Annotated in this window: 201 protein-coding genes, 3 tRNA genes, 1 other RNA gene, 2 pseudogenes and 1 riboswitch (1 of these 208 cut by a window edge); of the genes and pseudogenes, 97 read left to right on the plus strand and 110 right to left on the minus strand. The window is 35.9% G+C overall.

Annotation, left to right across the window (positions count from 1 at the left end; genetic code table 11):
• Window positions 1–149: 149 nt before the first annotated feature.
• The 3 genes from LUA86_RS07255 to LUA86_RS07265 all read left to right on the plus strand — a co-directional run bounded on the left by LUA86_RS07255 (window position 150) and on the right by LUA86_RS07265 (window position 3,430).
• Window positions 150–1,346, plus strand: a complete 1,197-nt coding sequence (locus tag LUA86_RS07255) for a sulfite oxidase (protein ID WP_008245487.1) — start codon at window positions 150–152, stop codon at window positions 1,344–1,346.
• A gap of 92 nt (window positions 1,347–1,438) precedes the next feature.
• The gene (locus tag LUA86_RS07260; protein WP_082489588.1) at window positions 1,439–2,035 is read left to right on the plus strand and encodes a DUF305 domain-containing protein; all 597 of its coding nucleotides are present in this window, start codon (window positions 1,439–1,441) and stop codon (window positions 2,033–2,035) included.
• Between the two features lie 3 nt (window positions 2,036–2,038).
• Window positions 2,039–3,430: a beta-propeller fold lactonase family protein gene (locus LUA86_RS07265; protein WP_056095402.1), complete on the plus strand. Its 1,392-nt coding sequence runs from the start codon at window positions 2,039–2,041 to the stop codon at window positions 3,428–3,430.
• Between the two features lie 6 nt (window positions 3,431–3,436).
• On the opposite strand, the gene LUA86_RS07270 is transcribed toward LUA86_RS07265, so the two are convergent.
• From LUA86_RS07270 to LUA86_RS07290, 5 genes are all read right to left on the minus strand, one after another.
• Window positions 3,437–4,423 carry a YeiH family protein gene (locus LUA86_RS07270; RefSeq protein WP_008245480.1) on the minus strand — a complete coding sequence of 329 codons (987 nt, stop codon included), beginning with the start codon at window positions 4,421–4,423 and terminating at the stop codon, window positions 3,437–3,439.
• A gap of 117 nt (window positions 4,424–4,540) precedes the next feature.
• Entirely contained in the window at window positions 4,541–5,290 is a 750-nt protein-coding gene (locus tag LUA86_RS07275) for a substrate-binding domain-containing protein (protein ID WP_231459953.1), read from the minus strand.
• An 11-nt stretch (window positions 5,291–5,301) separates the two neighbouring features.
• A complete protein-coding gene (locus LUA86_RS07280) occupies window positions 5,302–6,222 on the minus strand; it encodes a substrate-binding domain-containing protein (protein WP_056870676.1) in 921 nt (306 codons plus the stop codon).
• Between the two features lie 19 nt (window positions 6,223–6,241).
• Window positions 6,242–6,697, minus strand: coding sequence for a DsrE family protein (locus LUA86_RS07285; protein WP_231459954.1), 456 nt, complete (start codon window positions 6,695–6,697; stop codon window positions 6,242–6,244).
• Between the two features lie 19 nt (window positions 6,698–6,716).
• Window positions 6,717–7,802 (minus strand): c-type cytochrome, encoded by a 1,086-nt coding sequence (locus LUA86_RS07290; protein WP_082491480.1) that lies wholly within the window; start codon window positions 7,800–7,802, stop codon window positions 6,717–6,719.
• 144 nt (window positions 7,803–7,946) lie between these two features.
• Here LUA86_RS07290 and LUA86_RS07295 point away from each other — a divergent pair, with 144 nt between their 5' ends.
• The 3 genes from LUA86_RS07295 to LUA86_RS07305 are packed head-to-tail and all read left to right on the plus strand — an operon-like array spanning window position 7,947 to window position 9,775.
• Window positions 7,947–8,846, plus strand: a complete 900-nt coding sequence (locus LUA86_RS07295; protein ID WP_056095397.1) for a LysR family transcriptional regulator — start codon at window positions 7,947–7,949, stop codon at window positions 8,844–8,846.
• Window positions 8,839–9,345, plus strand: coding sequence for a hypothetical protein (locus LUA86_RS07300; protein ID WP_056095394.1), 507 nt, complete (start codon window positions 8,839–8,841; stop codon window positions 9,343–9,345). The genes LUA86_RS07295 and LUA86_RS07300 overlap by 8 nt, the downstream gene beginning before the upstream one ends.
• Before the next feature lie 40 nt (window positions 9,346–9,385).
• Window positions 9,386–9,775 (plus strand): YidH family protein, encoded by a 390-nt coding sequence (locus tag LUA86_RS07305; protein WP_008245456.1) that lies wholly within the window; start codon window positions 9,386–9,388, stop codon window positions 9,773–9,775.
• Window positions 9,776–9,935: 160 nt separating this feature from the next.
• Here LUA86_RS07305 and LUA86_RS07310 read toward each other — a convergent pair whose 3' ends face one another.
• Genes LUA86_RS07310 through LUA86_RS07325 form a run of 4 tightly spaced genes read right to left on the minus strand, consistent with a single transcriptional unit; the run spans window position 9,936 to window position 13,558 of the window.
• Window positions 9,936–11,228, minus strand: coding sequence for a voltage-gated chloride channel family protein (locus LUA86_RS07310; RefSeq protein WP_008245455.1), 1,293 nt, complete (start codon window positions 11,226–11,228; stop codon window positions 9,936–9,938).
• A gap of 18 nt (window positions 11,229–11,246) precedes the next feature.
• Window positions 11,247–12,527 carry a phosphopyruvate hydratase gene (gene eno / locus LUA86_RS07315; protein ID WP_008245454.1) on the minus strand — a complete coding sequence of 427 codons (1,281 nt, stop codon included), beginning with the start codon at window positions 12,525–12,527 and terminating at the stop codon, window positions 11,247–11,249.
• Window positions 12,528–12,585: 58 nt separating this feature from the next.
• Complete coding sequence (locus LUA86_RS07320; RefSeq protein WP_008245453.1) at window positions 12,586–12,999, minus strand: EamA family transporter; 414 nt, start codon at window positions 12,997–12,999, stop codon at window positions 12,586–12,588.
• A 4-nt stretch (window positions 13,000–13,003) separates the two neighbouring features.
• The gene (locus LUA86_RS07325) at window positions 13,004–13,558 is read right to left on the minus strand and encodes a hypothetical protein (protein WP_124910972.1); all 555 of its coding nucleotides are present in this window, start codon (window positions 13,556–13,558) and stop codon (window positions 13,004–13,006) included.
• 42 nt (window positions 13,559–13,600) lie between these two features.
• Window positions 13,601–13,669: riboswitch (Fluoride riboswitch) on the minus strand.
• Between the two features lie 329 nt (window positions 13,670–13,998).
• Between LUA86_RS07325 and LUA86_RS07330 the strand changes: the two genes are divergently transcribed.
• Window positions 13,999–14,235 (plus strand): four-helix bundle copper-binding protein, encoded by a 237-nt coding sequence (locus LUA86_RS07330; protein ID WP_231459955.1) that lies wholly within the window; start codon window positions 13,999–14,001, stop codon window positions 14,233–14,235.
• Window positions 14,236–14,255: 20 nt separating this feature from the next.
• Here the strand turns inward: LUA86_RS07330 and LUA86_RS07335 are convergent, their stop codons facing one another.
• The 8 genes from LUA86_RS07335 to LUA86_RS07370 form a co-directional block, all read right to left on the minus strand.
• Window positions 14,256–14,459, minus strand: coding sequence for a hypothetical protein (locus LUA86_RS07335; RefSeq protein WP_109923882.1), 204 nt, complete (start codon window positions 14,457–14,459; stop codon window positions 14,256–14,258).
• A gap of 649 nt (window positions 14,460–15,108) precedes the next feature.
• Window positions 15,109–15,846 (minus strand): metallophosphoesterase, encoded by a 738-nt coding sequence (locus LUA86_RS07340; RefSeq protein WP_231459956.1) that lies wholly within the window; start codon window positions 15,844–15,846, stop codon window positions 15,109–15,111.
• Window positions 15,847–15,849: 3 nt separating this feature from the next.
• On the minus strand, window positions 15,850–16,620 hold the full coding sequence (locus tag LUA86_RS07345; protein ID WP_231459957.1) for a metallophosphoesterase: 771 nt from the start codon (window positions 16,618–16,620) through the stop codon (window positions 15,850–15,852).
• A 19-nt stretch (window positions 16,621–16,639) separates the two neighbouring features.
• Complete coding sequence (arsB, locus tag LUA86_RS07350; protein WP_231459958.1) at window positions 16,640–17,719, minus strand: ACR3 family arsenite efflux transporter; 1,080 nt, start codon at window positions 17,717–17,719, stop codon at window positions 16,640–16,642.
• A 2-nt stretch (window positions 17,720–17,721) separates the two neighbouring features.
• Complete coding sequence (locus LUA86_RS07355; RefSeq protein WP_231459959.1) at window positions 17,722–18,141, minus strand: arsenate reductase ArsC; 420 nt, start codon at window positions 18,139–18,141, stop codon at window positions 17,722–17,724.
• A 15-nt stretch (window positions 18,142–18,156) separates the two neighbouring features.
• Window positions 18,157–18,642, minus strand: a complete 486-nt coding sequence (locus LUA86_RS07360) for a GNAT family N-acetyltransferase (protein ID WP_231459960.1) — start codon at window positions 18,640–18,642, stop codon at window positions 18,157–18,159.
• A 1-nt stretch (window position 18,643) separates the two neighbouring features.
• Window positions 18,644–19,111: a DUF6428 family protein gene (locus tag LUA86_RS07365; RefSeq protein ID WP_231459961.1), complete on the minus strand. Its 468-nt coding sequence runs from the start codon at window positions 19,109–19,111 to the stop codon at window positions 18,644–18,646.
• A gap of 56 nt (window positions 19,112–19,167) precedes the next feature.
• Window positions 19,168–19,497 (minus strand): helix-turn-helix transcriptional regulator, encoded by a 330-nt coding sequence (locus tag LUA86_RS07370; RefSeq protein WP_231459962.1) that lies wholly within the window; start codon window positions 19,495–19,497, stop codon window positions 19,168–19,170.
• Between the two features lie 436 nt (window positions 19,498–19,933).
• Between LUA86_RS07370 and LUA86_RS07375 the strand changes: the two genes are divergently transcribed.
• A complete protein-coding gene (locus tag LUA86_RS07375) occupies window positions 19,934–20,515 on the plus strand; it encodes a Crp/Fnr family transcriptional regulator (protein ID WP_231459963.1) in 582 nt (193 codons plus the stop codon).
• Between the two features lie 38 nt (window positions 20,516–20,553).
• On the opposite strand, the gene LUA86_RS07380 is transcribed toward LUA86_RS07375, so the two are convergent.
• The 4 genes from LUA86_RS07380 to LUA86_RS07395 all read right to left on the minus strand — a co-directional run bounded on the left by LUA86_RS07380 (window position 20,554) and on the right by LUA86_RS07395 (window position 26,482).
• On the minus strand, window positions 20,554–21,981 hold the full coding sequence (locus LUA86_RS07380) for an amidase (RefSeq protein WP_231459964.1): 1,428 nt from the start codon (window positions 21,979–21,981) through the stop codon (window positions 20,554–20,556).
• A 388-nt stretch (window positions 21,982–22,369) separates the two neighbouring features.
• Window positions 22,370–24,715 carry a mechanosensitive ion channel family protein gene (locus tag LUA86_RS07385; protein ID WP_231459965.1) on the minus strand — a complete coding sequence of 782 codons (2,346 nt, stop codon included), beginning with the start codon at window positions 24,713–24,715 and terminating at the stop codon, window positions 22,370–22,372.
• Between the two features lie 8 nt (window positions 24,716–24,723).
• Window positions 24,724–26,136 (minus strand): YihY/virulence factor BrkB family protein, encoded by a 1,413-nt coding sequence (locus LUA86_RS07390; protein ID WP_231459966.1) that lies wholly within the window; start codon window positions 26,134–26,136, stop codon window positions 24,724–24,726.
• Window positions 26,117–26,482, minus strand: coding sequence for a hypothetical protein (locus LUA86_RS07395; RefSeq protein WP_231459967.1), 366 nt, complete (start codon window positions 26,480–26,482; stop codon window positions 26,117–26,119). Before LUA86_RS07395 ends, LUA86_RS07390 begins: the two co-directional genes overlap by 20 nt.
• Before the next feature lie 377 nt (window positions 26,483–26,859).
• Here LUA86_RS07395 and LUA86_RS07400 point away from each other — a divergent pair, with 377 nt between their 5' ends.
• Window positions 26,860–27,432: a nitroreductase gene (locus LUA86_RS07400; protein WP_231459968.1), complete on the plus strand. Its 573-nt coding sequence runs from the start codon at window positions 26,860–26,862 to the stop codon at window positions 27,430–27,432.
• Between the two features lie 166 nt (window positions 27,433–27,598).
• Complete coding sequence (locus LUA86_RS07405) at window positions 27,599–28,051, plus strand: 3-oxoacyl-ACP synthase (protein ID WP_231459969.1); 453 nt, start codon at window positions 27,599–27,601, stop codon at window positions 28,049–28,051.
• Window positions 28,052–28,520: 469 nt separating this feature from the next.
• On the opposite strand, the gene LUA86_RS07410 is transcribed toward LUA86_RS07405, so the two are convergent.
• Genes LUA86_RS07410 through LUA86_RS07425 form a run of 4 tightly spaced genes read right to left on the minus strand, consistent with a single transcriptional unit; the run spans window position 28,521 to window position 31,856 of the window.
• Window positions 28,521–29,687 carry a DUF3298 and DUF4163 domain-containing protein gene (locus tag LUA86_RS07410; protein ID WP_231459970.1) on the minus strand — a complete coding sequence of 389 codons (1,167 nt, stop codon included), beginning with the start codon at window positions 29,685–29,687 and terminating at the stop codon, window positions 28,521–28,523.
• 42 nt (window positions 29,688–29,729) lie between these two features.
• Window positions 29,730–30,608: a polysaccharide deacetylase family protein gene (locus LUA86_RS07415; protein ID WP_231459971.1), complete on the minus strand. Its 879-nt coding sequence runs from the start codon at window positions 30,606–30,608 to the stop codon at window positions 29,730–29,732.
• The gene (locus LUA86_RS07420; RefSeq protein WP_231459972.1) at window positions 30,595–30,975 is read right to left on the minus strand and encodes a PH domain-containing protein; all 381 of its coding nucleotides are present in this window, start codon (window positions 30,973–30,975) and stop codon (window positions 30,595–30,597) included. The genes LUA86_RS07415 and LUA86_RS07420 overlap by 14 nt, the downstream gene beginning before the upstream one ends.
• Before the next feature lie 2 nt (window positions 30,976–30,977).
• Window positions 30,978–31,856, minus strand: coding sequence for a polysaccharide deacetylase family protein (locus LUA86_RS07425; RefSeq protein WP_231459973.1), 879 nt, complete (start codon window positions 31,854–31,856; stop codon window positions 30,978–30,980).
• A gap of 172 nt (window positions 31,857–32,028) precedes the next feature.
• Between LUA86_RS07425 and LUA86_RS07430 the strand changes: the two genes are divergently transcribed.
• On the plus strand, window positions 32,029–34,536 hold the full coding sequence (locus LUA86_RS07430; RefSeq protein WP_231459974.1) for a DPP IV N-terminal domain-containing protein: 2,508 nt from the start codon (window positions 32,029–32,031) through the stop codon (window positions 34,534–34,536).
• A 342-nt stretch (window positions 34,537–34,878) separates the two neighbouring features.
• On the opposite strand, the gene LUA86_RS07435 is transcribed toward LUA86_RS07430, so the two are convergent.
• The 7 genes from LUA86_RS07435 to LUA86_RS07460 form a co-directional block, all read right to left on the minus strand.
• Window positions 34,879–35,457, minus strand: coding sequence for a YdeI family protein (locus LUA86_RS07435; protein ID WP_231459975.1), 579 nt, complete (start codon window positions 35,455–35,457; stop codon window positions 34,879–34,881).
• A 26-nt stretch (window positions 35,458–35,483) separates the two neighbouring features.
• On the minus strand, window positions 35,484–35,966 hold the full coding sequence (locus LUA86_RS07440) for a nucleoside-diphosphate sugar epimerase (RefSeq protein WP_231459976.1): 483 nt from the start codon (window positions 35,964–35,966) through the stop codon (window positions 35,484–35,486).
• Between the two features lie 5 nt (window positions 35,967–35,971).
• A complete protein-coding gene (locus LUA86_RS19225; RefSeq protein WP_255713391.1) occupies window positions 35,972–36,103 on the minus strand; it encodes a hypothetical protein in 132 nt (43 codons plus the stop codon).
• A 19-nt stretch (window positions 36,104–36,122) separates the two neighbouring features.
• A complete protein-coding gene (arr, locus tag LUA86_RS07445; protein ID WP_304622660.1) occupies window positions 36,123–36,557 on the minus strand; it encodes an NAD(+)--rifampin ADP-ribosyltransferase in 435 nt (144 codons plus the stop codon).
• 72 nt (window positions 36,558–36,629) lie between these two features.
• Window positions 36,630–37,136: a hypothetical protein gene (locus LUA86_RS07450; protein WP_231459978.1), complete on the minus strand. Its 507-nt coding sequence runs from the start codon at window positions 37,134–37,136 to the stop codon at window positions 36,630–36,632.
• A gap of 60 nt (window positions 37,137–37,196) precedes the next feature.
• Window positions 37,197–37,751: a hypothetical protein gene (locus tag LUA86_RS07455; protein ID WP_231459979.1), complete on the minus strand. Its 555-nt coding sequence runs from the start codon at window positions 37,749–37,751 to the stop codon at window positions 37,197–37,199.
• Window positions 37,752–37,874: 123 nt separating this feature from the next.
• A complete protein-coding gene (locus tag LUA86_RS07460) occupies window positions 37,875–38,588 on the minus strand; it encodes a hypothetical protein (RefSeq protein WP_231459980.1) in 714 nt (237 codons plus the stop codon).
• A gap of 360 nt (window positions 38,589–38,948) precedes the next feature.
• On the opposite strand from LUA86_RS07460, the gene LUA86_RS07465 reads away from it, so the two are divergent.
• On the plus strand, window positions 38,949–40,601 hold the full coding sequence (locus tag LUA86_RS07465) for a M28 family metallopeptidase (RefSeq protein WP_231459981.1): 1,653 nt from the start codon (window positions 38,949–38,951) through the stop codon (window positions 40,599–40,601).
• Between the two features lie 330 nt (window positions 40,602–40,931).
• On the opposite strand, the gene LUA86_RS07470 is transcribed toward LUA86_RS07465, so the two are convergent.
• Both LUA86_RS07470 and LUA86_RS07475 read right to left on the minus strand, forming a co-directional pair.
• Entirely contained in the window at window positions 40,932–41,534 is a 603-nt protein-coding gene (locus tag LUA86_RS07470) for an outer membrane beta-barrel protein (RefSeq protein WP_231459982.1), read from the minus strand.
• A gap of 308 nt (window positions 41,535–41,842) precedes the next feature.
• Window positions 41,843–42,400: an NADPH-dependent FMN reductase gene (locus tag LUA86_RS07475; RefSeq protein ID WP_231459983.1), complete on the minus strand. Its 558-nt coding sequence runs from the start codon at window positions 42,398–42,400 to the stop codon at window positions 41,843–41,845.
• A 91-nt stretch (window positions 42,401–42,491) separates the two neighbouring features.
• Between LUA86_RS07475 and LUA86_RS07480 the strand changes: the two are divergent.
• Window positions 42,492–43,693: pseudogene (locus tag LUA86_RS07480) on the plus strand (MFS transporter).
• Between the two features lie 23 nt (window positions 43,694–43,716).
• On the opposite strand, the gene LUA86_RS07485 reads toward LUA86_RS07480, so the two are convergent.
• The 4 genes from LUA86_RS07485 to pyrE form a co-directional block, all read right to left on the minus strand.
• Window positions 43,717–44,232: a DUF6646 family protein gene (locus LUA86_RS07485; RefSeq protein ID WP_231459984.1), complete on the minus strand. Its 516-nt coding sequence runs from the start codon at window positions 44,230–44,232 to the stop codon at window positions 43,717–43,719.
• A 193-nt stretch (window positions 44,233–44,425) separates the two neighbouring features.
• The gene (gene clpB / locus LUA86_RS07490; protein ID WP_231459985.1) at window positions 44,426–47,023 is read right to left on the minus strand and encodes an ATP-dependent chaperone ClpB; all 2,598 of its coding nucleotides are present in this window, start codon (window positions 47,021–47,023) and stop codon (window positions 44,426–44,428) included.
• A 408-nt stretch (window positions 47,024–47,431) separates the two neighbouring features.
• The gene (locus LUA86_RS07495) at window positions 47,432–47,830 is read right to left on the minus strand and encodes an SRPBCC family protein (protein WP_231459986.1); all 399 of its coding nucleotides are present in this window, start codon (window positions 47,828–47,830) and stop codon (window positions 47,432–47,434) included.
• A gap of 31 nt (window positions 47,831–47,861) precedes the next feature.
• Window positions 47,862–48,527, minus strand: a complete 666-nt coding sequence (gene pyrE / locus LUA86_RS07500; protein WP_231459987.1) for an orotate phosphoribosyltransferase — start codon at window positions 48,525–48,527, stop codon at window positions 47,862–47,864.
• Between pyrE and LUA86_RS07505 the strand changes: the two genes are divergently transcribed.
• Window positions 48,526–49,137, plus strand: a complete 612-nt coding sequence (locus LUA86_RS07505; protein ID WP_231459988.1) for an NUDIX hydrolase — start codon at window positions 48,526–48,528, stop codon at window positions 49,135–49,137. The genes pyrE and LUA86_RS07505 overlap by 2 nt on opposite strands.
• A gap of 196 nt (window positions 49,138–49,333) precedes the next feature.
• Here LUA86_RS07505 and LUA86_RS07510 read toward each other — a convergent pair whose 3' ends face one another.
• The 5 genes from LUA86_RS07510 to LUA86_RS07530 form a co-directional block, all read right to left on the minus strand.
• Complete coding sequence (locus LUA86_RS07510) at window positions 49,334–49,942, minus strand: hypothetical protein (protein WP_231459989.1); 609 nt, start codon at window positions 49,940–49,942, stop codon at window positions 49,334–49,336.
• A complete protein-coding gene (locus LUA86_RS07515; RefSeq protein WP_231459990.1) occupies window positions 49,932–50,435 on the minus strand; it encodes an RNA polymerase sigma factor in 504 nt (167 codons plus the stop codon). The genes LUA86_RS07510 and LUA86_RS07515 overlap by 11 nt, the downstream gene beginning before the upstream one ends.
• 163 nt (window positions 50,436–50,598) lie before the next feature.
• On the minus strand, window positions 50,599–51,060 hold the full coding sequence (gene coaD / locus LUA86_RS07520; RefSeq protein ID WP_231459991.1) for a pantetheine-phosphate adenylyltransferase: 462 nt from the start codon (window positions 51,058–51,060) through the stop codon (window positions 50,599–50,601).
• A gap of 132 nt (window positions 51,061–51,192) precedes the next feature.
• Entirely contained in the window at window positions 51,193–51,729 is a 537-nt protein-coding gene (locus LUA86_RS07525) for an RsmD family RNA methyltransferase (RefSeq protein ID WP_231459992.1), read from the minus strand.
• Window positions 51,720–52,523 carry a DUF3822 family protein gene (locus LUA86_RS07530; protein ID WP_231459993.1) on the minus strand — a complete coding sequence of 268 codons (804 nt, stop codon included), beginning with the start codon at window positions 52,521–52,523 and terminating at the stop codon, window positions 51,720–51,722. Before LUA86_RS07530 ends, LUA86_RS07525 begins: the two co-directional genes overlap by 10 nt.
• A 496-nt stretch (window positions 52,524–53,019) precedes the next feature.
• Here LUA86_RS07530 and LUA86_RS07535 point away from each other — a divergent pair, with 496 nt between their 5' ends.
• From LUA86_RS07535 to LUA86_RS07545, 3 genes are all read left to right on the plus strand, one after another.
• Window positions 53,020–54,159, plus strand: a complete 1,140-nt coding sequence (locus LUA86_RS07535; RefSeq protein ID WP_231459994.1) for a putative sensor domain DACNV-containing protein — start codon at window positions 53,020–53,022, stop codon at window positions 54,157–54,159.
• Window positions 54,160–54,429: 270 nt separating this feature from the next.
• The gene (locus tag LUA86_RS07540; protein ID WP_231459995.1) at window positions 54,430–55,863 is read left to right on the plus strand and encodes an ATP-dependent RecD-like DNA helicase; all 1,434 of its coding nucleotides are present in this window, start codon (window positions 54,430–54,432) and stop codon (window positions 55,861–55,863) included.
• Between the two features lie 909 nt (window positions 55,864–56,772).
• A complete protein-coding gene (locus tag LUA86_RS07545; RefSeq protein ID WP_231489937.1) occupies window positions 56,773–57,438 on the plus strand; it encodes an MCP four helix bundle domain-containing protein in 666 nt (221 codons plus the stop codon).
• 68 nt (window positions 57,439–57,506) lie between these two features.
• Here LUA86_RS07545 and LUA86_RS07550 read toward each other — a convergent pair whose 3' ends face one another.
• Complete coding sequence (locus tag LUA86_RS07550; RefSeq protein WP_231459996.1) at window positions 57,507–58,352, minus strand: S1 RNA-binding domain-containing protein; 846 nt, start codon at window positions 58,350–58,352, stop codon at window positions 57,507–57,509.
• 487 nt (window positions 58,353–58,839) lie between these two features.
• On the opposite strand from LUA86_RS07550, the gene LUA86_RS07555 reads away from it, so the two are divergent.
• Window positions 58,840–60,576: an ABC transporter ATP-binding protein gene (locus tag LUA86_RS07555; RefSeq protein WP_231459997.1), complete on the plus strand. Its 1,737-nt coding sequence runs from the start codon at window positions 58,840–58,842 to the stop codon at window positions 60,574–60,576.
• Window positions 60,560–62,320 carry an ABC transporter ATP-binding protein gene (locus LUA86_RS07560; protein WP_231459998.1) on the plus strand — a complete coding sequence of 587 codons (1,761 nt, stop codon included), beginning with the start codon at window positions 60,560–60,562 and terminating at the stop codon, window positions 62,318–62,320. The genes LUA86_RS07555 and LUA86_RS07560 overlap by 17 nt, the downstream gene beginning before the upstream one ends.
• Window positions 62,321–62,355: 35 nt before the next feature.
• Here the strand turns inward: LUA86_RS07560 and LUA86_RS07565 are convergent, their stop codons facing one another.
• From LUA86_RS07565 to LUA86_RS07605, 9 genes are all read right to left on the minus strand, one after another.
• Window positions 62,356–64,419, minus strand: a complete 2,064-nt coding sequence (locus LUA86_RS07565; protein WP_231459999.1) for a HAMP domain-containing sensor histidine kinase — start codon at window positions 64,417–64,419, stop codon at window positions 62,356–62,358.
• A gap of 235 nt (window positions 64,420–64,654) precedes the next feature.
• Entirely contained in the window at window positions 64,655–66,295 is a 1,641-nt protein-coding gene (locus LUA86_RS07570) for a TldD/PmbA family protein (RefSeq protein ID WP_231460000.1), read from the minus strand.
• Between the two features lie 288 nt (window positions 66,296–66,583).
• The gene (locus LUA86_RS07575) at window positions 66,584–67,900 is read right to left on the minus strand and encodes a TldD/PmbA family protein (protein WP_231460001.1); all 1,317 of its coding nucleotides are present in this window, start codon (window positions 67,898–67,900) and stop codon (window positions 66,584–66,586) included.
• Between the two features lie 2 nt (window positions 67,901–67,902).
• Window positions 67,903–69,537 (minus strand): TldD/PmbA family protein, encoded by a 1,635-nt coding sequence (locus tag LUA86_RS07580; RefSeq protein WP_231460002.1) that lies wholly within the window; start codon window positions 69,535–69,537, stop codon window positions 67,903–67,905.
• Window positions 69,538–69,624: 87 nt separating this feature from the next.
• A complete protein-coding gene (locus LUA86_RS07585) occupies window positions 69,625–71,421 on the minus strand; it encodes a hypothetical protein (protein WP_231460003.1) in 1,797 nt (598 codons plus the stop codon).
• 1 nt (window position 71,422) lies between these two features.
• Window positions 71,423–73,555, minus strand: coding sequence for a hypothetical protein (locus LUA86_RS07590; RefSeq protein ID WP_231460004.1), 2,133 nt, complete (start codon window positions 73,553–73,555; stop codon window positions 71,423–71,425).
• Window positions 73,542–74,912 carry a BatA domain-containing protein gene (locus LUA86_RS07595; RefSeq protein WP_231460005.1) on the minus strand — a complete coding sequence of 457 codons (1,371 nt, stop codon included), beginning with the start codon at window positions 74,910–74,912 and terminating at the stop codon, window positions 73,542–73,544. The genes LUA86_RS07590 and LUA86_RS07595 overlap by 14 nt, the downstream gene beginning before the upstream one ends.
• On the minus strand, window positions 74,913–75,800 hold the full coding sequence (locus LUA86_RS07600; protein ID WP_231460006.1) for a DUF58 domain-containing protein: 888 nt from the start codon (window positions 75,798–75,800) through the stop codon (window positions 74,913–74,915).
• Entirely contained in the window at window positions 75,800–76,798 is a 999-nt protein-coding gene (locus tag LUA86_RS07605) for a MoxR family ATPase (RefSeq protein WP_231460007.1), read from the minus strand. Before LUA86_RS07605 ends, LUA86_RS07600 begins: the two co-directional genes overlap by 1 nt.
• A gap of 150 nt (window positions 76,799–76,948) precedes the next feature.
• Between LUA86_RS07605 and LUA86_RS07610 the strand changes: the two genes are divergently transcribed.
• The 9 genes from LUA86_RS07610 to LUA86_RS07650 all read left to right on the plus strand — a co-directional run bounded on the left by LUA86_RS07610 (window position 76,949) and on the right by LUA86_RS07650 (window position 89,683).
• Entirely contained in the window at window positions 76,949–77,578 is a 630-nt protein-coding gene (locus LUA86_RS07610; protein ID WP_231460008.1) for a DUF4159 domain-containing protein, read from the plus strand.
• Between the two features lie 22 nt (window positions 77,579–77,600).
• Window positions 77,601–78,374, plus strand: coding sequence for an NIPSNAP family protein (locus tag LUA86_RS07615; protein ID WP_231460009.1), 774 nt, complete (start codon window positions 77,601–77,603; stop codon window positions 78,372–78,374).
• Window positions 78,375–78,470: 96 nt separating this feature from the next.
• Window positions 78,471–78,839, plus strand: a transfer-messenger RNA (tmRNA) gene (gene ssrA / locus LUA86_RS07620).
• 284 nt (window positions 78,840–79,123) lie between these two features.
• The gene (locus LUA86_RS07625; protein WP_231460010.1) at window positions 79,124–80,788 is read left to right on the plus strand and encodes a DUF6377 domain-containing protein; all 1,665 of its coding nucleotides are present in this window, start codon (window positions 79,124–79,126) and stop codon (window positions 80,786–80,788) included.
• A 359-nt stretch (window positions 80,789–81,147) separates the two neighbouring features.
• Entirely contained in the window at window positions 81,148–84,096 is a 2,949-nt protein-coding gene (locus LUA86_RS07630; protein ID WP_231460011.1) for a TonB-dependent receptor, read from the plus strand.
• Window positions 84,097–84,102: 6 nt separating this feature from the next.
• On the plus strand, window positions 84,103–85,575 hold the full coding sequence (locus LUA86_RS07635; protein WP_231460012.1) for a RagB/SusD family nutrient uptake outer membrane protein: 1,473 nt from the start codon (window positions 84,103–84,105) through the stop codon (window positions 85,573–85,575).
• A 53-nt stretch (window positions 85,576–85,628) separates the two neighbouring features.
• A complete protein-coding gene (locus LUA86_RS07640; RefSeq protein ID WP_231460013.1) occupies window positions 85,629–86,993 on the plus strand; it encodes an alpha-amylase family glycosyl hydrolase in 1,365 nt (454 codons plus the stop codon).
• Window positions 86,994–87,015: 22 nt separating this feature from the next.
• Complete coding sequence (locus tag LUA86_RS07645) at window positions 87,016–88,854, plus strand: glycoside hydrolase family 13 protein (protein WP_231460014.1); 1,839 nt, start codon at window positions 87,016–87,018, stop codon at window positions 88,852–88,854.
• Window positions 88,855–89,080: 226 nt separating this feature from the next.
• Entirely contained in the window at window positions 89,081–89,683 is a 603-nt protein-coding gene (locus LUA86_RS07650; protein WP_231460015.1) for a hypothetical protein, read from the plus strand.
• A gap of 89 nt (window positions 89,684–89,772) precedes the next feature.
• Here LUA86_RS07650 and LUA86_RS07655 read toward each other — a convergent pair whose 3' ends face one another.
• The 5 genes from LUA86_RS07655 to LUA86_RS07675 form a co-directional block, all read right to left on the minus strand.
• Entirely contained in the window at window positions 89,773–90,750 is a 978-nt protein-coding gene (locus LUA86_RS07655; RefSeq protein ID WP_231460016.1) for an MlaD family protein, read from the minus strand.
• Between the two features lie 3 nt (window positions 90,751–90,753).
• Entirely contained in the window at window positions 90,754–91,527 is a 774-nt protein-coding gene (locus LUA86_RS07660) for an ABC transporter ATP-binding protein (RefSeq protein WP_231460017.1), read from the minus strand.
• Window positions 91,528–91,532: 5 nt separating this feature from the next.
• The gene (locus LUA86_RS07665) at window positions 91,533–92,321 is read right to left on the minus strand and encodes an ABC transporter permease (protein WP_231460018.1); all 789 of its coding nucleotides are present in this window, start codon (window positions 92,319–92,321) and stop codon (window positions 91,533–91,535) included.
• On the minus strand, window positions 92,321–92,683 hold the full coding sequence (locus tag LUA86_RS07670) for a hypothetical protein (RefSeq protein ID WP_231460019.1): 363 nt from the start codon (window positions 92,681–92,683) through the stop codon (window positions 92,321–92,323). Before LUA86_RS07670 ends, LUA86_RS07665 begins: the two co-directional genes overlap by 1 nt.
• A 202-nt stretch (window positions 92,684–92,885) precedes the next feature.
• Entirely contained in the window at window positions 92,886–93,416 is a 531-nt protein-coding gene (locus LUA86_RS07675) for a sigma-70 family RNA polymerase sigma factor (protein WP_231460020.1), read from the minus strand.
• A 348-nt stretch (window positions 93,417–93,764) separates the two neighbouring features.
• Between LUA86_RS07675 and LUA86_RS07680 the strand changes: the two genes are divergently transcribed.
• Complete coding sequence (locus LUA86_RS07680) at window positions 93,765–94,109, plus strand: hypothetical protein (protein ID WP_231460021.1); 345 nt, start codon at window positions 93,765–93,767, stop codon at window positions 94,107–94,109.
• 83 nt (window positions 94,110–94,192) lie between these two features.
• Here LUA86_RS07680 and LUA86_RS07685 read toward each other — a convergent pair whose 3' ends face one another.
• Window positions 94,193–94,615: a hypothetical protein gene (locus LUA86_RS07685; RefSeq protein ID WP_231460022.1), complete on the minus strand. Its 423-nt coding sequence runs from the start codon at window positions 94,613–94,615 to the stop codon at window positions 94,193–94,195.
• Between the two features lie 199 nt (window positions 94,616–94,814).
• On the opposite strand from LUA86_RS07685, the gene LUA86_RS07690 reads away from it, so the two are divergent.
• Together LUA86_RS07690 and LUA86_RS07695 are read left to right on the plus strand one after the other, a co-directional pair.
• Window positions 94,815–95,369 (plus strand): ferritin-like domain-containing protein, encoded by a 555-nt coding sequence (locus LUA86_RS07690; RefSeq protein WP_231460023.1) that lies wholly within the window; start codon window positions 94,815–94,817, stop codon window positions 95,367–95,369.
• Between the two features lie 12 nt (window positions 95,370–95,381).
• Window positions 95,382–97,580 carry a catalase gene (locus LUA86_RS07695; RefSeq protein WP_231460024.1) on the plus strand — a complete coding sequence of 733 codons (2,199 nt, stop codon included), beginning with the start codon at window positions 95,382–95,384 and terminating at the stop codon, window positions 97,578–97,580.
• A gap of 66 nt (window positions 97,581–97,646) precedes the next feature.
• On the opposite strand, the gene LUA86_RS07700 is transcribed toward LUA86_RS07695, so the two are convergent.
• Together LUA86_RS07700 and LUA86_RS07705 are read right to left on the minus strand one after the other, a co-directional pair.
• Window positions 97,647–98,129, minus strand: coding sequence for an ankyrin repeat domain-containing protein (locus LUA86_RS07700; RefSeq protein WP_231460025.1), 483 nt, complete (start codon window positions 98,127–98,129; stop codon window positions 97,647–97,649).
• 32 nt (window positions 98,130–98,161) lie between these two features.
• The gene (locus LUA86_RS07705) at window positions 98,162–99,601 is read right to left on the minus strand and encodes an SDR family oxidoreductase (RefSeq protein WP_231460026.1); all 1,440 of its coding nucleotides are present in this window, start codon (window positions 99,599–99,601) and stop codon (window positions 98,162–98,164) included.
• A 299-nt stretch (window positions 99,602–99,900) separates the two neighbouring features.
• Here LUA86_RS07705 and LUA86_RS07710 point away from each other — a divergent pair, with 299 nt between their 5' ends.
• The 3 genes from LUA86_RS07710 to cobA all read left to right on the plus strand — a co-directional run bounded on the left by LUA86_RS07710 (window position 99,901) and on the right by cobA (window position 102,472).
• Complete coding sequence (locus LUA86_RS07710; protein WP_231460027.1) at window positions 99,901–100,911, plus strand: bestrophin family protein; 1,011 nt, start codon at window positions 99,901–99,903, stop codon at window positions 100,909–100,911.
• An 83-nt stretch (window positions 100,912–100,994) separates the two neighbouring features.
• Complete coding sequence (locus tag LUA86_RS07715) at window positions 100,995–101,459, plus strand: hypothetical protein (protein WP_231460028.1); 465 nt, start codon at window positions 100,995–100,997, stop codon at window positions 101,457–101,459.
• A gap of 218 nt (window positions 101,460–101,677) precedes the next feature.
• Entirely contained in the window at window positions 101,678–102,472 is a 795-nt protein-coding gene (gene cobA / locus LUA86_RS07720) for a uroporphyrinogen-III C-methyltransferase (RefSeq protein WP_231460029.1), read from the plus strand.
• A 59-nt stretch (window positions 102,473–102,531) separates the two neighbouring features.
• Here the strand turns inward: cobA and LUA86_RS07725 are convergent, their stop codons facing one another.
• The 8 genes from LUA86_RS07725 to LUA86_RS07760 are packed head-to-tail and all read right to left on the minus strand — an operon-like array spanning window position 102,532 to window position 108,091.
• Entirely contained in the window at window positions 102,532–103,185 is a 654-nt protein-coding gene (locus LUA86_RS07725; RefSeq protein ID WP_231460030.1) for a 1-acyl-sn-glycerol-3-phosphate acyltransferase, read from the minus strand.
• Window positions 103,182–104,006 carry an alpha/beta fold hydrolase gene (locus LUA86_RS07730; protein WP_231460031.1) on the minus strand — a complete coding sequence of 275 codons (825 nt, stop codon included), beginning with the start codon at window positions 104,004–104,006 and terminating at the stop codon, window positions 103,182–103,184. The genes LUA86_RS07725 and LUA86_RS07730 overlap by 4 nt, the downstream gene beginning before the upstream one ends.
• Window positions 104,003–104,398: a holo-ACP synthase gene (locus LUA86_RS07735; protein WP_231460032.1), complete on the minus strand. Its 396-nt coding sequence runs from the start codon at window positions 104,396–104,398 to the stop codon at window positions 104,003–104,005. Before LUA86_RS07735 ends, LUA86_RS07730 begins: the two co-directional genes overlap by 4 nt.
• Window positions 104,388–105,200: an enoyl-ACP reductase gene (locus LUA86_RS07740; protein ID WP_231460033.1), complete on the minus strand. Its 813-nt coding sequence runs from the start codon at window positions 105,198–105,200 to the stop codon at window positions 104,388–104,390. The genes LUA86_RS07735 and LUA86_RS07740 overlap by 11 nt, the downstream gene beginning before the upstream one ends.
• On the minus strand, window positions 105,201–106,550 hold the full coding sequence (locus LUA86_RS07745; RefSeq protein ID WP_231460034.1) for a beta-ketoacyl synthase: 1,350 nt from the start codon (window positions 106,548–106,550) through the stop codon (window positions 105,201–105,203).
• Window positions 106,550–106,810: an acyl carrier protein gene (locus tag LUA86_RS07750; protein ID WP_231460035.1), complete on the minus strand. Its 261-nt coding sequence runs from the start codon at window positions 106,808–106,810 to the stop codon at window positions 106,550–106,552. Before LUA86_RS07750 ends, LUA86_RS07745 begins: the two co-directional genes overlap by 1 nt.
• A complete protein-coding gene (locus LUA86_RS07755) occupies window positions 106,803–107,369 on the minus strand; it encodes a hypothetical protein (protein ID WP_231460036.1) in 567 nt (188 codons plus the stop codon). Before LUA86_RS07755 ends, LUA86_RS07750 begins: the two co-directional genes overlap by 8 nt.
• A complete protein-coding gene (locus tag LUA86_RS07760; RefSeq protein ID WP_231460037.1) occupies window positions 107,369–108,091 on the minus strand; it encodes an SDR family oxidoreductase in 723 nt (240 codons plus the stop codon). The genes LUA86_RS07755 and LUA86_RS07760 overlap by 1 nt, the downstream gene beginning before the upstream one ends.
• A gap of 165 nt (window positions 108,092–108,256) precedes the next feature.
• Between LUA86_RS07760 and LUA86_RS07765 the strand changes: the two genes are divergently transcribed.
• The 3 genes from LUA86_RS07765 to LUA86_RS07775 all read left to right on the plus strand — a co-directional run bounded on the left by LUA86_RS07765 (window position 108,257) and on the right by LUA86_RS07775 (window position 113,220).
• Entirely contained in the window at window positions 108,257–109,669 is a 1,413-nt protein-coding gene (locus tag LUA86_RS07765) for a glycogen synthase (protein WP_231460038.1), read from the plus strand.
• A gap of 8 nt (window positions 109,670–109,677) precedes the next feature.
• On the plus strand, window positions 109,678–110,946 hold the full coding sequence (locus LUA86_RS07770) for a glucose-1-phosphate adenylyltransferase (protein ID WP_231460039.1): 1,269 nt from the start codon (window positions 109,678–109,680) through the stop codon (window positions 110,944–110,946).
• Window positions 110,947–111,435: 489 nt separating this feature from the next.
• Window positions 111,436–113,220 (plus strand): glycoside hydrolase family 15 protein, encoded by a 1,785-nt coding sequence (locus tag LUA86_RS07775; protein WP_231460040.1) that lies wholly within the window; start codon window positions 111,436–111,438, stop codon window positions 113,218–113,220.
• Window positions 113,221–113,358: 138 nt separating this feature from the next.
• Here LUA86_RS07775 and asnS read toward each other — a convergent pair whose 3' ends face one another.
• The 10 genes and pseudogenes from asnS to lpdA all read right to left on the minus strand — a co-directional run bounded on the left by asnS (window position 113,359) and on the right by lpdA (window position 124,217).
• Window positions 113,359–114,807 (minus strand): asparagine--tRNA ligase, encoded by a 1,449-nt coding sequence (gene asnS / locus LUA86_RS07780; protein ID WP_231460041.1) that lies wholly within the window; start codon window positions 114,805–114,807, stop codon window positions 113,359–113,361.
• A gap of 119 nt (window positions 114,808–114,926) precedes the next feature.
• Complete coding sequence (locus tag LUA86_RS07785; protein ID WP_231460042.1) at window positions 114,927–115,919, minus strand: transglutaminase family protein; 993 nt, start codon at window positions 115,917–115,919, stop codon at window positions 114,927–114,929.
• A 50-nt stretch (window positions 115,920–115,969) separates the two neighbouring features.
• Window positions 115,970–116,905, minus strand: coding sequence for an alpha-E domain-containing protein (locus LUA86_RS07790; RefSeq protein ID WP_231460043.1), 936 nt, complete (start codon window positions 116,903–116,905; stop codon window positions 115,970–115,972).
• Between the two features lie 9 nt (window positions 116,906–116,914).
• Window positions 116,915–118,363, minus strand: coding sequence for a circularly permuted type 2 ATP-grasp protein (locus LUA86_RS07795; protein ID WP_231460044.1), 1,449 nt, complete (start codon window positions 118,361–118,363; stop codon window positions 116,915–116,917).
• 423 nt (window positions 118,364–118,786) lie between these two features.
• On the minus strand, window positions 118,787–119,314 hold the full coding sequence (locus LUA86_RS07800; RefSeq protein WP_231460045.1) for a ferritin: 528 nt from the start codon (window positions 119,312–119,314) through the stop codon (window positions 118,787–118,789).
• Between the two features lie 294 nt (window positions 119,315–119,608).
• Window positions 119,609–119,968 (minus strand): hypothetical protein, encoded by a 360-nt coding sequence (locus LUA86_RS07805; RefSeq protein ID WP_231460046.1) that lies wholly within the window; start codon window positions 119,966–119,968, stop codon window positions 119,609–119,611.
• A gap of 65 nt (window positions 119,969–120,033) precedes the next feature.
• Entirely contained in the window at window positions 120,034–120,597 is a 564-nt protein-coding gene (locus LUA86_RS07810) for a GNAT family N-acetyltransferase (protein WP_231460047.1), read from the minus strand.
• 3 nt (window positions 120,598–120,600) lie between these two features.
• The gene (locus tag LUA86_RS07815) at window positions 120,601–121,440 is read right to left on the minus strand and encodes an MBL fold metallo-hydrolase (RefSeq protein ID WP_231460048.1); all 840 of its coding nucleotides are present in this window, start codon (window positions 121,438–121,440) and stop codon (window positions 120,601–120,603) included.
• Between the two features lie 63 nt (window positions 121,441–121,503).
• A pseudogene (locus LUA86_RS07820) lies at window positions 121,504–121,833 on the minus strand (multidrug efflux SMR transporter).
• A 995-nt stretch (window positions 121,834–122,828) separates the two neighbouring features.
• On the minus strand, window positions 122,829–124,217 hold the full coding sequence (gene lpdA / locus LUA86_RS07825; protein ID WP_231460049.1) for a dihydrolipoyl dehydrogenase: 1,389 nt from the start codon (window positions 124,215–124,217) through the stop codon (window positions 122,829–122,831).
• 527 nt (window positions 124,218–124,744) lie between these two features.
• Here lpdA and LUA86_RS07830 point away from each other — a divergent pair.
• Window positions 124,745–128,128 (plus strand): TonB-dependent receptor domain-containing protein, encoded by a 3,384-nt coding sequence (locus LUA86_RS07830; RefSeq protein WP_231460050.1) that lies wholly within the window; start codon window positions 124,745–124,747, stop codon window positions 128,126–128,128.
• A 430-nt stretch (window positions 128,129–128,558) separates the two neighbouring features.
• Here the strand turns inward: LUA86_RS07830 and LUA86_RS07835 are convergent, their stop codons facing one another.
• Both LUA86_RS07835 and LUA86_RS07840 read right to left on the minus strand, forming a co-directional pair.
• Window positions 128,559–129,740 carry an AIR synthase-related protein gene (locus LUA86_RS07835; RefSeq protein WP_231460051.1) on the minus strand — a complete coding sequence of 394 codons (1,182 nt, stop codon included), beginning with the start codon at window positions 129,738–129,740 and terminating at the stop codon, window positions 128,559–128,561.
• 388 nt (window positions 129,741–130,128) lie between these two features.
• Window positions 130,129–132,303 carry a glutamine synthetase III gene (locus LUA86_RS07840; protein WP_231460052.1) on the minus strand — a complete coding sequence of 725 codons (2,175 nt, stop codon included), beginning with the start codon at window positions 132,301–132,303 and terminating at the stop codon, window positions 130,129–130,131.
• Between the two features lie 202 nt (window positions 132,304–132,505).
• Between LUA86_RS07840 and LUA86_RS07845 the strand changes: the two genes are divergently transcribed.
• Both LUA86_RS07845 and LUA86_RS07850 read left to right on the plus strand, forming a co-directional pair.
• On the plus strand, window positions 132,506–133,345 hold the full coding sequence (locus LUA86_RS07845) for an energy transducer TonB (protein WP_231460053.1): 840 nt from the start codon (window positions 132,506–132,508) through the stop codon (window positions 133,343–133,345).
• Between the two features lies 1 nt (window position 133,346).
• Window positions 133,347–133,715, plus strand: coding sequence for a hypothetical protein (locus tag LUA86_RS07850; protein WP_231460054.1), 369 nt, complete (start codon window positions 133,347–133,349; stop codon window positions 133,713–133,715).
• Window positions 133,716–134,080: 365 nt separating this feature from the next.
• Here the strand turns inward: LUA86_RS07850 and purL are convergent, their stop codons facing one another.
• On the minus strand, window positions 134,081–137,758 hold the full coding sequence (gene purL, locus LUA86_RS07855) for a phosphoribosylformylglycinamidine synthase (RefSeq protein WP_231460055.1): 3,678 nt from the start codon (window positions 137,756–137,758) through the stop codon (window positions 134,081–134,083).
• A 173-nt stretch (window positions 137,759–137,931) separates the two neighbouring features.
• On the opposite strand from purL, the gene LUA86_RS07860 reads away from it, so the two are divergent.
• The 4 genes from LUA86_RS07860 (at window position 137,932) to fbp (ending at window position 140,963) form a co-directional block, all read left to right on the plus strand.
• The gene (locus tag LUA86_RS07860) at window positions 137,932–138,315 is read left to right on the plus strand and encodes a VOC family protein (RefSeq protein WP_231460056.1); all 384 of its coding nucleotides are present in this window, start codon (window positions 137,932–137,934) and stop codon (window positions 138,313–138,315) included.
• A gap of 291 nt (window positions 138,316–138,606) precedes the next feature.
• Window positions 138,607–139,323: a tRNA1(Val) (adenine(37)-N6)-methyltransferase gene (locus tag LUA86_RS07865; RefSeq protein WP_255713396.1), complete on the plus strand. Its 717-nt coding sequence runs from the start codon at window positions 138,607–138,609 to the stop codon at window positions 139,321–139,323.
• 49 nt (window positions 139,324–139,372) lie between these two features.
• Complete coding sequence (locus LUA86_RS07870) at window positions 139,373–139,864, plus strand: metallophosphoesterase (protein WP_231460058.1); 492 nt, start codon at window positions 139,373–139,375, stop codon at window positions 139,862–139,864.
• A 19-nt stretch (window positions 139,865–139,883) separates the two neighbouring features.
• Window positions 139,884–140,963, plus strand: a complete 1,080-nt coding sequence (fbp, locus tag LUA86_RS07875; protein WP_231460059.1) for a class 1 fructose-bisphosphatase — start codon at window positions 139,884–139,886, stop codon at window positions 140,961–140,963.
• Between the two features lies 1 nt (window position 140,964).
• Here fbp and rnhA read toward each other — a convergent pair whose 3' ends face one another.
• Window positions 140,965–141,438: a ribonuclease HI gene (rnhA, locus tag LUA86_RS07880; protein WP_231460060.1), complete on the minus strand. Its 474-nt coding sequence runs from the start codon at window positions 141,436–141,438 to the stop codon at window positions 140,965–140,967.
• 163 nt (window positions 141,439–141,601) lie between these two features.
• Here rnhA and LUA86_RS07885 point away from each other — a divergent pair.
• A tRNA-His gene (locus tag LUA86_RS07885) sits at window positions 141,602–141,675 on the plus strand.
• 49 nt (window positions 141,676–141,724) lie between these two features.
• Here the strand turns inward: LUA86_RS07885 and LUA86_RS07890 are convergent.
• A complete protein-coding gene (locus LUA86_RS07890) occupies window positions 141,725–142,141 on the minus strand; it encodes a helix-turn-helix domain-containing protein (RefSeq protein WP_231460061.1) in 417 nt (138 codons plus the stop codon).
• A gap of 95 nt (window positions 142,142–142,236) precedes the next feature.
• Between LUA86_RS07890 and LUA86_RS07895 the strand changes: the two genes are divergently transcribed.
• The 4 genes from LUA86_RS07895 to LUA86_RS07910 all read left to right on the plus strand — a co-directional run bounded on the left by LUA86_RS07895 (window position 142,237) and on the right by LUA86_RS07910 (window position 145,227).
• Window positions 142,237–142,965 carry an SDR family oxidoreductase gene (locus LUA86_RS07895; protein ID WP_231460062.1) on the plus strand — a complete coding sequence of 243 codons (729 nt, stop codon included), beginning with the start codon at window positions 142,237–142,239 and terminating at the stop codon, window positions 142,963–142,965.
• A gap of 10 nt (window positions 142,966–142,975) precedes the next feature.
• Window positions 142,976–143,743: an SDR family oxidoreductase gene (locus LUA86_RS07900; protein WP_231460063.1), complete on the plus strand. Its 768-nt coding sequence runs from the start codon at window positions 142,976–142,978 to the stop codon at window positions 143,741–143,743.
• A 76-nt stretch (window positions 143,744–143,819) separates the two neighbouring features.
• Entirely contained in the window at window positions 143,820–144,821 is a 1,002-nt protein-coding gene (locus LUA86_RS07905) for an NADP-dependent oxidoreductase (protein ID WP_231460064.1), read from the plus strand.
• A gap of 34 nt (window positions 144,822–144,855) precedes the next feature.
• Window positions 144,856–145,227, plus strand: coding sequence for a nuclear transport factor 2 family protein (locus LUA86_RS07910; RefSeq protein ID WP_231460065.1), 372 nt, complete (start codon window positions 144,856–144,858; stop codon window positions 145,225–145,227).
• Window positions 145,228–145,468: 241 nt separating this feature from the next.
• Here the strand turns inward: LUA86_RS07910 and LUA86_RS07915 are convergent, their stop codons facing one another.
• A complete protein-coding gene (locus tag LUA86_RS07915; RefSeq protein ID WP_231460066.1) occupies window positions 145,469–146,293 on the minus strand; it encodes a helix-turn-helix domain-containing protein in 825 nt (274 codons plus the stop codon).
• Between the two features lie 106 nt (window positions 146,294–146,399).
• On the opposite strand from LUA86_RS07915, the gene LUA86_RS07920 reads away from it, so the two are divergent.
• From LUA86_RS07920 to LUA86_RS07930, 3 genes are all read left to right on the plus strand, one after another.
• Window positions 146,400–146,960, plus strand: a complete 561-nt coding sequence (locus LUA86_RS07920; protein WP_231460067.1) for a sugar O-acetyltransferase — start codon at window positions 146,400–146,402, stop codon at window positions 146,958–146,960.
• 84 nt (window positions 146,961–147,044) lie between these two features.
• Window positions 147,045–147,461: a cupin domain-containing protein gene (locus LUA86_RS07925; protein ID WP_231460068.1), complete on the plus strand. Its 417-nt coding sequence runs from the start codon at window positions 147,045–147,047 to the stop codon at window positions 147,459–147,461.
• A gap of 4 nt (window positions 147,462–147,465) precedes the next feature.
• Complete coding sequence (locus LUA86_RS07930) at window positions 147,466–147,903, plus strand: putative quinol monooxygenase (RefSeq protein WP_231460069.1); 438 nt, start codon at window positions 147,466–147,468, stop codon at window positions 147,901–147,903.
• Window positions 147,904–148,150: 247 nt separating this feature from the next.
• Here LUA86_RS07930 and LUA86_RS07935 read toward each other — a convergent pair whose 3' ends face one another.
• The gene (locus tag LUA86_RS07935) at window positions 148,151–149,374 is read right to left on the minus strand and encodes a carboxypeptidase-like regulatory domain-containing protein (protein WP_231460070.1); all 1,224 of its coding nucleotides are present in this window, start codon (window positions 149,372–149,374) and stop codon (window positions 148,151–148,153) included.
• Window positions 149,375–149,461: 87 nt separating this feature from the next.
• Between LUA86_RS07935 and LUA86_RS07940 the strand changes: the two genes are divergently transcribed.
• On the plus strand, window positions 149,462–152,176 hold the full coding sequence (locus LUA86_RS07940; RefSeq protein WP_231460071.1) for a TonB-dependent receptor: 2,715 nt from the start codon (window positions 149,462–149,464) through the stop codon (window positions 152,174–152,176).
• A 45-nt stretch (window positions 152,177–152,221) separates the two neighbouring features.
• On the opposite strand, the gene LUA86_RS07945 is transcribed toward LUA86_RS07940, so the two are convergent.
• A complete protein-coding gene (locus LUA86_RS07945) occupies window positions 152,222–153,070 on the minus strand; it encodes a hypothetical protein (protein WP_231460072.1) in 849 nt (282 codons plus the stop codon).
• 151 nt (window positions 153,071–153,221) lie between these two features.
• Between LUA86_RS07945 and LUA86_RS07950 the strand changes: the two genes are divergently transcribed.
• Entirely contained in the window at window positions 153,222–155,681 is a 2,460-nt protein-coding gene (locus LUA86_RS07950) for a mechanosensitive ion channel family protein (protein WP_231460073.1), read from the plus strand.
• Between the two features lie 90 nt (window positions 155,682–155,771).
• On the opposite strand, the gene LUA86_RS07955 is transcribed toward LUA86_RS07950, so the two are convergent.
• Window positions 155,772–156,392 carry an L-threonylcarbamoyladenylate synthase gene (locus tag LUA86_RS07955; protein WP_231460074.1) on the minus strand — a complete coding sequence of 207 codons (621 nt, stop codon included), beginning with the start codon at window positions 156,390–156,392 and terminating at the stop codon, window positions 155,772–155,774.
• Window positions 156,393–156,476: 84 nt separating this feature from the next.
• Here LUA86_RS07955 and LUA86_RS07960 point away from each other — a divergent pair, with 84 nt between their 5' ends.
• Entirely contained in the window at window positions 156,477–158,141 is a 1,665-nt protein-coding gene (locus LUA86_RS07960; protein ID WP_231460075.1) for an FMN-binding glutamate synthase family protein, read from the plus strand.
• A 162-nt stretch (window positions 158,142–158,303) separates the two neighbouring features.
• Here the strand turns inward: LUA86_RS07960 and LUA86_RS07965 are convergent, their stop codons facing one another.
• From LUA86_RS07965 to LUA86_RS07975, 3 genes are all read right to left on the minus strand, one after another.
• Window positions 158,304–160,493, minus strand: coding sequence for a bifunctional alpha,alpha-trehalose-phosphate synthase (UDP-forming)/trehalose-phosphatase (locus LUA86_RS07965; RefSeq protein WP_231460076.1), 2,190 nt, complete (start codon window positions 160,491–160,493; stop codon window positions 158,304–158,306).
• A gap of 333 nt (window positions 160,494–160,826) precedes the next feature.
• A complete protein-coding gene (locus LUA86_RS07970) occupies window positions 160,827–162,185 on the minus strand; it encodes a PAS domain-containing sensor histidine kinase (protein ID WP_231460077.1) in 1,359 nt (452 codons plus the stop codon).
• Window positions 162,186–162,285: 100 nt separating this feature from the next.
• Entirely contained in the window at window positions 162,286–163,656 is a 1,371-nt protein-coding gene (locus tag LUA86_RS07975) for a sigma-54 dependent transcriptional regulator (protein WP_231460078.1), read from the minus strand.
• Between the two features lie 651 nt (window positions 163,657–164,307).
• Between LUA86_RS07975 and LUA86_RS07980 the strand changes: the two genes are divergently transcribed.
• From LUA86_RS07980 to LUA86_RS08055, 16 genes are all read left to right on the plus strand, one after another.
• Complete coding sequence (locus LUA86_RS07980; RefSeq protein WP_231460079.1) at window positions 164,308–165,552, plus strand: efflux RND transporter periplasmic adaptor subunit; 1,245 nt, start codon at window positions 164,308–164,310, stop codon at window positions 165,550–165,552.
• 1 nt (window position 165,553) lies between these two features.
• Complete coding sequence (locus tag LUA86_RS07985) at window positions 165,554–165,961, plus strand: hypothetical protein (protein ID WP_231460080.1); 408 nt, start codon at window positions 165,554–165,556, stop codon at window positions 165,959–165,961.
• Window positions 165,958–166,656, plus strand: a complete 699-nt coding sequence (locus LUA86_RS07990; protein ID WP_231460081.1) for an ABC transporter ATP-binding protein — start codon at window positions 165,958–165,960, stop codon at window positions 166,654–166,656. The genes LUA86_RS07985 and LUA86_RS07990 overlap by 4 nt, the downstream gene beginning before the upstream one ends.
• A 206-nt stretch (window positions 166,657–166,862) precedes the next feature.
• Window positions 166,863–169,232 carry an ABC transporter permease gene (locus LUA86_RS07995; RefSeq protein WP_231460082.1) on the plus strand — a complete coding sequence of 790 codons (2,370 nt, stop codon included), beginning with the start codon at window positions 166,863–166,865 and terminating at the stop codon, window positions 169,230–169,232.
• 76 nt (window positions 169,233–169,308) lie between these two features.
• On the plus strand, window positions 169,309–171,699 hold the full coding sequence (locus LUA86_RS08000; RefSeq protein ID WP_231460083.1) for an ABC transporter permease: 2,391 nt from the start codon (window positions 169,309–169,311) through the stop codon (window positions 171,697–171,699).
• Between the two features lie 79 nt (window positions 171,700–171,778).
• Complete coding sequence (locus LUA86_RS08005; protein WP_231460084.1) at window positions 171,779–174,157, plus strand: ABC transporter permease; 2,379 nt, start codon at window positions 171,779–171,781, stop codon at window positions 174,155–174,157.
• 82 nt (window positions 174,158–174,239) lie between these two features.
• Entirely contained in the window at window positions 174,240–176,630 is a 2,391-nt protein-coding gene (locus LUA86_RS08010; RefSeq protein WP_231460085.1) for an ABC transporter permease, read from the plus strand.
• A gap of 76 nt (window positions 176,631–176,706) precedes the next feature.
• A complete protein-coding gene (locus tag LUA86_RS08015) occupies window positions 176,707–177,393 on the plus strand; it encodes an ABC transporter ATP-binding protein (RefSeq protein WP_231460086.1) in 687 nt (228 codons plus the stop codon).
• A gap of 63 nt (window positions 177,394–177,456) precedes the next feature.
• On the plus strand, window positions 177,457–178,254 hold the full coding sequence (locus LUA86_RS08020; protein ID WP_231460087.1) for a helical backbone metal receptor: 798 nt from the start codon (window positions 177,457–177,459) through the stop codon (window positions 178,252–178,254).
• A 60-nt stretch (window positions 178,255–178,314) separates the two neighbouring features.
• Window positions 178,315–178,617 carry a hypothetical protein gene (locus tag LUA86_RS08025; RefSeq protein WP_231460088.1) on the plus strand — a complete coding sequence of 101 codons (303 nt, stop codon included), beginning with the start codon at window positions 178,315–178,317 and terminating at the stop codon, window positions 178,615–178,617.
• Between the two features lie 126 nt (window positions 178,618–178,743).
• A tRNA-Leu gene (locus tag LUA86_RS08030) sits at window positions 178,744–178,825 on the plus strand.
• Window positions 178,826–178,964: 139 nt separating this feature from the next.
• The gene (gene tig, locus LUA86_RS08035; RefSeq protein ID WP_231460089.1) at window positions 178,965–180,314 is read left to right on the plus strand and encodes a trigger factor; all 1,350 of its coding nucleotides are present in this window, start codon (window positions 178,965–178,967) and stop codon (window positions 180,312–180,314) included.
• Window positions 180,315–180,370: 56 nt separating this feature from the next.
• Entirely contained in the window at window positions 180,371–180,733 is a 363-nt protein-coding gene (locus tag LUA86_RS08040; protein WP_231460090.1) for a four helix bundle protein, read from the plus strand.
• Window positions 180,734–180,793: 60 nt separating this feature from the next.
• A complete protein-coding gene (clpP, locus tag LUA86_RS08045) occupies window positions 180,794–181,501 on the plus strand; it encodes an ATP-dependent Clp endopeptidase proteolytic subunit ClpP (RefSeq protein WP_231460091.1) in 708 nt (235 codons plus the stop codon).
• Window positions 181,455–182,723, plus strand: coding sequence for an ATP-dependent Clp protease ATP-binding subunit ClpX (gene clpX, locus LUA86_RS08050; RefSeq protein ID WP_370634335.1), 1,269 nt, complete (start codon window positions 181,455–181,457; stop codon window positions 182,721–182,723). Before clpP ends, clpX begins: the two co-directional genes overlap by 47 nt.
• 91 nt (window positions 182,724–182,814) lie before the next feature.
• Window positions 182,815–183,678, plus strand: a complete 864-nt coding sequence (locus tag LUA86_RS08055; protein WP_231460093.1) for an AMP nucleosidase — start codon at window positions 182,815–182,817, stop codon at window positions 183,676–183,678.
• A gap of 77 nt (window positions 183,679–183,755) precedes the next feature.
• Here LUA86_RS08055 and LUA86_RS08060 read toward each other — a convergent pair whose 3' ends face one another.
• Window positions 183,756–184,415 (minus strand): ATP-binding cassette domain-containing protein, encoded by a 660-nt coding sequence (locus LUA86_RS08060; RefSeq protein ID WP_231460094.1) that lies wholly within the window; start codon window positions 184,413–184,415, stop codon window positions 183,756–183,758.
• A gap of 402 nt (window positions 184,416–184,817) precedes the next feature.
• Window positions 184,818–185,678: an RNA polymerase sigma factor RpoD/SigA gene (locus LUA86_RS08065; RefSeq protein ID WP_010601359.1), complete on the minus strand. Its 861-nt coding sequence runs from the start codon at window positions 185,676–185,678 to the stop codon at window positions 184,818–184,820.
• Window positions 185,679–186,473: 795 nt separating this feature from the next.
• On the opposite strand from LUA86_RS08065, the gene LUA86_RS08070 reads away from it, so the two are divergent.
• Both LUA86_RS08070 and LUA86_RS08075 read left to right on the plus strand, forming a co-directional pair.
• Window positions 186,474–187,106, plus strand: coding sequence for a DUF2975 domain-containing protein (locus tag LUA86_RS08070; RefSeq protein ID WP_231460095.1), 633 nt, complete (start codon window positions 186,474–186,476; stop codon window positions 187,104–187,106).
• A 20-nt stretch (window positions 187,107–187,126) separates the two neighbouring features.
• Window positions 187,127–187,336: a helix-turn-helix transcriptional regulator gene (locus tag LUA86_RS08075; protein ID WP_231460096.1), complete on the plus strand. Its 210-nt coding sequence runs from the start codon at window positions 187,127–187,129 to the stop codon at window positions 187,334–187,336.
• 385 nt (window positions 187,337–187,721) lie between these two features.
• On the opposite strand, the gene sucC is transcribed toward LUA86_RS08075, so the two are convergent.
• The 6 genes from sucC to LUA86_RS08105 form a co-directional block, all read right to left on the minus strand.
• Complete coding sequence (sucC, locus tag LUA86_RS08080; RefSeq protein ID WP_231460097.1) at window positions 187,722–188,921, minus strand: ADP-forming succinate--CoA ligase subunit beta; 1,200 nt, start codon at window positions 188,919–188,921, stop codon at window positions 187,722–187,724.
• Between the two features lie 317 nt (window positions 188,922–189,238).
• Window positions 189,239–189,937, minus strand: coding sequence for a hypothetical protein (locus tag LUA86_RS08085; RefSeq protein ID WP_231460098.1), 699 nt, complete (start codon window positions 189,935–189,937; stop codon window positions 189,239–189,241).
• 46 nt (window positions 189,938–189,983) lie between these two features.
• Window positions 189,984–190,292 (minus strand): hypothetical protein, encoded by a 309-nt coding sequence (locus tag LUA86_RS08090; protein WP_231460099.1) that lies wholly within the window; start codon window positions 190,290–190,292, stop codon window positions 189,984–189,986.
• 137 nt (window positions 190,293–190,429) lie between these two features.
• Window positions 190,430–191,998, minus strand: a complete 1,569-nt coding sequence (locus LUA86_RS08095) for a DUF4173 domain-containing protein (protein WP_231460100.1) — start codon at window positions 191,996–191,998, stop codon at window positions 190,430–190,432.
• A gap of 54 nt (window positions 191,999–192,052) precedes the next feature.
• On the minus strand, window positions 192,053–192,349 hold the full coding sequence (locus LUA86_RS08100) for a transcriptional regulator (protein ID WP_231460101.1): 297 nt from the start codon (window positions 192,347–192,349) through the stop codon (window positions 192,053–192,055).
• A gap of 1 nt (window position 192,350) precedes the next feature.
• Window positions 192,351–192,986 carry a hypothetical protein gene (locus LUA86_RS08105; protein ID WP_231460102.1) on the minus strand — a complete coding sequence of 212 codons (636 nt, stop codon included), beginning with the start codon at window positions 192,984–192,986 and terminating at the stop codon, window positions 192,351–192,353.
• Window positions 192,987–193,198: 212 nt separating this feature from the next.
• On the opposite strand from LUA86_RS08105, the gene LUA86_RS08110 reads away from it, so the two are divergent.
• The 7 genes from LUA86_RS08110 (at window position 193,199) to LUA86_RS08140 (ending at window position 199,830) form a co-directional block, all read left to right on the plus strand.
• Window positions 193,199–193,849 carry an ABC transporter ATP-binding protein gene (locus tag LUA86_RS08110; protein ID WP_231460103.1) on the plus strand — a complete coding sequence of 217 codons (651 nt, stop codon included), beginning with the start codon at window positions 193,199–193,201 and terminating at the stop codon, window positions 193,847–193,849.
• Window positions 193,850–193,919: 70 nt separating this feature from the next.
• Window positions 193,920–194,399, plus strand: coding sequence for a hypothetical protein (locus LUA86_RS08115; RefSeq protein ID WP_231460104.1), 480 nt, complete (start codon window positions 193,920–193,922; stop codon window positions 194,397–194,399).
• Window positions 194,400–194,401: 2 nt separating this feature from the next.
• Window positions 194,402–195,010: an HAD hydrolase-like protein gene (locus LUA86_RS08120; protein ID WP_231460105.1), complete on the plus strand. Its 609-nt coding sequence runs from the start codon at window positions 194,402–194,404 to the stop codon at window positions 195,008–195,010.
• Window positions 195,011–195,013: 3 nt separating this feature from the next.
• Window positions 195,014–196,528, plus strand: a complete 1,515-nt coding sequence (locus LUA86_RS08125) for a S41 family peptidase (protein ID WP_231460106.1) — start codon at window positions 195,014–195,016, stop codon at window positions 196,526–196,528.
• Window positions 196,529–196,663: 135 nt separating this feature from the next.
• A complete protein-coding gene (locus tag LUA86_RS08130) occupies window positions 196,664–196,930 on the plus strand; it encodes a hypothetical protein (protein WP_231460107.1) in 267 nt (88 codons plus the stop codon).
• Between the two features lie 55 nt (window positions 196,931–196,985).
• Window positions 196,986–198,080, plus strand: a complete 1,095-nt coding sequence (gene dprA, locus LUA86_RS08135) for a DNA-processing protein DprA (protein ID WP_231460108.1) — start codon at window positions 196,986–196,988, stop codon at window positions 198,078–198,080.
• A 388-nt stretch (window positions 198,081–198,468) separates the two neighbouring features.
• Complete coding sequence (locus LUA86_RS08140; protein WP_231460109.1) at window positions 198,469–199,830, plus strand: pyridoxal-phosphate dependent enzyme; 1,362 nt, start codon at window positions 198,469–198,471, stop codon at window positions 199,828–199,830.
• Window positions 199,831–200,058: 228 nt separating this feature from the next.
• On the opposite strand, the gene murA is transcribed toward LUA86_RS08140, so the two are convergent.
• The 7 genes from murA to sppA form a co-directional block, all read right to left on the minus strand.
• On the minus strand, window positions 200,059–201,384 hold the full coding sequence (gene murA, locus LUA86_RS08145) for a UDP-N-acetylglucosamine 1-carboxyvinyltransferase (protein WP_231460110.1): 1,326 nt from the start codon (window positions 201,382–201,384) through the stop codon (window positions 200,059–200,061).
• 87 nt (window positions 201,385–201,471) lie between these two features.
• Window positions 201,472–202,164, minus strand: a complete 693-nt coding sequence (locus LUA86_RS08150; RefSeq protein ID WP_231460111.1) for a DUF4290 domain-containing protein — start codon at window positions 202,162–202,164, stop codon at window positions 201,472–201,474.
• 545 nt (window positions 202,165–202,709) lie between these two features.
• Entirely contained in the window at window positions 202,710–203,207 is a 498-nt protein-coding gene (locus LUA86_RS08155) for a histidine phosphatase family protein (RefSeq protein ID WP_231460112.1), read from the minus strand.
• A complete protein-coding gene (locus LUA86_RS08160; protein WP_231460113.1) occupies window positions 203,200–204,228 on the minus strand; it encodes a glycosyltransferase family 9 protein in 1,029 nt (342 codons plus the stop codon). The genes LUA86_RS08155 and LUA86_RS08160 overlap by 8 nt, the downstream gene beginning before the upstream one ends.
• A 92-nt stretch (window positions 204,229–204,320) precedes the next feature.
• Window positions 204,321–204,923, minus strand: coding sequence for a DUF4254 domain-containing protein (locus LUA86_RS08165; protein ID WP_231460114.1), 603 nt, complete (start codon window positions 204,921–204,923; stop codon window positions 204,321–204,323).
• 133 nt (window positions 204,924–205,056) lie between these two features.
• A complete protein-coding gene (locus LUA86_RS08170) occupies window positions 205,057–206,739 on the minus strand; it encodes a DNA polymerase/3'-5' exonuclease PolX (RefSeq protein WP_231460115.1) in 1,683 nt (560 codons plus the stop codon).
• A 129-nt stretch (window positions 206,740–206,868) separates the two neighbouring features.
• On the minus strand, window positions 206,869–208,635 hold the full coding sequence (gene sppA, locus LUA86_RS08175; protein WP_231460116.1) for a signal peptide peptidase SppA: 1,767 nt from the start codon (window positions 208,633–208,635) through the stop codon (window positions 206,869–206,871).
• Between the two features lie 50 nt (window positions 208,636–208,685).
• Between sppA and folK the strand changes: the two genes are divergently transcribed.
• Window positions 208,686–209,180 carry a 2-amino-4-hydroxy-6-hydroxymethyldihydropteridine diphosphokinase gene (gene folK / locus LUA86_RS08180; protein ID WP_231460117.1) on the plus strand — a complete coding sequence of 165 codons (495 nt, stop codon included), beginning with the start codon at window positions 208,686–208,688 and terminating at the stop codon, window positions 209,178–209,180.
• 17 nt (window positions 209,181–209,197) lie between these two features.
• A complete protein-coding gene (locus LUA86_RS08185; RefSeq protein ID WP_231460118.1) occupies window positions 209,198–209,581 on the plus strand; it encodes an Hpt domain-containing protein in 384 nt (127 codons plus the stop codon).
• Here the strand turns inward: LUA86_RS08185 and pssA are convergent, their stop codons facing one another.
• Window positions 209,582–210,268: a CDP-diacylglycerol--serine O-phosphatidyltransferase gene (gene pssA / locus LUA86_RS08190; RefSeq protein WP_231460119.1), complete on the minus strand. Its 687-nt coding sequence runs from the start codon at window positions 210,266–210,268 to the stop codon at window positions 209,582–209,584. It lies immediately after the preceding gene.
• 75 nt (window positions 210,269–210,343) lie between these two features.
• Window positions 210,344–212,053, minus strand: coding sequence for a transcription termination factor Rho (gene rho, locus LUA86_RS08195; protein ID WP_231460120.1), 1,710 nt, complete (start codon window positions 212,051–212,053; stop codon window positions 210,344–210,346).
• Between the two features lie 425 nt (window positions 212,054–212,478).
• Between rho and pyrF the strand changes: the two genes are divergently transcribed.
• The 5 genes from pyrF (at window position 212,479) to LUA86_RS08220 (ending at window position 216,360) form a co-directional block, all read left to right on the plus strand.
• Complete coding sequence (pyrF, locus tag LUA86_RS08200; protein WP_231460121.1) at window positions 212,479–213,309, plus strand: orotidine-5'-phosphate decarboxylase; 831 nt, start codon at window positions 212,479–212,481, stop codon at window positions 213,307–213,309.
• A gap of 152 nt (window positions 213,310–213,461) precedes the next feature.
• Window positions 213,462–214,364 carry a DMT family transporter gene (locus tag LUA86_RS08205; protein ID WP_231460122.1) on the plus strand — a complete coding sequence of 301 codons (903 nt, stop codon included), beginning with the start codon at window positions 213,462–213,464 and terminating at the stop codon, window positions 214,362–214,364.
• Between the two features lie 119 nt (window positions 214,365–214,483).
• Window positions 214,484–215,767: a DUF2851 family protein gene (locus LUA86_RS08210; protein WP_231460123.1), complete on the plus strand. Its 1,284-nt coding sequence runs from the start codon at window positions 214,484–214,486 to the stop codon at window positions 215,765–215,767.
• Between the two features lie 48 nt (window positions 215,768–215,815).
• Window positions 215,816–216,031 carry a hypothetical protein gene (locus LUA86_RS08215; protein WP_231460124.1) on the plus strand — a complete coding sequence of 72 codons (216 nt, stop codon included), beginning with the start codon at window positions 215,816–215,818 and terminating at the stop codon, window positions 216,029–216,031.
• Window positions 216,032–216,141: 110 nt separating this feature from the next.
• Window positions 216,142–216,360, plus strand: coding sequence for a PspC family transcriptional regulator (locus tag LUA86_RS08220; RefSeq protein WP_231460125.1), 219 nt, complete (start codon window positions 216,142–216,144; stop codon window positions 216,358–216,360).
• 122 nt (window positions 216,361–216,482) lie between these two features.
• Here the strand turns inward: LUA86_RS08220 and LUA86_RS08225 are convergent, their stop codons facing one another.
• Window positions 216,483–217,136: an ankyrin repeat domain-containing protein gene (locus LUA86_RS08225; protein WP_231460126.1), complete on the minus strand. Its 654-nt coding sequence runs from the start codon at window positions 217,134–217,136 to the stop codon at window positions 216,483–216,485.
• Between the two features lie 163 nt (window positions 217,137–217,299).
• Here LUA86_RS08225 and LUA86_RS08230 point away from each other — a divergent pair, with 163 nt between their 5' ends.
• The 6 genes from LUA86_RS08230 to LUA86_RS08255 all read left to right on the plus strand — a co-directional run bounded on the left by LUA86_RS08230 (window position 217,300) and on the right by LUA86_RS08255 (window position 222,559).
• Window positions 217,300–217,512: a hypothetical protein gene (locus LUA86_RS08230; protein ID WP_231460127.1), complete on the plus strand. Its 213-nt coding sequence runs from the start codon at window positions 217,300–217,302 to the stop codon at window positions 217,510–217,512.
• A 218-nt stretch (window positions 217,513–217,730) separates the two neighbouring features.
• Entirely contained in the window at window positions 217,731–220,325 is a 2,595-nt protein-coding gene (locus LUA86_RS08235; protein ID WP_231460128.1) for a DNA translocase FtsK, read from the plus strand.
• A gap of 59 nt (window positions 220,326–220,384) precedes the next feature.
• The gene (locus tag LUA86_RS08240) at window positions 220,385–221,035 is read left to right on the plus strand and encodes an outer membrane lipoprotein carrier protein LolA (RefSeq protein ID WP_231460129.1); all 651 of its coding nucleotides are present in this window, start codon (window positions 220,385–220,387) and stop codon (window positions 221,033–221,035) included.
• A gap of 309 nt (window positions 221,036–221,344) precedes the next feature.
• Window positions 221,345–221,617 (plus strand): hypothetical protein, encoded by a 273-nt coding sequence (locus LUA86_RS08245; RefSeq protein WP_231460130.1) that lies wholly within the window; start codon window positions 221,345–221,347, stop codon window positions 221,615–221,617.
• A 48-nt stretch (window positions 221,618–221,665) separates the two neighbouring features.
• Entirely contained in the window at window positions 221,666–222,430 is a 765-nt protein-coding gene (locus LUA86_RS08250; protein ID WP_231460131.1) for an MBL fold metallo-hydrolase, read from the plus strand.
• Between the two features lie 45 nt (window positions 222,431–222,475).
• Window positions 222,476–222,559, plus strand: a tRNA-Leu gene (locus LUA86_RS08255).
• 147 nt (window positions 222,560–222,706) lie between these two features.
• Here the strand turns inward: LUA86_RS08255 and LUA86_RS08260 are convergent.
• Window positions 222,707–223,474 (minus strand): GntR family transcriptional regulator, encoded by a 768-nt coding sequence (locus tag LUA86_RS08260; RefSeq protein ID WP_231460132.1) that lies wholly within the window; start codon window positions 223,472–223,474, stop codon window positions 222,707–222,709.
• A gap of 382 nt (window positions 223,475–223,856) precedes the next feature.
• Here LUA86_RS08260 and LUA86_RS08265 point away from each other — a divergent pair, with 382 nt between their 5' ends.
• The 4 genes from LUA86_RS08265 to LUA86_RS08280 all read left to right on the plus strand — a co-directional run.
• Window positions 223,857–225,632 carry a class I mannose-6-phosphate isomerase gene (locus LUA86_RS08265; protein WP_231460133.1) on the plus strand — a complete coding sequence of 592 codons (1,776 nt, stop codon included), beginning with the start codon at window positions 223,857–223,859 and terminating at the stop codon, window positions 225,630–225,632.
• Between the two features lie 5 nt (window positions 225,633–225,637).
• A complete protein-coding gene (locus LUA86_RS08270) occupies window positions 225,638–227,059 on the plus strand; it encodes a sugar porter family MFS transporter (RefSeq protein ID WP_231460134.1) in 1,422 nt (473 codons plus the stop codon).
• A gap of 70 nt (window positions 227,060–227,129) precedes the next feature.
• Window positions 227,130–230,282: a TonB-dependent receptor gene (locus LUA86_RS08275; RefSeq protein WP_231460135.1), complete on the plus strand. Its 3,153-nt coding sequence runs from the start codon at window positions 227,130–227,132 to the stop codon at window positions 230,280–230,282.
• A gap of 23 nt (window positions 230,283–230,305) precedes the next feature.
• A protein-coding gene (locus LUA86_RS08280; protein WP_231460136.1) for a RagB/SusD family nutrient uptake outer membrane protein crosses the window boundary here: on the plus strand, window positions 230,306–230,686 show its 5' end (the start). The gene runs 1,242 nt beyond the window's last position; the window shows 381 of its 1,623 coding nt (coding positions 1–381); its start codon is at window positions 230,306–230,308; the stop codon falls past the right edge of the window.

Raw genomic sequence — 230,686 nt, forward strand, 5'->3', positions numbered from 1 at the left:
TGTAAGAAAGCTCTACTGCCATCTTCCTGAAGGATTCATCAAACATTCGTCTGCTCATATAATCAAATTTAAAAGTTTCTTTCTAAATCTGACGACTAAATTCCTCCAGTCAAATGTAGCAACTCCAGTAATCACCTACATTTATTGAAATGAAAAACGACAAAACATCACAAAACTACACGTTAAACAGACGTAATTTTGTTACTGGAATTATCCCGGTGATAGCTGGCGCAACAATACCATCCTGGGCTTCGGCGAAGGAGATTCAACAAACCAGAGAAGACAATGACTTTCCAGGACTTATTACGCGAGAGAAAAAGCCATTAAATATGGAGTTTCCATTTCCTACGTTAAAAAACAGGATTACTCCAAATAACCAGTTCTTCATCAGGAGTCATTTTAATATTCCCAATATTGATGCTACAAATTGGGAATTAGAGATTGGCGGCAACACCAATCATGTCATAAAGATCAATCTGAGCGAACTTAAAAAGCTTCCTGCAAAAAAGGTAATGGCTACTATAGAATGTGCCGGAAACGGACGTGCTAACCTCGCCCCAAAAGTGAAGGGTTTAGGATGGGAACAAGGTGGGATCAGCAATGCTGAATGGACAGGAGTACCTTTATCCGTATTGTTAAAGAAGGCTGGCATAAAGGTGGGTACGGTAGACATTATTTTGGAAGGGAATGATGAGGGGATGATTACAGAAGAGCCGAAATCACCAGGAAAAATCAAATTCGCCCGAAGCATTCCGTTAAATATAGCAATGCAGGATCACATCATCATCGCCTATGAAATGAATGGAAAACCATTGAGTGCTGAACATGGTTTCCCGGCAAGGGCAATTATTCCAGGATGGTATGGTATGGCATCTGTGAAATGGCTGATGAAAATTACTGCATCTGAAAAGCCGTTTGATGGCTATTGGCAGACGATTGAATATGCTTACTGGAAGCGTGTTGAAGGACTACCTACCTTGACGCCCGTAACCACTACATTGGTTAAGTCTGAAATATCAAGGCCGGTATTGTTTGAAGCGGTGCCGGCTGGAAAACCTTATCAAGTAAGGGGTGCAGGATGGTCAGGTGATAGTAACCTATCGAAAGTAGAAATAAGCACGGATAAAGGAAATTCATGGCAACCAGCAAAATTAATTGGTCCTGCTATCCCTTTCGCCTGGCAGCTATTTGAATTTGAATGGGTGGTTCCTGCTAAGACTGGAAGATATAGTTTAATGGCTAGAGCGACAGATCAAAATGGCAAAACGCAACCCATGGAGCATGATTTAGACAGAAGAACTTACATGGTTAATTTTATCTCGCCAATTGATGTAGATGTAATATAGCTCAATAAGAACAAATTTCAGTATCTTGCGGTTATCGCATAAGGCTTGTTTGGCATAAACAGTTTATCACAATTAATATTCTACATCAAACCATGATCAGATTCACGTCTATACTTCTACTATTTGCTAGTTTCTCTGCACGAGCACAACATGAACACATGCAAATGGCAACTAAAAAAAATGTCTTCCTTGGGCAAATGGCTCATATGATGATGAAGATGGATGAAATATCAGCTACCACATCTGCAGACAGAGATTTCATACAAATGATGATCCCACATCACCAGGGTGCTATTGATATGGCAGAAGAAGAGATTAAGACCGGAAAAAATAAAGAAATGATTCAGCTAGCTAAAAGTATCAAAGCTGAGCAACAAACCCAGATTCAGCAAATGCGACTCCTGCTCAGCCATCCTGAAGGATTTATCGCTACAGGCAACCAACATCAAAACGCCAACCAGAAGATGATGAAAGTGATGATGGAACAAATGCCTGAAGAAAAACAATTGTCTGATACTGATCTGTCCTTTGCAAGGATAATGCTTCCTCACCATCAGGCTGCCATCGACATGGCTAAAGTTGAGTTGCGGTATGGAAAAAATAAAAATGTAAAAAGACTGGCCGAGAATATTATCTCAGATGAACAGATAGAAATCCAACAAATGAAGACATTTACAAACTCCCATTAACATATGAAAAAGATATCCTTGTTTACGCTATTAATATTCAGTTTTGCCCTACAATCAAAAGCACAATCAATCTATGCCCAAGACAGGGTTTATACAGGCAATCAGATATCTAATACGGTTTCTGTCTTAGATCCCTCAACACAAACGCTATTAGGAAATATTGTTCTTGGTAAACCCCAACCTGATATCTTAAGTCCTCTATATAAGGGACAGGCCCTGGTTCATGGCCTGGGTTATTCCCCTAAAAGGCAATTACTAGCAGCGGTTTCCATTGGATCAAATTCAGTAACCTTTATTTCAACAGCAAAAAATAAAGTTTTAAAAACTGTTTATATCGGACGTTCACCGCATGAGGCAACCTTTAACCCTTCAGGATCACAGGCATGGATATCGGTAAGAGGAGAATCGTATATCAGCGTAATTGATGCAAATAAACTGATTGAAATCAAGCAAATTCCAGTAGCCGACGGCCCGGGAATGGTTGCTTTTACTCCAGATGGAAAATGGGCTTATATTTGTTCCAGCTTTACTGCAGAAGTGGATGTAGTGAATGCAACTTCTTATGCTATTGTAAAGCGTATTCCAGTAGTTAGTCCATTTTCTCCAAATATATTCTGTAGTCCTGATGGGAAATGGATTGCATTGACACATAAGGATGTAGGGAAGATCACTGTCATCAGCACGGAGACAAATACGATACATACAGTACTAAATACAGGTCCAATTACCAACCATGTCACTTTTACTTTAGTTAATGATTCACCTGTGATGCTGGCAACCATTGGCGGAGAAAACAGCTTAAAAGTATTTAGTGTTTCACAAGATTTCAAGCTTACTGATAGCGTTGCGACAGGATCATTGCCACATGGCGTCTGGACTTCGGCAGATGGTAAATTTGCATATGTCGGATTAGAAAATGATGACCAGGTACAAGTGGTTGATCTGGTAAAAATGGCCGTTGTAAAAACCATTGCTATTGGACAATGTCCGCAAGCATTGTTGTACGCCGCTAATGCCAGCCCTGCAAATGCCTCAAAAGAAAATTTAACCCCGCTTAATCTTGCAGACAAAAGTCAGGTGATTAAATTGATGAATAAGGATAATTCAATGTCATCAGGCATGCTAAACGTAAGAAGCGTAGGCTTGACTGATCTTGTCCAACAGGACTTTAAAAAACTCGAGCCAAATACTTCGTATACTTTAGCGTTAACCAACTCCTCAAATGATACGTTTAACGCAGATTATGTCATCAATTCTTTTAAGACCGATGAAAAAGGAGCTTTTAGCGGTCAATCCTCGGGGATAATTAAGAGTGTAGGAACAGGTGGCGCCGATTATAAACATGTGGTTCTTATTGATGATCTTTCAAAAAAGCTGGTGATGATCAGTAACTAATGTATTTTAAACCAAAGATATAACTGCCCATAATGCAGCACTTGAAATTACTATCCATAAAATTACGCCTTGTAACAGTGGCATTATCCCCACTGCTTTCAAGATAGTAAATGAGAGTCCGCTTCCTATCAGGAACAAGGTTAAAGTTAAGCCTGCTTTTGCTAATGCTACAAAGTAGGGCGCAAAAGGCTTAATAAAAGGTAAGTAGGTGTTGGCGATCATTGCCAGGATAAATAGCCCTATAAAATAGGGTATACTAACTTTGCTATTGTTGCTTTTGAACAGGAAAGATGTACCAAACGCTACGGGAACAATCCATAGTGCTCTGGCTAACTTAACAGTTGTGGCTATCTGTAGTGCTTGTTCACCATATTTACTGGCTGCCCCAACAACAGAACTGGTATCGTGAATAGCAATGGCACACCACATACCAAATTGTGACTGTGACAAGTTAAGCGCATGTCCGATAGCGGGGAAAAGAAATAAGGCCACCGAGTTGAGTATAAAAACAGTACCCATTGCAACGGAGATCTGTTTTTCTTCTGCGTTCATTACAGGCGACAATGCAGCAATAGCACTTCCACCACAGATCGCCGTTCCAGCTGATATCAAAAAAGATGTTTTACGTTCTATTTTAAATACTTTTCCCAGGATAAAACCAATGATAAGCACTCCGAAAATAGAAACTACGGTAAACAGTACGCCTTCTTTTCCTGCTTTCATTGCACTGAATACATTCATTCCAAATCCTAGCCCGACAACAGAAATTTTTAGCAGCAGGTTTGTGGCCTTGTGATTTAAATGCAGATAGGGATGTTCCATTAGTTGCGCCAATACTAATCCTAGCAATAAGGCTAAAGGAGGCGACATAAATGGAAAGAGGCACAGCAAAACTGCCAGGATGAAGATAATTTTACGGGTGTTTAAATTTAAGTTTAGCAGGTTACCCGCCTTTATTTTAGAAGAATTTGAATTGTCTTTGATTTGTGTCATAATTTTGATTGTCTTTATTTTCTAATTCAAAGATCCATAACTAATAAACCCCGATCAAATCATTAAAACTTATCTTCCATAACTTCATGTTATAGAAGATAAGTTTTTAGACATTATTTATTCCCAACCCCATTTTTTGAAAATGAGATGTCCTTTATCGGATTGCATAAACTTGATAAAATCCTCAGTTTCCGACTTATGCGTACCAGTGCTACCCCTCACTACAGGTGTACCTCTATAGACTGTTTGTGTAATAGGAATCCTAACCATTGAGGTGAGGTCTGGTAAACGGTTATGCCAGGAGCCAAATGTTATCCAGGCATCATATTGAGGATCATTTTTCCATGCAGCAATACCCAATGCCGAATTTGCAAATGTACCTGCTATACGCTGCTGTATGTTTGCAATCAGATCTTGTCGACCTGCCAAATCTTCCCAAAGCCCCATTTGCCCAGCCCCATTCACATCAAGAATTTTCACACCTGGTTTACAGAGATCGCCCAGATTTTTGATGTTTTTAGGATTGCCGGGCCGTACCAGGATCGCTGCCGCACGTTTATATAACTCTGTCCGAGAGTTCGCCACTATCATGTTTGGGTGGTCAGACATGAATTTTGAAAGCATGTATTCTGCTCCTCCAAAGAACAGATCTGCATGTTTCATTGCATCCGGCATCCATTCATTATCTGGCCCGGCAGTGACTTTAATTACGATATCATGCTGCTTTCCAAAAACCTTCGCACATTCATTGATCGGTCCGAGCGGCCCACCGGGACCATAGACATATAAAGTATCGTTTGGGATTTGTGCATTCCCAATGGTCACTACAGCAACGACTGACAATATGGTTAAAAATATATTTTTCATTGTGTTTATGTTTAAGGTAAATCAAAACCAAACTTTTTGTAGATGGCAGCAGCCTGCGGACTGATCAAAAAATCCATAAAATCTTTTGCAGCGGCCGGATGTGGCGCATCTTTTAACTGTCCCGCTATATATTGCGCATGGATATTCTCTTTTTCAGGAATTTCAATGAGCTCAACAGGATGGCCAATCATTTTCTGATAGTAGGCCTCAGTATACCATACTGGAGCGGCGTCACTTTCGTTGTATAGGATCCTCATTGGTGATTGGCGATGATGGATCATGGTAAGATAAGTAGTCTTATCTTTAACTTTATCTTCCATGATGGTAGATTTTAATGTTTCCCCTCCAGCTTTCACATAGGCTTCTTCAATACGTTTACCGATCCCTTCATTCTCTGGATTGGGCATACTGATCCTCAGCTCTTTATTTGCTAAATCTTTGAGTGACTTCAATGCCTTCGGATTTCCCTTTTGGACCATGATTGCCAACCTGTTTCTAGCATATAAAGTCGTTTTGCTAAACCATTCAGGGGTCATGTCTATCCGGTTCTTACCAGCTGTATAAACATCCGGCTTTAAGGTAATTCTCATGTTGCCCACCACAATGCTACCGGTTTTTATTTGTTGGGCTAAAATGCCTGGGGGAAGCGTTTCGGCAAATACCCGCTGATAATGTGGATATGACTTTTTAAAGGCTGCAATTAATTCGTCAATGCACATAAACTGGTTACCGGCAAAGAAAACCACCAGTTGGGGATCATTAATGTCTCCAAAAAGATCAGGCACATTGTCTACTCCAGGTACTGTGAACTGAACTTTACTTTCAGGTGGAGTATTCCAGGGCGGATCAAAGCGATGATCCTGGGCCTTAACATTTCCACAAAGCAATAAAAATGCAACTGTGGCTAAAAAGGTGTGATTTATATATTTCATGATTTTCTAATTATTTGGTTTAAGGATGTACAACTGCCCATCCCTGATAGTGACGGATGATGATTTCACCATTGCCGCTGGGTACATAACTGATAAAATCAAATAAGGTATTTTTTTCGATTTTCCTTTCTCTGACGGTATTTTCACATTGTGCAAGAATTACTCCTCTGGATTGCAGTTCTAACAATGTTTTTTCAAAAGATCCGTTCTTCTGGTAAACAGCTACGCCATCTCCAAAGGCAATAAGTTCTGCATTGATTTTCCCTTTTAACCTGGGATCGTCGAGTGCATTTTTTAGGTTTCGAAGTGTTCCTGCAATCTTTTTCTCATCACCGTTATTGATTACATACAGTGCCTTATAATTTTTCAGGGTGGCTTTTGCCCCTGTAAAATTAGCAGGTGTAGCTTGGGCAAAAGTGGCCGAGGTTGCTGCGATCAGCAAAAATAATGTACAGATTAAGGTTATTTTTTTCATGATTTTAGATTTTGATGATTTATTTAGTTGTTAGTTTTACTTGTTTTTCGGAGGTTACAATTGGTGCAAATGGACCATACTTATGTTGATTTTCAGAAAATTTGTCGGCATATGGTCCGTATGGCGCATCAAAAGGTTTTTTTAACAAATCAGGGTAATCTTTTCCCTGATCTTTATGTGGTCTTGGCTGTGAGTTCACAAAAGCAGCGAGATCCCAGGCCTCCTCATCACTTAACTGCGCATCTCCATATCTGGCACCATATGGCATATTGTTCTTTACGAACCCCGCAAAGTTACTGAGTCTATACATCCCTGCGCCATCATTGTAGCTGTGTTTGCCCCATAATGGCGGATAAACATAAGTTAGTTTGTCTTCATCAAGTATTCCCTCACCATTTGCACCATGACAACTTTGACATTTACTGGTATATAAAATCGCTCCATGTTTGACATTCGCTGCCCTATCCAGGAATTTTAATTTTTCGGTTCCCGTTCCAAACACTTTCTCCCCTTTTTTTACACCTGTTCCAAGCCATTTCATATAAGCCAGCATTGCCTGTATCTCTTTACTAGATTCGTCTGGTACTTTGCCTGCAAGACTTCGATTGAAGCACTCTGCAATACGTGCCGATGCAGGTTCAACCTTTCCTGATCTGCCACTCATTTTAGGAAAACTGGAAATAAAACCAGCATAATTATTTCCGAACAGTTTGGTTCCACCCTCGAGGTGACAATTCTGACAATTCATACCATTTGTAATACGGGCTATGGATCCATTTGGCCCAAAATATTTGCTCGTATGTGCTATTAATTCTTTGCCATACCTGATCATCTGGCCGTACTTGGTGTCCGCCGGAATCGTATTTTCATCAGGCGCTTTCCAGGCATCAGCAGGTACAACCTGGCTTTTGACGTTAACAGCAGCTATACCGGTTTCCACATCCTGTTTGGTTTTTGCTGTCACTACATCTGGCTGCCCATTAAAAAATAAAGTGCAGATGAAAATGGTTCCACAAGCAACAAATAGAAACGCAATGATAGCCGTTGTCCTGGCTGTATATATAAGTGCTTGTCTGATTTCTTTTTCTGTTGATTCCTTATTCATAACCAATATTTTTCTGTTACAAATGTGCATTTATTCTACTCATCAGAAAAAGCATAAAAAGTTATTGATGATAACGTAAGGTTATGATGTCAGTACCCGTTGAAACAAATTGTTTGTATCTTAGGTTATCTACTAAAACCGTGTATGATAGATTTCCGTTTGCAAGTATTTTATGCTGTCGCTAAAAGGCTGAATTTTACAAAGGCCTCGGCAGAGTTATTTATCAGTCAGCCTGCTGTAACCAAACACATTAAAGAATTAGAGCAGGAGTTCAAAATGTCATTATTTGAACGCAGTGGAAACAAAAAAATCAGCCTCACCCCAGCCGGCGAATTATTGTTGCATTACGCAGAACAGATTTTTGGAACTTACCGGGAACTGGAATATGATATGAATCTACTTACTAAACAGCATAAAGGAATATTGAGGATTGGTGCCAGCAGTACTGTGGCACAATATATCATTCCACCTGTATTGGCACAGTTTCACAATAAGTTTAAGGATATACAAATTCAACTGGTTACCGGAAACACAGAAGATGTAGAGCAGCGTTTGATTGCTAAGGAAATAGATTTTGGAATCATTGAAGGCATCTCCCGGAACCCACAGATTAAATACGAACAATATCTAAAAGACGAGCTGGTGCTGGTGTGTTCTGGTCACAATTATGCCATGAAAAAGGAAATGATCAAACCGAATGAGTTGAAGGATTATGATTTATTACTTCGTGAACCTGGTTCTGGTACACTAGATGTTATTGCATATGCTTTAAAAGCACACCAGATAAAGGTGGGGGACTTAAATATAGAAATGCAGTTAGGTAGTACCGAAAGCATTAAATCCTATTTGATTCACAGCAAATGCCTGGCTTTTTTATCTATCCACTCCATATTGAAAGAGCTCAAGAATAATGAATGCCGCATCATAGATATCAAGGATATGGTTATCGAAAGGCCGTTTCATTTCATTCAGCTTCATGGTCAGCAGGACGCTCTGGCGGAACTATTTATGCGCTTCGCTAAAAGCTACAACTATAATGTATAGTGTTACCGAAATTTCGAGGCAATATCAGCCAGCTAAAGTGCTGCTGCTCTTTGTTTCTGAAGCTCCTGGAGGTGACGATAAACATTTTTACCTGGGAAATACTAATCTGTTTCGAACAATTTATCTTGCATTTAGTGAGGTATTTGGCGATTTTAAATCTGTAGAAGATTTTTTGCAGTTCTTTAAAGGCACGGGATGCTTTTTGGAACATCTAACTTGTACACCTATTGATAAATCGTCAGTTAAAATCAGAAAAAACCAGAGGCAGGGGGGAATAGAGCAATTAGCTCATAAAATCAGAACATATCAACCCCGATTAATCATGATCCTAATGAAAAGCATTGAACAAGAGGTTAAAGAATCTATTGACCTATCAGGCTTATCGTTTATCGAAGAAATTGCAGTTACCTGCTATCCTGCCGGCACTGAATCAAACAGGCTTACTTGCATCCGGGATACCAGGGTTATCATCTCCAAACTGGCATCGATATTGACATAACATGCAAATATATTGCTGTAATATACCGATACAGAACAAGATGAAAATTCAAGATCAGGAAAACACCAAACAGCATGCAGGAGACCATTTGGCTAATGAAAGAACATTTTTGGCCTGGATCAGAACCAGTATTGGTATCATGGGATTTGGCTTCGTGGTGATGAAATTCTCGCTATTTATCAAGCAGATCAGTGCCGCACTGGGGAGTAAAGTGCCCCTGCACCAAACCGGAGATTCCCGCATTATCGGGATTTTTCTAGTTGCCCTGGGAGCAATTACTATCATTTGTTCTTACTTAAGATATAATTCAACGAAAGAACAATTGAATCAGGGGGTGTATTACCATTCAACACTTTTTGTTAAAGTTTTAACCGCTTTAGTTTTCATAGCTAGTATACTTTTACTGCTCTACCTTATTAAAACAACATAGGCAGTTAAATCATCTGTACTTGATGCTTTAGAAAAGAGAGGAAGGAAAGCGGTCGATATAGCGTTGTTTTTTGATATAAATTGCTGATTGCATTGGTCAAGGATCTTATAAAAATTTCACCTCTTTATGATAATCCACAGGAACAGGATAAGTCAATATTTTATGTTCCCGTAAATATTTTGGGTACCGCAATACGCTGTGAAGAATATATACCTGAATGGCCACTGAAAAAATAGGCTGTAAAACAGGCTACCGCAAAAAACATGGTGTATTCACTACCAAAAAGTTCTATACCCATAATCGTACAGGCAAGGGGTGTATTCGTTGCACCAGCAAAAACAGCAATAAATCCAAGGGCAGCAAACAAACTAACTGGAGCATTTAATAAGGTCGAAAGTGCATTGCCTAATGTTGCGCCAATATAAAACAAAGGCGTTACCTCACCACCTTTAAATCCAGTTCCTAATGTTAAAGTTGTGTAAATGGTCTTCCATAACCAGCTCCAAGTATCTGCTCCACCAGGCTGAAAAGCAGAGGGAATTGTAACGGCTCCTTGGTATTCGCTATCCACGCCCAAACTTAAGTAATCCGGTTTCCCGATGGCGTAAGTCAAGCCTATAATAATCAGACCACCGATAACAGGAATAAGCCACTGGATCTTACATACTTTAGAAAAAAAGGCCTTGATCTCATGCACCATTACAGCAAACAGGTAGCTGGCCAGACCAAACAATGTGGATGCTAGAATAACCTTACTAAGCAGGAGTAGGTTTACCGGCAGGTATTCAGATAGAAAGTAGGCACTTTTCTCTATGAGATCGATGTGATAAGCGGTATGATGGATGCCCCAGGCAGAGACAGTAAGATCACCAAGCACGCTGGCAATTAATGCGGGAAGTAAAGCCTTGTACTCTATTCTTCCAATGGCCAGAACTTCCATTGCAAATATGGCACCGGTGAGCGGTGTTCCGAACACCGCCCCAAACCCGGCTGCAATTCCCGCGGTAAGGAGCATCTTGGTGTCTACCTCATTTAGCTTAAACCAGCGGCTAAACATTCCTGCGATGCTTCCTCCGATTTGTACCGCGGTTCCCTCTCTTCCAGCCGATCCGCCAAACAAATGGGTAATCACTGTAGTTATTAAGATTACTGGCGCCATCTGCCTGGGCACTCCACCACCCGGCCTATGGATTTCATCCATGATCAGGTTATTTCCTTTTTCTGAGGACCTACCAACTGACTGATAAATCAGGTGGATCACAATACCTGCTAAAGGTAGCAGAAAAATGAGACAGGTATGCTGAAAGCGAAAGTGAATGGCCCAGCCTAGCAGCCAAAGGAACAAGGCAACCATACTTCCTATTGCAATGGCAACAGGAAGTATAAGCAGCGTCCATCGAACCGCATATTTAAAAACCGAAAGGTGTTCAAATAAAAATTTATTATGTTTCATTGTAGGTTAGCGGCTGATTTATAATTTTTTATAAAAAGTATTGATTCCTGCAAATGATGCCCTATCACCAAGTTCTTCTTCTATCCGAAGCAACTGGTTAAATTTAGATACCCTTTCAGAGCGGCAGCCACTTCCTGTTTTGATGTGCCCCGCACCGGTAGCGACAACCAGATCCGCAATTGTCGTGTCTTCAGTTTCACCACTGCGGTGAGAAATAAAGCAATTGTAACCGTTTTTTTGGGCTAGTTCTACGGCCTTTAGCGTTTCGGAAACTGTACCGATCTGGTTCAATTTAATCAGTACGCTGTTTGCAATGCCCTGGTCGATTCCCTGCTGGATAATACTCGGGTTGGTGCAGAATATATCATCTCCAACCAATTCCACTTTGTCTCCCAAAAGGCTGGTCAGCTTTTTCCATCCCTCCCAATCGTTTTCGCCCAACCCGTCTTCCAACAGGATAATTGGGTACTCTTTTAACCATCCTTCCCAAAAGCCAATCATTTCATCTGTTGTGATCCGTTCTTTAGAACTTTTATAAAATTCATATTTTCCATTATTCCACATTTCGCTGGTCGCTGGGTCAAGACAAAGGGAAATATCCTTGCCTGGAGCAAAACCGGCAATATGTATCGCTTCCATGATGATTTGGACGGCTTCCTCATTAGAACTCAGATTTGGCGCAAACCCACCTTCGTCACCAACTCCGGTATAATAGCCTTTCGCTTTTAGCAGACTTCTCAGGGAATGAAAAACAGCTTCGCCCATACGGATACTTTCCTTAAACGAGGGGGCGTTATGAGGGGCAATCATAAATTCCTGAAAATCGATGTTGTTATCAGAATGCCTTCCCCCATTAATGACATTCATGCACGGTACGGGCATTACGTAACCTTCCCTTTCCACTAGCTGCCTATACAAGGGAATCCCTTTTGCAACGGCCGAAGCCCGGGCGAAGGCGATTGAGGCCGCAAGCATCGCATTTGCGCCGAGCCTTGATTTATTCTCGGTTCCATCCAGACCAATTATATGATCATCGAAGGCCTGCTGACCCTCAAAGGATAAGCCGGTGACTGATTTGCCGACTTCGACGTTAATCCCTTTTACTGCTTTTTCCACGCCTTTACCATTATAGCGCTCTGGATCACCATCTCTAAGCTCTACGGCTTCTTTTTCACCCGTACTTGCCCCGGATGGAGAAATACCCCTTGCTGTTGTTCCGTTAAGAGTGACTTCTACTTCTACTGTCGGATTGCCCCTGGAATCCAAAATTTCACGGGCATGAATTTTAGTTAATTTCATAGTTTTTTGTTTTATATTGATTTTTAGTATTTCGGTTGCTTACAAATAATTGAGTTTCTCAAAAGATCAAAACCAGTGTTCCCCCAATGATCAGCAGGGCACCAAAGAATACTTTCAGGGTAAGAGCTTCTTTCAGGAACACCATTGCAAGTATAATAGTTAGGGCAACACTCAACTTATCAACAGGGGCGACCTGGGACACTTTCCCGATCTGCAAAGCCTTGTAGTAGAATATCCAGGACAAGCCGGTGGCAAGGCCAGATAAAAAAAGAAATAGCAGGTTATGCTTTGACAGTTCCGTAATTCCTTTAAGTTCGCCTCTGGCCATTACGATCCCCCAGGCTACAATCAGTATTACCACCGTTCGTATGGCAGTAGCCAAATCAGAATTGACATTGGTTACGCCGACTTTTGCAAAGATGGCCGTAAGGGAAGCAAAGAAAGCTGATAATAGCGCGTAGATCCACCACATAGTTTTATGTTAATTTTCCGTTATTGAATAATTCCAAAGTAAATGAGTACAAGAACCGTTGCTCCGGCAATGATCCGGTAAATGCCGAACCAGCGGAAAGAATGCTTTTGAAGATAGGTGATGAAAGAGCGGATGGCCATCCATACATCCCACCCGCACCTGCTTTACTTAAATGAATGATCGTAGTTAGATTCGGTTCATGGGAAGGGCGTAGACGCTTAACGGTGTTTTTAATCAGTCCTGAAGCAATCTGATCTGCACTAGCAACTAGTAGCGCAATGGTAATAAGAACCTGCCAAATTTTTTTGCAGAAATTCTGGAAGAGGCAATAAATAATGAAGGCATAAAAAGGAAGCCAAAAACGCTTATCACTGGCCCAGTACATGATCGTATCCCAGAATGCATTATGGTGCTGATTTATCCACAAGAACCATTCAGTTTCAACCGGCAGGACCATTGCTAACACTGATCTCACTTTGGCAGACAGACAAAGTAAGACAAGCGCAATTAAGATAGCTGCCAGCAATAAGAGTTGAGAATTTATTTTTAATTTTTTCACCTACAATACTTTGACCGGCAGATTTTATTACCTGCTGGAATTTCTATTGTAGGCGCCATCAGCTTTTGAAAAAAGCGGTTGAATCGGAAGGACACCATTTCCGTATTGCAAATATAATACTAATAAAATGATGTGCAAAATCTTAAAGTAGGTGTTGAGAATTTAATTTATCACTATTCCTCCTTATTTGAATACGAGAACCAGTTTCTTATTCTTCTACCGTTTAAACAAGCATCATATCACGGGATTAAAGCTTTTCTTAAACAAAATGAAACCGCCTGGAAATAACCATGTTATCTATATAGGAATTTTTTTTATAACCCTAAAAAATTAAAGTTATGGGATACCATGAATGGAAAAACTGTATTGATGCATGCTTAAAGTGTGCTTCAATTTGCAATCATTGTGCAAGTTCATGCACTCAGGAAGAAGACGTGAAAATGATGGCGCGGTGTATTGAGCTTGATATGCAATGTGCAGCCATCTGCTACTCTGCCGCTCAATTGATGAGTATGGGTAGCTCTTTTGCTCAAGACATTTGCCGTATTTGCGCAGATATTTGCCAGCAATGCGGAGATGAGTGTAGTAATCATCATACCCAGCATTGTCAGGAATGTGCAGATGCTTGTAAGGCTTGTGCGGAAGAATGCAGAAGAATGACAGGAGTAGCTGCTTAAGATGCCAATCACCGTGAGCATTAATTGATTAAGGGCAGCATTCTAGTTGCCCTTTCATTTTTATAAATAGGCAAATTTATTCCATTCATTTTATTTTCATTATTCCCTCCTTTTTTGATAAGCGACTCTAAGCAAATGCTGATGCATTTAAGCAAAGTATAACGTTCCAGACAATCATTAAATATCTCTTTTTCTTTTTGCTGATTATCATAAACCCATTCCATTATTCAAATCAGAATTTTAGTTTTTGATGATGAGTTTTTGATAATTTGCGCTATATCAAAAACGAAGGATTAAATGTATCTAAAATTCTAATGATAATATTAGCAAAATCATTTGAGATAGCTTATGTTCATGGCCTGTATATCTTGTGTAGTGAAACCAAGCTATAATCATTTAAAGTTCAAGCTCTTCGGTTAGCAATCCAATTTTAAGTCCGATTTTCTGCGCAGCCAAGACAAGATTTCCGTTATGCTAGGCTCAAAGAAAACTTATTTGTAACCTGTAGCAATATTGAAGCATTTGTACTATCAGTTGTATGCATATTTATATTTTAGTGGGAGTTACAATTGTATTCCCAAGCAGATCAAATACAAATTACCAAAGAATTGTTGCAAAAAACAATTCCGCATGCAAAAATAACTCATCTTAATTATCACATTAGTATTGAAGCAATTATGTTCAAATCATCCATGAACTGGTTCGATTTCAGTACGCCCGGGGGTACAGCCCCTTTTTACGCAAGTAAAGAGGGGTTTTTCTTTTAAAAACTTGCCTAATTCTTCAGAAACAAAGATTTTAGCGGTTCGATCTCCGGTTAGGTTATGTGAATCACCCCAGCCGGATTAAGGTCGAACCGTTGAGCCAAAGTTATTATTTTGCATCCCTAAGGGCTTGAGCCAATTCATGTGGGAGCATACTTTTTTCAATACTCTGCGCCGATGCTTCAACATCATACTCCACTCTTCTAAATTCAATCTTAAGGCTATAACAGTCGGTGGCTGATGTGTCTTTGTTTAGAGTTAACAAAACATAACAACCTCTTGGATCACCATCTTTCGGTTTTCCAACGGAACCAAGATTTACAATATGTTTGAAAGTTCCATCATATACCTTCAATATCCGATGGTAGGGCTTATGGGAATGGCCAACAAATAAAAAATCGGCATCCGCTTCTTCTAATAAGTCTAACACATATTTTTCATCGGTGTCGATAAGTATATATTCGTCAATCTTCCTTGTACTACCATGTGCGAAAACAAGATTCAATTTTTCGCCATTCATTTTATATTCCAATCGGATGTGTGCAGGGAGAGTATTTAGATACGCTCTGTTATCGTCTCGGATTAAATGATAAGCATGTTTCCTGCCAGCTTCATTAAGGCTTTCAGATGTCGTGATTATGTTTTCAACCTTCTCATCGTGATTGCCCTTAAGCGTTGGTATGCCCCGTCTCCTTATTTCATCAATTATTTCATTGGGGTAGATGTGGTAGCCTACTAAATCCCCAAGGCAATATACAGCATCAGGTTTTTGGCTATCCATATCCCTCAACATTGCTTCAAAGGCAGGAAGATTGGCATGTATATCTGAAAAAAGTGCTATCTTCATGGTCTATCCGTTACGTAACATATCTGCATATTCATTTGGCAATGGACTATCCTCAACTGCCTTTGCTGCTTTTTCAACATCATATTCAAAGCGGATGAACTCTACTATAATGCTCTCCTTATTAGTTACGGTACTATCGGGATTGATGGTCAGAATCACATAACCACCTCTTGGGTCTTTATCCTTCGGTTTTCCCACTGAACCAATATTTATCGCATGCCTAAAATGATCATTTCCGTCTGTACCAGAATTTAAAATACGGTGGTATGGTTGATGGGTGTGCCCAAAGCACATAATATCCGCATCGGCCTGTTCCATAATCCTGAGCATGCTTTTTTCATCACGATCCTCAAAAAGGTACTCATTTACCTTCCTCGGACTGCCATGGACAAAAAGAATATTCCGCTTATCGTGGTTCAACTGGTATTCTAGCCTTATATGAGCCGGCAAGGTTCTTAAATAGGCTCTCTGCTCGTCTTTTACTACTTCATTCGTATAGGAAATGGAGACCTTTCCCATTGCTTTTTCTTCATCGGTCTTGTAGGCACAACCACAGTCGTCGCTCGAACGGCCAATGCCCCAATCATAATTTCCCGCTATGGTGGGAATACCGCGTCTGCGGATTTCATCAATCACTTCATTCGGCCAGATGTTATAGCCGACAAGGTCGCCCAAACAATAAATTGCATCGGTATTTCTAGCTTCAACGTCTTTAAAGAATGCTTCCAGTGCCGGAAGATTGGCATGGATATCAGAGAATAAAGCAATTTTCATAATATAGTTGTTGGTTTTCTTAATTGGTGATTTCTGCTGTGCTGTAATATTTTTTTCTGAACCAGAATGCAAGGTTGACTAGTGCGATCAGTGCTGGTACTTCAACCAATGGGCCTATTACCCCTGCAAAAGCTTGCCCGGAGTTAATACCAAATACCCCAATGGCAACTGCGATGGCAAGTTCAAAATTATTCCCCGTAGCGGTAAAGGCAATGGAGGTACTTCTAGAATAGTCTGCACCGAAGTATTTCCCCGCAAAAAAGCTCACTATGAACATGATAGAGAAATAAATTACCAGAGGTATAGCAATACGAACTACATCCATTGGGATCTGCACAATCAGGTTACCCTTTAAGCTGAACATAATGACAATGGTAAATAACAATGCAATTAAGGTAATAGGAGATATGAAAGGCACAAACTTGTTTTGGAACCAATCCTCTCCTTTGAGCTTGATCAGGGAATATCTGCTGATAATACCCATCGCAAAAGGCAGTCCCAGATAGATACCCACACTTTTGGCAATCTCTCCGATTGTAATATTGACTTCAAGACTTTTTAAACCAAAGAAAGGTGGCAGAACGGTGATAAATACATAGGCAAATACACTGTACAGCAAAACTTGAAAAATACTGTTCAATGCAATCAGGCCAGCGGCATATTCGCGGTTGCCCTCAGCCAATTCATTCCATACAACTACCATTGCAATACAACGTGCAAGACCAATCAATATTAGTCCAACCATGTATTCTGGATAGTCCCTTAGAAAAGTAATGGCCAAGAAGAACATTAAAAGTGGGCCAATCACCCAGTTGAGCACCAATGAAACGCTCAGCACTTTGGTATCCTTGAATACTTCTCCCATTTTTTCGTATTTCACTTTTGCAAGTGGTGGATACATCATCAGGATGAGCCCGATTGCTAGAGGTATATTGGTAGTCCCAGAGGAAAAGGAATTGATAAAGTTTGAAGAAGACGGAATAAAATAGCCAATCCCAACTCCAATAGCCATCGCTATAAAAATCCAAAGGGTAAGGTAACGGTCTAAAAAGCCAAGTTTTTTTTGTTCTGCCGCAGGGGCACAATTGTTTGCACTCATCGTTATTTGGTTAAATATTGATTCATAAAATCAGCTGAATAGGTCTTGATCAGGTCACGCACTCTTCTGAACTCATCCATCACTTCGTCGATAGAGCCAGTTGCCTTGGCAGGATCGGGGAAATTTTGGTGAAAACGATCTACCTTACCGGGAAAGAAAGGGCAGGCTTCATTTGCATTATCGCAAACAGTAATTATCGCATCAAAATCAATTCCTGCAAACTCATCCACATGGTTTGAGGTGTGTTTAGAAATATCAATATGGTCTTCTGCCATTACCTGTATGGCTTTTGGATTTACCCCATGTGTTTCAATTCCTGCGCTATAAATCTCCGCCCGATTTCCGCCAAAATGTCTCAAATAACCTTCTGCAATTTGGCTCCTACAGCTGTTTCCAGTGCATAGCACTAATATTTTTTTCATAACCCCGTCTAACAATCAATCAATAATTTTACTTCTTCTTTCAAGTAGTACTGTATCCCTCCAAACGCCGTTTTGCTTGCCTATCTTCTCCCTGATACCAAGGGTTCTAAATCCTGCTTTTTCATGGATACGAAGACTGCCAAAATTTTCTGGAAAGATTCCTGCCTGTAATGTCCATATACCTTCAACTTCGCTAAAACCCACAAGTTCATTCAAAAGCTTAAGACCATATCCATTTCCCGAAAATGCAGGATCTACGTACACGCTCACTTCCGCAACTCCCGCATACACGCAACGAGAAGAAACTGGTGTTAGCGCCGCCCAAGCAATTACTTTCCCCACTTCCTCGGCAACAATACGGCAAGTGGCAAGATGTGAGCTGTCCCATTCATTCCATGAGGGTGCGCTTGTCTGGAAAGTGGCATTGCCAGTAGCAATACCCTTTTCATAAATTGATTTTACATCGTCCCAATCGGAGGCCAATAAATTTCTTATGGTCATATTAGCAGCAACCTCCACCAGGAGTACAGTTATTAACTGCACCAGCTAGATTGACTATTCCTTTTTTTGGCGCATCTTCAACTCCACAGGCGTCTTTTGCGAGACAGGCAGTCTGTTTTGCAAGCAACAGAAAGTTTGTGCCATCAAAGCTAAGGTCATACTTTCCGATAGTGTCGGATTGGTATTCTACTTCAATTTCAAGATCTTCCATACCTAGTACCTTTTCAGACAGAGAGATGATATTCAATAGCTTTCCTGCTTTTAAGCGATGCTCATAATCATCAGCATCCCATAGTTGGAAATTCGCAACTTTCTCATGGCGGACTTTGCCACCGCAATCGATGAAGTCTTTTGTGATAACACCGACCTCTGTAACATGGAAATGTTCAGGTACGGCACTACCATTTTCCAATTGAAAATTCACCGCCTCGGCAGAGGCTAAGATTTCTTTTATTTCTGATAATTTCATAATGTATATATTTAAAGTATTATTGCAATTTAACGATTGATTAAGATAAAAAAGGGTTAGCAACAGCCAGTCTCACCTTTGTAAGAGCCTAGAAACGCTCCAAGCTGATCCTCTAATAATTTCCAAGTCTTTGGGTTGATGCAATAGCACACGCTAACGCCTTCTATCGTACCCTGTATAATTCCAACTGTTTTCAACTCTTTCAAATGTTGTGAAATGGTAGCTTGCGCCAGTCCAAGTTCACCAACCAGATCACCACATATACAGGTGTTCGAGATAATAATCCTTTGTAGGATAGCGATACGAGCAGGGTGTGCAATTGCTTTTAGCAATGTAGAGAGCCTGTTCTGCTCATCCGTAAATATTTCTGATCTTGTAAGTCCCATAATTTATATTGCAATATTACGATAGTTATCTTAAACCGCAAAATTAAATCGTATTATTACGATGGTTTTGTTAAAAAAAGGTTTATAGCTCTCCTGATTTTGAAATAGATGAGTAAAATCAATTCTGCATGCAAAAATAAACGCAACTAATTAACTTATTGGTATTGAAACAATTACATTCAATTCTTCGATAAACTGGTTCGACTTCAGTACGTCCGGGGGTACATTTTTTTAATAGGGATCCCCAACAGGGTCCCTATTTGTTTTATAATCATATTGCTTTTTGGAACCCCTTGATTATTTCTTGATTTTGAAAGGGAAGAATTAGTAGAGGTCACATCAAACTTATCATAATATTTATCGTTCTGGTGAAATAAGAAAACTTTCATTACAATCAATTACATAAATTTTTATTCTTAGTTACTTACCTTTAAGCATGTTTGAAGTTTTTGAAAATTATTTACGTGGATGGGTAGAAATATCTGATGAAGAATTGAACATTATCCGGGCAGCGAGTACAGAGAAAAATTTACGCAAATGGCAATCGATTTTGCATGATGGAGAGGTATGGAAGATAAACTGTTTTATTGCCTCAGGCTGTTTCCGGCTTTATAGATTTGGCAAAGATGGAACCGACCATACGTTACGATTTGGGGTAGAAAACTGGTGGATAAGTGACCAGGAAAGCTATAATAATGGAACCCCTTCTCTAAACAACATTGAAGCCTTAGCGGCCAGTTCAGTAATTATCTGGACGAAAGAAAACTGGAACGAATTATTGGTCTCCATACCATCGCTAAGGCTTTTTTATGAGAAACTTTTGGCTCGTAGTTATGAAACAAGCCAGCATCGCATTTACGCTCTTATCAGTGGTTCAGCGGAAGAAAAATACCTTGAATTTCAAAAAACCTATCCAAGTGTATTTAACAAAGTTCCTTTGCACATGGTAGCTTCTTATTTAGGCATCTCAAGAGAAACGTTAAGCCGTATTAGAAAAGAGTTTACCAAGAAGAAATAAAAGTGGGTGATCATGATGTATGATTCACCCACTTTTACTTATGCTATTGGATGAAGATTAGAAACCTGACTAACGCTTTCCAGTAAAGAGGCAACGTTTAGAATGGTAGATTCTGCCAACCAACTTCCAACAAGTTGTACAGCTATTGGTAATCCTTGCTTACTGGTGCCAAAACGCATAGCAATTCCAGGTAAACCGGCGATGTTTAGCGGCACGGTAGCACCTTGAAGATAGGTGGCGTCAACCTGTTGTCCATCAATAACAAACTCGCTTACGCCATGCTCGTGTGCTGGAATAGGCAACACGTGGGTAAGCAACACATCATATTTTTGAAAGTATTCTGCAAAGCCATCTCTAATCCGTTCAGTAGCCTGTTCAGCTTCAATATAGTCTTTCATTGAGGTGTCGGGTAGAGAAAGCATAGTTTTTGCCATTTTATAAAGTTCATCTTCGCTACGACCTGCAGTAGCTATCCTAAATGCTTCTTTCATTTCCATTACATGTAGTTTATTGAAAACATCAAGTGCAAAATCTCGTTCGAGCGCAGGAATGTTTACTTGCTCAACGGAAAGACCAAGGTTTTTTAAAGCATCAGCTGCTGCTTTCACCGTATTCACTACCTCAGGGTCAACCGGGCCAAAACCTGGTCCAACCATCCATCCTATACGAAGTTTGCGAGTGTCTGAGTCACTTGTGCCAGCATCATATCGAACTGTACTGCTAGCAAAAGCATCATGTCCATCAGGTCCTGAAAGTATAGAAAAAGCAAGTTTCAAATCGCGTATACTGCGAGCCATAGGTCCAACATGCCAGAAACGTCGTGGTTCTCTTGGCCAAATACCTGTCATAGGTACACTGCCATGCGAAGCTTTAAGTGATACAATACCCGTTTGAGCTGCAGGTCCACGCACGGAAATGGCGAGGTCAGTACCTAAACCCAAAGGCGACATTCCCGCTGCGATTGCAGCTGATTCACCACCACTTGAGCCACCAGGCGTACGGCTTAAATCCCAGGGGTTGTTCGACCTGCCACTAAGTAAGTTGTCGCTTTCTATCCAATAAGAAAATTCTGGCAGATTGGTTTTAGCAAGCAATATTCCGCCAGCGCTTTTCATACGGGCAACGCTGGTTGCATCTTGTTCTGGTGTGCGTCCTTTAAAAATTGGCGAACCGCGTTGGGTTAGTACATTTGCGGTATCTATTGAATCTTTTACCGTGAAAGGCACACCATGTAAAGGGCCAATTTTATCTCCTCTCATAATGGCTACTTCTGCATCTTTAGCAACCTGTAAAGCAGTACCCGCAACAGTAACAATTGCATTGATGTCTGGATTTAAAGCCTCAATACGTTCTAGGTGTGCTTTAACAACTTCTACCGGAGATAGCTCACGGCTGCGGATTAATTCTGCCAACGAGCTTGCATCCTGATAATAAATAGGATCTGTTTTACTAATTTGTGTTTTCATATTAATAACGTTTCTTAGGGTTCAAAAAAAGCGGCACCTACACAGCGAAGTGCCTTGAACAAAGGTGGGCAGAAGGAGCCACGAGAAACGAAGTCAAATAACACAAATTGAAAGTGATATTTGTCACGCTTTTTAACCGAAACATTGGTTTAAGGGTCTTAAATCAGCTTTTATATGTGATAAACTGTGTTGTCACTTTCCAAATATTTTATCTTTAGGTATGGAACTTTAAGATTAATGCATAATTTAATGCAAAGCCTGATTAACTTTTTAATTAACGATGCTTATGCACTCATTCTACAAGTGAAGTGGTTTTTTGTGTTCTAATACTTATCTTTTGATGATTTGGATTACGGAAATTTGGTAACTGATTCTAAACACATGTAATTTACATTAGCTTTATTCCATCATCACGCATTTTTATCAGTAATTGCTGAAAGAATACGCTTTTAAAATCGGCTTCAACATAAATGCTGCTTATCCAGGCCAATACTTTAATTTCCATCACATCGGCTGCAACGCTATTGAGCAAAACCTCCGGAGGCAATTTTTTTATTGCTGAATCATTTTCGGATACAATATCGCCAATAATTTTCTCCAACTGTTTTAAATCCACCTCAGCAGAAACCTTGAAAAGGAGTTCGGTTTTGATGTAATCATTGCTGAGTGTCCAATTTACCAATCTGCCAGAAAGCAAATCTCCATTTGGAATAATCACTTCTGAGCCTTGCGGCGTAAGTAGTTTACTAGAACGAATGCCAATATCCCTAACCTTACCTTTTTTATCGGCTAGCTCAACATAATCGCCAATACGGAAAGGCTTTTCAAAAATCAAGATGATGCCTGAAACAAAATTGTTCACAATATTCTGCATACCCAAACCTATACCAACACCAAATGCCCCAAGCACAACCGTTAGTTTATCCATAGGTAAACCTGAAGCTGTAACGGCCAATAGCACGCCGATGATGATTATGACCAGGCGAACCAGCGCAACTTTTGAGCTTTTATGTCCGCTGGATTCATCGAAAGTTATTTTTTCTTCTCCAAATAACATTGGAACAGATTTTTGAAGTTTGGCTGCGCCATAAACAATAGCCACAAAAAACACAATATTCCCCAGTGTAAAATGGATACTACCAAATGCTCTGGGTTGGGCTAATACTGTAGCAACCCAATCCCAAAGTCCTCCAAAAATACTCAGGTTGATAAATAAAACCATCAACCAGATAATCAGACATAAAAAGGCCAGCAACTTTTTGACTTTGGCTTTTGATTTTATTGGGTTGATGCGTGAAAAGAAACCTTTATTGCAAGCGCTGATTTTCATTTGCAATTCAAAAGCATCAAGCATTATTTGCATAAAAACGGCTAATCCTATCAATTGAATAAGTCCGATAACACCTGTAACACCAAGTATTTTGGCCATATCTACCCGACCAAAAAGATTGGCAAAAACCGAAAAAATATTTAACAGTACCAATGTCCACAAAGCAAAACGAACGTGACGTTTAGAAAATTCGCGAAAAGTGGTTTTTTTCATCATTCGCAAACCAATCCAAATAAAAAAAGTATTAATGCAAACCATAACCAGCCTTAATGGCCAAGCTTCATCAACTGCTCCGTTGCCTAATATCAGTAGGATATACAAAGCAATAATTATCAGCCAGAAACGCAGTTGCCTTGGTTCCAGTATTTTCCATAAGTGTAGGGTAATGGTAAGCAGCAAAAGCAAAGAAATCAGCTCCATGTATAGTGAGGGAGATGCTGGCTCAAATAATGGCGTGATGCTAAAAAGCACAATAAAAGTAGCCAATATTGGATAGGGGCGAAGGTATTCGAAATGCAGTTCGCCAATTTTACGCTTAACCGAAACACGCTTTGAACTCCGGAAATTACGATGTACCCATATAAAAAAGGCTGTTGCGATAAGGATTGCAAGAAAACGGTTATCCCATGTACTGTTAATAAAATATTTAAGAATTTGCTGTTGACCTTGATAGGCGGCTATTATTAAATTACCGGTTGGAGCCACACTTGGGTTAAAAAACGGGGCTTCCCAAAGGTATGGCTCTTGCTTGCTCCAGGCTAATTTTCCAGATTGTGTTAACCGATCATCTGCCTGTGTGCGTAAATCATTAACTAAAATACCTAGCTCAGAACTACTGGCTAGTAATCTGTTTACCGAATCGAGATTTAATCCCGTTAGTTTGCCAGATTCCTGTAACCGCCTGCGTATATCGTTAATTTGCGAGGCATATAAAATCTTTTCGTCTTGTGCTGATACTCCGGTTTTTAATAAAGAATCTTCACTTAATTGAAGCACCTGATCGGTCATTTTTTGCAGCTCGTTGCTACCTTTTACCAATGCGCTATTAATTGCTTTCAGCTTTAAATCAGCATCTTTTAAAATTAATTCATAGCTCATTAGGCTTTTCGCATCGGGTTGCTCGCCCTTGGCTGCAAATGCTGCTTTCAATGGTGAAATATCGCCTTTTATGGCTTCAATTCGTTTTTGAAAACTTTGTAAATCGTAACCTCTTTTGTTGGCTGCATTAATTTCTGTTATAGCAGCTTGTGCAGCTTGTATGCGGAAAAGCAGCGTATCGGGCATTGCTTTAACAGAATCAGTTTCAGCTAAGCCATTTTTATCATTCTGCCAGGCGAAACTATTTAAAGATATAAACGAACATATTAGCGCAAACAACAATTTTAACATGAACTTTTTTCCCATATCTAATTTTACTTTTTCTTAGCGGACTTGTGCCCATGAACAGCTTGCAAAGATTGCTGCCCTTGTTCTACTTCTATTTCTTTTATGGATACTGCGTGCGAATCCGGATGTATCTCTGCACCATACACTAGTGCGTATGCTTTAGTAAACTCTGCACCAAAATAAAGTATGATAGAAGAGTAATATGTCCAAACCAAAAGTACAACTAAAGAACCGGTTGCACCAAATGCGCCACCCACATCTGTTTTAGAAATGTAAACAGAAATACCAACTTTACCGAGCATAAATAGCATGGCAGTAACTATTGCTCCCCACATAACGTCACGCCAGCGAATATTTGCATCAGGCAATACTTTGAAAATAACTGCAAAAATTGAAGAGATAACCACAAAATTTAGTGCCAGATTTAAAATGTAAAATACAACTACAGAAATCTGAGAAAATTGTGCCTGTAATCTCGAACTAAATCCATCCAGCAAAGCTGAAATACCTAAGGAAACCAGTAATAAAAATCCTAAACTAATGATAACGGAAAAGGAAAGGAAACGATTTTGTAGTAGTTTTAACCAGCCGCGTTTAGGTTTTGGTTTAATGCCCCAAATAGAATTGATGGAATCCTGAATGTCGGCAAAAACGGATGTTGCCCCAAGCAAAAGCGTAATTATACCGATAGTGAAAGCAATAGTTCCATTTCCACTTATGGCAGCATTTTTTATTAAATCTTGTACCTGCTTAGCCGCTGCGGCACCTAAAAACCCCTTTAATTGCAAATATACCTGACCTTCAGCTGCTTCGCGACTTAGAAATATACTCATTAAGGCAATAACTACAACCATTAAAGGTGCCATCGAAAATACGGTGTAATAAGCAAGTGAACCACTAAGTTTAGTCACTTTATGGTCTGAAAATCCGCCGAAGGCAGCCTTCAATACACCTAAAATACCTTTAAAATTTAGTTTCTGATGTACGGATTCTTCAGCCTTTTCTTCCTGCTCAAAATCTCCAATCCAACTATCAGATTGCGTTTGTTCAATTTTTAAAGGTTGCATTAAAGCGTTGAGATTTTTATGTTTTTTAATCGTTTTTCCTGGCTTCGTTAACTTCGCCATGGCAAGTTTTGAAGCTTTTTTCAATAGAAAACGTTTTATAAATCCAGTTTTTTTGAATGCTGTTTTACCTAGTAATTCAGATACAATTTCAGGAACAAATTTACCTCCTATATCTGAAGTCGAATCGAGCTTACTTTCAACCGGGCTTTTAGAAATAGCATCGCTTAAACCACCCGGTATGTTATTTAGTAGGTTTTTAGCCTGGATAATAATTTCCAAATTGCTGGCTTCAATGCTGCGGTTCAGTACATCTATTTCAGCCTCCAGCTTGTCAATATCCATAATACGGCGGTTAATTTGCTGAACGCTCATAATGTTTTCTTAAATATTTACGGATGGTGAAATTGATGAGTTGCGGTTCAATAAATCGGCTTTTAAAAATGCCAACCAAAAGCGCAATTAAAATGTAAAAACCAGTTAAACTACCAAAACCAATAACATAATTCGATGTAAGTTCTGATATTAAAAATCCAAAAGTTAAGGAAGCAAAGAAAAATGCAAGCAATGCAAAAACAAATAATAGTGTATTAGTTATCAAATCTGCAACAAGTCTGGATGCTTTGGATATAGTCAGAAGTTTGAGCTTTTCGAGTCTTAAATCGAGATTTTTTTTAAAACTTTCAAGCAAAATGGAAACTTGAGTAGGGTTTGTATTCATAAAATTTTGATTTCGCGGGGATAATTAAGCATCTAAAAATAAATGAGCGTTACACTCATCTATAGTTAAGCAACCTCAATAAATTTATATTGTTTTCTTTTTTTTGATGTCTTGTTGAGGCAAACATACCTTCAAGAAAATTCGATACATCCAAATAAATTTTAGAAATGGATGTTCTAAGTTCACATTGTGGATATTTAATAACTAAATTTTAGGAACCGCGTTTGTTTTGATTTCCTCAGCTTTAGAAGGCTTAAAGTTAAAAGTTAAAAGTAAAAAGTTGAAAGTTAAAAGTGTGAAGACATTAAAAAGTCAAATATTTACGACCTAATAGCCTTACACGTTAATCCTTTCGCCTTTTACCTTATATTTACCGCATGAGTAATTACGATATTGTATCACAAGTTATAAAAGAACGTCGCAGTATTTTTCCGGCTAGTTATATTAAAAAAGAAATCACTGTTGAGGTTATTAATCAGATTTTAGAAACTGCAAATTATGCACCTACACACAAATTAACGCAGCCATGGCGATTTACAGTTATCAGAAAGGCTGGTTTGGCAAAGCTAGGAGCAGAGCTTGGAAGATTATATAAAGATTTAGTTTCTCCTCAAAATTTTCTACAAAAGAAATATGATAGTTTTGCCGAAAAAACCAGTCAGGCAGATTGTGTAATTGCAATAAATATGGCTGTTAGTGGTAAAATACCTGAATGGGAAGAGCTTGCTGCAGTTTCTTGTGCAGTACAAAACATGGCTTTAACCGCCGAAAGTTTAAAAGTGGGGGCTTACTGGAGTTCGCCACCGTTAATTCATGATTTAGGCGATTTCTTAGGTTTGAAAGAAAATGAAAAGTGTATTGGTTTATTCTATATGGGTTATCATAATGAAAAACCCTGGGCGCCTAATCGTACATCCATTGAAGAAAAAGTAAATTGGATTGAAGAGTAATTTTATTCTTTGTCATTGTGAGCAAAGCAGCTTAATTATGAAATATTAGGTTAGTTTTAAAAAGCATTAAGATTGCTTCCCCGAATTGTCGAGGCAGGCTGTGCCTCCCATTGACGACTTGTCTATTTCCTTATCCATTTTCCATCTTAAATTTTCCATCAAAACCATGTCTGCATTAAAATCTCAATTGTATCAACTCTGCTTAACTTTTATTCAAAATAGAATAGAAAATATTGAATATTCTATGCAGCAAGCTCGGCAGGCATCAAATGATGATACTAAAAGTAGTGCCGGAGATAAATATGAAACCACCCGCGAAATGATGCAGCAGGAAATGGATAGAAACAGTAAACTACTCTACGAAGCCGGACAACAAAAAATAGCTTTGCAACAAATTGAAAATGTAGATGCTGCTAAAGAAGTAAAGAATGGCAGCTTGGTGATGACAACTGCAGGTAATTTCTACATCAGCATTAGTGCAGGAGAATTAAAAGCCAACGAACAGACCTTTTTTGCCGTATCTCAGGCCGCACCAATTGGAAAACTATTTATTGGCAAAAAAGTAGGTGAGGAACTAAACTTCAACGGGAAAAAGTATTTGATTAAGGATATTTTTTAAGATTTGCGCAACACTCCGTTCAGTTGTCATGTTGAGCCTGTCGAAACACAAGTAGCTGAGTGTTTTCTTTTACCTGAATATTGAAATATCGCATTCTACAAATGGTTTGTGAAGACACAAACCATGGAATTCGATTTGCGCAACACTCCGTTCAGTTGTCATGTTGAGCCTGTCGAAACACAAGTAGCTGAATGTTTTCTTTTACCTATATATTGAAACACCGCATTCTACAAATGGTTTGTGAGGACACAGACCATGGAATTCGATTTGCGCAACAATCTGTTCAGTTGTCATGTTGAGCCTGTCGAAACACAAATACCTCAATATACAAATGGTTTGTGAAGACAAGACCATGGAATTTATTTTGTATTAAGATGCTGAAACAAGTTCATCAAAACGAAATTGAGCTTACATGCCTATGGTGGTTCAGATTTAGGAACGAGCCCGGCATCAGTATTGTAATTAAAAATTACTGAATTTTCATCCGCTCGGCAAATGACGGAGTTAAATAACCTTTTAAATCCGAATAAGGAATGAAAACTACAATTTGTCCTTGTGCGTAACTTGCAACTTCGTATGGATTATACATAAATGCCAATCCATTAGCGTTAAAGTAGAAGTTTTTATTAGGCTTTATAAAATTATCAAATAATACGCTGTTCAATTGTTCGCCAGTTTTTATGTTATAGTTTTTACGCATATTTTTCTCGACTATTTTTTGCAAGGTATTCGAATCAATCTTAACAATATCACTCAAAACCATTTGCTTTTTATTCTTTACATCAAAGCAAAACATCGTGCTACCATAGTTTCCATGTGCACCGCCTGTATACGCATCTGCTAAAAAATCAATCACTACAAAATGATTATCGTTATATGAAATAGATTGCTGGCTGTTGTTTGTATAGTTCATCCACTGCAGAAAACCTCTGTCTTTGCTACTTTGTTGCTGGTCTTTTATTTGTGTTTTGTAATCTTCAAAATAGGCACTCGTTATTTTTTTAAATCCGATTGATCTATCACTTTGCGCCATTTCGTTTCCGAAAATTTTCTTTAATTGACTATCTAACCACGTGCTTTCAACATCCTTATTTACAGGTTTTAGATATTCAAAACTGATTTTTGCATAAGGAGATTTTTCATCATTTACCATTGCCTTTATCGAATCCTGATAAATGTCGGCAGTAAACTGATAACTACCTTCCGGATATTTTTCAATTAAAGTAACCGGGAAACTTTTATTGCCCTTGTCATTTTTCCAGGTTCCATTAAAGCCATTCCCAGTCCATTTTAAACTTAAGGTAGTTTGCTGAGCATCCTTATCAAAGTAGTAATCGTAAAATCCATTTTCAAATAAAACCACACTATCCTTACCAATCAGCGTATCGGTAGAAAGATTTAACCACGAACTTTTAAAAGAATATACACCACTGTAATCATCATCCACTTTTTGTAAATGCATTACAACCGGTTTTCCATCAATTGTACCTTCTAATCTTTTATAAAATGTTGCACTTAGTTCTTTATTAGTAGCCTCAATTGAATCTTTTCCTCCGCTTTTTCCATCACTTTTAGTGTTGTTACAAGCAGAAATGAGCAAAAGACCAAAAAGGCTTAGGTAAATTATGTTTTTCATATAAAAAGGATAGTGGATGATGTTTTTCTATTAAAGCTACAGTTATGATTTAGCTTTTGTTTTATTAAAACTTTTATTGATGCTGTAATATAAATTTTTAGCGGTGTATCTTCCCGGGTCAATTATTCTTCTGATGGTGTATAAGGGATAATTTTCATCTCTCGCTGTAGATAAAATAAAAGCGGCTTTAAAGCCATGCTCTCTTAATTTTGGTAAGTTGGCAACTTTGTAAACTCCATACGGATACGCAAAATACTCTACCTTTTTACCTGTAATTTGTGCTAATTTTTTAGTTGGCTCATCAATTTGGGTTTTCCAATCTTCATCGTTAAACTGGGCGAAATTTTTATGGTCGTAAGTATGACTTGCTATTGTATTTCCTTCATCAGATAATTGCTTAATTTGTTCTTTCGTCATGTAATTAATGCGCCCTTTTCTGCCAATAGAAACCGTCATAATAAAATAAACACCTTTAAAACCATGTTTTTTTAAGGTGGAGTTACCAACTGTAAATTGGTCTTCGTCAGTATCATCAAATGTTATCATGATTGGCTTTTCAGGCAGTTTTTTTCCATAAACAAGATAATCGTAAAGCTGATCTGGTAAAACTGAATGATAGCCGCTATCTGCTAACATTTTTATATGTTCTCTAAATTTATTAGGTGCAATAATATCATCATGCGCTCTTTTGCTATCGCTGGCGATATTATTTCTAATTTGATGATAGCATAAAACGGGAACCTCTCTTCTGGCTAAAATAGTTTTGGCGTCAGCAGGTTCTTGCTTTGCTGTATCTGTTTTATTGCTGCTAACGGCTGCTGCATTTTGGTTTGTACCTTTACTTTTAGAATCTGCATTGCATGATGCCAAAACTATCAAAGAAGCAAAGATGAATAATTGAAAACTTTTATTTAAGTACATGGTGAGCAAGTATTTTTTGTACATCATATACATTTACAGATTTATTAAATTGCTTTTTTATGCTGGGCAGCGTTTCGCTAGATATCCATATTTTCAATTCAGCATCTAAATCAAAAGTTCCGGCAGTTTCTATACTAAACCGGCTTATGGCTTTATAAATTATGCTTTTATACTCGGTCTTATTCCCTGTTATACCCTGTTTATCAATTAAAATTAAGCGCTTATTGGTGAAAATAAAAGTATCTCTAATCAATTTGAAGCCAAGTTCAATTTGTTCACCATCAATTAACAAGCCACTATAATCTTTTATTAATTGTTCTTGATTAACTGCGCCTGCGTTACCAAGCAATGCTGAAAATAAACCCATACCTAAAAACTATTTTTAATGCTGTTGCTAAGTGTTTTTGGACTCCAATAACCACTAGCAATAATTCTGCGGATGGTAAATAACGGGTCTTTTTCGTCACGCTTGGTAGAAAGTTGATAAGCCATTCTAAAGCCGCGTTTCTTTAATTCAGGAATTCCTTCTGCATTCCATAAACCAAACGGATAGGCAAACTCCGTCATTTTTTTACCAGTTATTTCTTCTAATCTTTTTGTTGGCTTATCCAATTGTTCTTCCCAATCTTTACCAGCATATTTTTTAAAGTTTTTATGGTCGTAGGTATGCGAGCCGATAACATTACCTTCATCAGAAAGCTGTTTTATCTGATCGCTACTCATGTAATCTACAAATTTTCCTTTTTTACCGATAGAGACGGTCATAATGAAATAAACGGCTTTATAGCCAAGTTTTTTAAGAGTTGGATTTACGATGGTAAACTGATCTAAATCTGTATCATCAAAAGTTAGCATAATTGGCTTGCTTGGTAAGGCAGCGCCAGTGTTTAAATAGGCATAAAGCTGATCGGGCAAAATGGTATGGTAGCCACTATCGGCTAACATTTTCATCTGGTCTTTAAAATTTTGTATTTCCACAATGTAGTCTTTACCAACTTTCCCGTCAGTAGCTTTCCAGTTTCTTACCTGATGATAGCAAAGAATTGGCACTTGTTTTCTTGCTAAAATGGTTTTTGCATCTGCAACTTTAATTTTTGAGACATCAATCGTCGAGGCTGGAGCATTATCGGTTTGAGCAGTTAAATTTGTAGAATCAGCTTTTTTATCAGCTTCTGTTTGAGATTTTGATTGGCAGCTACTCATTAAAATTGCACTGGCAGTTATAATGGTTAGTATTTTGAATTTCATGTTTTAGATTTTTATCACAAAACTAAAAAAACTGCAAACTATTTAACATCAAAACCTGCAGTGTTGATAAATATTTGATGCAAGAGGAGCGTAACTATCGCATTTATTACACATCAATTTTAAGTTTTCTATTATTAATAAATATTTTTGGCCACTAAAAATCAACTAATTAATGAATAAACTTTACAAACTAGTTTTTTTTGCGCAAATAATTTCCTTTTCGGTAGCTGCGCAAACAAAAACGTTTACTATTTCTGAAAATGTTGCCCCACAACCAAAGGCAAATTATCAGTTAGCATCGCGATTTTCGCCAAATAAATTAAAGAAGATGGTTTATTCTACATCAGTAGATCCGCATTGGCTTAAATTAAGTAATCGTTTTTGGTACACGTTCGAAAATCCGAAAGGAAAATTCTGGTATTTGGTAGATCCGGCAGCAAAAACTAAAAAACAAATTTTTGATAATGCAAAGCTGGCTGCAGATATAACTTTGATTGTTCGCGACCCTTTTGATGCTGAGCACTTGCCTTTAGATGAGTTTAAGTTTTCTCCGGATGAAAAAAGCATCACATTCGAGGTTAAAAGTACCATCGAAGAATTGAAGCAGGATAGAAAAGACAAAAAAGCTGCTGATTCGATGCAGAAGAAAATATTCTCTTTCAGATATGATTTAGCGACAGCTAAATTAACTGAAATACCGAATTATACTAAGCCAAAACCCAAACCCAAATGGGGTTCGGTGGCACCAGATTCATCAGCAATTATCTTCTCTCGCAATTATAATTTGTATTGGATGGATAAAGAGAATTACAAAAAGGCAGTTAAAAATGAAGACGACAGCACTATTGTAGAACATCAGCTAACTAAAGATGGTGTAAAATTTTATTCTTATGGTAGTGATGGCGATGGGGAAAATAACGTAGAGAACGAAAAAAATAATAAAAAGCGTCGTGGTGCTTATGTGCTTTGGTCGCCAAATTCTAAATATTTTGTTTTAGATAGAACCGATTCGCGTAAGGTTAAAGATTTATGGGTAATTAACAGTGTAACACCTGGTCGCCCAACTTTAGAAACCTATAAATATCAAATGCCGGGCGAGGCTGAAGCACCAAAGGATGAAACCTTGTTATTTGATTTTGCGGCGAAAACTTCAAAAAAGCTAAATCTTTCGGCTTTTAAAGATCAAACCATTGGTGTTTGGGGCAAACCAAGTTTAGTTAAAGATCGCGATAATGAGTTCCGTCCATCGGTTTGGTTAGGTAACGATAGCAGGTTGTACTTCTCTCGCACAAGTCGCGATTTAAAGCGTATTGATATCGGTACGGTAGAAATTGCAACAGGAAAAGTTACCCCTTTAATTGATGAACGTTTTAACACTTATGTTGAAGTTAACCGTCCGGGTTTAGTAAACAATGGAAAAGAACTGATACATTGGAGTGAGCGTGATGGCTGGGCACATTTTTACCTTTTTGACGAAAGCGGAAAGCTAAAAAATCAAATTACAAAGGGCTCTTTTCATTGCGAAAGCATCGTAAACATTGATGAGAAAAATCGTGTTTTATATTTTACGGCAAATGGAAGAGAGGCTAAAGAAGATCCATACTATTTACACTTATACAGTATCAATTTTGATGGTTCAAATCTTAAATTGCTAAACCCGGGTGATTTTGATCATGCATCGAGCATGAATGACAACAATACATTCTTTGTTGATAACTACTCGAGGGTTAATACTGCGCCAAAATCCAGCGTTTACGATAAAAACGGTAGAAAAGTAATGGATTTGGAAACCACAGATTTATCTTTATTAATGGCTGCCGGTTACAAATTTCCTGAACCATTTAAAGTAAAAGCCGATGATGGAATAACCGATTTATATGGTGTAATGTACAAGCCATTTGATTTCGACCCAACGAAAAAATATCCAATTATCGAGTATGTATATCCAGGTCCGCAAACGGAGGCAGTTAACAAAGCCTTTAGTAAAAGTATGGATCGTACCGAGCGTTTGGCTCAATTTGGATACATTGTAATTACCGTTGGTAACCGTGGTGGCAATCCATCTCGTTCTAAATGGTATCATACTTATGGTTACGGAAACCTTCGCGATTACGGTTTGGCAGATAAGAAAACTGCAATTGAGCAGTTGGCTTCAAAATATTCTTATATAGATGAAACCAAAGTAGGCATCACCGGGCACTCGGGTGGTGGTTTTATGTCCACCGCGGCAATGTTGGTTTATCCGGATTTTTTTAAAGTTGCGGTTTCAAACGCAGGGAATCACGATAACAGCATTTACAATCGCTGGTGGAGTGAAAAGCATCACGGCGTAAAAGAAATTGTTTCTTTAAAGGGTGATACTTCTTTTAAATATAGCATTGATAAAAACCCCGATTTGGCTAAAAACCTTAAAGGCCATTTATTGCTGATGCATGGCGATGTTGATAATAATGTTCATCCGGCTAATAGTATTCGTGTTGCAAATGCTTTAATGAAGGCTGGAAAGCGTTTTGATTTCTTAATTATTCCTGGTCAGCGACATGGCTTTGGTGATATGACGGAATATGCTTTCTGGAAATTGGCAGATCATTTTAATAAATACCTTATCGGAGATTTTTCAAATCCTGAAGATGTTGATTTAACAGAAATGGATAGAGATATTGAGAAAACCGGAAAGTAATTGACGAGTTTTTAATAATAAAGAAGAGGCTGTCTCAAAAAAAAATTGTTTTTATCAGGCTAATTATATTTCGAATAGCCGTCATTCCCAATTTAATTAGGAATCCTAAAGCGATATGTAAAGCGCTTTAGGATTCCGGCCTTCGTGGGAATGACGATAAAACGAAATAAAGTTTTCTTGTAAATTATGATATAGTTAAGACAGCTTCTTTTTCATTGATTTTAAATTTCACTTCGCGTGTCATGCTGAACTTTACCCTTTGGTCTGTGTGCTCAGAGACCATTTATATAATGTTTCGGTCTGTGGAGACACAGACCAAGGTTCGGGAATCAAAATATTAAATTACAAATGTTTGGGTTTGAGATTCTGGCTTGCTCGTTCAGCAATTTCGTTAATTCTTTTTTGTCTTGTTTCAGATTGTTTAGCCATAACTATCCACTGTAAAATTGCTTTCCGTGTAGATTTACTTAAGCTCAAATAAAACGCTTTTGAGTTTGGATATTTTGCGAAAGCTTCCTCCAAATCATTTGGGATAATTAATTGTTCAACTTCATCTAAAATTGTCCAAGAACCGTTTTGTTTTGCTTTCTGAATACTTGCAAAACCGGCTTCGGTCATTAATTTTTTTTCAATTAACTGAACTACTTTATCCTTATTTATTTTAGACCATGTACCATTGGGCTTCCTCTTACTAAAAAACTGAATAAACTTTTCTTCGTCAATCGTTTTTCTGATGCTATCTATCCAGCCAAAACACAAAGCCTCTTCTACAGCTTCTTCCCAGGCAATTGTGGGTTTGCCCGAACTTTTTTTATAACAAATTAACCAAACAGATTGAGAAGAAATGTGATTCTTAACTAACCATTTTCGCCAGGCGGCTTTATTTGTTGGGTAAAAAGTATCAATATTGCTGTCAGCCATTTTATTGTGTCAATTTTAAAATATCATCAACTTCCAAAATTATTTTTAGAATATCCTTTTGATACCACATTAATCATGGCTTTGCCAACTTCAGCAAGTTTTAGCGTTTTTGCTGAGATAAAAGGCGAAACTAATGGACCCAAAATTTTGTAAATTGTCTTTACATTTTTTTGTCCTTTTGTACCTTTCATAATCGCAGGGCGAAAATTATATTGATTTTTAAAAGGCAGCTTAAGCAGGGCATTTTCAGTTCTACCTTTTAATCTTGCCCACATTACTTTTCCTTTTTCGGAACTATCTGTCCCACTTCCAGATACGTAAATAAAAGTTATATCAGGTTTTACTGCAGAAAGCGTTTCGGCAAAAGGCACTACAAAATCGTAAGTCTTTTTGGTAAAACTTTCTTCATTTTCGCCTACGGAACTAACGCCCGCACAGAAAAAACAAGCATCATAATCTTTCAGAATATCTAAATAGTTTTTGATTTCAGCAAAATCCTTAACAATCAATTCCCTTAGCTTCGGATGTGTTGATTTGTATTTTTTCTACCAATCACCAATATTTCGGCAACCGCTATATTTTCTAAACATTCTAATAAAATTCCTTCGCCAACCATTCCGGTTACGCCAGTTATCATTACTTTCATTATTTTAAATTACTGAACTTTATAAATCATTTAACGAGTCGATGCCTTGTTCTTTCAACTTTTGCAAATGTTCTTTCATGGTTTCTACTTGCTCAACAGGATGTCCTTGCCAACTGCTCACTTCCCCAACTACTTTAAAAGGATGTTCTGAACGATAAGATTTGGTAGGATTGCCTGGAAATTTCTTGTCCGTTAAATCAGGATCATCTTCAATTGGTCCGGTTGGTTCTACAAGGTAAATTCTTTCGTTTCCATCTCCAATCGATAATTCTGCTCCCCAAATGGCGGCATCCAAATTAGCCGATAGAAAAATATATTTGGCATTTATTCTTTTGCCGAAGTTAGAGTTAAAGCCAGGTGTTATAAATTCACCTATTGTTAAATCAGCTTTTGTGCCATGAAAATAAGTTTGGATAAAAGGCGTGGGGCAGTTTTGATTTTTATTTATCTCCATATTATTTTCATTCATTTAAATTTTTTACTTAATGCTTAATAATTCTTTCATGCTTCCCTCGAAATTGTAATATTATCTAGTATAAGCGTACTCGTGTCTTTTAATCCATTCATCTTCAGGATTAAATTTCACATACTTTTGTTTTTTGTAAACCTTATTGCCAACAGTATATATGTGCTTTATGGTAGCAGGTTTATTTTCATTTCCATCTGTTCCCATTGTTTCAGTAATGATTTCAGTGTTGCCTGTTAACATTCTCTTGTGTGATATTACCAGCTCATCATTCAGTAGTTTCCCGTCTGTAGAGATCATGATTGTGTCTACTGAATTTGCATTCATTTCATTAGGATAAATGTTAGCGAAACTAAATTTGTTGGTTTTCCCAATCCTTTTAACCACAATGTTTGCCGGCATAGTATAAGGTTTTCCAGTTGAATAATCTAAGTAAGTTAAAGAGCCATTCCAATCTCCTGAAAGACTTTCAAAATCTTTCAGTAGATTATTGTAGGTCTTTTGGGCATTCACAACTGATGTTAAGCAAATTGCTAGGGCAACTATATAGAACTTAATCTTTTTCATTTGTTATAATATATCTTTCTGACATTAGACATTTATTAGCATGCCTAGTACTACTATATCTTACTTAATTTTGGAGTTTAATTTTTTATTTTGGTAATATGTTAAGAGCATCAATGCAATTCCGCCAATTAGTGTTAGAAAAAATATCGTTCGCTCTCTTTTTATAAAATCTTTAGGATTTAATACTAATTTATTGTTTTTTTCTATTTGAAAAATCTCCAGGTTTAGATTATTTGTGGATTTTGAACGATTGTAAAAGATTTTAATCTTATCGCCAACGTAAAGGCTATTATCTAAGGATGTGTAGTTCTGTTCTGGATTGTATACTGCAAGTGTTTCATTAAGTCCAGTAAGTTTTAGGTAAAAGGCTTTTTTAGTTAATGATGACCTATAACGCCCACTAGTTGATGTTAAATAGGACGTAATGCCTTTCGTTTCAATTATTCCATCGAATTTATCGGCTTTATTTATATCTCGCCAACCGTTTTGATACTGCAAAAAGGCGACAAATAATAGAATGCCGGCTAAAAAAACTCCTCCAGCAAAATTTAAAATTCGCTTAATGGGTTTTGAAATTCTAAACATTTTTAATTTATTATAAAAATTACTCTGCATTAATCGTTTTTTTGTGAATTATATTTTTTTGCTGTTTAATACTTCAATTGGCTCAATTTCCATCCCCGAACGCAGCAAATTTTGTTGTTGGGTTTTGGTATAATACGAGTAATACAATTAATCTTATTTAACATTTCTAATAAGTTGCCTGATTGATGTTAAATGCCCAAATAAAACAATTGGGACTATGAATGTGGGTAACCAACTAAAAGGAAAATTTAGAATTGCAATATTTGGCTGGTCGAAAGCAAATTTTTGAATAGGTGAGGGTGCTGATAAAAGTGCATTTAAAACAATATTTAATAGGAGGCCAAGGCAAATAAAATTCCATAATAAAATTATTCGCCTATTCAGTTTTACTTTTGCAAAGCCGAAATATGCAACTATTGGTGCAGTAATACCAGCAATAATATCAAAATTTCTGCCTTCAAAAGTCATTAATTCTGGAATTGCTTTATTGATAAAAAGCCAATACAAAACTATTTCAACTGGTATTCTCACAATGTTTAGGTAAGTGAGGTTTTTGAGTGGCAAACTGTCAATAAATTGTTTTCCTTTTGTTGTTACAAATAATAAAATGATAGTTAAAATTGTGGGCAGAATCCCTATCAACATAATTTTTGGTGGAAATGTGTTTGTATCAGCATTATAAATATTTATTAAAGTTAAAAACGCCTGAAGTGCCAACCAAATTGATAAGCCGATAAAAATTGGCCTTGCTTTTTTTCTCGTCAATTCAGAATTTGATTTTCTTATTGTCCACGTAAAAAGCAGTAACGTAGCGATTGTAGTTAGCCCGAATACTACAGAGATGTATATAGGTAAATTATCTATCATATCAATTCATTTGATTTTTACTACTTATATTAGAATCAGCTTATACATTGGAGTTTTGTTTTGAACTGATTGAAAATCTCTGCCATCTATTGCATTTTATAATAAAGCTTTCGAAACATCAGTATTCAGTTTCTTTTGCACAGCTTTGTCTAAATTCTGAAAACCTTTACTAATATAACCAAACTCTAGTTAAATAGCCCTGATAGTAATGAAAAGCCCGCATCCCGATTTTTCTTCGGGAGAGGACTTTTAATGAATAGCAGGACTAACCATCGACAAAGGCATCTGAACATGCGCTTCAAAACAAATTTGCAAGATAGAATGCCCAAAATTTTATAAATTACCTTCAAATTATTTTTTATGAAGAAAACCTTGATTTACTTTTCGGCTTTGGCTATTGGTTTTTCGGCTTGTAAACAAAGTTCTGAAACCAGTGCAGATGCTCCAGATTCTTTAGCAATAAAAGCCATTAACGATACAAGTTTAACACGATATTTATCGGTTATTGCGGCAGATAGTCTGGAAGGTAGAAAGCCTTTTACCATGGGCGAAACGAAAACTATTAATTATTTAAAACGTGAATTTGAAAAATTGGGATTGAAACCCGGAAATGGCGATAGTTATTTTCAGGAAGTGCCAATGGTAGAAATAAAGTCTGTTCCGGAAGATAAAATGGTTTTCCAGGCGGAAGGAAAAACCTTAACCGCGAATTATTTAACTGAATTTGTAGCTGGCTCTCGCCGGGTGCAGGAACAGGTAAACATTAAAAATTCGCCTCTGGTATTTGCAGGTTACGGAATTGTAGCGCCAGAATACGGATGGAATGATTATAAAAACCTTGATGTAAAAGGCAAAACCGTTGTGGTTATGATTAATGACCCTGGCTTTGCAGATTCGACTTTGTTTAAAGGCAAAAACATGACTTATTACGGCCGCTGGACCTATAAATTTGAGGAAGCATCCAGACAGGGTGCAGCAGGCATTTTAATTATACATGATACAGAGCCTGCAGCTTACCCTTGGACAGTTGTTAGAAGTGGCTGGTCGAAATCGAAGCTCCAGCTACAATCGCCAGATAATGGTATGAACAGAACTGTTGTTGAGGGCTGGATTGGTTTGGATATAGCTAGGAAATTATTTGCTTTAGGGGGACAGTCGTTCGAAACTTTAGCGGGCATGGCCCGAAAAAAAGATTTCAAAGCCGTTGATTTAAAGTCTACAACCTCGCTAACTGTCAAAAATAAGATTAAAAAATCTGTAACCTACAATGTTATTGCGACAATTCCGGGCAATAAGCGTAAAGATGAAGCCATTATCTATTCGGCACATTGGGATCATTTGGGTGTGGGCGAAAAGGTTCAGGGCGATTCTATTTATAATGGCGCTGTAGATAATGCTACCGGTGTGGCATCTTTATTTGAAATTGCAACAGCGTTTAAAAAACTTCCTAAAACTCAAGAAAGAAGTATTGTATTTATTTCATATACCGCAGAGGAACAAGGTTTATTAGGTTCTGAATATTATGCAAAACACCCAACGTTTCCGCTTAATAAAACAATTGCAAATATAAATATGGATATGATGGGGCTTGCCGGCAAAACCAAAGATATTGTGGTTTACGGTTTTGGTCAATCTGAACTGGAAGATTATGCAGCAGTATCGGCAAAGAAACAAAATCGGGTAATTGTACCAGATCCGGTTCCTTCATCGGGATTATATTATCGTTCCGATCACTTTAATCTGGCGAAAGTTGGTGTACCATCTCTATTTACAGGTTCTGGTGTAGATAATATTAAAAAAGGAAGGGAATGGGGTTTGAAGCAAGTTGCCGATTTTACAAAAAACCGTTACCATTCGCCGCAAGATAATTTTGATGCAAATACCTGGGATTTATCAGGTATTGTGGAAGATGTTAGATTGGTGTTTGATTTAGGTTATAAGCTGAGCAATGAAAGCCATTATCCGAAATGGAAGGAAGGCTCTGAATTTAAAGCAATCAGGGAAAAGAAATAGTTTCTCGCTTTTTTCAAGCCACAGATCCTCAGAATTCCCTGGCCTCTGCTCAGGATGAACAGATATATAAGAGGTAGCTTGATTTCCGTGTATTCTGTGCTTCCATGGCAACTAATTTTAGCCACAGATGCTCAGATTTCCTTCGACTCCGGTAACGATGAGAAGGTGCTAATATTTTGTCTTAATTATTAGTTTGGACAAAGCCAGAAATAGTAACACAATTAATCTGTTAATCTGTGGCTTAACTTTGAAATAAAAAACCACAGATTCGAAGATGTTTATATCACCTGAAAACCTGTGGTTTCTTTGTTGAATTTATTTTTTTAAATACTAAAAGTGGAACATTACACCTAATTTAGGCGCAAATGTATCAGCTTCTAAACCAAAAGAGTTTGTAGTTACTTTAGCACCACTCGCTTCATTTTTAGCCTGGAAATTTTGGTATCCTAAACCATTAACTGAAACTTCGATGCCGATTCTTTTAGTTGGGAAAAACGCAAAACCTGGTGCAACGTTTACACCGATTGATGTGGTTGAGGCAACTTTAGCGCCTGTATCGCCATTTGCAGCTACAACTTTGTTTGAACCGAAAGCCATTGGCACAGATAATTGTCCGAAAAATTTAAACTGATCTGATAAGCCAACGTAATAGCGACCGAAAGGAGCAACTACAAACGCTTCATTTTGCGTTAACCGGCTAACTTCTTTATTTGATTGATAACCTACACCTGTACCAATTGCGAAATTGTTATCTACAAAATAACCAACACTTGGTATAATATTAAAACTAACGTCTGATTTTGCAGCACCTTCTACTTTAGTTGAGTTGAAACCAACACTACCGCCTAAAATTACTTTACCTTTTTCTGTTTGTGCATTAGCACTGTACACTAAACCCGCAACTGCTACTAATGATAATAATAGTTTTTTCATCTTTTTTGTTATTTATTTGTTTAAAGAATAGCCATATTTTTACTTTTTTAACTTCTGACTATATCTGGCTAAAAGTCAACACTTGTGCCAAAATTGTTGCTTTAAGTCATTAAAAAATCAGGTTATAGCTAACATGTTTATTAGTAAACAGATATAAATTTGATGTAAAATCAATATTATTTTAGCATGACCGAAAATTAATCAATTGATTAATTTTCGGTCATGACAGCTATTGACAATCTGACTTTTTTTGTATAAATGTCAGGTTGTTACAGGTCTATTGTGGCAGGTTTTTTTGGGATAGCTAATTACACTTTAGAGGCTGAAATTAAATTTTCAACTTTTCTTTTGATAAGACTTAACGTTTTCTCATCCGTAAGGTTTCCGTTTTCATCAAATTTATTTTGAGCTTGGGCAATCAAAACCTCTGGCTGTAAAACCGGGTTCATGTTCAAAAAAGTAAAAACCGGTAAGAAAGCAGTTTGCATTCTAACTGTTCCCCACATGCCTTGCGTTGCTCCAATTAAGGCTACAGGTTTATACATCAAAGGAGCATCTTTTCCTCGGCTGGCCCAATCTATAGCATTTTTTAATCCTCCGGGAATAGAGAAGTTATACTCTGGCGAGGAAATTATAAAAGCATCAGCAGTGGCAAGTGCATCTCTAAACTTATTAACCGATTCTGGTCGCTCGGCAACTTCAGGAATATCAATATCGCCGTTATAAACCGGAACATCATTAAAGCCTACAATTTCAAAATCAATATCTTCAGGAATAAAACTGCTAGCTACTTTTAACAACTTTGCATTGTATGATTCTTTCCTAAGGCTACCACATAAGCCAACAATTTTTCTTTTCTTTTCCATATTTCTTAAACTAATTAAAGCAATTAAAAGTTTATTGCAATCTAACAACTAAAAAGCGTAATTGCCTATATTTGCAACAAGCGCTCATTTTATGATAGATTCATCCCCCACAAAAGCAAGTATAGAAAAAACAGTTTTCCCAATTCTTTTCGCCTTAAGCTTTTCGCATCTACTAAATGATACAATACAATCTTTAATTCCAGCAATTTATCCTGTAATAAAAACAAATTATCACTTAAGTTTTTCGCAGATTGGATTAATTAAGTTAACGTTTCAATTAGCAGCATCGCTATTACAGCCTTTTGTTGGTTTATATACCGACAAAAAGCCGCAACCATATTCATTGGCTACTGGTATGGGTTTCACCCTAATTGGTTTAGTTACCTTATCTCAGTCTACGCATTTTTACACGATGCTGATTTCGGTTTCGTTTATCGGTATCGGTTCCTCTATTTTCCATCCCGAAGCTTCCCGAATGGCACAAGCCGCATCTGGCGGAAAAAGAGGTTTAGCGCAGTCTGTTTTTTAATTGGGTGGCAATGCCGGTAGCTCGCTTGGGCCTTTGTTAGCCGCCTGGATAATTGTACCACACGGACAAATGAGCATTATCTGGTTCTCGGCAATTGCTTTATTAGCGATTGTAATTTTAACTTACGTTGGTAATTGGTACCAAGGCTTTGTTTTATCACGAAGTAAAAAATCCACCATCCAAACGGTTGTAAATCAGTTTTCGAGGGAAAAAATTATTTTTTCTGTGAGTATTTTGTTGTTTTTAATCTTCTCGAAATACTTTTACATGGCCAGACTAACTAACTATTTTACTTTCTATTTGATAGATAAGTTTGATGTATCGGTTAAAACCTCGCAACTTTATTTGTTCATATTTTTGTTTTCTGTAGCAGCAGGTTCTTTGTTGGGCGGGCCAATAGGGGATAAAATAGGAAAAGGAAATACGTAATATGGGCATCAATATTAGGTACGGCACCATTTACGCTTTTATTGCCTCATGCAAATTTATTTTGGGTTGGTGTTTTAATTGTTCCTATCGGGATGATTTTAGCCTCAGCTTTCTCTGTAATTTTAGTTTATGCTCAAGAATTAATTCCCGGAAAGGTAGGTTTGGTTGCAGGCTTATTTTTCGGTTTTGCCTTTGGGATGGGTGGTATAGGTTCGGCCTTATTGGGTAAATTGGCCGATAGAACAAGCATCGAATACGTTTTTAATATTTGTGCATTTTTGCCGTTAATTGGTTTATTAACAGGCTTTCTTCCAAATATAGAAACGAAGAAATAATAAATAGGGATGATTTTTAATGGTTATTTACCTAAATCGAAAGCTACACCGGCGTTTACCGTAAATTGGTTGTTCAATCTTTCGTAACCAATGGTATCGGCATTATATTTTGCAATTGGAAATTGAGCTTCGGCAAAAAGGCCAAAACCTTTAGAAAAAAATACTCTACCGCCAACATGACCGCCAAAGTTTTTTAAACCAAGGTTTAAACCAGGATAAACATCTACATTTGCTGGTAAGCCAATTACACTACCTAAATCTGCATTAAATCTTGCTTTCAAATCAAATCTATCGCCAAAACCAGGTTTATCAATACCAACAAACTTTTTTACACCTAAACTATAACCAGCTTGTGCCCCGATAGAAAAACTTGGCCCTAAACCATAATCTAATGAGGTAACAATTCCGGTTCCCCATTTTTGGAAGCTTGCACCAATCTGATATCTTAAATCGTCTTTACCTGTGTATGCATCAATCTGTGCATTTACTTGCGTATAACCCAGTACCAATAAAAATAAACTTGTAATAATCTTTTTCATTTTTCTCATGATAAATATTTAAGCCGCAAAGCTAATAATTTCTCACAACTTATGGTTGTAACTGGTTTTGATTAAAAGATTCTGTTAAAGAAGCGAATTAAATATTTTTTCACATGAGATGACTAGACATATATCATGAAAAAAAAAGAGGCTGTTAATTAACAGCCTCTTTACAATTATAATTTATTTTTAATTATGCCTTCTGATTCAAGAATACAAAATTGTGGTCGAACATGTCGAGTTTGATTTTGCTATCCTTATCAACTTTTCCAGCTAATATTTCTTTAGAAAGTTCGTTCAAAATTCGCTTCTGTATTACTCGTTTAAGCGGTCTTGCACCAAATTGAGGGTCGTAACCCAATTGTGCTAACCAATCTAAAGCTTCTGCCGAGGCATCCATTTCTATGCCCATTTCGGCTAAAGTTTGCTGAACATGTTTAAATTGCAGTGAAACAATATTTCTAATTTCGCTTCGATTTAATGGCGTAAACATTATCAGTTCATCAATTCTATTTAAAAACTCCGGCCGAATCGTTTGCTTCAAAACCTCAAACAATTCATTTTTAGTTTTTGCTATAACTTCATCACGGTTTTCATCATCCAGGTTTTTAAAGTTATCCTGAATTAAATGTGCTCCGATGTTTGAGGTCATAATGATGATGGTATTTTTGAAATTTACCGTTCTGCCTTTGTTATCCGTTAAACGGCCATCATCCAAAACCTGTAGTAAAATGTTAAATACATCCGGATGCGCTTTTTCAATCTCATCCAATAAAACAACAGAATAAGGTTTACGTCTAACAGCTTCCGTTAATTGCCCACCTTCATCGTAACCCACATAGCCCGGAGGCGCACCAATTAACCTCGAAACAGCGTGGCGCTCCTGGTACTCACTCATATCAATACGAGTTAGCGCATTTTCATCATTAAATAAAAATTCTGCTAATGCTTTTGCCAATTCTGTTTTACCAACACCTGTTGTACCCAAAAATATGAATGAGCCAATTGGTTTGCGTTTATCTTGTAAACCCGCACGAGAGCGTCGTATAGCGTCAGAAATCGCTTCAATTGCTTCATCTTGTCCGGCAACACGTTGGTGCAATTCAGCCTCAAGATTCAGTAATTTTTCGCGTTCACTGGCAATTAGTTTTGTAACCGGAATACCTGTCCAGCGGCCAACTACGCCAGCGATATCATCAGCCGTAACTTCTTCTTTAAGCATTCGGCTATCGCTCTGCTGGCTTTCTAAATCTGCTTTAAGCTTTTCAAAGGTGTCTTGTGCTTCCTTAATTTTACCATAGCGAATTTCTGCTACTTTTCCGTAATCTCCGGCACGTTCGGCTTGTTCGGCTTCCAGTTTATATTGCTCAATAAGCTCAACCTGATTGTTAATATTATCAACCAGATTTTTTTCACCTTGCCACTTTGCTTTTAATTCATCCCGCTCTGCTGATAAATTTGCAATATCTTCTGTAAGTTCTTTAACCTTTTTATCATCTTTTTCACGCTTAATGGCTTCACGCTCAATTTCCATACGCATAATTTCGCGGTCCAGAGCATCAACGTTTTCAGGTACGCTATCCATTTCCAGGCGAAGTTTCGAAGCCGCCTCATCCATCAAATCAATTGCTTTATCTGGTAAAAAGCGGTCGGCAATATACCGCTGACTCATTTCTACGGCAGCAATAATGGCCTCATCTTTAATCCTCACTTTGTGGTGGGTTTCGTAACGTTCTTTTAAGCCACGCAAAATCGAAATTGCATCCTGCGTATCCGGCTCTTCAACCATAACTTTCTGAAAACGACGTTCAAGCGCTTTATCTTTTTCCAGATATTTTTGATATTCATCTAAAGTAGTTGCCCCAATAGCACGTAATTCGCCACGAGCTAAAGCCGGTTTAAGTATGTTTGCGGCATCCATTGCGCCTTCTCCGCCACCGGCGCCAACCAAAGTATGTATCTCATCAATAAATAAAATGATGTCACCATCGCTCTGCGTAACCTCTTTAACTACCGCTTTTAAACGCTCCTCAAATTCACCTTTGTATTTAGCGCCGGCAATTAAAGCACCCATATCTAACGAGTAAACGGTTTTACTTTTCAGGTTTTCGGGCACATCACCTTTAATAATTCTAAAAGCAATACCTTCGGCAATTGCCGTTTTACCAACACCGGGTTCACCAATTAAAATAGGGTTATTTTTCGTTCTGCGAGATAAAATCTGAATCACTCTGCGTATTTCCTCATCGCGACCAATAACCGGATCTAACTTTCCGCTTTCTGCATATTCGTTTAAATTACGGGCATATTTCCCTAAAGCCTGGTAAGTAGCCTCCGCATTTTGGTCGGTTACGCGATTGTCGCCACGCAACTCTGTAATTGCTTTTTTTAAGTCTTTTTCGTTTACACCTTGCTCTTTTAGCAATTTAGCTGTGCTATCATTAACGGCTAATATGCCAAGTAAAAGATGTTCTACAGAAACAAATTCATCTTTAAATTCTTTTAAAAATGATTGCGCTTTTTGTAAAACATTATTTGTATTTGATGACAGATAAACGTTGCTTCCGCTAACTTTTGGAAACCTCGAAATTTCTGCATCTAAATTTTGATTTAAAACACTAAGATTTACGTTTAATTTCTTTAAAACATAAGAAACCACGTTTTCATCAACAGTAAGCAAACCTTTTAAAAGGTGTGCCGTTTCAATAGCCTGCTGCTGGTTGCCTTGGGCTATTTCAGAAGCCTGTTGAATTGCTTCCTGGGCTTTTATTGTATAATTGTTGAAGTTCATATAACCGTTTTAATCAAAACAAATGCCACAGCAACTTTGATTATTAAATCGGAAATTTTGTCGCTACAAATTATATGTTACTGTCTAAATTACTGATAATGTGTAACTTATTATGAAGTTTTGTCTTGTTTTTTAAAATTTGAAAAGCGAGTTCAGTATTCATTAGATTCTGCGGTCCCGCTTTCCGCTATATTTTTTGTTGTCCTTCGCTACACTCAGGTTCACAACAAAAAGATGCCGCTTCAATTGGGTTTAGGTGGCCAGGCTTCTACAATCTATTGAAGAAAAAACCATAACGCATAAAAAAAAGCATCTGCGCTTTATTTGCAGATGCTTTTTTAGGTTGTTGGTTGTCTGTTCGGTTAACCAATTAAAACAATTAACCAATTATTCAATTCAAACAATATTCTATTTTAAAATTTCTTTTAGTTTTTCTGTCTGGTGGTCGGCTAATTTCTGCAACGGACCAGAAGCTAACATTTTCATCATCATATTTAAATCAGCAGAAATAATATGTTTAGCAGTTGTTGTTCCATTACCGTTATCACTAACTGTCCACTTTAATTCCACATCAAAAGGTGCTTTTTCTGAAGGAATTGCGGTAAGCTCTTGGTTTTCAATACGGCTCGAAATTTTGATGGCTAATTTTGCCATGTTTTGAATTGTAAAACGAGCATCATCTTCAGTAGATTCCCAATTGTAAATGTTTTCGGGCATTAACTGTTGGTGGTTGTTCATGTTTGAGAGAAAAGCATAAACCTCATTTACAGGCTTGTTAACTTCTACAGCGCTTTCAATAATTGTCATTTAATAAATATTTAGGTTAGGGATTTTTATACTATGACTCTGAATTTACAATTTTGCTTTGACCCCATTCAGATGGATTTAAACGCCATTTGCCTAATAATTCCATATCGCTTTTTGCAATAATGCTATGCTCTGCAGCATACTCAATTAATGCGCCATAATTCGATAATGTTAAGTAACGACATTTAGCTGCTTTAAAATTTTCATTAGCTTGCTCAAAACCATAAGTAAAAATTGCAGCCAGGCCAGCAACAGATAAACCAGCGTTTCTTAATGCTTCAACAGCCTGTAAACTGCTTTTTCCTGTCGAAATTAAATCTTCGATAACAACTACACGCTGTCCTTCTACAACTTCGCCTTCAATTAAGCTTCCGGTGCCGTGTTCTTTAGCTTTTGCACGTACGTAAATAAATGGTAAACCTAATTCCTGAGCCACTAAAACACCTTGTGGAATTCCGGCTGTAGCAACACCCGCAATAACATCAACTGCTCCAAATTCTTCTTGTATAGCTTGTGCTAACTTCTGGCGAATATAAGTTCTTACCTGTGGGTGAGAGAGGGTAATTCTGTTATCGCAATAAATTGGCGATTTCCAACCCGATGCCCAAGTAAAAGGATTATTAGGTTGTAATTTAATTGCCTTTATTTGTAATAAAAATTCCGCTACCTTTAATTCAATATCACTTTTATTATACATGGCCCAAAATTACAGAATTTATATTAACGATAACACTTTGTTTATATCAGATGTTTTACCTGAACAAAAGGAAAAGATTCAACAGCTTGAAATTCAGGATTTTGATCTAGAAATATTTTACAAAAAATTAAAAAATGGGTCTAAAAAAAGCTACATTTTCTTAACTAAAAACCCTAAAGAAACTTTTAAAAAGCTTAAAAAGAACTGTGAGATAATTAAAGCTGCTGGTGGCTTGGTAGAAAGCGCCAATGGAAACTACCTTTTTATTTTTAGAAATAAGAAGTGGGATTTGCCAAAAGGTAAATTAGAAGATGGCGAAAATATGAAAGAAACTGCCGTTAGGGAAGTTGAGGAAGAGTGTGGTGTAAAAATTTTAAAACGTGAAGAAAAACTATGCAGAACGTACCACGTATATCCAAGTGGCTCCAAAATGGTAATTAAAAAAACCAATTGGTATAAAATGAGGGTAAAAGGCGAACCTAAATTAATACCTCAAAAAGAAGAGGGGATTGATGATGCAGTTTGGCTCGACAAAAAACACCTTTCACCAATTGTAAAAAATACTTTTCCATCAATTATGGATGTTTTACGTGCCGGTGGGATTTTATAAGATAGGTTGTGCCCATGATTGAAATTTTGGGTTAAGCGACATATTGTGAAGTTTTAAATTTTATGCCAGTTTTATAACCCACGATTTCAATCGTGGGTTAAGCGACATATTGTGAAGTTTTAAATTTTATGTCAGTTTTTTTGACCTACCATTTCAATCGTTTGGCCATGAATAATCTGTTTGTGATAAAACAGTCTTAATCCTCGTAATCTAACTCATCAACCACCTTTTTAAGTCTTTTTAAATATCTACCATAGTAGCGCCACGCCCAAAGTTCGGTAATAACACCAATAATTAAAATGGAAACAAAGCAATTTATAAGCAAGTATATGGGTGAAATATTAGTCATGATTTTTGAATAAATGGATGTTTTTTCCATAACCAGATAGACAGCGAAAAAGGATACGCTTATAAAAGTGATTATGTAGGTTAAAGCTTTGTAGAGTTCAATATTCATTTTCATTTCATAATAAAACCACAAAATATTTTTTCGGCTGTCCATGCTCATGTCATAAGCGTTTTTATAGAACTTAAAAAACTTAACAAAATAGTAAGCCGTAAAACCACAAATAATGGTGTAAAATACGAAGTATATCATTTTCATTTCATCAGATAAACCAAATAGATACGGGAATAGCGCTAAAATAATTATTGCAGCAATTTGGTAATTAAATTCGTGTTTCATTTTTCTTCTAATGATATCGATTGGTGTACGGGCTTGTTTTATTTTAAGCATGTTTCCCGAAATGTTTATTTCCTGACCACTATCGGCACTCCATTCTTTTTTTAAATCGTCAAAATTCATAACCATTTTTCTTTATAATGAATTGTAATTTTTCTTTTGTCCTATTAAGTTTCACTCTAGCATTTACTTCGCTAATGCCTAAGTTCTCAGCAATTTCTTTGTGCGATTGATTTTCCAAAAACAAAAAAATCAGTGCTTTTTCTACAGAATTTAATTCATTAACCGCTTTGTATAAGTAGGCTAACTTTTCCTCCTTTAATTCGCTTTCATCGGTGTCTATTATATCAATATTTTCATCCAAAGGCGATTTATCCACTTTTCGATTATCCTTTTTAAAGTATATTAAAGCCGTGTTTAAGGCAACACGATACATCCAGGTAGAGAATTTACTTTTGCCTTTAAAGGATGGGTAAGCTTTCCATAGTTGCATTATTATTTCCTGAAATAAGTCACGCTGCTCTTCCAAATCTTTCATATACATCTTTGAAATTTTATGTATAATCGCCTTGTGCTGATTTATCAGAGCTAAAAATGTGCTTTCAGTTTCCTTCATCTAAGTCGTTTATTTGGCTTAAAGAATTGAACTAATCTTACTCAGAAAGAAATTTGCTTCGGTAAAAATATTTGAGATTAGAGTATTCATAGATTTATGTAAAATATACTCTATAAGTAATCGATTTCCGAAAACGTTACATTTACGCAGAAAAAAATATCTACTATAAAAAACCTAGAGCTTCTTTAGGTACAAATGGGCTTACATCGCCATGGTTTCTTAGAATATCTCTTACAATTGTAGAACTAATTGCAGAATATTCAGGTTTGCTTAATAATAATATGGTTTCTACTTCAGGCATCATCGTTTGATTGATTTGAGCTATAGCTCTTTCGTATTCAAAATCTGATGCGGAGCGAATACCGCGAACCATGTAAGTAGCGTTTATTTTGCGACAAAAATCAACAGTTAAACCTTCGTAGGTTCTAATTTCTATGTTTTTGTAGCCGGTAAAAACGGTTTCCAGAATTTTTAAGCGTTGCTCGGCAGTAAGAAAATTTTGCTTTGAGCTATTTAAACCAATACCAATTACAATTTTATCAAAGAGAGGTGTAGCACGTTGTAAAATATTTACATGAGCAATGGTAATTGGATCAAATGAACCTGGAAACAGCGCTATTTTCATAATTCAAATATATATTTTTAGGTGGAAAGCAGAAAGGTTAAAGCGCAAAGCTTGCCTACTAATTAAATGACGGCCCTTAGGTGTAAACCTTAAACCTTAGTTTTATTGCGAAAAACTCTGCTAACTTTTCAGTTAAATAAATTCGAAAAAACTAAAAGAAGAGTTTCCGTACTTACGCGTTTCTTTGTAACCTGGCTGGCTGTTTAATTTCATGTTACTTTGGTGTTCCACCACAAGCAATCCACCTGGTTTAAGCAGTTTTTGGTCTTCTACCATTACCGGAATTTGTGGAATGTTTGGCATGTTGTAAGGTGGGTCGGCAAAAATTAAATCATAACTGCCAGTCATTTGTTTCAGAAGCTTGAATACATCCCCTTTACGCACCTCAATTTGCTTAAAATCATATTTTGTTGCGGTTGTTTTAACCCAATTCACGCAGCCGTAATCCATATCAATGGCTAAAATTCTTTCTGCCTCACGTGAAGCAAATTCGAAAGTTAAGTTTCCTGTTCCACAAAAAAGGTCTAAAACGCTGCAGGTTTCAAAATCAAATCTATTGTTTAAGATGTTAAACAGCGCTTCCTTTGCCATATCGGTTGTTGGCCTAACCGGCAAATTAGCAGGCGGCTGCAAGCGGATTCCCTTTAACATTCCACCAATTATTCGCATAAATCTAAAGCAAGAAGACCGCTGAAATAATGCTGCGGCATATCAGCAAGCAATTCGTTATTTTGCTTTGCTGCTGGTAAAAAGAAGTATAAATTATTGAAATATTTGAGCAGACAATTATAGTGTTCATCATCCTCATTGATAATACCTTGAAGGTAAACCGGAACATTGTCATCTAAATTTAATTGCTCAATTATTAATAGCAGAAAATAATTAAACTCATCTGCAGTTTCTGATTGATAATGGTTTTGGAAGACCACTTTTTTATCCTTTACGTACAGAACGTTAAAAGAAAGCGCAGTAAAATCAATTAATAAAGATTCATCAGCCAAATGCTTAAACAAAGCAATTAAAGGTTCTGATTGCGGAAAAATTAAAGATTTTTCTGGCAAGCTTTGCTTGACCTTTTCATCCAGGCAAAAAATTGTATTAAAGCCTAATGCGTTCTGAGTTGAATACACTTTATCCTCAGAACCCAGGTATTTAGCATAAACGGCCAGATTTTCACCATCAAACCATTCATCGGGAATAAAAATAAAATGTGAAGTATGGATTGCAGCCTTTACAGCAGCATAATTTAGGCTCAGATTGGTATCATTTGCAAATGCAGCCTTAAGCTCCTCTTCAATTGATTTACAGCCTTGTTTATCAAATATCGCATTTATCGCACCGGAATTTTTATCAACCAAGGCATAAGAAAAACTGTCGTTGGTTATTTTTAATAATAAGTGACAGTTTGCAGATGCTTCAGCTTTAAAATTAGGATTGACCAATAAAAGACTGTTTTTACTCATTGAAACAAAAATAGAGTTTTTTAGAGATTAACCGCAAAGAGCGCAAAGTTTTTTCGCAAAGGAAATGAAGTTGGGTGTGTAAGTTATAAAATATGCCACTGCAATGCGGATTAACACTGAAGTTTAAGTTATATTCGTTGATTTCTGTGTTAATGTGGCAACTTTTTTTTTGCAAGGCTTATTCAGATTTTTGCCACGGAAACACGGATTGACACGGAAATTGATATTTTATATTCCGTAATTTCTGTGTTTCCGTGGCAACTCTTTTTTTCAAGGCCTATTCAGATTTTTACCACGTAACACACGGATTAACATGAAAGTTGATGTTTTATATTCGTTGATTTCTGTGTTTCTGTAGCAAATTTTTTATAGAAGCATTGTTAATGTTATATTTAAAATCTGTGTATACCTGCAGTTAAAAATTAACAAAATCTTTTTACCAAATTCAAACTTTTGGGTGGATGAAAATTTAAAAAATTCAGCTTAAATTCGAAACATGAGCTACCAACCTACCTATAAAGCGGCAAATACAATTGCAGGCACAATTGAGCAACATTTTATTCGCTTACATAAAAATGCAATTGAACAGGGTGAGGAAGATTTAGCATCGCAACCAGATAAATTTACCATTGAAGCTTTAATTGATGTCGCTTTCTGGAGTAGTTTAAGGAAGGAAGAAGGGCATTCTCCTAGAATTTCTATTGCATTTTTGCCTCCAGAGCAAACCTCTAATCCATTGCTTTTTGCCAAAAAGCTAACTTTAAATGCAAATACTTTAACCAAAATTGCTCCGGGTATAGAACGTTCGGGAATACATTTAGGCGTTTGGATGGAAGATGGTGAGCTCTACATTTGGGGAACCACACTAAACATTCCGAACTTTTGCTTTGTGGTTGATGTTTCTGAGCCTGGATTGATTGTGATAAAACACAGAAGAATTTACGGTATTGGCAAATTTACCAATGTTGCAGTTTTAAAAGGTGAACAAATTAGAATTGTTGATGATACGAGCTGTATGAACAGAGATTGTCCGCCGATTTTAAAAGCGTTGCTGGATTTGACAGTTTTAGCCAGCTGGAACGACCCGACAAACATCTTAATTCAGTTTGCCGTTTCAATGCGTTCTCATGGAAGGGGTGGCGCATTGTTAATTGTGCCAAAAGGCGATAAAAAGTGGGCGGAATCAATTATACATCCCATTCAATATTTAATACAAACACCTTTTTCGGGTTTAGCAAACCTTGCCAAGCAAGGTGGAAATCAGACTGAAATATTTTCTCAGGGTGCCTTAAGGCGAGAGGTGGAGCACTTAGCCGGTTTAACGGCCGTTGATGGTGCTACTATAATTGATGAAGATTTTGATTTAATTGCTTTTGGCGCTAAAATAGGTAGGGCGAAAGGTAAACCCACGGTAGAGCAAATTGCATTTTCGGAGCCTATTATTGGTGGTGAGGATAAAATTCTTTTTCCCGGACAATTGGGTGGTACAAGGCATTTTTCGGTAGCGCAGTTTATTAACGACCAACCTCAATCTATTGGTTTAGTAGCTTCGCAGGATGGGCATTTTACTATATTTAGCTGGAGCGAAAAACAAAGTATTGTAATGGCACATCGTATTGAAACGCTGTTGTTGTAATTGAAAGTCGTTATTGCGAGGTACGAAGCAATCTTAGTGCATAATTTATTATATAGTTTTGTGTTAGCTTATACATTTTGCAGGAGCTAACCTTAAAAAGAGATTCTATCTTTGCAATCTAAACCGTATTGTAGCGGCATCCCCCGATTTTACATCGGGGATTTAGCGGAAAGACGGGCTATCGGAACCGATTAGCAATGCAATTGCTTTTCATAAAATTTTTCTAAAAACTATTACAAAATTTGCCAGTTAAACAATTAAACAAAATCGATGTACATAGATAAAAGTCAACTTATTGCCGAAGCTTACCAACACCCACCAACTAAAGAACAACTACTTTTTTGCGAGCGGATGTCGGTGTTTTTGCAAGAAGATGATGAGTATAAGTGTTTTGTGTTGAAGGGTTATGCCGGTACGGGTAAAACTACATCGGTTGCCGCTTTGGTTAAGGTTTTGGCAAAATTTAACCTGCGTAGCGAACTTTTGGCGCCAACTGGCCGTGCGGCGAAAGTGATGAGCCAATATTCGTACAGAAAGGCTTTAACCATTCACAAAAGAATATACCGAAAACGTTCTGCGGCATCGCCCGAGATGCAGTTTCAGCTTGCTCCAAATCTATCAGAAAATACCATTTTTATTATTGATGAGGCTTCGATGATAGCTGACGAATTTAATGAAACCGGCTCTTCTATTTTAAGGGATTTGCTGGAATTTGTTTATAATTCTAAGAACTGTTTTTTGCTTTTTGTTGGCGATACAGCGCAGCTACCGCCAGTGGGCAGCTTGGATAGCCCGGCTTTAAACGAACAATATTTAAAAGATAAATTTGCCCTAACCATAAGTTCTGTCGAATTAAGAGAAGTAGTTAGGCAAGGTAAAAAATCGGGCATTTTGGCTAATGCAACCATGCTTCGGAATCAAATTAGTAAGAATCCTGAAAATCCGCTGCCAAAATTTTTAACTAAGAACTATAAGGATATTTACAATATGGCTGGTGCCAGGTTGGTTGAGGGTTTGGAGTATGCCTACCGGAAGTTTGGTATGGAAAATACCCTGGTGGTATGCAGATCGAATAAATCGGCAAATGTTTACAACCAGCAAATACGTTCGAGATTGCTTTACCGCGAAGAGGAACTTACCGGGGGCGACCAAATAATGGTGGTGCGTAATAATTATTTTTGGCTTCCGGATAATGATGAAACTGCTTTTATTGCCAATGGCGATATGGCTAAAGTAATACGCGTTAGGGGCGAAGAGGAGCGGTATGGTTTCCGCTTTGCTGATGCGACACTTGAGTTTATGGATTTCCCTGCTGCAGGACAGGTTAGTTGTAAAGTGATGTTGGATACACTAAATATAGAAACTGCCAATTTACCCTATGAGCAAAATAAAAAGCTTTTTGATGGTTTAAATGAAGATTACGAGCACATTGCAAATAAGAGGCAACGCATGCTTGCGATAAAGCAAGACCCGTTTTATAATGCTTTGCAGATTAAATTTGCTTATGCGGTTACCTGCCACAAAGCGCAAGGCGGACAATGGGAAGCTGTTTTTGCCGACCAAGGTTATTTAACCGATGAAATGATTGATTTGGATTTTCTTCGATGGCTTTACACGGCCGTTACCAGGGCAAAACAAGAGTTATACTTAGTTAACTTTTCGCCATTGCTTTTCGCTAAAACTGCACAAGAGGATTATTTTTAGTTTAGGTAGCCACAGATTAATTTGAATTTTCTTTTTACCACTTAAGGTTATCTAAGCTTATATTTCTTTGTATGATGAAATTATAAAGCCACAGATTAACAGATTTTTTTGCTTTATTTTTAAAACTTATATTTTTTTAGGTGCCTTAGGTAATGAAATTATATAGCCACAGATTAACAGATTTTTTGGCTTTTATTTTAAAACTTATATTTTTTTAGGTGCCTTAGGTAGTGAAATTGTGAAGCCACAGATTAACAGATTTTTTAGCTTTTATTGTAAAACTTATATTTTTTTTGGTGCCTTAGGTGATGAAATTATAAAGCCACAGATTAACAGATTTTTTGGCTTTTATTTTAAAACTTATATTTTCTTAGGTGCCTTAGGTGATGAAATTGTAAAGCCACAGATTAACAGATTTTTTGCTTTTATTTTAAAACTTATATTTTCTTAGGTGCCTTAGTTAGTGAAATTATAAAGCCACAGATTAACAGATTTTTTAGCTTTTATTTTAAAACTTATATTTTCTTAGGTGCCTTAGGTAGTGAAATTGTAAAACCACAGATTAACAGATTTTTTTGCTTTTATTTTAAAACTTATATTTTTTTAGGTGCCTTAGGTGATGAAATTATAAAGCCACAGATTAACAGATTTTTTGCTTTTATTTTAAAACTTATATTTTCTTAGATGCCTTAGGTAGTGAAATTATATAGCCACAGATTAACAGATTTTTAGCTTTTATTTTAAAACTTATATTTTTTTAGGTGCCTTAGGTAGTGAAATTATAAAGCCACAGATTAACAGATTTTTTGCTTTTATTTTAAAACTTAAAACTTAGATTTTCTTTGGTGATTTACGTGGTGAAAAGTTAATTAAAAAACTCTTACCTTAATATTTTAACCAAATAGTGTTATGAAATTTGCATTTTCACTCAAGAATAAGATAAAAATAGCTTTTTTGTTATTCTGTATTATGTGTTGCACTTTGCTTATCCGGTTTTTAGAAGATAAGAGTGTAAAAAAAATAAACGAATCTTTCATCTCAATGTATAAAGACAGGTTGGTTCCGGCTACAGATTTATATTTTATAGCAGAACAGCTTCATCAAAAAAATGCATTGTTACAGAATATTTTGAATAATGATAGTCAACTAAATTCTGGTTTAACGCAAATACGACAGCTCAATTCTAACATCGATTCTGTTATTAATAAATATGAATTAACGGTATTGGTAAAGCAAGAGAAAAGTTTCTTAACCGAGCTAAAAAAAGCTTTAATGGTTCAAAATAATGTTGAAAGTAAAATTTGCCTTGCTCAGCCAGCAGAAGGATTAGCGCTTTATACTGCCACTGGAAGAAACAGTTTTAATCAATCTTTAAATAAACTATCATCGCTAATTAAAATCCAGACTGAAGTTGGTGATGAGCTTATAAATGATTCAAAAATATTTGTTTCTGGTACAAAAGTTTATTCAACGTTTCAGGTTATCCTTGCAATAGCCATCGGTGCGCTGATTGTGGGGATTGTTTCAGCATCAAACGCTGTAAAAGTTCAGCAGGAAAAGTATAATTTGAACTAGCTTTTTCGGTTAAAATTAGCCACAGATTTAAAGATAATAATCTGTAAATCTGTGGCTAAAAAAATATATTAATCAGCGTCTTCATCGGTAATTAACCGAATAGAATCATCAGAAAGTACAATTAAACGTTCTTTATAAAGTGAACCGATGGTTTTTTTGAAAGCGCTTTTGCTTATTTGAAAACGATGATAAATTTCTTCGGGCGTGCTTTTGTCGCCTAACTCAATTACACCACCACTCTTTTTTAATTCTCGTAAAACCAACTCTTTCGAGTCGAGAATATGGCCGTAACCACTTGGTTGTAAGGTTAAATCAATTTTACCCTCAACACGTATTTTTTTAATCCAGCCTTTACGTTGTTCGCCTACTTGTAAATTATCAAAAACCTCATTATGATAAAGTAAACCGATGTAAGTATTGTTAATAATTGCGTTAAAACCTAAATCAGTTTCTTCAGTAATTAATAAACTTACTTCATCGCCCTCTTCAAAATCAAAATCTTCCTCTTCTACATAATCGTAAAGTTTAGATGATGCCAACAGTCTGTCGTTATTCTCATCCAGATAAACATATACAACGTATTTGTAGCCTTTTTGCATTGGTCTTTTTTGCTCTCGCTGCGGCACGTAAACATCTTTATCAATACCTAAATCCATAAAGACACCATCTTCACCATCAGAAACAACTTTTAAGAAAGCAAAATCGCCGACTTCAGCATAAGCTTTTTGAGTTGTTCCGGTTAAACGTCCATCTTTCTGTATGTAAACAAAAACGTTTAAGTTATCGCCAATTTCTGCCTTTTGCGGAACATATTGGTAGGGAAGGAGCACCAATTTATCGCCATCTGTTAGGTTTAAACCGGCTTCTGTTTTACTTAAAATTCTTAGTTCGTTGTATTTACCTATTTCAATCATTTCATTTTGGGTTACACCATTTTCTTCAATGGATTATGCGCAAAGTTAACAATGTTTTATTTGTAATTGCCTCAAAAATGATTTGGAAAGGTAAGTCAAAACCCATCGGATAATTCAGTCGGGCTGTTCCTACCCGTCCGGCAGGCGGGCAATAAATCCCCGATGCTATTTTTGTGCCGATTGTTCGGTAAAAAATCGGGAGATACCGCTGCCATCCCCTTTAATTACAAAGTATTTGCAAAAGAAGGTCACAGTAAAAAATATAAGCCGCAGATTATCAGATTTTGTTTAAAAAAGAACAAAAAATAAATGGCAAAGATAATCTGACCATATTAGCAGTAAATTCATTTAAAACTAAAGTTTTAGCTGCCATGTTTAGTATTACCAAAAATCTGTAAATGGTTAGTTAGTAAAATCAAATGCTAAAAAAAAATTAAACATCAACCTATTAAGATAATTGATTTAAATTTGAGCAATATTCAACTATATGGACAAACCCAAAAAAGCTAAAAAACCGAGTGTTTTTAGTCTTCTGGCAGATTATAAAGGTTTAATTTTTTTGCTCATTTTTTTTGCTTTACTAAGCAATGGCATCAATTTATTAATACCAAAAATTATTGCAAATGGAATAGATTCTTATTCAAATAAAACCTTTAATGTAGAAACCATTTTAACGCATTTTTCGATTGCAATTGTGCTGGTTTTTATTTTTACTTATTTACAAAGCATTGTACAAACCTATGCATCAGAGCGTGTTGCCCGAGATTTAAGAACAAAACTTTCGGCTCAGATTTCAAGGCAAAATCACGCTTACGTTTTAGAGGCAAATCCCGCCAGGTTATTAACCAACTTAACGGCTGATGCTGATTCTATAAAAATGTTTGTATCGCAGGCAATCGTCTCTATTGCTTCATCAATATTTTTAATTGTTGGTGCAAGCATTTTACTTTTAATGATTAATTGGAAACTTGCTTTATGTGTTATTGTGATAGTACCGATAATTGGTGGTGCATTTTTCTTTGTTTTAAGTAAGGTTAAAGTTTTATTTACCAAAAGTCGGGAGGTTATAGATTGGCTAAACAAAGTAATTAGCGAAAGTATTTTAGGCTCTGCGCTTATTCGTGTTATTAATTCACAGCAGTTAGAGTACAATAAGTTTTTAGATGCCAATACCAAAGCCCGCGATTTAGGCTTATCGATATTGAAGTTATTTGCAGGATTAATTCCAATTATTGTTTTTACAGCTAATTTATCAGGCTTAAGCATTTTGGTATTGGGTGGTCATTTTGTGATAACGGATTCGATGACTTTAGGTGAATTTGCTGCATTTAGCAGTTATTTAACCATGATAATTTTCCCGATTTTAGTTATTGGTTTCATGAGTAATGTGATTGCTCAGGCTACAGCTTCTTATCAAAGAATTGAAAGTGTTTTAAATGCTCCATTAATTAAACATCCGGGTTTAATTGCGCAAAATTTAATTGGCGAAGTTGAAGCAAAAAATATTTCGCTAAACTTTGGACAAAAACCGGTTTTAAAAAACGTTTCATTTAAAGTTGGACCAGGTTCTAAAGTAGCCATAATTGGTCCCACAGCTGCAGGTAAATCTCAACTGCTACACATTTTAACTGGCTTAATTGCGCCAAGCAACGGCGATGCATTTTATGATGGTAAAATCATTAACGATTACAATCAGGAAAATTTTTACAAGCAGGTTGGTTTCGTATTTCAGGATAGCATTATTTTTAACATGAGCATTCGGGAAAATATTGCTTTTAGCGATACCGTAACCGATGAATCTTTAGCAAAAGCAATTCAAACGGCCGAATTAAAAGATTTTGTTGATGCTTTACCAGAAAAATTAAACACCATCGTTTCTGAACGCGGTAGCAGTTTATCTGGCGGACAAAAACAAAGAATTATGCTCGCAAGGGCATTAGCCATCAATCCAAAAATTTTATTACTTGATGATTTTACTGCAAGGGTTGATACAAATACCGAAACCCGTATTTTAAACAACATTCAGCAAAATTATCCATCATTAACTTTAATTTCTGTAACCCAGAAAATTGCCTCTGTTACGCATTACGATAAAGTTATTTTGATTATGCAAGGCGAAATTATTGCCGAAGGCACCCACCAGGATTTGTTAAAAACCAGCCCTGAGTACGTACAGATTTTTAATTCACAACAGAGCACCAGCAATTATGAAATACAATCTTAATCAGCTTAGCAAAAAGCAGGAGAAGCAATCTACCATTAAGGCTTTAAAAAGATTGCTGAACTTAATCTCTGCTGAAAAGAGAAATCTTTGGCTGGCCATTGTTATCATTATGCTTAATTCTGGTTTGCTTTTGCTCGGTCCGTTATTAATCGGTCATACCATTGATACCTACATCAGAACCAAACAGTTTCATGGTGTTTTAATATTTGGCGGGATACTTTTAGCGATTTATTTGGTGGCCATGATAACAGGTTACCTGCAAACTAAATTGATGGGAAGTGTTGGGCAAAGAATGCTTTATACTTTACGCAATGCTATTTTTAATAAACTCCAAACATTGCCTGTCTCCTTTTTCAACCAAAATAAAGCTGGTGATTTAATCTCAAGAGTAAATAACGATACGGATAAACTGAATCAGTTTTTCTCTCAATCGCTTGTACAATTCATCGGCAGTTTAGTAACCATGGTTGGCGCCGGAATATTTCTGCTATCCATTCATCTCGAATTAGGTATTGCTGCATTATTGCCTGCTGTTTTAATTGTTGCATTTACAATGATTTTTTCTCCATGGGTAAAAAAGAAGAATGCCGTAAACCTTAAAAGTGTTGGGGAGTTAAGTGCCGAAATACAGGAAAGTTTAAATAATTTTAAGGTGATTATAGCTTTTAATCGTCGCGATTATTTTAGAAGGAAGTTTGATGACGCCAACAAAGAAAATTACAAAACTGCGATTGGTGCAGGCTTAGCGAATAATATTTTTGTTCCGGTTTATGGGTTGTTTGCAAGTGCAGCTCAACTTATCGTTTTACTTTTTGGGATATACTTAATTTCCAAAGGGAATTTTACGCTTGGTTTACTCGTAAGTTATATTGCTTATACTACAAGTTTTTACAATCCACTTCGCCAGCTTGCGGCTTTGTGGACTAGCTTTCAGGTTGCTATGGCAAGTTGGGATAGAATTTCGCAAATATTGTTGTTAGAAAGTGATTTAAAACAGATTGAAAGCGATGCCATTACATCATCAGATGCGTTATTAGAATTTAGAAATGTTCATTTTTCTTACGATGGCACTAAGGAAATTTTGCATAATGTGAATTTGCGTTTTGATAAAGGTAAAACCTATGCATTAATCGGCCCAACCGGTGGCGGCAAAACCACAACCGCATCTTTGATTTCTCGTTTGTATGATGCAACAAAAGGAACTATTTTGTTGGATGGAAGAGATATCAGGTCATTCTCGGATGTGGAGCGGACTCAAAAAATAGGTTTTATCCTTCAGGAACCATTTTTGTTTAGCGGAACTGTTAAGGATAATATTTTATACGGGAATAGTAAACTTCAGAATTTAAGTGATGAAGCATTAAAACAAATCATTCAGGATGCAAATTTGAACGAGATACTGGCAGTTTTTGATGAAGGTTTAAATACTTCAATTTCTTCAGCATCAGATGGTATAAGCTTAGGTCAGAAACAGTTAATAGCCTTTATGAGGGCTGTTTTACGGAATCCTGAGTTGCTTATTTTGGATGAGGCAACGGCAAACATCGATACTATAACCGAACAGCTTTTGGGTAATATTCTAAATAAATTATCGAAAGAAACCACGTTAGTGATTATTGCGCACCGACTTAATACTATAGAAAATGCTGATGAGATTTACTTTGTAAATGAGGGCGAAGTACAAAAAGCCGGTACCTTAACAGATGCTTTAGATATGCTTTTGGAAGGTAAAAGAACAAGTTAAATTATATGTTAAGTAAATTTTACGGTAGTCGGTTGTCAATTTAAAGGCAGCTCAACAAAAAAAGTTGTTCCACTTCCTTCGTTATTTTCAAACCAAATTTTGCCATTATGTGCCTCTATTATTTGTTTTGAGATGAATAAGCCTAAACCATAAGATTGCTCGCCACTTGTGCCTTCGCGTTTTATATCGTTGGTGCCGCCAAAAATTTTCTCTCTAATATCTTCTGGTATGCCAATGCCTTTATCCGTTACAGATATGAGTATGGTTTCATTTAATTGCTTTAAAGTTAGGCTAATTACACTATTGGGCTTACTAAATTTTATTGCATTTGTAATCAGATTGCTCACCACTCGCCAAATCTGTTCGCGGTTTATTCTAATAACAACAGGACTACTTCTTAACGTGATGTTTTGTTTTTTTTCTTCCGCTTTAAACTTTATTAAACTGATACAATATTTTAACAATGCATCCAATTCTACCAATTCTTTCTCAATTTCTTTTTTGCCATTATTTTTATTTAATAGTTCGTTTATAAATTTTACAGAGCTGGTTGCCGAAGCTTTAATTAAACCGATATTGTATTTGTCGTTTTCGGCAAGTTCATCGTCATCTTCCATTAACCCAGCCAAACTCACAATAGCACCTATCGGGCTGCGTAAATCATGGGCAATAACTTTCATCACTTTTTTATTTTCGCCATCGCTTTTTTCTAAAGCCATTAATGTTTCCTGCAGATTAAGATTTTGTTGCGTAATCTGATTATTCAACATTGATAATTGCTTATTAATGCTTTTACTTTTCGACCAATTTCGCCACAGTTGGTAAACAATAAAGAAAAGCAGTATGGTGAAGATTGCCGCTATGATTAGGTACAATTGCCTTAATTGGCTCTCCTTTTTTAATAAGCTTAACTCATAGTCTTTTTGCAGATTGTAAAATTCCCGACCAACGTCAAATTTACTAAGGTTTCTTTTCTGTTCAACTATTTTATTATTTAAGGTTGAATATAGCTTTTGTAAGGTCGATGCACTTTTATAATCTCTAATTTGATTAAAATAATTAATCTCTAATTTGGTTAACGCGGCATTGTTTTCTAAATCGGGTGTTGATTTTAATAAACCTTTGGCTTGGCCAAGGTAGTTGTTGTATTGAGTATAATTTCCTAAAGCTAAATTTAATCTGGCGAGCTTAATTGCCGTACTTTGGGCGCTTCTAGTACCCTGTTTATGTAAGCTGTTGAAATAAAAACTTTTCTCAAAGTTAAATGCAGCCTGGTCATAATTTCCGCTATCTAAATATACTTCTCCAATAGATTGATAGATTACGCCTTTAGCTGATGCAACAAAGTTTTTAAGATTTGGAAATTGTTGCTCATTCCGCTCTACAAATGCTAGCGAATTTTTAAAGCAATACATGGCACTATCAGTCATTTCAACCTTTAAATAACTCGCACCAGCATTATTTAAAGCACCTTGAATTTCGCCGAATTTTTTTTCATCAAGGTCGCAATCTAAATTATTGCGGTAAACCTGCATAAAATAGGCTGCGGCAACGTGATAATTTTCCTGAAGGAAATTTAAATTTGCCAATCGGCTGTTAATGCGCCCGTTTGAACAGGTATTTCCTTTATCATTCGTTAATAATTTGCCTGAATGATAAAACTGATAGGCTTCTCTATATTTTTTTTGCTCTAATAAAATATCTCCTTTTGAGAAATAGGCAATGCTTAATTCGTTTCGATATTTATCTGATGCATTATTTTCGATGATTAGATTCTGCATGCTATCCGCATACAGCATAGATTTCTGAATTATTTCATTGTCCTTTTCGTCTCTACCTTTCCAATAATATCGTCTGTATTTAAAGTAATAAGTTTTCCAGATATCGCCAATACCGGGTTTTGGTATCTTATTAAATGCAGAATCAAGATAAAAAACTGCTTGTGATAAACTATCTCTCTCCACCAAAACGTTTGCAGAGTCAATTAATTTATCTACAGTTTTTGCATTATCAGAGTTAGAATTGGATGTGTAATTACATGACAATATCATTGACCATATAGACAGAGAAAACCCAATAAATCCGAAAAATTTTCTCATTAACTCTGGGATGATTGTAGTGAGATGATAAAAAAAATGTTAGTATGATTAACGAAAGTAGGCGCTAATAACCTTATTTCCAAATAGTATTGGTGTTAACCTTTAAAAACTTGGAGAATTATGAAGCATTACATTATTGAAAATGTAAGTATTTATACATATTGAAGTTGTAAGGGCATATTTTGTTCTGAGAAAAAATAATCAACCGCCAATTTATAACGATTGATTATTTTTTTTAACCCAATCTTCTGCCTGTGTTAATTACGTTAACACCATTAAAGCGAGTTGTAGGGCTGCCATGAGAAACGGCACTTGCTTGTCCGGGTTGTCCTTTTCCATCAGAAAAAGTTCCACCTAAACGGTAATCATTTTTATCGCAACGTTGCACACAAGAATTCCAGAATTCCTGAGTATTTGCCTGATAAGCGGCATCTTTTAGCATGCCAACAATTTTACCTTCTTTAATCTCGTAAGCTAACTGGGCACTGAACTGAAAGTTATAACGTTGCTGGTCAATAGAATAAGAGTTTCTACCGAACATATAAATGCCTTTCTCCACATTCTTGACCATATCTGCCGCACTTAATGCCGCATTTCCAGGTGCTAATGAAACATTTGGCATTCTTTGAAACTGAATGCTATCCCAACTATCTGCATAGCAACAACCTTGCGATTCTTTAAGTCCAAGGATATGGGCCTGGTCTCGAATGGTTTGATAGTTTACCAAAATTCCATCCTTAATAATATCCCAATTACCACATTTTACGCCTTCATCATCGTAACCAACAGCACCTAATGAGCCAGTTTCAGTTTTATCCGCCAGGATATTTACCTCTTTACTACCAAAGTTGAATTTTTTCGATTCCCATTTATCAAGCGTAAGGAAACTCGTGCCAGCGTAGTTTGCTTCATAACCTAAAACGCGATCCAATTCAGTCGGGTGTCCAACGGATTCGTGTATGGTTAAAAATAAGTGAGAAGGGTCTAAAACCAAATCGTATTTTCCGGGGGCAACTGGTTTTGCTTTAAGCTTTTCATCAACATGCACTGCAGCTTCGCGAACATCTTCCAAAATATCGTAACGTTTTTTGTACATCGTTACCGGGCCGCCTTTAATTTTCTCTTCATCTTTTGGTTTGAGATATTCAAATCCCATTCCCATTGGTGCGCTTAAAGCATTTCGGGTTTCAAATTTTCCGCTTGCCGCATCTGTTTTTGTTAGGGTAAAGGTTGGCCAAATGCGATGAATATCCTGGTCGATGTAAGAGCCATCTGTAGAAGCAAAATACTTTTGCTCATTTATCATAAAAAGATTTGAGTTGATGAATTTTGCACCACCTTTTAAAGCTTCGTTGTTAACGTTTAAAAGTAAATCTACCTTGTCTTTTATAGGCACTTCAAAAGCGTTAATTTCGATTGGCGTTTTCCAGCTTACCTCTCCAAATCCTCGCTGAGCCGCCAACTGCACGGGTTCTTCCATTAACTTTGAATTGCCTTTTGCAATTGCCACTGCAGCCTCGGCCGCTTTGGCAATGCTTGTATTATCTAAATTATTTGTGGCAGCAAAGCCCCAGCTTCCATTTGCGATAACCCGAACACCCAAACCATAAGATTCTGAATTTGAAATGTTTTCTACCCTGGTTTCGCGAGTTGCAACAACCTGGTTTAAATATCTGCCAATGCGAACATCGGCATAAGTTGCGCCTTTGCTTTTGGCAGCATTTAACGCAACATCGGCCATTTTCTTTTTCAAGGCAACATCAACGGGTGTTAAGGCTTCCTCCACAGAAATGATTTTACCAAAGGCAGATAAATTGGGTAGTATGGTTGTGCCGACACCTACACCAGTCATGTATAAAAAATCTCTTCTTCTCAATTGTAATGTTTTTTATGGGTTTTGATATCTGATTATAATCTCGTCATTGCTAGGTACAGAGCAATTCTGATTCGTTCGCTATAGACGTCATCTCGACTGAAGCGCAGCAGTATGGAGAGATAATTGATACTTTTCTTACTATCGTCATTGCGAGGCACGAAGCAATCTCTTCTTACACAAATCAGATTGCTTCGGCTCGCTCAAATCATGACTCTCAATGACGACCAATTTAATATTGGTTTTGGTTGGAAACTGATTTCCTTCGCAACAACGAATTAAATAATATGATTAAACCGCATCAGATAAAGATGTAAAAGTAAAATCACGGATTTTCATCGGTGGGATTAAACCACTTCCAGTTCTTACTGGTTTGCCTAATGCTTCAACATTGTTAAGCATAATTACCGGGCTTTCATTAAATCTGAAGTTCTTAATCGGGAATTTAATCTCGCCATTTTCAATGTAAAAAGTACCATCACGGGTTAAACCGGTTAATAATAACGTTTGTGGGTCTACAGAACGTATATACCAGAATCGGGTTACTAAAATACCTTTCTCAGTGCTTTTAATTAAATCTTCGAGAGATTGTGTACCACCTTCCATAACAATGCTACGACTGAAAGGTAAAGGTTGTACATTTTTTTGAGCAGCCCAATATCTTGAATAAGAAAGGTTTTTAACAACACCTTTTTCTACCCATTGTGTTCTTTTTAACGGTATACCATCGCCACTCCAGGTTGAAGATGGCAACTCAGGATTTAATGGATCTGAATAAATATTTACATTTTCTGAGAAAAGTTGTTCGCCTAAACGCGTACCACCACCTTTTTTGCTCATAAAACTTCTGCCTTCATCCGCACTGCGGGCATCAAAACCTCTAAACATATTACCAAGCATATCGCTTGCAGCAAGGGGTTCTAAAATAACAGTATATTTTCCCGGTTCAATGGCTTTAGCACCAGCAGAACCATTGGCTTTACTTGCAGCAATTTTGCTTAATGCAAGTGTATCCATTTTAGCGAGGTCGTTAAACTCCTGCTCAACATAACCCGAACCCGTTCCTTGTTTATTTCTAACTGTAACGGAGAAGGAAACGCTTGTACCTTTGTTATATGCAAACAAACCTTTAGAGTTCATTATTGCAGTGAAGCTGGTAGAGTTTTCTAAGAAACCTGCAGCATCTAAGCCAGCGGCTTTTGAAACGCTTAAGCTTTTGCCCACCATTTCTGCTCTTGTATCTGGCGTAATTGCAGCCGTATTGGCATTGTAGGTTTTAGATTCTGCAAATGTTTGCGGACCTAAAAGTGGCATAAACTCAGGGTTTTCTGGCGCAAGCATTGCTAATTCTTCAGCTCGCTTAACTACTTTTTGTAAGGATGCATCATCAAATTCATTTATAGATGCTGAGCCTGTTTTCTTTCCAAAAGTTGAGCTTACGCCTAAACTCATGGTACTGATTTGTCCGGCGGTTGAAACTGCATTACGGGCATAACGAATGTTTCCGCCATCATTGCCCCTTAAGCTTACCTCGCAAAATTCGGCTTTAGAGAAACCGATTACTTTTTTTAATATCGCCTGGGCTTCTTCTTTACTTAATATGGCCATAATTATATTTTTCTTGCTGTATTGATAACATTAACTCCATTAAATCTTGTGGTTGAGCTTCCGTGAGAAACTGCACTACTCTGGCTCGGTTGTCCTTTTCCATCGTTAAATGAACCACCTAAACGATAATCACTTTCATCGCAAATTGCGTTACAAGAGTTCCAAAACTCTTGAGTATTTGCCTGGTAAGCAACATCGTTTAACATGCCAACAATTTTTCCTTCTTTAATTTCGTAGAAAATTTGTCCGCCAAACTGGAAGTTATACCGTTGCTGGTCTATAGAGAAACTGCCATCGCCAATGATGTAAATGCCTTTTTCAACATTTTTAATCATGTCATCAACCGAAAGTTTTTCTTTACCTGGCTGAAGCGAAACATTTGGCATACGCTGAAACTGAACATCATCCCAACCTTGAGAGTAGCAACAACCATTTGATTCAGTTAAACCAATGATATGAGCCTGATCTCGAATAGCCTGGTAACTTACCAGCGTACCGTCTTTAATCAAATCCCATTTCTTGCATTTTACACCTTCATCATCATAACCCACGGCACCTAAAGAGCCAACCTGTGTTTTATCAGCCACAATATTTACCTTATCGCTACCAAATTTGAATTTTTTAGATTCCCATTTATCAAGCGTTAAGAAACTCGTGCCAGCGTAGTTTGCTTCATAACCTAAAACTCTATCTAATTCAGTTGGGTGCCCTACAGATTCGTGGATGGTTAACCAAAGGTGAGAAGGGTCTAAAACCAAATCGTATTTGCCTGGTTCTACAGATTTTGCTTTGATTTTCTCAGAAGCAACACGAGCCGCTTCTTTAACATCTTCAAGCATATCGTAACGACCTTTGTAACGGGTTACAACGCCACTAACTTTATCTTCAGGGCGAGCATGCATATACTCATAGCCTTTACCCATTGGCGAACTTAAAGAGTTTCGGGTTTTGAATTGTCCGGAAGCTCTATCAATTCTAGTCACATTAAAGTTCGGGTAAATTCGGTGTACATCCTGGTCTATGTAAGAACCATCGGTTGATGCAAAATACTTTTGCTCATTTACAGCAAAAATTACAGAGTTTACAAAATTTGCACCATTTTGCATGGCCACATCGTTAACGTTTAAAAGTAGATCTACTTTTTCTTTAACGGGCACTTCAAAGGCATTAATTTCTATTGGCGTTTTCCAGCTCACCTCGCCATAACCTTTTTGAGGTGCAAGTTGTACAGGTTCGCCTTGAATTTTTGCATTGGCTTTAGCTACGGCAACCGCTTGTTCGGCGGCTTTAGCAATTGCATCTTTAGTTACATTGTTTGTTGCAGCAAAACCCCAGCATCCATTTGCCAGTACGCGAATACCAACGCCGAAAGATTCGGTGTTGGCTACACCTTGTACACGCTTTTCGCGGGTGGCGACAAACTGGTTTAAGTAACGGCCAATGCGAATATCAGCATAAGTTGCGCCTTTGGATTTGGCGGCATTAAGGGCCACATCGGCTAATTCTTTTTTAATCTTTACATCAACACCATCAAGCGCCTGGAGCGGATCGATTGGTGTTCCAAATGCGGAAAGATCGGGAAGCAATAGTGCACCCATACCCATTCCGGATAAATAGAGGAAATCTTTTCTTTTCAATTGGTTCAGTTTAGTTGATTACGATACCAATATAGCCATTAATGCACTTTTTTGACTATTTTATGTATAACATTTTAGTTTCAATCGCTAATTTTTTCTTAAAACCCTCGATTCGAACCATAAAAACCCGGTTGACAGGATGAATGTTATAAAAATCCACCATTTGGATACTTCATTAACCGTTATTTGTTCAGAAATTTTCGCCTTAGATAATTGTTTGAGGTTGTTCTGAACAAATCTTTCATTTTGTTTGATTAAGGAGTAATTTCTTAAAGTTTGCCAGTTTTGTTTAGCATAAATATAAACAGATGCTGTAGTTTGATTAATATTTAATGTATTCCAACCTTGTGTTTTCGGCCAATTAGTAACATCCCATTGAAAAGGTAATTCCATATTTTGGCGTGGTGCAAGTACTAAGCCATTCATCTTTATTGTTGGTACTTTATTATTTTGGGCTAAATCAATAACAAAATTTGTACGATGATTAACTACAGGAATTTTAGGCAAAACCTTAAAAGCTAAATTCTTAGCCTTTTTACGAGCAGTTTTAGATAACAAAGCCGACCAATAGGCCGAATAATCTGCTTCATTTCCGGCAAGCATCCAGTTGTAGGTAGAAGACAATGTACTGGCCGTCAATTTTCCTAAACCATTTAATTTGCTTGTCACCAATATCTTTGCATTATTATCAATTACTATGGTTTGGTTATTTTCCGAAGCTTTCAGGAAAAGCCTTTGGTCGTATGGTAATTTGTTAAACTTTTTTGCATCATCTTTAATTATGGGTATCAAGCCTTTATCTTTTTGCAAAGGCACTTCAAACCTCGAAAATTTATCACTAATAAAACCTGAAGATTTTGGATTTGCAATTCTGATAATTACACCCAAACCATTATTCATAGCTGTTTGCATAGTTGATTTTTCAGCGCCTGAAAGCGAACTGATTTCATCTTCATCAATAATTAAAACATCAAATTGCTTTAAAGCTGCTTGGTTTATGCTATTAAGGTTTACGTTACTTAAGTTTAAAAAATCTGTTGTGTATTTATCCTTGCTAATCTTGCTCCTGTAAGCAAGCGGGTATTGATTATCAAATAGCCATTTTTTGAGAAATTTATATTCAAAATCCGGGAATGAGGAAAGGATTAAAACCTTCATTGCTGCCTGCTCATTTACGATAAATGGAACAGGCTCATTGGAAATGGTATCTTTTCCGTTTAAAGCAATTAACTTAAAAACGGCTTTTCCAATTTGTTTCGGCTGCGTTTTGAAAGAAAAATTAACCGTTTCATTTGGTTTAATGTTAACCGAATCGATAGACTTTCCTAAGCCATTAAGTAAAAGTTTAATTGTATTGCTTTCTGTGTTTTTGTAAATTCCCTGAAGCAAAAACTGCGCTGTTGTTTTGATTTCGTTAGGCCAGTTTGCATCAATTATTCCAGTAATATTATTTGAAGGGTGAAAATTTAGCTGGAAATCCTTTAGCTTTTCTAATTCATTTAAACTTAAGCCGTAGCCATAAATATTTATCTTATTTACCTCTGGATGTTCTTTGAGAAAATAAAATAAATCTGGTATTTGAATGGTTTTGCCGTGTTTTAGCTCGGTAGCTTCGGTATTTTTTAAACTGTATTTAGCTGATTTAATTTTTAAGGCTGAATCAGGTTCTGTGCCTTCAGTTATTAAGTTTATCTCATTTAAATTTTGCTTCGCTGAAGTTTTGTATTGTAGCGGAATAAGAAGAAATAGGAGCGAGGCTACAGAAAATATGCTGGCTAAAATCCGCCATATTAATCTTGCCTTATCATTTCTGCTAAATTCTTTAAATAGTAAAAAAACAAGCAATATTGAGCAAATTATAATGGCTATTAGCTTAAAATCCATGTTATCGGCCCGATTTATTTAGGTTATTAAAATAGCTTTGATACAATGTTGATGCAGGCAAAGTGGTTTTGTATTGCGGTTTTGCAGGTTCGGCTTTTATCATTTTTTGGATGGCTGATTGGGCAACATCAATATCTCTTACTACAACCTTTTTAGCCGCAGATAATCTTCTTAAACTGGTTAAGGCATTTAAAAAAGAGGCCGGATTCTCTGCTGCGGCTACAATCATATACTTTTCTGTTTCCGTTAGTTTGAATCTTTCATCCTCACTCAATTTTTCACCATTTCTTTTACTTTCTAAAATGGAGAGTGCATTTTTTAAATGTTTAATTCGCAATTCTTTTTGCTCAAAATTCATTTTTTGAACAGGTTGAAGGATTTTATCCAATTCGCCACTTAATCTTTTTTCTGGTTTTAATGAGGCTGTTTTAACGGTTGTTTTGGCAACATAAGCTCTGGATTTTTGTTGCAAATCTTTCAATAATCTTAAAGCTTTGTATTCGTAAGGCAAGGCTTCCTGAGGTTTATAAGTCCGCAAGCGCAATTCTGAATTCCACATTTCGGTTAAAACGGCTTTTAGTTGTGCCTTCATTTCAGGTTCGAAAAATGTTGCATCTTCTGCAATATCATGTTTATGTGCATATTTGTCCATTATGGCCGTTACATCGCCAAATTTTTCTTCTTCGCCTTTGTGTTCCACATGCTCATCGTGGTCGTCATGGTCGCCACCAATTTCGGTTTCATTTTCTTCCCCTAAAAATTGCCCGTATCGTAAACGCAATAGTTTTTGGTCGATACCTAAATTATTTGCTCTGGTTTTAAACGCTTCAGCAGGAATAGAAGATTGTTCTTTAAGTAGCTTTTCGGTGTCAATAATAATCTGCCGCTGACTTCTAAAATATTCTGGCACAAGGTTAACGCCATTCGTCATTCCAGAAAGGCTCATTAATTCTGTGGTATCCACAATAGAAACAAAATAAACATCCGATCGGCTAGATTGACCATGATTATCCATTGCTTTGATGAAAAAATAAAGTTCATCACCGGGTTTCATACCCAAAGATTTTAAATCAAAAAGTTTAGTTAGCGAAACATTTTTCCGGTTACCAAAATTTGTATCGAACGAAAGTCTTTTCTCCGTAAAACTTACACCTTCACCCTTGCCACTTGCCATTGTTGCCGAAATAAATGCGTCCTTTATGCCATAATCATCATTTAAATTTGCCTTTAAAGTGAATTTTTGCGGTTGGCCAATGTCAATTGTTGTGTGTTGTTTTGGTTGGGTAATTTTTATTGAAACCGGTAAATCGGCTATTAATTCTATCTGATATAGGTCTGATTTTTTTCCATCCACAACTACCTGGTAAAAACCTGCTTTATTGATTGTTTTAGAAAATTCCCAATCCCTCTTTGCATTGTTTTTAGGTTTAAGATTGATGATTTCTTTATCATTAAAAATAAAACTCAATTTTTTTGCCGCAACATTGGTTTCAATTTGCCAGTTTACTTTTGCGCCATCTTCTAATTTAATCGAAAAAATTTTCTGTTTTCTCGAAGCTTTTTGCGTGTAAGCAGGAGGCAAGATGGTTAAGTTAAAATCGGCAATTTCTGGTAAAATGTTCTCTTTAATAGCTGGTATTAGGTTTTGCGCTTCAGTAGGCTGGTTTTTGTTATGTTTTATTGCCGGGATTTTGCTAATACCATAGCTGATAAATAATGCGATGAATAGGATTAAGCCTGAAATATAAATTTTGCCCTGGATTTCTTTTGGGTTTTCCAGGCACGGTATTATTGCTTCAATCTTATCTCTTTGGAATTTTTGAAGCATTGGTAATTCTTTAGCATCTAATAGCAGTAATTCTGCGCTTTCTTCAACTTCTGGATACTTATAATTTACAAATCTAGCGATGTCATCATCGCTTTTCTTCCAAACGGGATTTAGTAATAAAATCACAGTTCCTATCAAAAGAAATATTAAGGCTGCCGACCAGATTGAAAAATTCAAAATATTTACAGCAATGGCACTTAGTACCAATGTAATCGCCAGGGAAATTGCAATAATGTGGAGCAGGCGGTACATTATCCACTTTGTTCTGAGGTTATGAAGCCAATTTAATCCTTCAGTTTTTTGCATAATCTGTTTTATTTCTGAATGATAAAATTCTCTCTACAATAAAAATCAATAAAGCTGCAATCCAAAAATATTTCAAAACGGATTCGTTTATGTTAAGTGAAGATTCGCTTGCTTTAAAATTATTATTTTTTGTATTTAATTGATTTGCTTGCAGAGTTCTTTGGTCGTTGGCATTAGCTTCAAAACCAAAATTTTCGGGTTTTTCATTTTGCAGAACGATTGGCATTAAAGCTTTTACATAGGCTTCATTCCAAACCAAATCATTCCATTGCGGATTAAATCGACTGTAAAAATGTAATACCTTAAGATTTTTATGTTCTTCTTTTGACAAAATCGGATTGCCAAAACCATCTGTCCATAAGTTTTCAAATTGATTTTTAGAGTCGATATATTTTGACAGTGGAATTTGTTTTCCTTCAATATTGATAAAAGAATGATGATTTACAGCTTTGCTTGCAGCATATTTGAATAGTACTCCGTCCTTTATTATTGATGATTTGAAATCACTTGAAACAGATTTTTCTGAGAGCCAAAAGCCAATCTGATTTGCTTTTTCGCCTGTATTTATGATAATTTTCCGCTTAGTAAATTGGGCAATTGCATTTAATGCTGCAACTAAATATTTGCTGTCGTTAATGCTTTTATCCTCATAAATGGCAACATATATAGGTGCTAAATTTTGATTATTTACAGCTTCGTATATGGTTTGTTTTGGGGTTGAAGTAGCTCTAAGTTTTTTGCCTGCAAAATCTGTTATCCATGTTTTAACTGAATCTCCATCATTCAAAACATTCCAGTTAATGTTAAATTTTGTTTCTGGTAAATTATCACCGAAGTTATTTTGCTTTGTATTTTGATAGATATAGATATTTGTACCTGAAGGTAAAATCGTGGTTAACAGGTTAAAAAGGCTTGTAAAGTTTAAGCTTTCTACATTAGCTTTTTCGGTATTAGCCGTATCTTTTACGGATAAAGGTATAAAGCCAAAATTAAAATCGTGAATCTCATATCTGATTTTTAATAAAGAATCTATAGTTTTTCTATTGGATTGATATACAGATTTAAAATTTGCTTTATCTATCAAAATCCAACCGCCTTTTTCTTTTGTATTAACTTTCCTGGTGATGTAAGGTTGCGCAATGCAAAAGCTAATTAATATGATAAGCAAGCATCGAAGTAAAAATAATAGCCAATCTGTTATTTTAAAGCTTTTTGAACTTGCCCGAGAGCTTTCTCCAAGGAGAGAAATGCTGCCGATTTTTAATGTTTTACCTTGTTTAATATTCCACAAATGAATAATAAGCGGGATAATTAAACCTGCAAGCGCCAATAAACCGATGGGATAAAATAACTGCACTTAAATTTTTAGTTTACTTCTTTGTTTTAAAAAATCTCTCAAAGCTTCATCTAAGGGTTCTTCAGTAGATAACGTTCTGTAAGAAATTCTTCTATCAAGCATTTTAATTCTGATGTCTTCGAGGTGTGCATTAAGTTTAGTTTTATATTCCTGCCTGGCTTTTGCCTGATCAATTTGTATGGTTTGCCCGGTTTCTAAATCTTCAAAAGTTGTATAACCTTTAAAATCTAAGTCAATTTCATTTTTTGCTAAAAGATGGAAAACCACAATTTCGTGCCTAAGTGTATTCAGCGTTTCTAAAAGGTTTAAAATTTCACCATCAGCCTGATAGAAATCGGTTACAAAAATTAACAATTCACGCTTTTGTGTGCCGGCAAAAAGTTCCTTGTAATGAATCGGCTTGGTGAAATTCCCTGCCGGATTTATGCTTTCGAGCTGATAAAATAATCTTGCCAAATGTTGATAATCCTGCTTTGGCGTCATCGAATAAATTCCCGAGTCTTTAAAAACATACAAGCCAATTGCATCGCCTTGCAGATTTGACAGATAGGCCAAGGAAGCGCCAAGATATCGGGCATATTCAATTTTAGTGAAGTCGCCGTCACTATGGTTCATCGAAGCGCTGGCATCAATCAATATTCTCACAGAAATATTAGTTTCAACTTCCGATTCGCGAATGTAATATCTATCCGAACGGGCAAACATTTTCCAATCCAACGAGCGTAAATCATCACCCGGTTGGTAACTTCTATATTGGCTAAACTCTAGTCCGGCACCTTTCACAGTACTTTTATTAATGCCGCTCATAAAACCATCAATCGTCATTTTTGCCGACAAATTCAGGTCCTTAATTGCCATTAATACTTTCGGATTTAAAAGTCTGCTCATTAAATATTTGCTTTCGGCTTAGAGATTGCTTTTAATAATTCGTCTGTTACCTTATCTGATGAAACATTTTCGGCTTCTGCTTTAAAATTCATTAAAATTCTGTGGCGTAAAACCGGGTAAGCCATGGTTTGCAAATCTTCGGTTATTACCGCATAGCGACCATAAAATAAGGCTCTGGCCTTTGCCGTTAAAATTAATGCTTGCCCGGCACGTGGCCCGGCACCCCAACGTACCCATTCTTTAACAAAAGGAACTGTAGTTGTATCTGGTCTGGTGGCACGAATAATATCACTCACATACGTTATTAAATCATCGCTGATACTTACTTCTCGGGTAATTGCCTGCAATTCTTTAATTTCTTCAGCACCAATAATAGGGTTAATGGTTACTTTTTTAGCACCCGTAGTGCTGCTTAAAATTTTTGCTTCTTCTGTTGCGGTTGGGTAGCCTATTTTAATGTAAAGTAAAAATCTATCCAATTGCGCCTCCGGAAGCGGGTATGTTCCCGCTTGTTCGATAGGGTTTTGCGTTGCAAGTATAAAAAATGGTCTATCTAAAGGATAAGTTTGTCCGCCGTAAGTAACTTCAAATTCTTGCATTGCTTCTAAAAGCGCCGATTGGGTTTTTGGTGGTGTTCTGTTTACTTCATCTGCTAAAACAATATTGGCAAATAATGGTCCCTTGTTAAACTTAAAAAAACGTTTCCCTGTAACATGGTCTTCCTCTAAAATTTCAGTTCCAACAATATCTGTGGGCATTAAATCGGGTGTAAACTGTATTCTTCTAAAGGATAAATCGAGTGCTTGGGACATGGTTTTAACCATTAAAGTTTTAGCCAAGCCTGGTACGCCTTCTAAAAGGCAGTGTCCGCCGGCCATTAATGCAATAAGCATTTCTTCGATAATTACATCCTGACCAACAATTATTTTTTGTATTTCGCTTTTTAATTGAGAGATTTTGCCAATCAATAATTTTAAGTTAGTTTCTGAACGGTCCAAAACGATTTTTTTTAGTCTGCGTGAATAATGAGCGTCAATATAGCGCATTATGGCACATAATTTTAATCCTTACCAAAAGAATATCAAAAAATTTACAAGATTATCTGCCCAAAAACCTGAATTAAAGAAAATTGAAGCTAATTTAGGGCGATGCAAAGATCTAAATTTACATTTGCGAGGTTGAAATATAATTCCGGAGATTGGGACACTGACCAGCGTATGCCATCAAATATATTAAATTCATTATTAGAGTATACTACAATTCCGTTAGAAGAGGAAGAAAAAATTGTTGAACTGGGCAGTATGGATTTATTTAAATATCCATTTTGCTATATGAGCGGGCATAAATTGGTTCAGTTTAACCAGCAAGAAGCGGCAAATTTTAAAGCATACGTTAAAAACGGTGGTTTTATTTTTGTTGATGATTGCAACCATGATATTGATGGTTTATTTGCTCGTTCTTTTGAAACACAGATGACTAATTTATTTGGCGCTTCAGCATTGAAGAAAATTCCAAATAACCATCCAATTTATAATTCGTTTTTTAAGTTTGAGAAAGGCCCACCAACAACATCTTTCGAGCTTAATGGTTGGGGAGATGATTTGGTACATGATTATTTAAAAGCTATTACCATTAATAACCGGATTGGCGTTTTATACAGTAATAAAGATTATGGTTGTGAATGGGATTATGATTTTAGAAATAAACGTTTTTTAGCCGAAGATAATACTAAATTTGGTGTCAACATTATTTTATACGCCATGGGCGTAAATAGTTAATTCAATTTAAATCAAATATATTGTGAAAACATTCCTAACCAAATCACTTCTTTCATTAGTTGTTTTAATCGCATTAACAGCAAATAGTTTTGCGGCCAAACCATCTTATTATTACCAGATTAAAATTTATCATTTAAAAACTAAAGCGCAGGAAACTGTTATTGATGCATACTTGAAAGATGCCTATATACCGGCGATGCATGCAGCAGGGGTAAAGCATATAGGTGTATTTAAAACAATTGCGATTGATACTGCTGAGCAGCTTGTTTATGTCTTTATCCCACTTAAAAAACTTACAGGTTTAGATAAGGTTGACGAACTTATTGCAAAAGATAAGCAATACCTTGAAGCTGGAAAAACTTACTTAAATGCATCATATAATGATGCTCCTTACACAAGGGTAGAATCGATAATTCTTAAAGCATTTTCGGCTATGCCTGAATATGCATTACCTAAACTAAATACGGCTAAAAGCGAACGCGTTTACGAACTAAGAAGTTACGAAGCTGCAACAGAAAACCTTTCGCTAAATAAGATTGGAATGTTTAACGATGCCGAGGTTGATATTTTTACAAAGCTTAATTTTAATGCCGTTTTTTACGGACAAGTAATATCGGGCAGCAAAATGCCTAATTTAATGTATTTAACTACATTTAATAATAAAGCTGATAGAGATAAACATTGGGCAGATTTTGGTCTGGAGTATAAAAAGATTAGCGGTTTGCCGCAATACCAGCATAATGTATCAAAAAATGTAACACTGTTTTTATACCCTACAGATTATTCTGATTTTTAAGGTTTTTAAAAAGTAGCTATAGATACATATTTAAAAAACAATATTTATTGTATCTTTGTTGTAGTGTTTTGATTCTCAAGTAAAAAACTAAAATTTGGGGCCGTTCTTGGATTTGACAGGGTGGCGAAGGTTATGTTAGCATGCAGTGCGTTGTACGGAGAGCACTTTAAAGAGAACGTTCAAAACAATAGTTGGCGAAAATAACTACGCCTTAGCTGCCTAATTTAGAATTAGCATAGCTTTTGTTCCTCTAACTGCTGCATTGTTAGGTTAGAATCCGGAGCATCGATATAACAGTGCTGGCCTTAAGAAGGTATGGCTTAAGGTGAGATAAAGTATCTAAGGATTTAAACAAGGTCGGTTTTCAGCCCGTTTATTTCTCGAAAATTAATTGAAAAATAAGCATGTAGAAGGTATAGGTTATCTCACAACTGGACAAGGGTTCGACTCCCTTCGGCTCCACAAAAACAATAGAAACCGCTTAATTAATTTTAAGCGGTTTTCTTTTTTAAAAGTTTTATATCTAACTAAAATTACTTTTAGCTTGTATGGCTAATTCATTGTAACATCCATGCAGGAAATGGAATTTATTAAGGTGATTCATTATATTTGATTTAACCAAATATTTAAGCAAAACATGCAATTGTTTATTGCTTTAAATCATTTCATTATATACCAAAATGATGTTACGCTCCACAAGCTTTAAAATAATTCGGTGTTTAAGGTTTGGCATTAATCTTCTAATTTTTTTGGTCACTTTTACTTTTTCTGCTCCGGCTTTTGGAAAGGAGAATATTGATAGCCTTAAAAAAGTATTAACGAATGTACTAAAAGATAAGGCGTTTTTTGATGCTAAAAAAAGGGCGTCTATTGGTAGGCTTCAGCAAAAACTTAAAGCCAATTTTAACAATGTAGATTTGCGTTATCAGGCTTATCTGGCTTTGTTTAACGCTTACAAGTCTTATATACACGATTCGGCATACGTATATTCTCGTAAAGCAAGTGATTGTGCTCATTTATTAAAAGACCCCGCAAAAATTAATTATTCCAAAGTTAATGTGGGGTTTGTACTGATATCTTCTGGTATGTTTAAAGAAGGTTTGGATACATTGCAAGGTGTAAATCCGAAATTATTAAATGAAAGCCACCAGTTTGAGTATTATTTTCTAATGGCCAGGAGTAATTTCGATTTAACTGATTACAATAAAATCCATGATTTTAGTGAGCATTACAAGGAAAGAGGTATAAAATATTGTGATACAATAATGAATAAGTATCCAATAGCTTCTTATGAATATCTTTCGGGTAAGGGTTTGAAACTACTCCGAAGTAAACAATTTAAGGCTGCAATTGAGCCTTACGAGCGGTTGCTGAAAATGAAATCAACTTATCAGGATAGCGCAATTAATTACAGCTGTTTGAGTTATCTGTATTTTAGCGTTAATAAGCCTGATTTAGGGGTTAGCTATCTGATAAAATCTTCAATACTGGATAATACTCATTCTATAAAAGAATCATTAGCTTTAGTTAATCTTGCTAAATACTTATATAGCCAAGGAAGTGTTAAAGAAGCTTTCACTTATATTCATAGTGCTATAGAGGATAATAATTTTTATGGAGCGAAACAGCGCAAGGTTGAAATCAGTAATATACTACCTATAATAGAAAGGGATAAAATCAATGATATTGAAAAACAAAAACGTTCGCTTCTAATATATGCTTCGATTATTACCGGCTTAATTATTCTGACAATCTATTTTGCAACCACAACTTTTAGACAATTAAAGAAAATTAGGATTGCCGATACATTAATATTGGAAAAAAATCATGATTTAAATCTTGCTAATGCTGAGCTGCTCAATATTAACAATTCTCTTGATGTGGCCAATCGCTCATTAACACGTACCAATCGTAAACTTGACGAAGTAAATCTGATTAAGGAGGAATACATTGGGCAATTTTTTAACATCAATGCAGATTCTATCGAGAAACTCGAAAAGCTTAAACGAAGCCTGGAAAAAATTGTACATCATAAGCAATATGATGAATTGCAGGTAATTATTAACAGACTAAATACCAATATCGAAAGGGAACATTTTTTTCAGCGTTTCGATGAAGTTTTCTTAAATCTTTTTCCAGATTTTATACAAGAGTTTAATGCGTTATTTGCAGATGAGGATAGAACTCTACCAACTGCCGGGCAGCTTTTAAATAAGGAACTCAGGATTTTTGCTTTAATTAGATTAGGCATTGATGAGAATGAAACCATTGCCAAGATTTTGAACTATTCTGTAAATACTATTTATACTTACAAAACGAAAGTCAAAAACAGATCTTTAATAGCAAATGATGTTTTTAAAGAAAAGATTATGAATATCCGAACTGTAAAAAACGAATTCCCGTTCGACTATTAGTATAAAAGAAAAATATCAAATATGACCAATCCAAATAAATTTTAATATTTGGGTTTTTATATTCTATTAATTCGGCACATAACATTTGATTTTTAAGTCTTTAATCGCTCTTGTTGTGAGTGTTAAAATGTGTTTAAAAAGGTGTATTATCTTCTCGTTTTCTTATAGATGATCTATATATTATTTCTATAATTTATTATTCAAGTATCTGATTATTAATATATTATATGTTTTGTGTTTCATATATTTTTAATATTTGGATTTTCTGCTCTTGCGTTTATTTTTAAACTCTTCTTACTTTGATTCGTAATCGCTGGAAGCCTTTTCAGCTGCAACTAACCAAATTACTAATCAAAATTATGATGAGAAAAAACTACTTTTTTTATTCTTTCAGGTATGGACTAACCATACTTTTCCTAATCATTTCCAGCATTGCCTTTTCTCAGCAATCTGCTTTTAATGGAAAGATTGTAGATGAAAATAATGAGCCTTTAGCAGGAGCCACAATCCAGATTAAAGGAACAAATCAACGAACAACAACAAACTCGAACGGAGAGTTTCAGCTTGCTTTAAATCAAAATGCGCTCACCATTATTGTAAATTATATGGGCTATGACCCTGCTGAGCGTACCTTAACAGGAGGCAAGGCAGTTGTTATTCAACTCAAACCAGATGCTAAATCACTTTCTGATGTTGTTGTAGTTGGATATGGAACTACCAAGAAATCGGATGTTACGGGTGCGGTGGCCAGTATCGGTAGTAAGGATTTTAATCAGGGTGCTATTACCAGTCCATTGCAACAGATAGCAGGTAAGGCTGCCGGTGTGGTAATTACCCAAACAGGGAGCGAACCGGGCAGTGCTCCAAATATTAAAATCAGAGGTATTACTTCAATTCAAGGCAATAACAATCCGCTTGTGGTTATAGATGGTGTTCAGGGCGATGTAAGTTTCCTTAATCAAATTCCGCCAACGGAAATTCAAAGTATTGAAGTGCTAAAAGATGCTTCTGCAACGGCTATTTATGGTTCACGCGGAGCATCAGGCGTGCTGATTGTAACCATGAAAAAAAGCAGAAGTGGTACATCTATTGAGTATAATGCAAATTCTTCAGTAGATGTTGTAACCAGACAACTCGAAATGCTTTCGGCTGCAGAATGGTCGCAACAGGCTGCTGCCCGAAGTATACCGGCATCTTCTAATTTTGGTGCTGATACCGATTGGTTTGGCTTGCTTACCAGAAATGGTACAACACAAAACCATACGCTTACTTTAGGTGGTAGTAGTGATAATTTTTCTTACCGTGCATCTTTAGGTATGGTACTGCAAAATGGTATAGTTATAAATTCTGATAATCAACGCTTTATTGGTCGAATTGAAGCTACTCAAAAGGCATTGGAAAATAAATTATCCATTACGATGACTTTAAACGGAACTAATACTCAAAATAATGGAAGTCCGGGTTCTATTGGCCGTGCAGCTTTTACTTCAAATCTCATTTCTAACGCATACATATCAAGGCCAACAGATCCGGTTTATCGCCCAGATGGCAGTTATTTTACTGATCCAAATCTTTTTCAGCCTTTGAATGTATTGGCTGCTGCGAATAGCATCATTAGTGAAACTGAATCTAACCGTTTATTAGGTTCGATGCGTATTAACTATAAAATTATCAGTGGCTTATCAGCAGAGGTATTTGGCAGCTGGCAGAAAACTAATGGTACATCAGGAAATTATACACCAGCAATATCAACTGTGGCTGCAGCTATAGATCAGAAGGGATATGCAAGCGTTAATAACAATAATTCTGATTATAAACTGATGGATTTTCAGTTGAATTACAGCAAAGATTTCGGAGATCATCATTTTGATGCAGCTGCGGTTTACGAATGGCAGGCCCAAATGGATTCTGGAAGCGGTAGCGCAGCTCGTGGATTTGTAAATGACTTGGCCACCTATAATAACCTTGGTTTAGGAGATTTTTCTAAAGTGCAAGCTGGAGATTATTCTTCATATCGTAATCAACGCAGAACTGTTTCGGTTTTAGGTCGTGTAAATTACTCATACAAAGACCGATATTTATTAACTGCAAACTTTAGGAGAGATGGTGCCACAGTTTTTGGTGCAAATCATAAATGGGGTAATTTTCCGTCGGCATCGGTAGCCTGGAAAATTGACCAGGAACCGTTTATGAAAAATCAGAATGTGTTTTCTTCGCTTAAATTAAGGGCCGGTTTTGGTATTACAGGAAATCAGCAGCCTTTAAATGTTCTACAATCTCTGCAAATTGTACAAGGATCTGGAACTGTATTTTTTGCAGGGAATGTGCAAACCAATTTCAGGGTTACGCAAAATGCAAATGCTGATTTGGAATGGGAGCAGAAGAAATCTACAAATATAGGTTTAGATTTTGCCCTATTTAAAGGCCGCCTGAATGGTAGCTTCGATATTTATAAAAATGTTACAAATAAGTTGCTGTATGGCTATACAGTGCCACAACCTCCCTTCCCAACAGGCTCCATTCAGGCCAATGTTGGTAGCATCCAAGGTAGAGGTGTGGAAATGGCTTTAAATTACGATCTCATCAGCAATGCTTCTACAAGATTAACACTTGGTGGAAATGTAACTTTAATGGATTCAAAAGTTTTAAATTTAAGCGGCTCACTTAATGGCGTACCATTAATTACCAATAATGTTCCGTATGGTGGGCAAAATGCTTATCTGGTTGTTGGTCAGGCCATCGGTTCAATTTACATACTTCAGCATGGAGGTGTAACAACAAATGGAACACAAATTATTGTAGACCAGGATAGAAACGGGCGTATAGATGCGGGTGCTACAAGTCCTGATAGAATCTTCGCCGGACAAACACAGCCAAAATATACTTTTGCCTTTACGCCGAGCTTTAGCTATAAAAATTTCGATGCAGCAATATTAGTTCGTGGTTCTGGTGGTAACAAGTTGTTTAATGCTTTACGCTCAAACCTGAGCTTTTTAGAAAATTTAGGAAAATCTAACTTACTTAAAAGTGCTATCGATGATAATATTTTCACATCTGCATATCCTTTAGCGTCTGATTACTGGTTGGAGGATGGAAAATTTATCCGTTTGGAAAACGTAAATCTTGGCTATAGAATTCCTACAGCTAAATCAAAACACATTAGTTCGGTACGCTTTTCGCTAACCGGCCAAAATTTATTGCTGATAACAAAATATTCGGGTATTGACCCAGAGGAAACCGGCGGAGACAATGGTATTTACCCAAGGGTTAGAAATATTGCTGTTGGTTTAAATATTATCTTAAAATAAAAAGTGATGAAAAAATTAATAATTACCACGATAATTGCGGCAGGATTAATGGCAAATAGCTGCACAAAAGTTGACGAGAATGTTTACGATAAATACACAGCAGACCAATTTTTTGCAGATCCGAAAGGACCAGATATAGCTTTAGCTAGTGTTTATGCCCGTATGCCACAGTTTGGTGGTGGAGACAATGGATATTATGACACTAATAATATGTGTACCGATGAACAGGTAGTGCCGCATAGAGTAAGCGGAGATTGGGGGCCAGAAAATGCGTGGTTATATACCCGAGCCTGGACACCGGCCTTAGGCCAGATTAATACCACCTGGAACGCTTGTTACAATTCAATTTACCTTGCAAATTTGGCTGTTGAGCAATTAGAAAAAGCCAGCGCACCTGCAGCTAAACTTGCAGAGGTGAAGATTTTACGTGCATGGTTTTATTATCTGTTAATAGATGATTTTGGAGATGTACCATTTTACACTGATAATAATATTACAACTGCACAGCTAAAAACACAAACCAGAACTCAAATTTTTAATTGGATTGTTAGCGAAATTACTGCCAATGCAGATATTCTGCCAGAAACAAAGGGTGGTGCTTTTTATGGCCGCTTTAATAAATGGGCGGCATATACATTCTTAGCCAAAATGTATCTTAATGCTGGTGTTTATACTGGTACTCCAAAATGGGCAGAATGTTTGGCAGCATGCACAAAAGTAGCATCTGGAGGTTATACCTTGCATCCGGGAACTGCAAATGCTTCAAGTCCATTGGGTAATCGTTATTTTGAACTTTTTGGCGATACCTGTCCTGATGATGAAACTATTTTGGCAATTTGGTTAAAGCGTAATGTAATTGGAAATAATGTATTGGCGCTTAGAAGTGTAAACGGACCAAATGGTGTTGCAATGTTTGGTTTTGCCGGCTGGAATGGAACAATAGTGCCAGAAGAAACATACAATAAGTACGCTGCAAACGATATCAGAATTAAACAGTTTTTAATTGGTCCTCAGCCAGGCGGTGTTACCTATACGCCAAAGGTAACTTCATTAATAAATCCCGGAGCTGGTATAACAGAAGGGGTTAGGGGTGTAAAATTTTATCCTGTAGCACCAAATGATGGTAGCGGAAGTTCAAACGATTTTCCTATTTATCGCTATGCTGATGTATTGCTTATGATGGCCGAATGTAATGTACGCTTGGGTAATGCGGCTTCTGGCAAACCATTTATCGATCAGGTTAGGGTAAGGGCGGGATTGAGTGCACTTAGTGCAAATCCAACTCTCGAAAACATTTATGATGAGCGTGGGTTTGAATTGAATTGGGAAGGACATCGCAGGCAAGATATGATTCGCTTTGATACGTTTACTTTAGGGCATGGATTGGTTCCTGCTGTTGATGCACATTGGAAAATTTTCCCTATACCTACGGCGGCAATGAACGCAAATCCTAATTTAAAACAAAACCCTGGTTATTAATAGTATTTCTGGGGATACTTTTGATATCCCCAGATTAACATAACAATAAATAAATGATGAGAAACAAAATTTCGATACGTCTTTTTGCAGCAATTTGCTGTTTAATTTTACCACTTGTAAGCTTAGGTCAAGAGAAAGCATATCCACCACAATATGGAAAACCTTTTAAGGGCGTACCCGATAGGCGGGATGTAATTCTTTACCAGGTAAATACTCGTGCCTTTAGTAAAACCGGAGATTTTGCTGGTGTTACGGCTCGCCTGGACGCGATAAAAAATTTAGGTGTTAATGTAATCTACCTGATGCCAATTTATCCGGTAGGTAAGCTTAAAGGTGCAAACTCCCCATACGCTACAATGGATTATGATTCTGTAGGTAAAGAATTTGGCTCTCTACAAGATTTAAGAAAATTGGTAGATGGTGCGCATAAGAGAAATATTGCTGTGATGTTAGATATTGTAGCCAATCATACTTCATGGGATCATCCATGGATAGAAAAACCCGGTTATTATGTGCGTGATAGCGTTGGTCAAATTAAATATCCGGAAACGTGGCGAGATGTAGCCCAGCTTGATTTTAAAAATCAGGAACTAAGATTATCATTAATTCATTCGATGAAATCGTGGGTGTATAAAGCGAATATCGATGGTTTTCGCTGTGATTATGCTGATGGTCCGCCGCTGGATTTTTGGAAGCAAGTAAACGATAGTTTAAAAACGATTAAAACGCATAAACTTTTAATGCTTGCAGAAGGAAGCAGCCCTAAATACCTTGGTGTAGGTTTCGATTACTTTTTTGGTTTCAACTATTTTGGCAACCTTAAAAGCATCTTCAATAAAAATAAGTCTGTAAAATCTATCGATGCGCTAAACGAAAGAGATTATAAAGGTGCTGCTGAAGGACAAGCTGTGGTTCGCTACCTTACTAATCACGATGTAAATGGCTCTGACGGTACTCCATTAGATTTATTTGGTGGCAAAAAAGGTTCTATGGCCGCCTTTGTAGTAACCGCTTACATGAAAGGTATCCCAATGATATACAATGGTCAGGAAATTGGCACACCATTCCGCCTTACTTTCCCTTTTACAAGTAAATCAATTGATTGGTCGTTAGAAGAAACTAATAAAGAAGTGCTTGCTGATTACAAAAGAGTTGTAAACTTTTGGAATAAAAATAAAACGGTGCGTAGGGGAGAAATGACTTCCTACAGCAGCGATGATGTGTGCGTATTTACCAAGGTTCTAGACGGTGAAAAGGTGTTGGTTTTATCAAATTTGAGAAATAAGTCGGTAGATTATAATCTGCCAACATCGCTAACTGGCAATTGGATTGATGTTTTTGGTAATAAAAAGACTGTTTTGCCTGCACAAGTTAAACTTGAGCCATATCAATATATGGTTTTAAAAATTAAACATTAATTCATAAAATAAAAAAAATGAAATGTGTAAGAAAATAATTTATTTAAGCCTACTGGCTTTGCTTTGCAATTGGAATAGCGTATTTGCAAAAATTACCATAAACAGGGTAGAACCGGCAAACTGGTGGGTGGGTATGAAAAAAACGGAGTTTCAGATTCTGGTTTATGGGCCGGGAATTGGCAATGCAAAAGTTACGCTTAATTACCCGGGTGTAAGTTTAAAAGAAGCGGTAAAGGTAGAAAATCCAAATTACGTATTTCTGTATGTAAATGTTTCTAAAAGCGCAAAGGCGGGTAATGTATCAATCGACTTCTCTAATGGTGCAGATAAGTTTACCTATAATTATCCTTTAAAAAACCGTACAGATAAAAGTGGTGCATTGGGTTTCAATGCCGCTGATGTTTTGTATTTAATAACGCCTGATCGTTTTGCAAACGGCAATGCAAAAAACGATAATCTGGATAGCGTTTTAATCAACAGGAAAAGCCCGAATGCTCGTCATGGTGGAGATTACGAAGGGGTAAGGCAAAAGCTGGATTATATGAAAGACCTGGGTATTACCACAGTTTGGCTAAATCCGATACAGGAAAATAGAATGAGAGGTGGCTCTTATCACGGCTATGCGATTACAGATTTTTATCAATCAGACCCAAGGTTTGGTAGCAATGAAGAATTTAAAGCACTAACTCAGGAAACACATAATAAAGGTATGAAGATGGTGATGGATATGGTGCTAAATCATTGTGGAAGTTCGCACTGGTGGATGCGAGATTTGCCATCTAAAGATTGGATAAATAATGATGGTGTTTTTCTACAAACTAACCATGCAACAGTTTCTGTGATGGATGTTCATGCGTCGCCTACCGAACGTAATACATTTTTAAATGGCTGGTTTACTCGAGGCATGCCAGATTTGAACCAGCGAAACCCCCATCTTGCAACTTACTTAATTCAAAATAGTATTTGGTGGATAGAATATGCCCGCATTGATGGTATCAGACAGGATACGTACTCCTATATGGATTTTGATTTTCTGGCCAGATGGAATAAAGAAGTTTATGATGAGTATCCTAATTTTAATATTGTTGGCGAAACCTGGTATAACAAAAAAACATCTCCAGCCTGGTGGCAAGCTGGTTCTACCTTCGATAAAAAAGATTCGCACCTGAAAACGCCAATGGATTTCTCTTTAACATTTACCATGCAAAAGGCGTTTGATGGCGAAACCGATAATGGTTATTTAAACGAAATTTTCGAAGATGTAGCACAGGATTTTGTTTATGCTGACCCTTATCAAATATTAACCTTTTTGGATAATCATGACTTAGGAAGATTTAGTAGAAAAGAAGATAAAGATTTAAAACGTTTTAAGCAGGGATTGGCTTTTTTGCTCACCACACGCGGCATTCCGCAAATTTATTATGGTACAGAAGTGTTAATGATTGGTACCAAAGAAGATGGAGACGGACGCCTAAGAGTTGATTTTCCTGGCGGATGGCAAGAGGATAAAAAGGATGAATTTACAAAAGCAGGCCGGAGTGAAATTCAAAATGAAGCCTGGGATTATTTGCAAAATCTTTTACAGTGGCGCAAAACCAGTAAGGCGATAACAGGTGGAAAATTGATTCATTATGCACCAAAAAATGGTGTATATGTTTACGGTCGGAAGGCTGATAACCAAAGTGTAATGGTTGTGCTTAACAGTTCTTTAAAAGACCAATCAATCTCTATGGAGCGATTTACAGATATTACTTCTGGTTATTCTTCAGGAAAAGATATCATCTCAGGAAAAAATATGCAAATTTCTAAAGAAATTTCTATACCAGCTAAGGGGCAATATATTTTCGAACTAAATAAATAAAATTAAGAGAAAAATTGAAGTCGCCTTAATTTGGTTAAGTGCAAAAGCAACATCGGATGGTGTTGCTTTGTTAATATCAGGCTGTTTCAAATCTACAAATAGATTTTTTTTCCAGTTTATTTTAAAATTAATTTAACATTTCTTCATCTGATTAAATACGCATTTTGCAAGTTCAAAAAACTTTGTCTCATTAAAAAGGTTATATCATCAATTTATAGAGACAAGAATGAAACAGATAAAGTCAGAATTTATTCCACCTCAAAAAAAAGGTAGCAGCATGCATGTTCAGTCTGGTGTAGCAGCAGAAACTGAAGCCCATGCAAAGCTTATTTACCAGCGAAGCGTTGAAAGATTATTGAACGTTAATGCATGGGGAACATACAGTAGTCCTTCAAAATTTCAGTTATTTGATGAAAATAGGAACAAAACAGATAGATTAGTAGAAGAGGGGGATTTTATAAGAATTGATATACCAGGGCTTGGCACTGAGGCCGGCATGGGTTATGATTGGGTTAGGGTTGAAGCTATTGGCCGTGCTGAGGACGAGAATTATGAATGGACTGCTATTCGCGTCAGACCATCATCAATGCCCTGTTCAAAATCAGAAGTTATTGCACATTTTCTGGATAAAGATGCTACCTCTACATTTAAAGTTAGCAGGGAAGGATATTTAGTTTTTGCAGAAGAGTTTGCAAGAAATGAAACGACAAACACTAACGGAGTTGGATTACTTGATATGGCAAGAAATTTTTTAGTTGGCGCTGCAGCAAAACTAGGTGTTTCTTATCCTCAGTGGAAAAGCCTTACTGATGGTTTACTGCAGAATTAAATAAAAAAGTCAATTCTAAATTCTTATTTAACCAATAAATCCCGGGCTAGCCGGGATTTTATTTTTATGTTTTAAATTCTGCAATTACCTTAGTTGTTTTTCAGTTTTAAAGAATCTTTAGCACGTTTTTTAAAGAAACCACGTAATAAAAAGTTGCTTTGAAGCGCTTCTAAATCTTCATCAAGTTTCTTACTGCTTTTTTCTAAGTTAACCATAATCGATTTAACTTGTTTAGCTGTTTGCTCATCATTTAACAATAGGCCGGCTGCGTTATCGTTGCTTTTAAGTTTTGCAGATGCACTTTGGAGGTTATCTGCCATAGCACTAGCAGATTGTGTTGTTTTGTTTAAGTTTGCAACAGCAGATTCAAACCTCTTAAACACTGCTGTATCGGTTAACATCTGATGCATCAAACCATCCTTAGTATTAATAGTTTTACTAAATTCGCGTAATTCTACGGCAGCTTTTGATGTCATTTGAGAGGTCTGACTTAAATTGGCAACCATCATTTTAAAGTTCTTAGCCATTTCTTCGTCACTTAGCAATGCACCGGCAGCGCCTTTACCATCAACCAGATTTTTGGCGAGTATTTTAAAATCTCCAGTTACATCTACAAGATTTTTATTGTTTACCTGAAGGGTTTTCATAATATCATCTGTAGAAAGTGAAGTATTTACCTTAAGCATATCTCCATCTTCTACAAAGGGAAATTTAGGGGTGCCACCAGTAAGCACCACAATTTTATTACCGATTAATCCATCCGCACCGATACTTGCACCGGCATCCTTATGAATATATTTATGAACATCTTCTTCAATACTAAGCTGTACTTTAACTTGTGAAGATCCGTAAAAATCAATTTTTTTAATTGTACCGATTTTAACACCTGAAAACCAGACATTGTTGCCTTTTTTTAAGCCTTGAATATCGTTAAAAACCACATTAAGGTTAATGCTTTTTACAAAAGTTTTCTTTTGGCTGCCCAAAGTGAAAATGGCCACCACAAATATCAGAATACCAATTCCAATGAATAGGCCGACTGTAATTTTCTTTTTATTATCGTTCATTTGTTAGCGTATAAAGTTATAATCGAAAAAAGGCTGCGCTTGTGCGTCGCCTGCATTAAATATGTCATCAAAAGTGCCTTGGCGGTCAAATCTGCGCTCTACCAGCATAGCAACCCGGTTGCCCACCTCTTTTGCACAGGTTAAATCATGTGTAATGATGATCGCACTCGTATGGTATCGTGCCTGCACATCATTAATCAATTTATTTATTTCTTTAGATGTAATTGGATCAAGTCCTGCCGTAGGTTCGTCGTAAAGCATAATTTCAGGCTTAAGCATTAGTGTTCTGGCAATACCAATCCGTTTCCGCTGCCCTCCAGAAAGTTCTGAAGGCATTTGATTAATTGCCTGCAACAATCCAACAGCCTCCAGCATTTCTTCAACCAATGCATCAACTTCCTTTCGGCCCATATCTCTTCGGTTCCTCACTAATGGAAACTCAAGATTATCACGAACCGTCATACTATCATATAGTGCACTGTTTTGAAAGGAGAAACCAACCCGAAGCCGTAGTTCCAATAAATCTGCATAGCTGATGGTTTCTATACTTTGTCCAAGCACATTTACGTGGCCGCTATCTGGTGATAGTAAACCAACAATAATTTTAATTAATACCGATTTACCTGTTCCGCTTTTACCTAAAACAACCAGATTTTCTCCTTTATGTAAATCCAGCGAAGCAGATTCTAGTACGCGGTAATCTCCAAAGGCTTTATTCAAGTTCCGGATTTCGATTACCTTTTCAGTCGATAAATCAGTTTTTGGTTTCGATTCCATCTCCTTTAAGAATTAAATAAACTAAAAATCTGCACACAAATAACCTCTTCAATAAAAATTAGGAACATTGCTGTTACCACCGCTGAGTTTGCAGCCTTACCAACGCCTTCAGTACCTTTAGATGAGTTATATCCTTGATAACAACCAACAATTGCAATTGTAAAACCAAATAATATGGCTTTAATAGTGGAGGCAATAATATCGAGAAAAGTTATACTTTCTAATGCGCTTTGAAAAAAAGTTGTAGCACTTGTACCTTCATTTACAGATACATTAAGCAATGCACCAAGCATGCCCACCATTGCAGTATAAAAAGTAAGTATTGGCATTGTAATCGTAGCCGCCAGCACTCGGGTTGCAACCAGGAATTTGAAGGGATTTGTTGCACTTACTTCCATTGCATCAATCTGCTCGCTTACTTTCATCGAACCTAATTCGGCTCCAATACTCGAGCCTACTTTACCAGCCGCAATTAAACCGGTAAGTAAAGGCGCTAAGGTACGAAGTAAGGCAATACCCACTAAAGATGGTAGCCATGAAGTGGCACCAAATTCTGATAAGGATGGTCGTGATTGTTTAGTGAAAACCAAACCTGTAATAAAACCTGTGGTAGAAATTAGCAAAGCAGATCGGTAACCAATTTCATAACATTGCTTCATTAGCTCTTTAAATTCATAAGGCGGCAGAAAAGCCTCTTTAAAAAAACGACCAATAAAGTTAAATACATTATAAAGGGCGATGAATGCACGCCCGAATCTGCTTGGGGTTTGATTTTGATTACTTTCTTGATTCATTACTCCCATATGCCGGATGAATTATTTTTTTTATTTTGCTCTGCAAGCACCCGCTCTCTTTCTTCTTTATATTCTTTGATAATTAAGGTATCAGCCGGAGACAAACTTTCATTTAAACTTTCAAAATGCACCATCAGGCTCGCATTTTGCTTTTCAAAATCAGCATCCGTAATTTTACCTTTTTGCAATTGTTGATGCAAAGCAAAAGATTGATCTAAAACCGACTTTGCAGAATCTACAATTGATTTATTGCTTAGTACAGTCTTTTCTTCAACATGATTTCCGCCGGTGCCCTTTTCAGGATTTGTATTTTGGCAGGCTGCAATCATCACAAGAGGAAGAAGCATCAATTTCAGTTTCATGCTAACTATACAAATGTGTTGGTTTTTTGTTTTGTTATCACACTGAAAACTAGGATATAAAATTTGCCCTTACCTAAAAATCGTAAGTATTACCAACTGTAGAATATCAATGTTAAAAATTTAGTATTAATGAAAAAAGCTACCTTTTGTGCGAGGTAACTTTTAGTTTATTGATAATCATACTTTTTTTGAAGGGTTTGTATTAAGCTTCGCCAGATTTATAGGCAACCTTAGCATAACTCTGTAAATATTCTTTTAGCATTTTGCGGGCTAGATGAATTCTGGTTTTAACAGTTCCAATAGGCATATTTAATTCTTCAGCTATTTCAAAGTATTTATAGCCTTCAAAATGGCGGATAAATGGAATTGCATAAGCTTCTGGAATTTGATTTAGCGCTTTTCTAACATCTTTTAACACCAGTGAACCTTCAGCTAAATTTTTGCTCGCACTGTAACTTAATTCACTATAGCTTATCTCATCACGCTGATTAATTAATGCATACGTTTTAAGTTTTCTTCTGTAATTATTGATAAAAGTGTTTCTCATAATTGTATAAAGCCACGCTTTTAAATTGGTTTGATGATCAAACTGAGCCTGATATGTATAAGCCTTTACCAAAGTGTCTTGTAAAAGGTCTTGTGCATCTTCATTGTTATTTGTGAAACGCATTGCAAAACTTAATAATTCTGGTGCAACGCTGGCTGTTTTTAAACTGAATTCAGAATTTGTCATATAGCTTTTTTTAGAGATGATTTTTAAATTACAAATCCAATACCAAAATTTTTGATTTTCAATATTCTGGCAGACATAATTCTGTTTCAGCACTATTTATCCAAATGTCATTTGTTTATTGAACTAATTTGCTCATTAAAGCAAGTGTAAATCACCATAAATTATATTTTTTTGCCTTTTATAATAATTGGCAATAACAACAATATGATTTATTTAAAAACTTATGACTACAAAAACCGACAATTAATGGATACTGGCATAAAAAAGCATCAATTTCAATAGTATGTGCCAAAATGCATTTTACAATGAAAAATTAAAACCATACACCGCTTAATTCGTTAGGTTGGTATGGAAAAACTATTACTTGCCATCGACTATTTTAGATTAAAAGAAAGAGCCCTTTTACAAAGACATCATATTGATTATACGATGGCAGAACACTTAAAAGATTTAAAAGAAGATAAAAGTACCGGATTTGTTGAGCACATTGAAAGGTATAAAAATGAAATTAAAGCTGCAGAAACTGAATTTGAGGAGTTAGTTCAGTCTTTACAACCCTTATATACACCATTGTACGAACATTTAAACAGCCGCGGTGCTTCAAAATCGTCGCCTTGCGTAATCGGTACAACTTCAATAAGCCTTGAAATGTACATTGATGAGCAGAAGAACATCCATTACAATAAGATTTAAAGTATAGCTTGATTGCAAAAATTAATAAATGACGAGCAATAGGTGCATTCAATGCTAATCTATTCAAAATATTCTACAGAAAGCTAACGGCTGTTTTTGAAATAATTTTTATCCTTATACCAAGGGTGCGTTAAAGGCATAGGTGTTTTCCAATCTTGAGAATAGTCGTGTCTAAATTTTCTTGCTTTAGAATTGTCCTCATCCATTTCCATTGCATCGAGCTCAGAAGGATTTAATATGCTCACCAATTGAATGGCATCGTGGAGATAAACAATAACCTGAAGACGCTCAAGCGGGCAATTTATTTGTGGCTGAGTTTTCAAAAATTTATCAAGCCAGGGTTTTAGAACGGTCGATTTATCCCAGGAATCTGGTAAATAGAGATATAGATTGCCATTACCATAGCGGGCAGAAATGTTGGCGTATGATTTATTTATATTGTCTGCCAGTGTAGCTCCGTATGGATTTGCACCACATCTTAGCTGCTCCCTTAGTTCAATACTCATTTTCATATACTATAAACACATTAGGTTTAATTCAGTTTTAAAAAATCAATGTTGTAAATAGGTTCTTAACTAAGATAATATTTACTTCCATTATTTCCATCGTACAGATACCGAAAATCTTCATTAACACTTATTTAATAATAGGCAAAACCTTCCAAAAAATACAGGGTTGTAATAGTAGTACCTAATCACACATCCCATGAAAAAACAAGTCACACCAAACAACGACAGCCAAACAGAAAAGCAGCCCATTCAAAATAACTCCCCACTCTTTAAATTGTTTAAAGATGGTTTATCTGATTTGTATTGGGCAGAGAATCATTTAACAAAGGCATTGCCAAAAATGATATCTGCAGCAAGTTCTGCATCGCTACAAAAAGCTTTATCAGCTCATTTAGCTGAAACAAAAAATCAGGTTTCCAGGCTAGAAGAAATTTTTAACCTGTTAGATGAAAAGGCATTGGCAAAAAAGTGTGATGCGATGGAAGGCTTAAGTAAGGAGGCAGAAGGCATTGTTGAGCAAACGCCATCTGATTCTGCAGTACGCGATTTGGGAATTATCTTGGCTTGTGGAAAAGTTGAGCATTATGAGATAGCAAGTTATACCGGTTTAAAAAACCTAGCTGATAAACTATCGCTAGAATCTGTTTCAGAATTACTACAGCAAACGCTGGATGAAGAGCAAGCCGCAGAGCAGAAACTTAATGCACTCGGATTTGAAGATATTATTAACCAGGCTTTATCAGAAGCATAAAAACCTTAAAAAATGGCTAAGCAAAGCAAAAATAACGATAAACAGGCAAATTTAAATCATGCCGAAAATGATAAAACCAGGCAGCTGGAAAATTTTATTAATGATAGCAGCGGACAGCAAATGAGCAGCAATACTGGCGTCAAAATTAACGATGACCAGAACTCTTTGAAAGCGGGAGACAGAGGCGCAACACTTCTTGAAGATTTTATACTTCGTGAAAAGATTACTCATTTTGATCATGAGCGAATCCCTGAACGTGTGGTACATGCCCGTGGTTCAGGTGCTCATGGTGTTTTTAAGGTTTATGAAGATTTATCAGCACTAACCTGTGCAGATTTTTTGTGTAAACCTGCACAGGAAACGCCTGTATTTGTTCGTTTTTCTACAGTAGCTGGCTCTCGCGGCTCTACAGACATGGCAAGAGATGTTAGGGGATTTGCCGTAAAATTTTATACTCAGCAAGGAAATTTTGATTTGGTAGGCAACAATATGCCCGTTTTTTTTATTCAGGATGCTATTAAATTCCCTGATTTAATTCATGCGGTAAAGCCAGAACCAGATAATGAGATGCCTCAGGCAGCTTCTGCCCATGATACCTTTTGGGACTTTATTTCACAATTGCCAGAGTCGGCACACATGGTTATGTGGGCGATGAGTGATAGGGCTTTACCCAGAAGTTACCGCATGATGGAAGGCTTCGGTGTTCATACATTCCGTTTGGTTAATGCAGAAGGCAAATCGAGCTTTGTTAAATTCCATTGGAAACCACTTTTAGGCGTACACGCAGTAGCCTGGGATGAAGCACAGGTAATTTCCGGTAAGGATCCTGATTTTCATCGTAGGGATTTATGGGACGCCATTGAGGCAGGCGCCTTTCCAGAATGGGAGCTAGGCATCCAGGTGGTTGCAGAAGAAGATGAGCATAAGTTTGAATTCGATTTACTCGACCCAACTAAACTCATTCCTGAAGAACTTGTGCCGGTTCAACGCATCGGAAAAATGACTTTAAACCGTAATCCGGATAATTTCTTTGCAGAAACTGAGCAATCTGCATTTCACATCGGGCATGTTGTGCCAGGTATTGATTTTACCAACGACCCACTTTTGCAAGGCAGGTTATTTTCTTATACAGATACTCAGCTTATCCGTTTAGGTGGTCCAAATTTTCAGGAAATTCCGATTAACAGACCAATAAATCCGGTTCATAACAACCAGCGTGACGGTTATATGCGTCAAACCATTAACCGTGGTAAAACCGCTTATGGTCCGAATGGATTAGCTGGAAATAACCCTGCACAAGTTAAAGCGGCCGATGGTGGCTTTGTAAGTTACAATGAACGCATTGATGGAAGAAAAATCCGTTCCAGAAGCAGAAGTTTCTTTGATCACTTTTCTCAGGCCAGATTATTTTTTCATTCACAAAGTCCGGCAGAGCAAAATCACATTATCGATGCCTTAAGTTTCGAGCTTGGAAAGGTAAAATCAATTATGGTACGCGAAAGAATGTTAGCGCTGCTGAATCAAATCGATGATGCCCTTGCTTCGGCTATTGCCTATGCTTTAGGATTACATATTCCTGAAATTGAATTAGAAGATTTGAATAACAGCATTCCTGCCGATGGTAGCAAAGCTGATTATGCTTCAGAAAATCCTGAAGGTAGTTTAGCAAAATCTGAAGCTCTGAGTATGGTTAATACCGTTAAGGATACCATAGAAACCAGAAAAATAGCCATATTGGCTGCAGACGGTGTAAATGGTAAAACGCTAAGTTCGGTAAAGGATGCATTAGTTGCAGATGGAGCAGTTGTACATATTATTGCACCAAGACTTGGTGAAATAACTTCTGTTGAAGACCAGAAAATTCAACCAGATGAAAGCTTTTTAACTGCGGCATCTGTTTTATATGATGCTGTTTATGTTCCTGGTGGTACAAATTCGGTTGCTAGTTTAGAAGCAGAAGCAAATGCGGTGCAATTTTTAAATCAAGCTTTTAAACATTGCAAAGCCATTGCTACGGATGGTGATGCGTTGCAATTGCTGGAGGCAACCGCTTTCCATAAAAAGCTGCCAGCCAATTTTAAAGAAGAAACTGTATTGAGCGAAGGGATTTTAGTTAGTGATGATGCTTCAGCTTTAATTCAGACTTTTAAAAAAATGATAGCCTTGCACAGGTTTTGGAATAGAGAAAATCCACGGAAAGTACCTGCATAGCTTTTAAAACAAAAAAGGCGAACCTGATGGTTTGCCTTTTTTAGCTTTGATGTAATAAATTAACTGTTAAGCAGTTTGACCACCAAGTAGTAATTGCGCTTCCTGATTACCTTGAAGAAAAGCGTGTTCCAAAGCAGTAAGTCCGCGGCTATCTGGTAGTTTTGTATCTGCACCGCGGTTAACAAGAAGTTGCAACATGTCGTTTCTGCCAAACATTACTGCAAACATTACCGCTGTTCCGCCATTGCCATGCTGTAAATTTAAATTTGCTCCGGCATCAATAAGCAATTCTGCAATTTCAAGATTTCCTTTAAAAGCGCAGCCCATTAAGGCGGTATTACCTCCTAAATCTGTTGCATCTACATTTGCTCCGGCCGCAAGAAGCGTTTTAACCGCTTCAGTCTGTCCGTTGTAAGCCGCAATAATTAAAGGTGTATAACCTTTTTCATCTTTATATTCTAAGTTTACACCTCTGCTAATCAGTTCTGCCAGTACCGCGATTTCGCCTTTTCTTGCAGCTGGTATCAGTAATAATTCTAAGTTTTCCATATATTTTTTTTGCCAAAGGCTGATTTTTTTCTTTAATGATGTTTAGAAGCATCAGCTGAACATATTTTTGTAAGCATGCCTTTAAAAATGAAATAGTGGAAAGGAAGCATTGCCATCCAATACATCCGCCCACTAATGCCCAAAGGCCTAAAGGTAGCAGTTTGATGCACCACATTTTTTTCATCAATACAAAATTCCAGCCATGCTTCACCAGGCAGTTTCATCTCCGCATAAAGTAATAATCGTTTCTCACTTTGTGATGAAAAAATTACCCGCCAGAAATCCAATGCTTCTCCGGCTGATGTTTGCGATGCATTTTTTCGGCCACGCCTTAAACCTACGCCACCGAATAATCGGTCAAGAAAACCTCTAAATCCCCACAACCAATCTGCATAATACCAACCATTTTTGCCGCCTATAGAAAAAATGCGGTTTAAAGCCAGGTCTACATCTTTTGCCGGCATTTTTTGCTTGTCTTGAAAAACACCGAATTTTGGAACTTCTATATGTGCCGATAGGCCTTTGTTAAAAATCCGGCTATTACCCGAATCACTCCAGCTAGATAACACTAAGTTTTGCTCTATTTTTTCAAAGGCCATCGAAATTGCATCGCGATAAGGGATTAAGGTAATGCCTAAATCTTTATGTAAATGGTTCTTTTTGGGCACAACATCTATTTTCATGCTCTCAACTAAGTTTTTTGCCAAAGCATAAGACGTTGCAGTTACAAAATAAAGCCAGTAGGATGAAAGCTTAGGTGTAAAAACAGGCACTACAATAATTTTACGTTTTAACTTTCTTACACTTGCAAAAGCCATCAACATGTCCTTATAGGTTAACAAGTCTGGCCCATAAATATCATAATGATTTCCGAAGTAATCTTTCTTATCTAAAACACCCGTTAAAAATTCTATTACGTTACGGATGGCAATTGGCTGACACATGGTTTTAAGCCATTTTGGTGCAACCATAACCGGAAGTTTTTCTACTAAGTCTCTGATAATTTCAAACGAAGCACTTCCCGAACCAATGATGATTCCGGCTCTCAACACCGTTACCGGAACTTTACCATTGGACAGTTTTTCTTCAACAGCCTTTCTGCTTTCAAGGTGTTTGCTAAGCTTTTCTTCGTTAATAATACCCGAAAGATAAATTAATTGTCTGGCCGAAGTTTCATTCAGATAATTAATAAAATTTTCCGCAGAATCCAATTCGCTCTTACTAAAATCGCCTTCGGTACTCATTGAATGAACAAGATAATAAGCCGTGTCTATATCTTTAGGGAGCAATTTTAAGGTTTCCGGGTTAAGCAAATCAGCTTGAAGAACTTCAACCTGCCCGGCTTTAAAAGCTGAGATATCTAACCTTGCTTTGTCTCTAACCAGGCAAATAAGTTCATGACCCATATCCAATAAAGCAGGCATCAGTCTTCTTCCGATGTAACCGGTAGCCCCTGTGAGCAGAATTTTCATATTTAATTTAACACATGAATTGGGATATTGTTGCGAATCCTTGATATATCTAAGGATAAAAAATTTATTAGCTATTTTTTGGCTAATAGCCTATTAACCTTTGAGTATTTTACCACGCTGCTTATAACATAAATCTAACAAAAAACATGTATGGATGACATTACCCTAAAACGGATTTTCATACTTATTTTGTGAACAAAACAACGTTTGTTCAAACAATTCTGTTAAACATTTTACTAAAAAAATTATCTTCGCTTGTCCCAAATAAATAGCATCCCACAAATAAAAACTTTAAAATTATGCATGCTGGAAAAAAGTACACCCTTTTAGAATTTATTTTATGGACACGCAGAGATATACTCAGACTGAGTATTTTAGCCATTATTCCAACGGTATTATACCATTTCTGCGGTTTTACTTTCTTGTCAATTTCCTGGGTTCCGGTAGCGTTGTTAGGTACGGCAGTTTCTTTTATTATCGGTTTTAAAAATAATGCAAGTTATGCCCGATTGTGGGAAGCACGCCAAATTTACGGCGGAATTATTAATGCAAGCAGGTCGTTCGGGGTTATGGTTCGCGATTTTTTATCCTCAAAAGACAAGAAGCAAGATGTACAGATAATTTTTTACCGTCACTTTGCATGGTTAACTGCTTTGCGTTTTCAACTTAGAGAGCCGCGTGTTTGGGAAAATATAGATGATCCACGAAATGTAGAATATGCAAAAAACTATCATATTGCAGAGAAAACGGATAAACTTGAAGAAGTGCTGAAGAAATATTTATCTGCTGAAGAATTAGATTATGTTTTAACCAAGAAAAATAAAGCAACTCAATTAATGGCTTTACAATCAAGCCATATTAATAAATTGGCGGTCGAGCATAATTTTACCGATTTACAGCTTCAATCTGTACAGGCAGCCATTACAAATTTTTATGATAATCAGGGTAAGGCAGAAAGGATAAAGAATTTTCCTTATCCGCGTCATTTTTCTTCAATTGCCAATATTATGCTTAACCTTTTTGTATTTCTTGTTCCTTATGGTTTGCTTAACGATTTTAATAAATTAGGCATCGGGACTTTATTAGAAGGCTACTCCATCTGGCTAAACATTCCATTTGCAATATTATTAACATGGGTTTTCAATTCGTTAGATGTTGTTGGTGAAAGTTCTACAAATCCATTTGAGGGCAGTGCCAACGATGTTCCGATTACAAATATTTCGCGAACTATAGAAATTGATATGCGGGATATGCTCGATGAATCTGATTTACCACCGGCTATAACGCCGGAAAATAATATCTTGATGTAAATATTTAATTGTGGAATTTTAACAAACATTTCATCCTGTAGTTATCTTTATATTAAGATTGTTCATCATTAAACCAATAAAAAATGAAAAAAAACATCCTTTACTTAGCTTTCGCTGCAATTCCCTTTGTGTTTGCATGTAATCAATCAGAAAAAAAAGCTGATACCGCAAAGGCAGATTCTGTTATTAGTGAAACTTGTTATGCAGCCTATTATGAAAAAGATAGCGCTTCGATGATTGTAAAAAAGATGGCATCGGGTAAAATTACAGGTGCGCTTTTAGTTAAATATGCCGAAAAACCACAAAATAACGGAACCTTGGAAGGCAAATTTAGTGGCGATACACTTTTGGTTGACTATCGATTTATGACTGGAACAGATTCTACCAGAAAATATACCAACCCTTTAGCATTTTTAAAGAAAGATAATAAATTAGTAATGGGAGTGGGGCAGATTGAAACAACTTTAGGTCGCTCTTATTTTGTAAAAGGAAAACCTATTAACTACGAAGCGGGTAAATTTACTTTTCAGGAAGCTCCTTGTAAGTAAATTCATAATTTTAGCTAAATAAACCGTCACTAAGTTGCCGCAATAAATTCCGCATGACGGAGAGGTCAAGGCTATCTGAAAATTAGTCCATGGTCTGTGTCCTCACAGACCATCTTCATTTTAAAACAAAATTATTTTAAAATAAATTACTACAATTTCTATAGACTTTATATATTTGTACAATTAATAAAAATTATTACGAGCTAAAATTTTCTGTCATGATTTTAAGTAAAGTAGAAAAAGCGAACATTGAACCAAGAATTACTTTAATAGGTGCTGGTCCTGGCGACCCGGATTTATTCAGTTTAAAAGGTGTTAAAGCATTAAAAACAGCTGATGTTGTTTTGTATGATGCAAATGTGAACGAAGCTTTACTATGTTATGCGCCAGAGGGTATACCGAAGGTTTACGTTGGTAAACGTAGCGATGATGAAGATTTTTCGCAAGATGCCGTTAACAAGCTGATTATCGATTATGCTTTAAATTATGGTCATGTGGTTCGTTTAAAAAGTGGTGACCCATTTTTCTTTGCAAAGGGATACGAAGAAATTGATGTTGCAGAATCATATAGCATTCCAACGGAGATTATTCCAGGCATTTCGAGTGCAACCGGTGCGCCAAGTTTGCAGAAAATTCCGATGATTTATAAAGATTTAAGCGAAAGCTTTTGGGCAGTTACCGGAACAAATTCAAAAGGAGAAATTTCTGAAGATTTGTATATCGCGGCCAAAACTAAGGCAACCATTGTTGTGCTAAACGGGATTGAAAAAGTGAAAGAAATTGCCGCTATTTTTCAGGCTGAAAGTAAAAATTTATTGCCTGTTGCAGTGATTCAAAATGGTTCAACTCCGCAAGAAAAAATTGCTGTTGGCATTGTAGATACGATTGCTGAAGTGGTAGAAGATAAGAGAATAGCGGCACCAGCTTTACTGGTTTTTGGCGATGTTGTTTCCCTGCATCCGCAATTTCAACCCATCAGAGATTTCTATGAAATCATTGCAGAAGAATATTAAAATAGATTAAATCACATATTTGTTTTGTTGTTAAAACCGCAAGTTACGCTTGCGGTTTTTTAGTTTTTAGGCTCTTCTGTAAACCTAAAATTCTTTTTCATGGAGCTTAGATGATGAGCATTAACATCGCTTTTAAGCCTTTCAAAATCAAAATCACTGTTTGTGCCTGCATCCAACATATTTAAATAAACTCTTGGCTTCAATCCTTCAAAAAATTCGATAAAATTAGAGCTCCAGATAAGTTGGCAATTAACTTTAACATGAGGAATTATTGAGGTAATACCATCTTTAAATTTTATATATCTGATAAACATGGATTCTAAATTCCCCTGAGGAAAAATTATTAAAACATTTCCAGTTTCATTTAAAATATCAATAGCATAATCTAAACTTTCTTTAGCCCTTATACTTTTTGGTGCGATAGAAAAACAGCCAATGTATTTTAACCATTTGTTCATTTCCATTTGTTTCTCCAAAACCATTATTTTCATACCTTTTAACCTTTGCTTTTTATCAATTGCATTAACAACGATGAAACAAGCCAATAATCCATCCCAAAAACTAAAATGGTTACACATTAAAAGGTAAGAGTGGTTTGCTTTTATATCGATTTCATTAAGAATAATTTTCTTAAACTTTTTTTTGATAAACCATGAAAGCACTTTTCCTCCAAAGCGTAGCAATGAATCTGGGAGTGGTTTATCTTTAATCATAATAAAAATTTACATAATTCATCAACAAAAGGCTTATTGAGCATTTCATGATTTTCGTTTAAAATAATTAATTGTGCATTTGGTAAATCTTTACAAAAAGCTTCTGCAATTGAAGGTGGATACATTTTATCTTTGCTGCCTGATATAAAAAATGCCCTTATCGGTTCTTCTTTTAAAATCTTACGAAGATGGTTTTTATCTGTATCCAGAAACCTTAAATAGGTAAAAATAGCATATAAACTTAACCTTAGTTCTGAGGTATTTATTTCTTTGAGTAAAATATTGTAGCCAATATCATCAACAAAATTAAAACGTTTACTAAATTTTAAAAGATTTATCAAAGCTTTTTCAGAAAGAACAAGTTTCTCCAAAACTTTGTTTCCGACTTTATTTTTAGATAAAAACTCTATCATTTTGCCGGGTTGAAGTGCCGCAGGAGCAATTAGGATAAAATTTTTAATTCTTTTAAAAAGTATCTCAGTTAGTGCTACGGCATAATGTGTACCCATCGAATAACCAATTACAGAAAATTTATCAATTTGCTGTTCAACACAAAAATCAGATATAAAATTGGCGAGTTCGGTTTTGGTTATCCCTTTTTTTATAATGGCTAAATTTTCATCTTTTAGCTTAGTTTCCTTATGAAAAAATAAGTCGAAGCCATAAAAAGTATAAGCGCTTCCCATACTTTCTTCGAGCATTTTAAACTGTTTACCGTGCATGCCATAACCATGAAAGCATAACATAACTTTTTTACCGCTACCAAATTTATAATAGTTTAGGTGCGCCAATTTATGGTCGAACTGGTGTTGCGTTATCATTCTTTTATATTGATGATTGCAACCGCCCAAACGTAATCCCCATCGTGGCTAATACTTAAGCTGATGTTAGGTTGCTTGAGCCATTTTAATAAATGAACAGTTGGTTTGCCTGCAATTTTATTTCTTATTATTTCGATGCTATTAAAAGGCAATGGATTTGAATTCTCCTGTTTAAGTGCTTTATACACGGCTTCTTTAGCAGCCCAGGTTGATGCATATCTGAGCAAAGCATTATCAAATTGAGTGCAATAATTTATTTCTTTTTCGGTGTAAACTTTTTTTTTGAATAATTCTGAAAACGTTTTTTCAAAATCTGGTAAATAGACAATATCGTTGCCAACATAAAATTGTTGGTTGGTTTCAATATCAATATCGCCAATTTTATTCTTCATCTACAGAAACGCCCATTATATTAAAACCCCCATCCACATAGTGGATATTTCCGGTTACTTTTTTTGATAAATCTGAGAAATAATAAAGCGCCGCATCGCCAACATCATTAGCGGTAATATTGCCAAGTGGCGCAGTAATTTTACCCATTTTGCGCAATTTTCTAACACCGTTTATGCCTCCGGCAGAGGTTGTCATCACCAAGCCGGCAGAAATTGCATTTACCCTGATTTGCTTATCTCTTAAAACATTTGCCAGGTAAATCATAATGTTTTCAAGCGCAGCTTTATTTATACCCATGCCTGCATAACCCGGAAATACGCGTTGCGATGCATTGTAGGTGAGCGTAAGAACGGATGCATTTTTAGCCAGGTACGGCTCGGCCACTCGACAAATTCTTAGCAAGCTGTAAGCACTAATGTTAAAGGCATCCATTAATTCATCAAATGGAATATCTAAATAACTTGGTGCAGGTTCTGTACTGTTTGGTAAACTGTAACACATAACCTGCTGACTGCCATAAGCTACACCGTGTAATATGTAATGGATTTCTCCAAATTTATCAGCTATGCTTTTGGTAAATTCAGACAGTTGCTTTTCCTCCCGAACATCAACAAACATGGATAAGGAATTATCCATTCCGGCTTGCTGCATCAGGTATAGCACTTCGTCTTTTGTATCATCAACATAACTTAATGCAACCTTACAACCCGATTGGTGCAGCTTTAAAGCAATGCTCCAGGCGATAGAACTTTCGTTACGAACGCCATATACCAGGGCAACTTTATTTTGATTATTAAGCATTTAATTATCTTTTGAAATCATGATGGAACTATTTGTTCCACCAAACCCATAGTTAAGGCAGGTAACCGTATTTATTTCTTTTTTAAAACTTTGCTGCGGAATCAAATCTTTGAAAGATGCAAGTGGCGTATTTGGTCCGGCCCAGTTTTCGTTCAATTGAAAACTTTCTGGATTTTGATTTAACTCATCTGAATTTAGGCAAGGCAATACGGTTTGATTTTCTAACATCAAAACTGAAGCTATAAATTCTACCGCTCCGGCTGCGCCAAGCATGTGCCCAAATTGTGATTTTGGCGCCGAAACATGGTAGCCGCTATCTCCCAGAGCATCAACAACGCTTAAAAGTTCAATCGCATCTCCGGCAGGCGTAGAGGTTCCATGTACTTTTACAACATCAGGTTTTTTACTTGTATTTTTTAGCAAACCTTTCCACAAACGCTGCTGCCCTGCAAATGAAGGTGCAAACATATCGCCATCGCCATCAGAATTGTTAAAGTATTCATCAATCACGGCTAAAATTTTAGCACCACGTGCTTTAGCTAAATCGTAATCTTCTAAAGCCACTACGCCACCACCAAAAGCACAAACAAAACCATTTCGGTTTACATCAAAAGGTCGGGAGCTTTTATCAGGACTAAAACCTTTGCTTAAAACCTGCATCGAATCAAAGCCTAAAAATGTTTCAATTGATGTGCCTTCAACACCGCCTGCAATAACTCTATCTTGCAAGCCAAATTTTATAAGGCGATATGCATAACCGATATTGCCCAAGCCTGTTGCACAAGCCGAACCAATTGATTCGCAAACGCCTTTATTTTTTATTAAACATGAAACATTTGCCGCATCGCGATAAACCATTGCTCTATCAACATTGTGCGAACCCGCTAACCGCGATTTCTTTTTAAGCTCAAAAAAGTTATGCCATGCAGCACGAAGAATTTCATGGCCACCACCGCCCGAACCGATAACTACACCGGTTTCTTCCGATTGCGTTTCTGCATCTGTCCAGCCAGCCATCTTTATTGCATCAAGCGAACTTAACATTGCCCAAATACTTCCAACATCGGCCGTAGCCAGGTTATTTGCAGATATCCTGTTAAGTGTATCAATGTAAGTTTCTGGATAGTTTTCCATGATAGAAGATGGAACGACTTCCAGGCTCATTTCTGCTTCGGTTACAAAACCAGCCACAGTAGAACGAATATTTTTGCCATGAGCAGTGGCTTTATCCCACTCTCTGATTAAACTTTTATTGGCAAAAAGTTTATCTCTAAAATCATTTAAATCGGTACAGGTTGGAAAAACTCCAGCCATACCCACTACCGCAACTTTTTTGATAGCGTTTTGCATTATGCTTTTTCTTGAGTAGCAATAATCAGGTTTACAATATCTTTAACTTTAGAGCCTAAATCATCAATATCATCATCTTCAAATTCGATATCAAATTTCTGCTCTACCTTTGCAGCAATATTTATCATTTCGGTTGATGGCGTATTTAAATCAGCAATAAAGTCAGTTTCTTCTGTCAGATTTTTTAATTTTTCGGGGTCGATTGTTCTAACCGTCTTCAATATTTCAACTAAATCAGCAATTATTTCTTGTCTATTCATTTTTAATTTCTTGATTAATTTTTTCTCTTTTTATCGCCCTGCCCGTTACATCATATAACTCAGCAACAAGTTTAAAGTCGTTGCTAAGTTCGTATTTTAATAATTTATCTTCGTTAAATTCAGCAAAATATTCATCTAAATTTAGGTTTTTTGTAACGACTTTATAAATCCTGCCATCGCATACCATTTGCCTAAATTTATTAAACTTAATTATCCCTAAGCTTACAAATGTTTCGCCTTCTTCTATATAATGATGAAAGTTAACATTACCAATGCTGATAAACACCGGTAAGAACTTGTTTTTTACATCTTCGAAACTGCCGTTCTGCTTTTTGTATTCTAAAAAACCTGCGCAAGAAACAATTGAAGCCTGTGCAAAAGCCTCAATTTGATCTACGCCTCTAAACAATCCAAAATGGTCTTTAACATCATGTGCATTAGGCGTATAACTTGCAATAATGCCAATTTTCGGTTCGTGCCAATGGTATTTATGTAATAATTGTTTTGTTGGTCCGTGGAGGAGCACTTGCTGTGGCGATACACCAATTAAATTGTCCATTATAAAATTCCGCCGTTAATTTGAATATTTGAACCATTGATATAGGAAGCTTCATCAGATATTAAAAACGAAACGGCATTGGCAATTTCATCGGCTTTGCCAAAACGACCAGCGGGAACCATTTTCAAGTAATTTGCCTTTTCACCTTCGGGAATCTTGTCCGTCATATCAGATTCTATAAAACCTGGAGATACGGTAACAACTCTAATATTATGATCTTGATTTAAGATGCCTATTTCTTTAGCTATAGATTTTGAAAAGGCAATTAAACCGGCCTTAGTTGCTGCGTAAACAGATTGGAAAGCATTTCCGCTTTCGCCTACGCAGGAGCTGATGTTTATAATAACACCTTTTTTATTCAATCCGAAAATTTTCATGGCCGTTTTGCAAATTAATATTGGCGTTTTTAAATTAATTTGCAACATCTTATCAATTTCATCTTCAGGCTGAAAAATTAACGATTTATCGAAAGTAATGCCGGCATTATTAACCACGGCATACAAATCTTTTCCATGTAATTTCTTTAGGCTTTTGCAAAAGTTATTTACCTCTTCATGATTTGAAAAATCGGCACAAAGTAAACTAGTATTTGGTAAGGTTTCACTAAAACTTTGCTCACTGGTTGCATGTAAGATTAATTCATATTTGTTTGCTAATTTCTTAGCGATTTCGAAGCCAATACCTCTACTTGCACCTGTAATTAAAACCTTGCGTTTTTCCATAAACTATACCTTTTCCGCCCGAAAATATGAAAAATTGGCGAATCCTTTAATGATGCGAATATTTGCGTCTGAAAAAATGATAAATTTTAAGATTAAATAGGTTTCTTTATTTCTAAATAAGAAAACAATTACTAACTTAACACAGTTATCTACACCAAATATTTAATGGAAATTATACATATAAGTGCCGAGTGTTACCCGGCTGCTAAAGTTGGAGGTTTAGCAGATGTTGTTGGGGCTTTACCGAAATACCAGAATAAAGTGGGGCATATTGCCAAAGTGGTTGTGCCTGCTTACGATACAAAATTTATCCGCGAAAGTGAGTTTGAAGTTACCTATGACGCCTGGTCAAATTACGGCAACCACCATTTTCAATACAGAATTTTAAAAGAAAAAACCAATAAGCTTGGCTTCGATTTATACATCGTTCATATACAGGGTTTAACAGATAGGCCAAGTGTTTATGGCTATGATGATGACACCGAACGTTTTGTAGCTTTTCAAATCGCAACCTTAGATTGGATTTCACAATGGGAGCATCGTCCGGATGTTATCCATTGCCACGATCATCACACCGGTCTGGTTCCTTTTATGGTGGCCAATTGTTTGAAATATCAAAATATATCAAAAGTTCCAACTATTTTAACCATCCATAATGCACAATATCAAGGCCAGTTTGGCTGGAATAAATTGTATTACATACCAGCTTTTGATTTGTGGAAAGGCGGCTTATTAGGATGGGACGATGCCATAAATCCTTTAGCTTCAGCCATCAAATGCGCATGGAGAGTAACCACAGTTTCACCAAGTTACCTTGAAGAAATGATGGATAACGCCCGTGGATTGGAAAGTTTACTCAGACAGGAACGCTGGAAATCTGTAGGCATTTTAAATGGAATTGACAGCGAGGTTTGGGATCCTCAAACCGACCCGATGTTGAGCAAAAGTTACAGCTTAAAAACCGTTGAGGCTGGAAAAACTGCAAACAAAAAGGCACTTTGTGATGTTTTTCAGTTAGATTCTTCTAAACCTCTTTTTACTTTTATAGGTAGATTGGTGGATGAGAAAGGCGCTGACTTACTACCAGATATATTCTACACTGCTTTACAACAACATGGCGATAACATCAACATATTGGTTTTAGGTTCGGGCGATAACTGGGTTGAAGGCAGATTAAATCAACTAAAAGATATTTTTGGAGGAAAATACAACGCATATATTGGCTACAACGAGCAGGTTTCGCACGAAATTTATGCCGGTGCAGATTTCCTTTTAATGCCATCGAGGGTTGAACCATGCGGTTTAAATCAACTTTATGCATTGAGATATGGAACAGTACCAATTGTGCGGCGGGTTGGCGGCTTAAAAGATACAGTTATAGATGTTGGAGACGGTGGTTTTGGCTTATGTCATGATCAAACCAGCATTTGGGATGTAAACCACGCCATCAATCGTGCTGTAGATTTATACAATGATAAAAAAGCATTTAAAGCTGTAAGAAAAACAATGATGAAAATTGACCATTCCTGGGATAGGGCAGCAACGAATTACATAGATTTATACCAATTACTAAAATAAGCTTAAACATGACTGACAAAGTTTTAGGCGTTATCCTTGGCGGTGGCCAGGGCTCTAGACTATCGCCACTCACACAAACACGTTCAAAGCCTGCGGTTCCGATTGCGGGTAAGTATCGGTTGGTAGACATCCCAATTTCTAATTGCCTTAATTCTGGCATCCACCGTATGTTTGTGCTGACCCAGTTTAATTCGGCATCCCTAAATAAACACATTAAAAACACTTATCACTTTAGTCATTTCAGTACGGCTTTTGTTGATATTTTGGCGGCAGAACAAACCGTGCAAAACGCAGGCTGGTTCCAGGGAACGGCTGATGCCGTGCGCCAATGTATGCATCACATCGTTTCTCATGAATTTGATTACATCTTAATCCTTTCTGGCGACCAATTGTACCAGATGGATTTTAAAGATATGATCGAAAAACACATCGAAGCCAATGCAGAAATTACCATTGCAACTATTCCGGTTACGGCAAAAGATGCAACCGATTTTGGTATTTTAAAAGCTGATGAAGAGAACATGATTACTTCATTTATCGAAAAGCCTAAAACGGGTTTAGAGGAATGGGTGTCAGACACAGGTGCAGAAATGCAAGGCGAAGGACGAAACTTCTTAGCGTCGATGGGTATCTATGTTTTCAATCGCGATTATTTAATTAACATTTTAAATGAAAACGAAGAGGAAAAAGATTTTGGTAAAGAAATTTTACCAAGAGCGATTGAACAAAGCAGAGTGTTAAGTTATCAATACGAGGGCTACTGGACTGATATTGGTAATATTTCATCATTCTTTGAAGCAAACCTTGGCTTAACAGACGAGATTCCGAAGTTTAATATGTTTGATAGTAATCATACCATATTTACTCGTGCAAGGATGTTACCGCCATCAAAAATATCGGGTACAACTCTAGAGAAAGCTATTATTGCCGAAGGTTGTATTGTACAGGCGAGTAGGGTAGAACATGCTGTTTTAGGTATTCGTGCACGTATTGGTAAGCATACGGTTGTAACAAATGCTTACATTATGGGTAGCGACCGTTACCAAACATTAGAGGAAATTCAATCCGAAAATAGTAAAGGTAATGCCCTAATTGGTATTGGTGATAGATGTTATATCAATAATGCAATTATCGATAAGAATTGTAGAATTGGCAATGATGTTAAAATCAATGGCGGTCCGCATTTAGTTGATGGTGACTATGAGCTATACGCCGTTAAAGATGGAATTGTTGTAATTAAAAAAGGTGCTGTTTTACCAAGTGGAACAGTAATTTAAGATAATCATTATCACTAACTAAGCCAGTTTCGAATATTTCGGAGCTGGCTTTTTTTTAGCCTCTCTCTATCAAAGTTATGCGTAACATATTCTGCTGTGCTGTTCCGCTACTTTTAAGAGGGATTTTAAGTTCAGTAATTTGAAACCTAGTTGGTGGCATAAACTTTTTTCCCTCTATTCGAGTATAGGGACTACATTCTTTAGCCAAATTGATTCCTTTGCCAATTGTAATCCTGCATTCCCTGCCTACCGCAGGCAGATGTTCCATCGGTTACGGATGCTTTTCCGAAGTGTCGGGTCAGGCTGTGCCTCCGCATGACAGGATATTCATGGTTTCGGCAAATAAAAAATATTTCCACTTCAATCAGGCTTGATTAACAATGTTTTTACCCGCCAAATCGGTCAAATCCTAATCAACAGGCAAGCTTTTTTATATTCCTGCCAACATTTTCCCCAAAAGCTTGTTAGTTATAAAACTCTAAAAAACTTATGGCCGAAAAACACCTATATCAAACAGGAATAATAGGAAACTGCGCTTTTATGGCGCATGTTAATAAAAATACAGACATATCATGGCTTTGCTGGCCTCGTTTTGATAGTCCTTTTGTTTTCGGAAGCTTACTGGATAAGAAAAAAGGAGGTGAATTTTCTATTTTACCTCAAGGCGAGTATTCATCCAATCAATATTACATCGAGAATACCAATGTTTTAAGAACCGAAATTACAGCTGAAGACGGTACCTATCGAATTACCGATTTTGCGCCCCGTTTCGGTTTGCACGAAAGGTATTTTAAGCCATTGATGCTTATCAGAAAAATTGAGCCTTTGGAAGGAAATCCAAGGATAACGATAAAATGCGATCCGGTTAGCGACTATGGGAAGGAAAAGTTGCATCCTGTAAGAGGAAGTAACCATATTGATTATAAAGGCTGCGAAGAAAATGTAAGATTAAGTACAAATGTATCTTTAAGTTATATTATTGATGAAAAGGCATTTGTGTTGAATGATGCTAAATATCTGATTCTTACCTATGGACAGGATTTAGAAGCACCAATTGTAAGCACGGCAGAAACTTTTCTACGCAACACAATTGCTTATTGGCGATTATGGATTAAACATTCATCTATTGCTGGCTTTTACCAACCATTTGTAATTCGTTCTGCCTTGGTTTTAAAAATACATCAATACGAAGATACCGGAGCTTTTATTGCTGCAAGTACAACCAGTTTGCCAGAATCACCTGGAAGTACCAGAAACTGGGATTACCGCTATTGTTGGTTGCGAGATTCTCACTATGTGTTAACTTCATTAAACCATATTGGCCATTTCGAAGAAATGGAGAAATATTTCAGTTATCTGTCTGATATTTCTCATGCAGAAGATACCCGTTATCAACCTTTGTATGGCATCGCAGGCGAAAGAGATATTACCGAACATGTATTAGATCACCTGGAAGGTTATGAAGGCGAACAACCGATAAGGATTGGAAATCAGGCTTACGAACATATACAAAATGATATTTATGGTCAGGTTTTAATTTCGATGCTGCCGCTTTACACAGACCATCGCTTTGTGTTTTCTGAAAGAAGTGATTCTGTAAAGTGGATAGAAAGTGTGCTATCTAAAATCGAAAGAACGATTGATGAAAAGGATGCCGGAATTTGGGAGTTCAGGAATATGGCAAATGTACATTGTTATAGTAATTTATTTCAATGGGCAGGTGCTCATGCCGCCTTAAAAATGGCAAAAACTATTGGAAACGTAGATTTTGAAGATAGAGCACAGGTTTTAATTGATAAAGCTGCGGCGCACATAGAAGCTTGTTACGATCCGGAAAGAAAGGCTTACACAAATGCCGTTGGCAGTACTCATTTGGATGCCAGTACATTGCAATTGATTATGATGGGCTATTTGGATCCGGCATCTGATAAGGCAAAAGATCACCTGATTGCTTTAGAAAATGAACTGAAAACCGAAGATGGCTTGTTTTATCGTTACATACACGCCGATGATTTTGGAAAACCAAAAACTACATTTTTGATTTGTGCTTTTTGGTATGTAGAAGCACTGGCTTGCGTGGGTAGAATTGATGAAGCCATTACAGAATTTGAAAACATCATCAAATATTGTAACCATTTATTGCTTTTTAGCGAAGATGTGGATGCTAAAACGGGTAGCCAATGGGGTAATTTTCCACAAGCTTACAGTCATGTTGGATTGATGAATGCAGCTTATCGCATTGCGATTAAATTAGATAGGCCAATATTTTTGTAGTATTTGAGGTTATTATTTTGCTATAATGACCAACAATAGTTAAAATAAAAAGTCCGTTCTTTTGATTTACAAAGAGAACGGACTTTTTTATGTTAAGCCTGCAGCTAATATTTTTAACCACAGACATTAAGCTTTAAATTAAAATTCTGCATTTTTAGGAAAACGAGGGAATGCAATTACATCACGGATGTTAGTCATACCTGTAACAAATAATACTAAACGCTCAAAGCCTAAGCCGAAGCCCGCATGCGGAGCAGAGCCAAAACGGCGGGTATCCAAATACCACCAAAGTTCTTCCTGCGGGATATTTAAATCATCCATACGTTTTGTTAAACGGTCTAAACGCTCTTCGCGTTGCGAACCGCCAATCATTTCGCCAATTCCAGGGAATAAAATATCCATAGCGGCAACAGTTTGTCTGCCTTCAGCATCAGGTTCATTCTGGCGCATGTAGAAAGATTTAATTTCTGCAGGATAATCCGTTAAAATAACCGGCTTTTTAAAATGTTTTTCTACCAAATAGCGTTCATGTTCACTTTGTAAATCGGCGCCCCACTCATCAATTAAATATTTAAATTGCTTTTTCTGGTTTGGTTTAGATGATTTTAAAATCTTAATCGCTTCAGTATAAGTTAAACGCTCAAAATCATTAGCCAGGCAAAAATCCAACTTCTCTAATAAAGTAAATTCGCTACGCTCATTTTGAGGTTTCTGCTTATCTTCTTCAGCCAAACGATTATTTAAAAACTCCAGTTCTTCTTTGCAGTTATCTAAAGCATATTTTATTACATACTTCATCATATCTTCTGCAAGCTGCATGTTGTCTTCTAAATCAGCGAATGCAACTTCGGGCTCAATCATCCAAAACTCAGCCAGGTGGCGTGTTGTGTTTGAGTTTTCAGCTCTGAATGTTGGTCCGAAAGTATAAATCTGTCCGAAAGCCATTGCCGCTAATTCACCTTCCAGCTGACCAGAAACTGTTAAATTGGTTGCTCTTCCAAAGAAATCCTGAGAAAAGTCTACTTTGCCATCTTCCGTTCGAGGTGTATTATCAAAATCGAGAGAAGTAACCTTAAACATTTCACCAGCGCCTTCTGCATCACTAGCTGTAATTACAGGCGTGTGCATGTAAACAAAACCACGTTCGTTATAAAACTGGTGAATGGCGAAAGCCAAAGCATGGCGAACCTTAAAAACAGCGTTGAAAGTATTGGTGCGGAAACGCAAGTGTGCAATTTCACGTAAAAATTCTAAACTATGTTTTTTAGGTTGCAAGGGGAATTTCTCCGGGTCGCTATCGCCCAAAATCTCAACAGAAGTTGCTTTTATTTCAACGGTTTGCCCTTTTCCTAAAGATTCTACCAAACTACCGGTTGCAGAAATAGCTGCACCAGTTGTAATTCTTTTTAACAACTCTTCAGGCAAATTATTAAAATCTAAAACTACCTGGATATTGCTCATGCAACTTCCGTCATTCAAGGCGATAAACTGATTATTACGGAAGGTTCTAACCCATCCCATAACCGTTACTTCTGTGTTAAATGCAGTCGATTTTAATAAATCTCTAATTTGCTGTCTCTTAATCATATTGTTATTTGTAAAAGGCGCAAATTTATGAAAAAAAATGAGGTTAAATTATTGGAATGGGTTTATTGTTTAAATATTAAGTTTATATCCTCTGCATCGGAGATAAATAATTAAATTATCTACTGTTGTTGTTGCTGCTGTTGCTGAATAGCTTCCATGTATTGCTGATAACTATTCTGCTTTCTTACATTCGTTACCGTTGCAGATGGTTTGCTGTAATTTACTTCTGTAGGTTTAAAATAGGTTTCGTTATCATTCAAATCTTCATCATTATAACCAACCGAAACATTTACTTCCATAATGTGTTCAAAACCACCTTTGTAAACACCTTTTACCGGAGAACAATCTGCAAAATTCCTTCCAACGGCAAGGCGGACGTGGTTTTCATTTGCAATACAGTTATTTGTTGGGTCTAAACCAAGCCATCCGTATTCTGGTAAATAAGCTTCTGCCCAGGCATGGGTTGCCCCTTCACCACGCATACCATCGCGGTTTGGACAAATGTAGCCACTAACGTACCTCGATGGAATTCCGGTTAAACGCAGCATTGCCGTTAATACATGTGCAAAATCCTGGCAAACGCCAGCTTCTAATTTAAGTATTTCATCAATGGTAGTATCAACAGCAGTTACACCTTTAATATATTCGAAATTATTAAACACGTGTGCACTATACTTTATTGCTGTTTGGTATGGCGTGTCTTCATCTTGTTTTATGCTCAAAGCAGTTTCTTTAAGCTGTGCAATGCCCTCAAAAACTTCCTGGCGGAGATAATCAATATAAGGAACTTCGTATTTCAGCGCATCCAGGCGATTCCATTGCTCGTTACCAAACATATCATCCTGAGGTAGCGGTTTAGGCGAAGTTTCTACACATACCTTCGAAAAAATTTTGAGTTGGGTATGCGGTTCGTTCTGCGTAAATGTGCCTACCTCATTGCCATAATAATCGATAAATATTTCAATCTCCGGGCTGCCGGAAATATTTAAATCATGTTTAACAACTTTTTGATAATCATCTTTAATAGGGAAGAGGATAACCTGATTGGCACTATCCCGAACAGGTGTTTCGTATTTATAATTGGTAATGTGTTTAATTTTAAAAATTGGCATATTTGATTTTGATAATGATTTGAAACTTAACCTTTGGGATGATTAAAACATTATGAATTTGCGAAATAATATTCATTTAGCATATTTCCAATACCGAAAAGTTCTGATCGCATTTCTGTTAAATAATTGTGTAAACTTTCTTCTTCCATACTGCTTACCGAACTATAGGTAATCATACTTTTAAGTCTTCCAATTTTAAATGATAAACTATTGTAGTGTTCGATGTTGCTTTCGCTTTTTAATCTGTTAAAATACCTTTCGATATTATTCATAGAATAAAGGGCCGAACGAGGGAAATCGTTATTTAGCATCACCAATTCTATAATATTTTTAGCATCAAAACCCTGTCTGTAAGTCTTAAGGTACAATTCATACCCTCCTAAGGATAGTAACAGGTGTTTCCAGTACGCTATATCTGTTAACAAATCAGGATTAGTACTTACAGAGCTAAATTTTACATCCAAAATATCAACCGATTGTATGCTGCGTTCGAGGTGTTTGCCAATTTTCATAAAACTACGGCTCTCACCCCGTTCCATTGCACTATCTGCAGTGCCATGGTAAAGCATAACTTGCTTAATAAGCAAATCTAAAGCTGTTATGGGGTCGTCTTTTTGAACATACCAAAGCAGTTTTTCATCCTTTACGGTATGATAATATTCATTTAAGCATTGCCATAAATCTTTCGGAATATGTTCCTGAACGCTTCTGGCATTTTCTCTGGCAAGGGTAATAATATTTAATATCGAATTCGGATTTTCGCGATTTAGCAACAAATATTCAATAACCGCCCTGCTATCGTGTTGTATATTTAGCAATTCATTCTCATCATCAGCAGAAAAAATTCTGATGATTGGTTTCCAGGTAAATTCCTGAATGGTATCCTGAGATGAAGCATAATTTATTTTTAACATGCGCAACATACCGTCGCTACGTTCTACATATCTGCTTAACCAATATAAGCTCGATGCAACTCTACTTAACATATTTGTATTTTAAGAAGTTAAAACCCAGGTATCTTTACTGCCTCCGCCTTGCGAACTATTAACAACCAAAGAGCCTTCTTTTAAGGCAACTCTTGTTAATCCACCCGGAACAATTGATATTCCATCCGGTCCGTTAAGTGCAAATGGTCTTAAATCTATTCTTCGTGGTGCAAGTTTTCCGTTGATAAAACAAGGAGCAGATGAAAGGCTTATGGTTGGCTGAGCGATGAAATTGCGAGGGTCTTTTAGTATTTCCAATTTATATTCTTCGGTTTCCTGTTCGCTTGCCGCGTGGCCCATTAGCATTCCATAACCACCACTTCCATTCGTTTTTTTTATCACCATGGTATTGATATTTTCGAAAACAAATTTTAACTCATCAGGATTACTCAATTGATAGGTTGGAACATTCTTTAATATAGGTTCTTCATTCAGGTAATATTTAATCATATCCGGCACATAGGTATAAACCGCCTTATCATCGGCAACGCCATTACCAACGGCATTAACAATGGCAACATTACCTTTTCTGTAAGCACCCATTAAGCCAGCAACGCCCAACACACTATTTGGGTTAAACACAAGCGGGTCAATGTAATCATCGTCTACCCGGCGGTAAATTACATCAACTTGCTGCAAGCCTATGGTGGTTTTCATGTAAACCTTTTGATTTTTTACAACCAAATCCCGCCCTTCTACCAACTCTACACCCATTAACCGGGCTAAGGTTGTATGCTCATAATAGGCAGAATTGTACATACCCGGACTTAATAATACGATAGTTGGGTTCGATACCGCCCGGGGTGAAAGGGCCATCAAATTTTTGTACAAGATTGCCGGATACTCTGTTACACTCCTTACACCGCATTGCGGAATTAAATCTGGGAAAAGCCTTTTAGTAATTTCCCGGTTTTCGAGCATGTAACTAACGCCAGAAGGTGTTCGCAGGTTATCTTCTAAAACATAAAATGTTCCGTCGTGGTCGCGGATTAAGTCGATGCCGGCAATGTGAATGTAAATGTCGTGTAGTACATTAACATTGTACATTTCTCTTAAAAAGTGAGGGCAGGAGTAGATTACATTTATTGGAACAATTTTATCCTTTAAAATAAATTGATTGCTATAAACATCCTTAAGAAAAAGATTTAAAGCTTTTAAACGCTGTTTAATACCTTTTTCAATAAAAAGCCATTCACTCGAAGTAATAATGCGAGGGATAATATCAAAAGGGAAAATCTTTTCGATGCCTTCGCCACTATCATAAACCGTAAAAGTAATACCCTGACTCATGAAAAGCTTCTTTGCCAGTTCTTCCTTCTTGTTTAGATTTTCTAAAGATTCTTTTGAGAAGTTTTTAATGAAATTTGAATAGTGATTTCTGTAATTTTCACTATCAAGAAACATCTCGTCGTATGTTTTTGGATGATTTAAGTAATTTTGTATAAAATTTTCTATCATTTAACTTAAATTTTCTATTAAAGTATGATTTTGAAAATAAAAAAAGAATATTTTTAATATAAATTTAAATTTTATAGGAATTATATCCCTATTAGTATATTTTTTTACCTCATTTTTAGGCTTTAATGTAATTAATTAAAAATATTTTGATATAAATTGAATATTTATTTGTGAATATGTAAAATATGTGTACTTTTGTAATGCTCGTTAATTATTATTATATATTTGGTTTAAGAAAAGCGCTGGTAACGGCGCTTTTTTTATAAAATTAAGCTTATTCATAATCAACATAAACCAAACAAACTAAACCAAGTGAAGCTTCCTGTTTAAAATCGGGAAGCTTTCTTTTTTTGTTGTAAATTTTGTTCAAAAAAAAAGCTACCATGTGGTAGCTTTCTGTATTTGTTTTGTTGATTGTTTTGCTTAATCTTCTGAATAGGTAATTTTATTAACGTGCTTGTCAATTTCCCATCTTCCGGTACCTTCTTCTCCAATAACTTCAAATAATTCCAAAGCACGACGGGCTTTGTATTCCTCTTCACGTTGCTCTTTCAAGAACCAGTTTAAAAATTCCATCGTTACGAAATCCTGTTCTTTATGGCATTTGGCAGCAATGTTTTTAAAACTTTGGGTAATTGCAATTTCTGCTTCCAAAGCATCTTCAAAAACTTCTCTAAATCCCAAAAACTCCGTTTTAATTCCTGTAACCTCCGGAGATACTGCATTACCACCCATGTCTAACACATATTTAAACAATTTTAGCTGGTGCATTCTTTCTTCTTCAGATTGCTTTGTAAAATAATCTGCTGAGAAATCATAGCCATTTTGATTGCACCATGATGCCATTGATAAATATAGTGATGAAGAGTGAGCTTCTTTTTTTATCTGCTGATTTAAAAGTGTTTCAATATCCTGAGATAGTAAACATTTAATACGCATTAAATCTTTCATAATTCTTTTGCTTTAGTAAGAATACAAATGTACCACGTATTTGTTTAAAAATAGAAACTATCTGTTATATGAACTTAGTCTAAATTGCTGATAAGTAGGTATTTGTAATTAGTTTAAATAGCAATTGAAAAATGGACTGAGATGGAGGATGTTAGATGTAAGAGGGATAATGGAAGATGTAGGATGGAAGATGTGTTGCAACTTCGAATGTATATTCTTTTTGTATTAGGAAGATACGAGTTATCATGACTTAAGATTATAACACGGATTATACCGAATGCACAATCTTACTAACTAAAAAACCAATCTATAAAGGCAATCGCTAATTAAGTGATTTAGTTTAAACATGGTGAAAGTTCCTTGCAAAAAATCTTTTAATGCAATAATTTCCAGTGCGTTTAGTAGGTAAATATGATCGCAACCATTGTAGGTAACCAATTCAAAATCTGCCTTTTTGGTATTTAGCAGAAGCGATTCAATATCGATATCTTCTACAACTTTCTTTAGTTTTTGAAGTGAAAGGCAATTGTAACGGGCAAACTTGCCGCCAAAATCAATATAAAAGCAATTTAATTTATCAGATTGATAAACGGAACCATAATTATTTGAGAATACGTTAACCAGTTCGTTAATATCGATACAAGCTTTTTCCATCGATACAAAAATTGTTATTATTTAGATTAAATACAAATAAAACTGCAAAAATCTTTTTGAGCTATTTATAGATGAACCTGATAAATCATGTGGTGGTATTTGCCGCCCACAAATTCTTTTTGATTATTGATAGTGAAACCTCTATCAAGATAAAACTTCAGCGCCCTATCATTATCAAATTCTACAATTAAACCAACCGTTTTATGTTTAAGTTCTTTTGCCCAGGCTATACCGGCATTAATCAGTTTCTTGCCAATTCCTTTGCCTTGAGCTTCAGGATTTACACCCAGGCTATCTAGATAAAATTCGCCAGCTTCTGTTTCGGGCTCTGGATTAAAATCTAATAAACCGTTATGAAACTTTAAATAATCAAGAAAATTCTTCCGGAGCGCTAAAAGTTTTGCGCCGTCATAAGCATTAAGCGAACCCAAAATCAAACCATTTTCTTCAAAAACTAAAGTATTTTGATAGCTGTATTGATTATCGGGTAGCCGAAAAAAATGCTCGAAAAAAGCCTGCGTTTTAACAGCATCTGTATCGTTGCTAAATTTGATTGCTAAATCGCCCATCGCCAAGATAATTAACGGTGCAACAGAAGCTGCGTCTTCGGGTGTTGCAAAACGAATCATCAATTAAATTTCGCTTAATTTGAAAGTTTCCGCAACGCGGATGCCTTTTTCAGTTCTTTGTAATGTACAACATTCATTAATCGGGTCGTGCTCCAAAAATAAAATGTAACTATTATTTACCGCTTCTTCCAGAAATGCCTGCTTTTCAGTTAAAGTTTTTAAAGGGAACATATCATAAGCCATAACATAAGGTAGGGGCAAATGCCCTACAGATGGCAATAAATCAGCCATATAAACAATCGTTCTACTTTTATAGCTTATTTTTGGCAACATCATCGCGTCAGTATGCCCATATGCAAAGCTGATGTTTATATTCCTTTGAAATTCAATATTCTCTCGTTCTTCAACAAATTTTAGCTGACCACTTTCGTAAATAGGCAGAATGTTTTCTTTTAAAAACGATGCTTTTTCCCGCTGATTGGGCTCAACCGCCCATTGCCAGTGTTTTTCGTTACTCCAATAATTTGCGTTCTTAAAAGCTGGCAATAATTTATCTCCGTCACGTACAATGGCACCACCTACGTGGTCGAAGTGTAAATGAGTTAAAAATACATCTGTAATATCGGCAGCATTAAAACCCAGCGCAGCTAAAGATTGCTCCATCGAATCATTGCCATGCAAATAATAATGGCTAAAGAATTTCTCATCCTGTTTATTGCCAATGCCGGTATCAACCAAAGTTAATTTATTATCGTTTTCAATTAAAAGGCAGCGCATTGCCCAGGTGCATAGGTTATTTGCATCGGCCGGATTTGTTTTTTGCCAAATCGCTTTAGGTACTACGCCAAACATTGCGCCACCATCTAATTTAAACAAACCGGTATCTATAGTATGTAATGTCATCGCTCTAATAAAATATGAACGCTAAATTTAGGATGTTTTAAGCGATGGGCAAAATGATTTTGCTTAAGCTGATTTATCTGGGGTTACCATTTTCAAGCCTACAATAGATAGAATCAGTAATCCGATGAAGAAGATTCGCCAAAAGTTAGCATCTTCTTTAAAGTAAAGTATCCCTACCAAAACAGTTCCAACTGCTCCAATTCCAGACCATATTGCGTAAGCTGTACCGAGCGGAATCTGCTAAATAGCTTTTGTAAGGAAAACAAAGCTGATGATAACGCAAACTACAAATCCTGTAGCCCATTTCCAATTGGTAAATCCTTCTGATAATTTTAACGATGTGGTAAATCCAACCTCGAAAAGGCCTGCAATAATAAGTAATATCCAATGCATAATTTTCTATTTGTTTTTTATTAAATAATAATTAGTTCAATTTTTGAACAGATAAAAGAGCTAAATGTTTTAATGGCTTAGCTTCACAATGCTTGGGTTGTTTTAATTTTTTGGAAATGAGCGTTCAGTTTAAATGGCAGATTACAGCCCCGCCAATCACTTTATTCCGCTGCGCTTCATGCTCGTTTATGTCGGGTTTACTTACAAAGGTCTGTGCTTAAAAGCCGTACTCGTCATCTCGACTGAAGCGCAGCGAAATGGAGTGATGTTTGAACAATTCCTCTCATATTTAAAATTTAATTGCACTGAGCACTTAGTGGTTCTCTTTGCAATCGAAATGTTGTATTGTCGATAATTTTTAAGTTTTGCCATTCACAAACCATTTGCAAAATAGCCCCTAGCGGGACCGAAATAACCGAATGGCTTCTGCATTTGCGCTTCAAATTATTGTTAAACTTTAATATCGAATGTTTTTCGTCATTGCAAGGCACAGCTTATCATAATACTTCGAGGAAGCAATCTTTTAGTATTTTTTGGTTAGTCGCCGAATGGCCTTTTCTTTCGTCTTGATACAAAAGAAACAAAAAATCAAGGCTTCCCGAATGCTCGGGACAGGTGGAACTGCTGTCTGGTAAATTCTTTAAAGCTTTGATTTCAGTAACACAATTACTCGATTAAGAATAGGGCATAACGTGTTACTTTGGTTTTTTGGTATTTGCAATTTTCTGCATAAGCTTTAACGTTTTATCCATCCATCATTTCCTATGCCGGATTGCAGGGTGGATATAGCGAGTTTTCTGCGCAAATTATTAAGAAATTGTTAGGGATTGCAGATGCGCCACGCTATCCCCCTTTGGAGAAGCCTGTCCTGACTATTCGGGAGGCATGGGGAGGATTTATACTTTGAGGGGGGTAAACTCTCAGAATTGGATTGTTCTTAAACAAAAAAGGAAGTTCAAAAAGAACTTCCTTTCTAATATCAATGAAATTTAATGCTATAAATGAATTACTTCTCCGTAAGCATCAGCAGCGGCTTCCATTATGGCTTCGCTCATGGTAGGGTGCGGGTGAACAGATTTAATCATTTCATGTCCGGTAGTTTCTAATTTACGGGCAACTACAATTTCCGCAATCATTTCGGTAACATTAGCGCCAATCATGTGTGCGCCTAATAATTCGCCGTATTTAGCATCAAAAATTAATTTTATAAAACCATCTTTTGCACCAGCTGCACTTGCTTTACCCGATGCTGAGAAAGGAAATTTACCAATTTTTAATTCGTAACCGGCTGCTTTAGCTGCTTTTTCAGTATAACCAACTGATGCTATTTCTGGTGTGCAATAGGTACATCCAGGAATATTATTGTAGTCTAAAGGTTCAACATGCTGACCAGCAATTTTCTCTACACAGATAATACCTTCTGCAGAGGCAACGTGAGCTAAGGCTTGTCCGCCAACAACATCGCCAATGGCATAATAACCTTTTACAGATGTGTTATAAAATCCGTCGGTTACAATTTTACCTTTTTCAGTTTTGATGCCGGTTTCTTCTAAACCAATATTCTCAATATTAGCAACAATACCAGCCGCAGAAAGAACGATATCTGCTTCGATGGTTTGCATGCCGCTAGCGGTTTTAACAGAAACTTTGCAGCCTGCGCCATTTGTATCAACAGATTCTACAGAAGCTGAAGTCATTACATCGATACCAACTTTTTTCAAGCTACGTAATAATTGTTTCGATACATCTTCATCTTCAACCGGAACTACATTTTCCATAAACTCAACAATAGTTACCTTAGTACCCATTGTTGCATAGAAATAAGCAAACTCTACGCCTATGGCTCCAGAACCTACAACCACCATGCTTTTTGGCAATTCAGGTAAAACCATTGCCTGGCGGTAGCCGATAATTTTTTTACCGTCTTGTTTTAAGTTTGGTAACTCTCTTGAACGAGCACCGGTAGCGATAATAATATTTTTTGCAGTTAATTCTTTTTGAGAACCATCAGCGCCTTTAACTTCTAATTTGTTGCCTGGCTTAACTTTACCGGTACCCATAACAACGTCAATTTTGTTCTTTTTCATTAAGAATTGAACACCTTTGCTCATGCCATCGGCAACACCACGGCTACGTTTTACAACAGCAGCAAAATCTGCAGTCGCTCCGGCGGTAGTAATACCATAATCTGCAGCATGGTTAATGTATTCGAAAACCTGGGCGCTTTTTAATAATGCTTTAGTAGGGATACAGCCCCAATTTAAACAAATACCACCTAAAGATTCACGCTCTACAATTGCAACTTTCATTCCTAATTGTGAAGCTCTGATTGCAGCTACATAACCACCTGGGCCGCTGCCTAAAACAATAACGTCGTAATTCATCTGTTTCTTCTTATTTTTTATATCTGTCAGATGGAGCTTACCATAATTAAAAAAAAAATATCCTTTAATTATGGATGGTTCTTATCTATTCAAAAAGATTTGCTTTTAATCTATTTTAAATTTGGTAATCTTCTGATGAAGAAGTCTTTGCCTGATGCAAATTAATCCCGTACAATCTCAATAATTATACACTACCATTAAAGGCTATAATCGCCTTATCATTTGCCAAAACTAAAAAAATGTTTCTTAATAAACGACAATTGAAAAATTCGTTACAATAAGTTTATAATGGGTGTAAAAACACACATATAAAGCACTTGGATTCATTATTAAAATCATAAATAAGCAAGTTATTGATAAAGTGAAGGTTAAATGTGAAATACCAATGTTAAATGTTGAAAAGTTTTGACACAATTAATAATAATTTAACATTGGATGTTAAAATGTGTTAAAAATTAATAATTACATTTGCGGCACAAAATCTTCCCGATTTATTATTCAACAAAAAACAATTAAAAAAACAAAGTATGAAGAAATCTTTACTTTTAAGATTAGTACTCGTTGTTGTGGCTTTTGTAGGGATTACTTTAGGTGCTAATGCACAGGTAACCACATCGTCAATGACAGGAACAATTAAGGATAATCAGGGCGCTCTGCCTGGTGCTAGTGTAAAAGCTACGCATACTCCTACAGGAACGGTTTACAGCGTATCAACAAACAACGACGGTCGTTTTACGATTGGTGGTATGCGTGTTGGCGGACCGTACACAATTGAAATTAGTTTTGTTGGTTATAACCCTGCAAAACAAACAGAGGTTTATTTGAAATTAGGCGAGCCTTATGTATTAAATACTACTTTGGTAGATAACAGCTCTACTTTATCTGAGGTTAAAATTGTTGGAACAGGTTCAAATACAATTTTAAATTCTAATAAAAACGGAACTTCAACTGTTATTAACAAAGCGCAAATTCAGAGCTTACCAACCATCACACGTAGTGTTAACGATTTAACGCGTTTAACGCCACAAGCTAATGGTACTTCAATTGGTGGTGGTAACTATCGTTCGAACAACTTTACTGTAGATGGTGCTAACTTTAATAACCAGTTTGGTATTGGTGGTAATATCCCTGCGGGTGGTTCTCCAATCTCAATCGATGCATTAGAGCAAATCTCTATAAACGTAACGCCTTATGATGCTCGTCAGACTGGTTTTACAGGTGGTTCGGTAAGTGCGGTTACTCGTTCTGGTACGAATACTTTCTCTGGTAATGCTTTCTATACAATGCGTGGTGAAGAACAACAAGGAAAGAGAATTGGCGAAACTTACCGTATCCCGGCTTTACAAAAATTCGATGAGAAAAATTTTGGTTTCAGTTTAGGTGGTCCGATAATTAAAGATAAATTATTCTTCTTTGTTAACTATGAGAAAAAACTAACTATCGCTCCAGGTACACAAAGAATTGCGGCAACCCCTGCAAATCCTTACTCAACAGCAAATCCAAATGTTGTTCAGGCATCAGAAACATTCTTGAATCAGGTTAGTTCATATTTATTAAATACTTACAACTATGCTACTGGTCCTTATCAAGGATATCAAAACAGAAGCGATAACGAAAAAATGTTTGCTCGTTTAGATTGGAACATTAATAAAAATCACCGTTTTAGTGTTCGATATAATCAGGTAGAAAGTAAATCACCTTCATCAGCAAGTACTTCAACTGGCGGTTCGCCAATTGGCTCGATAACTGGTTTTGCTTATGCTAATGTTAGATCTGGAACGGCTAGAACTGCCGGTTTACCATTCTTCAACTCAAATTATTATCAAGCAGCTAATTTATATTCTGGTGTTGCTGAGTTAAACTCAAACTTTGGTAGTAAAGTAACAAATGTTTTAAGAGCTACTTATTCTCATCAGAACGATCCTCGTACAACTGACGGAAATCCTTTTCCATTGGTTGATATTTTAGATGGTATTCCTGTAGGAAATAATTTTGGTAGTGTTCTAACCACTTTTGGATATGAGCCCTTTTCTTATGGTAACCTAAGAGATGTGAAAGGTTATACTTATAGTGATGATTTAAGTTTAGCTTTGGGTAAACACAATTTAACATTAGGTGTTCAGGCTGAGTTTAGTACAACTAAAAATGGTTTCCAACGCTTTGGTACAGGTTTCTATACTTTCAGAACGTGGAATGATTTTATTACTAATCAAAGACCACTTCAATATACTGTTACATATCCTCTAACAGCTGACGGTTCTCAAGCTTATCCAAGTTTTAAATTCAATCAATACTCTGCTTATTTACAAGATGAGTTTAACGTAAGTGATCGTTTAAAATTAACTGCTGGTTTACGTGTTGAACAAGCTACTTATCCAGATATAACTGAAGTTAGAACTCATCCATTGGTGGCTGGTTTGAATTTTGGTGGACAAAAAGTTGACACAGGTGTTTTACCTGAAAACAAAATTTCTTTCTCTCCTCGTTTCGGTTTTAACTGGGATGTAATGGGCGATCGTTCATTCCAAGTACGTGGTGGTTCTGGTATCTTTACTGGTCGTATCCCATTCGTATGGATTGTTTCTCAATCAGGTGATGCTGGTTTAATCCAATACACTCAAAGTTATACAGGAAATGCAGTGCCGTTTTTTAATCCATCAATTGCTCCACAATTATCTTCTGCAGCTCCAGCTGCTGGAACTTCAATTCCTTCTGCAGGTATTAGTGTAATGGCACCAAACCTTAGATTCCCTCAAACGTGGAAATCTAGTTTAGCTTTTGATGTTAAATTACCAGGTGGTATCGTTGGTACTTTAGAAGGTATTTATGGTCGTGATTTAAATGTTGCGGTTGCTAAAAACTTAAACCTAGTGAATCCGACTATTCAAATTTCAGGTTATCCAGACGGTAGATTGTTTTATCCTGTAAGTAATTCTGATAAATACATTAACCCAATTAATGCAGCTGGTTTACCAGTAGCTAACGGAACCCCAAGTGGTGGTACTAACGGTACAGTAACAGGATTTAACGCCATCCAAATGGAGAATGTTAAAGGCGGTTATAATTGGATGGCTACTGCTCAATTAACAAAACAATTCAGCAACGGTATTTCAGCAATGATTGCTTATACACGTTCTGACCAACGCAATTATGGTGACCAAAGTGGTGACCAATTAGCTGGTTTATGGAACGCTCCGCAAACTCAAAACAACGCTAACGTTCCAACTTTAAGTTATTCAAGTAACTTGAACCCGGATAGAATTGTTGCAAATATTTCTTACAAGAAATCATACTTCGGTAACTTAGCTACTTCATTCAATTTATTCTACGAAGGAGCACAACAAGGTAGATTTTCTTATGCTTATAATGGAGATTTTAATCGTGATGGCGTATCAGGAAACGATTTAATGTATATTCCAAATCCAGGAGAGCTAACTGCTGCATCATTTGTGGCTATTCCAGCGAATACAGCAAATTACGCTAGAGCATATAGCGCCCAAGAGCAAGCTGATATCTTTGAAGCTTATATTGCTCAGGATAAATATTTGAGTAAAAATAGAGGTAAAGTTGCTGAGCGTAACGGTGGTGTATCTCCATGGAGAAACCAGTTCGATTTCAGGTTAACTCAGGAAGTTTTCAAAGACTTTGGTAAAACTAAAAATTCATTCCAATTTACTGTTGATATCTTCAATGTTGGAAATTTATTAAACCGTAATTGGGGTAATGTAAACTTCGTTAATAATGCTCAGGTTTTGGTTCCTCAAAATGTTAGTGCAATCAACGCAACTACAAGACCAACCTTTAGAGTTGCTAACGCTTCAGGTGATATCGTAAGAGAAACGTTTGGTACTTCTCAAACCATTTCTTCTACTTACTACATGCAGTTTGGTGTACGTTATAACTTTAACTAATACATAAAATTAGTATTAATTAAAAAGTCCCGATGCAAATCGGGACTTTTTCGTTTATAAAAGGTTTCAAGTCCTAATGGATGCAATAAATATAGTTTAGTACTATTACAGTACTCTATCTATGCTTTATCCATGCTTGATCTACGCTTTATCTATTAAGTAAGTGTTTATCTGTTAGTTTAGCGATGCTAAATGTTAGCAAGGCGAGTCCAAAATAATAAATGGATTAGGATTTAAGATTAAATTTTTTGCAGATTCCAGATATCTTTCAGAACATATTTAAGAGCTAGTAATATTTTATTATGTAAGTCATTCGATTCCACCCAGGATGACCGATAGAAATCAGAAAATTTTATTGCTATGTTCAAAGATTTAGCTTCGCTGAGCACATTCGTGGTTCTCGGCTCCGCTCGAAATGACGGAAGAGGAATTAATTATAAACAAATATTCCTTTTTCGCTGTTGATGGTTACCTGCTTTTTATCGCTGTTTTGAACACGACCGATAATTTGTGCATCAATGTTAAAGCTTTTTGAGATTGCAATAATATCATCTGCAATTTCCTGAGGAACGTAAAGCTCCATTCTATGACCCATATTAAATACCTTGTACATTTCTTTCCAATCTGTACCCGATTCTTCCTGAATCAATTTAAACAATGGCGGAACAGGAAATAAATTATCCTTAATCACGTGTACATCATCATTAACAAAATGAAGCACTTTAGTTTGTGCGCCACCACTGCAATGTACAATGCCATTAATTTTATTTCTGTGATGTTCTAAAATCTTTTTGATAACAGGTGCATAAGTACGGGTAGGAGATAAGACCAATTTACCAGCAGTAATTTTTCCAAAACCTTCAACTTCAATTTCATCCGTTAACTTTTGGTTTCCAGAAAAAACTAAATCAAATGGAACAGCAGGATCAAAACTTTCAGGATAGTTGTTAGCGATTGATTTATCGAAAACATCATGACGGGCAGAGGTTAATCCATTTGAGCCCATTCCACCGTTATATTCGGTTTCGTAAGTTGCTTGTCCGTACGATGCTAAACCTACTACAACATCGCCAGGTTTAATATTATCATTACTGATGATATCTTCACGCTTTAAGCGACATGTTACCGTAGAGTCAACAATTATAGTTCTCACTAAGTCGCCAACATCTGCTGTTTCGCCACCGGTAGAATAAATAGAAATGCCTTGGTCGCGTAAGTCGGCTAAAATTTCTTCTGTACCATTAATGATTTCAGCAAGTACTTCACCAGGAATAAGGTTTTTATTACGGCCAATTGTTGAGGATAAAAGGATATTGTCGGTCGCACCAACACAGATTAAGTCGTCGATATTCATGATGATGGCATCTTGTGCAATGCCTTTCCATACCGATAAGTCATTGGTTTCTTTCCAGTAAACATAAGCTAGTGAAGATTTCGTGCCAGCACCATCAGCATGCATGATGTTACAGTATTCATCATCACCGCCTAAAATATCCGGAATGATTTTACAAAATGCTTTCGGGAAGATTCCTTTGTCAATATTTTTGATGGCATTATGCACATCCTCTTTTGAGGCAGAAACACCCCTTTGATTGTACCTATTATCACTCATGTTGCTACAAAGATAGCTTTTTAAGCTGAAAGACTAAAGCTGAAAGGTCAAAGGATTTTGGAAATGGAAGATGTTTGATGGAAGATGGGAAATAAAGAATAGGTAATTGGAAATATGGAAATAAAGAATAGGAAATGGATGATGGAAAATAGGTTATAGGGATTGGTAATGGGGGAATTAGCAGTCTGATGATTTTATATTCTAATAATCATAAGATGTTATTTCTTTTTTACTATATAAGAAATTAAGAGCATGTAAGCTTTTATGTTTGGCGCTAAACACAATTGAATCTTAAAATCGTTAATCCTGAAAATCATGATCCAAAAAAAAAGGCGTAAAGTTTTACCTTACGCCTTAATCTTTGAGCTTTCAGCTTTGTGCTTGCGGCTTATTTCATGAATAATAATTCTCTGAATTTTGGTAATGGCCAAACGCTGTCATCAACAATTTGCTCCAATTTATCTGCATGGTAACGAATAGTATCGAAGTAAGATTTAACTTTCTCGTCGTAAGCAATTGCTTTTTCGCGAGTATCTTCAATCTTATTGGTCACTTTACGTTCTTCTAACATGGCATCGATATTGGTTTTAACGATATCTAAATGCTCAGATAGTTTCTTAACAATATCCAAAGATGATTTACTATTTACACCAAGTTCTTTTAATCCTTTAACGTTTTCAATTAAAGAATTTTGGTAGGCGATAGCAGCAGGAATAATTGCAGTATTTGCAACTTCACCCATTACACGAGCCTCAATTTGAAGTTTCTTGTAGAAGTTTTCTAACATGATTTCATGGCGGGCATGAATTTCACGTTTGCTGTAAATTCCTGTAGCTTCAAATAAAGTAGCAGATTTTTCTGTTAAATAAGCATCTAAAGCTTTAGGCGTAGTTTTGATGTTTGATAAACCGCGTGTTGCAGCTTCATCTTCCCACTCCTGGCTATAACCGTTTCCTTCAAAACGAATTGATTTAGATTCTTTAATGTATTTTTTGATAACCGTTAATAAAGCGATGTCTTTTTTATCACCTTTCTTAATTAATTTATCAACCTCAGATTTGAATTTAACTAACTGTTCTGCCATTATAGCGTTTAAGATAGTCATTGGTGCTGATGAGTTAGCTGACGAACCCACTGCTCTTAACTCAAATTTGTTACCTGTAAAAGCGAAAGGAGATGTCCGGTTACGGTCGGTATTATCTAATAAAATTTGTGGAATTTTAGGGATACCTAACCAAAGTGCGTTATCTTCTTTAATTTTTTTGCTGATACGTGAGTGCTCAATTTCATCTAAAACATCATTTAATTGAGAACCTAAGAAGATTGAAATAATTGCAGGTGGCGCTTCGTTAGCACCTAAACGGTGATCGTTGCTTACCGATGCAATACTTGCACGTAATAAATCTGCATGCTCGCTAACTGCTTTAATTGTATTTACAAAGAAAGCCAGGAACATTAAGTTGTTTTTAGGCGTTTTGCCCGGTGCTAATAAGTTTTTACCAGTATCAGTAATTAAACTCCAGTTATTGTGTTTACCAGAACCATTAATGCCTGCGTATGGTTTTTCGTGTAATAGAACACGGAAATGGTGACGACGAGCAACTTTTTCCATCAAATCCATCAATAATTGATTGTGATCGATTGCTAAATTGATTTCTTCGTAAATAGGTGCACACTCAAACTGAGAAGGTGCAACCTCATTATGGCGGGTTTTTAAAGGAATACCTAATTTTAAGGCTTCATTTTCGAAATCTACCATGTAAGTGAATACACGCTCAGGAATTGAACCAAAATAGTGATCTTCTAATTGCTGACCTTTAGCGGACATGTGTCCGAATAAAGCACGACCAGTTAATAATAAATCCGGACGGGCGTTAAATAAAGATTCATCAACCAGGAAATATTCTTGTTCGATACCTAATGACGCATTTACTTTAGTAATGCTTTTATCGAAATATTGGCAAACATCAACAGCAGCTTTATCTAATGCAGCTAATGCTTTTAATAAAGGTGCTTTATAATCTAATGCTTCGCCTGTGTAAGAAACAAATACGGTAGGGATGCAAAGTGTTTTACCAGCTTTGCTTTCCATGATAAAAGCCGGAGATGATGGATCCCAAGCTGTGTAACCACGAGCCTCGAAAGTATTACGGATACCTCCGTTAGGGAAACTAGATGCATCTGGCTCTTGTTGAACTAATGCGCTACCAGCAAATTTCTCGATAGCACCTTCGCCACTTGGCTCAAAAAATGAATCGTGTTTTTCTGCAGTAGTACCTGTTAAAGGCTGGAACCAGTGTGTGTAGTGAGTTGCTCCTGCGCTCATTGCCCAAGCTTTCATAGCTGTTGCAATGTGGTTTGCATCCTCAGTATTGATTAATTCACCTTGGTTGATAGATGAAATTAATTTTTCGTACACGTCTTTAGATAAGAAATCTCTCATTTTTTTCTTATCAAATACATTAGCGCCAAAAAAGTCAGAAATTTTTGTAGATGGTGATTTAACTTCTGGTGAAATTCTGTTTTGAGCCTCTTTTAATGCGATGGTTCTTAAGCTTTTCATTAATTCGTTATGTTTTTTGTCAAAAATAGTATATTTTATTAATTTTTATGAAACAATTGTAAGAAATATCTCAATTTTATCGAAAATGAAATATGAAAATGATTTTGTTCTTTAAAATTTCATTTTTAGCAAATAATATAGATTTTTTAAAGTTTTATGGAATTGATGATTTAATTACATCATGGTATAAAACTCAAAAACTATGTTTAACTCATCATTTAACATTTACAAAACCGAGTGGCTCGATCTTGTATTTTCTGGAAGAAACAAAAACTATGGCGCTTACGCATTAAGGGCACAATCTTCATCAATTTTAACTAAATCTTTATTTGTTGCCGGTGGTGTGTTTATACTATTAAGTGTTGCGCCTTTAATTTATAGCAGATTAAATCCTGCTGAAGTTGTTGACACAGGCGTTCAGGTGAGCATACCTGATGATAAGATTTTTAAAATTGAAGAGCCTAAACCTGAGAAAAAGGAGGAAATTAAGAAAGAAGAACCTGTAAAAGTGAAAAGCATTAATATGCCCTCGAAAATTGAAGTGGTAAATGATGCGATTGCAAAACCTGCGCCTACAATTGATGATACTAAAGATGCAGTTATAAGTAACATTACTCAGAATGGTGAAATAAATCCAAACATTGTTTTGCCAGCTAAAGTTGATGAAGGTAATGGCAATGGTAGCAAAGTTGGTGAAGGCGATAAGCCTAGCGGTAATGAAATTACAGATGTTTCTGGTGTAGATGAATATCCGGAATTTGAAGGTGGAATGAAAGCCTGGGCGAAATACATACAACGTAATTTAAGGTATCCTTACCAAGCGCAAGAAGCCGGAACACAAGGTAAAGTTTTTATAAGTTTTGTTGTAGAAAAAGATGGTTCGATTACAAATGTTAATCTGGTTAGAGGTATTGGTTTCGGTTGCGATGAGGAAGCTTTAAAAGTAATCAAGAAATCACCAGCATGGAAAGCGGGTAAAAATAAAGGCAATCCCGTTCGTGTTCGCTTCAACTTGCCTATAACTTTTACCTTAAATAATTAAAATGCTACCTATTAAAAATTTATTGATTGTTTTACTAGGCCTGATTTTTACCTTTCAACTAAAAGCTGCTGATGTTCTTGCCTCAGATACCAGCCAATCGTACAGCATTGAACTAGCTCAAAAAGACATCAGCAGAGGAAACATAAAGTTTTTAATTTGGAGTGGCATAGCTTCAAAACATTATGAAGGTGATAAGCCCTTCGAGAAAAAGTATAATGTTAACTATTATCAGTTTGGATGTGTTTTGCCCTTAAATATTAGTTTAGCCGCTTATAATAAAGTTGTGGCCAATTATCTGGACGCTAAATATGGCAAAGCCTGGCGAAAAGACGTTAGAAAAGATGTGATTTTGGAAGATGGAAGGATGTAAGATGGAAAATGTGGAATGGAAGGTGTTGGATGGATGATGTAGGAAGGGTGAGGTGAAATGGATGATGTTGAACAGAGCATAAATCTGAACGGCTTGGTTTGAAGTTTTTAGGATTTGTAAAATCCTGTTTTATTATGTGTTCGACATGCCTTTCGGAACATGTCGAACAGCTTTAAAAAATGTAGAATGGAAGATGTTGGATGGAAAATGTGGAATGGAAGATGTTGGATTGATGAAATTGGAGATAGCATAAAACAACACGGCTTGAGCATTTGCTCAAGCCGTGTTGTTAAAAGTATTATATGTGTTTTGGTAAAATGGATGAGGGAAAGAATTCCATTATCCATCTCACATCATCCATCATTTTACTTGTTTTCAATCCATTTTCTGGCGTTTACAAAAGCCTCCATCCATGGAGAAACTTCTTCTTTTCTGCCTGCCGGATAATTTGCCCAGTGCCACTGAAATAGTGAGCGTTCAATGTGTGGCATCATTACCAAATGGCGGCCAGTTTCATCGCACATCATTGCTGTATTGTAATCAGAGCCATTCGGGCTAGCCGGATATTGCTCATACGCATATTTAGATACAATCTGATATTTATCTTCTGCATAAGGCAGGCTGAATTTTCCTTCGCCATGCGATACCCAAACGCCCAAAGTTGCACCTTCTAAAGTAGAAAGCATTACCGATTTGTTTTTAGCTATTGTTAAAGAGGTAAAAATACTTTCGTGCTTATGACTTTCATTATGCAGCATTTTTGGTTTTTCTGCATGGTCTTTATTTATCAAGCCAAGCTCAATAAATAACTGGCAACCGTTGCAAATCCCTACAGAAAGTGTATCAGCTCTGCTGAAGAATTTTTCTAATGCGATTCTGGCTTTGTCATTGTACATAAATGCTCCAGCCCAACCTTTCGCCGAACCTAAAACATCAGAGTTTGAGAAACCGCCAACTGCACCAATAAATTGAATGTCTTCTAAAGTTTCACGTCCGCTAATTAAATCCGTCATGTGTACATCCTTAACATCAAATCCTGCAAGGTACATTGCATTTGCTAATTCACGCTCAGAGTTACTTCCTTTTTCACGGATAATAGCCGCTTTTGGTCGTGGTTTGTTATTGTCAATTAAAGGTTTTTTACCATCAAACTGTGCAGGGAAGTTGTATTTTAAAGGCTGATTTTTATAATTATCAAAACGTTCTTTAGCCTTAACATCGCCGCTTTGCTTTATATCTAATAAGTAAGAAGTTTTGAACCAGGTATCACGTAATTCAGAAATATTAAATTTGTAATCTACATCTGCGTGATTTATGGTCAACGTATTTCCATTTATCGGATTTCCAATATTGTAGAATTCTACACCATTTGCCTTCAAAATTTCTTCAGCGGAAGCATCTGCCTGAAAAACGATACCAATATTTTCAGCAAATAAAACTTTAATTAAGTCGGCCTCTTTCAGGGCAGATAAATCAATTTTTGCAGCCAGGTCAATATCCGCAAAACACATCTCCAGTAAGGTGGTAATTAAACCACCGCTACCTATATCATGGCCGGCTTGAATTTTTCCTTCTTTAATTAGTTGCTGTATTGTATTAAAAGTTGTTTTGAAAGCCTCAGCGTTTTTAATATCCGGTGTTTCTGTTCCAACCTTGTTTAAAATCTGTGCGAAAGAAGAACCGCCTAATTTGTAGCCATCATTAGAAAGGTTGATATAATAAATTGAGCCACCATCTTTTTTCAGAACGGGTTCAACAACATTAGTAATATCATCGCAATTTCCGCCAGCAGAAATAATAACCGTACCCGGAGCAATTACATCACCATCTTTATATTTTTGCTTCATCGAAAGCGAATCTTTTCCTGTAGGGATATTGATGCCTAGGTCTATAGCAAAATCCGAGCAAGCCTTAACCGCATTGTACAAACGAGCATCTTCACCTTCATTTTTACAAGCCCACATCCAGTTTGCAGAAAGTGAAACACTTTTTAAACCATCTTTAAGTGGAGCCCATACAATGTTGGAAAGCGATTCTGCGATTGCATTTCTACTTCCTGCTGCCGGGTCAATTAATGCTGAAATTGGTGCATGTCCTACTGATGTTGCAATACCTTCTTTTCCAAGAAAATCTAAAGCCATTACACCGCAGTTGTTTAGGGGCAATTGCAGCGGACCAGCATTCTGCTGTTTAGCCACACGACCACCAACACATCTATCAACTTTGTTGGTTAACCAATCTTTACATGCCACGGCTTCTAACTGAAGTACCTGATTAAGATAATCATTCAGTTTATCTGCCTGGTAGCTTAGTTCTTCATATTTTCTATCGATAGTTTTATCTTCCATTACCACCTTTGGTGAGCTGCCAAACATGTCTTTCAGTTCAAAATCCATAGGTTTTGCACCTGTAGTTTCCGATTTGAATGTAAAACGATGATTACCTGTTACTTTACCAACTGTATACATTGGAGCACGTTCTCTATCCGCAATCTTCTGGAGGGTTTCGATATTTTCGTTACTAATGACCAATCCCATGCGTTCCTGAGATTCGTTACCAATAATTTCTTTGGCGGAAAGGGTAGGGTCGCCAACCGGAAGTTTATCCAGGTTGATTAATCCACCTGTTTCTTCAACCAATTCAGATAAACAATTTAAATGTCCGCCAGCACCATGATCATGTATAGATATGATCGTGTTGTGCTCACTTTCTACCATGCCTCGAACTGCATTTGCAGCTCTTTTTTGCATTTCGGGGTTTGAGCGTTGGATAGCATTTAATTCAATGCCCGTTCCAAATGCGCCTGTATCTGCAGATGATACCGCAGCACCGCCCATCCCGATTCTATAATTTTCTCCACCTAAAACAACAATATTATCGCCTTCTTGCGGTTTTTGTTTTTTAGCCTGACTTGCCTTACCATATCCAACACCGCCGGCAAGCATAATCACCTTATCAAAACCTAACTTTCTGCTTGTCATGCTGAGCTTGTCGAAGTGCTCATGTTCGAAAGTTAAAACAGAACCCGTAATAAGTGGCTGACCGAATTTATTTCCAAAATCAGTTGCACCATTAGAGGCTTTAATTAAAATATCCATTGGCTTTTGATAAAGCCATGCTCTTTCTTCAACACCTTTTTCCCAATCGCGATTTTCTTCTAAACGGGAAAGTGCTGTCATGTAAACTGCAGTTCCTGCCAAAGGTAATGAACCTTGTCCGCCAGCTAACCTGTCTCTAATTTCACCACCAGAACCTGTAGCGGCACCATTAAAAGGCTCTACAGTTGTTGGGAAATTATGCGTTTCTGCTTTTATAGAAATTACCGATTCGAAATTGCTCGTTTCATAATAATCGGGCACATCGGCACGTTTTGGTGCAAATTGCTGTACAAGCGGACCTTTAATAAAAGCTACGTTATCTTTATATGCCGAAACAATATCGTTCGGATTTTCTTCTGATGTTTTACGGATAAGTTTGAATAATGATGTTGGTTTTTCTTCACCATCGATAACAAAGGTTCCGTTAAATATTTTGTGGCGGCAATGCTCCGAATTTACCTGAGAAAAGCCAAAAACTTCAGAATCTGTTAAGGGTCTTTCTAACCTTGTTGCAAGCTCAGTTAGGTAATTAACTTCATCATCGCTTAAAGATAAACCTTCATGTTTATTAAATGCGGCAATGTCAGTAATCTCTAAAATTGGCTCAGGTTTAATATTGATGGTGTAAACCTCTTGATTAAGTCCATCATACTTTTGTGAAAGCATTGGGTCGAAAGCCGTAAAATCTTCTTCAACCTTTTTAAATTCTTCTATTCTTATTATCCCATGGATGTCCATATTTTGGGTAATTTCAACCGCATTAGTACTCCATGGGGTTATCATTGCAGCCCTTGGGCCAACAAAAAAACCGCTTAGCGCAGTTTCATTTTGTAGCTTGGCGTTGCCAAATAACCATTCAAGTTTAGTAATATCAGTTGAAGATATGGGATGGTCTGTCTGTAAAACAAAAACCGTATCGGATTGATTTAAGAAGAAATGAATCATGCTTTTTTTTTGAAGATGCAAATTTAGCTTTTTTAAGTGAAAAAGGTTAAGGTTTTCGGTTTATTCGTAATGCTTTTTAGCTGTTGAAAATTGAGAGGTTGAAATGTTAGAAAGTTAGTGGATATTTGAGGCATCTAATCGTAATCCGAAAATCTAAAATCGTAATTTAAAACATGTTTAATCGTATTCATCATATCGCCATTATCTGTTCTGATTATCAAAAATCGAAAGATTTTTACGTTAATAAATTAGGTTTAAAAGTTATTAGTGAGTTTTACCGGGCTGAACGAAAATCTTATAAGTTAGATTTGGCTGTAAATGAACTTTATCAGATTGAATTATTTTCTTTTGAAAATCCACCCGAAAGACCATCCCGACCAGAAGCTTTAGGTTTGCGTCATTTAGCTTTTGAAGTGGATGATGTTGAGCTTGAGGCAGGGCGTTTAAATCGGCTGAATATTGCAACAGAGCCCATTCGTATTGACGAACTTACAAATAAGAGGTTTACTTTTTTTACCGATCCGGATGGCTTACCTTTAGAAATTTACGAAAAGTAATAATACAAAATAGCCAACAATTTTGTTGTTGGCTATTTAGATACCGATCGAGTATTAATTACTTTAACAATTCAAAGCCCGGTCGAAACGCGATTCATTCAAATTGCTAATACAAACTTATGTTATGATTATTAATTTGTAAAACAAACGTTTGATTTATTTATTAACAGCTTTCTGAAATGAAAGATTAAATAAGTTTATTTATTTATAATTAATTGACTTTTAGTGTTTTGTATATTTTTACAATGTTGATAATCGAAGATTTGTGTTGTTGTTTTAAGTTTAAATATTTTGGATAAAGAAAATAAGCAGATTTTTAAGTTTAAAAAATTTGATGTTGATCAAACCAATTGCGCTATGAAAATTAATACTGATGGCGTGTTGATTGCGGCAATGGTTAAGCATAATGAGCCGAAATATGTGTTAGATATTGGTACCGGTACTGGTGTAATAGCTATGATGCTGGCACAGCGTTTTCCTAATGCACAAGTCCATGCAGTTGAAATTGATAAAGATGCCTCCGAAACGGCTAATAAAAATTTTAGAAATTCTAGTTTTAATAGCCGGCTTTTTTGTCATCATACAACAATAGAAACATTCCAATCCCCTCAAAAATTCGATTTGATTGTTTCCAATCCGCCTTTCTTTATTAACGATTTAAAAAATGAGGAGCAGCGTAAAGGCTTAGCCCGACATGCAAGTGTTGATTTTTTCGAGATGCTGGTGCAAAAGTCTGCTCATCTTCTAAATAAAAACGGAAAAGTCTGTTTTATTTTACCGGTAAAGCAGGCAAAACTTGTTGAAGAAATTGCAAGGAAATATCACTTGAAAGTTAGCGAGCAGGTTAATCTTCATTCTGATAGCACTAAGAAAACTTTTAGAGTAATAATCAGTTTAACATTTGGAATTGAGGAACTAAACATTAAAGCGTTTTACATCTACAAAAGTTATAAAGAACATACTGATGAGTATAAGGAATTATTGAAGGATTTCTTTCTTGCCTTCTGATTTTGTTTATTCGAAAAATGACTTATTATAAAAACTATCAATATAATTAATGAAAAAAATTGGGCTAATTTCTGATACGCATGGCTATTTGGATGATGCGGTTTATAAACATTTTGATGCTGTAGATGAAATCTGGCATGCAGGCGATTTCGGTCCGAATGTTGCCGAGCCCCTTGCTGCATTTAAACCCCTTAAAGGTGTGTTTGGAAATATTGATGATGCGCTAATCAGATCGGCCTTTCCTGAGCAAAACAGGTTCAGCTGCGAAGGAATAAACGTCTTAATGACGCATATAGGCGGATATCCAGGTAAATATTCATCATATATAAAAGAAGAAATATACACTAACCCGCCTAAATTATTCATTGCCGGGCACTCCCATATTTTGAAGGTAATATATGATGAAAAGTTAAAATGTTTGCATATAAACCCCGGAGCAGCTGGTAAACATGGCTGGCATAAAGTAAGAACTTTGATTCGTTTTAGTGTAACTGAAGAAAATATTCATACCTTAGAGGTTATAGAGTTATCAGGTAGATAATGTAAAAAGTACACTAAGTATGGTTTGTGGCGTTAAAACACTCGGTCAATTTATCATTGAAAAACAATCAGATTTTCCTTATGCCAAGGGAGAATTATCAAGGCTTTTGAGGGATATCGGTATCGCTTCCAAAATTGTAAACCGCGAAGTAAATAAAGCAGGTTTAGTTGATATATTGGGAGATATGGGTACAACAAATATCCAGGGTGAAGAACAGAAAAAATTAGATGTTTATGCAAACGAGCAATTTATAGCTGCTTTAACTAGTGGTGGAGAATGTTGTATTGTAGCTACAGAAGAAGAGGATGAAATTATTCATATAGAATCTCCGGTTTCTCAGAATGCAAAATACATTGTTTGTATCGATCCGCTTGATGGTTCATCAAATACTGATGTAAATGTGGCCGTAGGAACCATATTTTCTATCTACCGCAGGAAAACGATTGATGGTAGAGCAGTTTTAGAAGATGTTTTGCAGAAAGGAACTCAACAAGTGGCAGCAGGTTATGTTATTTACGGCTCATCAACTATGTTAGTTTATACAACCGGGAAAGGTGTTAATGGCTTTACTTTAGATCCGTCAATCGGCGAATTTTGTTTATCGCACCCAAATATGCGTATCCCTGAATGCGGATATATGTATTCTGTTAACGAAGGGAATTACGGCCATTTTCCTGATGGTGTAAAAAAATACATTAAGTATTGCCAGGTAGAAGATGAAAGCACCAAAAGGCCATATACATCGAGGTATATTGGCTCTATGGTTGGAGATATTCACAGAAATTTAATAAAAGGTGGTATTTACATTTACCCAACTACCTCACGCTCTCCAAATGGTAAGCTTAGGTTGCTTTACGAATGTAACCCAATGGCCTTAATAATTGAACAGGCAGGAGGGAAGGCTACCACAGGTTTTGAAAGGATTCTTGATATTGAACCAACGGAATTGCATCAAAGGGTTCCGATATTTATAGGCTCTAAAAAAATGGTTGAAAAAGCCGAAGAAATGATGTTAATGTATACTGAAAAATCACCTGCAGAAAATAAAGTTGCTGATGCAAAGCTTAACGACTTGGGTGTAGTTGGTGGTATTGACTAATTTAAAGTAGCGTAGGTTTATTTTTTTCCGCTTCAAAAAAAGTATCAATTGCCAAATTTTGCTTATCATGTGATGCAGCTACAGCTAGCCGGTCGCAACGCTCATTTTCTGGATGGTCGTTGTGGCCCTTTATCCAAACAAACTTTACCTTGTGCAGTTTATAAAGTTCTAAAAATCGAAGCCAAAGGTCTTTATTTTTTTTATCCTTGAAATTTTTGGTTACCCAGCCAAATACCCACTTTTTTTCAACTGCATCTACCACATATTTAGAATCTGAATAAACAGTTACTTGCTGATTAAGACTTTTCAGTGCTTCAAGACCTTTAATTACCGCCAGTAATTCCATACGGTTATTGGTGGTCATCCTGAAACCACCGCTTAGTTCTTTATAATGTTGTCCTGCTCTTAAAATGGTTCCATAACCACCCGGACCAGGGTTTCCGCTTGCCGCACCGTCTGTATAAATTTCAATCATAAACAGTATAAAGGTAGGTTTTTAGCTTTTAAAAGTATTATTTAACAATATTTTAAAATTAAATTAATTGAGTAATAGGTGTTTAATTAAAGCAATTAAATCTTTGGAAAAAAATATTTGCAAGGAATATTATAATTTGTACTTTTGTGACACTAAAAACACGGTGGTTGTAGCTCAGTTGGTTAGAGTATTGGTTTGTGGTGCCGAGGGTCGTGGGTTCGAGCCCCATCAGCCACCCCGAAATTTTTAAAGCAGTTCTTTTTTAGAACTGCTTTTTTTGTATCAACTATTTTGGTTGTTCTTGCATGCTGGCAATAGCTTCTTCTATAAAACCTTGTTTATCTCTTTTTACCGCTTCCACCATTTTTTTTCGTTCTGCCGGTAGCGTGAAATATTTATCCGCCCATAAATTTATTTCAACCATAAGGGGGAATAAATCAATTCCTTTTTTGCTCAGTTTATATAAAACTTTAGCCTTACTATCAGGATGCTCCTGCTTTAAAATCACCTCATTATCTTCCAGCATTTGTAATCTTGATGCTAAAATATTAGTTGCTATTTTTTCCTCTGATTTTAGAAAATCGCCATAAGTACACGCTTTTAGGAGCATCAAATCCCTAACAATTAATAAAGACCACTTATCTCCCCATATATCTAAAGAGCTGCTTATTGGGCATTCAGAACGCTTTTTTAAATTTTTCATAAAATAAATTAAAAAATTACTTGCAAAATGAAAGTTGTTTTTATATTTGCACTTGCAAAACGCAAGCAAATTTACGAAATTAAATTATACATACAATGAAAACATCAGGAAATACCATATTTATAAGTGGCGGAAGTGCAGGGATAGGATTGGCAATTGCTAAAAAATTAAGTGCTGCGGGTAATCAAGTTATTATAAATGGCAGGAGTAAAGAACGACTTCAAAGCGCTTTAAAAGAATTAGAAAATGGTGTTGCCATTCAGGGAGATTTAGCTTTACCATCAGATAGAATTCGCATTGCGGAAGAATTAAAAACGAATCATCCTTCATTAAATGTTATCATAAATAATGCAGGGGCAGCTTTTATGAATGATTTGAGCGATAAGAATAACAAGGCTGCTGATAAGGCTTATCATGAAATGAATACAAATTATATTAGTGTAATCGATTTTACAGCGCTCACTTTACCTTTACTTTTGCAACAGGAAGAAGCGGCTGTTGTTAACGTTTCTTCAATAGCCGTATTCAGGTCGAATAAGTATTTGCCAACTTACTCTGCCAGCAAAGCTGCCTTGCATAGTTATACGCAAGGGTTAAGAGATACTTTCGCTGCTAACGAAAAGCTTAATGTATATGAAGTTTATCCACCATTGGTTAATACAGATTTCTCGGCAGAAATTGGCGGTGCAAATGGAATTCCTCCATCAGAAGTAGCCGATGAGCTATTTATAGCCTTCGCAAATAACCAATTTGAAGTTCCGGTTGGTAATACCAAAAAAATACACGAGTTAGTAGTTCCGGTTACCGAAAATGTGCCTCATTAATTTTTAAAAAATGAATTTAAAAGGAAAAACAATTCTTATTACCGGTGGAGGTTCAGGTATAGGATTAGAAGCTGCAAAACAATTTTTAAAGCTCGGAAATAAGGTAATTATCACTGGAAGAAATTTGGATAAATTAGCTGCTGCAAAGAATTTGTATCCAGAGTTAACGATTATCCAAAGTGATGCCTCAAATGAGCAAGATGCAAAGCAGCTTTACAAAAAAGTAGAGGCTTTAGGCGGTATCGATATTTTGTATCATAATGCCGGGATTATGATTCCATCGACTAACCTGGGCAACCCCAATGAAAAACATTTAGAGGGTGCTATGCATGAAATGGATGTTAATTACTATGGTGTTATCAGGCTGAATAATCTATTTTTAGATATGTTAAAATCAAGACCAGAAGCGGCCATCATTCACACCACTTCCATTTTAAGTATAATTCCATCCGCAGTTGAAGCAACGTATTCTGCATCAAAAGTGGCATTGGCATTCTACACCATCTCACTTCGCAAACATTTACAGGTTCTAAATAGCAGCGTTAAAGTTTTTGAACTTTTGCCGCCCTTGGTAGATACTGATATGGTTGCAGATAGAGACGATAAAAAAATCAGTCCGCAGGAATTGATAAATGGCTTGCTCGAAGGAATTAAAAAAGATGTGCTAACCATCCGTGTTGGCGATAGTAAAGCAGTTTACCTAATCAATAAAATGTTGCCAAAATTTGCTTATGGATTGATAAACAAAAAGAAAGCAGATAAACTATTGCTTCTGTAATTCATATAAAAAAGTCGGAGCGAATTTATCTTAATTTGTTTTCCTGAACCCAGTTTAACTCTATTAAAAAAAAATAATGAAAGCATATACCCTTAACCGATATAGTAAAACTGAGCCTTTAAATTTTGGCGAGGTTGCCAAACCTACAGTAAAGCCAAATGAGGTTTTAATAGAAATCCACTCAGCCGGTATCAATCAGCTGGATGCCAAAATAAAAACCGGCGAATTTAAAATGATGCTGAAGTATAAAATGCCACTAATTTTAGGGCACGATGTGGCCGGTGTTGTTACTGAAGTTGGTTCTAATGTAAAAAGATTCAAAATAGGTGATGAAGTGTATAGTCGTCCGGCAGATTACAACATTGGAGGTTTTGCAGAATTTATAGCGGTTGATGAAAGTGATGTTGCACTAAAACCAAAAAACATTTCGATGGATGAAGCTGCATCTCTGCCATTAGTTGCACTCACGGTATGGCAAGCTTTTTTTGAGAAAGGAAATTTGAAAAAAGGTCAAAAAGTTTTTATCCAGGCTGGCTCTGGTGGGGTAGGTACAATTGCTATTCAATTGGCTAAACATTTGGGAGCTTTCGTTGCCACTACAACCAGTAAAGGTAATTTTGAACTGGTTAAAAATCTCGGTGCAGATGTTGCAATTGATTACAAGAGCCAGGATTTTGAAAATGAATTGAAAGATTATGATTTGGTACTAAACAGTCAGGATGCAAAAACACTTGAAAAATCAATACGTATTCTAAAGCGTGGTGGTAAAGCGGTTTCTATTTCGGGTCCGCCAGACCCCAGTTTTGCTAAAGAAATGGGCTTGTCATGGTTTTTAAAATTTGTGTTTAATCTTATTAGTAAGAAAGTGCGTAACCAGGCTAAAAAAGCAGGCATCACTTACAATTTTCTTTTTATGAAGGCAAGCGGAAAACAGTTAGCTGAGGTTACTAAATTGGTTGAAGCAGGTGCTTTAAAGCCTGTTTTAGATAAAGTATTTAGGTTTAAGGAACTGAATGATGCGCTGGATTATGTGAATAGTGGTAGGGCTAAAGGAAAAGTGGTGGTTCGGGTGAAATAGTTAGAAAATATTTAAACGTAACAATTAATAAAATATGAGTAATAAGGAATTAGTATTAGAAGCCGTGACAGCAGTATTCAGCAATAGAAATATAGATGCTATCGACCAATATTTTAGCAATAATTATATACAGCATAACCCCTTTATGCCCAATGGTACTGAAGGGTTGAAACAATTAATTCCTACTTTACCGCCCGACTTTAATTACGAGCCAGCTACGATTGCTGAAAGTGGAGATATTGTAATGGTTCATGGGCGGTTCGCTAACTGGTTTGGAAAAAACTACATTGCTGTTGATATTTTTAAAGTAAAAGATGGAAAGTTGGTAGAGCATTGGGATGTAATGCAGGAAGAAGTGCCGGCAGAAAAAAGTGTTAGCGGCAACGCTATGTTCCCGATTGTTTGATAGGCGGTTTATTAAGTTATGTAATCGATTTGATATAGCGAACATGATTAAAAAAATTGATGTGCTTGAGAGATAATAACAAAGGATTGGAAACACAGGCAATTGGTTTGTTATTCAATCCTTTAATTACTTTATAGGTATATTCAGTTTGCAATAGAATCTGTTACCTTTTTAATGCATATATGCAATTAAAAAGGTATAATTCATAAATTCAACTTATCACAAAATAAGAGATAATATTTTATATCCGCTCTCTATATTCTTTTGGCGTAATACCAAGTAATTTCTTAACATACCTTGTAAAAAACGAACGGCTCGAAAATTCCATTTCATCGGCAATTTCGGAGATATTAAAATCTTTGTTTTGAAGTAAAATCAATATCCTTTCTTTAACGTGACGCTGTATCCATTCTGATGCTGTAATGCTTGAATGGATTTTGCAAAGGTGATTGAGATATTTGGGCGTAATGTTCAGCACATTGCTGTAAAACTGTACTTCCCGTTCTGTGAGACAATGTTGCGGCAACAGATTAATAAATTGCTGGTATAGTGTTCCCGTTTGCAAACTGTGGCGGCGTTGCTCGTACTCGTTTGCAAAAGTGTGCCACATTTCCAAAATGAAAATTCGCATTTGTAGATTCAGCATTTCATCGTAAAAGCGGTGCTTCATTTCATTAAAACGCTGGTTCATCCAATTAAAATTATTCAGAATTCGCTCTTTTTCTTCAATAGTTGCAATATTTTTTACTGGAAAAACCCTTGAGTGTAACTGTGCATTGATGCTCCAACCTTGATCTGGAATATTATTAATTAGAAAATCTTTTTCTACCAACAATACACTGGCTTTAAATCCTTTACTGCTCCATATTTGCGATAACCGGCTTTCGGCAAACCAAAACAAAAACTGTCTGGCTTTACAGGTCATTGGCGTTTCATTGAACAAAAATTTGATACTCCCGCGATGGCAGTACAAATGCGTATGATACTGTTTAAGAATGCTTTCAGTAAAAGCCGTAACGCCATTAATTTCAAGAAAAATGATTTTAGGAAGCGTATTTTTCTGCATCGTAAATATTTGTTCTCAAAAATACGTGATATTTGACATTTTCAGCGAGATAAATGTAACAAAACACACTTGTTATCAGGCTAACTTTGTCTTCAAGGATAAGACAATGAGAACATCAAATATTTTTGAAAGACTTTTAGCTGGAGAAACCATTTCTTCCAATGATGCAGAAGCGTACAAAATGCGTGAAGCTTCTTTTGCTACAAAAGCCTTGCTGTTAAAAATGAACAACACTGCAAACCCTGGTGAGGTTAGAAACTTTTTAAGCCAAATTACAGCAACCAAAATTCACGAAAGCGTTACCGTTTTCACGCCGTTTCACATTAATTACGGGAAGCACACCAAAATAGGCAAAAATGTATTCATAAATTTCGATTGTGTATTTCTGGATTTAGGTGGCATAACCATTGATGACAACGTACTGATTGCACCAAAAGTGAGTTTGCTAAGTGAAGGTCATCCCATTAATGCTAATGAAAGACATTCCTTAATTCCAAAGCGCATTCACATCAAAAAAAATGCGTGGATTGGTGCGAATGCTACCATTTTGCAAGGCGTAACGATTGGCGAAAATGCCATTGTTGCAGCAGGTTCTGTGGTTTCTAAAGATGTTCCTAATAATGTAATAGTGGGGGGAATTCCGGCAAAAATTATTAAAGAAATTTAATACTTAAAAATGAAAATAGGCCAAATCGCATTTGCAATTATCACATCAACAATAATGTTGTCTTGCAATAAAAATCAAAAACAGATGAAAACAGATAAAAATAAGTTGGCCGAAATTTTCCCTAAAGGTGAAAAAGGTTCAAGCGAAACATTTACCGGAAATGCTTATCCAACAGCTTTGGTAGAAGCAGACAGCGTTTACAATACCATTGTTGGAAATGTATATTTTGAGCCCGGTGCAAGAAGCAATTGGCACAGTCATCCTGCTGGTCAAATTTTAATTATTACCGATGGGGTTGGTTATCATCAAATAGAAGGAAAAAAAATTGAAATCATCAAAAAAGGAAGCATTGTAAAATGTCCGCCAAATGTTCGTCATTGGCACGGTGCAAGCGCTGATGTTGGTTTACAGCAATTATATATCGTTCCAAATATTGAGAAAGGAATTGTAAATTGGGACGAACCTGTTACAGATGCACAGTATTTAATTAATGATAAATAAAATTATGAGAACCCATAAAATCCTAAAAATTGTTTTTATTCTTATGTTTATTTTGAGTATAAATTCTATCAAAGCACAGGAAAAACAGAACCAATCAACAACCAAAGATGAGCTGATGGTTCGAATTTCTGAAATTGAAATTCTACCAGCGTATTTAGAAGAATATAATACTATTTTAAAGGAAGAAGCGGCTGCATCGGTAAAAATTGAACCAGGCGTAATTGCCATTTTTCCGATGTTTATCAAAGAAAATCCAACGCAAATAAGAATTATAGAAATCTACAAAAATAAACATTCGTACCAATCGCATTTAACAACACCACATTTTAAACATTACAAAACCGCCACTTTAAAAATGGTAAAGAATTTAAAACTGATAGATATGAATAGTTTGGATACAGAAATGATGAAGGTGATTTTCAAGAAATTTTCTGGTAAATAATTCTAATACAAAAATCAACGAAAAAATAGATAGAAATAGTCATTGGTACGGTACAAGCGCTTGGCGGATAGAGTATGTAAAAGTGTAAAGTAGAATTTTTGGCAATTATGGAGGCTTTCCGTAATTGTAAGCCTGATTTTGTTGTTATTCTTCAACTTATTTTTCGCCCAACATGGCTAAAGTTGTTATAAAACTTCGCGTGATTGTTGAGTAAAGCAGTTTTGAAAAAAGCTGCTTTTTGTTGCTGTTATTGCGGTACAATATAGTCGATGGGTAAATTATCCGACATGTTTTTCCAACCCCAATAACCCGAAAAATAAATAGATTGTGGATCTACCAATATTCCATTTGACGAAAACTCACATTGATCTGTAAGTACTTTTATTTGCGAAACCTGTGCATTTTTTGAATTAAGTACATCTTTTACCATCGGATTAAATGAATTTATATAGCCGGCTTCCTCATCAGCTTTTGTGTAAACCACAAACATATTATCTCTACTCGTTATCGCTTTAAAATTTTTACCTGTTTTGTGCACTAACGTATCAATTTGAACCGCTTGAGCATTTAATTTAGGTAACAATACTGGCATTTTTTTTAGGTTAAGCCAATAAGTTAGAGAATCATTTTCTTTGATGTTGATTAAACCTGTTTCTTGTTGTTGCTTAAGCATTAACCTTGCAATATTGGCCTTCAAAACACTATCTGATGGACGTTTAGAATTCTGCTGGTTTACGATTTTGACCAATAAAAAACCTTCTTTCTCCAGCTCTTTCTTAAATAGTGCATTAAAAAAATGTCTGGATGAACCCTTGTATGCTAAAACTCTGTTTTCATTCCACCTTTTTTTGTCTTTATCGGTGCCTGCTAAATCCTCAAAATAAATAGAACCTTTATAAGAAACTCTTCTGCGTTCTTCATCATATTCAAATGATTGCAACAAACAATTTAGTTTGTAACCTAAAGCGTTATTTTCAATTATCAAAAAATCTGATGTGTAAACTGTTAAATTGTTGTTCTTTTGGTTGCGTACGAAATCTAAAACCGATGGGTTTTGTATCTTACAATATTTGGCGTTAGGCGAAACTCCGATAAACAATGCTTTAAATCGTTCTAAATCTTTATCTCTATAAGGATTGGATTTAATATTTACATCAGCTAGTTTAGTTGTAGATTCTAACAATCTAATGTCTACACTAACATCTTCATTTTGCAAGATAACTTTTTTGGTGAGCGATTTATAACCGATGGATTTAAACAGTAAATCGTAGTTTCCTGGCTCTAATTTGAGGTTATACTTTCCATCATTATCTGTAACGGTAGCTATTTTACTTCCACTAACATACACGGATACACCGGCCAAAGGCTCACTTTTTTGATCAACTACTTTACCATTTATACTAAATATTTGTTGTGCAAACGAAAATTGAACGATAACGATAAGCAATAAAAGTGTAGATATAAATCGCATGTGTTAAAAAAGATTGTGAGCGTAATTAATGATAAATTAAAATCCAATATATCGAAAAAATAGTATTTTAGAGTTCATCTAAAAATTATGAAGTCTAAATTCTCGCTATTTGTTCTCTTTTCTTTATTTATTGCTTTGGTTTTTGCTTTTAAAGTAGAAGATGATCCGTTACTGAAACTTTTAAATCAACTGGAAAAATTTACCTCAAATTATGCAAATGAAAAGGTTTATGTTCAGTCTGATAAGCCGTATTATGCAGTTGGAGATGATATTTGGTTAAAAGCATATATCCTAAATACTAAAACTCAGGCACCTTCAAAAATCAGCAAAATATTATATGTAGAATTGATTGATGAAAATAATGAGATAAAAAATCAAATCAAATTAAATGCAAACGAAGGTGTGGCATGGGGAGATTTTAAATTGCCTGACTCGTTGAGGGAAGGAAATTATAGATTGAGAGCATATACTAACTACATGCGTAATTTTTCTTCAGATTTTTTTTATGATAAGGTGATTAAAATAGGCAATAGTTGGTCTAATAACGTATTCATAAACACAGTTTTTGATTTTACTTCTGCCAATAAAGTAAATGCAACCGTTCAATTTAGGGATAAAAACGACCTCCCTTACGCTAATAAAAATGTTTTGTTTGATGTTTTGGTTGATGAAAAATCTTATACGAAGGAACGTTCTAAAACTGATGCAGATGGGAAAGTAACCATTAGTTTTACCTCTCCAGATATTCGAAATAAAATTGCCAAAATCGTATCAACCATTAATTTAAGCGGACAAGAAATTGTAAAAAAAGTAATTCCGGTTAGTTCTTTTTCAAATCTGGCAGATGTACAGTTCTTTCCTGAGGGTGGGTATCTCGTAGAGGATCAACCACAAAAAATTGCCTTTAAGGCAACTGGTTCAAATGGTTTAGGTATTTATGTAAAAGGTAAAATTTTAGATGGGAATGCTGTAATCGGTAATTTTAATACAGATTTTGCCGGAATGGGTAGTTTTTCTACAAATTTAAAATCTGGCAAAAAATATTCAGCAGTAATTAATTTTGGTGATGGCTCTGAAAAAACATTCGACTTGCCCACTGTTAAACCATCAGGCTATACTTTAACGGTTAATAATAATGATGCAAGTAAAATCGCCATAAGGCTTACAGCTAGTTCTGATTTAATTAATACCGATGACGTAAGAATTGTAGGGCAGCAAGACGGCAATCTACGTTTCGCCTTTAATGCCAAACTCAGCAGTCAAACAATAATTAAAAGTATCCCAATTGAGAAATTTACAACAGGAATTGCTCAGATAACGGTTTTTTCTGCTCAGAATGAGCCTATTGCCGAAAGGATGATATTCGTTAAAAACAATGCAAGTGATTTAAAATTACAAGTAAATAAAGACAAAATTTCGCAAAATGCTGGAGCCTCATCAGAAATAAATTTAACAGATAATGATGAAAATTTAACCGGAAGTTTTTCAATTTCAGTAACCAATACTGATGTTGTAAAACCCGATTTGGATAATGAAAGTAATATTTTAACTTCACTTTTATTAACTGGTGATTTAAGTGGTTATGTAGAAAAGCCAAATCATTATTTTTTAAATGCTGATGAACAAACCCGAAAAGAACTTGATAACTTAATGCTTACACAAGGTTGGCGGAGGTATAGTTGGATTGATATTCTTCAGGATAAAGTATTGCCTCTAACTTTTCAGGTCGAAAAATCATCTTATATTTCAGGTTCAGTTGTTAGAGGTAAAAATCCTATTAAAGGTTCAGCAGTGTTTTTGCTATCAAAAAATGGTGGTGATATTGTTAGAGATACCATTACAGATGTGCATGGAAAATTCAAATTTGATAATCTAGCGTTTACAGATAGCACACAGTTTTTGGTGCAGGCCACACCATTAAAAAAAGGTAGTTTTTTGGAGTTGATAATCGATTCGGCTGATAATCAGAAAGTAACTAAAAATAAGAGTATTGCAGATGTTGAAATTAATGTAAACACAAGCTTAATGCAGTACATTAAAGCCAGCGATCGTTATTTTGGTGAACTGACGAGACTCGGTTTGTTAGAGAAATCAATTAAATTAAAAGATGTAGATATTAGATCAAGTAGAATTAAAAAAGCGGTACAATATTCTGCTAATTATAACGGTCCGGGTAATGCAGATCAGGTTTTAACAGCTGATGATTTACCACCATATTACGGCACGCTGAGCCAATCATTAGGAAATATGTTAAGGGGTGTACGAATAATCAGGGGACGTGCTTATCGTTTACCTGGTATGCCAGATTTAGCAAACGATGATGGGAAAGGTTCATTAGATGTATATTACAATGGTACAAGACTTCCAGACGGCAATTTGGATATGATTAATCCAATGGATGTGCAGTGTGTTGAATTATTAACCAGCATTTCAAGAATGGTAATCTATGGCCCTATGAGAGCTCCAGGTATAATAATTATAACTTCTAAACGAGGATTAGGATATTCAGCTAAGCAAGTAAAAGATTTAAGTTTTGACCATTTAACTATAAAGCCAAAAGGAATATACCCTTCAAGAACTTTTTATGTACCGAAATATAATGTTTCCAATACCACTGCCGAAGAAGCTAGAAGCACAATTTATTGGAATCCTAATATTGTTCCAAACAACGAAGGCTTTGCAAAAGTGACATTTAAGAATGCTAATGCTAAAGGAAATTATAGAGTTGTGATAGAAGGATTTAACAAAGTTGGTCAACCTGCAAGAGAAACTTTTAGTTACCGTGTTAGTAACGATTTGTAACGAACTCACTAATTTAGTTAAGTCAGTAGTTTATTAAACAACCATCTACTTTCTGTATAACGGACATCTTTTTAGCAGAAATTCTAATGGTCCACTGTATGAACCATCTGTATTGCTCATAAAGGCCTTATGGCTTTGGTTATAGATATTGGCGTTGTTATCCATATAAATTTGAAGGCTTACACTCACATCATATCTTTGCACCGCACTACTATTTGAGGAACCGTAGCTGGACACACCTTTAACTTTTTCTGCATCGTCTCTCTTTACATTGGTATTGCCATAGCTACTATTTGTGGCTGTTTGGTATCCTTTGGACTGAGTTACCGTCCCATCAATAATATACTCTACCCCTAATAAATCACAAAGTTGTTTCATCGTAAAGCTTGCTATTTTATCTGGCGTAGCACCTGCTGTTATTAAAGTTGCATTTGTGGTACGTGGATCGAGTATGGTGTAGCCAGCTGAATGTTGAGATAATATTCCATAAGTATCTTGCTGTGCTTTTTGGCCAATAGCTAAGGCACCAGGTTGACTATCCATTATAAATGTAAATGGAAGTATTGCAATTTTATTATGATGATCTGCTGGCGTAGCGCTCATTGTAACAGCATCCTGTTGTCTGGTTTGTGCAGATGAGCCGGATGAAGTAAATGTTTCTACTCGTCCGCTTGAATGAGTTATACGAGAAATATCTGACTTATTAATCAAATACTCGGCAGTTTCCCCATTGTATACAAATGTTACTTCTTTATCAGTAACCCTTACAATTTTTCCTTTTAATTCTTCACCATTTGTTTTTTGTATAACATCCGATGTTTGAGCGCTTTGATTTTGAGAAAATCCTAAAGAGGAAATTAGTGCAAGAAGCACAATTATGTACAGTTTTTTCATAGGGAATGAATTTAAAGTTCAAAATACGTAAATAATTTAAATAAACTATTAAAGGTATATTATCATTAACATCAAGCATTAATGTAGATTGAAATTTAGGATTGCTCCCAACTTTTGGTTATTATTACGTGGTGTACAAACCACGATAATCATGTTTATCAAAAAATTTGCATTCTCCCTATTTTTTTGTGTGTTATTTATGTGTGCGAAAGCACAAAATGGACAAGATACAATCAAGAAAAATCTTAAACAGCCTGGTTTTGTTGATAAAATGCAGGATTTAGCTAAAGCATCTGCAAAAACCAGCGCTGAAGAACTTGCTATGGATAAAGCCGCTATCATGCAAATGAGAGTGATAAGTCAAGTTCGGATTACTATTCAAGAAGCCAAAAGTTACCTTGCTACAGGGCTTGATACACTAAGTTTAAGAAAAAAGTTAGAAGATATCCGTGAAGATTATGCCATTGCTGCCCAGGGTGTATTCGTTAACAAAGGCAGTATACAAACCTATCGAAATTTAACAACCACAAAAAAGATTTTACATGAGTTGCTGATTGGGGCAAAAATATCCAAATTGACGCTTGATAACAGGCAACAAACTTTAAGCAAATATCGCCTCAAGTTAGATTCGCTTTTAAATGTTCCGGAGCTGTTTCTTTTTCCTAAAGATTCTGTTTTGCTTTATAGTTATGTGCAAAGCCTTAAAACACTTGCACGAGAAAGTCATCCGGTAGATTCTATGCTCAAATCAGCTGACTTAAAAATCCAAACACAGCTTAATTCCTATAATGTGGCCATTAATCAAATGCTTATAAGTAAAGATGAAGCTGAGCATTTTGAACGTAGCTTAAGTACTGAATATTTGAAAAAAGAATTGCCATACTTGTGGAATGCTGCACTTCACTATGGTACTTTTAATCAAATTCTCGATTTTTCTGTAAGTAAAGGTGGCTTAATATTAAAATTTTATGTTATCAATAATATTGCGAAGCTTATTGTTCTGCCAATACTTATTTTATTTTCTTTTATTTACTTAAACTCGTTAAAAAGGATATATCAATCAAAAAATCTTATCGATAAAACTTACCAGGGCCAGTTGGTAATCCGCTTTCCTTTGCTTTCGGCAATTTTGCTGGTGGTTAGCCTTTATCAATTTGTTTTCATCTCTCCGCCATTCATATTTAATATCATTATCTGGACTATCGCATTCATCTGCCTCAGCATCATACTTAATGGTTTTATTGCCCGGTATTGGTTTGTTTTTTGGATGATAATGGTCGTGTTTTTCTTTATAACAGCTTGTAGCAACTTAATTTTACAGCCTTCGAGAGTTGAAAGATATGGTATGTTAATCTTCTCACTGGTAGGTATTTTGACTGGTTCGGTTGTTATAAATCATCAGAGAAAAACTGAGCTGAAAGAAAAATGGATTATCTATTCTATTGCAGGAATGGTTGTTTTTGAAGTATTATCTGCATCGATGAATTTATATGGCCGCTATAACTTAGGAAAAACCTTTATGATAGTAGGATATTTAAATGTTGTTGTAGCAATATCTTTTCTTTGGGTGGTGCGGTTTATTAACGAAGGACTTTTACTGGCTTATAATGTTTACACCGTTCAGGATAGGAAACTATTTTATTTAAATTTTGGCAAAGTAGGCGATAGGGCACCAATGATATTATACGTGCTGCTGGTTTTTGGTTGGTGTGTTTTGATAGGAAGAAATTTTCCTTTATTCGATTATCTTTCCCGGCCAATACTTGCTTTCTTTTCTAATCAACGTAAAATCGGCGATTATTCATTTAGTATTAATGGTTTAGCCTTATTTCTGTTGATAATGGTCATATCGGTTATTACATCAAAAATTGTTTCATTTTTTGCATCAGATGATCATCTTTCTACAAAGGAAGAAAGCAAAAGTCGAGGTTTAGGCAGTTGGATATTATTGGTTAGAATTTTTATTTTATCTGTTGGACTCTTTCTCGCTATCGCGGCAGCAGGTATCCCCATTGATAAAATTACAATTATTATTGGTGCATTAGGTGTAGGCGTTGGCTTTGGATTGCAAACTTTGGTAAATAACCTGGTTAGCGGATTAATAATTGCCTTTGAAAAACCTGTTAATGTTGGCGATTTGGTAAACGTTGATGGCCAGGGCGGAACAATGAAATCGATAGGTTTTAGAAGTAGTGTAATAACGACTTCAGATGGTGCAGATTTGGTGATGCCAAATGGCGATTTACTAAATTCGCATTTAATGAACTGGACTTTAGCCGGAAACCGTAAACGAAGCAAAATAAGTATTGGCATTGCTGCTACAACTGATTTGCAACGGTGTAAAACATTAATTATTGAGCTACTGGAAGCGGATGAAAGGATACTTAAAAACCCTAGATACGCATTACAATTTGAAGAAATTAAGGGTGGTATAATTGATTTAAACATCTATTTCTGGAGCAGAAGCTTAAAGGATAGCGGTGCGGTTAAAAGCGATGTTATTGAAGAAATACTTAAGGTTTTTGCAGCAAATGATATTGTAATCCCTATTCAGCAACATGATGTATTTGTGCATGATGTTGCGAAGAATGAGCATAAAAAGAAAGACTAATTATGTGACTGTTACCAGTTGTAATGTAGCCTCAGGGAAACTGAAAGTAATAATCATTAATTAAGCTCCTTAAGGAGATGGAAAAATGATTTACAAAAACTGTTCAATATCGCCCTTACCTTCACGAATTACTTCAAAGGCTCCGGTGGTGCAATCAATCACAGTGGATGCTTCATTATCTCCGTAGCCACCATCAATAACTAAATCCACCAAATCCTGGTATTTTTCGTAAATTAATTCAGGGTCGGTAGAGTATTCAACAAGTTCATCATCATCTTTAATTGAGGTAGATAAAATCGGATTACCTAATTCTTTAACAATGCAGCGGGCAATGTTATTATCAGGTACTCGAATACCGACGGTTTTTTTATTAGAGCTTAATAATTTCGGAACATTATTATTCGCATTAAAAATAAATGTAAATGGGCCCGGTAAAGCTTTTTTAACAACTCTGAATGTAGTATTGTCTATTGGTTTAATATAATCGGCAATGTGGCTTAAATCGTGGCAAATGAACGAAAAATTAGCCTTTTCAGGTTTTATCCCGCGTATGCGGCAAATTTTTTCAATTGCTTTTGGATTGGTAATATCGCAACCTAACCCATAAACTGTATCGGTAGGATAGATAATTAAACCGCCCTTCTTTAATACTTCAACAACTTGTTCAATGGCTCTTTCGTTAGGGTTTTCCGGATAAATCTTAATAAGCATAGCGTAAAAATAACAATTTAATAGTGTCAGTTGTTTAATATTCTTAATCTTTGTACAAACAAAACATACGCTAACCCATTTACTATGAGAAAAGCTTTCGTTGCAATTGCTGCATTTTTAGTTGCCCTTACCATTATGCTAGGTCTGTATCACCCATTTCTGTGGTGGACATTCCTTTTCACCGGTCCATTTGTTATTTTAGGTATTTACGATTTGTATCAACCTAAACATAGTATTGTAAGAAACTACCCTGTTTTTGGTCGTTTACGGTATTTTATGGAAGAATTAAGGCCAAAAGTTTATCAGTATTTTGTAGAAAGTGATACAAATGGAACACCTTACAATCGCCTAAATCGTTCATTAATTTATCAACGTGCTAAAACAGATAATGATACCATTCCATTTGGTACGCAATTAAATGTTTACGAAAACGGATATGAATGGCTTAGCCACAGTATTTCTGCAATTTCTCACCACGAATTGAATTTAGATCCCCGTGTTATAGTTGGCGGACCAGATTGTAAAAAAACATATTCTTCGAGTATTTATAACATATCAGCGATGAGTTTTGGTTCTTTAAGTCAGAATGCAATTTTGGCTTTAAATGGTGGTGCAAAGTTGGGTAATTTTGCACACAATACCGGCGAAGGTGGTATCAGCGATTATCATCGCGAACCTGGAGGCGATTTAATTTGGCAAATAGGTACCGGTTATTTTGGCTGTAGAAACAATGACGGTACTTTTAATTATGAAGCTTACGCAGAACGTGCTCAGGCTGATCAGGTAAAAATGATTGAGATTAAACTTTCTCAAGGTGCTAAGCCTGGCCATGGTGGTATGTTGCCTGCAAAAAAAGTTACTCCCGAGGTTGCTCGTATCCGTTTAGTACCGCAAGGAAAGGACATTTTATCGCCTCCGGCACATTCAGCATTTAATACGCCGATAGGTTTGTTAGAGTTTATCAAAAAATTAAGGGAGCTTTCTGGAGGTAAACCGGTTGGTTTTAAACTTTGTATTGGCAGAAGGAGCGAGTTTTATGCCATTTGCAAAGCGATGATTGAGACCAAAATCTATCCTGATTTTATTACGGTTGACGGTGGTGAAGGTGGTACGGGTGCGGCTCCGCAAGAGTTCTCTAATTCTGTTGGTATGCCATTACGTGAAGGTGTTGCCTTTGTTTACGATGTTTTAAATGGTTTCGACCTTAAAAAACATATTAAAATTATAGCTTCGGGTAAGGTAGCTACGGGCTTTGATTTGGTTAAAAACATTGCCTTGGGTGCAGATATGTGTAACACTGCCCGCGGAATGATGTTTGCTTTGGGCTGCATTCAGGCTTTAGAATGTAACAGCAATACTTGCCCAACCGGTGTAGCTACGCAAGACCAAAGTTTAATGAAAGGTCTTGTGGTGGATGATAAAAAAGTAAGGGTTAAGAATTTTCATAATTTAACCGTAGCCAGTGCAGTAGAATTATTAGGTGCTGCAGGTTTGCGTGAGCCACATCAGTTAAGCAGAGCTTATATAAACAGACGTGTGAGTGCCAATTTGATACAAAGTTATTTAGAAAGTTTCCCTTACATACCTGCAGGAAGTTTATTGCAAACGCCTTACCCTACTAGGTTTGAATTGGGTATGGCTTTAAGCAGTTCTGCAAGTTTTGCACCAACTGATTATAAAGTTTCGGCTGTTGATTATTCACATGCCAACCCTTATAACGAATCCATTCAGGATGATGGAAGATTATAAGCTTATTGTTGGATTGCTTTCCTGTAAATACCAATAAACAGCGGAAGTTTCTAACCTAAATAATATTTTCCCGCAGATTTAAGAGATTTACGCAAATTAAATTTTTGCGTAAATCATTTTAATCTGCGGGATTTTTGTTTTCTGTTTCGACTTCTAATTTTGTTAAATTCTCTCTACAAATTCTTCCTTAACTAAACTCCAAAGCATCTTTCTTACTTCTTTAAAATCGTTTAGGTAGTATTTCGCTTCAGATAGGTTGTTGCCTACTTTAACTGTAATGGCCTCTTCGGGCAAGGCTCTAAAAATATCTTCGTCTGTATGGTCGTCGCCCAGTGCCATAACAAAATCAGGATTTTTATTATACAACCAATTCAGTGCAGCTTTGCCTTTGTTTACTTCTATATTTTTAAATTCAATAACCTTATTTCCGGGCATAAGCTGCAAGCCCTTATCTGCAGCTAAAATTTTCATGTGACTAACAATCTCATTCGCTCGTAAATCGCCTAATCCTTCATCCGCTTTGCGGTAATGCCACACTAAGGAGTAGCTTTTTTCTTCTATAAATGAACCCGGTGTTCTATCTGTGTAGGTTTCAAGCAAGGCTTTTATTTCAGCTTTCCATTGGTCGGTTAATAAAGGTAAACAGTTCCATTTATCTCCATGTGTTTTTTGCCACGCACCATGTTCTGCAATTAAATCCACTTTCATGTGTCCAAACCAGCTTTCTAATGTTTCATGTCTACGTCCGCTAATAATTATAACGGTATTGGCATTATCCAATGTAAGGTTTTCTATTAAATCATAAAGTTCATCATCTGGCGATGCATCTTCTATATTTCCGGTAAAATCTACCAGCGTTCCATCGTAATCCAGAAATAAAGCTCTGTTGCTCGCTTTTGCGTATTGTTTGGCGATGATTTCATTTACAGAATTTACCGCATGTTTTGTTTGTAATGATTTTTGTGAGTCTTTCACTTCGTTAAGTCTTAAAATAAAATTATTTACCCAATGTTTAACATTGAATTTTTCTACAACGGCACGCATGGCTTTCATACGTTGTTGTTGCTCTTCAAGGGGCATTTTCAGCGCTACTAAAATGGCTTCGGTTATATCGCCAAGGTTATTTGGGTTAACCAATATGGCATCAGTAAGTTCTTTTGAAGCACCTGCCATTTCGCTTAAAATCAGTACGCCGTCTTCATTGTTCCTGCTGGCAACATATTCTTTACTTACTAAATTCATACCATCACGCATTGGCGTAACCAGGCAAACATCGGCCGATGAATAAAGCGCCGAGAGCACTTCGATTGGGAAGGAGCGATAAAAGTAATTTACAGGAATCCAATCCATAGACCGGTATCTGGCGTTTAAATTTCCTACAAACTGGTCAATTTGTTCTCTTAATTCACTATATTGCGGTACCGAATCCCTGGATGGCACTACAATCATAAATAGTTCAATTTTACCGATAAACTCAGGATGCATTTGCAATAGCAATTCCATAGCTTTTAAACGCTCCAGAATTCCTTTGCTATAATCCAACCTATCAATAGAAAGAATAATTTTCATGTTTTCTTTGCCACTTCTAAAATAGTCGATTTCCATTCTAACGGCTTCAGAAATGGTTAGCGAAGCAAATTTTTCGTAATCTATCCCCATTGGGAAAGCCTCTATAACAATTTGCCTTTCGCTACTATGCAACACGTTCGATGAGGAATTTACCGGCAGCAAGCGAGTGGCCGTGCTTATAAAATGGCGAACATCATCGTAGGTATGAAAACCAATCAAATCTGCCCCAATTAATCCATTTAGTATTTCTTCCCGCCAGGGAATAAGCCTGAATATCTCATAAGATGGAAAGGGAATGTGCTGGAAGAAACCGATGGTTGAATTTGGAAATTTAGCTCTTAAAATTCCTGGTAGTAGAAGTAATTGATAATCCTGAATCCAGATTTTATCTTTTATGCCAAGTACCTGCATGGCACTTTTTGCAAATTTTTCGTTAACCGATTTATAGCAATCCCAATAACTTTGTTCGTAATGTGCGTAGGTAACCAGGTAATGAAACACCGGCCATAACACTTCGTTAGAAAAGCCTTCGTAGTATAAATTAATTTCTTCTTGAGTAAGGAAAACAGGGTAGAGATTTAGCTCGGCCAATTTCTGGATAACTTCCTCTTGTCGTTCCTCAGGCACTTCAATTCCGGGCCAACCAATCCAGATAGAGTTGCCATTTTTGTACACATCGCCAAGTCCGGTAGCAAGGCCGCCCTCACTCGGAATAAACGTGTACTCGTTGTTTTCTTCTATGATTTTAACGGGTAGTCTGTTCGAAATTATAACTGTCTTCATGCTTGTATTTGTTGTATCCACATAAATAAAAGCGCTTAATTCCGTTTTTGTTTCAATTTTCTTGTAAAACAAACATTCAAATGATTTGGCTAAAATTGTATTTTAACGAATATTTTTGTGGTAATTATTCATTTTTATTAAGCTTTTGTAAAGCAAGTTTCTGTTATATTCGGTTGCAGCAGTCCTGCTTTACGTTTTATTTCGCTTCGCTGCATGCTCACTTCAATCAGGTTTGTTTTACGGCATTTTGTGGTTCTTTTTAACATAATCGTTTCGCCATTAAAAACTAAATTTTCTGCATCATCAATAGGAGGATATTTAAAGAGCAGAAGCTTAAACGTAATTAAATAGTATCGAAAACGTAGTTTGTTCATTTGGTGTAGAAGCAACTTCTATACTACCGCGATGCATTTTCATAATGTTTCTACTTATGGTTAAACCAATGCCCGAACCATTTTTTCGGGTAGTGTAAAAAGGCACAAAAATTTTCTCTAAATCATCGGGCTCAATGCCTTTTCCGTTATCGGTAACATCTATGTATAATTTAGTATGTTCTAACCTATAATTAACCGAAATGTGTGGGTTTTCAAGTTCTTCTACAGCGTAAATACTGTTCGTAATCAGGTTTATCAAAACTTGCTCAATCAGTTTTAAATCGAGCTGAATCGTAATTTTAGAGCTTGTTTGTTCTACATCTAACCTAACATTTTTAACTTTTGCAAAAGGCTGCATCAACACTTTTATGTGTTTCAATATTTCGCCTATGGTATGCGATTCGAGATTTGGTGTTGGTAATTCAGCTATAAGGCGGTAATCTTTAACAAAATCAAGTAATCCGGCAGAGCGACGTTTAATGGTTTGCAGTGCCGTTTTCAGATCTTCCATTTCATCCAAATCGAGGTTTTCTTTATCCGTTACCATGCTGTTTATGGTATCAGATAATGAACTAATAGGGGTGATGGAATTTAATATTTCGTGAGATATTACACCTATCAATCTGTTCCATGCTTCAGTTTCCTTCTGTTCAATTTCATCCTTAATGTTTTGAAAACTTATGATGGTATAATCCTTTGCATACAGATTTAGCGGAATAACTTCGGTGGATAATTGAATCAATTTATCTTGAATCTTAAGCTCCAGAAATCTTTTTCCACCACTTGATATTTGTTCAACCTCGTTTGTAAAGTTTGGTAAATGCTGTTTTAAACGATGCCAATACTTATATGCCGGTACGCCTAATAGGTTAGAGGCTGCCTGATTAAAAAAAGCGATTTCTTCGTTATTTTGCGCTGTCGGAGTTTTATTTATCACAATTACACCAACTGGAACCTGCTCCAAAATAGTTTTAATAAGCTGAAACATTGCCTCTTGCTCTAAACGAATCTGTTTATGCACTTGAAGTATCTCCCCAAAAGATTCATATAATTCTGGGAAACTACCTTTTGTGGCTTTATTCTTAAAATTTAAGGTATGGTCGCGGGTTTTAACGGCTAAAATAAAGCGTTTAATATCCGATCGGATTTCATTTATATAGTAATAAAGCGAAATTACCGAACCTAATAAAATTAAGCTTACACCAATAATTGTAAACCATAATTCGGTTGTCGTAATTAAATAAAACAGTAAATAGCCCAGCAAATTAATGATGAGCAAGCGTGATATTAAACGAAAGGTAAAGCGTTTGTAAAACATTTCTTAAGCGTTGTTAGGCTAAAGTTTTAAGGTACATGGCCAAATTTTAAATTTGTAAGGTTTGTGCGGTTTGTGCTTAAAACCTATACTGTTGCCCTATTTATATTCCAAATTTTTCTATTCTTCTGTATAAAGCTGCCCGGGTTAAACCTAGCTCTGCTGCGGCTTTAGAAATATTTCCTTTGTGTTTATCAATGGCTTTTTGTACCATCATCTTCTCCATATCTTCAAGTGCCATTTCATCGGGCAGGTTATTGTTTTGTGCAAACCGCTGCGGGCTAAGCTGTAAATCCTGGTCGGTTATTTCGTTCCCATCGCTCATAATTACAGCACGTTCCAAAACATGTTGCAGTTCTCTAACATTGCCTGGCCAATTGTAATTTAGTAATACTTCTTTTGCTCTGGGGCTTAAACTTCGTGATTCTTTATGATACTTAGTGCTAAATACCTGCATAAAGTGCTCAGAAAGCAATAAAATATCGTTACCGCGTTTTCTTAGCGGCGGTAATAATAATTCAACGGTATTGATTCTAAAAAGTAAATCCTGGCGGAAGGTATTTTTAGCAACCATTTCATTCAAAGGCATATTTGTAGCTGTAATTAAACGAACATTCACTTTACGCTCTTTGCTTTCTCCTAATCGGATAACCGTTCTATTTTGTAGCACGCTTAATAATTTAGCCTGTAAGGGCAAAGTTAAGTTTCCAATCTCATCTAAAAATATTGTTCCGCCATCTGCAAGTTCAAATCTCCCGGGTTTATCTTCTTTTGCATCAGTAAAAGCGCCTTTAGCATAACCGAAAAGTTCGCTTTCAAAAAGGTTTTCGTTTAATGAGCCTAAATCTACATGCATAAAAACCTGATTTTTACGCTGCGAATTTCCATGTATTTCGTAGGCAAATACCTGTTTTCCCGTTCCATTTTCGCCTAATATTAAAACATTTGCGTCTGTTGGTGCAACTTTTAAAAGCGTATTTTGAAGGTTGGTTATTACATCAGCTTTGCCAACAATGTGTTCAAAACCTCTGGCCATATCTTTTTGTAGCGAGGTATGAATTTTTTCGAGCTTTTTAACCTTTCTTGTTGAAGCACGAAGTTTTGATGCTGCAGAAATTGTGGCGAAAAGCTTTTCATTTTCCCAGGGTTTAAGGATAAAATCGGTTGCTCCATTTTTAATGGCTTTAACAGCAAGCTCCACGTTTCCAAAGGCAGTCATTAATATAACAACATAATCTTTATCAATTGATAATATATGTTCCAGCCAATATAAACCTTCTCTGCCATCGCTTGCGCCTTTTTGATAGTTCATATCCAACAGGATAATGTCTACTTCATTTTTACTAAGTAAAACATTAATTTCTTTCGGCGATTTGCAGGTAATTACCTGTTTAACCTGCTGCTTCAAAAATAAACGGGCACTCAGAAGAATGTCGTCGTCGTCATCAATTATTAATACTGTGGCATCTAGCATATTATATTTTTTTATTGCTCTTGGGTATTGCGTATTTGTTTTTTACCTCACCCTATTAAAGTTAGTAGTATTTGTTCTGTTATGCTGTCACTCTCCTTAAAGAGAGGGAAATTTCGGATTGTGATTGATTCAAAGCTATCTTAATAATTTTACTTGTATTTATGTTTAACTTTTGATTTCTGCTCCCCTCCCCCTCTCTTTAAGGAGAGGGGATGAAGGGGTAAGGTATTTTATTTAACCTTCCTCATTTGGCTTATACTATTTACCTCACCCTATTAAAGTTAGTAGTATTTGTTCTGTTGTGTTGTCCCTCTCCTTAAAGAGAGGGAAATTTCGGATTGTGATTGATTCAAAGCTATCTTAATAATTTTATTTGTATTTATGTTTAACTTTAAATTTCTGCTCCACGCCCCCCTCTCTTCAAGGAGAGGGGATGAAGGGGTGAGGTATAAATTCTTAAACCTAAACCGTCTAAACCACCTCCTTTAAGCAAATTTAATTAAACTGTCCGCTCCCGTACATGAACTGTTCGAAAATGAACATTAATTTTTTTTAATTTGATTTAAAACGTTGTATGTCAGGTATTTAATTATGCTATAGTCTTTTGGCACAAGCTTGGTTATTAGAGAAACCGAACAGCATTACCAAACAATGGATAAGAAAATAGAGAAGAAAAAATTCACCACCAAAAACTTAATCGTAATAGGCGGGGCAATTGCTTTTATAGCAGTAGTTATATACGGCTACACCTTGTCATTAAAGAAAACTTACAGTGCCGATGCAGATAAATTAACCATTAGCAAAGTTGAATATGGAGACTTTGAAGATGTAGTTTTATTAAATGCAAGTGTTGTTCCTTTAACATCGGTAATTGTAAGCTCTTCAGAAGGTGGAACAGTTGCCCAGATTTTTACTGAGAATGGCGCTACTGTAGTTAAAGGTACACCCCTTTTAAGAATCGAAAATTCTAATGCAATGATGGGTTACACATCTCAGCAAACTGCAGCCACCGAACAAATTAATCAATTGAGAAAATCGAGGTTAGATTTAGAGCAAAATCAAAGGATTTTAAATCAGGATGTTTTAGACGTCGAGAACAACCTCCGCACTGCAACCCGCCAATATAGGTTAGATAGCGCTTTGTTTTCTAAAAAGGTAATTACTCAGCAAGAATTCAATAAATCGAGTCAGGATTATGAATATTATCAAGGTAAACTGAAAATTGTTAGGCAAGCGATAAAGCAAGAGAATCAAAGCCGTAAAATGCAACTTTCACAAATTGACCAATCTATGAGCCAAATGAACGAAAGTTTAGAAATGATAAAAACAAATATCGAAAACATGACAATTAAAGCACCGGTTTCGGGTAAGCTATCTTCTTATGACCCGGTTATCGGTAAATCTTACAATTCTAACGAAATGATTGGAAAGATTGATGTAATGCAAGGCTATAAATTGCAAGCTGGTGTTGATGAATATTACATCAACCGCGTTAAGGAGGGACAAACTGCTACATGCGAATTTAATGGTAAAACTTACAGTTTAACAGTTAGCAAAGTTATACCAGAGGTAACTGCCGGTCAGTTTCAGGTTGAGATGGTGTTTAAAGGTAGTGCTCCAATCGATTTGCGTAGAGGCTTGTCTTTACAAACCAAACTTACATTATCTGATAATAGCAAATCATTACTTCTGGCTCAAGGTCAGTTTTTTCAAAGTACAGGCGGCTCGTGGGTGTTTGTGGTAAACAATGGTAAAGCGACTAAGAAAAATGTTAAAATCGGAAGGAAAAATTACCTTTATTACGAAATATTACAAGGCTTGCAAAAAGGCGATGAGGTTATCACGTCATCTTACGACCAATTTAATCAATATGACCAGGTAGAAATTAATAAATAAAATGATGACTAAAATTTTAATCACAATTGCCATTACCTGCTTATCGTACATGGCAAATGCCCAAAGTGTTTTTAAAAAAGAATCTAATTGGATCGATAATAAAAATGGTGCGAGCTATGAAATGAATATATTCAGTAAATCAGGCGGAAAAACAACTACCAATCTTTCGAAGGCAAATTTAACTTTAGCCGGAGATTTAGCTTTACTCGATAAAGTTAATTTTATTCAGGATGGGAAACTGAAAATGGATGTTCCGTTAAGAGCAGAAACTACTGAAATAGAATTAAAGCCCGGAACTTACACAATTAAAATTTACCATAAAGTATTAGGTGAAAAGGATTTTGAAGTTGAGTTGAAACATGCTCAACAAAATAATATTAAACTAACCATCAAAAAAATTGCCTCATGATAAGAATAGAAAATCTTGAAAAAGTTTATAAAACCGAAGAAGTTGAAACAACTGCACTAAATGGAATCAACCTTCATGTTAAGGAAGGTGAATTTGTTTCGATAATGGGGCCATCTGGTTGTGGAAAATCTACCTTATTAAATGTTATGGGTTTGTTAGATAAACCCGAAAGTGGAAGTTACAAATTTATTGATACCGAGCTTTTAACTTTAAATGATAGAGAACGCTCAAATTTCCGCAAGCGGAATATGGGCTTCGTATTCCAAAATTTTAATTTAATTGATGAATTAACAGTTTTCGAAAACATTGAATTGCCTTTAATCTACAATAAAGTTCCTGCTGCCGAACGCAAAGCTTTGGTTAACGAAATTATCGAAAGAATGAACATTGTTAATCGCAGTGGCCATTTTCCTCAGCAACTTTCTGGCGGACAGCAGCAGCGTGTGGCTGTAGCAAGGGCTTTGGTTACTAAGCCAAAGTTAGTTTTAGCAGATGAGCCAACAGGAAACCTAGATAGTTCTCATGGTAATGAGGTAATGGAATTGCTTTGCGAACTGAATGAAACCGGGACTACAATTGTAATGGTTACACACTCCAGTCACGACGCCAGTTTTTCTAACAGAATCATAAACCTTAAAGATGGCCATGTGATTTCTGAGAAAGTAAACAAAAGCAGAAACGAGGAATTGATATAGAAAATATTTAAAGGTGAAAGGTTTAAGGCGTATGGTTATGCATGAGTGACATTAGCCCTTAACCTTAGAAAAATAGTTTTAGTTAATGATAGGCCAACCGAAATCTTCCCGGATGGGAAGATTCGGATAAGGCGCTTGGAGGTTATAAGTGATACGTTTTACGTAATGCACTTAGAACTTAAAACTTACCACGTAATACTCAAAAGATGTTCAAAATAAATTTAAAAATCGCTTTGCGAAACCTTTGGAAAAACAAAGGGTTTTCTTTGATTAATATCGGAGGACTGGCCATTGGTTTGGCGAGTTGCTTGATTTTGTTGCTATACGTTGCCTACGAATGGAGTTTTGATAAGGGTTTTTCTAACAGTGATAAAACCTATGTAATCTATCAAAATGCTCCGGCCAATGGTAAAATTTACAGTTGGGCCTGGACACCGAATGCCATGGCTGATGAAGTTGCCGCTAAAATTCCTGGCGTTAAATATGCCTCGCATTCTACTTATCCATCAACAAAATTAATTACGGTTGATGATAAAAGGATTAATTCGAGAGTAAATTTTGCTGACCCATCTTTCCTCAAAATATTCGATTATAAGTTTGTTAAAGGCAATCCTGATAAGGCTTTAAAAGGCGTTAACACAATTATTTTGACTGAATCATTTGCGAAAAAACTTTTTGGAAATGAAGACCCGATAAATAAAACAGTTAAGCTTGATAATCAGGATGTTTTGAAGGTTGAGGCTGTAATTGAAGACATCCCCGCAAATAACTCTATAATTTTTGAATGCCTAATGCCATGGGAACTTTTTGTGAAAAGAGAGCCTTGGGCAAAAGATAAAAATTGGGGAAATAACATGTGCTTAACGGTGGCTCAATTAAAAGATAATAGCTTTTTTGATGCTGCAAATTCAAGCATATTGGATGTTTATAAACGTAACCAGCAAGGTAATACAGCTAAGGCATTATTGCATCCTTACACAAAATGGCATCTGTACGATGATTTTCAAAATGGAAAATCTGTTGGTGGCAAAATAGAACAGTTAAAAATATTCCTTCTACTTGCATTTTGTATTTTACTAATTGCCTGCGTAAATTTTATGAACTTATCAACCGCTCGTTCAGAGCGCCGGGCTAAGGAGGTTGGAATAAGAAAAGCTATCGGCTCAACCAGAAAATCTTTAATCGGTCAGTTTTTATTAGAATCAGTTTTTATTACCTTATTATCTGGCGTTTTGGCTTTCATTCTGGTAGAAGTAAGCTTGCCATACTTTAATAATTTATTGAATATTGAGCTTCAAATCAATTACAAAAGCATCACTTTTTGGAGCACACTTTTAGGCTTGATGATTTTTACAGGCTTTATCGCTGGTAGTTATCCAGCTTTGTATTTATCTTCTTTTGAACCCATAAAAGTATTAAAAGGCTTAAAAATTAAGTCAGATTCTTCAGTATCCATTAGAAAGATTTTAGTGGTAATTCAATTTGTTTTTGCAGCCTGTTTAATTGTGTGCACATCAGTTATTTATCAGCAACTTAACTATGTAAAAAACAAACCAATTGGGTATGATAAATCTAATCTGGTTCAAATAGCAGTTAGGGGCAGAGTAAGCGAGAAGAGTAAATTAGAACTGTTAAAGGCGCAACTTTTAAAATCTGGTGCAGCAAGCAATGTAACTACGTTTAGTAAAGACATAACAGAAAGTGGAAACAATACAACTGATGTTTACTGGGATGGCAAAACAAAGGGTGAGTCGATTTTATTCAATAATCGAGGTGTTGGAGATGATTTTATCAAAACAATAGGTACAGAATTAGTTGCAGGCAGAGAGATTTCTTCAACATCAAAAAGTGATAGCAATAAGGTTATGTTTAACGAATCTGCTATTAAAATGATGGGACTTAAAAATCCGATAGGCGCTAAAATTAAATATTGGGGAACAGAGAGAACCATTGTAGCTGTTGTGAAAGATTTTGTAGTAGAAAGTGCCTATCAGAAAGTTTCGCCAATGGTATTTTATCCAAGTTATATGGATGATATCCAGGTCATTCTTGTACGCTTAAATCCGGCACAAAACATAAGTGCTTCAGTAGCAAAAATTGATGAATTGGTTAAGCAAATTGAACCAGAATATCCGGTGCAAAGAAAATTTGTTGACGAGTCTTTTGAAGTAAAATTTCAGGATGAAAAACTTTTAGGTACGCTATCAAACTGGTTTGGTGGTTTTGCAATTTTTATTTCTTGCTTAGGCTTATTAGGCTTGGCGCTATTTATGGCCGAGCAACGTAAAAAAGAAATCAGCATACGCAAGGTTTTGGGCGCTAATACAGCAAGCATATTAACGCTGTTAAACAAAGATTTTATCAAGCTCGTAGCAATTGCAAATTTAATCGCTTTCCCATTAGCTTATATTATCATTAACAAATGGTTATCGGCTTTTGAATATAGAGTGTCAATATCTGTGATACCATTTCTTATTGCAGTTTCCTTATCACTATTTATTGCCATTTTAACAGTCAGCATTCAATCGATAAAAGTTGCAAAAGCCAATCCGGTTGATGCTTTGAAATATGAATAGAGCTGAAAGCTTAAAGCAAAAAGCCTAAGGCTATTTGCAAGGTCTTGATACTTCATACTAACTCCTTGAAACTACAATGTTCAAACTCAATCTTAAAATCGCTTTGCGAAACCTTTGGAAAAACAAGGGCATTACCTTAATAAATGTTGGTGGTTTAGCGATTGCTTTGGCCTCTTTTATTTTGGTGATGATGTATTTTACTTATGAAACCAGTTTTGATAAGTCGAATCCAAATTACAAAAATATTTATGTAGTTGGACGTATTTATCCGGAGTTTAAAACCAACTATACAGCTCCGCCGCTACATAAAGCTTTAAAACAAAATTTCCCGGAGGTTGAAAATGCCGGGATTACCAAAAGTGGTTTTTTTGAGCTGACCTTAAAAAATGGGAAGAACACCGTTTTTGCCAAAAATTTTATGCAGGCAGATTATAATGCAGCTAAAATATTAAACATAAAACCAATGGGTGGATTACAAAAACCATCTGGTGATGTAGAAAGGCTTTCTTATTTAAACGTTGAAAGTATGAAAACGCTATTTCCAGATAAGAAAGATAATAAACCGGAAATGGTTGGTATGGGTGCAAGTAACTCCGGTGTAAGAAGTAAGTTTGATGGTTCGATAATTAGCGATCCACATTCTAATATAACTTTCGATGGCATATCTATTGGAAATGAAATAGGGCAGGGTGAAGATTATGGAATGAATAATTATACAACCTATATTAAGGTAAAACCAGGTACGGATGTTGATAATCTTCAGCAAAAAATTACCAAATTATACAGAGCAGAATTATTAAAAGGAGAATCGGATTTAAAAACAATTGAAGAAATTAAGGCTATTTCCACATTTTTAGATCCTTTGGCTAATTTGCATTTAAAACCTTTTGCCGGAAACGATGCTCCATATAAAATCCTTGTAGCGCTTTCGGTTCTTGGTATCTTAATTTTAGTTATAGCATGTATCAATTTTACCAATTTGAGCATAGCACAGGCTACCAAGCGGGCAAAAGAAGTTGGTGTTAAAAAGGTTATGGGTGCATTTCGTGCCCAGCTTACCACTCAATTTCTTGTAGAAATTTTTATTCAGTGCACCGTAGCAACCACTTTAGCTTTAATTGTTGCCGAACTGCTACTTCCAGTTTTTAATAATCTTTTTCAAGTGCAATTATCTATATGGCGTATTGATAACAATCTATTCTGGCAATTGCCAATGGTATTGTGTTTGATAACGCTTGCAGCCGGCATTTATCCTGCAGTGGTTTTATCTGGCTTTAAACCGGCCTTAGTTTTAAAAGGAAACTTTTCTACAAGTAAACAAAGCTCATGGTTAAGAAATGGCTTATTGATATTTCAGTTTAGCATTGCAGTAATCTTTATTATTGGCTTACTCATTATCAATTCGCAACTTAAATACATGCGTTCTCAGGATTTAGGTTTTTCTGCCAATCAGGTCGTTTACATTAAAAATTTAACGCTTTTTAATAATCCTTCAAAATTCGGTTCGCTAAATTTTGAGTCGGTTAGAGATAAGGTTTTGAAAATTCCGGGAATTAAATCTGCTACAGTGGCAAGCGATATCCCTAACGGTGCCGAAAACGGTACTAATAGCTATACAACTAATGGGCTTAAGGCTAATGTTGATTTTGTGGATGTGGAATTTGACTATTTCGAAACCCTTGATGTTAAACTAAAAGAAGGACGTTTTTTCTCTACTGCTTTTAAAACCGATACCGCAAATTCTGTTGTTATTAATGAGAGTGCTGTGGCTAAATACGGGTTAAAAGACCCGATAGGCAAAACCATTAAAGGATGCAATATAGATTATAAAATTGTAGGTGTAGCAAAAGATTTTAAAGCCCAGGGTTTTGAAACTGCTGTGCAGCCAACTATTTATGCCATTAAAAATCCTTGTGGAAATTACAAAACTCAAATTATGTTGAAAATTGAGGAAAATAAAATGGCTGATGCATTAACCGCTTTGAAAGCACTATGGCCTCAAATTAATCCAAAAGATGGCGAAGATTTTAGATATGAGTTTTTAGATGAGCTTTATGGCAGATTGTTTAAAAAACAGGAGCAACTACAATCCGTGTTTTTTGCTGCGGCTTTGCTTACCATTTTCATTGCCATTTTAGGCTTGTTCGCTTTTGCAAAATACATCACCAATGGTAGAATTAAAGAAATTGCTGTTCGTAAAATTTTAGGTGCAAGCGATATTCAGATTTTCAAATTAATCAATTCATCATTCTTTATAATGGTGATGATTGCCAATATCATATCATGGCCCATAGCTTATGTCCTAACAAAAAAATGGCTGGATACCTTTGCTTATCGAATTGATTTGCCAATTATTCCATTTATAATCAGTGCATTGGCAACAATTTTATTAACAGTAATTACCGTAAGCGTACAAGCCAGAAAAGCCGTAAAAGCTAATCCGGTTAATGCTTTGAAATGTGAATAATTCAAAGTTATAAGTAATACGTTTTAAGTTGTAAGTTTTGATACTTACGACTTAGAACTTACCACGTAAAACTCTTAAAATGTTTAAATTAAATTTAAAAATCGCCCTGCGAAACCTTTGGAAGAATAAAATCTCGTCATTGATTAATGTGATAGGTTTAGCTATTGGTCTTGCAGCCTGCCTTATGTTGTTGCTATACGTTTCTTACGAATGGAATTTTGATAAGCAAGCCAGGAATTACGAGAACGTTTATATGGCTATGACAAATGTTCCTGGAGATAACAATAAAATTAACGCCACATTTAATGGCTCTACAACGGCTCTTGGTCCGCTATTAAAGCAAAATTTGCCTGAGGTTAAATATGTTGTCCGTATGGACTATGGCAAGAAAAGCCTTATCGCTAATGGACAAAACAGCTATAAAAAGAATTCGAAATTCGCTGAGCCAGACATTCTTAAAATGTACGATTACAAGTTTATTGCTGGCGATGCAACCACAGCATTAAATAATCCGCTTTCGGTAATTTTAACAGAAAGCACTGCTAAAACTTTGTTCGGAACAACAGATGTTTTAAATAAATCTGTCCGTTATCAAGATAAAGAAAACTTAATAGTAACTGGTGTAATTAGAGATTTGCCAGAAAACAGTTCCAATCGATTCGATTTTTTAATGCCCTGGTCGTTTTACGAAATTGTAGATGAGAGTGCAAAAAGTTTAAACTGGACTAATTACAGTTTTGTAACGATTGTTACTTTAGCAGCCGATGCAAATGTAGATTTAGTAAATCGTAAAATAGAAGCGCTGGTAAAGGCTAATACCGAACAAAATGGACAATCGCAGCCAAATTTTTTATATCAAGCCAGTAAACTTCATTTATTTGGCAAATTTGAAAACGGTAAAGCAGTTGGTGGAGATATTGAGCAGATTTATCTATTTGTTGGCTTAGCAATTGGAATTTTACTTATTGCCTGCATCAACTTTATGAATATGGCCACAGCCAAATCAGAAAAGCGTGCAAAAGAGGTAGGTATTAAGAAAACCATCGGTGCAAACCGTAGCTCATTAATTTTTCAATTTTTAACAGAATCGATGGTGTTAACTTTGATTGCTGTTATACTCGCAATCGCTTTATTAGAAGTTTGCCTACCGGCATTTAACCACTTGTTAAATATAAATTTAGGAATTTCGTATTTCAACTTGCCAAGTTGGATTGGAATTTTAGGTATTGTAACAGCAACAGGTTTAATTGCAGGAAGTTATCCGGCATTTTATTTATCTTCTTTTAATCCAATTCAAACCCTAAAAAGAAAAATAACTGCAAATGGTTTTTTAAATATAAGCCTAAGGCAAGTGCTGGTTGTTGGGCAATTTTGTTTCGCAATTATCCTGATTATTTCCACATTAGTTATATATCGCCAAATTCAATACATAAAAAATAAACCGGTAGGGTTTGATGTAAATACTTTGGTAGAGATTCCGCAGGATGGTGAATTGAAAACAAAATTCGATTTATTCAAAACTGAGCTTTTAAAATCTGGTGCAGTAACTTCCATGTACCAGTCATCGGTTAGCCTTTCTCATCGTGGTCGCAATTTTATGGATGTAGCCTGGGATGGGATGAACAAACCTGAAAATACAGTAATGTTTAATCAGGTTGCCACAACTTATGATTTCATAAAAACCAATGGTATAAAATTATTGCAAGGCAGAGATTTCTCTAAAAATTTCGCTTCAGATACAAGTGGGTTACTGGTAAGTGCCTCCGAAGTCAAAGTATTTGGTTACAAAAATCCAATCGGGAAAAGAGTGAAGATTTTTGGTGCCAATGCATATATTATTGGGGTTTTTGATGATTACGTTTGGGATTCGCCTTACAAATCAAACAATCCGCAGGTTGTGTTTTTAAATCCTGCGCAAACCGGTACAATTACAATGCGTTTGAACAATCAAAATAGCTTGCAGAGTAATGTAGAAACCATCAATAAGATTACTAAAGTTTTTAATCCGGCTTATCCGGCAGAAATCACCTTTATAAATTCCTTATATCAGGATAAATATAAATCAGAAAAAACTTTGGGCATTCTATCCAATCTCTTCGGCGGACTGGCAATTTTCGTGTCGTGCCTTGGTTTATTTGGCTTGGTTACCTATAGCGCAGAGCAGCGAACAAAAGAGTTTGGCATTAGAAAAGTTTTGGGTGCATCTGTTGCAAATTTAATGCAACTACTATCCTTTTCTTTTATAAAAATGATAATCGTAGCCATTATAATTGCTTCGCCTATCAGTTATTTTGCGATGGGTAAATGGTTAAGCAATTTTGAATTTCATACAGAATTTAGCTGGTGGATTATTCCTGTTTCGGCTGTAACAACTTTAACAATAGCAGTGTTAACAGTCAGCTTTCAGGCATATAAAACAGCAAAAGCTAATCCTGTTAACGCTTTGAAATATGAATAATTCAAAGTTATAAGTAATACGTTTTAAGTTGTAAGTTTTGATACTTACAACTTAGAACTTACCACGTAAAACTAAAAAAAAAATGTTCAAACTTAATTTAAAAATCGCATTGCGAAACCTTTGGAAATATAAAGGTTATACAGCCATTAATATTTTTGGTCTTTCAATAGGCCTGGCTAGTTGTATTCTCATTTTTATTTTTGTTAACTATCAATTAAGCTTTGATAAGGATTATGCCAATGGCGATAGAATTTACCGTGTAGTTTCATCATGGAAATATGCTGATGGTAACGATTTTAAATCAGCAGGCGTACCCTTGCCGCTTGCAGCTGCAATGCGAAACGATTTTTCGCAATTTGAACATGTAGCTGCTATTCAGCAAAGCGGCGGTATAATTAAAGTTAATGCTACGGCAACTAAGTCAGAAATTAAAGATTCTGAAACTCTGTTTTACGCCGAGCCTGAATTTTTTAAAATTTTCAATTATAAATGGCTTGCCGGTGATGCCGGAACAGCGCTCACGAGTCCAAATACGATTGTTTTATCAGAAAAAACGGCTAAAAAATACTTTGGAGATTGGAAAAAAGCATTGGGTAACAGCATTAATTTTGATGCAACAAAAGATTTTAAAGTAACGGGAGTAATAAAGGATAATCCGCAGAATAGCAGTTTTCCATTGCATGTTGTAATGAGTTATGCAAGTTATAACAATAGAAATATGAAACATTGGGGTTCTGTTTCTTCAAGTTCTGAGTGTTACATTTTGCTTAAAAAGGGCATAAATCCATCAGAGCTGGATAATACGTTAAAACAATTCATTAAAAAATATTACGTAGATAATGGTCCGGGGAAAGAGAGTCATCATTTTCAAGCCTTAAATGACATTCATCATAACGATGACTATGGTAATTTTTCCGGGCTCATCACGCCATATAAACAAATTATTGGTTTAGCGATTATTGGTCTGTTTTTATTAATTACTGCATGCATAAATTTTGTAAACTTGGCTACAGCTCAAGCAATAAGCAGAAGTAAAGAAGTTGGTGTGCGGAAGGTAATGGGTAGCAGACGAAATCAATTAATCTGGCAATTTTTATCAGAAACGGCATTAATAACTGCTATATCCATTTTGTTAGCTTGTGTAATCTCTGAGTTAACCTTGCCAAAAATGGAAAATTTATTTGGTGGGGACGTTAATTTTAACCTTTTTGGCGACCCGTTAATCTTTATATTTTTGATGGCGCTATTGGTTTTGGTTAGCTTTTTAGCAGGTTTGTATCCGGCATTAATCATGTCGGGATTTAGCCCGGCGTTAGCCATAAAAAATAAAGTACTGGCAAATGCAGGTGGCGTAGGATTGCGTAAAACATTGGTAGTGGTACAATTTGCAATTACAGCAGTTTTAATCGTAAGCACCTTAGTTGTGATTAAGCAAATGAGTTATATCCGCAATAAATCGTTAGGCTTTGACACCAATGCAATTGCTTTGATTAATTTGCCTTATGATAGCTTGAGCTTAACAAAACACAATACATTTAAAGAAAGAATTTTAAATATTAACGGCGTTAAAAATTTAAGCTTCAATACAAGCGCACCTTCATCTGGTAATAATAACGAAACTAATTTTTCTTATAACAGCTCTAAAGATGCAGATTTTCAAATTAATGTTAAACCTGCTGATGACGGCTACATAAAAACATTTGGTTTAAGCTTGCTCGCAGGCAGAGGATTGAGTATAAGTGATACAATTAAAGAATATGTAGTAAATGAAACTTTACTCAAGAAATTAAATATCAAAAAACCAGAAGAAGCAATAGGTAAAACCTTAAAACTTTGGGGTAAACCCGGACCAATTGTAGGCGTTGTAAAAGATTTCAATAATTATTCCTTACATGAAGCTATAGCGCCGATTGCAATATTCTCACGCAAAAAAAATTATGAAACGGTTGCCATTAAATTAGAGAAAAATGAAATGGTTGCAACACTTAAAAAAATAGAGCAAGCCTTTAATTCTACCTATCCTGATTATGTTTTCGAAAACAACTTTTTTGATGAAGATTTAAAAGGCTATTATGAAACAGAGCGCATTATGGGTACCCTATTCAAGGTATTTGCAGGCGTTGTAATCTTCATTTCGTTTATTGGTTTGTTTGGATTAATTTCTTTTGTGGCAACACAAAGAACTAAAGAAATTGCTATCAGGAAGGTTTTAGGAGCTTCTAACTTTGAACTGGTTAAAATGCTTAACAGTTCTTTTTTATGGATGGTTCTTATTGCGAATTTGGTTGCATGGCCAGTAGCTTACATTTTTGTTTCTAAATGGTTATCCTCTTTTCAATATAGAACAGATTTAAGTATTTGGCCATTCATCGTGGCGATGCTTGCATCTATATCAATAACAGTATTTACGGTAAGTTTAAGGTCTTATCGGGCTGCAAAAGCCAATACTATCGATGCACTTAAATATGAGTAAAGCTGTGAGCTAAAAGACTAAAGCTTAAAGTGAAAACTTATCTTGATACTTGATACTAAATACTTGATACTGCAAAATGATAGAACTTAAAAACATAGAAAAATATTACGCTAGCAAAGGCATTAAACATTATGTACTTCGCCATGTAAGCACAACTATTAAACAAGGAGAATTTGTATCCATTATGGGTCCGTCTGGTGCCGGTAAATCTACGCTTTTGAATATTCTCGGAATGTTAGAAGAACCAACTTATGGTAGTTACGAGTTTATGCAAGAAGACGTTACGAATTTAAGCGAACGTAAGCGTATTGAGCTTTATCGTAATCACATCGGGTTCGTGTTTCAGGCTTACCATTTAATAGATGAAATGACGGTTTATGAAAATATAGAAGCGCCATTACTTTACAAGAAAATTGGTAGTTCGGAAAGAGCCAGCCGCATCGCTAATTTGCTTGATAAATTTAACATCGTTGCAAAAAAAGATTTGTTCCCAAATCAGCTTTCTGGCGGTCAGCAGCAATTGGTAGGTATTGCCAGGGCATTAGCTGCACAACCATCCATTATTCTTGCCGATGAACCAACCGGTAATTTACAATCTGCACAAGCCGAAGAAATTATGCAGCTTTTTCAAAAATTAAATAGGGAAGAAGGTATAACAATTATTCAGGTTACCCATTCAGAAAAAAATGCTGAATACGGCAGCAGAATATTACACATTGCCGATGGGGTGATTAAAGAAGACATTCCTGTTCTTACTAAATAAATTATTGGTGATAAGTTTTGAGTTAAATTAAATACTTACAACTTAAAACATATAACTTCGTTCATGCAAAAATCTTTTACAGATGGAATGGGGCGTGAGGTTATCATGAATTTTCCGCCAAAGCGGATTATTTCGATTGTACCTTCGCAAACAGAACTATTATTTGATTTAGGGCTTGATTCAGAAATTATCGGATTAACCAAGTTTTGTATTCATCCGATAGAAAAATTTGCAGAACGAACCAAAGTTGGCGGGACAAAAAAACTCAACATCGATTTAATAAAAGATTTAAAGCCCGATTTAATCATCGGGAATAAAGAAGAGAATACGCAAAGCGATATAGAGGAACTTGAAACTTACTTTCCGGTTTGGATGAGCGATATTTTTACCTTGGATGATGCAATGAGTGCCATTAGCGAAATAGGGGCGTTGGTAGATAGAGCACCAGAAGCTTCTTATTTAAATCACTTAATTTCTGCCGGATTTAAAGATTTAAAAGCTTTGGCGCTGCAAAATCGAATTGATAAAAAAGTAGCCTATTTAATTTGGCGAAAGCCTTTTATGGCTGCCGGGAAAAATACTTTTATTGATGATGTGTTGCTTAGCAATGGTATGGTAAATGTTATCAAACAAGAACGATACCCAGAGGTAGGCCTTTCACAACTCGTAGAATTAAATCCTAAGCTTATATTACTCTCTTCTGAGCCTTATCCTTTTAAAGATAAACATATTGCCGAAATACAGAATGAGTTGCCAAATGCTAAAGTAATTTTAGTTGATGGCGAAATGTTCAGTTGGTATGGCAGTAGGTTGGTAAAAGCCGTTCAATACTTTTTCGAATTTCAGAAAGAACTTTATTAATTGTTTGCTAAAATTTCTGCTAAGTTTGCGATATCGAATTAATCAAACCTAAAAATTACCATGAAAAAATTAGTACTAATGTTGTCGCTGTTTGCTACCATACTGTTTGGTTGCACTTCTATGAAAGATTCAAACACCAAAACTCACGTAACCGCAACCGGAACAATACAAAAGCTGGGCATGTCTACCTTCCAATACGGAACACATATTTTAAAAACAGCCGATAAAACTTATGCTTTAAAGAGCACCTTCAGCTTAGATCCTTACTTAGATAAAACAGTTACAATAAAAGGTAAAAAGGTTTCAGGTTATCCATTAGAGGGTGGGCCAGAACTTGTTGATGTAACACTTGTAAAATTATAAAAAATTATTCTTGCTTAGCCTTAGATACTTAGCACTTTTTGGTAAAAATAATTGAGAAAATATTTCAATTATTTTTTGAAAATTGATTCTGATTTCTATCTTTGCAGTCCTTAATAAATCCTAACTGCGGAAGTGGCGTAATTGGTAGCCGCACCAGACTTAGGATCTGGCGCTTCACGGCGTGGGGGTTCGAGTCCCTTCTTCCGCACAATAAGATAAAGGCCGTTTCGATTTAAACATCGGAACGGTTTTGTTTTAAAAAGACATTGTTAAACGAAAAATCGATGTGTTTTTTGGATGAGACGAATATCTCAATACCATTACTCATATCTCATATCTAAACAGAAATGAATATTACACAGGAAAAAACCGGCAACTTAAATGCTGTTGTAAAAATCAAAATTGCACCTGCAGATTACACCGGTAAAGTAGATAAAGCAATTAAAGAACAGGCTAAAAAAGCACAATTACCAGGTTTCCGTAAAGGAATGGTTCCTGCTGCCCACATTAAAAGAATGTATGGTAAAAGCATTTTGGTTGAAGAAGTTAATAACTTATTAAACGATACGCTTTCAAACTACATCGCAGAGCAAAAGCTAGAAATTTTAGGTCAGCCTTTACCAGCACAGAACAACGAAAAAGAATTTAAATGGGATAATACAGATGAATTCGAATTTGATTACGAGTTAGGTTTAGCGCCAGCTTTTGATGTTGAAATTTCATCTAAAGATAAATACACCCTTTATAATGTTAAGGCAGATAACGAAACATTAGAAAGCCGTGTAAAAAATATTCGCCGTAGCTACGGTAAAATGACTAATCCTGAGGTTTCTGAAGAAGATGATGTATTGTATGCAGAATTAGTTCAGTTAGGGAATGATGGTTCTGTTTTTGAAGGTGGAATTTCAAATACTGCAACACTTCGTTTAGATCAGATTGCCGATAAAAAAATCCTTAAAACATTAGTAGGTTTAAAAAAGGATGATGTTGTAACTATCGATATTCAAAAGGCTTTAGGTGATGCTGCTGCAATTGCTAAAGCATTAAATATATCTGAAGAAGATGCTGCCGAGTTGAAATCAAATTTCCAGTTAACTGTTAAAAATGTTAACCGTTTAGAAGAATCTGATTTAAATCAGGAGTTTTTTGATAAATTATTTGGCGAAGGTACTGTAACTGACGAAGCTGGTTTCAGAGCTAAAATTACTGAAGAAGTAGAAGGCATGTTTAAACAAGATGCTGAACGTCAATTATCAAATGATATTTACGAAGATTTGTTAAAGAAACATACTTTTGAATTACCTGATGAGTTTTTACGTCGTTGGTTAAAAGCAACAAACGAGAAATTAACTGATGAAGAACTGGCAGAAGGTTATGATGATTTCGCTAAAAACCTTAAATGGACTTTAATCGAAAACAAAATCATCAAAGATAATAACATCGAAATCAAATACGAAGATGTTGTTGCGGCTGCCAAGGCTAAATTAGATGCTCAATTCAGAATGTACAGCCCGAGTCCGCTTCCTGAAGATCAGTTGGCACAATATGCTGTTCAGTTTTTACAAGATAAAGAAAATGCTAACCGTACATTTGAGGAAGTAAAAGCTTTAAAAACTTTTGATTACATCAAATCGGTAGCAACAATTACAGATAAAGACATCGAATATAACGCGTTTACTGAGCTTAATAAGAAATAGATAGTGGCGTTACGCCATAGGCGTTAAATTGATTGTTCGTTTGCTTATATTTAGCAATGGCTCAATTTAAATTTCAATCGCTCGAAGTTTGGCAGTTATCCATTGAAATAACAGATAAACTGCTTGACATAGCTGACCAATTGTCAGTTGATAAAAAATATAGATTTGCAGAGCAGCTCAATGGGGCTGCTCTTAGCATATCAAACAATATCGCGGAGGGCTCAGGTTCTTCTTCTGCCAAGGAATTTGCTCATTATCTGAATATTGCGCACCGTTCTACATTTGAAAATGCTAACATTTTAGTAGTATTAGAACGAAGAAAAATAATTTCTGACACAGAACTGCTTTATTATCTGGAAGAATTGGATAAATTGGCACGGAAATTAACCAACTTCAGGAAATATTTATTAAAATTATAACTTAGTTTGGCTTATGCATTTAAAACGCTTACCGCCAGACTCCTAACGCAATACATAATCATGAACATAGATTCACAAGAATTCAGAAAATTTGCCGTTAAACATCAGGGAATTGGCGGTTTACACGTAGATAAATTTATTGCACAGGCTAATGTTAACCCTCAAAACATGACGCCCTATATTATAGAAGAACGCCAGTTGAACGTTGCTCAAATGGACGTTTTTTCTAGATTGATGATGGATCGTATTATCTTTTTAGGTGATGCAATTTATGACCAGAACGCGAATATCATTCAGGCGCAGTTGTTGTTTTTACAATCAACCGATGCGGATAGAGATATTCAGATTTATATAAACTCACCTGGTGGTTCAGTATATGCAGGTTTAGGTATTTATGATACCATGCAATACATCCAACCAGATGTTGCAACAATCTGTACAGGTATGGCAGCATCAATGGGTGCTGTACTGCTGGTTGCAGGTGCAAAGGGTAAACGTGCTGCCTTACCACACTCAAGAGTTATGATTCACCAACCTTCAGGTGGCGCTCAAGGCGTTGCATCTGATATGGAAATCAACTTAAGAGAAATGTTAAAACTGAAAAAAGAACTTTACGATATTATTGCTGAGCATTCAGGTCAGTCTTACGACTGGGTAGAAAAAGCTTCAGACCGCGATTACTGGATGACTGCTGATGAAGCTAAAGGATTTGGTATGGTTGATGAAGTATTATCGAGAAACTCTAAAAAAGATGGCGAAACAAAATAAAGAATCCCGTTGCTCATTCTGCCACTCTGGCAAGCATGAAACTTTAATGTTAATTGAGGGCATGGATGCGTTTATCTGCGATAAATGTGTTACCCAGGCCAATCAATTGCTTGCTCAAGAGTTAGGTACAAAAAGTAGCAAAGGTATTCAATCGGCACTTACTTTGTTAAAGCCGTTGGAAATTAAGCAACATCTAGATCAATATGTTATTGGTCAGGATGATGCGAAAAAAGTTTTATCAGTAGCGGTTTACAATCACTATAAACGTTTAAATCAAAAGATTGATAAAGACGAAATTGAGATCGAAAAATCGAACATTATGCTGGTTGGCGAAACCGGAACAGGTAAAACCTTATTGGCTAAAACCATAGCAAAGATTTTGCATGTACCGTTTTGTATTTGCGATGCAACCGTGTTAACCGAAGCTGGTTATGTTGGTGAGGATGTTGAAAGTATTTTAACACGTTTACTACAGGCCGCTGATTATGATGTTGCTGCTGCAGAACGTGGTATAGTTTATATAGATGAGGTTGATAAGGTAGCACGTAAAAGTGATAACCCATCAATAACCCGTGATGTATCTGGAGAAGGCGTACAACAGGCTTTATTAAAGATTTTAGAAGGTACGATTGTGAATGTTCCACCTCAGGGCGGACGTAAGCACCCTGACCAAAAAATGATTCCGGTAAATACCAATAACATTTTATTTATATGTGGCGGTGCTTTTGACGGTATAGAACGTAAAATTGCAAATCGTTTGCGTACGCAAGCTGTAGGTTATAAAGTTAAAAAAGACGATACCATTTTAGACTTAAAAAACCTTTACAAATACATTACGCCACAAGATTTAAAATCGTTTGGTTTAATTCCCGAATTAATCGGGCGTATTCCTGTTCTTTCACATTTAAATCCGCTGGATAAAGAAACCCTTAGAAATATTCTTACAGCGCCTAAAAATGCCTTAACTAAGCAGTATGAAAAGCTTTTTGATTACGAAGATGTTAAGCTGGTTTTTGATGAGGATGTTTTAGATTTCATTGTAGATAAAGCGATGGAATATAAATTGGGCGCTCGTGGTTTGAGGTCGATTTGTGAAGCCATAATGCTAGATGCAATGTTTGACACGCCCACGCAGAAAGATGTAAAGGAGCTGCACATTAACCTCGATTATGCGATAGAGAAATTTGAAAAAGCCGACTTTAAAAAGTTGCAAGCTGCATAAAATTCAAATCCTTCCCGATAATCGGGAGGGATTTTTTTTAATAATATTATTGATGCATTGCGCCATGCGCTTTGCTTAAAACCAGTAAAATATGAACGAAGAAAAAGACGTAAAAAAAGATGAAAAGATTGTAGAGAAATCTAAAAAGATTAAAGAAGTAGAATCTCCTGTAAAAGCAGGTTTAAAATCAAAAGATGAAATTGTGAAGAATTGGTTGCCAAGATATACCGGCAGACCATTGGATCAATTTGGTGATTATATTTTGCTTACCAATTTTAGTAAATATGTAACCATGTTTTCTGAATGGCATGATAATGCACCGATTATGGGTTTGGATAAGCCAATGCAAAGTGTAACCGCAAATGGCATCACCATTATTAACTTTGGTATGGGTAGTCCACTGGCTGCAACAATGATGGACTTGTTAACCGCTATAAAACCGAAAGCAGTTTTGTTTTTAGGTAAGTGTGGTGGCTTAAAAAAGAAAAATCAATTAGGTGATTTAATTTTGCCTATTGCTGCAATTAGGGGAGAAGGTACCTCGAATGATTATTTACCAGCAGAAGTTCCGGCTTTGCCGGCGTTTGCATTGCAAAAGGCAATTTCAACAACAATACGCGACCATGGCAGAGATTACTGGACCGGAACTTGTTACACCACTAACAGACGTGTTTGGGAACATGATAAGGATTTTAAAAGATATTTAAAGACCTTAAGAGCAATGGCTGTTGATATGGAAACTGCAACCATTTTTACAACTGGTTTTGCAAACAAAATTCCAACAGGTGCAATTTTGTTAGTTTCAGATCAGCCAATGATACCAGAAGGTGTTAAAACTGCAGAAAGCGATAGCAGCGTTACAGAAAAATATGTAGAAACGCATTTAAGAATAGGTATCGATTCGCTTAAACAATTGATTAATAATGGCTTGACAGTAAAGCATTTGTTGTTTTAATTTTCTATTGATTGCGAGAAACGAAGCAATATAGTCAAGTATTATTTGTGATTCAAGATCGGTTTACCGGTCTTTTTTTATGCATTATTGTCTGGTAAATAGCCATAAAGGGTTAATTCATCTATAGTATTAATCTGGTAATTACATCCATTATAAAGCAATATAATTCTATCAGCAGTATCGATTATTGATTTGTAATAATGGTCCGTTATAATGAACCCCTTACTTTTTTTCATAAAGTTGATATGGCGCTTCAATTCATCAACTAATAATGGTGCGAGTTGCGAAAATGGTTCATCTAAAAGAATAAACTTACAATCGCTGTAAATAATTATCAATGCTTCTGCAAATCGGTATTCACCACCCGAAAATTCTCTGAATTCTTTGGTTAAATTTTCAGCAATAAAATCTATAGCTAAAATTTCAGCTTTATGTAAAGAGCAAAATACTTCTATGGCTTTGCGTAATGTAATTTTAAGCGGTATAAAATTATCTTGTGGTAAATAAGATAATTTCCCTGATAAATAACCTTTAGGCGCTATCTGGTTGTCTATTTTTAGATATTTAAAATCAGCCTTTAAACTGCCAAATATTATTTTCAATAATGTGGATTTACCACTACCATTTCTCCCTAATAGTCCAATAGTTTCCCCAATTTTGCAATTAATAAATACACCATTTAATATCGCTTTTCCGTTAAACTGGTGGGTAACACTGTCAATAAAAAGTTCCTGCATAGAAGAATTATTATTACTAGAGAAAATAATAGTAAAATATCATAGATTACAATGTTACTTAAAATCCTGCGGAAGCTCAATCCTTGATTTTTATAAAAATATGAATGTTTGGTTAAAAAATAGCGTTCTATTATTATTGAGAACATCCATCCGATGGGTTTCATAATTAATGCCATAACATAAGGTCCAGGATTTTTATAACCATCTATAACGAAAAATAGACCTATAAGTAAGCTTATCAAAATATTCCAATGCATTATAGGTTTATAAACCAGCATAGATTTTTTGAATAGCGTTAGAGACATATTTTAAATATATAGAAAAAACTCAAAAGCATTTAAACAAAAAAAGACCGACAAATTTGTCGGTCTCTTAAATATTCTAATATCCAAATGGAGTAGCTTATCCTAAATAAGATTTTAAAATCTTACTTCTTGAAGTATGACGGAGGCGTTGTAATGCCTTATCTTTAATCTGACGAACACGTTCACGAGTTAAATTAAATTTCTCACCAATTTCTTCTAAAGATAAAGGATGATTAGAACCTAGACCGAAGAATAAAACGATAATTTCTCTTTCTCTCTCTGTTAGGGTAGATAAAGAACGTTTAATTTCTTCTGAAAGTGATTCGTTGATTAAAGAACTATCAGTGTTTGGCTCATGGTTCTCTAATACATCTAATAATGTGTTTTCTTCACCTTGAACAAAGGGTGCATCCATTGATACATGGCGACCAGAGTTACTTAAAGTATCTGAGATTTTATCAACGGTGGTTTCTAAAATATCTGCCAATTCTTCTGGTGAAGGCTCACGCTCATATTCCTGCTCTAATTTGGAGAAAGCTTTGCTGATTTTACTTAAAGAACCAACCTGGTTTAATGGTAAACGCACAATACGGCTTTGTTCTGCAATTGCTTGCAAAATTGATTGACGAATCCACCATACAGCATAAGAGATGAATTTAAAACCTTTAGTTTCATCAAAACGTTTTGCTGCCTTAATTAAACCTAAGTTACCTTCGTTAATTAAATCGCCTAATGTTAAGCCTTGGTTTTGGTATTGCTTTGCAACAGATACCACGAAACGTAAGTTAGTCTTAGTTAATCGCTCTAATGCAGCTTGATCGCCTTCACGAATCTTTCTTGCTAAAATTACCTCTTCCTCTGCTGTTATTAAATCTACTTTACCAATTTCGTGTAAGTATTTATCTAACGATTGACTTTCACGGTTGGTAATGGATTGCGTTATCTTGAGTTGTCTCATTTATACGTTTTGTGTGCTCTTTATTTTATTGAAGTGTGCAAAGTTACGAAATTGTATGCCAATCCGAAAGGATAAAATGCTGAAAATGTTAGTGTTTGCACATGTTTTTTCTAGTTTTACTTATAACAAAAATCATTCCAATTTAGTTTTAATGAATATTTGTCTGATAGTATATTGGATAATTGTTTTGTAATAATTATTTATTGTAATTCAATAAAAATATTTTGATTAATAATAATAATATTTTTATGTTTGTGGTAGAAATTATTGTACAGTTATGACTTTTTTAAAATATCCAGTCTACAAAACTAAGAATAACATTAGTTCAAATTTTTGGAAGCTTATATTCCTGAAAATTTTTGTCAGGGTTTTTGGAATCTTAACTTTTTTGTATTTGCTCAATTTTTTTGCGACAGCAACTTTTGAGCTATTGAAAGATTATTATACAGCAGTAAGTGTAATTTTCTACCTCTCATTTTTTGTCTTTTTAGATAATATGATAAAAGTATCATCATCATTTCTCTTATCCGAAAAGTTGGCTAAGCCTCTGAGATTGCTTAAATGGATTCCATTTTTAATGATGGTGTTTTTAATGTATTCTTCAGTTGTTATAAATCAGAACGAATTGTCAAAAATCAGCTTCGCAACACCAGCGTTTCTATGGAAAAATGTAGCGCCGGTAATAATTATTCCTAATATAAGCTTCATTATGATTACCATTCTAATATTCTTTGTCTCGGCTGTATTGGATAATAACAGCAAACTAAAACAAGAAAACGATTTAACAATATAATTATGAGATACATTAACCCAGTTAGAATTTATAAGTTTCTGCTGGATTTTACTTGGTATAGCTTCATTGTAATAATTGGAGTATTATTATTAATCAATATTTTTTCAATTGCCTTTGATGGAATTGTGAGGAGTAGTGGTTTTATAAAATTGGATGTTCAACAGAAAAATTTGAGCCTATCTAAGTTTAGCGAACTTTTTGATTTTTTGGTTTCAAAGCCAAGTCATTTAGAATTACGTTTAAGTCGATTTAAAATTAGTTTTATAACTCAAACATTTATAATACTTTATATTTCAGCTTCAGTAATTATATCATTTATATCCTTATTTCAGATAAAGCTTCTTAGAGATTTTTTGAAGAAAATATTAAATAGGCAAATATTTACAACAGAGAATACCAATAAATTATATAAGGTGGCATATCTAGAATTGGTAACTATTCCACTATCACTTCTTTTCTCATTTTTAATGGTTTTGGCAACAAAAGATAGTCATGTTCTAAACTCAAATTATGAGTTTGTACCAGATTATGTTGAATGCTTTCAGCCGATTATTCGTGCTTTAGAGTATTTTATTTTTTCCGGAATTTTTGCTTTTGGCCTTAAACTTAAACAAGAAAACGATTTAACTATCTAACTTTACATCAAAACCATCCTATGCCAATTATTATAAATTTAGATGTAATGCTTGCCCGGCGTAAAATGTCGCTTACCGAATTAAGCGAGCGGGTAGGGATTACCATGTCTAATTTATCGATTTTAAAAACCGGCAAAGCGAAGGCCATTCGATTAGAAACTCTTGAATCCATTTGTAAGGTTTTAGATTGTCAGCCTGGAGATATTCTGGAGTTCCGCCCGGAAATTTAACCTAAGAACAATTTACTTAACTAAAATAAACCTGATAAAACGGAAATACTTTTACAAACCTTATAGGTTAAATAGCGAGCGTGCAAAGTAAACCTATAAGGTTTAAGTAAAAGATTGAAGTGATAGCAGGGCTTTCGGAACCGAAGCAGGCAGGAACCTGATTTTCTAATTTATATGATTTTGACATGTTTTGGCTTAATCTAACCATCACGTCATTGCAAGGCTGGAAGCAATCTTTCCATACTAAAATTATTTTTAAATAGATTGCTTCGTGCCTCGCAATGACGGTATTGTGGAAAACACAAAAACCTTCCAGTTTGCACTGAAAGGTTTTATATTTTAATAGGGCTAAGCTTTAAGCCTTAAGCTTTCTACTTTAAGCTTATTATGCTTGCTCAGCCAAAACTTTAGTTACTAAATCAGCAGCTTCTTTTAAAGCGATTGCTGAGTAAACTTTAAGTCCAGACTCATCAATTAATTTTTTAGCCTCTTCTGCGTTTGTACCTTGTAAACGGCAGATAATTGGCACAGGAATATTTCCAATTTCCTGGTAAGCATCGATAACACCTTGCGCAACACGGTCGCAACGAACAATACCACCAAAAATATTAATTAAAATAGCTTTAACGTTCGGGTCTTTTAAAATAATATTGAAAGCCGCTTTTACTGTTTGAGCATTTGCAGTTCCACCTACGTCTAAGAAGTTAGCAGGCTCGCCACCAGCTAATTTAATAATATCCATAGTTGCCATTGCTAAACCAGCACCGTTAACCATACAACCTACGTTACCATCAAGGTTAACAAAGTTTAAGTTACTTGCGCTTGCTTCAACTTCCATTGGGTCTTCTTCAGCAGTATCACGCATTGCTGCATAATCTGCGTGGCGATACAATGCGTTTTCATCAATATCAACCTTCGCATCAACTGCAATAACTTTATCATCAGAAGTTTTTAATACCGGGTTAATTTCGAACATCGAAGAATCCGTAGTATCATAAGCTTTGTAAAGTGCAGTTACAAATTTAACCATCTCTTTAAAAGCAGCACCGCTTAAACCTAAGTTAAAAGCAACTTTACGAGCCTGAAAACCTTGTAAACCAACTTTAGGGTCAATCTCTTCTTTAAAGATTAAGTGTGGCGTGTGCTCAGCAACTTCCTCGATATCCATACCACCTTCGGTACTATACATGATAATGTTGCGACCTTTTGCACGATCCAATAAAACTGAGATGTAATATTCTTTAGTTTCAGAAGCGCCTGGATAATAAACATCCTGAGCAACTAAAATTTTATTCACTTTTTTACCTTCTGGTCCGGTTTGAGGCGTAACCAACTGCATGCCAATAATATCGGTAGCGCGTTGTTTTACTTCTTCAAGGTTTTTGGCTAATTTAACACCACCACCTTTACCGCGACCACCAGCGTGGATTTGCGCTTTAATTACAACCCAATCAGAGTTATAATCGGTTTTTAATTGCTTAGCAGCCTCAACAGCTTGCTCAGGCGTATCGGCAACGATTCCTTCTTGAACGTTAACACCGAAACTTTTTAATATTTGTTTACCCTGGTATTCGTGAATATTCATCTGTTTATATTTTTGTGTTTACCTGTCAGATGGAGCCTTTACCATTAAAATAAATATTTTAATAGTATTCGGGTTCATTTGCTACAAAATTTGCCCAAAGCTACAATTCTAAAGCCTTTAAACAAATAGTATTTGCCGATTTTTTCTAGAAAATGAACGTTTTGTGTTAATCGGGAATTTCAGTCCCGCTTTCGTTACAATCTTTTTGTTAATGTTAGTACAAGCTTAACGAAAACATGCTTACCAAAAAGTATTTTCACTTTATCGGGTTTATTTAACAACGATTGTGGTTCTTTGGGAACTGAGCTTAGCGTTTCTTATAAAATCTTTTTTGCTAATGCTTTAACTTCGGTTTTAAATGCATCTTCAAAAACTGGTTTTGCTGAAACTCCCGTCTTCAAATTGTAAACGAAATATTCAATTTCATCTTTGTCATTAAATTCTTTATCTCCATTTGTGTCTTTTATCAAATCCAATAAAATTAAATTATGATCGCTATCTATCTTCCAGCTATGAACAGAATAGTTTTTTGGAGAAATTTGGGTAAATGCCTTTCCTTCTAAATTTGAAATAAACAGCTTATTTAAATCTTTTGAAGTCAGTTTTTTGTCGCCGTCAGAATCTGAATCGGTAATTTCATAATAAATAAATTGGTTGGAAAGCAAGGAACGATTAAGAGATTGATTTTCATTGTTACCGATTTTAAAATGGTTTATTAATATTTTTTTATGCGTTAATAAATCACTTTTACCAGTAATAACATTGTTGAAAATAATATTCCAATAATTAGCTCCAGTATTTCTACTGTAATCCGTATAATTTCCTTTATTTAACCTTAAAGGATAAATAATAATATCTGTGTTACTGATAATAATCGAAGGACTATGAGGCATTTCGATCTCAACAGTATCATCATTTTTTAAAGGTTCATCAGTAGAAATGTTTCTTTCTTTATTTGAGCAGGCTAATGTTAACAAGGTAATCGCTAACGCAATTCCATAGATTATCTTTATCATATTTATTTATTAATTAAAATGTTTGAAATGAAATTTGATTTTGTTTCTAACTTCCGGCTATAGGCGAACCGAAAATACCGACAGCCATTTCTGCCCAGATTAAAAATAAAGCTAAAAGAATGATGAAGAATAAAATTGTTCTCGTTGTTGTGGTTTTAACTTTTCTAATTACAATTTCTATCGCTAAGCCTGCACCTAATAGTAAAACTCCTGCTGCAATAAAATCCTTTAAATCCCATTGTACTTCACTTGTAAACTGCATGGCGATTAATGGGATACTTAATATTACGGCAACAGCGATTAGAATAATGTAAATTCTGGATGGTGATGGTTTAAAAATTTCTTGATTTTTCATGATATTTAAAATTAATGTGTTGTTGTTAAATGTACTCCCGTCATTGCGAGGCACGAAGCAATCTCTTACTGAAATCGTCATTTAATTTAGATTACTTCGTGCCTCGCAATGACGACAGAGTAGGTCTTTCTACTGATTTACTTTATTCCAAAATATTCAGCTGTTTTCCAATCTGGCAAATTCCAGGAAACCCAGCTTGCCTTTTCATATCGTTCTCTAAAAAAGTTAATCCGTGTATCTAATTTATTCTGGTAAGCTTGCAAACTTTTCGGCGTGGCTATGGTTATGCCGTAATTATCTTTAGCTTCTGTATAGTGCAATTTTGAGCGGTTCTTATCTAAAACAACTAAGGTTTTATCTGATAAATTAAGCAAGTAATCTGCATCCACTGATATTTTATCGCTCTGCGATAAATTGTATTTTGCAATAAAAATATCCCAGTTTATTGCACTAAATGCAAGAAGAAGTACAAACCAGATGTTTCCATTAATCCTCAATAAATAGAAAAAAGTTTTTTGCTTTGCAACTTTTAGATACACTGTTGTTAAACCAATTACGCAAAGAATTGCAAAAACTAAAACCCCGATGCGTTTATGTGTTAAGCCGTAAAATTCAATGTAATGTGCATCTCTAATAAAAACAGAAATAATCAAAACGAAATTTTGAATCATCCAGGCAATTGCCAATACTTTTAGCATTTTGTTTTTTGAGTAAAAATTTAAGTTTCCGCGGAAGAAATAAATAATAATTGCCATTGCCAGTGCAATGCTGAAAATTAATGTGTTGGTTCCATCGTTAAGTTCGGCTGAATAGTTGGTTTCGGCTAAAAGATTTCCACCAAGCCATAACCACCAGATATCAATTCCATTTAAAAAAAGCAGCAACAGATTAAGCGCAGCGAAAGAAATTAATGCAATGATAAATTCAGTTTTTAGCGCTAATTTCTTTGTTAGCAGGTTACCGCTAAAAGTCGAAATTAATTCAAACCAAATGGATTTATATTTGGCACTTTTTCTAATTCTTAATAATTGCTCCTGATATTCAAGTTCTATTTTTTGGAGTGTTTTATCAAAAAATGTAAATATTAGACCTCCGGTTAAAATTAACCCAAAGCAGAAATGCATAAAGCGGCCGAAGCTTAAATCTTTAAATATAAAGCCAAAAATACTTTCAAATGCATTGCCAATACTGTTAAGTGCCGTTTCTGCATAATGGGCGAAAACGCTGTTGGCGGCTGAATATAAGCAAGTGAAGGCGACAACGATTATTACAGGGATAAATACATATTTTACGACTTTAAAAAGAGGCTTGAGATTGAAGTTTCCAATAGATACCTGACTTAAGTTTTTAAGCGCATTAAATGGTACAGTTAGCATTTGCAAAATTGTTGAGAGCATTGCCATAAAAACTGTTCTAAGTTGCTGGCTATGGCCAAAACCAATAAAAACCAACAGGCTAATGTAATAACTGGCTAAAGATAAAGTGGAGTTGTTCACTACAACCAGAATAGCAGCTAAAATGTGTGCAGCGGCATAAACACTAAGTTTTTTACTTTTAATTACTTCTGGATTTAAATAAGTGATTGCTAAAAGGTATGTGCTGTAAATGAGTAGATTTAATGCTAATCTTTCTTGCCAAAACAGGAAGCTAAAAAGCAGACCGCCAAGCAGAGCAGATAATAATAAAAGGTTGGATTTATTTTCCATAGTGATTTTTTAAAAGTGCTTTGAAATTCAAAGTATATGAATAAAAAAAATTGTTTACAGTTTGCGTATCATTTTTTCAAGCGCATCTAAATGTGCTTTAAAAGATTGTTTTCCTAATTCGGTAATAGAGTAGGTGGTACTGGTTTTACGCCCAATAAAACCCTTGTGTACTTGAATAAATTCTGCTTGCTCTAATGTGTTTAAATGCGATGCTAAATTTCCATCAGTTAGTTCTAACATTTGCTTTAAATCGTTAAAACCAATTTCATTGTTAACAACCAGAACAGACATTACGCCAAGCCTAATCCGGCTATCAAAAATCTTGTTTAAATCTGCTATAGGGTTCTTCATTTTATTTGCCTTTCTCGTATTTAAAATACATTAAAAGCCCATAAATAATGTGCAGCACACCGAAGCCAAATGCCCAAAATATTAAACCATAACCAACATAAAACATGCAAATTACACCCAAAATAATTTCGCAAAAGCCTAAATACCGAATATCGCTGTAAGTAAACTTACTGGCGTTAACCAAAGCTAAACCATAAAATATAAGGCAGGTTGGGGCAATAATTATATAGCTGTTTGGATGGTTTAACAATAAAGCGATGATAAATAAACCGCCTGCTGCCAAAGGCACAAATAGATTTATAAGCAATGATTTTGAGGTTTTATCCCAAATTGGCAAATTACTTCTCTGACTCTTTCTGTAGGTAAACAAAACTCCCCCTGCCAATGATACAACCAAAATAATTATTGCAAGCTTTATTAAATTGTATTTTAAATCTATTTCGCCTTGAAAACCTGGAGCATAACCTCGGTAATTAAAAAACTTATCAATTTCATTATATGCAAAATACGACCCGATTAGTGCAATTATTCCTGCAAACACACCAGATAATCCGCTTAAGGATATAAATCTAGATGATCTATCCATCATTTGCCTGATATCTTTTAGTGCATTTAATTGTTCTTCCTGAGTGTTCATTTTGAAAGTGCTTTGTTTTTCAAAGTTAAAGAAGAAAATGATATTTGCAAATTTTATTTCATAAATTATTTTATTGATTCTTCTTTCGTATTGATTGTGCAGATAAAAAGATTGCACATATTTTTTACACGATGACTTATAACGTATAACCTACAACTTATAACGTTAAGACTTATAACTTAAAAATTAGAACTTTTAACTATTTTTACAGCATGCTAAAAGCCACTGGGATTAGAAAATCGTACGGAAATTTACAAATATTAAAGGGTGTAAATTTTGAAGTCGAAAAGGGAGAAATTGTAAGTATTGTTGGTCCTTCGGGTGCTGGTAAAAGTACTCTATTACACATATTAGGTACGCTAGATAAACCTGATGATGGCATAGTTGAGCTGAAGGACACTGTTATCAATAAACTTAGCGGCGAATTACTCAGTGCTTTCAGAAACCAGAATATCGGCTTTGTTTTTCAGTTTCATCATTTGCTGCCAGAATTTAGTGCAATTGAAAATGTATGTATTCCTGCGTTTATCGCTAAAAAAAATAAGAAGCAAGCTGAGGCAAGAGCGCTCGAATTATTGGGTATGTTTGGTTTAAAGGATAGAGCGAATCATAAACCGAATCAGCTTTCGGGCGGAGAGCAGCAGCGGGTTGCAATTGCCAGGGCTTTAATAAATGAGCCTTCAATTATTCTTGCCGATGAACCTTCAGGAAATTTAGATTCAGAAAACGCTAAAGCCTTACACCAGCTTTTTGTTAATTTGAGAGATAACTTTCAGCAAACTTTTGTAATTGTAACCCACAATGAAGATTTAGCCAAAACCAGTGATAGGGTAGTAACTATGAAAGATGGTTTAATCGTATAAAAGATAAAGCTTGCAGGTTATATAAATCTCATTATTCATTGGTTTTAGCCATTTAAACAAAAAATCTAATTTGAAAATATTAATTACCGGCGCTAATCACGCCAAAGCATTAAAACTTTTAAAAGCATTTCCTCAACATTTTGCTTTAATGGCAGATTATGGTGATGTGCCAGGCTTAAGCACAGCACATTATGCATTTAAATCGCTCGGCCAGCTCAATAAAGATAGTATTGCGCATATTTTGTTAAACTTTTGCATTACAGAATCGATTGATACGATTATTCCATTACACGGCTACGAAATAGAACCCTTGGCTAAATCTGCTGTATTGTTTAATGAATATGGAATTGAAGTTTTGGTGCCTGATGTTGAAGATTTAAAAGATTATTTAGATGCTGATGCTAAGCCATTCAAAAACTTTGCGGTTTTTGTAAAGGGAGAATGCATTTTTGCCAGCGGACAAGAAATCTTTATCAAAAAGGAGGATAATTTTAGTGGGGTTTTTGGTTATGATGCTCCAGATAATGATTTAAAACTTTTTACGATATAGATATGGATATCAATCAAATCGTTAAAGATAAGAAACTTGTAATTTTTGAGCTTGATGATGTGCTTTTTCCGGCAAAGGATTATTTGTTGCAGGTTTATTATTTATTTGCGCAGTTTATAGAATATTCTGAACAAAAAAGTGCCCAGAATATTCTGGATTTTATGCGTAAGGAATATGAAACTGCAGGCGCTGAAAATATCTTCCAGAAAACGGCGATAAAGTTTGAGCTGGCAGAAACATACAAACATAACTTTGATTTGCTGCATGAAAATGCAAGGTTACCCTTAAAGCTTTTACTTTACAAAAACATGCTTAATTTTCTTCAGGAACTTGTTGTTGATAGGAAGAAAATTTTCATAGTTACTTCTGGAAATCCTCTGCAGCAACTTAACAAAATCAAACAAACCGAATGGAATGGTTTGGAGAAATACCTGACTGTTTATTTTGCAGAAGAACTTAATCAAGATAAATCTGAAATATTTAATAACATACTTACAGGCAATAATTTATCGCCAAAAGATGCTTTAGTTGTTGGTGCAAATAATTTTGATGAGACGCAATCTAATTTAAGTAATTTGCCGTATATTGTGTCACTAGAAATTTACAAATAGAATATGTTTAGAAAAGTTTATGTGAAAAAGAGTGTTCTATTCTTTATGATTGGAACAGCAGGTTTTTTAACTTCCTGTAAAAAAAACACAGCCACACCAGATGCTACACCATCTACGCCTGTTGCTGAAAAAAATACATTGCAAACACCAACTAACAATCGTGATTTTTTAACCCGCGATTCTATTTTCCTGTATGCAAAACAAACCTATTTTTGGAACGTAGGGATGCCAGATTATGACACTTTTAATCCAAGGAGATATGCTAGTGATAATCAGGTTTTAGCTGCATTAGCTGCATTGCCAAGCACTGGTGGTAAAGATAAATATTCTTTTATTGATGATGGAACTGTAGCTACACAACTAAGTGGTGTTAGCGGAGATTATGGTTTCTCTGCAAATTATGATGCAACCAATTTGTTGCGGGTTAAATCTGTTTATCCTACATCGCCAGCTGCAATTGCAGGTTTAAAAAGAGGTTATCAAATTACAAAGGTAAACGGAAGAACAACATTAAGATCTAGTCAAAGCGATATTGATAATTTAAATGATGGTATTTTTGGCAGTAACCCAAGTATTTCTATGACGGTTGTAAAGCCAGATGGAACCTCTCAAGATTTAGTAATAAACAGAGCAAGTTATAATATTAATCCAATTTTATATTCTAACACCTATACAGTTGGTTCAAAGAAAGTTGGTTACATCGTTTTTAATAGTTTCACAACTAATTCAGTTCCATTGTTGGATGCCGCATTTGCCAAATTTACATCTGATGGGATAACAGAATTAATTGTCGATTTACGCTACAACGGAGGTGGTTCTGTTGCTACATCAGAAGCGTTTACAAATTTAATTGCTCCATCTTCTCAAAATGGTAAGGTTATGTATACCACCTTTTGGACGCAAACCATGCAGGATGGTAACGCCACGATTTTGCAGAATCAAAAGTTTTATGCAAAGGGTAACGATGGCGTAACGCGTTTATATTCCTTCTTCGATTATTCATACAAACCAACAGTTGCAGCAGGAAACCAGGAAGTTTTTGCCAAACGTGGAAGTTTGAATGGTTTAACCAGAGTTTACTTTTTGGTTGCCAGCGGTACAGCATCAGCTAGTGAATTATTAATTAACAACTTGAAACCAGTGATGGATGTGAAGTTAATTGGTAGAAAAACTTACGGTAAACCGGTTGGATTTTTCTCGCTTCGTATTGATAAAAAAGACTTGTACATTCCGCAATTTCAAACCAAAAACCAGGCAAATTTTGGCGATTATTTTGATGGTATGGCAGTAGATAAAGATATTGTTGATGATATAACAAAAGATTTTGGAGATACATCTGAAAAGTTGCTTGCGCAAGCTTTAAATTATTCAGCAACAGGTGCATTCACTTCTTATTTGAAAGATAATACATTAAGTAGCACTTCGGGAGTATCAAGAGCAGTAATTGATAGCAATAACGAGAAGCTCGATCATGAATTTAAAGGCATGGTTGAAACCCGAAAGCTAAAGCTTAAATAAACAACTATTTTAAAGCCGGTATTTTTTAAATATCGGCTTTTTTTATATTCATAATTACATTAAAAGCTTGTTTAGCCTTGTTTTTATTCTAAAATTTTAATATGCTTGCTTAAGATTAATCGTTAAAGAGATATTATGCCAATAGAGACTGTCGAGAAAGAACAAATAGGATACCTGAATATAATAAATGCCAAAGAAGATAATTCCGGAAGCTTGAAAAAGAAACTGGATGAAGCCCAGCGCCTGGGAAATGAATTTAAATCCAAAGCCGTAATTACCTTTAATACAACCATTGGCCCGAAACGTGTTGATACCACTGTTTGGTCTGTAACAGAAAAATATATTCAATTAAAAAATAACATACACATTCCGCTTAAAAGCCTTATCGATATCGATTTTTAATCTTTAAGGATTGAGGAAATAAATCATCCCGCATTTATAACCTTAACCTTAATTGATGAGTACGCTTCATAAAATTGCCTTAACTTTTATTAAATCTATAGGTCCGGTAAATGCCAAAAATTTGCTGGCTTACTGTGGAAGTGCCGAAGCTGTTTTTGCTGCTGGTAAAAAGCAATTGATGCAAATTCCGGGTATTGGTGAAAAAACCGTTGAGGCAATTTTGAATACTGATGCATTAGATAGGGCAGCTGAAGAGCTTATTTTCATAGAAAAACATGGTATTGAGCTTATGTTTTTTTCTGATGAGAATTATCCAAAACGTTTAAAAAACTGTATCGATGCACCAATTTTACTTTATTTTAAGGGTGATGCAGATTTAAACCATCCACGAATAATTAGTATTGTAGGCACACGAAATGCTACCGATTACGGGAAAAATCTTTGTAAGCAGTTGTGCGAAGTTCTTTCTGCTTATGATGTATTAGTTGTTTGTGGATTGGCTTATGGTATTGATGTAGCAGCACATAAAGAATGTATAGTAAATAACATTCCTACGGTTGGCGTTCTTGGCCATGGATTAGATCGCTTATATCCGCAGATACATAAGCCTGTAACACAGAAAATGGTTCTTAATGGGGGTTTGCTTACCGAATATCCGGTCAGAACAAATCCAGATAGACAAAACTTCCCTCAAAGAAACAGAATCATTGCAGGCATTGCTGATGCAACCATCGTGATTGAAGCCTCAATTAAAGGTGGCGCATTAATTACTGCAGAAATAGCAAACTCTTATAATAAGGATGTGTATGCTTTTCCGGGTAGAACAAATGATTTATATTCTGAAGGCTGCAATTTTTTGATTAAAACCAATAGAGCAGGGCTTATAAATAACGCAAACGATTTAATTTATTATTTAGGCTGGGATGATAACACAAAGAAAAAGAAGGCCGAAACCCAAACATCTTTACATATTAACTTAACAGCTCATGAGCAAAAAGTTGTTGATGCTTTGCAAAACAGCCCACTTGCTATCGATGAGTTATCAATCGAGGCCGACATCCAGCAAAGCAAACTGGCCATTATTCTTTTAACTTTAGAAATGCAAGGCATCATTATATCCTTGCCGGGCAAAGTTTATAAGCTTGCTTAGAGGCTTTTTGTAACGCATTTAATTTTTATGGAAGATTTTTTGTAGGAAGTTGTTTTCCTTTGAAAATTTGACTTTTCGTATTAAACCCGGTAGAGCCAGATAGCCCAGAATGAAGCGTAGCGAAATGAGGACTATAGGCGATGACGGGACTAAAGCATCTATGAAAACCGAAGTGTTGATTTTCAAAAAAAAATAACAACAGCTAATAATTTTAAAAACTATAGCTGCCAGAAAAACCAATATCGCATTTTACCCAATAATCAATCTATAATGCCTATGATATTTATAGATTAAGAAATTTAATTCTATTAAATCTTAAATTTTAAAATTTTGTTTCAAATAAAATATAGTTTGTAAAATACTTAATGCCTTTGCTTAATTTTGTATCATGTGGTATAATAATATTCTCGAAACTATTGGCAACACGCCTTTAGTAAAATTAAATACAATTACTAAAAACGTACCTGGTACAATTCTGGCTAAAATAGAAACTACAAATCCGGGTAACTCAATTAAAGACCGTATGGCGGTTAAAATGATTGAAGATGCCGAAAGAAGCGGTAAATTGAAGCCTGGTGGAACAATTATAGAAGGAACTTCTGGTAATACCGGAATGGGTTTGGCTATGGCTGCCATTATTAAAGGTTACAAATGCATTTTTACAACAACTGATAAACAATCGAAAGAGAAAGTAGATGCTTTACGTGCTTTTGGTGCTGAGGTAATTGTTTGCCCAACAAATGTTGAACCAGAAGACCCTCGCTCATATTATTCGGTTTCATCACGCTTAGAGCGTGAAGTGCCAAACTCCTGGAAACCAAATCAGTATGATAATTTAGCAAATTCTGCAGCGCATTACGAGCAAACTGGTCCGGAGATTTGGGAACAAACTGAAGGAAAAATTACGCACTTGGTGGTAGGTGTTGGTACCGGTGGTACGATTTCTGGAACTGGAAAATATTTAAAAGAAAAAAATCCAAATATTCAGATTTGGGGGATTGATACTTATGGTTCGGTTTTTAAAAAATATAAGGAAACCGGCATATTTGACAAGGATGAAATTTATCCTTACATCACCGAAGGTATTGGTGAAGATTTTTTACCTGCCAACGTAAACTTTGATGTAATTGATTTATTTGAAAAAGTAACCGATAAAGATGCGGCTTTAATGACGCGTGATATTGCCCGTAAAGAAGGAATTTTTGTTGGTAATTCGGCTGGTGCAGCAATTGGTGGTTTAATTCAGTTAAAAGATAAATTAAAACCTGAAGATGTTGTTGTGGTTATTTTCCACGACCATGGAAGCCGTTACATGGGCAAAATGTATAATGAAGATTGGTTACGCGAACGAGGTTTTTTACAAGATGAAAAGTTGACTGCAAAATCGATTTTAGCTAAAAAAGAGGCTACCGAAATTGTAACACTTGATGCAACAAAATCTGTTCTTGAAGCTATAAACACCATTAAATCGATGAACATTTCTCAGATTCCGGTTACGCAGCAAGGCATGATTGTAGGTAAAATTGCTGAAAGCGATATTTTATCAGCTTTGCTTGAAAACCCTGGATTAAAGTCTGCTCCAATTTCAGAAATCATGACATCAACTTTCCCATTCGTTGATTTAAACACATCAATTGATAAAATTTCATCTTTAATTAATAAAGAAAATTCTGCGGTTTTAGTAGAAGATGAATCGGGTAAGATTGAAATTATAACGCAGTATGATATTATAAATGCGATTTCGGGGTAGGGATTTCTAATACGGTCGTCATTGCGAGGCACGAAGCAATCCAAATGCTTTGGGTTTTCAAGTAGCGACTGTTAAATAGAAGATTGCTTCGTGCCTCGCAATGACGAGAAGCCATAAAAAAACGCCCGGATAAATTCTTATTCGGGCGTTTTTGCGTTAGGCTATTTCCACTCTAAACTTTCCACTTTAAACTTTCCACTCTAAACTCTAAACTTTCCACTTTAAACTTTAATGGCTTGGCGCATCAGCATTTACACGCTTAATTTGCGCACCTAAAGCACGTAAACGTGTATCAATGTCTTGGTAGCCACGCTCAATCTGCTCAATGTTATAAATTGTCGATTTACCTTCGGCAGATAAAGCAGCAATTAGCAATGAAACTCCGGCTCTAATATCAGGAGAAGTCATGCTGATGCCACGAAGTTTATATTTCTTATCTATTCCGTTAACTGTAGCACGGTGTGGGTCGCAAAGAATAATTTGAGCACCCATATCAATCAATTTATCCACAAAGAATAAACGGCTTTCGAACATTTTCTGATGGATTAAAACGTTTCCTTTCGCTTGTGTAGCTACAACCAAAACAATGCTCAATAAATCTGGCGTAAAGCCCGGCCATGGAGAATCTGCAATGGTTAAAATTGAGCCATCAATAAAAGTATCAATTTCGTAATGCTTTTGCGATGGTACGTATATATCATCACCTCTGCGTTCTAGTTTAATACCTAATTTTTTAAAAACTTCAGGAATCACACCGAGTTCATCATAACAAACGTTTTTGATGGTAATTTCCGATTCCGTCATTGCAGCCATACCAATAAAAGAGCCAATCTCAATCATATCTGGCAACATTCTGTGTTCAGTACCGCCCAAAACTTTAACACCTTCAATGGTTAATAAGTTAGAGCCAATACCCGAAATTTTTGCACCCATGCGGTTAAGCATTTTACAAAGTTGTTGTAAATATGGCTCGCAAGCGGCGTTATAAATAGTAGTTGTTCCTTTAGCTAAAACTGCGGCCATTACAATGTTTGCCGTTCCGGTTACCGATGCCTCATCTAACAAAATATAAGCACCTTGTAAATTTGTGGCATCAACATTAAAAAAGGCTTTTTTACTATCATAAACAAACTTTGCACCTAACTTTTCGAAACCTATAAAGTGCGTATCCAACCTTCTTCTGCCAATTTTATCGCCACCTGGCTTAGGGATTGCAGCTTTACCAAAACGAGCCAATAACGGACCAACAATCATAATCGAGCCACGTAAACCACCGCCTTTAGCCTTAAAAGTTTCCGATTCAAAGAAATTTAAATTGATATTTTTCGCCTCGAAAGTGTAAGTGTCTTTATTAATGCGCTCTACGCTAACGCCTAAATCGCCTAATAATTCAATCAGTTTATTTACATCTTTAATATCCGGAATATTGCTGATGGTTACTTTTTCTTGTGTAAGCAATACAGCCGATAAAATCTGTAATGCCTCGTTCTTGGCGCCTTGTGGAGTAATTTCGCCTTTTAATTTAATTCCGCCTGTTATTTCAAATGCGTTCATATATCTTTTAGTATTTAGTAAAGTATCAGGTATCTAGATTGGGCAGATTAAACTTCCGCCTTTCACCTTCTGCCATTTACCTTTCCTTTAATATTTAGGTTTGTTGTTATTATTGCGTCCGCGATTATTGTTATTATTATTATTCTGACGGTTTTTGCCGTTGTTATTATTATTGTTATTGCTGCGGCCTCGGTTATTGTTATTATTATTTTGACGAGGATTTTGAGCTCTAAACTCAACTTTCGCCAAATTAACACCCTCATCTAAAGAAAGCAATCCGCCAGATAGATATTTCAAATCTTTAATAATCGTATCGTCGCTCACATTATCCTTATTCCAGGTAACATAAGCCATTTTCATAAAGTTTGCAATACCTTGTACCATTGCTTTTTTGTGCTCCGGATTTTGCTCACCCATCGCTTTTTCAATCAAATTCTCAACCGTTTTACCATAGTGTTTATAGGTAATTCTTTGTTGAGGATAAGGCAGAGGCTCTGGTTTTTTAAAAGCATTTTCGGGCAAAGGCTTTGGATAAGGACTTTCTACATCAATCTGGTAGCCAGAAATAATGTGTAAATGGTCCCAAAGTTTGTGCTTAAAATCGGCAACATCGCGTAAATGCGGTTGCAAAAATCCCATCAGGTCAATTACTGCCTGGGCATATTTATTACGTTCTTCAATGGTTGGCAATTCGCAAATATACTTCACCATATTCTGAACATTGCGGCCATATTCCGATAAAATCAAATGGCTACGTGTAGTATTATAATCAAAATTCATGTACAGATAATTTAATGGATAAATTTTCCGGCGATACGAATTATGAAATAACCAGGAGAGATTAGGTTAAGAATTCACCGAAATGTCTATTGCCGGACTTTCGTTATTTATTTTCAAAGATAATTAAATTTACGATTTCAGGGTTACGATTTTAGATTTTATTTTGGAAATGAGCGTTCAGTATTCCTTTTGAATTTGCAGCCCTGCTATCACTTCAAGTCCTCGCTCTTTCCTCACTCCGGGCTTTCCGTTTTTATCAGGTTTATTTAACAAAGAACTGTGCTTTCTAGGCTAGTGTACGTCATTGCGAAATCGATTTTTCATCGGTTGAAGCAATCTGTAGAAATAGAAACTGTAAAATAACGTGTTACGGATATAAAATATAAAAAAATCGTAAAATAAGATTGCCGTGGCTGAAAAAGCCTCACAATGACGACTTCTCAATTTTCCGTGTTTCCGTAGCAAAAAAACAACAAATTTCAAAGATTTCTCGGCTTCGCTCGAAATGACGAGACTATATTTTTCCGTGTTTCCGTGGCAAAAAATTACATTTCATCACTATTCTTTGGATAATCGAAGAAAACCAAATCACCGGTTCCTTTGCTAATCATCTTCCAAGAATCAAAAGGAAAAGACATTAGCACCATTCCGGCTGTAGGGATGTTGTAAATATCGGCATCACTTAATTCATTGGCTAAATCTGTAAATCCAGGATTGTGGCCAAACATAACTATAATATCGGCAGCATCGTCTAATCCATTCACAACCTTTAAAAGCGTAGTCGTATTCGCTTCGTAAATAGATTCTTCATATCGAATATCATCAACGTTATAAGCTTCTGCGAAAAATTTCGCGGTAGTTTTTGCTCGCTTCGCCGGACTGCTCACTATCAAATCGAATTTAAAACCTTTTTTCAATAAACGTTCTGCCATTTCAGGCACATTTTCTTTACCACGTTTGTTTAATGGTCTGTCGAAATCTTTTAAATCTAAATTTCCCCAATCCGATTTTCCGTGACGTACCAGAAGTAATTGCTTAGCCATTTAGTTTTTCTTTAATTTTATTTACAACTGTTTCAGGATGAATTAAATCCATGCAGTTTTCAACACCGCACAAGCACGGTTTGTTTCCATAAATTGAATTTGGCCTTGCCGGATGGTCGATTTGAATGCAGTCGGTTTCAGATTGACCATAACCTAAAAAACCTGCATAAGGATGTGTTGGTCCCCAAATAGAAACTACGGGCACACCAACCAAGGCAGCCATGTGCATGCCAGAAGAGTCCATGCTTAACATTAAATCGAGGTTTGAGATAATGGCTAATTCTTCAGTTAAATTAAAATTACCAATTAAATTATAGGTGTTTGAGTAAGCTTTGGCCCATTTTTCAGCAGTGGCTTGTTCGGTTTTACCACCACCAAAAATTAAAAGCTCGTACCCTGCCAAACTTAACGAAGAAATTACCCGCTCCATTTTTTCAAGAGGGTAAACTTTATAAATGTGTTGTGCAAAAGGGGAGATGCCTATTTTTTTTGCATTATTAAGAAATAAATTTTCAGCCTTTGCCGGAATTTTTTGCGGTGCGTTATTAAGCTTATGACTTAAATTAACATCAAAATCTAATTGCCTGAAAACATCTGCATAACGTTCAACAGTGTGGCGCAAAGGCTTAAATATTTTATTAACAGAACGGGTTAAAGCTTTTTTTTCAGCTCTGCCCTTATCAATTCTTTTAATTTTTAAACCTGATAATCTAAAAAAGGTACAAAGCGCTCTGCTCCGCAAATTATCATGCAAATCGGCTATAGAAGTGGGATTGTAGTTTTTAAGTTCCTGAAAAAGCTTATACAAGCCATTTAAGCCTTTATGAATGGTTTTAGGCTTTATGGCATGAAACGTTACATTATCAATACCATTAAAAAACGGTTCAAAAGCCTCTCTGCTAACCATTATCAGCTCTGTTGATGGATGCTGTTCTGAAAATTCCTTTAAAACAGATGCAACCATAGCTACATCGCCCATAGCCGAAAAACGTAAAACGATGATTCTTTTGGTTGTTGCCATGGTATTTTAACTCGGTCGCCATTGCGAGGTACGAAGCAATCTCTCTATAGAACATAGATTGCTTCTTGCCTCGCAATGACGAGTTGAAACTATCATTTTTCTTGATACAAAACCGGGTTTAAACTTGGGTCGTTGTACATTTTCATCTGTTTATACACTTTCATGTATTTTTTGCCGGCCTCAATATCGGCTAATAATTCATCAATACTTTTAGATAAATCATCGCGTTGCGATAATAAAATATTTAGTTTGATTTGGCATGTTTCACGGTGCTCAGCCGAGGCACTTTCACGCCCGGCTTCTTCTTGCATGTGGTAAATTTTCAAAGCCAAAATAGAAAGTCTGTCTATTGCCCAAGCCGGACTTTCGGTATTAACTTTTGCATCCGGCAGAGCCGATATACTTTTGTAAAGATTTAAGAAATAGCCATCAATAAACTCAACCATATCTGTACGAACCTGGTTTTGTGCGTCAATGCGTCTTTTCCAATTTAAGCCTTCAACAGGGTCAATCTGTGGATTGCGAACAACATCTTCCATGTGCCATTGGGCGGTGTCAATCCAGTTTTTAATGTAAAAAAGATGCTCTAAACTATCAGCAGTATATGGGTTTTCAACCAGATGGTCTATATCATCAAACTTATGGTAATCTGTTATAACCTGATTAAATACGCGGTTGGCAATTTCACTTATCATTGGACAAAGATATTAAAAGATTATATAGATTTTTCCTTCGGGTTGATTACACAGATTTTGAGATTGCACAGATTTAAGGATTACACTGATTTTTACCTTTGGTTTGTTTTCCCTAAACCCTAAACCCTAAACCCTAAACCCTAAACCTTTTGCCTTCAAAATACGCTGTTATCTCCTGCAAGGAAAATGCATTAAGGCATTTGTCTGCACTTAAGCCGCCTTTTCTGGCAACCAAAATTCCGTAGCGCATATCATGAAAACCTTCAGTTCTATGTGCATCAGGATTAACAGAAAGCAAAACACCTTTTTCCAGAGCATAATGATGCCAACGCCAGTCTAAATCTAAACGTAAAGGATTCGCATTGATTTCGATAACTACATTGTTGGCGGCACAAGCATCGATAATTTTTTTATAATCTATTGGATAACCTGCACGGCTTAACAATAAACGGCCAGTTGGGTGTCCTAAAATTGTTGTGTATGGATTTTCAATCGCTTTTAACAAACGATTTGTAGCTTTTTGCTCATCCATACGCAAATTGCTGTGAACAGATGCGACCACAAAATCAAATGTTTTCAAAATCTCATCCGAATAATCTAAAGAGCCATCGCTTAAAATGTCGCTTTCTATTCCCTTAAATATTTTAAATGGCGCTAGTTTTTTATTCAGTTCGTCAATTTCCTGATGCTGACCAAAAACACGTTGCTCACTTAAGCCTTTTGCGTAAACAGCAGTTTTTGAATGGTCGCAGATGCCTAGATATTGCAGATTTAAAGTGTCTTTGCAATAAACGGCCATCTGTTCGAGCGTATGTACACCATCACTCCAGGTAGAGTGATTATGCAAACTGCCTTTTAAATCATCGTAGGTGATTAATTTGGGCAGTTTGTTATCCTTGGCTATGTTAATTTCGTCAAAATCTTCACGTAGTTCAGGTTCAATGTAGGCCAATCCGGCTTTGCTGTAAATTTCTTGCTCATTTGCAAAAGGACCATCGCCAGCTAAAGCCAAAACTTTTCCTACATGTTCTGCATTTCCGGTTAATTTAAACCATGCTAAGTAGAAATCAGCTTTATCATAAACATATATCTTAATTCTTAAACCGGCTTCGGTAGTGGCAATAAATGCTTCCTCAGCAGGAATTAGTGAGAGTTTATCGAAATTTGGCAATTCAGCAATAACATCCTCTAAATGCTCTGCACCAATAACAATTTCTAATTCATCAATAATTTCGCAAGCCCTGCGGTATTGTCCCGCAAAAGCGATTAAAGAATGGTTATCAACAGGAATTAACCATCTTGAGAGTTCATCAAGAACAGAAATGGCGAAGGCCTCAACCTGAGCGTATAAAAATCTTCCGTTTGCGGCAAGTTTAAATTCTATAGCATTTTTGATTTCCTCCTGGGTTTTTAAACCAAAGCCTTTGGCTTCAATCAGTCGGTTTTCATTGCAGGCATAATACAATTCCCCAATACTTTCAATTCCAAGTGTTCGCCAAATAATTAAAATCTTTTTAGGTCCGATTCCCTTAATACCAAGCATTTCAATAATGCCTTCGGGTGTTTGCTGAACAATATCATTCAGTTCCTTTAATTCTCCCGTTTCTAATAATTCAATAATTTTTGCCGCCAAACTTTTACCAATGCCTTCAATTTTATCAATCTCATCAACAGGTTTATCTTTTAAAGCAAATGGTAGTTTATCAACCTTAAAATAAGCGTTTGCAATTGATTTTATTTTAAAAGGGTTCTCTTCATGCAGCTCCATTAGCTGTGAAAGCAGGCGCAAAGTACGGGCGATGGTTTTATTTTCCATAAGGAGCTAAAGTTAGAAACAATAATTTTTAAACTGCAAATGTTGCTTTGATTTAAAAAATTCTTTAAAAGAAAAACGCCAGGAAATACAGTAATTCTGGATTTCCTGGCGTCTAATATTTTTTATAATTTATTTTATTACCGCTTCGAAAGGCATTCTGGCTTGAATACCAGAGCTTGCCATTACTTTTTTAACCTGTTTGTAAAGCAAATAATTTTCTCCCAACTCTTGTTTAGCGTAATAAGTTTTAATTCTGTCTGTACCTTGGTCAAGAAAAGATTTTAATGGGTCGATAACATCAGGATATTCTACAACTTTAAAATCTTTTACTTTTGCTTTTCTGGCTGCTGCATTAATGGCATCATTAAAGCTTCCGATTTTATCGGCTAAACCGATTTGAACGGCATCCGTTCCAATCCAAACGTGTCCGCCGCCAATGCTGTCGATATAAGCTTTACTTTTCTTTCTACCATCAGCTACGCGGGTTATGAAACCATTGTAAATTCTATTTAATTCGTTTTGGATGATGAAGCGTTCGCCTTCTGTCATTGGGCGGTTTGTTGCCATTATATCAGCATATTTACCCGTTTTAACACCATCAAAAGTAATTCCTAATTTATTGGTCATTAAGTTTTGGAAATTTGGTATCAAGCCAAAAACACCAATAGAGCCGGTAATTGTATTGGGTTGCACGAAAATGCTATCAGCTGCACAACCAATATAATATCCGCCAGATGCGGCAACATCTCCAAAAGAAGCAATTACCGGTTTCTCTTTTTTGGTAAGCACAATTTCTCTCCAGATAACATCAGAAGCCAAAGCACTGCCGCCTGGAGAATTTACACGGATAACGATTGCTTTAATGTCATCATCTAATCTGGCTTTTCTAATCGCTCTTGAAATTCTCTCTGAACCAATTTCAGTATCAGAGCCTTCGCCGCCAGTGATTTCACCACTGGCGTAAACAATGGCTACTTTATTTTTGCTATCGCCAGACGAACTTACATTTTTTGCATAATCATTAATAGAAACGGAGCTTATACTTTGTTTTTTAGTTTTGCCGGAAATTGATTTTAATTCTTCTAAAATCTCATCTTTGTATTTAAGTGCATCAACCATTTTATAGTTCAATGCATCTTTAGGTTCTCTAATTTTATAATTATCAGCTATGCTGTATAAACTATCTTTTTGAATGCTACGTGTTTGAGCAATATCTGTTAAAAAAGTGTTGTATAAACCACCCACGTATGCGGTAACTTGTTTACGGTTATAATCGCTCATTTTATCCAGTATAAAAGGCTCTACCGCACTTTTGTAATTTCCAACGCGAATAACCTGCATTTCTACGCCAACTTTTTCTAATGTTCCTTTAAAGAAAGTAAGTTCTGAACTAAATCCTTTAAACTCTAAAGCGCCTTCCGGATTCAGGTATATTTTATCGGCCGCTGAGGCCAAATAATAAGCGCCCTGGGTGTATACCTCACTGTAAGAAATAATCTTTTTATGAGATTTTTTAAAGTCGATTAATGCATTTCTTACCTCCCGCAAGGTTGCAAAACCAGCATTAGGGCTGCTTACATTAAGATAAATACATTTGATGTTATCATCAGATTTAGCTTTTTTAATAGATTTTAATAAATCCTGTAATCCTATTCCGTCTTTTTCTTCGCCTCCAACAATTGGTAAATTCCCGAATGGATTTTTTGGTGTACGTTCGGTAATGGCTTGGTCGAGGTTTAAATATAATATAGAATTGCTGCTAACCGATACGGTTTTATCATCATCGATTGATGAAATGGCGGCAACAATCACCACAAAGCAAATAACAAATACAATTACAATGGATAGGAAAAAACCTAACATCGAAGCAAATAAATACTTAAAAAAATCTCTCATTTAAATGTTTTAATTTTGTGGTGTAAAGATATAAAATACACAGCGCATATATGGCATTAGAGCAAACAACTGCTTATTTGTTACTAGGTGGAAATTTAGGTGATAGGGAGAGGAATTTAGAAGATGCTATAGAGCTTTTAGATAAAGAAGTTGGTAAAGTTTTAAGTAAATCTTCTGTTTATGAAACAGCGGCCTGGGGAAAAACTGACCAACCATCGTTTTTAAATCAGGCAATTAGCTTAAATACTAAGCAAAATGCGCTTGAAGTTTTGGAAAAAGCACTGGCAATAGAACAAAAACTAGGACGCATACGCAAAGAAAAATGGGGTGAACGACTAATAGATATTGATTTAATTTTATTTGGGGATGAGGTTATTGATATTGAAGGAAAGTTGCAAATTCCTCATCCTCAGATGCAGAATAGAAAATTTGTGATGCAACCTTTGGCAGAAATTGCTCCGGATGTTGTGCATCCAATTATCAAAAAAACCATATCAGAAATAGCCCTAAATATTTCTGATAATTTAGAGGTTAAGAAAATCTAATTGCTTAAGTTTGAAATATGGAAGATAATTATGATAATCATCCCTTAGATTTATCATATCTTGTTGAAATGGTTGGTCATGATCCTGAATTCATGATTGAAATTTTTGAAACATTTATTGAGCAAACACCTTTTTATGTTGCAGAACTTGAAGACGCACTTTACCTGAAAAACTTGAAAAAGGTGGCTGATTGTGCCCACAAAATTAAACCAACATTTACCTACGTTGGCAGAACTGATGTTAGAGAATTTGTGCATACCATAGAGCGTAGCGCCCGCGAGCTGGTAGAACTGGATACCTTGCCTCAAAGGCTAAAGCAACTACATCAAATGCTCGAAACCATTTATATTCAGATAGAGCGATCTATATCAGAAGTAAGAACTAAATATAATATGAGTTAATTATTGTATTGTGCTTTTTGCTTTGAAATGCAAAAAGGATAAGGCAATGTAAAGCACCAAAACAAAGGGGATAGCTGCAAACTTTAATACAGCAATTAAAATGGCCGATAAAATCAGAAAAATAAATTTCATTTTATTTTTTGCCCAGCTTAAATCACTAAATTTTAAAGAAAATATTTTTATTTCGCTAACCAATAAAAAACTAGTTACCGCAGTAATTGCCACTAATAAAATTGTTGAGCCAATTACCTGAGGATAATCAGTGGCGATAAATGGCAAAGAGCAAATAAAAAGCGTATTCATTGGTGTGTTTAAGCCAATAAAATCTTCTGTTTGCCTTTCATCATTATTAAATTTTGCCAAGCGCAGCGCAGAAAATACAGTTATGAAAAAGCCGAGGTATGGAAGGTAGTCTGAGCTGTAATCGCTTAATTTAAATAGTTGAAACATTATTACACCCGGTAAGAAACCAAAACTTACCATATCTGCCAGTGAGTCTAAATCTTTTCCAATTGCCGATTTTACATTCAAAAGGCGAGCAACCATGCCATCAAAAAAATCGAAAATACCTGACAGCACAACAAAATAAGCTGCAGATTGTAAATCGCCTTTAAACGCAAAAACGATTCCGATGCAGCCAGAAAAAAGGTTTGCACAGGTAATCGCATTAGGGATATGCCTTTTCATTAAGTTTTAAGTTATACGTTATAAGTTTTAAGTGGCATGTTTACTTAAAACTTACCACTTAAAACTTACCACTTTCTAGCTGTTCATCGAAATTAAAAATTCTTCGTTGCTTTTTGTGCCTTTTATTTGTGCTTGTACAAATTCCATTGCTTCCTGACTGTTCATATCGGCAAGGTGATTACGAAGAATCCAAACACGTTGTAAAGTATCTCTGTCGTGTAATAAATCATCGCGACGAGTACTCGATGCAGTAATGTCAATTGCCGGGAAGATACGTTTGTTCGATAATTTACGGTCTAATTGTAACTCCATGTTACCAGTACCTTTAAATTCTTCGAAAATTACCTCATCCATTTTAGAACCTGTATCGGTTAGGGCTGTTGCTAAAATTGTTAACGAACCACCATTTTCTATGTTACGGGCAGCACCAAAGAAACGTTTTGGTTTGTGTAAAGCATTTGCATCAACACCACCAGATAAAATTTTACCAGAAGCCGGTGCTGTGGTATTGTAAGCTCTGGCTAAACGAGTAATCGAATCTAAAAGGATAACAACATCATGGCCGCTTTCTACCAAACGTTTAGATTTTTCTAAAACAATATTGGCGATTTTTACGTGGCGTTCAGCAGGCTCATCAAAAGTTGATGCAATAACCTCAGCTCTAACACTTCTGGCCATATCAGTAACCTCTTCAGGGCGTTCATCAATTAAAAGAATAATTAAGTAAACCTCCGGATGATTCTTCGCAATTGCATTTGCAACTTCTTTTAGTAAATTGGTTTTACCTGTTTTTGGTTGTGCAACAATTAAACCACGCTGACCTTTACCAATTGGCGTAAATAAATCCATTATACGAGTTGAATAGTTATTCGTATCCGTAAAAAGATTTAATCTTTCAGTCGGGAAAAGTGGTGTTAAATAATCGAAAGGAACACGGTCGCGAACTTCTGCAGGGATTCTGCCATTAATTGTTTCAACACGAACGAGTGGGAAATATTTTTCGCCTTCTTTTGGCGGACGGATGCTACCTTTAACCGTATCACCTGTTTTTAAACCAAAAAGTTTTATTTGCGATTGCGATACGTAAATATCATCAGGAGAGGTTAAATAGTTATAATCTGCAGAACGTAAGAAACCATAACCATCAGGCATAATTTCTAAAACGCCTTCGTTTGTAATTACGTTATCAAAATCTAAATTCGAATAACTGTTTTCATTTTTATGATGATTACCTCCTCCGGGTTGTTTCTGCTGACGATTGTCATCACGTTGAGGCTTATCTTGTTTTTCTCTCTGCTCTTGTCTTTGTTTAGGAGCCGGAGCCACAACTTCTGCACTTTCTTCTAATAAAGCAGAAATGGGTTTGCTACTTACTTCTTCCGATTCTACTATACGATCTGGTTGTGTTTCTTGTTGCTGATGTTGAGGCTCATCAAATAAGGTGATAGAATCTCTTTTATTTTCAATTGGAGCTGGTGCTTCATCTTTTGATAATCTAGCTCTTTTTTTAACCGGTTTATCAGCAGTTGCAACATCTGCATCAGCTTTAACTGTTTTATCAGCTTTAACTGCTTTGGTTTTTGGTGCAGAAGCTACAACAACAGGTTCGCTTTCACTATAAGGGTCTGCACCTGATTTAGCTGCATTTATAATTTCCTGCTGGTGTAATAGTACTTCAACAAGATCAATTTTTCTTAGAGAATCGGCACCTTCAATGCCATAGGTTTTTGCAAGCTCACGTAATTCGGGAGTGAGCTTTTCATTTAATTCTGTTTTGCTAAACATTCTAAATATATATGTTTCAAGAAATTTTAAATTTTTTTACAACAGATGTTTTCTATTGTAAATCTGCTATGGCTAAAATATTTGTGCTAGTTTTAAAGCCAAGCGGTTAAATTGTGTATAAAATCTTAAAGCCGTAAAACCAGAAGTGAGTGATTTTCTGAGTACTCAAAATGGTTTTAAAGTTGTTTACAAGCTGAATAGAAACGATTAATCGCTTTTAGAAAATGGTAACAAAAAACAAATCTTGATAATTTTTTTCTGGGATATTCAGATAAACGATTGAGAAATTATGTTGCAATTGTATGTATTTGAAACGTAATCCGCAAGAAAAAGTTTAAAATGTTTATAAAAATAATTAATTGGGGCATATTTTAATTGGTCTTAAAACTTAAAAAACCTCATATTTGCAGCAAATAAGCCCATATATGACCAAGCAGCAACTTTTTGAGCAGATACAAAAAAAACGTTCTTTTTTATGCGTTGGATTAGATTCTTCCTTAGAAAAAATCCCTCAGCATCTGCTAAAGTATGAAAATCCTATTCTAGAATTTAATAAGCAAATTATTGATGCCACTAAGGATTTATGTGTTGCTTATAAGCCAAATACTGCATTTTACGAATGTTATGGCAAAAAAGGTTGGGAAACGCTTATCGAAACTTGGAAATATATTCCTAAAGATGTTTTTAGTATTGCCGATGCCAAGCGTGGCGATATCGGAAATACATCTGCAATGTATGCAGAAACTTTTTTTAATGAGCAATCTTCAGAAATGAGTTTCGATTCGGTTACTGTTGCACCCTACATGGGAAGCGATTCTGTAACACCTTTTTTAACTTTTAAAGATAAATGGGTCATTCTTTTGGCCTTAACTTCAAATTCTGGTCATGCTGATTTTCAGTTACAAGAAATAGGAGACGATAAGCTTTTCGAAAAGGTGCTAAAAACTTCTCAGCAATGGGCAACAGACGAACAAATGATGTACGTTGTGGGTGCCACTCGTGGCGCTGCATTTGCAGATGTGCGTAAACTTGCCCCAAATCATTTTCTCTTGGTTCCGGGTGTAGGTGCACAAGGCGGCGATTTAAAAGAAGTATGTAAATATGGCTTGAATTCGCAATGCGGATTATTAATTAATTCATCAAGAGGGATTATTTATGCTGGCAAGGGCGAAGATTTTGCTGAAAAGGCTAGGGAAGAAGCTTTAAAGTTGCAGCAAGAAATGGAAGGGATTTTGGTTGAGGCAAATTTGGTTTAGCCACAGATTTACAGATTTTATTTTTTGCCACATAAGCACTGAAGACACGGAGAAATAAAATTAAAATTCGGTGTTAATTTACGTTTCCATGGTTAAATCCCTTTCTCTTTACGCAAAGCTTGGCATTCTTGGCGGTTAATCTCTACACATATATGAAATCCAAAATAGATTTAAAACTTATCCTTGCCTTAACTGGCGTTGCACTTATTTGGGGCACAACTTATTTGGGCATCCGCGTTGCTGTAGAAAGCATACCAGCTTGGTATGTAACGGCCATTCGCCAAACCATTGCTTCGCTGATTATATTAATCATCCTTATCAAACAAAAAGAATTGAAATGGATTGGCTGGTCGAGCTTTAAGCGCCAGATTTTACTTTCGTTATTAATGGTTGTTATTGCAAACGGAATGACAACTGTTGCTGAGAAGACAATTCCTAGCGGATTAACCTCCTTAATTAATGCAACATCACCACTGTTGGTATTTTTGGGTTGTGTATTTCTTGGTATTCAAAAACCAAGTTTAAAAGGATTTATCGGGGTGTTTATTGGCTTTTTAGGCATTGTATTTATTTTTAGAGATGGTATTAGCGATTTACTCGATCCAGGATATCGTAATGGGATTTTATCTTTAATTATCGCAGTTACCGGGTGGACCATTGGTACAATATACTCTAAAAAACATAGTGGTAAACCTCAGTACATATTCTTAAATCTATTTTATCAATTTGTTTTTTCGGCAATTGTTCAGTTTGGCTTAGCAGTAATTTTTTCTGGCAAAGCCGATGTAAACGCTTGGAAAACCGAAAGCATTTTCGCTGCAGTTTATCTCGCAATTTTTGGTTCGGTTCTTGGGTATTTCTGTTATCATTATGCTTTAAAGAAAGTTTCTGCATCAGAAGTTTCTATTCTTACCTATTTTAATACAGTTATTGCGATTTTTTTAGGCTGGCTTATCTTGAACGAGCATGTAGATGTGGATTTAATTGTTGCAACGGTTTTAATCATTGCAGGCGTTTTTATCACCAATTACAAGAAGAAAGCAGAACTTTCTTAGTCTCAACAAAACTTCATACTTAATTTATTGCAGCATCTCTTTTCTTCGAAACCCTGAAATGAGTTCTGTTGATATGAAAAAGATGATAAAGCTTTTAGGAATAATTTTTATCTTCAATAATGAATTTTCCAGAAGATTTTCTTCATTATGTTTGGCAATTTAGGTCATTTGATAATAGTAATTTACAGACTTCCACAGGCGATGATTTAAAAATTATCCATCAGGGTTTTCTGAATAAAAATTCTGGCCCAGATTTTAGTAATGCCAAAATACAAATAGGTGCGACTATTTGGGCTGGTAACATTGAAATTCACCTCAAATCGTCAGATTGGTTAAAACATAATCATCAAACAGATAGCAGTTATGAAAATGTTATACTTCATGTAGTTTATGAAAATGATGCTGAAGTTAATCGTATTGATGGTTCGGTTTTGCCAGTATTGGAATTAAAAAATCGTATCTCCATTGATTTGATAACAAAATATGAGCATCTGTTTTTAAATCTCACAGACTTTCCATGTATTGGCCAAATTAACACAGTTGATAAATTGATTATTGATTCATTTTTATCCAGAACTTTAATTGAAAGGTTTGAGCAAAAGGCTGAAATTGTTATTAACACGCTGAACGAATTAAATGGTAGTTGGGATGAAACCTTCTACCGTTTCATGGCTCGAAATTTCGGGTTTAAGGTTAATGCTTTGCCCTTTGAACTATTTGCCAAAGCCATTCCACAGCAAATTTATGCAAAACACAAAGACAATCAGATGCAGATAGAAGCGCTGGTTTTTGGTGGGGCAGGCTTTTTAAGTGAGCACTTTACAGAAGATTATCCGCTAAAATTGAAGCAAGAATTTCAGTTTTTGCAGAAAAAATATGCAATTAAGCCTCTTGAAGCCACAATTTGGAAATTTATGCGCATGCGCCCGCAAAATTTCCCAACTATTCGTTTGGCTCAGTTTGCTGCATTAATTGTTAAAGCAAATCATCTTTTTTCGAAAATTATGGAGATTAAAGATATAAATGAGTTGAGAAGCTTGTTTGAAAACCTTCCTGTAAATGATTTCTGGAAGAAGCATTACCATTTCAAAAAAACTGCTCATGGTGTTAATACACAAATAGGCAAAACCTCAATTGATAATATTTTATTGAATACAGTTGCCTTATTTCTTTTTGCTTATGGCAAGCATACCGGAACACAATTTTATATAAGCAGGGCCATAAAATTGTTGGAGAGTTTGCCTACCGAACAAAATGCAATTACAGACAAGTTTGTTTCAGCAGGCGTTAAGATAGAAAATGCTTTCTCTTCGCAGGGCATCATACAGTTAAAAAAGCAATACTGCGATGAGAAAAAATGTCTATCTTGTGGAATTGGCATCAAAATTTTAAAGCAAGCTTAATTTTATAATTCATTCAAAACTTTCTAACTATCTAATGGTTTTAGCATTATGGAATTCCCACACGAATTAAAAGAACTTTATCCAAATAAAATTATCGAAGTAAGAGGAAATGCCGATGCTTTAACGGTTATTTTGAAGGCGGATGTGGATATTGAGCAATTCAAAAATGAACTCAAAAAAAAATATTCTGGCTTAGAAGAACAACAGATTTTATTTATTAAGCACGAAGGCAGGCAAGATTTTGAGAAACTGATTTTGGAATAGATGATTTTCCGTTTGTTTTTAACCAATTATAATTGTTAAATTAGAATTTGATTAATAAATTATTCCGTGTTCTGTAATTGTATTGAAATTAAGATTTAAATAAACTTACAATGTTCCAAAAGATTATTACTTATTTCGAGCAACAAAGCTTTGGCGTATCTACATACTTAGCCAACAAGCTTAATATGAGTACAGCGAAAGTTCGCCTGTTTTTTATTTACTCTTCATTTCTTGCGGTAGGATTTCCAATTCTGTTTTATGTTATGGCAGCAATAGTTTTGGATATAAGGACCTACATGAAAAAGATGAGGTTAAGGATTTGGGAGTAATTTGAAGTTGTACGTATTAGGTTGTACGTATTAGGTTGTACGTTTTAGGTTGTACGTTTTAGGTTGTACGTATTAAGTTGTACGTTTTAGGTTACTTAAAACTTATCACTTAAAACCTACAACTAATCCTCCCTCAAAATCTCTGCAATTTCATTAAATCCCTTTTCAGCGGCCAAATCTGCCGGGAGTTTTCCGCCTTCCATGCGCAAGCTAACTTCAGCGCCATGTTCTAAAAGCAAAATAATTAATTCGATATTACCCAGTTGTGCAGCGGTATGTAAAGGTGCTAACCCAGCTTTCTGACATACGTTTGGATATGCACCAGCATCTAAAAGTAGCTTTGTAATGTTTATATTATTAGCAGCAACAGCAGAATGTATTGGGAAAACGTTAAAACCATTTTTAGAAGCCAAATTTACATCTGCACCTTTTAAAACTAAAAATTTCGCCAAATCTTCATGCCCAAAATAACAAGCCAATCCAAGCGGTGTAAAGCCATCTTCTGAAAAAGCATTTACAAGCTCCGGATTTTGAAATATTAGCTGAGTTGTTGCATCATATTTGCCAACGGCACAAGCTTCAAATAGCGTAAGGTTATCTACAAACTCTGAAATAAGATTTGCAATGTCTTGCTTTTTGTAATAACACGCCAATAATAATGGCGAAACATTATGGGCAGTTTTAGTATTGGCTAATTGCGGATTATTAATCAGCGTTTCTTTTACCGATTGTAAATCTCCAGCTTCAATTTGTTCTTCGAGTTGGCTTATACTCATATAGATTTCTTATTAAATGCGAATTTAAATTAACAAAAAATTAATAAAGTGTAGAAATTTTTGATGAAATAGAAGATTTTATTGAAATAACAATGTTGTGTGTTTTGGGAGTGTATATTGACTAATTAACAAGGAAGCGGGTTTTTGTTTGGAGTAAAGAATTATGATTAGTAAACCTGATAGCAATAGAAATGCTTCTTTTGTGCAACAACTTAAATACGCTGTCATGGTGAGGAACGAACCATCTGCAAGCGATGAAAGACCTGCCTGCCGCAGGAAGGGATTCTTCGTTTCTCAGAATGACATAAGTTTAAAAAAGATTGGAATGAATAGCAGGGCTACAGTACCTATGAAAAGCAAAACCGTAATTTTCTAAATAAAAATCCCGTTTAACCTCTCCAGGACCAAACGGGATAAAACCTAAAACAAAATCCGTTTCATTTGACAAACGTGCAAATGTGTGTTGTAAAATAATAGACTAATTTTTCTGTTTAAGGTTTAATAAGCATTTAATAATTTTATTTAATTTGATGCATCATGTAAAACTCGTAACAGATATTTTATATTTGTTCTTTAATCATATTACGATAGAAAATGGCGGTAAGGGGAAACCAATTTAAAAGCAATACATTCCGAGAAAAAGGTGCAGAAAATGCATCAGGCAGGGCGTCCTCTGGTCGCCAGGCTAAAGAAAAAAGAGAATACTTGCCAAATTTTGATTTGCAGGATGGACGGGCGATAAAAATTGTGGGCTTATTTTTCGTTATACTTTCACTATACTTTTTAATAGCGTTTACCTCGTATTTATTTACCTGGCAAGATGATCAAAGCTATGTTATCGATGCAAACGGTGGATGGGGAAATCTTTTTAAAACCTCAGATGAATTAAAAGAAGCGGGCGTTACAATTCCTGTTGTTCAGAACTGGTTGGGCAAATTTGGCGCTTTATTATCGCACCAATTTATTTACGAATGGTTTGGAATTGCATCATTCCTTTTTGTATTAGCATTCTTTATTATTGGTTATCGTTTGTTATTTAAGGTTAAAATTTTATCAATTTCAAAAACCTTAGGATACAGCTTTTTCTTCTTGTTATTCATTTCTTTAACGCTTGGTTTTGCACATAGTTTCTGGTCTAGTTCGCCACACTTTGTAGAAGGAGAATTTGGTTATTGGAGCAACAAATTATTGGCGGCACAAATTGGTGCTGCAGGTGTTGCGGGTTTAATAGCTTTTGCAGGTTTAACCATTTTAATTATTGCTTATAATATAGATTTTAAATTGCCTGAGCGTAAACAAAAGGAAGTTTATTTAGATAACGAAACCCCTGATTATGTTAATGAGGTAAGAGAAGAATTTTCAAACAGAAGAACCACAGAAGAAATTAATGAGCCAATAGAATTTCCGGTACGTGATAAGCCATCTTTAAATAATGAGCGCAAACAGCAAAATGTTGTTTTACAGCCAAACAGGTTTGAGCAAAAAGAGGAAGAAGAAATTGCTAAGCCAGTTGTTTTAACACCCATGGCAGCAAATTTATCAATAGCTACTGCAGCCGCTGCGGCAATGCCTTTAACGGTAGAGCCAACCATAGAGGAAGAGCATGAGCCTACTTTTACTGTAGAGAAAACTGAAGAAGAGAAAAAATCTGATGATTTAGTAGAACAGTTTGGTAACTACGATGAAAAACTAGATCTATCGGGATATAAATATCCAACGATTGATTTACTTGAGAATTATGGCACCAATAAAATCTCTGTAAATGCAGAAGAACTCGAAGCAAACAAAAATAAGATTGTAGAAACGCTTAACCATTATAACATCGAAATTGATAAGATTAAGGCGACTATTGGTCCAACGGTTACGCTTTATGAAATTATTCCTGCACCTGGCGTAAGAATTTCGAAAATCAAAAATCTGGAAGATGATATAGCTTTATCATTGGCGGCATTAGGTATTCGTATCATAGCTCCAATGCCTGGTAAAGGTACAATTGGTATTGAAGTGCCAAATCAGCATCCGGAAATGGTGCCAATGCGTAGCATTTTAAACACCGAAAAATGGACCTCGAATACAATGGATTTGCCTATTGCTTTAGGTAAAACAATTAGTAATGAAGTGTTTATTGCCGATTTGGCCAAAATGCCTCACTTATTGGTTGCCGGTGCTACTGGTCAGGGTAAATCTGTTGGTATCAATGCAATTTTAGTATCATTATTATTCAAAAAGCACCCGGCACAATTAAAGTTTGTACTTGTTGACCCTAAAAAGGTTGAATTAACGCTTTTCAATAGAATTGAACGCCACTTTTTAGCAAAGTTACCCGGTGAGGCAGATGCAATTATAACAGATACTAAAAAGGTAGTAAACACGCTAAATTCTCTTTGTATCGAAATGGATCAGCGTTACGATTTGCTAAAAGATGCACAAGTAAGAAACTTAAAAGAATATAACGATAAATTCATCAAGCGCAAGCTAAATCCAAATAACGGGCACAGGTTTTTACCTTTTATTGTATTAGTTGTAGATGAGTTTGCCGATTTAATGATGACCGCCGGTAAGGAAGTTGAGGCGCCTATTGCTCGTTTAGCTCAATTAGCTCGTGCAATCGGGATTCACTTGGTATTAGCAACTCAGCGTCCGTCAGTAAATATTATTACAGGTACAATTAAAGCCAATTTCCCGGCAAGGTTAGCTTTTAGGGTATTGTCTAAAATCGATTCCCGTACTATTTTGGATAGTGGTGGTGCAGATCAGTTGATTGGTCGCGGTGATATGCTTTTATCTACCGGTAGCGACTTAATCAGGCTACAGTGTGCTTTTGTGGATACACCCGAAGTTGATAGAATTTCGGAATATATTGGTAACCAGCGAGGCTATTCTGACGCTTATCAATTGCCAGAATATATTGATGAAGCGGGAGAGGGAAGCAAGGCTGATTTCGATCCGAATGAACGGGATAAATTTTTTGAAGATGCTGCAAGATTGATAGTGCTTCATCAGCAAGGATCTACCTCATTAATACAACGTAAATTAAAGTTAGGTTATAACCGTGCGGGTAGAATTATCGACCAGCTAGAGGCTGCAGGTATTGTTGGACCGTTTGAAGGCAGTAAAGCACGTGAGGTTTTATATCCAGATGAATATTCTTTGGAACAATTCTTGAATAGTATTGATAGCAAGGATTAGATTAAACCAATTTGGGATAATTAACTCTCAGTTTCGAACGAATATTTAAATAACACAAAATGAAAAAAATAATTTCAGCGTTAATGGTTGTTGTAGCGTTTACAACATCAACCTATGCTCAAACGGATGCAAAAGCTAAAGCAATTTTAGCAGAGGTTAGTAAAAAATATAAATCGTATAACATCGTAAAAACCGATTTTTCTTTCACTTTGGATAATCCGAAGGCAAAAGTTAAAGAAACCCAGCAAGGAACTTTGTATGTTAAAGCAAACTCTAATAAATACAAGGTTGCTATGACAAACCAGGAATTATTTAGTGATGGTAAAAGCCAATGGACTTATTTAAAAAAAGATAAAGAAGTACAAGTAAGCAATGTTGATAATAGTGGTGATGCAATTAATCCTGCTAAAATTTTTACGGTTTACGAAAAAGGCTTTAAATATGTTTACACCGGCGAACAAAAGTCTGGCGCTAAAACTTATCAGATGATCGACCTTACACCAGTTGATGCAAAAAAATCAATCTTTAAAGTTCGTTTAAGTATCGATAAGGCTGCTAAACAAATTGCTAATGTTGTTTTATTCGATAAAAATGGAAACAAATACACTTACAATGTGAAAACGTTTTCACCAAATGTTAACGTACCAGAAACTACTTTTGCTTTTGATGCAAAGAAATATCCAGGTGTTGAAGTGGTTGATTTAAGATAAAATAATTTCCGCTTTGCGGGATAAAATTTACTAAAGTTCAGTTGGCAACAGCTGAACTTTTTTGTTTAGTATCTAAAATTTTTTGCCGCAGAAACAATGAAAATTGAAAAGTCGTTATTTCAGGCTCGAATTTCAGGAAGAAATCTTTAAAGTTGGCATACTGTTAAATTTAAAACTTCTCTACATTGCATTGCGCTATAGTCGAGATGAAGGTGTAGTTCATTATTGATAGGCTTTTCTAAAATTAAAATTCCTTTTGTGATAAAAAGATTATTTGATTGCTGCTTAGATTTCTCTAAGTTTGTTCTAATGTCGTTGCCACTAACAAATCATACTTTAGAGAAATTAGAGCAATTACTTTTTGCAATGGGCTTTAAGGTTCGTTATGAAAAAGGAAACTTTAAAACTGGTTCTTGCCTGCTGGAGCACAACAAAATTATTGTTGTAAATAAATTCTCTAACCTCGAAGGCAAAATTACCGCTTTAGTTACTCTTGTTAAGCAAACTAGCCCTGATGAGAATATGTTAGATGAAAAGCAACGTCAATTTTTTCATTCATTACAGCAAACCCAATTATTTTAATGAAGCAGCTACGGGCAATTAGAGATTCAGAAAGGAAAGATTTTTAGGATGAAAGTTACTTTTTTAGGCACTGGTACATCACAAGGCGTTCCTGTTATTGCTTGTAATTGCGAAGTTTGCCAATCTACAGATAAGCGAAATAATCGTTTAAGAACTTCTATTTTACTGGAGCTTAGTGATAAAACCATCGTGGTAGATAGTGGTCCGGATTTTAGATACCAATTGCTAAGGGAAAAGGTAAAAGATTTAGATGCTGTTCTTTTTACACACGAACATAAAGACCATATTGCAGGTTTAGATGATATTCGTCCTTTTAATTATTTGCTTCATAAAGTTATTGATGTTTATGCTACAGAGCGGGTTCAAACTGCATTGAAAAGAGAATTTTATTACATTTTCGCTGAAACCAAATATCATGGTTTACCGCAGATTAATCTTCATAGTGTAAATAATGGCGAAGATTTTAAGATAGGCAATAATACAATCACGCCATTTGAGGTGATGCACCATCTTTTGCCTATAACTGGCTACAGGATTGACGATTTTACTTATATCACTGATGCTAAAACCATTTCTGATGCCAGTTTTGAAAAAATTGCCGGAACAAAGATTTTAGTTTTGAATGCCTTGCAGAAGGAAGCGCATATCTCTCATTTTACCTTAAAAGAGGCTATTGAATTTGCTAAAAGAGTAGGAGCGGAAACTACTTATCTAACTCATATTAGTCATAATTTAGGTTTACATGATGTAGTGGAGCAAAATTTACCGGCAAACATCAGGCTGGCTTATGATGGGTTGAAAATTGAATTGTAAATCGCTGTTTTCAGAATCCAAAATTAAATTATATTTGCAACAGAAACTCAGGTGGCGAAATTGGTAGACGCACCAGCTTGAGGGGCTGGCGCCCGTATGGGTGTGGGAGTTCGAATCTCCTCTTGAGTACTTAACGAAGATTTCGTTAATTTTTTAAAGTCCTGCTCGTTAACGAGCAGGACTTTTTTTTGACTAAAGCCACAACAATGAATGTTTTTTTAGGTATTAAGTATTAAACTAATGCTGGTTAAATTAGGAGGATAAAATAAATATTTTTTACTCTCTTCGGCTTTCAATCGTGTATACAAAGCTATCGGCTTTATAGTAGCCCAAATTATATTCAATTGGCTTTTCATCGATATCGTATACAAATCTTTTACGGAATAATATTGCTGCACCAACCTCCGTTTCTAATTTGCCTGCTATAAACTCATCTGCCAACAGTGCACTTATCTCTTCTTTTGAAATCATAGCGATTATACCATGCGCTTTCTCCAGCATTTCGTAAAGCGGGGCTTTATAATCTTCATCGCCGGTTAAGCCAACCGATGGATGGAAATACGACTCAAAATATACAAATGGCCCCTCAGGTCGGCCACGAAGTCTAACCAATTTTAAAACTTTCTTATCTTCTTTTATATTAAAAAAGCTTGCTATTCTTTTTTCCGGATATACCCAGCTAACATGTAGTTCGAAATTTCTTATTGGAATACCTCTGGCGCTCATTTCTTGAGAAAAGCTCATCCAGTTTTTTGACTTTGAACTTAATGATTTTGATTCAACAACCTTGGTGCCTACCCCTTTTTTTCGGGTTAGTAGTCCATCATATACTAACTTATTAATGGATTGGCGAAGGGTTGTACGAGAAATGCTTAAGATTTTGGAGAGCTCTACCTCATTTGGTAATAATTTTCCATCCAAATATTCCGGAGATTCTATTAGTCTCCTAAGTAATTCTTCTGCCTGTACATGTAAAGGGATTTGGCTTTTATGATCGATTTTGAGTTTCATAATCATCACAATAATAAAAAAAATATATTTCATTACCTCATGTCTATACATATTACTTGTAGGTAGGCTATCTATATATTGAGGTATATAAACAGAATAAATTTTTGTTGAAAAAAAATAGTTAAGCACTTGTATTTTAATTTATAAGTAATACATTTGTATATACATACTTATAAATGTATGGTCTAGCCAAATTTTTTACGATTTTCTGATTATGTTCGATTATTATTTAAAATTCTCTTTAATACAGTTAAATCACCTCAAAATGGATGTTCTGCTGATGTTAATTAATTTATTGGCTATTCATATATTCATTATTTACACCACTCAATTAATTTTAATTGGATTAAAATTGTAGTTTATTTAAAAGTATGTATGAACAAGTATTAATAAAATAAATAGTCACTTCCCACTTATGTCGATAGAAGAACCAATGAGAAAAACCGAGCAGGAGATTATGCCAGCTCGGGCTAGTCAAATAACAAAACCTTTAGGTTATGATATTTACCCTTACTATTCACTTGGAGATAACAAAATATTTAATGGTTATTCATCGCTTTGCGATTTCATTATTGAACAAAAAACTGTTGTAATTGATGGTTATGTTGGCGTGTACTGGAATAAGCTAATAACGGCTTTAAAGGAAGATTTGATTGATAGGGGTTATGCCTTAAACCTTATTGAAAGCAAGAACTATTTAAAATCTCAGGCGCAATTGAATGAAATGATTGCACCCTTTCTGGGTACAGAAGGTTCGGTTTGGGGAACAAAAACAACATTAACATTGGCCGATTATTTTAATATGCAGGCCTTAACTGAAATTGAAAAAAGTACTTCTGCTGATATAAATATTATTATTGGCTGTGGGGCTTCTCTATCAGATTGGAAAGCTGCTCTAATTTACGTTGATCTCCCTAAAAATGAAATACAGCATCGTATGAGTGCTGGCTCTATCTGTAATCTAGGACTGGACCTGCAAAAGGAGCAAACTGAAATGTATAAGTGCTTCTATTTTGTTGATTGGGTGGTCTTGAATAATCATAAAAAAGCACTTATCAATGACATAGACATTTTTGTTGATGCACAATGGGAAGATAGTATTAACTGGACATACGGGAAAGACATCCGAAAAGGTTTAGAAAAAATGTCTTCGTCTGTTTTTAGAGCTCGTCCTTGGTTTGCGCCTGGCGCATGGGGCGGACAATGGATGAAGGAACACATGCCTCAATTAGATCGAAATGAGGTAAATTATGCCTGGTCTTTTGAACTTATTGCACCTGAAAACGGAATCGTTTTTGAAAGCAGTAGCTTTCTTTTAGAAGTTTCTTTTGATGCATTGATGTTTACTCAAAACAAAAATGTTTTAGGTGTGCATGCAGCGAAGTTTGGTGATGAATTTCCTATTCGATTTGACTTTTTGGATACTTTTGATGGTGGGAATCTATCTATACAATGCCACCCAAGTCTAAAATATATTCAGCGTGAATTTGGCGAAAATATAACCCAGGATGAAACTTATTACATTTTGGATTGCAAAGATGATGCAAAGGTGTATCTAGGCTTTCAGGATAATATCAACCCTACCGAGTTTAGGGATTCTTTAGAAAAAAGCAATCTTTACAACGAAGAAATTGACATAGAAAAGTATGTTCAGGTTCATCAAGCTAAAAAACATGATTTATTTTTAATTCCCAATGGAACTGTTCACAGTGCGGGAGCAGAAAATTTGGTGCTCGAAATTAGTGCAACTCCATACATTTTCACCTTTAAAATGTATGATTGGGTAAGGTTAGATTTAAATGGTAAACCCCGACCAATAAATATCGACCACGCTTTTAAAAACCTTGATTTTAATAGAAAAGGCGCTACAGTTAAACAAGAATTAATCTCTAAGCCTTCAATTCTCTTTGAAGATAATGATTTTATCTGTTACCACTTGCCTACACATAAGGAGCACTTTTATAATGTTCATCGATTAGAATTTGAAGCGGAAGTTGAAGTAGAAACCAATAATGTTTGTCATGTACTAATGCTTGTTGAAGGCACAGCCATTACTGTAGAATCTGCAGATGGTACTATCATGACTTTCCCTTTTGCAGAAACATTTGTAATCCCGGCGGCGGCGGGCAGTTATAAAATGATAAACAAAGGAAGTGAAAGGGCGAAAGTGATTAAAGCATTCTTAAAATAATCAGCATGAATAACACTGAAAAAAATATAGTTACTAAAAAAAGTAAGACTTACTTATACCTCGTTTGCCTTGTTGCTGCTCTTGGAGGTTTTCTTTTTGGTTTTGATACAGCAGTAATTTCAGGAACGATAAGTTTGGTAAAAGGCGATTTTGGTCTTGATGCAGTTAGCGAAGGTTGGTTTGTTAGTTGTGCGCTTTTAGGTTGCATAATTGGGGTAAGCGTATCGGGCAAGCTAAGCGACCGGTATGGGCGTAAGATAGTGATGATTTTATCAGCATTTCTTTTTCTGATATCTGCCTTGGGTTGCATGTATTCCGGCTCTTTCTCTGCATTAATTATTTTCAGGCTGGTAGGCGGTATTGGTATTGGAGTTGCCTCTATGGTTTCGCCGCTTTACATTTCAGAATTTGCGCCATCGAGGCTTCGTGGAACTATGGTGTCTTTATACCAACTTGCTTTAACAATAGGTATAGTAGCCGCTTATTTTAGTAATGCTTATTTGGCAAATCATGCCGCAGACCATTATGCAGGCAGCCAATCTATGCGCATATTTTCTTCAGAAGTATGGAGAGCGATGTTAGGGTTAGGCGGTGTACCTGCGTTAATTTTTTTAATTGCCCTTTTCTTGGTTCCAGAATCTCCAAGGTGGTTGCTGGCCCGGGGGAAGAATGATTTGGCAAAAAATATCTTAACAAAAATTGATGGGGAAGCTGCTGCCGAAAAAGAAGTAGATGCGTTTTTATCTCAAAATGAAAATGAAGCAGATGGGTCGCTTAAAACACTATTCAAGCCTGTTTACCGTAAAGCATTATGGATAGGGCTATTACTGCCTTTCTTATCACAAGTTTGTGGTATTAACGCAGTTATTTATTATGGACCAAGAATTTTAGAACAGGCGGGTTTCACACTAAATAATGCTTTAGGCGGGCAGGTTACCATTGGCTTAATCAATGTGCTATTTACTTTTGTAGCCATTTTTACTGTTGATAAATGGGGGAGGAAACCGCTGCTTTATATCGGTGTTGGTGGTGCGGTAATATCTTTAGTTATTATCGGATTTCTTTTTCAGTTCGGTGTGATATCCGGGCCATGGATTTTAATTTTCATTTTAGCCTTTATTGCCTGTTTTGCATTCTCTTTCGGGCCTGTATGTTGGGTAGTTATTGGAGAGATTTTTCCAAATGGCATTCGTGGTAAGGCCATGTCTTTAGCCACACTTACCCTTTGGATTGGCAATTTTTTTGTTGGTCAACTTACTCCAATGATGTTAGAAGGACTAGGCTCTGCATGGACTTTCTGGATATTTGCCATCTGTTGTTCTCCTGCATTATACATTACCTGGAAACTCATACCCGAAACCAAGGGCCGGTCGCTCGAAGAAATTGATGCCCATTGGCATACCATTCATCAGCAGCAAATCAAATAATTTATCACCAAAAAATATCTAACCTAATATTACTGATGCGCAATAAAGCATCTTAATCAATCCAAATGTTATGAGACTTAAACTTTACCAACTTGAAAAACTAAAGCGATTGCCACATTGGCGATTTGCATTGATGGCCATTCTTGTAATTCCATTTATGCCTAACCAATCTCAGGCTTTAAGTACACCAACTTTAATAAACACCATCAAAAATTTTAACATCACTATAAAAGGAAAAGTAGTTGATGAAAAAGGAATCGGACTTCCGGGTGTGAGTGTGCAAATTAAAGGCACTACAGTTGGCGCAGTTACAGATGCCAACGGGCTTTACACGATTTCAGTTCCTGATAATCTTGCAACAAACAATTTAACATACTCATATTTAGGTTATGTAAGTCAGGAGGTTGCCATTGGTGGTCGAACAACTATTAATATTCAAATGAAAACCGACGCCAATAATTCTTTAGAAGATGTGGTAGTGGTAGGTTATGGCGTACAGAAAAGAGTTTCTGTAACCGGTGCAATAAATACTATAGATGCAAAAAGCATTGAAAACAAACCAGTGTTAAATGTTTATCAGGCATTGCAGGGTGAATCACCAAATTTGATTATTCAGCAAAGTTCATTAAATCCGGGCAGTAACGTTACCGTAAATATTCGTGGTGTAGGTACCTTGGGAGATAATACACCGCTGGTTGTGGTTGATGGTATTGTTGGTGGAAACTTAAATACATTAAACCCTAACGACATTGCAAGTGTAACAGTACTAAAAGATGCGGGCTCAGCAGCAATTTATGGCTCAAGAGCTGCCAACGGTGTTATTTTAGTTACCACAAAAGGTGGAAAACTGAACCAAAAAACTTCAGTTTCTTATAATGGAAGTTACGGGATTCAGGATGCAAACGTATTGGTAAAAAAGGTACCCGCCTGGGAAAACGCTTATTTTAAAAATGAATCTTTAGTAAATTCCGGATTAAGCCCTGCTTACACACCAGACCAAATACAACAACTTAAAGACCAGGGTAATGGCACATGGGATATTGAACACCTATTACGCACTGCACCTCAACAAGCGCATAATTTTAGTATTGTAGGTGGAGGAGAGAAAAGTTCCTTTTATGTATCAGCAGGCTTTCAGGACCAGGGCAGTAATTTTATTGGCAATGGCGGCGAAGGGGCCGACTTTGGTTACCAGAAATACAATTTACGCTTAAACCAGAGCAACGTGATAGGGAAATTTAAAACCAATTTTATTTTACTCTACACTAAAACCCGAAATAAAACCAATAGCGTTGGTGATAACAATATTTTTGCTGATGCTAACCGCGTACCCTTAAATTACAGTTGGCAGGATGAAAACGGTAATTATTTAACCAATCCAGTGGCTTCACAATACAATGAGTATGGTGTTTTGGAAAAAGGGGGTTTCAACCAGGCAGATAATGATGAAATATTCGGAGCATTTAACGGTCAGTTCAGCATTACCAATGATTTGAAAATTACCGGCGAATTTGGTGGAACGCTACAAAATAACGGAACATTTTTTCGCCGTACACAAGTTAATTATTTGCCATCTGGTGTTTATGGAGATGATCGCTCAGTTTTAGATGGAAATAGCAAATCGCAGCTTTTTAATACAAAATTATATGTAGAATATGGTAAAAAAATTGATTCACACGATTTCAAAGTTCAGATTGGTGCTTCAAGTGAAAACTATTCGCAACGTGGATTTCAACTTCAAAAAACATTAACAGACCAGTTATTAGGTACACCTACAACAGGCACATTGGTCGATCCCATTAACTCGAGCAATAGTTTAGCCATAAATTCAAACAGTTTACTTTCTCTATTTGGTAGAGTAAATTATGCTTATCAGGATAAATATTTATTTGAAGCAACGGCGAGATATGACGCTTCATCCAAATTTGCAAAAGGAAACCGTGGAAGTTTCTTTCCTTCAGTAAGTGCAGGTTGGATAATTTCGCAGGAATCTTTTATGCAATCCATTAAAAATACGCTGAGTAATTTAAAACTTCGTGCCTCTTATGGCGTATTGGGTAATCAGAATGTTGGGAATTTCCAATATCAAACCACTTATTTTAATTATGCCAGTGCTTATGGCTTTAATAATGTGCCTGTTGGTGGTGCTGGTACGCTTTTATCTAACAGAGATTTAACCTGGGAAAAAGCATCTACATTAAATATTGGTCTTGATGCTGGTTTCTTCAATAACCGCCTTACCGCATCATTCGATTATTTTAATAAAGTAACCAGAGATATTTTACAACCAAGACAGGATATTCCGGCAATTTTTGGAGCTGCGACACCAGATTTTAATGTAGCTAAAGTGCGTAGCAAAGGTTGGGAAGCATCTTTAACTTATAATTTACGTGGAGAGAATGTAACGCAAAGTTTCAGCGTAAATGTTGCTGATAATCAAAATAAGCTGCTGCAGCTTTCGGGTGGTGCAACCGAGCAAATTATAAATCAGGATGTTTTTCAGTTATTGAGAAGAATTGGCGAGCCAATAACACAATATTATGGCTATGAAACGAATGGATTTTTTCAAAATCAAACGGATATAAACAATTCACCAAAAATTGCCGGCAACCCCGTAGTGCCAGGCGATGTGAAATTTAAAGACCTTAACAATGATGGAATTATTGATGCTAAGGATAAAGCAGTTTTAGGTAACCCTTTTCCTAGATATACTTTTGGCTTCACTTACAGGCTGGCAGTTAAAGGATTCGATTTGCAGTTGTTCATTCAAGGTGTTGGTAAACGTGAAACATTTTTGCGTGGCGAACTGGTAGAACCATTTCATTACGGATATGGTGCAACGGTGTATGAACACATGACCAATTATTGGACACCCAATAATCCTGATGCCAGATATCCAATTTTTGCTAATATTGGCTCACCATCTAACACCAATAACTGGCGTACAGGCTCCGACCTTTATAAATATGATGCAGCTTATGCTCGTTTAAAAAACGTAAATATTGGCTATACAATTCCGGAAACTGTAACCAAAAAATTCGGTATTCAGCGCTTTAGAGTGTCGCTCATCGGCCAAAATCTCTTTACGCTTTCAAAACTTAAATTTATTGACCCCGAAACTTCTGAGTTTGGAAACAATGTAAGTCTGGGTTCTGGTTCAAATAGTGCCCGTTCATATCCGCTTCCGATATTTTACGGCGCCGGATTGGATATAACTTTTTAATGATAACGGTTAGAATTAATAAAATGAAATACCTAAATAAAATCTTTATAGCAGCAGTTGCAGTCGTAATGTTTGCAGGTTGCAGAAAACTAGATATCGCACCAACAGACCGGTTTTCAGATTTAACTTTCTGGACAGTTGATGTGAATGTGAATAACGCTCTTAACAATAATTATAGTTTGCTTTACAATAGTTCTCTATTTTTTGAGCCTGAAGCGCTTTCTGATAATGCATATTCACCTTCTGGCGATCTTAATTTAATAGCAAGCGGAAACGCTACTTCGCTTACTGGTAAATTTCAGGGCGATTGGGCAAGTTATTATCGTACAATAAAATCGGTTAATATTTTTCTGGAGAATATAGATCAGAACAAAACGCTGCCAGCAGCAACCATTGCCAGAATG

It is taken from the genome of Pedobacter sp. Leaf132 (assembly GCF_920984695.1).
Classification (GTDB): domain Bacteria; phylum Bacteroidota; class Bacteroidia; order Sphingobacteriales; family Sphingobacteriaceae; genus Pedobacter.

Excerpts from the sequence above, each read along its gene's own strand:
- LUA86_RS07255 (WP_008245487.1), top strand. The coding sequence starts at position 150 with ATGAAAAACGACAAAACATCACAAAACTACACGTTAAACAGACGTAAT.
- LUA86_RS07260 (WP_082489588.1), top strand. The coding sequence starts at position 1,439 with ATGATCAGATTCACGTCTATACTTCTACTATTTGCTAGTTTCTCTGCA.
- LUA86_RS07265 (WP_056095402.1), top strand. The coding sequence starts at position 2,039 with ATGAAAAAGATATCCTTGTTTACGCTATTAATATTCAGTTTTGCCCTA.
- LUA86_RS07270 (WP_008245480.1), bottom strand. The coding sequence starts at position 4,423 with ATGACACAAATCAAAGACAATTCAAATTCTTCTAAAATAAAGGCGGGT.
- LUA86_RS07275 (WP_231459953.1), bottom strand. The coding sequence starts at position 5,290 with ATGAAAAATATATTTTTAACCATATTGTCAGTCGTTGCTGTAGTGACC.
- LUA86_RS07280 (WP_056870676.1), bottom strand. The coding sequence starts at position 6,222 with ATGAAATATATAAATCACACCTTTTTAGCCACAGTTGCATTTTTATTG.
- LUA86_RS07285 (WP_231459954.1), bottom strand. The coding sequence starts at position 6,697 with ATGAAAAAAATAACCTTAATCTGTACATTATTTTTGCTGATCGCAGCA.
- LUA86_RS07290 (WP_082491480.1), bottom strand. The coding sequence starts at position 7,802 with ATGAATAAGGAATCAACAGAAAAAGAAATCAGACAAGCACTTATATAT.
- LUA86_RS07295 (WP_056095397.1), top strand. The coding sequence starts at position 7,947 with ATGATAGATTTCCGTTTGCAAGTATTTTATGCTGTCGCTAAAAGGCTG.
- LUA86_RS07300 (WP_056095394.1), top strand. The coding sequence starts at position 8,839 with ATGTATAGTGTTACCGAAATTTCGAGGCAATATCAGCCAGCTAAAGTG.
- LUA86_RS07305 (WP_008245456.1), top strand. The coding sequence starts at position 9,386 with ATGAAAATTCAAGATCAGGAAAACACCAAACAGCATGCAGGAGACCAT.
- LUA86_RS07310 (WP_008245455.1), bottom strand. The coding sequence starts at position 11,228 with ATGAAACATAATAAATTTTTATTTGAACACCTTTCGGTTTTTAAATAT.
- eno (WP_008245454.1), bottom strand. The coding sequence starts at position 12,527 with ATGAAATTAACTAAAATTCATGCCCGTGAAATTTTGGATTCCAGGGGC.
- LUA86_RS07320 (WP_008245453.1), bottom strand. The coding sequence starts at position 12,999 with ATGTGGTGGATCTACGCGCTATTATCAGCTTTCTTTGCTTCCCTTACG.
- LUA86_RS07330 (WP_231459955.1), top strand. The coding sequence starts at position 13,999 with ATGATGGCGCGGTGTATTGAGCTTGATATGCAATGTGCAGCCATCTGC.
- LUA86_RS07335 (WP_109923882.1), bottom strand. The coding sequence starts at position 14,459 with ATGGAATGGGTTTATGATAATCAGCAAAAAGAAAAAGAGATATTTAAT.
- LUA86_RS07340 (WP_231459956.1), bottom strand. The coding sequence starts at position 15,846 with ATGAAGATAGCACTTTTTTCAGATATACATGCCAATCTTCCTGCCTTT.
- LUA86_RS07345 (WP_231459957.1), bottom strand. The coding sequence starts at position 16,620 with ATGAAAATTGCTTTATTCTCTGATATCCATGCCAATCTTCCGGCACTG.
- arsB (WP_231459958.1), bottom strand. The coding sequence starts at position 17,719 with ATGAGTGCAAACAATTGTGCCCCTGCGGCAGAACAAAAAAAACTTGGC.
- LUA86_RS07355 (WP_231459959.1), bottom strand. The coding sequence starts at position 18,141 with ATGAAAAAAATATTAGTGCTATGCACTGGAAACAGCTGTAGGAGCCAA.
- LUA86_RS07360 (WP_231459960.1), bottom strand. The coding sequence starts at position 18,642 with ATGACCATAAGAAATTTATTGGCCTCCGATTGGGACGATGTAAAATCA.
- LUA86_RS07365 (WP_231459961.1), bottom strand. The coding sequence starts at position 19,111 with ATGAAATTATCAGAAATAAAAGAAATCTTAGCCTCTGCCGAGGCGGTG.
- LUA86_RS07370 (WP_231459962.1), bottom strand. The coding sequence starts at position 19,497 with ATGGGACTTACAAGATCAGAAATATTTACGGATGAGCAGAACAGGCTC.
- LUA86_RS07375 (WP_231459963.1), top strand. The coding sequence starts at position 19,934 with ATGTTTGAAGTTTTTGAAAATTATTTACGTGGATGGGTAGAAATATCT.
- LUA86_RS07380 (WP_231459964.1), bottom strand. The coding sequence starts at position 21,981 with ATGAAAACACAAATTAGTAAAACAGATCCTATTTATTATCAGGATGCA.
- LUA86_RS07385 (WP_231459965.1), bottom strand. The coding sequence starts at position 24,715 with ATGGGAAAAAAGTTCATGTTAAAATTGTTGTTTGCGCTAATATGTTCG.
- LUA86_RS07390 (WP_231459966.1), bottom strand. The coding sequence starts at position 26,136 with ATGAGCGTTCAGCAAATTAACCGCCGTATTATGGATATTGACAAGCTG.
- LUA86_RS07395 (WP_231459967.1), bottom strand. The coding sequence starts at position 26,482 with ATGAATACAAACCCTACTCAAGTTTCCATTTTGCTTGAAAGTTTTAAA.
- LUA86_RS07400 (WP_231459968.1), top strand. The coding sequence starts at position 26,860 with ATGAGTAATTACGATATTGTATCACAAGTTATAAAAGAACGTCGCAGT.
- LUA86_RS07405 (WP_231459969.1), top strand. The coding sequence starts at position 27,599 with ATGTCTGCATTAAAATCTCAATTGTATCAACTCTGCTTAACTTTTATT.
- LUA86_RS07410 (WP_231459970.1), bottom strand. The coding sequence starts at position 29,687 with ATGAAAAACATAATTTACCTAAGCCTTTTTGGTCTTTTGCTCATTTCT.
- LUA86_RS07415 (WP_231459971.1), bottom strand. The coding sequence starts at position 30,608 with ATGTACTTAAATAAAAGTTTTCAATTATTCATCTTTGCTTCTTTGATA.
- LUA86_RS07420 (WP_231459972.1), bottom strand. The coding sequence starts at position 30,975 with ATGGGTTTATTTTCAGCATTGCTTGGTAACGCAGGCGCAGTTAATCAA.
- LUA86_RS07425 (WP_231459973.1), bottom strand. The coding sequence starts at position 31,856 with ATGAAATTCAAAATACTAACCATTATAACTGCCAGTGCAATTTTAATG.
- LUA86_RS07430 (WP_231459974.1), top strand. The coding sequence starts at position 32,029 with ATGAATAAACTTTACAAACTAGTTTTTTTTGCGCAAATAATTTCCTTT.
- LUA86_RS07435 (WP_231459975.1), bottom strand. The coding sequence starts at position 35,457 with ATGGCTGACAGCAATATTGATACTTTTTACCCAACAAATAAAGCCGCC.
- LUA86_RS19225 (WP_255713391.1), bottom strand. The coding sequence starts at position 36,103 with ATGAAAGTAATGATAACTGGCGTAACCGGAATGGTTGGCGAAGGAATT.
- arr (WP_304622660.1), bottom strand. The coding sequence starts at position 36,557 with ATGGAGATAAATAAAAATCAAAACTGCCCCACGCCTTTTATCCAAACT.
- LUA86_RS07450 (WP_231459978.1), bottom strand. The coding sequence starts at position 37,136 with ATGAAAAAGATTAAGTTCTATATAGTTGCCCTAGCAATTTGCTTAACA.
- LUA86_RS07455 (WP_231459979.1), bottom strand. The coding sequence starts at position 37,751 with ATGCAGAGTAATTTTTATAATAAATTAAAAATGTTTAGAATTTCAAAA.
- LUA86_RS07460 (WP_231459980.1), bottom strand. The coding sequence starts at position 38,588 with ATGATAGATAATTTACCTATATACATCTCTGTAGTATTCGGGCTAACT.
- LUA86_RS07465 (WP_231459981.1), top strand. The coding sequence starts at position 38,949 with ATGAAGAAAACCTTGATTTACTTTTCGGCTTTGGCTATTGGTTTTTCG.
- LUA86_RS07470 (WP_231459982.1), bottom strand. The coding sequence starts at position 41,534 with ATGAAAAAACTATTATTATCATTAGTAGCAGTTGCGGGTTTAGTGTAC.
- LUA86_RS07475 (WP_231459983.1), bottom strand. The coding sequence starts at position 42,400 with ATGGAAAAGAAAAGAAAAATTGTTGGCTTATGTGGTAGCCTTAGGAAA.
- LUA86_RS07485 (WP_231459984.1), bottom strand. The coding sequence starts at position 44,232 with ATGAAAAAGATTATTACAAGTTTATTTTTATTGGTACTGGGTTATACG.
- clpB (WP_231459985.1), bottom strand. The coding sequence starts at position 47,023 with ATGAACTTCAACAATTATACAATAAAAGCCCAGGAAGCAATTCAACAG.
- LUA86_RS07495 (WP_231459986.1), bottom strand. The coding sequence starts at position 47,830 with ATGACAATTATTGAAAGCGCTGTAGAAGTTAACAAGCCTGTAAATGAG.
- LUA86_RS07505 (WP_231459988.1), top strand. The coding sequence starts at position 48,526 with ATGGCCCAAAATTACAGAATTTATATTAACGATAACACTTTGTTTATA.
- pyrE (WP_231459987.1), bottom strand. The coding sequence starts at position 48,527 with ATGTATAATAAAAGTGATATTGAATTAAAGGTAGCGGAATTTTTATTA.
- LUA86_RS07510 (WP_231459989.1), bottom strand. The coding sequence starts at position 49,942 with ATGAATTTTGACGATTTAAAAAAAGAATGGAGTGCCGATAGTGGTCAG.
- LUA86_RS07515 (WP_231459990.1), bottom strand. The coding sequence starts at position 50,435 with ATGAAGGAAACTGAAAGCACATTTTTAGCTCTGATAAATCAGCACAAG.
- coaD (WP_231459991.1), bottom strand. The coding sequence starts at position 51,060 with ATGAAAATAGCGCTGTTTCCAGGTTCATTTGATCCAATTACCATTGCT.
- LUA86_RS07525 (WP_231459992.1), bottom strand. The coding sequence starts at position 51,729 with ATGCGAATAATTGGTGGAATGTTAAAGGGAATCCGCTTGCAGCCGCCT.
- LUA86_RS07530 (WP_231459993.1), bottom strand. The coding sequence starts at position 52,523 with ATGAGTAAAAACAGTCTTTTATTGGTCAATCCTAATTTTAAAGCTGAA.
- LUA86_RS07535 (WP_231459994.1), top strand. The coding sequence starts at position 53,020 with ATGAGCTACCAACCTACCTATAAAGCGGCAAATACAATTGCAGGCACA.
- LUA86_RS07540 (WP_231459995.1), top strand. The coding sequence starts at position 54,430 with ATGTACATAGATAAAAGTCAACTTATTGCCGAAGCTTACCAACACCCA.
- LUA86_RS07545 (WP_231489937.1), top strand. The coding sequence starts at position 56,773 with ATGAAATTTGCATTTTCACTCAAGAATAAGATAAAAATAGCTTTTTTG.
- LUA86_RS07550 (WP_231459996.1), bottom strand. The coding sequence starts at position 58,352 with ATGATTGAAATAGGTAAATACAACGAACTAAGAATTTTAAGTAAAACA.
- LUA86_RS07555 (WP_231459997.1), top strand. The coding sequence starts at position 58,840 with ATGGACAAACCCAAAAAAGCTAAAAAACCGAGTGTTTTTAGTCTTCTG.
- LUA86_RS07560 (WP_231459998.1), top strand. The coding sequence starts at position 60,560 with ATGAAATACAATCTTAATCAGCTTAGCAAAAAGCAGGAGAAGCAATCT.
- LUA86_RS07565 (WP_231459999.1), bottom strand. The coding sequence starts at position 64,419 with ATGAGAAAATTTTTCGGATTTATTGGGTTTTCTCTGTCTATATGGTCA.
- LUA86_RS07575 (WP_231460001.1), bottom strand. The coding sequence starts at position 67,900 with ATGGCCATATTAAGTAAAGAAGAAGCCCAGGCGATATTAAAAAAAGTA.
- LUA86_RS07585 (WP_231460003.1), bottom strand. The coding sequence starts at position 71,421 with ATGGATTTTAAGCTAATAGCCATTATAATTTGCTCAATATTGCTTGTT.
- LUA86_RS07590 (WP_231460004.1), bottom strand. The coding sequence starts at position 73,555 with ATGCAAAAAACTGAAGGATTAAATTGGCTTCATAACCTCAGAACAAAG.
- LUA86_RS07600 (WP_231460006.1), bottom strand. The coding sequence starts at position 75,800 with ATGAGCAGACTTTTAAATCCGAAAGTATTAATGGCAATTAAGGACCTG.
- LUA86_RS07610 (WP_231460008.1), top strand. The coding sequence starts at position 76,949 with ATGCAAAGATCTAAATTTACATTTGCGAGGTTGAAATATAATTCCGGA.
- LUA86_RS07630 (WP_231460011.1), top strand. The coding sequence starts at position 81,148 with ATGATGAGAAAAAACTACTTTTTTTATTCTTTCAGGTATGGACTAACC.
- LUA86_RS07635 (WP_231460012.1), top strand. The coding sequence starts at position 84,103 with ATGAAAAAATTAATAATTACCACGATAATTGCGGCAGGATTAATGGCA.
- LUA86_RS07640 (WP_231460013.1), top strand. The coding sequence starts at position 85,629 with ATGATGAGAAACAAAATTTCGATACGTCTTTTTGCAGCAATTTGCTGT.
- LUA86_RS07645 (WP_231460014.1), top strand. The coding sequence starts at position 87,016 with ATGTGTAAGAAAATAATTTATTTAAGCCTACTGGCTTTGCTTTGCAAT.
- LUA86_RS07650 (WP_231460015.1), top strand. The coding sequence starts at position 89,081 with ATGAAACAGATAAAGTCAGAATTTATTCCACCTCAAAAAAAAGGTAGC.
- LUA86_RS07655 (WP_231460016.1), bottom strand. The coding sequence starts at position 90,750 with ATGAACGATAATAAAAAGAAAATTACAGTCGGCCTATTCATTGGAATT.
- LUA86_RS07660 (WP_231460017.1), bottom strand. The coding sequence starts at position 91,527 with ATGGAATCGAAACCAAAAACTGATTTATCGACTGAAAAGGTAATCGAA.
- LUA86_RS07665 (WP_231460018.1), bottom strand. The coding sequence starts at position 92,321 with ATGAATCAAGAAAGTAATCAAAATCAAACCCCAAGCAGATTCGGGCGT.
- LUA86_RS07670 (WP_231460019.1), bottom strand. The coding sequence starts at position 92,683 with ATGAAACTGAAATTGATGCTTCTTCCTCTTGTGATGATTGCAGCCTGC.
- LUA86_RS07675 (WP_231460020.1), bottom strand. The coding sequence starts at position 93,416 with ATGACAAATTCTGAATTCAGTTTAAAAACAGCCAGCGTTGCACCAGAA.
- LUA86_RS07680 (WP_231460021.1), top strand. The coding sequence starts at position 93,765 with ATGGAAAAACTATTACTTGCCATCGACTATTTTAGATTAAAAGAAAGA.
- LUA86_RS07685 (WP_231460022.1), bottom strand. The coding sequence starts at position 94,615 with ATGAGTATTGAACTAAGGGAGCAGCTAAGATGTGGTGCAAATCCATAC.
- LUA86_RS07690 (WP_231460023.1), top strand. The coding sequence starts at position 94,815 with ATGAAAAAACAAGTCACACCAAACAACGACAGCCAAACAGAAAAGCAG.
- LUA86_RS07695 (WP_231460024.1), top strand. The coding sequence starts at position 95,382 with ATGGCTAAGCAAAGCAAAAATAACGATAAACAGGCAAATTTAAATCAT.
- LUA86_RS07700 (WP_231460025.1), bottom strand. The coding sequence starts at position 98,129 with ATGGAAAACTTAGAATTATTACTGATACCAGCTGCAAGAAAAGGCGAA.
- LUA86_RS07705 (WP_231460026.1), bottom strand. The coding sequence starts at position 99,601 with ATGAAAATTCTGCTCACAGGGGCTACCGGTTACATCGGAAGAAGACTG.
- LUA86_RS07710 (WP_231460027.1), top strand. The coding sequence starts at position 99,901 with ATGCATGCTGGAAAAAAGTACACCCTTTTAGAATTTATTTTATGGACA.
- LUA86_RS07715 (WP_231460028.1), top strand. The coding sequence starts at position 100,995 with ATGAAAAAAAACATCCTTTACTTAGCTTTCGCTGCAATTCCCTTTGTG.
- cobA (WP_231460029.1), top strand. The coding sequence starts at position 101,678 with ATGATTTTAAGTAAAGTAGAAAAAGCGAACATTGAACCAAGAATTACT.
- LUA86_RS07725 (WP_231460030.1), bottom strand. The coding sequence starts at position 103,185 with ATGATTAAAGATAAACCACTCCCAGATTCATTGCTACGCTTTGGAGGA.
- LUA86_RS07730 (WP_231460031.1), bottom strand. The coding sequence starts at position 104,006 with ATGATAACGCAACACCAGTTCGACCATAAATTGGCGCACCTAAACTAT.
- LUA86_RS07735 (WP_231460032.1), bottom strand. The coding sequence starts at position 104,398 with ATGAAGAATAAAATTGGCGATATTGATATTGAAACCAACCAACAATTT.
- LUA86_RS07740 (WP_231460033.1), bottom strand. The coding sequence starts at position 105,200 with ATGCTTAATAATCAAAATAAAGTTGCCCTGGTATATGGCGTTCGTAAC.
- LUA86_RS07745 (WP_231460034.1), bottom strand. The coding sequence starts at position 106,550 with ATGCAAAACGCTATCAAAAAAGTTGCGGTAGTGGGTATGGCTGGAGTT.
- LUA86_RS07750 (WP_231460035.1), bottom strand. The coding sequence starts at position 106,810 with ATGAATAGACAAGAAATAATTGCTGATTTAGTTGAAATATTGAAGACG.
- LUA86_RS07755 (WP_231460036.1), bottom strand. The coding sequence starts at position 107,369 with ATGGACAATTTAATTGGTGTATCGCCACAGCAAGTGCTCCTCCACGGA.
- LUA86_RS07760 (WP_231460037.1), bottom strand. The coding sequence starts at position 108,091 with ATGGAAAAACGCAAGGTTTTAATTACAGGTGCAAGTAGAGGTATTGGC.
- LUA86_RS07765 (WP_231460038.1), top strand. The coding sequence starts at position 108,257 with ATGGAAATTATACATATAAGTGCCGAGTGTTACCCGGCTGCTAAAGTT.
- LUA86_RS07770 (WP_231460039.1), top strand. The coding sequence starts at position 109,678 with ATGACTGACAAAGTTTTAGGCGTTATCCTTGGCGGTGGCCAGGGCTCT.
- LUA86_RS07775 (WP_231460040.1), top strand. The coding sequence starts at position 111,436 with ATGGCCGAAAAACACCTATATCAAACAGGAATAATAGGAAACTGCGCT.
- asnS (WP_231460041.1), bottom strand. The coding sequence starts at position 114,807 with ATGATTAAGAGACAGCAAATTAGAGATTTATTAAAATCGACTGCATTT.
- LUA86_RS07785 (WP_231460042.1), bottom strand. The coding sequence starts at position 115,919 with ATGCCAATTTTTAAAATTAAACACATTACCAATTATAAATACGAAACA.
- LUA86_RS07790 (WP_231460043.1), bottom strand. The coding sequence starts at position 116,905 with ATGTTAAGTAGAGTTGCATCGAGCTTATATTGGTTAAGCAGATATGTA.
- LUA86_RS07795 (WP_231460044.1), bottom strand. The coding sequence starts at position 118,363 with ATGATAGAAAATTTTATACAAAATTACTTAAATCATCCAAAAACATAC.
- LUA86_RS07800 (WP_231460045.1), bottom strand. The coding sequence starts at position 119,314 with ATGAAAGATTTAATGCGTATTAAATGTTTACTATCTCAGGATATTGAA.
- LUA86_RS07805 (WP_231460046.1), bottom strand. The coding sequence starts at position 119,968 with ATGGAAAAAGCTTGTATCGATATTAACGAACTGGTTAACGTATTCTCA.
- LUA86_RS07810 (WP_231460047.1), bottom strand. The coding sequence starts at position 120,597 with ATGATTCGTTTTGCAACACCCGAAGACGCAGCTTCTGTTGCACCGTTA.
- LUA86_RS07815 (WP_231460048.1), bottom strand. The coding sequence starts at position 121,440 with ATGACATTACATACTATAGATACCGGTTTGTTTAAATTAGATGGTGGC.
- lpdA (WP_231460049.1), bottom strand. The coding sequence starts at position 124,217 with ATGAATTACGACGTTATTGTTTTAGGCAGCGGCCCAGGTGGTTATGTA.
- LUA86_RS07830 (WP_231460050.1), top strand. The coding sequence starts at position 124,745 with ATGAAGAAATCTTTACTTTTAAGATTAGTACTCGTTGTTGTGGCTTTT.
- LUA86_RS07835 (WP_231460051.1), bottom strand. The coding sequence starts at position 129,740 with ATGAGTGATAATAGGTACAATCAAAGGGGTGTTTCTGCCTCAAAAGAG.
- LUA86_RS07840 (WP_231460052.1), bottom strand. The coding sequence starts at position 132,303 with ATGAAAAGCTTAAGAACCATCGCATTAAAAGAGGCTCAAAACAGAATT.
- LUA86_RS07845 (WP_231460053.1), top strand. The coding sequence starts at position 132,506 with ATGTTTAACTCATCATTTAACATTTACAAAACCGAGTGGCTCGATCTT.
- LUA86_RS07850 (WP_231460054.1), top strand. The coding sequence starts at position 133,347 with ATGCTACCTATTAAAAATTTATTGATTGTTTTACTAGGCCTGATTTTT.
- purL (WP_231460055.1), bottom strand. The coding sequence starts at position 137,758 with ATGATTCATTTCTTCTTAAATCAATCCGATACGGTTTTTGTTTTACAG.
- LUA86_RS07860 (WP_231460056.1), top strand. The coding sequence starts at position 137,932 with ATGTTTAATCGTATTCATCATATCGCCATTATCTGTTCTGATTATCAA.
- LUA86_RS07870 (WP_231460058.1), top strand. The coding sequence starts at position 139,373 with ATGAAAAAAATTGGGCTAATTTCTGATACGCATGGCTATTTGGATGAT.
- fbp (WP_231460059.1), top strand. The coding sequence starts at position 139,884 with ATGGTTTGTGGCGTTAAAACACTCGGTCAATTTATCATTGAAAAACAA.
- rnhA (WP_231460060.1), bottom strand. The coding sequence starts at position 141,438 with ATGATTGAAATTTATACAGACGGTGCGGCAAGCGGAAACCCTGGTCCG.
- LUA86_RS07890 (WP_231460061.1), bottom strand. The coding sequence starts at position 142,141 with ATGAAAAATTTAAAAAAGCGTTCTGAATGCCCAATAAGCAGCTCTTTA.
- LUA86_RS07895 (WP_231460062.1), top strand. The coding sequence starts at position 142,237 with ATGAAAACATCAGGAAATACCATATTTATAAGTGGCGGAAGTGCAGGG.
- LUA86_RS07900 (WP_231460063.1), top strand. The coding sequence starts at position 142,976 with ATGAATTTAAAAGGAAAAACAATTCTTATTACCGGTGGAGGTTCAGGT.
- LUA86_RS07905 (WP_231460064.1), top strand. The coding sequence starts at position 143,820 with ATGAAAGCATATACCCTTAACCGATATAGTAAAACTGAGCCTTTAAAT.
- LUA86_RS07910 (WP_231460065.1), top strand. The coding sequence starts at position 144,856 with ATGAGTAATAAGGAATTAGTATTAGAAGCCGTGACAGCAGTATTCAGC.
- LUA86_RS07915 (WP_231460066.1), bottom strand. The coding sequence starts at position 146,293 with ATGCAGAAAAATACGCTTCCTAAAATCATTTTTCTTGAAATTAATGGC.
- LUA86_RS07920 (WP_231460067.1), top strand. The coding sequence starts at position 146,400 with ATGAGAACATCAAATATTTTTGAAAGACTTTTAGCTGGAGAAACCATT.
- LUA86_RS07925 (WP_231460068.1), top strand. The coding sequence starts at position 147,045 with ATGAAAACAGATAAAAATAAGTTGGCCGAAATTTTCCCTAAAGGTGAA.
- LUA86_RS07930 (WP_231460069.1), top strand. The coding sequence starts at position 147,466 with ATGAGAACCCATAAAATCCTAAAAATTGTTTTTATTCTTATGTTTATT.
- LUA86_RS07935 (WP_231460070.1), bottom strand. The coding sequence starts at position 149,374 with ATGCGATTTATATCTACACTTTTATTGCTTATCGTTATCGTTCAATTT.
- LUA86_RS07940 (WP_231460071.1), top strand. The coding sequence starts at position 149,462 with ATGAAGTCTAAATTCTCGCTATTTGTTCTCTTTTCTTTATTTATTGCT.
- LUA86_RS07945 (WP_231460072.1), bottom strand. The coding sequence starts at position 153,070 with ATGAAAAAACTGTACATAATTGTGCTTCTTGCACTAATTTCCTCTTTA.
- LUA86_RS07950 (WP_231460073.1), top strand. The coding sequence starts at position 153,222 with ATGTTTATCAAAAAATTTGCATTCTCCCTATTTTTTTGTGTGTTATTT.
- LUA86_RS07955 (WP_231460074.1), bottom strand. The coding sequence starts at position 156,392 with ATGCTTATTAAGATTTATCCGGAAAACCCTAACGAAAGAGCCATTGAA.
- LUA86_RS07960 (WP_231460075.1), top strand. The coding sequence starts at position 156,477 with ATGAGAAAAGCTTTCGTTGCAATTGCTGCATTTTTAGTTGCCCTTACC.
- LUA86_RS07965 (WP_231460076.1), bottom strand. The coding sequence starts at position 160,493 with ATGAAGACAGTTATAATTTCGAACAGACTACCCGTTAAAATCATAGAA.
- LUA86_RS07970 (WP_231460077.1), bottom strand. The coding sequence starts at position 162,185 with ATGTTTTACAAACGCTTTACCTTTCGTTTAATATCACGCTTGCTCATC.
- LUA86_RS07975 (WP_231460078.1), bottom strand. The coding sequence starts at position 163,656 with ATGCTAGATGCCACAGTATTAATAATTGATGACGACGACGACATTCTT.
- LUA86_RS07980 (WP_231460079.1), top strand. The coding sequence starts at position 164,308 with ATGGATAAGAAAATAGAGAAGAAAAAATTCACCACCAAAAACTTAATC.
- LUA86_RS07985 (WP_231460080.1), top strand. The coding sequence starts at position 165,554 with ATGATGACTAAAATTTTAATCACAATTGCCATTACCTGCTTATCGTAC.
- LUA86_RS07990 (WP_231460081.1), top strand. The coding sequence starts at position 165,958 with ATGATAAGAATAGAAAATCTTGAAAAAGTTTATAAAACCGAAGAAGTT.
- LUA86_RS07995 (WP_231460082.1), top strand. The coding sequence starts at position 166,863 with ATGTTCAAAATAAATTTAAAAATCGCTTTGCGAAACCTTTGGAAAAAC.
- LUA86_RS08000 (WP_231460083.1), top strand. The coding sequence starts at position 169,309 with ATGTTCAAACTCAATCTTAAAATCGCTTTGCGAAACCTTTGGAAAAAC.
- LUA86_RS08005 (WP_231460084.1), top strand. The coding sequence starts at position 171,779 with ATGTTTAAATTAAATTTAAAAATCGCCCTGCGAAACCTTTGGAAGAAT.
- LUA86_RS08010 (WP_231460085.1), top strand. The coding sequence starts at position 174,240 with ATGTTCAAACTTAATTTAAAAATCGCATTGCGAAACCTTTGGAAATAT.
- LUA86_RS08015 (WP_231460086.1), top strand. The coding sequence starts at position 176,707 with ATGATAGAACTTAAAAACATAGAAAAATATTACGCTAGCAAAGGCATT.
- LUA86_RS08020 (WP_231460087.1), top strand. The coding sequence starts at position 177,457 with ATGCAAAAATCTTTTACAGATGGAATGGGGCGTGAGGTTATCATGAAT.
- LUA86_RS08025 (WP_231460088.1), top strand. The coding sequence starts at position 178,315 with ATGAAAAAATTAGTACTAATGTTGTCGCTGTTTGCTACCATACTGTTT.
- tig (WP_231460089.1), top strand. The coding sequence starts at position 178,965 with ATGAATATTACACAGGAAAAAACCGGCAACTTAAATGCTGTTGTAAAA.
- LUA86_RS08040 (WP_231460090.1), top strand. The coding sequence starts at position 180,371 with ATGGCTCAATTTAAATTTCAATCGCTCGAAGTTTGGCAGTTATCCATT.
- clpP (WP_231460091.1), top strand. The coding sequence starts at position 180,794 with ATGAACATAGATTCACAAGAATTCAGAAAATTTGCCGTTAAACATCAG.
- clpX (WP_370634335.1), top strand. The coding sequence starts at position 181,455 with ATGAAGTATTATCGAGAAACTCTAAAAAAGATGGCGAAACAAAATAAA.
- LUA86_RS08055 (WP_231460093.1), top strand. The coding sequence starts at position 182,815 with ATGAACGAAGAAAAAGACGTAAAAAAAGATGAAAAGATTGTAGAGAAA.
- LUA86_RS08060 (WP_231460094.1), bottom strand. The coding sequence starts at position 184,415 with ATGCAGGAACTTTTTATTGACAGTGTTACCCACCAGTTTAACGGAAAA.
- LUA86_RS08065 (WP_010601359.1), bottom strand. The coding sequence starts at position 185,678 with ATGAGACAACTCAAGATAACGCAATCCATTACCAACCGTGAAAGTCAA.
- LUA86_RS08070 (WP_231460095.1), top strand. The coding sequence starts at position 186,474 with ATGAGATACATTAACCCAGTTAGAATTTATAAGTTTCTGCTGGATTTT.
- LUA86_RS08075 (WP_231460096.1), top strand. The coding sequence starts at position 187,127 with ATGCCAATTATTATAAATTTAGATGTAATGCTTGCCCGGCGTAAAATG.
- sucC (WP_231460097.1), bottom strand. The coding sequence starts at position 188,921 with ATGAATATTCACGAATACCAGGGTAAACAAATATTAAAAAGTTTCGGT.
- LUA86_RS08085 (WP_231460098.1), bottom strand. The coding sequence starts at position 189,937 with ATGATAAAGATAATCTATGGAATTGCGTTAGCGATTACCTTGTTAACA.
- LUA86_RS08090 (WP_231460099.1), bottom strand. The coding sequence starts at position 190,292 with ATGAAAAATCAAGAAATTTTTAAACCATCACCATCCAGAATTTACATT.
- LUA86_RS08095 (WP_231460100.1), bottom strand. The coding sequence starts at position 191,998 with ATGGAAAATAAATCCAACCTTTTATTATTATCTGCTCTGCTTGGCGGT.
- LUA86_RS08100 (WP_231460101.1), bottom strand. The coding sequence starts at position 192,349 with ATGAAGAACCCTATAGCAGATTTAAACAAGATTTTTGATAGCCGGATT.
- LUA86_RS08105 (WP_231460102.1), bottom strand. The coding sequence starts at position 192,986 with ATGAACACTCAGGAAGAACAATTAAATGCACTAAAAGATATCAGGCAA.
- LUA86_RS08110 (WP_231460103.1), top strand. The coding sequence starts at position 193,199 with ATGCTAAAAGCCACTGGGATTAGAAAATCGTACGGAAATTTACAAATA.
- LUA86_RS08120 (WP_231460105.1), top strand. The coding sequence starts at position 194,402 with ATGGATATCAATCAAATCGTTAAAGATAAGAAACTTGTAATTTTTGAG.
- LUA86_RS08125 (WP_231460106.1), top strand. The coding sequence starts at position 195,014 with ATGTTTAGAAAAGTTTATGTGAAAAAGAGTGTTCTATTCTTTATGATT.
- LUA86_RS08130 (WP_231460107.1), top strand. The coding sequence starts at position 196,664 with ATGCCAATAGAGACTGTCGAGAAAGAACAAATAGGATACCTGAATATA.
- dprA (WP_231460108.1), top strand. The coding sequence starts at position 196,986 with ATGAGTACGCTTCATAAAATTGCCTTAACTTTTATTAAATCTATAGGT.
- LUA86_RS08140 (WP_231460109.1), top strand. The coding sequence starts at position 198,469 with ATGTGGTATAATAATATTCTCGAAACTATTGGCAACACGCCTTTAGTA.
- murA (WP_231460110.1), bottom strand. The coding sequence starts at position 201,384 with ATGAACGCATTTGAAATAACAGGCGGAATTAAATTAAAAGGCGAAATT.
- LUA86_RS08150 (WP_231460111.1), bottom strand. The coding sequence starts at position 202,164 with ATGAATTTTGATTATAATACTACACGTAGCCATTTGATTTTATCGGAA.
- LUA86_RS08155 (WP_231460112.1), bottom strand. The coding sequence starts at position 203,207 with ATGGCTAAGCAATTACTTCTGGTACGTCACGGAAAATCGGATTGGGGA.
- LUA86_RS08160 (WP_231460113.1), bottom strand. The coding sequence starts at position 204,228 with ATGGCAACAACCAAAAGAATCATCGTTTTACGTTTTTCGGCTATGGGC.
- LUA86_RS08165 (WP_231460114.1), bottom strand. The coding sequence starts at position 204,923 with ATGATAAGTGAAATTGCCAACCGCGTATTTAATCAGGTTATAACAGAT.
- LUA86_RS08170 (WP_231460115.1), bottom strand. The coding sequence starts at position 206,739 with ATGGAAAATAAAACCATCGCCCGTACTTTGCGCCTGCTTTCACAGCTA.
- sppA (WP_231460116.1), bottom strand. The coding sequence starts at position 208,635 with ATGAGAGATTTTTTTAAGTATTTATTTGCTTCGATGTTAGGTTTTTTC.
- folK (WP_231460117.1), top strand. The coding sequence starts at position 208,686 with ATGGCATTAGAGCAAACAACTGCTTATTTGTTACTAGGTGGAAATTTA.
- LUA86_RS08185 (WP_231460118.1), top strand. The coding sequence starts at position 209,198 with ATGGAAGATAATTATGATAATCATCCCTTAGATTTATCATATCTTGTT.
- pssA (WP_231460119.1), bottom strand. The coding sequence starts at position 210,268 with ATGAAAAGGCATATCCCTAATGCGATTACCTGTGCAAACCTTTTTTCT.
- rho (WP_231460120.1), bottom strand. The coding sequence starts at position 212,053 with ATGTTTAGCAAAACAGAATTAAATGAAAAGCTCACTCCCGAATTACGT.
- pyrF (WP_231460121.1), top strand. The coding sequence starts at position 212,479 with ATGACCAAGCAGCAACTTTTTGAGCAGATACAAAAAAAACGTTCTTTT.
- LUA86_RS08205 (WP_231460122.1), top strand. The coding sequence starts at position 213,462 with ATGAAATCCAAAATAGATTTAAAACTTATCCTTGCCTTAACTGGCGTT.
- LUA86_RS08210 (WP_231460123.1), top strand. The coding sequence starts at position 214,484 with ATGAATTTTCCAGAAGATTTTCTTCATTATGTTTGGCAATTTAGGTCA.
- LUA86_RS08215 (WP_231460124.1), top strand. The coding sequence starts at position 215,816 with ATGGAATTCCCACACGAATTAAAAGAACTTTATCCAAATAAAATTATC.
- LUA86_RS08220 (WP_231460125.1), top strand. The coding sequence starts at position 216,142 with ATGTTCCAAAAGATTATTACTTATTTCGAGCAACAAAGCTTTGGCGTA.
- LUA86_RS08225 (WP_231460126.1), bottom strand. The coding sequence starts at position 217,136 with ATGAGTATAAGCCAACTCGAAGAACAAATTGAAGCTGGAGATTTACAA.
- LUA86_RS08230 (WP_231460127.1), top strand. The coding sequence starts at position 217,300 with ATGATTAGTAAACCTGATAGCAATAGAAATGCTTCTTTTGTGCAACAA.
- LUA86_RS08235 (WP_231460128.1), top strand. The coding sequence starts at position 217,731 with ATGGCGGTAAGGGGAAACCAATTTAAAAGCAATACATTCCGAGAAAAA.
- LUA86_RS08240 (WP_231460129.1), top strand. The coding sequence starts at position 220,385 with ATGAAAAAAATAATTTCAGCGTTAATGGTTGTTGTAGCGTTTACAACA.
- LUA86_RS08245 (WP_231460130.1), top strand. The coding sequence starts at position 221,345 with ATGTCGTTGCCACTAACAAATCATACTTTAGAGAAATTAGAGCAATTA.
- LUA86_RS08250 (WP_231460131.1), top strand. The coding sequence starts at position 221,666 with ATGAAAGTTACTTTTTTAGGCACTGGTACATCACAAGGCGTTCCTGTT.
- LUA86_RS08260 (WP_231460132.1), bottom strand. The coding sequence starts at position 223,474 with ATGAAATATATTTTTTTTATTATTGTGATGATTATGAAACTCAAAATC.
- LUA86_RS08265 (WP_231460133.1), top strand. The coding sequence starts at position 223,857 with ATGTCGATAGAAGAACCAATGAGAAAAACCGAGCAGGAGATTATGCCA.
- LUA86_RS08270 (WP_231460134.1), top strand. The coding sequence starts at position 225,638 with ATGAATAACACTGAAAAAAATATAGTTACTAAAAAAAGTAAGACTTAC.
- LUA86_RS08275 (WP_231460135.1), top strand. The coding sequence starts at position 227,130 with ATGAGACTTAAACTTTACCAACTTGAAAAACTAAAGCGATTGCCACAT.